General features: G+C 66.5%; 197 protein-coding genes and 3 tRNA genes (1 of these 200 running past the window's edge). 107 read left to right on the plus strand and 93 right to left on the minus strand.

The genetic code is table 11. The annotated features are described in order from the left end of the window. Positions 1-85: 85 nt before the first annotated feature. The 3 genes from OU996_RS09080 to leuB all read left to right on the plus strand — a co-directional run bounded on the left by OU996_RS09080 (position 86) and on the right by leuB (position 3,543). On the plus strand, positions 86-622 hold the full coding sequence (locus OU996_RS09080) for a twin-arginine translocation signal domain-containing protein (RefSeq protein ID WP_267585273.1): 537 nt from the start codon (positions 86-88) through the stop codon (positions 620-622). 15 nt (positions 623-637) lie between these two features. Continuing rightward, a complete protein-coding gene (locus OU996_RS09085; protein ID WP_267585274.1) occupies positions 638-2,209 on the plus strand; it encodes a GMC family oxidoreductase in 1,572 nt (523 codons plus the stop codon). Between the two features lie 224 nt (positions 2,210-2,433). Then, positions 2,434-3,543 carry a 3-isopropylmalate dehydrogenase gene (gene leuB / locus OU996_RS09090; RefSeq protein ID WP_267585275.1) on the plus strand — a complete coding sequence of 370 codons (1,110 nt, stop codon included), beginning with the start codon at positions 2,434-2,436 and terminating at the stop codon, positions 3,541-3,543. Positions 3,544-3,667: 124 nt separating this feature from the next. On the opposite strand, the gene OU996_RS09095 is transcribed toward leuB, so the two are convergent. Together OU996_RS09095 and OU996_RS09100 are read right to left on the minus strand one after the other, a co-directional pair. Further along, positions 3,668-3,940 (minus strand): hypothetical protein, encoded by a 273-nt coding sequence (locus OU996_RS09095; RefSeq protein ID WP_267585276.1) that lies wholly within the window; start codon positions 3,938-3,940, stop codon positions 3,668-3,670. Between the two features lie 91 nt (positions 3,941-4,031). Continuing rightward, a complete protein-coding gene (locus tag OU996_RS09100; RefSeq protein WP_267585277.1) occupies positions 4,032-4,964 on the minus strand; it encodes a polyprenyl synthetase family protein in 933 nt (310 codons plus the stop codon). A 178-nt stretch (positions 4,965-5,142) separates the two neighbouring features. Between OU996_RS09100 and OU996_RS09105 the strand changes: the two genes are divergently transcribed. The 4 genes from OU996_RS09105 to OU996_RS09120 all read left to right on the plus strand — a co-directional run bounded on the left by OU996_RS09105 (position 5,143) and on the right by OU996_RS09120 (position 9,488). Beyond that, positions 5,143-5,835 carry a transglycosylase domain-containing protein gene (locus OU996_RS09105; protein WP_267585278.1) on the plus strand — a complete coding sequence of 231 codons (693 nt, stop codon included), beginning with the start codon at positions 5,143-5,145 and terminating at the stop codon, positions 5,833-5,835. Between the two features lie 170 nt (positions 5,836-6,005). After that, positions 6,006-6,191, plus strand: coding sequence for a 50S ribosomal protein L32 (gene rpmF, locus OU996_RS09110; protein WP_018387408.1), 186 nt, complete (start codon positions 6,006-6,008; stop codon positions 6,189-6,191). 269 nt (positions 6,192-6,460) lie between these two features. Further along, positions 6,461-7,663, plus strand: coding sequence for an alpha/beta hydrolase (locus tag OU996_RS09115; RefSeq protein WP_267585279.1), 1,203 nt, complete (start codon positions 6,461-6,463; stop codon positions 7,661-7,663). 118 nt (positions 7,664-7,781) lie between these two features. Continuing rightward, positions 7,782-9,488, plus strand: a complete 1,707-nt coding sequence (locus tag OU996_RS09120; protein ID WP_267585280.1) for a GGDEF and EAL domain-containing protein — start codon at positions 7,782-7,784, stop codon at positions 9,486-9,488. Between the two features lie 65 nt (positions 9,489-9,553). Here the strand turns inward: OU996_RS09120 and phaR are convergent, their stop codons facing one another. After that, on the minus strand, positions 9,554-10,132 hold the full coding sequence (gene phaR / locus OU996_RS09125; protein WP_267585281.1) for a polyhydroxyalkanoate synthesis repressor PhaR: 579 nt from the start codon (positions 10,130-10,132) through the stop codon (positions 9,554-9,556). A gap of 262 nt (positions 10,133-10,394) precedes the next feature. On the opposite strand from phaR, the gene OU996_RS09130 reads away from it, so the two are divergent. The 3 genes from OU996_RS09130 (at position 10,395) to OU996_RS09140 (ending at position 13,393) form a co-directional block, all read left to right on the plus strand. Further along, positions 10,395-11,573 (plus strand): acetyl-CoA C-acetyltransferase, encoded by a 1,179-nt coding sequence (locus tag OU996_RS09130; protein ID WP_267585282.1) that lies wholly within the window; start codon positions 10,395-10,397, stop codon positions 11,571-11,573. 121 nt (positions 11,574-11,694) lie between these two features. Continuing rightward, entirely contained in the window at positions 11,695-12,420 is a 726-nt protein-coding gene (gene phbB, locus OU996_RS09135) for an acetoacetyl-CoA reductase (protein WP_267585283.1), read from the plus strand. Positions 12,421-12,529: 109 nt separating this feature from the next. Beyond that, positions 12,530-13,393, plus strand: coding sequence for a DMT family transporter (locus OU996_RS09140; protein WP_267585284.1), 864 nt, complete (start codon positions 12,530-12,532; stop codon positions 13,391-13,393). 104 nt (positions 13,394-13,497) lie between these two features. Here the strand turns inward: OU996_RS09140 and OU996_RS09145 are convergent, their stop codons facing one another. From OU996_RS09145 to thpR, 5 genes are all read right to left on the minus strand, one after another. Continuing rightward, positions 13,498-13,932 (minus strand): cupin domain-containing protein, encoded by a 435-nt coding sequence (locus OU996_RS09145; protein ID WP_267585285.1) that lies wholly within the window; start codon positions 13,930-13,932, stop codon positions 13,498-13,500. 9 nt (positions 13,933-13,941) lie between these two features. Continuing rightward, positions 13,942-14,715 (minus strand): hydroxyacylglutathione hydrolase, encoded by a 774-nt coding sequence (gloB, locus tag OU996_RS09150; protein WP_267585286.1) that lies wholly within the window; start codon positions 14,713-14,715, stop codon positions 13,942-13,944. Positions 14,716-14,835: 120 nt separating this feature from the next. Beyond that, positions 14,836-15,354 carry an invasion associated locus B family protein gene (locus tag OU996_RS09155; RefSeq protein ID WP_267585287.1) on the minus strand — a complete coding sequence of 173 codons (519 nt, stop codon included), beginning with the start codon at positions 15,352-15,354 and terminating at the stop codon, positions 14,836-14,838. A gap of 239 nt (positions 15,355-15,593) precedes the next feature. Beyond that, on the minus strand, positions 15,594-16,007 hold the full coding sequence (locus OU996_RS09160; RefSeq protein WP_267585288.1) for a YkvA family protein: 414 nt from the start codon (positions 16,005-16,007) through the stop codon (positions 15,594-15,596). 59 nt (positions 16,008-16,066) lie between these two features. Continuing rightward, complete coding sequence (gene thpR / locus OU996_RS09165; RefSeq protein WP_267585289.1) at positions 16,067-16,600, minus strand: RNA 2',3'-cyclic phosphodiesterase; 534 nt, start codon at positions 16,598-16,600, stop codon at positions 16,067-16,069. A gap of 171 nt (positions 16,601-16,771) precedes the next feature. Between thpR and OU996_RS09170 the strand changes: the two genes are divergently transcribed. Then, a complete protein-coding gene (locus OU996_RS09170) occupies positions 16,772-17,605 on the plus strand; it encodes an MOSC domain-containing protein (protein ID WP_267585290.1) in 834 nt (277 codons plus the stop codon). 106 nt (positions 17,606-17,711) lie between these two features. Here OU996_RS09170 and OU996_RS09175 read toward each other — a convergent pair whose 3' ends face one another. From OU996_RS09175 to OU996_RS09195, 5 genes are all read right to left on the minus strand, one after another. Continuing rightward, complete coding sequence (locus OU996_RS09175) at positions 17,712-18,866, minus strand: DUF4167 domain-containing protein (RefSeq protein WP_267585291.1); 1,155 nt, start codon at positions 18,864-18,866, stop codon at positions 17,712-17,714. Positions 18,867-19,451: 585 nt separating this feature from the next. Further along, a complete protein-coding gene (gene prmC, locus OU996_RS09180; RefSeq protein WP_267585292.1) occupies positions 19,452-20,303 on the minus strand; it encodes a peptide chain release factor N(5)-glutamine methyltransferase in 852 nt (283 codons plus the stop codon). Further along, complete coding sequence (prfA, locus tag OU996_RS09185; RefSeq protein WP_267585293.1) at positions 20,300-21,397, minus strand: peptide chain release factor 1; 1,098 nt, start codon at positions 21,395-21,397, stop codon at positions 20,300-20,302. The genes prmC and prfA overlap by 4 nt, the downstream gene beginning before the upstream one ends. Positions 21,398-21,422: 25 nt before the next feature. Continuing rightward, positions 21,423-23,690 carry a phosphoenolpyruvate--protein phosphotransferase gene (ptsP, locus tag OU996_RS09190; protein WP_267585294.1) on the minus strand — a complete coding sequence of 756 codons (2,268 nt, stop codon included), beginning with the start codon at positions 23,688-23,690 and terminating at the stop codon, positions 21,423-21,425. An 81-nt stretch (positions 23,691-23,771) separates the two neighbouring features. After that, complete coding sequence (locus OU996_RS09195; protein ID WP_267585295.1) at positions 23,772-25,022, minus strand: aspartate kinase; 1,251 nt, start codon at positions 25,020-25,022, stop codon at positions 23,772-23,774. 163 nt (positions 25,023-25,185) lie between these two features. On the opposite strand from OU996_RS09195, the gene ubiG reads away from it, so the two are divergent. Continuing rightward, on the plus strand, positions 25,186-25,929 hold the full coding sequence (ubiG, locus tag OU996_RS09200; protein ID WP_267585296.1) for a bifunctional 2-polyprenyl-6-hydroxyphenol methylase/3-demethylubiquinol 3-O-methyltransferase UbiG: 744 nt from the start codon (positions 25,186-25,188) through the stop codon (positions 25,927-25,929). A 205-nt stretch (positions 25,930-26,134) separates the two neighbouring features. Then, positions 26,135-28,765 (plus strand): ATP-dependent chaperone ClpB, encoded by a 2,631-nt coding sequence (clpB, locus tag OU996_RS09205; RefSeq protein WP_267585659.1) that lies wholly within the window; start codon positions 26,135-26,137, stop codon positions 28,763-28,765. Positions 28,766-28,885: 120 nt separating this feature from the next. On the opposite strand, the gene OU996_RS09210 is transcribed toward clpB, so the two are convergent. After that, the gene (locus tag OU996_RS09210; RefSeq protein ID WP_267585297.1) at positions 28,886-29,776 is read right to left on the minus strand and encodes a UTP--glucose-1-phosphate uridylyltransferase; all 891 of its coding nucleotides are present in this window, start codon (positions 29,774-29,776) and stop codon (positions 28,886-28,888) included. Positions 29,777-30,097: 321 nt separating this feature from the next. On the opposite strand from OU996_RS09210, the gene OU996_RS09215 reads away from it, so the two are divergent. Next, positions 30,098-31,516, plus strand: coding sequence for a lytic murein transglycosylase (locus OU996_RS09215; protein ID WP_267585298.1), 1,419 nt, complete (start codon positions 30,098-30,100; stop codon positions 31,514-31,516). Positions 31,517-31,627: 111 nt separating this feature from the next. Beyond that, positions 31,628-33,115: a DUF459 domain-containing protein gene (locus tag OU996_RS09220; RefSeq protein WP_267585299.1), complete on the plus strand. Its 1,488-nt coding sequence runs from the start codon at positions 31,628-31,630 to the stop codon at positions 33,113-33,115. A gap of 64 nt (positions 33,116-33,179) precedes the next feature. On the opposite strand, the gene OU996_RS09225 is transcribed toward OU996_RS09220, so the two are convergent. The 3 genes from OU996_RS09225 to gltB form a co-directional block, all read right to left on the minus strand. After that, on the minus strand, positions 33,180-33,647 hold the full coding sequence (locus tag OU996_RS09225; RefSeq protein ID WP_267585300.1) for a bleomycin resistance protein: 468 nt from the start codon (positions 33,645-33,647) through the stop codon (positions 33,180-33,182). Positions 33,648-33,658: 11 nt separating this feature from the next. Then, the gene (locus tag OU996_RS09230) at positions 33,659-35,083 is read right to left on the minus strand and encodes a glutamate synthase subunit beta (protein WP_267585301.1); all 1,425 of its coding nucleotides are present in this window, start codon (positions 35,081-35,083) and stop codon (positions 33,659-33,661) included. Positions 35,084-35,254: 171 nt separating this feature from the next. Beyond that, a complete protein-coding gene (gene gltB / locus OU996_RS09235; protein WP_267585302.1) occupies positions 35,255-39,985 on the minus strand; it encodes a glutamate synthase large subunit in 4,731 nt (1,576 codons plus the stop codon). A 508-nt stretch (positions 39,986-40,493) separates the two neighbouring features. Here gltB and OU996_RS09240 point away from each other — a divergent pair. Further along, a complete protein-coding gene (locus OU996_RS09240) occupies positions 40,494-41,432 on the plus strand; it encodes a hypothetical protein (protein WP_267585303.1) in 939 nt (312 codons plus the stop codon). A 90-nt stretch (positions 41,433-41,522) separates the two neighbouring features. On the opposite strand, the gene OU996_RS09245 is transcribed toward OU996_RS09240, so the two are convergent. Further along, complete coding sequence (locus OU996_RS09245; RefSeq protein ID WP_267585304.1) at positions 41,523-42,023, minus strand: Hsp20 family protein; 501 nt, start codon at positions 42,021-42,023, stop codon at positions 41,523-41,525. Between the two features lie 261 nt (positions 42,024-42,284). Here OU996_RS09245 and OU996_RS09250 point away from each other — a divergent pair, with 261 nt between their 5' ends. After that, positions 42,285-42,614 carry a hypothetical protein gene (locus OU996_RS09250; RefSeq protein WP_267585305.1) on the plus strand — a complete coding sequence of 110 codons (330 nt, stop codon included), beginning with the start codon at positions 42,285-42,287 and terminating at the stop codon, positions 42,612-42,614. A gap of 146 nt (positions 42,615-42,760) precedes the next feature. Further along, on the plus strand, positions 42,761-43,702 hold the full coding sequence (locus tag OU996_RS09255) for an alpha/beta fold hydrolase (RefSeq protein ID WP_267585306.1): 942 nt from the start codon (positions 42,761-42,763) through the stop codon (positions 43,700-43,702). Positions 43,703-43,731: 29 nt separating this feature from the next. Here the strand turns inward: OU996_RS09255 and hisN are convergent, their stop codons facing one another. Together hisN and OU996_RS09265 are read right to left on the minus strand one after the other, a co-directional pair. Continuing rightward, positions 43,732-44,517, minus strand: a complete 786-nt coding sequence (gene hisN, locus OU996_RS09260; RefSeq protein WP_267585307.1) for a histidinol-phosphatase — start codon at positions 44,515-44,517, stop codon at positions 43,732-43,734. A gap of 1,520 nt (positions 44,518-46,037) precedes the next feature. Continuing rightward, positions 46,038-46,925 (minus strand): N-formylglutamate amidohydrolase, encoded by an 888-nt coding sequence (locus OU996_RS09265; RefSeq protein WP_267585308.1) that lies wholly within the window; start codon positions 46,923-46,925, stop codon positions 46,038-46,040. A 376-nt stretch (positions 46,926-47,301) separates the two neighbouring features. Between OU996_RS09265 and cpdR the strand changes: the two genes are divergently transcribed. The 3 genes from cpdR to OU996_RS09280 all read left to right on the plus strand — a co-directional run bounded on the left by cpdR (position 47,302) and on the right by OU996_RS09280 (position 49,056). Continuing rightward, positions 47,302-47,661 (plus strand): cell cycle two-component system response regulator CpdR, encoded by a 360-nt coding sequence (gene cpdR, locus OU996_RS09270; protein WP_267585309.1) that lies wholly within the window; start codon positions 47,302-47,304, stop codon positions 47,659-47,661. A 139-nt stretch (positions 47,662-47,800) separates the two neighbouring features. Continuing rightward, positions 47,801-47,875, plus strand: a tRNA-Val gene (locus OU996_RS09275). A gap of 89 nt (positions 47,876-47,964) precedes the next feature. Continuing rightward, the gene (locus tag OU996_RS09280; RefSeq protein ID WP_267585310.1) at positions 47,965-49,056 is read left to right on the plus strand and encodes a rhamnan synthesis F family protein; all 1,092 of its coding nucleotides are present in this window, start codon (positions 47,965-47,967) and stop codon (positions 49,054-49,056) included. A gap of 7 nt (positions 49,057-49,063) precedes the next feature. Here the strand turns inward: OU996_RS09280 and OU996_RS09285 are convergent, their stop codons facing one another. Further along, entirely contained in the window at positions 49,064-49,321 is a 258-nt protein-coding gene (locus OU996_RS09285) for a hypothetical protein (RefSeq protein WP_267585311.1), read from the minus strand. Between the two features lie 164 nt (positions 49,322-49,485). Between OU996_RS09285 and OU996_RS09290 the strand changes: the two genes are divergently transcribed. Then, entirely contained in the window at positions 49,486-49,761 is a 276-nt protein-coding gene (locus OU996_RS09290) for a hypothetical protein (RefSeq protein WP_267585312.1), read from the plus strand. A gap of 42 nt (positions 49,762-49,803) precedes the next feature. Here OU996_RS09290 and OU996_RS09295 read toward each other — a convergent pair whose 3' ends face one another. After that, positions 49,804-50,538, minus strand: coding sequence for a histidine phosphatase family protein (locus tag OU996_RS09295; RefSeq protein ID WP_267585313.1), 735 nt, complete (start codon positions 50,536-50,538; stop codon positions 49,804-49,806). A gap of 205 nt (positions 50,539-50,743) precedes the next feature. Between OU996_RS09295 and OU996_RS09300 the strand changes: the two genes are divergently transcribed. Beyond that, positions 50,744-52,585 carry a M3 family oligoendopeptidase gene (locus OU996_RS09300; protein WP_420712728.1) on the plus strand — a complete coding sequence of 614 codons (1,842 nt, stop codon included), beginning with the start codon at positions 50,744-50,746 and terminating at the stop codon, positions 52,583-52,585. 78 nt (positions 52,586-52,663) lie between these two features. On the opposite strand, the gene OU996_RS09305 is transcribed toward OU996_RS09300, so the two are convergent. Further along, positions 52,664-54,628, minus strand: a complete 1,965-nt coding sequence (locus tag OU996_RS09305) for an autotransporter outer membrane beta-barrel domain-containing protein (RefSeq protein WP_267585314.1) — start codon at positions 54,626-54,628, stop codon at positions 52,664-52,666. A gap of 296 nt (positions 54,629-54,924) precedes the next feature. Between OU996_RS09305 and OU996_RS09310 the strand changes: the two genes are divergently transcribed. Further along, positions 54,925-55,881 carry a sulfotransferase family protein gene (locus OU996_RS09310; protein WP_267585315.1) on the plus strand — a complete coding sequence of 319 codons (957 nt, stop codon included), beginning with the start codon at positions 54,925-54,927 and terminating at the stop codon, positions 55,879-55,881. Further along, positions 55,878-56,636, plus strand: a complete 759-nt coding sequence (locus OU996_RS09315; protein ID WP_267585316.1) for a sulfotransferase family protein — start codon at positions 55,878-55,880, stop codon at positions 56,634-56,636. The genes OU996_RS09310 and OU996_RS09315 overlap by 4 nt, the downstream gene beginning before the upstream one ends. 33 nt (positions 56,637-56,669) lie before the next feature. Here OU996_RS09315 and OU996_RS09320 read toward each other — a convergent pair whose 3' ends face one another. The 4 genes from OU996_RS09320 to OU996_RS09335 form a co-directional block, all read right to left on the minus strand. Continuing rightward, positions 56,670-57,503 (minus strand): DUF6270 domain-containing protein, encoded by an 834-nt coding sequence (locus OU996_RS09320; protein ID WP_267585317.1) that lies wholly within the window; start codon positions 57,501-57,503, stop codon positions 56,670-56,672. 1 nt (position 57,504) lies between these two features. Next, positions 57,505-58,548, minus strand: coding sequence for a hypothetical protein (locus OU996_RS09325; protein ID WP_267585318.1), 1,044 nt, complete (start codon positions 58,546-58,548; stop codon positions 57,505-57,507). Then, positions 58,541-61,102, minus strand: coding sequence for a rhamnan synthesis F family protein (locus tag OU996_RS09330; RefSeq protein ID WP_267585319.1), 2,562 nt, complete (start codon positions 61,100-61,102; stop codon positions 58,541-58,543). The genes OU996_RS09325 and OU996_RS09330 overlap by 8 nt, the downstream gene beginning before the upstream one ends. A gap of 254 nt (positions 61,103-61,356) precedes the next feature. Next, positions 61,357-62,325 carry an NUDIX hydrolase gene (locus tag OU996_RS09335; protein WP_267585320.1) on the minus strand — a complete coding sequence of 323 codons (969 nt, stop codon included), beginning with the start codon at positions 62,323-62,325 and terminating at the stop codon, positions 61,357-61,359. 121 nt (positions 62,326-62,446) lie between these two features. Between OU996_RS09335 and OU996_RS09340 the strand changes: the two genes are divergently transcribed. Continuing rightward, entirely contained in the window at positions 62,447-63,283 is an 837-nt protein-coding gene (locus OU996_RS09340) for an aldo/keto reductase (protein WP_267585321.1), read from the plus strand. A gap of 31 nt (positions 63,284-63,314) precedes the next feature. Here the strand turns inward: OU996_RS09340 and OU996_RS09345 are convergent, their stop codons facing one another. After that, entirely contained in the window at positions 63,315-64,232 is a 918-nt protein-coding gene (locus tag OU996_RS09345) for a DMT family transporter (protein ID WP_267585322.1), read from the minus strand. Between the two features lie 75 nt (positions 64,233-64,307). Between OU996_RS09345 and OU996_RS09350 the strand changes: the two genes are divergently transcribed. The 21 genes from OU996_RS09350 to OU996_RS09450 all read left to right on the plus strand — a co-directional run bounded on the left by OU996_RS09350 (position 64,308) and on the right by OU996_RS09450 (position 90,364). Next, the gene (locus OU996_RS09350) at positions 64,308-64,886 is read left to right on the plus strand and encodes a TetR/AcrR family transcriptional regulator (protein WP_267585323.1); all 579 of its coding nucleotides are present in this window, start codon (positions 64,308-64,310) and stop codon (positions 64,884-64,886) included. Positions 64,887-64,973: 87 nt separating this feature from the next. Continuing rightward, positions 64,974-65,672: an energy-coupling factor ABC transporter ATP-binding protein gene (locus OU996_RS09355; protein WP_267585324.1), complete on the plus strand. Its 699-nt coding sequence runs from the start codon at positions 64,974-64,976 to the stop codon at positions 65,670-65,672. Further along, positions 65,669-66,280 carry an energy-coupling factor transporter transmembrane component T family protein gene (locus OU996_RS09360; protein WP_267585325.1) on the plus strand — a complete coding sequence of 204 codons (612 nt, stop codon included), beginning with the start codon at positions 65,669-65,671 and terminating at the stop codon, positions 66,278-66,280. The genes OU996_RS09355 and OU996_RS09360 overlap by 4 nt, the downstream gene beginning before the upstream one ends. After that, positions 66,277-66,834, plus strand: coding sequence for a biotin transporter BioY (locus OU996_RS09365; RefSeq protein ID WP_267585326.1), 558 nt, complete (start codon positions 66,277-66,279; stop codon positions 66,832-66,834). The genes OU996_RS09360 and OU996_RS09365 overlap by 4 nt, the downstream gene beginning before the upstream one ends. Further along, positions 66,834-68,264 carry an AMP-binding protein gene (locus OU996_RS09370; protein ID WP_267585327.1) on the plus strand — a complete coding sequence of 477 codons (1,431 nt, stop codon included), beginning with the start codon at positions 66,834-66,836 and terminating at the stop codon, positions 68,262-68,264. Before OU996_RS09365 ends, OU996_RS09370 begins: the two co-directional genes overlap by 1 nt. After that, positions 68,261-69,391: an acetyl-CoA C-acyltransferase gene (locus tag OU996_RS09375; RefSeq protein WP_267585328.1), complete on the plus strand. Its 1,131-nt coding sequence runs from the start codon at positions 68,261-68,263 to the stop codon at positions 69,389-69,391. Before OU996_RS09370 ends, OU996_RS09375 begins: the two co-directional genes overlap by 4 nt. A 116-nt stretch (positions 69,392-69,507) precedes the next feature. Next, positions 69,508-70,293 carry a DeoR/GlpR family DNA-binding transcription regulator gene (locus tag OU996_RS09380; protein WP_267585329.1) on the plus strand — a complete coding sequence of 262 codons (786 nt, stop codon included), beginning with the start codon at positions 69,508-69,510 and terminating at the stop codon, positions 70,291-70,293. A gap of 244 nt (positions 70,294-70,537) precedes the next feature. Beyond that, positions 70,538-71,503 carry an aldo/keto reductase gene (locus OU996_RS09385; RefSeq protein WP_267585330.1) on the plus strand — a complete coding sequence of 322 codons (966 nt, stop codon included), beginning with the start codon at positions 70,538-70,540 and terminating at the stop codon, positions 71,501-71,503. Then, the gene (gene ade / locus OU996_RS09390) at positions 71,500-73,212 is read left to right on the plus strand and encodes an adenine deaminase (protein ID WP_267585331.1); all 1,713 of its coding nucleotides are present in this window, start codon (positions 71,500-71,502) and stop codon (positions 73,210-73,212) included. Before OU996_RS09385 ends, ade begins: the two co-directional genes overlap by 4 nt. Positions 73,213-73,744: 532 nt before the next feature. After that, positions 73,745-74,497, plus strand: a complete 753-nt coding sequence (locus tag OU996_RS09395; protein ID WP_267585332.1) for a lysophospholipid acyltransferase family protein — start codon at positions 73,745-73,747, stop codon at positions 74,495-74,497. Next, entirely contained in the window at positions 74,494-75,750 is a 1,257-nt protein-coding gene (locus OU996_RS09400; RefSeq protein WP_267585333.1) for an NAD(P)/FAD-dependent oxidoreductase, read from the plus strand. Before OU996_RS09395 ends, OU996_RS09400 begins: the two co-directional genes overlap by 4 nt. A 149-nt stretch (positions 75,751-75,899) precedes the next feature. Then, positions 75,900-76,811, plus strand: a complete 912-nt coding sequence (locus OU996_RS09405; protein WP_267585334.1) for a LysR substrate-binding domain-containing protein — start codon at positions 75,900-75,902, stop codon at positions 76,809-76,811. A gap of 181 nt (positions 76,812-76,992) precedes the next feature. Beyond that, complete coding sequence (locus OU996_RS09410) at positions 76,993-78,168, plus strand: ABC transporter substrate-binding protein (RefSeq protein ID WP_267585335.1); 1,176 nt, start codon at positions 76,993-76,995, stop codon at positions 78,166-78,168. A gap of 238 nt (positions 78,169-78,406) precedes the next feature. Then, positions 78,407-79,447 (plus strand): ABC transporter ATP-binding protein, encoded by a 1,041-nt coding sequence (locus tag OU996_RS09415; RefSeq protein WP_267585336.1) that lies wholly within the window; start codon positions 78,407-78,409, stop codon positions 79,445-79,447. Then, positions 79,444-80,391, plus strand: a complete 948-nt coding sequence (locus OU996_RS09420; RefSeq protein ID WP_267585337.1) for an ABC transporter permease — start codon at positions 79,444-79,446, stop codon at positions 80,389-80,391. Before OU996_RS09415 ends, OU996_RS09420 begins: the two co-directional genes overlap by 4 nt. A gap of 189 nt (positions 80,392-80,580) precedes the next feature. Then, on the plus strand, positions 80,581-81,381 hold the full coding sequence (locus OU996_RS09425; RefSeq protein ID WP_267585338.1) for an ABC transporter permease: 801 nt from the start codon (positions 80,581-80,583) through the stop codon (positions 81,379-81,381). A gap of 9 nt (positions 81,382-81,390) precedes the next feature. Further along, the gene (locus OU996_RS09430) at positions 81,391-82,842 is read left to right on the plus strand and encodes a gamma-aminobutyraldehyde dehydrogenase (protein ID WP_267585339.1); all 1,452 of its coding nucleotides are present in this window, start codon (positions 81,391-81,393) and stop codon (positions 82,840-82,842) included. A gap of 209 nt (positions 82,843-83,051) precedes the next feature. After that, on the plus strand, positions 83,052-84,128 hold the full coding sequence (locus tag OU996_RS09435; RefSeq protein WP_267585340.1) for an efflux RND transporter periplasmic adaptor subunit: 1,077 nt from the start codon (positions 83,052-83,054) through the stop codon (positions 84,126-84,128). Between the two features lie 10 nt (positions 84,129-84,138). Then, positions 84,139-87,213: an efflux RND transporter permease subunit gene (locus tag OU996_RS09440; protein WP_267585341.1), complete on the plus strand. Its 3,075-nt coding sequence runs from the start codon at positions 84,139-84,141 to the stop codon at positions 87,211-87,213. A gap of 335 nt (positions 87,214-87,548) precedes the next feature. Next, a complete protein-coding gene (locus tag OU996_RS09445; protein WP_267585342.1) occupies positions 87,549-89,741 on the plus strand; it encodes a TonB-dependent hemoglobin/transferrin/lactoferrin family receptor in 2,193 nt (730 codons plus the stop codon). A 41-nt stretch (positions 89,742-89,782) separates the two neighbouring features. Continuing rightward, positions 89,783-90,364: a biliverdin-producing heme oxygenase gene (locus tag OU996_RS09450; RefSeq protein WP_267585343.1), complete on the plus strand. Its 582-nt coding sequence runs from the start codon at positions 89,783-89,785 to the stop codon at positions 90,362-90,364. A 50-nt stretch (positions 90,365-90,414) separates the two neighbouring features. Here OU996_RS09450 and OU996_RS09455 read toward each other — a convergent pair whose 3' ends face one another. From OU996_RS09455 to OU996_RS09465, 3 genes are read right to left on the minus strand one after another with little or no spacing between them, the layout of a single operon-like run. Next, complete coding sequence (locus OU996_RS09455; RefSeq protein ID WP_267585344.1) at positions 90,415-91,179, minus strand: heme ABC transporter ATP-binding protein; 765 nt, start codon at positions 91,177-91,179, stop codon at positions 90,415-90,417. An 8-nt stretch (positions 91,180-91,187) separates the two neighbouring features. Continuing rightward, positions 91,188-92,282, minus strand: coding sequence for a FecCD family ABC transporter permease (locus OU996_RS09460; RefSeq protein ID WP_267585345.1), 1,095 nt, complete (start codon positions 92,280-92,282; stop codon positions 91,188-91,190). Positions 92,283-92,298: 16 nt separating this feature from the next. Next, a complete protein-coding gene (locus tag OU996_RS09465) occupies positions 92,299-93,252 on the minus strand; it encodes a heme/hemin ABC transporter substrate-binding protein (protein ID WP_267585346.1) in 954 nt (317 codons plus the stop codon). A gap of 718 nt (positions 93,253-93,970) precedes the next feature. On the opposite strand from OU996_RS09465, the gene OU996_RS09470 reads away from it, so the two are divergent. The 3 genes from OU996_RS09470 to OU996_RS09480 all read left to right on the plus strand — a co-directional run bounded on the left by OU996_RS09470 (position 93,971) and on the right by OU996_RS09480 (position 99,807). Then, positions 93,971-94,906, plus strand: a complete 936-nt coding sequence (locus tag OU996_RS09470; RefSeq protein WP_267585347.1) for an NAD-dependent epimerase/dehydratase family protein — start codon at positions 93,971-93,973, stop codon at positions 94,904-94,906. Positions 94,907-95,411: 505 nt separating this feature from the next. Continuing rightward, positions 95,412-97,625: a rhamnan synthesis F family protein gene (locus tag OU996_RS09475; RefSeq protein ID WP_267585348.1), complete on the plus strand. Its 2,214-nt coding sequence runs from the start codon at positions 95,412-95,414 to the stop codon at positions 97,623-97,625. A gap of 199 nt (positions 97,626-97,824) precedes the next feature. After that, positions 97,825-99,807 (plus strand): class I SAM-dependent methyltransferase, encoded by a 1,983-nt coding sequence (locus OU996_RS09480; protein WP_267585349.1) that lies wholly within the window; start codon positions 97,825-97,827, stop codon positions 99,805-99,807. 55 nt (positions 99,808-99,862) lie between these two features. Here the strand turns inward: OU996_RS09480 and OU996_RS09485 are convergent, their stop codons facing one another. Genes OU996_RS09485 through OU996_RS09515 form a run of 7 tightly spaced genes read right to left on the minus strand, consistent with a single transcriptional unit; the run spans position 99,863 to position 106,235 of the window. Next, positions 99,863-100,267, minus strand: coding sequence for a GtrA family protein (locus tag OU996_RS09485; RefSeq protein ID WP_267585350.1), 405 nt, complete (start codon positions 100,265-100,267; stop codon positions 99,863-99,865). Then, a complete protein-coding gene (locus OU996_RS09490; protein WP_267585351.1) occupies positions 100,264-100,458 on the minus strand; it encodes a hypothetical protein in 195 nt (64 codons plus the stop codon). The genes OU996_RS09485 and OU996_RS09490 overlap by 4 nt, the downstream gene beginning before the upstream one ends. Before the next feature lie 19 nt (positions 100,459-100,477). Beyond that, positions 100,478-101,746 carry an NAD(P)/FAD-dependent oxidoreductase gene (locus OU996_RS09495; protein ID WP_267585661.1) on the minus strand — a complete coding sequence of 423 codons (1,269 nt, stop codon included), beginning with the start codon at positions 101,744-101,746 and terminating at the stop codon, positions 100,478-100,480. A 22-nt stretch (positions 101,747-101,768) separates the two neighbouring features. Further along, positions 101,769-102,698, minus strand: coding sequence for an NAD-dependent epimerase/dehydratase family protein (locus OU996_RS09500; RefSeq protein ID WP_267585352.1), 930 nt, complete (start codon positions 102,696-102,698; stop codon positions 101,769-101,771). After that, positions 102,698-103,447 (minus strand): SDR family NAD(P)-dependent oxidoreductase, encoded by a 750-nt coding sequence (locus tag OU996_RS09505; RefSeq protein ID WP_267585353.1) that lies wholly within the window; start codon positions 103,445-103,447, stop codon positions 102,698-102,700. The genes OU996_RS09500 and OU996_RS09505 overlap by 1 nt, the downstream gene beginning before the upstream one ends. A gap of 2 nt (positions 103,448-103,449) precedes the next feature. Next, positions 103,450-104,781 (minus strand): FAD-binding oxidoreductase, encoded by a 1,332-nt coding sequence (locus OU996_RS09510; protein ID WP_267585354.1) that lies wholly within the window; start codon positions 104,779-104,781, stop codon positions 103,450-103,452. Continuing rightward, positions 104,778-106,235, minus strand: coding sequence for a UbiA family prenyltransferase (locus OU996_RS09515; RefSeq protein ID WP_267585355.1), 1,458 nt, complete (start codon positions 106,233-106,235; stop codon positions 104,778-104,780). The genes OU996_RS09510 and OU996_RS09515 overlap by 4 nt, the downstream gene beginning before the upstream one ends. 465 nt (positions 106,236-106,700) lie before the next feature. On the opposite strand from OU996_RS09515, the gene OU996_RS09520 reads away from it, so the two are divergent. From OU996_RS09520 to OU996_RS09535, 4 genes are all read left to right on the plus strand, one after another. Next, on the plus strand, positions 106,701-108,275 hold the full coding sequence (locus OU996_RS09520) for a hypothetical protein (RefSeq protein ID WP_267585356.1): 1,575 nt from the start codon (positions 106,701-106,703) through the stop codon (positions 108,273-108,275). Between the two features lie 414 nt (positions 108,276-108,689). Then, complete coding sequence (locus OU996_RS09525) at positions 108,690-109,472, plus strand: hypothetical protein (RefSeq protein WP_267585357.1); 783 nt, start codon at positions 108,690-108,692, stop codon at positions 109,470-109,472. 231 nt (positions 109,473-109,703) lie between these two features. Then, positions 109,704-110,246, plus strand: a complete 543-nt coding sequence (locus OU996_RS09530; protein WP_267585358.1) for a hypothetical protein — start codon at positions 109,704-109,706, stop codon at positions 110,244-110,246. Then, positions 110,233-112,119, plus strand: coding sequence for a phage terminase large subunit family protein (locus OU996_RS09535; RefSeq protein ID WP_267585359.1), 1,887 nt, complete (start codon positions 110,233-110,235; stop codon positions 112,117-112,119). The genes OU996_RS09530 and OU996_RS09535 overlap by 14 nt, the downstream gene beginning before the upstream one ends. Before the next feature lie 109 nt (positions 112,120-112,228). Here the strand turns inward: OU996_RS09535 and OU996_RS09540 are convergent, their stop codons facing one another. Continuing rightward, positions 112,229-112,660, minus strand: coding sequence for a type II toxin-antitoxin system PemK/MazF family toxin (locus OU996_RS09540; protein ID WP_267585360.1), 432 nt, complete (start codon positions 112,658-112,660; stop codon positions 112,229-112,231). A 458-nt stretch (positions 112,661-113,118) separates the two neighbouring features. Between OU996_RS09540 and OU996_RS09545 the strand changes: the two genes are divergently transcribed. Then, positions 113,119-116,499 carry an SIR2 family NAD-dependent protein deacylase gene (locus tag OU996_RS09545; protein ID WP_267585361.1) on the plus strand — a complete coding sequence of 1,127 codons (3,381 nt, stop codon included), beginning with the start codon at positions 113,119-113,121 and terminating at the stop codon, positions 116,497-116,499. Between the two features lie 54 nt (positions 116,500-116,553). On the opposite strand, the gene OU996_RS09550 is transcribed toward OU996_RS09545, so the two are convergent. From OU996_RS09550 to OU996_RS09560, 3 genes are all read right to left on the minus strand, one after another. Further along, the gene (locus OU996_RS09550; RefSeq protein WP_267585362.1) at positions 116,554-116,961 is read right to left on the minus strand and encodes a hypothetical protein; all 408 of its coding nucleotides are present in this window, start codon (positions 116,959-116,961) and stop codon (positions 116,554-116,556) included. 105 nt (positions 116,962-117,066) lie between these two features. After that, the gene (locus OU996_RS09555; protein WP_267585363.1) at positions 117,067-117,948 is read right to left on the minus strand and encodes a hypothetical protein; all 882 of its coding nucleotides are present in this window, start codon (positions 117,946-117,948) and stop codon (positions 117,067-117,069) included. Continuing rightward, a complete protein-coding gene (locus OU996_RS09560; RefSeq protein WP_267585662.1) occupies positions 117,942-118,145 on the minus strand; it encodes a helix-turn-helix domain-containing protein in 204 nt (67 codons plus the stop codon). The genes OU996_RS09555 and OU996_RS09560 overlap by 7 nt, the downstream gene beginning before the upstream one ends. A 111-nt stretch (positions 118,146-118,256) precedes the next feature. Here OU996_RS09560 and OU996_RS09565 point away from each other — a divergent pair, with 111 nt between their 5' ends. The 11 genes from OU996_RS09565 to OU996_RS09610 all read left to right on the plus strand — a co-directional run bounded on the left by OU996_RS09565 (position 118,257) and on the right by OU996_RS09610 (position 125,812). Next, positions 118,257-118,700 (plus strand): hypothetical protein, encoded by a 444-nt coding sequence (locus tag OU996_RS09565; protein ID WP_267585364.1) that lies wholly within the window; start codon positions 118,257-118,259, stop codon positions 118,698-118,700. Beyond that, on the plus strand, positions 118,697-119,119 hold the full coding sequence (locus tag OU996_RS09570; protein WP_267585365.1) for a hypothetical protein: 423 nt from the start codon (positions 118,697-118,699) through the stop codon (positions 119,117-119,119). The genes OU996_RS09565 and OU996_RS09570 overlap by 4 nt, the downstream gene beginning before the upstream one ends. Then, a complete protein-coding gene (locus tag OU996_RS09575; RefSeq protein ID WP_267585366.1) occupies positions 119,116-119,511 on the plus strand; it encodes a hypothetical protein in 396 nt (131 codons plus the stop codon). Before OU996_RS09570 ends, OU996_RS09575 begins: the two co-directional genes overlap by 4 nt. Next, positions 119,508-119,894: a hypothetical protein gene (locus OU996_RS09580; protein ID WP_267585367.1), complete on the plus strand. Its 387-nt coding sequence runs from the start codon at positions 119,508-119,510 to the stop codon at positions 119,892-119,894. Before OU996_RS09575 ends, OU996_RS09580 begins: the two co-directional genes overlap by 4 nt. Continuing rightward, positions 119,891-120,130, plus strand: coding sequence for a ClpX C4-type zinc finger protein (locus OU996_RS21430; RefSeq protein WP_420712731.1), 240 nt, complete (start codon positions 119,891-119,893; stop codon positions 120,128-120,130). The genes OU996_RS09580 and OU996_RS21430 overlap by 4 nt, the downstream gene beginning before the upstream one ends. 230 nt (positions 120,131-120,360) lie before the next feature. After that, on the plus strand, positions 120,361-120,873 hold the full coding sequence (locus tag OU996_RS09585; protein WP_267585368.1) for a MerR family transcriptional regulator: 513 nt from the start codon (positions 120,361-120,363) through the stop codon (positions 120,871-120,873). Continuing rightward, positions 120,873-122,273: a phage portal protein gene (locus OU996_RS09590; RefSeq protein ID WP_267585369.1), complete on the plus strand. Its 1,401-nt coding sequence runs from the start codon at positions 120,873-120,875 to the stop codon at positions 122,271-122,273. Before OU996_RS09585 ends, OU996_RS09590 begins: the two co-directional genes overlap by 1 nt. Then, positions 122,270-124,102 (plus strand): prohead protease/major capsid protein fusion protein, encoded by a 1,833-nt coding sequence (locus OU996_RS09595; RefSeq protein ID WP_267585370.1) that lies wholly within the window; start codon positions 122,270-122,272, stop codon positions 124,100-124,102. Before OU996_RS09590 ends, OU996_RS09595 begins: the two co-directional genes overlap by 4 nt. Next, positions 124,102-124,314 carry a phage head-tail joining protein gene (locus OU996_RS09600; RefSeq protein WP_267585371.1) on the plus strand — a complete coding sequence of 71 codons (213 nt, stop codon included), beginning with the start codon at positions 124,102-124,104 and terminating at the stop codon, positions 124,312-124,314. The genes OU996_RS09595 and OU996_RS09600 overlap by 1 nt, the downstream gene beginning before the upstream one ends. A 3-nt stretch (positions 124,315-124,317) precedes the next feature. Further along, positions 124,318-124,581: a hypothetical protein gene (locus tag OU996_RS09605; RefSeq protein ID WP_267585372.1), complete on the plus strand. Its 264-nt coding sequence runs from the start codon at positions 124,318-124,320 to the stop codon at positions 124,579-124,581. Then, positions 124,472-125,812: an integrase gene (locus OU996_RS09610; RefSeq protein WP_267585373.1), complete on the plus strand. Its 1,341-nt coding sequence runs from the start codon at positions 124,472-124,474 to the stop codon at positions 125,810-125,812. Before OU996_RS09605 ends, OU996_RS09610 begins: the two co-directional genes overlap by 110 nt. Positions 125,813-125,898: 86 nt before the next feature. On the opposite strand, the gene OU996_RS09615 is transcribed toward OU996_RS09610, so the two are convergent. From OU996_RS09615 to OU996_RS09675, 13 genes are all read right to left on the minus strand, one after another. Next, positions 125,899-125,972 (minus strand) — tRNA-Gly (locus OU996_RS09615). 99 nt (positions 125,973-126,071) lie between these two features. Then, on the minus strand, positions 126,072-126,944 hold the full coding sequence (gene rfbA / locus OU996_RS09620; protein WP_267585374.1) for a glucose-1-phosphate thymidylyltransferase RfbA: 873 nt from the start codon (positions 126,942-126,944) through the stop codon (positions 126,072-126,074). Positions 126,945-126,948: 4 nt separating this feature from the next. After that, positions 126,949-127,863, minus strand: a complete 915-nt coding sequence (gene rfbD, locus OU996_RS09625; RefSeq protein WP_267585375.1) for a dTDP-4-dehydrorhamnose reductase — start codon at positions 127,861-127,863, stop codon at positions 126,949-126,951. Positions 127,864-127,866: 3 nt separating this feature from the next. Next, entirely contained in the window at positions 127,867-128,928 is a 1,062-nt protein-coding gene (gene rfbB, locus OU996_RS09630) for a dTDP-glucose 4,6-dehydratase (protein ID WP_267585376.1), read from the minus strand. A 52-nt stretch (positions 128,929-128,980) separates the two neighbouring features. Further along, positions 128,981-129,535 carry a dTDP-4-dehydrorhamnose 3,5-epimerase gene (gene rfbC / locus OU996_RS09635; RefSeq protein WP_267585377.1) on the minus strand — a complete coding sequence of 185 codons (555 nt, stop codon included), beginning with the start codon at positions 129,533-129,535 and terminating at the stop codon, positions 128,981-128,983. Positions 129,536-129,545: 10 nt separating this feature from the next. Next, positions 129,546-130,784, minus strand: coding sequence for a rhamnan synthesis F family protein (locus OU996_RS09640; RefSeq protein WP_267585378.1), 1,239 nt, complete (start codon positions 130,782-130,784; stop codon positions 129,546-129,548). A gap of 166 nt (positions 130,785-130,950) precedes the next feature. Beyond that, positions 130,951-131,595 (minus strand): NUDIX domain-containing protein, encoded by a 645-nt coding sequence (locus tag OU996_RS09645; RefSeq protein WP_267585379.1) that lies wholly within the window; start codon positions 131,593-131,595, stop codon positions 130,951-130,953. 11 nt (positions 131,596-131,606) lie between these two features. Further along, positions 131,607-133,241 carry an ABC transporter ATP-binding protein gene (locus tag OU996_RS09650; RefSeq protein WP_267585380.1) on the minus strand — a complete coding sequence of 545 codons (1,635 nt, stop codon included), beginning with the start codon at positions 133,239-133,241 and terminating at the stop codon, positions 131,607-131,609. Next, complete coding sequence (locus OU996_RS09655; protein ID WP_267585381.1) at positions 133,238-134,446, minus strand: ABC transporter permease; 1,209 nt, start codon at positions 134,444-134,446, stop codon at positions 133,238-133,240. The genes OU996_RS09650 and OU996_RS09655 overlap by 4 nt, the downstream gene beginning before the upstream one ends. 3 nt (positions 134,447-134,449) lie before the next feature. Further along, positions 134,450-135,556 (minus strand): microcin C ABC transporter permease YejB, encoded by a 1,107-nt coding sequence (locus OU996_RS09660; RefSeq protein ID WP_267585382.1) that lies wholly within the window; start codon positions 135,554-135,556, stop codon positions 134,450-134,452. 290 nt (positions 135,557-135,846) lie between these two features. Then, positions 135,847-137,817 (minus strand): extracellular solute-binding protein, encoded by a 1,971-nt coding sequence (locus OU996_RS09665; protein WP_267585383.1) that lies wholly within the window; start codon positions 137,815-137,817, stop codon positions 135,847-135,849. 170 nt (positions 137,818-137,987) lie between these two features. Continuing rightward, positions 137,988-139,874 (minus strand): extracellular solute-binding protein, encoded by a 1,887-nt coding sequence (locus OU996_RS09670; protein WP_267585664.1) that lies wholly within the window; start codon positions 139,872-139,874, stop codon positions 137,988-137,990. Between the two features lie 304 nt (positions 139,875-140,178). After that, positions 140,179-140,718: a c-type cytochrome gene (locus OU996_RS09675; protein ID WP_267585384.1), complete on the minus strand. Its 540-nt coding sequence runs from the start codon at positions 140,716-140,718 to the stop codon at positions 140,179-140,181. Positions 140,719-140,936: 218 nt separating this feature from the next. On the opposite strand from OU996_RS09675, the gene OU996_RS09680 reads away from it, so the two are divergent. Next, positions 140,937-141,701, plus strand: a complete 765-nt coding sequence (locus OU996_RS09680; RefSeq protein ID WP_267585385.1) for a 3-deoxy-manno-octulosonate cytidylyltransferase — start codon at positions 140,937-140,939, stop codon at positions 141,699-141,701. Further along, positions 141,698-142,555, plus strand: a complete 858-nt coding sequence (locus tag OU996_RS09685; RefSeq protein ID WP_267585386.1) for a prephenate dehydratase — start codon at positions 141,698-141,700, stop codon at positions 142,553-142,555. The genes OU996_RS09680 and OU996_RS09685 overlap by 4 nt, the downstream gene beginning before the upstream one ends. 192 nt (positions 142,556-142,747) lie before the next feature. On the opposite strand, the gene fabI is transcribed toward OU996_RS09685, so the two are convergent. From fabI to fabA, 3 genes are all read right to left on the minus strand, one after another. After that, entirely contained in the window at positions 142,748-143,584 is an 837-nt protein-coding gene (fabI, locus tag OU996_RS09690; RefSeq protein ID WP_267585387.1) for an enoyl-ACP reductase FabI, read from the minus strand. A gap of 34 nt (positions 143,585-143,618) precedes the next feature. After that, entirely contained in the window at positions 143,619-144,839 is a 1,221-nt protein-coding gene (gene fabB / locus OU996_RS09695) for a beta-ketoacyl-ACP synthase I (protein WP_267585388.1), read from the minus strand. A 122-nt stretch (positions 144,840-144,961) separates the two neighbouring features. Next, positions 144,962-145,468 carry a 3-hydroxyacyl-[acyl-carrier-protein] dehydratase FabA gene (fabA, locus tag OU996_RS09700; RefSeq protein ID WP_267585666.1) on the minus strand — a complete coding sequence of 169 codons (507 nt, stop codon included), beginning with the start codon at positions 145,466-145,468 and terminating at the stop codon, positions 144,962-144,964. A gap of 428 nt (positions 145,469-145,896) precedes the next feature. Here fabA and irrA point away from each other — a divergent pair, with 428 nt between their 5' ends. After that, positions 145,897-146,427 (plus strand): iron response transcriptional regulator IrrA, encoded by a 531-nt coding sequence (gene irrA / locus OU996_RS09705; protein WP_324290749.1) that lies wholly within the window; start codon positions 145,897-145,899, stop codon positions 146,425-146,427. A gap of 114 nt (positions 146,428-146,541) precedes the next feature. Here the strand turns inward: irrA and OU996_RS09710 are convergent, their stop codons facing one another. Then, positions 146,542-147,402 carry a LysR family transcriptional regulator gene (locus OU996_RS09710; RefSeq protein WP_267585389.1) on the minus strand — a complete coding sequence of 287 codons (861 nt, stop codon included), beginning with the start codon at positions 147,400-147,402 and terminating at the stop codon, positions 146,542-146,544. A gap of 94 nt (positions 147,403-147,496) precedes the next feature. Between OU996_RS09710 and OU996_RS09715 the strand changes: the two genes are divergently transcribed. Further along, positions 147,497-147,901, plus strand: a complete 405-nt coding sequence (locus tag OU996_RS09715) for a tautomerase family protein (protein ID WP_267585390.1) — start codon at positions 147,497-147,499, stop codon at positions 147,899-147,901. A gap of 4 nt (positions 147,902-147,905) precedes the next feature. Here the strand turns inward: OU996_RS09715 and OU996_RS09720 are convergent, their stop codons facing one another. Beyond that, the gene (locus tag OU996_RS09720; RefSeq protein WP_267585391.1) at positions 147,906-148,511 is read right to left on the minus strand and encodes an SH3 domain-containing protein; all 606 of its coding nucleotides are present in this window, start codon (positions 148,509-148,511) and stop codon (positions 147,906-147,908) included. 245 nt (positions 148,512-148,756) lie between these two features. Here OU996_RS09720 and OU996_RS09725 point away from each other — a divergent pair, with 245 nt between their 5' ends. Continuing rightward, entirely contained in the window at positions 148,757-149,758 is a 1,002-nt protein-coding gene (locus tag OU996_RS09725; RefSeq protein ID WP_267585392.1) for a 2-hydroxyacid dehydrogenase, read from the plus strand. 329 nt (positions 149,759-150,087) lie between these two features. Here the strand turns inward: OU996_RS09725 and OU996_RS09730 are convergent, their stop codons facing one another. Beyond that, positions 150,088-150,960 carry a HesA/MoeB/ThiF family protein gene (locus tag OU996_RS09730; RefSeq protein ID WP_267585393.1) on the minus strand — a complete coding sequence of 291 codons (873 nt, stop codon included), beginning with the start codon at positions 150,958-150,960 and terminating at the stop codon, positions 150,088-150,090. Positions 150,961-151,278: 318 nt separating this feature from the next. On the opposite strand from OU996_RS09730, the gene OU996_RS09735 reads away from it, so the two are divergent. Together OU996_RS09735 and OU996_RS09740 are read left to right on the plus strand one after the other, a co-directional pair. Beyond that, positions 151,279-151,355, plus strand: a tRNA-Arg gene (locus OU996_RS09735). 172 nt (positions 151,356-151,527) lie between these two features. Then, positions 151,528-152,238 (plus strand): hypothetical protein, encoded by a 711-nt coding sequence (locus OU996_RS09740; RefSeq protein ID WP_267585394.1) that lies wholly within the window; start codon positions 151,528-151,530, stop codon positions 152,236-152,238. Between the two features lie 3 nt (positions 152,239-152,241). Here the strand turns inward: OU996_RS09740 and OU996_RS09745 are convergent, their stop codons facing one another. From OU996_RS09745 to OU996_RS09755, 3 genes are read right to left on the minus strand one after another with little or no spacing between them, the layout of a single operon-like run. Further along, complete coding sequence (locus OU996_RS09745) at positions 152,242-153,408, minus strand: FAD-dependent oxidoreductase (protein ID WP_267585395.1); 1,167 nt, start codon at positions 153,406-153,408, stop codon at positions 152,242-152,244. A gap of 5 nt (positions 153,409-153,413) precedes the next feature. Beyond that, complete coding sequence (locus OU996_RS09750) at positions 153,414-154,676, minus strand: MFS transporter (protein ID WP_267585396.1); 1,263 nt, start codon at positions 154,674-154,676, stop codon at positions 153,414-153,416. After that, the gene (locus OU996_RS09755; RefSeq protein ID WP_267585397.1) at positions 154,676-156,580 is read right to left on the minus strand and encodes a TonB-dependent receptor; all 1,905 of its coding nucleotides are present in this window, start codon (positions 156,578-156,580) and stop codon (positions 154,676-154,678) included. The genes OU996_RS09750 and OU996_RS09755 overlap by 1 nt, the downstream gene beginning before the upstream one ends. 278 nt (positions 156,581-156,858) lie before the next feature. On the opposite strand from OU996_RS09755, the gene OU996_RS09760 reads away from it, so the two are divergent. After that, on the plus strand, positions 156,859-157,818 hold the full coding sequence (locus tag OU996_RS09760; protein ID WP_267585398.1) for a helix-turn-helix transcriptional regulator: 960 nt from the start codon (positions 156,859-156,861) through the stop codon (positions 157,816-157,818). Between the two features lie 53 nt (positions 157,819-157,871). Here the strand turns inward: OU996_RS09760 and OU996_RS21435 are convergent, their stop codons facing one another. Further along, positions 157,872-158,228 (minus strand): four-carbon acid sugar kinase family protein, encoded by a 357-nt coding sequence (locus tag OU996_RS21435; RefSeq protein ID WP_420712755.1) that lies wholly within the window; start codon positions 158,226-158,228, stop codon positions 157,872-157,874. A gap of 330 nt (positions 158,229-158,558) precedes the next feature. On the opposite strand from OU996_RS21435, the gene OU996_RS09765 reads away from it, so the two are divergent. The 10 genes from OU996_RS09765 (at position 158,559) to OU996_RS09810 (ending at position 169,253) form a co-directional block, all read left to right on the plus strand. After that, complete coding sequence (locus tag OU996_RS09765; RefSeq protein ID WP_267585399.1) at positions 158,559-160,169, plus strand: sugar ABC transporter ATP-binding protein; 1,611 nt, start codon at positions 158,559-158,561, stop codon at positions 160,167-160,169. Further along, positions 160,166-161,182, plus strand: a complete 1,017-nt coding sequence (locus OU996_RS09770; protein WP_267585400.1) for an ABC transporter permease — start codon at positions 160,166-160,168, stop codon at positions 161,180-161,182. Before OU996_RS09765 ends, OU996_RS09770 begins: the two co-directional genes overlap by 4 nt. 5 nt (positions 161,183-161,187) lie before the next feature. After that, a complete protein-coding gene (locus tag OU996_RS09775) occupies positions 161,188-162,204 on the plus strand; it encodes an ABC transporter permease (protein ID WP_267585401.1) in 1,017 nt (338 codons plus the stop codon). A gap of 56 nt (positions 162,205-162,260) precedes the next feature. Beyond that, positions 162,261-163,484 (plus strand): sugar ABC transporter substrate-binding protein, encoded by a 1,224-nt coding sequence (locus tag OU996_RS09780; RefSeq protein WP_267585402.1) that lies wholly within the window; start codon positions 162,261-162,263, stop codon positions 163,482-163,484. A gap of 198 nt (positions 163,485-163,682) precedes the next feature. After that, positions 163,683-164,687 (plus strand): LacI family DNA-binding transcriptional regulator, encoded by a 1,005-nt coding sequence (locus tag OU996_RS09785; RefSeq protein ID WP_267585403.1) that lies wholly within the window; start codon positions 163,683-163,685, stop codon positions 164,685-164,687. Continuing rightward, positions 164,684-165,238: a hypothetical protein gene (locus OU996_RS09790; RefSeq protein ID WP_267585404.1), complete on the plus strand. Its 555-nt coding sequence runs from the start codon at positions 164,684-164,686 to the stop codon at positions 165,236-165,238. Before OU996_RS09785 ends, OU996_RS09790 begins: the two co-directional genes overlap by 4 nt. 48 nt (positions 165,239-165,286) lie before the next feature. Further along, complete coding sequence (locus tag OU996_RS09795) at positions 165,287-166,177, plus strand: N-acyl homoserine lactonase family protein (protein WP_267585405.1); 891 nt, start codon at positions 165,287-165,289, stop codon at positions 166,175-166,177. Continuing rightward, a complete protein-coding gene (locus OU996_RS09800) occupies positions 166,174-167,130 on the plus strand; it encodes a 3-hydroxyacyl-CoA dehydrogenase (protein ID WP_267585406.1) in 957 nt (318 codons plus the stop codon). The genes OU996_RS09795 and OU996_RS09800 overlap by 4 nt, the downstream gene beginning before the upstream one ends. A gap of 54 nt (positions 167,131-167,184) precedes the next feature. Continuing rightward, positions 167,185-168,495, plus strand: coding sequence for a histidinol dehydrogenase (gene hisD, locus OU996_RS09805; protein WP_267585407.1), 1,311 nt, complete (start codon positions 167,185-167,187; stop codon positions 168,493-168,495). Next, the gene (locus OU996_RS09810; RefSeq protein ID WP_267585408.1) at positions 168,492-169,253 is read left to right on the plus strand and encodes an SDR family NAD(P)-dependent oxidoreductase; all 762 of its coding nucleotides are present in this window, start codon (positions 168,492-168,494) and stop codon (positions 169,251-169,253) included. The genes hisD and OU996_RS09810 overlap by 4 nt, the downstream gene beginning before the upstream one ends. Before the next feature lie 321 nt (positions 169,254-169,574). On the opposite strand, the gene OU996_RS09815 is transcribed toward OU996_RS09810, so the two are convergent. From OU996_RS09815 to OU996_RS09830, 4 genes are all read right to left on the minus strand, one after another. Further along, entirely contained in the window at positions 169,575-170,999 is a 1,425-nt protein-coding gene (locus OU996_RS09815; RefSeq protein WP_267585409.1) for a basic amino acid/polyamine antiporter, read from the minus strand. Positions 171,000-171,065: 66 nt separating this feature from the next. Further along, positions 171,066-172,304 carry an arginine deiminase gene (locus OU996_RS09820; protein WP_267585668.1) on the minus strand — a complete coding sequence of 413 codons (1,239 nt, stop codon included), beginning with the start codon at positions 172,302-172,304 and terminating at the stop codon, positions 171,066-171,068. Positions 172,305-172,329: 25 nt separating this feature from the next. Continuing rightward, complete coding sequence (locus OU996_RS09825; RefSeq protein ID WP_267585410.1) at positions 172,330-173,766, minus strand: basic amino acid/polyamine antiporter; 1,437 nt, start codon at positions 173,764-173,766, stop codon at positions 172,330-172,332. A 349-nt stretch (positions 173,767-174,115) separates the two neighbouring features. Further along, positions 174,116-175,126: a helix-turn-helix transcriptional regulator gene (locus OU996_RS09830; RefSeq protein ID WP_267585411.1), complete on the minus strand. Its 1,011-nt coding sequence runs from the start codon at positions 175,124-175,126 to the stop codon at positions 174,116-174,118. A 211-nt stretch (positions 175,127-175,337) separates the two neighbouring features. Between OU996_RS09830 and OU996_RS09835 the strand changes: the two genes are divergently transcribed. Further along, on the plus strand, positions 175,338-176,312 hold the full coding sequence (locus tag OU996_RS09835) for a helix-turn-helix transcriptional regulator (protein WP_267585412.1): 975 nt from the start codon (positions 175,338-175,340) through the stop codon (positions 176,310-176,312). 18 nt (positions 176,313-176,330) lie between these two features. On the opposite strand, the gene OU996_RS09840 is transcribed toward OU996_RS09835, so the two are convergent. Then, complete coding sequence (locus OU996_RS09840) at positions 176,331-177,611, minus strand: MFS transporter (protein WP_267585413.1); 1,281 nt, start codon at positions 177,609-177,611, stop codon at positions 176,331-176,333. 209 nt (positions 177,612-177,820) lie between these two features. Here OU996_RS09840 and OU996_RS09845 point away from each other — a divergent pair, with 209 nt between their 5' ends. Continuing rightward, complete coding sequence (locus OU996_RS09845) at positions 177,821-178,906, plus strand: patatin-like phospholipase family protein (RefSeq protein ID WP_267585414.1); 1,086 nt, start codon at positions 177,821-177,823, stop codon at positions 178,904-178,906. A 3-nt stretch (positions 178,907-178,909) separates the two neighbouring features. After that, on the plus strand, positions 178,910-180,361 hold the full coding sequence (locus OU996_RS09850) for a GntP family permease (protein WP_267585415.1): 1,452 nt from the start codon (positions 178,910-178,912) through the stop codon (positions 180,359-180,361). 18 nt (positions 180,362-180,379) lie between these two features. On the opposite strand, the gene OU996_RS09855 is transcribed toward OU996_RS09850, so the two are convergent. From OU996_RS09855 to OU996_RS09885, 7 genes are read right to left on the minus strand one after another with little or no spacing between them, the layout of a single operon-like run. After that, on the minus strand, positions 180,380-182,011 hold the full coding sequence (locus OU996_RS09855; protein WP_267585416.1) for a complex I subunit 5 family protein: 1,632 nt from the start codon (positions 182,009-182,011) through the stop codon (positions 180,380-180,382). A 10-nt stretch (positions 182,012-182,021) separates the two neighbouring features. After that, positions 182,022-183,515, minus strand: coding sequence for a complex I subunit 5 family protein (locus tag OU996_RS09860; protein WP_267585417.1), 1,494 nt, complete (start codon positions 183,513-183,515; stop codon positions 182,022-182,024). A 1-nt stretch (position 183,516) separates the two neighbouring features. After that, positions 183,517-183,846, minus strand: coding sequence for an NADH-quinone oxidoreductase subunit K (locus OU996_RS09865; RefSeq protein WP_267585418.1), 330 nt, complete (start codon positions 183,844-183,846; stop codon positions 183,517-183,519). Further along, the gene (locus OU996_RS09870; protein ID WP_267585419.1) at positions 183,843-184,760 is read right to left on the minus strand and encodes a hydrogenase subunit MbhD domain-containing protein; all 918 of its coding nucleotides are present in this window, start codon (positions 184,758-184,760) and stop codon (positions 183,843-183,845) included. Before OU996_RS09870 ends, OU996_RS09865 begins: the two co-directional genes overlap by 4 nt. Beyond that, positions 184,757-185,044: a cation:proton antiporter gene (locus tag OU996_RS09875; protein WP_267585420.1), complete on the minus strand. Its 288-nt coding sequence runs from the start codon at positions 185,042-185,044 to the stop codon at positions 184,757-184,759. Before OU996_RS09875 ends, OU996_RS09870 begins: the two co-directional genes overlap by 4 nt. Beyond that, the gene (locus OU996_RS09880) at positions 185,041-185,322 is read right to left on the minus strand and encodes a monovalent cation/H+ antiporter complex subunit F (RefSeq protein WP_267585421.1); all 282 of its coding nucleotides are present in this window, start codon (positions 185,320-185,322) and stop codon (positions 185,041-185,043) included. Before OU996_RS09880 ends, OU996_RS09875 begins: the two co-directional genes overlap by 4 nt. Beyond that, a complete protein-coding gene (locus tag OU996_RS09885) occupies positions 185,315-185,818 on the minus strand; it encodes a Na+/H+ antiporter subunit E (protein WP_267585422.1) in 504 nt (167 codons plus the stop codon). Before OU996_RS09885 ends, OU996_RS09880 begins: the two co-directional genes overlap by 8 nt. Positions 185,819-186,145: 327 nt before the next feature. Here OU996_RS09885 and OU996_RS09890 point away from each other — a divergent pair, with 327 nt between their 5' ends. The 5 genes from OU996_RS09890 (at position 186,146) to OU996_RS09910 (ending at position 197,599) form a co-directional block, all read left to right on the plus strand. After that, positions 186,146-187,234 (plus strand): efflux RND transporter periplasmic adaptor subunit, encoded by a 1,089-nt coding sequence (locus tag OU996_RS09890; protein ID WP_267585423.1) that lies wholly within the window; start codon positions 186,146-186,148, stop codon positions 187,232-187,234. Then, positions 187,234-190,272, plus strand: coding sequence for an efflux RND transporter permease subunit (locus tag OU996_RS09895; protein ID WP_267585424.1), 3,039 nt, complete (start codon positions 187,234-187,236; stop codon positions 190,270-190,272). The genes OU996_RS09890 and OU996_RS09895 overlap by 1 nt, the downstream gene beginning before the upstream one ends. A gap of 680 nt (positions 190,273-190,952) precedes the next feature. Beyond that, positions 190,953-194,321 (plus strand): hypothetical protein, encoded by a 3,369-nt coding sequence (locus OU996_RS09900; RefSeq protein WP_267585425.1) that lies wholly within the window; start codon positions 190,953-190,955, stop codon positions 194,319-194,321. A gap of 96 nt (positions 194,322-194,417) precedes the next feature. Continuing rightward, positions 194,418-196,190, plus strand: coding sequence for a type I secretion system permease/ATPase (locus OU996_RS09905; protein ID WP_267585426.1), 1,773 nt, complete (start codon positions 194,418-194,420; stop codon positions 196,188-196,190). A gap of 5 nt (positions 196,191-196,195) precedes the next feature. Further along, on the plus strand, positions 196,196-197,599 hold the full coding sequence (locus tag OU996_RS09910) for an HlyD family type I secretion periplasmic adaptor subunit (RefSeq protein WP_267585427.1): 1,404 nt from the start codon (positions 196,196-196,198) through the stop codon (positions 197,597-197,599). A 100-nt stretch (positions 197,600-197,699) separates the two neighbouring features. Here the strand turns inward: OU996_RS09910 and OU996_RS09915 are convergent, their stop codons facing one another. Continuing rightward, the gene (locus OU996_RS09915; protein WP_267585428.1) at positions 197,700-199,538 is read right to left on the minus strand and encodes an FkbM family methyltransferase; all 1,839 of its coding nucleotides are present in this window, start codon (positions 199,536-199,538) and stop codon (positions 197,700-197,702) included. Between the two features lie 27 nt (positions 199,539-199,565). Further along, on the minus strand, positions 199,566-201,386 hold the full coding sequence (locus OU996_RS09920; RefSeq protein WP_267585429.1) for a glycosyltransferase: 1,821 nt from the start codon (positions 201,384-201,386) through the stop codon (positions 199,566-199,568). Positions 201,387-201,842: 456 nt separating this feature from the next. On the opposite strand from OU996_RS09920, the gene OU996_RS09925 reads away from it, so the two are divergent. The 6 genes from OU996_RS09925 (at position 201,843) to OU996_RS09950 (ending at position 208,389) form a co-directional block, all read left to right on the plus strand. Beyond that, positions 201,843-202,928, plus strand: a complete 1,086-nt coding sequence (locus OU996_RS09925; protein ID WP_267585430.1) for a Gfo/Idh/MocA family protein — start codon at positions 201,843-201,845, stop codon at positions 202,926-202,928. 168 nt (positions 202,929-203,096) lie between these two features. Further along, a complete protein-coding gene (locus OU996_RS09930; RefSeq protein WP_267585431.1) occupies positions 203,097-203,831 on the plus strand; it encodes a GntR family transcriptional regulator in 735 nt (244 codons plus the stop codon). A 258-nt stretch (positions 203,832-204,089) separates the two neighbouring features. Then, positions 204,090-205,226, plus strand: a complete 1,137-nt coding sequence (locus tag OU996_RS09935; RefSeq protein WP_267585432.1) for a Gfo/Idh/MocA family protein — start codon at positions 204,090-204,092, stop codon at positions 205,224-205,226. Positions 205,227-205,293: 67 nt separating this feature from the next. Then, the gene (locus tag OU996_RS09940; protein WP_267585433.1) at positions 205,294-206,307 is read left to right on the plus strand and encodes a Bug family tripartite tricarboxylate transporter substrate binding protein; all 1,014 of its coding nucleotides are present in this window, start codon (positions 205,294-205,296) and stop codon (positions 206,305-206,307) included. A gap of 117 nt (positions 206,308-206,424) precedes the next feature. Next, complete coding sequence (locus OU996_RS09945; RefSeq protein WP_267585434.1) at positions 206,425-206,871, plus strand: tripartite tricarboxylate transporter TctB family protein; 447 nt, start codon at positions 206,425-206,427, stop codon at positions 206,869-206,871. A gap of 9 nt (positions 206,872-206,880) precedes the next feature. Then, positions 206,881-208,389, plus strand: a complete 1,509-nt coding sequence (locus tag OU996_RS09950) for a tripartite tricarboxylate transporter permease (RefSeq protein WP_267585435.1) — start codon at positions 206,881-206,883, stop codon at positions 208,387-208,389. An 87-nt stretch (positions 208,390-208,476) separates the two neighbouring features. On the opposite strand, the gene OU996_RS09955 is transcribed toward OU996_RS09950, so the two are convergent. The 5 genes from OU996_RS09955 to OU996_RS09975 all read right to left on the minus strand — a co-directional run bounded on the left by OU996_RS09955 (position 208,477) and on the right by OU996_RS09975 (position 212,807). Then, positions 208,477-209,436: a LysR family transcriptional regulator gene (locus tag OU996_RS09955; protein WP_267585436.1), complete on the minus strand. Its 960-nt coding sequence runs from the start codon at positions 209,434-209,436 to the stop codon at positions 208,477-208,479. Between the two features lie 66 nt (positions 209,437-209,502). Further along, on the minus strand, positions 209,503-210,048 hold the full coding sequence (locus OU996_RS09960; RefSeq protein ID WP_267585437.1) for a carboxymuconolactone decarboxylase family protein: 546 nt from the start codon (positions 210,046-210,048) through the stop codon (positions 209,503-209,505). An 8-nt stretch (positions 210,049-210,056) separates the two neighbouring features. After that, positions 210,057-211,079, minus strand: coding sequence for a Gfo/Idh/MocA family protein (locus OU996_RS09965; protein ID WP_267585438.1), 1,023 nt, complete (start codon positions 211,077-211,079; stop codon positions 210,057-210,059). A 46-nt stretch (positions 211,080-211,125) separates the two neighbouring features. After that, positions 211,126-212,226: an LLM class flavin-dependent oxidoreductase gene (locus OU996_RS09970; RefSeq protein WP_267585439.1), complete on the minus strand. Its 1,101-nt coding sequence runs from the start codon at positions 212,224-212,226 to the stop codon at positions 211,126-211,128. Next, entirely contained in the window at positions 212,223-212,807 is a 585-nt protein-coding gene (locus OU996_RS09975) for a flavin reductase family protein (RefSeq protein WP_267585440.1), read from the minus strand. The genes OU996_RS09970 and OU996_RS09975 overlap by 4 nt, the downstream gene beginning before the upstream one ends. A gap of 77 nt (positions 212,808-212,884) precedes the next feature. Here OU996_RS09975 and OU996_RS09980 point away from each other — a divergent pair, with 77 nt between their 5' ends. Beyond that, positions 212,885-213,865: a LysR family transcriptional regulator gene (locus OU996_RS09980; protein ID WP_267585441.1), complete on the plus strand. Its 981-nt coding sequence runs from the start codon at positions 212,885-212,887 to the stop codon at positions 213,863-213,865. On the opposite strand, the gene OU996_RS09985 is transcribed toward OU996_RS09980, so the two are convergent. The 8 genes from OU996_RS09985 to OU996_RS10020 all read right to left on the minus strand — a co-directional run bounded on the left by OU996_RS09985 (position 213,841) and on the right by OU996_RS10020 (position 220,974). After that, entirely contained in the window at positions 213,841-214,308 is a 468-nt protein-coding gene (locus tag OU996_RS09985; protein WP_267585442.1) for a cupin domain-containing protein, read from the minus strand. The two genes, OU996_RS09980 and OU996_RS09985, sit on opposite strands and share 25 nt — an antisense overlap. A gap of 15 nt (positions 214,309-214,323) precedes the next feature. Further along, complete coding sequence (locus OU996_RS09990; protein ID WP_267585443.1) at positions 214,324-215,418, minus strand: Ldh family oxidoreductase; 1,095 nt, start codon at positions 215,416-215,418, stop codon at positions 214,324-214,326. Continuing rightward, positions 215,415-215,825 carry a cupin domain-containing protein gene (locus OU996_RS09995; protein WP_267585444.1) on the minus strand — a complete coding sequence of 137 codons (411 nt, stop codon included), beginning with the start codon at positions 215,823-215,825 and terminating at the stop codon, positions 215,415-215,417. Before OU996_RS09995 ends, OU996_RS09990 begins: the two co-directional genes overlap by 4 nt. Positions 215,826-215,844: 19 nt before the next feature. Beyond that, complete coding sequence (locus OU996_RS10000; RefSeq protein WP_267585445.1) at positions 215,845-216,873, minus strand: amidohydrolase family protein; 1,029 nt, start codon at positions 216,871-216,873, stop codon at positions 215,845-215,847. Between the two features lie 9 nt (positions 216,874-216,882). Continuing rightward, positions 216,883-218,412, minus strand: a complete 1,530-nt coding sequence (locus OU996_RS10005) for a tripartite tricarboxylate transporter permease (RefSeq protein ID WP_267585446.1) — start codon at positions 218,410-218,412, stop codon at positions 216,883-216,885. Between the two features lie 15 nt (positions 218,413-218,427). After that, a complete protein-coding gene (locus OU996_RS10010) occupies positions 218,428-218,874 on the minus strand; it encodes a tripartite tricarboxylate transporter TctB family protein (RefSeq protein WP_267585447.1) in 447 nt (148 codons plus the stop codon). 61 nt (positions 218,875-218,935) lie between these two features. Beyond that, entirely contained in the window at positions 218,936-219,958 is a 1,023-nt protein-coding gene (locus OU996_RS10015) for a Bug family tripartite tricarboxylate transporter substrate binding protein (RefSeq protein WP_267585448.1), read from the minus strand. Positions 219,959-220,233: 275 nt separating this feature from the next. Beyond that, positions 220,234-220,974, minus strand: a complete 741-nt coding sequence (locus OU996_RS10020; RefSeq protein WP_267585449.1) for a hypothetical protein — start codon at positions 220,972-220,974, stop codon at positions 220,234-220,236. Positions 220,975-221,152: 178 nt separating this feature from the next. On the opposite strand from OU996_RS10020, the gene OU996_RS10025 reads away from it, so the two are divergent. The 3 genes from OU996_RS10025 to OU996_RS10035 all read left to right on the plus strand — a co-directional run bounded on the left by OU996_RS10025 (position 221,153) and on the right by OU996_RS10035 (position 224,363). Continuing rightward, positions 221,153-221,971 (plus strand): alpha/beta fold hydrolase, encoded by an 819-nt coding sequence (locus OU996_RS10025; protein ID WP_267585450.1) that lies wholly within the window; start codon positions 221,153-221,155, stop codon positions 221,969-221,971. Between the two features lie 81 nt (positions 221,972-222,052). Next, positions 222,053-223,291, plus strand: coding sequence for an LVIVD repeat-containing protein (locus OU996_RS10030; protein WP_267585451.1), 1,239 nt, complete (start codon positions 222,053-222,055; stop codon positions 223,289-223,291). A 16-nt stretch (positions 223,292-223,307) separates the two neighbouring features. Next, a complete protein-coding gene (locus OU996_RS10035; RefSeq protein ID WP_267585452.1) occupies positions 223,308-224,363 on the plus strand; it encodes a CobW family GTP-binding protein in 1,056 nt (351 codons plus the stop codon). Positions 224,364-224,372: 9 nt separating this feature from the next. On the opposite strand, the gene OU996_RS10040 is transcribed toward OU996_RS10035, so the two are convergent. Continuing rightward, entirely contained in the window at positions 224,373-224,798 is a 426-nt protein-coding gene (locus OU996_RS10040) for a FadR/GntR family transcriptional regulator (protein ID WP_267585453.1), read from the minus strand. 648 nt (positions 224,799-225,446) lie between these two features. On the opposite strand from OU996_RS10040, the gene OU996_RS10045 reads away from it, so the two are divergent. The 5 genes from OU996_RS10045 to OU996_RS10065 all read left to right on the plus strand — a co-directional run. Then, positions 225,447-226,490, plus strand: a complete 1,044-nt coding sequence (locus OU996_RS10045) for a substrate-binding domain-containing protein (protein WP_267585454.1) — start codon at positions 225,447-225,449, stop codon at positions 226,488-226,490. 77 nt (positions 226,491-226,567) lie between these two features. Then, on the plus strand, positions 226,568-228,091 hold the full coding sequence (locus tag OU996_RS10050; RefSeq protein ID WP_267585455.1) for a sugar ABC transporter ATP-binding protein: 1,524 nt from the start codon (positions 226,568-226,570) through the stop codon (positions 228,089-228,091). Between the two features lie 4 nt (positions 228,092-228,095). Continuing rightward, complete coding sequence (locus OU996_RS10055; RefSeq protein ID WP_267585456.1) at positions 228,096-229,094, plus strand: ABC transporter permease; 999 nt, start codon at positions 228,096-228,098, stop codon at positions 229,092-229,094. A 50-nt stretch (positions 229,095-229,144) separates the two neighbouring features. After that, on the plus strand, positions 229,145-230,068 hold the full coding sequence (locus OU996_RS10060) for a 3-hydroxyacyl-CoA dehydrogenase (RefSeq protein WP_267585457.1): 924 nt from the start codon (positions 229,145-229,147) through the stop codon (positions 230,066-230,068). 100 nt (positions 230,069-230,168) lie between these two features. Continuing rightward, on the plus strand, positions 230,169-230,686 hold the 5' portion of the coding sequence (locus OU996_RS10065) for an FCD domain-containing protein (protein ID WP_267585458.1). It continues 202 nt past the right edge of the window; the window shows 518 of its 720 coding nt (coding positions 1-518); the start codon lies at positions 230,169-230,171; the stop codon falls past the right edge of the window.

The following is a 230,686-nucleotide window of genomic DNA, read 5'->3' on the forward strand; positions in this document are numbered from 1 at the left end:
TGATGACGACCAGGCGCCGGCAACGCCAGACGGCGCCGTCTGAGACTGAAGACTGCCAATACAAAAGAATATCCGGGAGGAAACAATGACAACTCTGATCGACAGGCGAGGTCCGTCGCGCCGCGCCGTGCTGACGGGTCTCGGCGCCGCCGGCGCGCTCATGGTGAGCGGCGCGGCCGTGCTCAACCCGCGCGAGGCCTGGGGCCTTGAAGTCACCGCCTTGAAGCCCGAGACCATGCGCACGCTCATCGTCATGGCGCGCGATGTCTACCCGCATGACCGCATCCCGGATCGCTTCTACGCCATCGCCATGAAGCCCTACGAGACTGGTGCGGCGACCGACCCGGCGCTGAAGACGCTGGTGGAGGAGGGCGTCATCACTCTCGATACGCTCGCCAAGGCCAAGCACGGCGTTCCCTATGCCGATGTCGGCTGGGAGGAGCAGCGCGTCGCCATCCTGCGCCAGATCGAGGACGGCGCCTTCTTCCAGAAGGTGCGGGGCGGCCTCGTGGTCGGCCTCTACAACCAGGAAGATGTCTGGCCGATCTTCGGTTACGAGGGCTCCTCGGCCGACAAGGGCGGTTACATCGACCGCGGCTTCAACGATCTCGCCTGGCTGTGAGGGGAGCACCGAACCATGTCCGCACCCTTCGATCTGAATGATGATTCCGTCGTCGTCATCGTCGGCTCCGGCGCCGGCGGCGGCACGCTCGGCACCGAGCTGGCGCTCAAGGGCATCAAGGTGGTGATCCTTGAGGCCGGCCAGCGCCACAATATGGAAGACTTCGTCAATAACGAGTGGGACAGCTTCGCCCAGCTCGCCTGGACCGACATGCGCACGACCTCCGGCTCGTGGCGCGTGCACAAGAACTTCCCCAACCTGCCGGCCTGGATCGTCAAGGCGGTGGGCGGTTCCTCGGTGCATTGGGCGGGCGCGTCGCTGCGCTTCCAGGAGCACGAGTTCAAGACGCGCACCACCTATGGCGACCTTGATGGGGCGAACCTGCTCGACTGGCCGATCTCGCTCGCCGAGCTCGAGCCCTGGTACGCCAAGGCCGAGGACCGCATGGGCGTGACCCGCACCAACGGCATCCCCGGCCTGCCCGGCAACAACAACTTCAAGGTGTTCGAGGCCGGCGCCAAGAAGGTCGGCTATCAGGAAGTGTCGACCGGCCACATGGCGATCAACAGCCAGCCGCGGGCCGATCGCGGCTCCTGCCAGCAGATCGGCTTCTGCTTCCAGGGCTGCAAGTCCGGCGCGAAATGGTCGACGCTGATCGCCGAGATTCCGCGCGGCGAGGCGACCGGCAATCTCGAGGTGCGCCCGCAATCCATGGTGCTGAAGATCGAGCACGATGCGTCGGGCAAGGTCACGGGTGTGGTCTATGTCGACAAGGACGGCAAGACGCAGCGGCAGAAGGCCCGCATCGTCGCGGTCGCCGGTAATTCCATCGAGAGCCCGCGCCTCTTGCTCAACTCCGCCAGCAGCCAGTTCCCGGACGGGCTGGCGAACTCCTCTGGCCAGGTCGGGCGCAACTACATGCGGCACATGACCGGCTCGGTCTATGCCGTGTTCGAGAAGCCGGTCCACATGTATCGCGGCACGACGATGGCCGGTGTGGTGCGTGATGAGGCCAGGAACAACACCAAGCGCGGCTTCGTCGGCGGCTATGAGATGGAGACGCTGTCGCTCGGCGTGCCGTTCATGGCGGCCTTCCTCGATCCCGGCGGCTGGGGCCGCTCCTTCACCTCGGCGATGGACGGCTATGTCAACATGGCCGGCATGTGGCTGGTGGGCGAGGACATGCCGCAGGAGACCAACCGCGTCACCCTCAACACGAATGTGAAGGACCAGTACGGTCTGCCCGTCGCCGACGTGCATTTCGACGATCATCCCAACGACGTCGCGATGCGCAACCACGCCTATCAACAGGGTGCGGCCATTTATGATTCAGTCGGCGCCGTCCGCACCATGCCGACGCCGCCTTATCCCTCGACGCATAATCTCGGCACCAACCGGATGAGCGAGAAGCCGCGCGACGGTGTGGTGAACAAGCACGGGCAGACCCACGACATCCCGAACCTGTTCATCTCCGATGGCAGCCAGTTCACCACCGGCGGCGCGGAGAACCCGACGCTGACCATCGTCGCGCTGGCGCTCCGGCAGGCCGATTTCATCGCCGGGGAAATGTCGCGCAAAACGATCTAGCCGGGCGTCCTCACCGTAGACGCTGTGCCGGGTTGCCCCTCGGCCACCCATAAGGGTGCAGCTTCTACTCGCCTCGTTACCTCCGCCGCCGGCGTGCCCCCGCCGGCGGCTTTCTTTTGGCGGGGAAGGCGGTCCGTCTTGCCAGCGTCAGCGGCAGCGATTAGCAAATCCTCGCCGGGAAAAATCAGTTCCCCTCAGGGTTCACAGGCGCACGCGAGGAAACCATGGCCACCCACAAGCTCCTTCTGCTTCCCGGCGACGGTATCGGCACCGAGGTTATGGCCGAGGTGAAGAAGGTCATCGGCTGGCTCGACGCGCAGGGTCTCGCTTCCTTCGCCATCGAGGAAGATCTTGTCGGCGGCGCGGCCTATGATTCCTGCGGCCTGCCCATTTCCGAGGAAGCGATGGCCAAGGCCTTCGCGGCGGATGCCATTCTGCTCGGCGCTGTCGGTGGGCCGAAATGGGCCAATGTGCCCTATGAGGCGCGCCCCGAGGCGGGCCTGCTGCGCCTGCGCAAGGATCTCCAGCTTTTCGCCAATCTGCGCCCGGCGCTGTGCTATCCGGCGCTCGCCGACGCTTCCAGCCTCAAGCGCGAGCTGGTCGAGGGGCTCGATATTCTCATCGTGCGCGAGCTGACCGGCGGCGTCTATTTCGGTGAGCCCAAGACCATCACCGACATCAGCGACGGCCAGAAGCGCGCGGTCGATACGCAGGTCTATGAATCCTACGAAATCGAGCGCATCGCCCGCGTCGCCTTCGACCTCGCCCGCACCCGCCGCGGCAAGGTGGTCTCCACCGAGAAGCACAACGTCATGAAGACCGGTGTGCTCTGGAAGCAGGTGGTGAGCGAGGTCCACGGCTCCGATTACAACGACGTGACGCTGGAGCATCAACTCGCCGATTCCTGCGGCATGCAGCTCGTGCGCGCGCCCAAGCAGTTCGACGTCATCGTCACCGACAATCTGTTCGGCGATATTCTCTCGGATGTCGCGGCCATGCTCACCGGCTCGCTCGGCATGCTGCCCTCCGCCTCGCTGGGTTCGGTGGAGGAGATTTCCGGCAAGCGCCGCGCGCTCTACGAGCCGGTGCATGGCGCCGCTCCCGACATCGCCGGCAAGGGCCTCGCCAACCCGATTGCCATGATCGGCTCGCTCGCCATGGCGCTGCGCTACTCCTTCGGCCAGATCGAGGCGGCGGACCGCGTCGAGGCGGCGATCGCGGGTGTGCTGGCGGATGGCTACCGCACCGGCGACATCTGGTCGGAAGGTACCAACCGCGTCGGCACCGCCGGCATGGGCGATGCGGTCATCGCCGAACTCGGCAAGGCCAACTGATCGTAGCTTGAGCCACCGGGCGGCTGTGGCGGCCCGGTTCGCCCGCTAGACAAGGCTTCCTCAGTCAACAAAAAAGCCCGGCGCGAGCCGGGCTTTTTCATGCGCGCGCCGGAAGGCGGCGGGATCAGTAATTCGGCAGATCGAAGCGGCCCGGCAGCGGGTAGCGCGTGCCGGTGATGGTGCTGTCGTCGCCATAGGTCGGGTAGCGCGGCTGCACCGCATAGACATAGTTGAGCTGGCCGGTCGAGCCGGGCTTCACCATCGTGCCGGGATCGAGATAGGAGCGCGGCGGCTGCTTGCGGATGATGATGCGCGTCTCCTGAGCCTCAGCCGGAGCGAAGGCGGCGAGAGCGGTGCCGGCAACCAGACCGGCAAGAAGGAAAGCGGCGACACGCATGTGAACCTCCGAGTGACGCGAAGCAGTTCCGCCCCGGTCGTCACGATAAGATATGGCCGCAACTTATCGTTCCGTCGAGATGAGGAAAGTCCTAATTCCGCCGGTACGCGATGAAGCGGGCGGCTTCCACAAGCAGTGTGGCTTTGCTGCCGAAGGGGGAAAGTGCCGCGTCGGCCTCGTTCACCAGCCGGTCGAGCTCGGCGCGCGCACCGGAAATGCCCATAAGATCAACGAGCGTCGCCTTGCCGGCGGCCGCGTCCTTGCCGACCGCCTTGCCGACGGTGCCGGCATCGCCTTCCACGTCGAGCAGGTCGTCGGCGATCTGGAAAGCACGGCCAATGGCGCCGGCATAGGCGTCCAGCGCGGCCATCTGGGCCGCATCGGCGCGGCCGAGCAGGCCGCCGGCGGCGCAGGCATAGCGCAGCAGCGCGCCGGTCTTCAGCGCCTGAAGATGCTGGATGTCGGCAAGGCCAAGGGTGCGGCGGCCCTCCGTCTCGAACCGCCCTTCGGCGGCAAGGTCGAGCATCTGCCCGCCCACCATGCCGGCGGCGCCCGAGGCGCGCGCGAGACCCGCGACCAGCGCGATTCGCACCTGTGCATCCGGCCCGGCTTCGTCCTTCGCCAGAATCTCGAAGGCGAGGGTGAGGAGACCATCGCCCGCCAGAATCGCGGTCGCCTCGTCATAGGCGCGATGAACGGTCGGCTGGCCCCGGCGCAGGTCGTCATCGTCCATGGCCGGCAGGTCGTCATGCACCAGCGAGTAGCAATGCACGCATTCCAGCGCGGCGGCGGCGGGCAGGGCGGCGTCGCGCGACACACCGAACAGCGCGGCACTTTCCACCACGAGCAGCGGGCGCAGGCGCTTGCCGCCGGCCAGCGCGCCATGGCGCATGGCGGCGGCCAGCCGCGCGCTCGGCGCGGCCCCGGCGCTGATGGTGGCCTCGATATAGGCACTGACCGCCTCGGCAGTGGCGGCGAGGGCGGTGGCGAGCGGCGCGGATATGTCGCCGGCGGCTGCGGTCATGGCGGGCACTCCGCGAAACAGGAGGTGCCTGCGTGCCCGAGCAGGCCGATCCGGTCAAGCCGGCGCGCCGTGAGGGAAAGTCAGGTGATGAAACGGGCACGGCCGCGCGGCGTTACCGTTCGCTCGGTCGACCGGCGCGGCATCGCTGGTTAAGGTGGGCGCGTATTAAGGGGAAGCGATGCGCGTGCTGTGGGGTTGGGGCGTCCGGCTGGTGGTGATCCTTGTGGCGGCCCCGCTGCTGCTCGCGATCATCTACAATCTTGTGCCGCCGGTCTCGACGCTGATGCTGGCGCGCTGGGCGACGGGGCAGGGCGTCACCCGCGACTGGGTCTCCATCGACGCGATGTCGCCCGCTCTGGTGCGCAGCGTGCTCGCCTCCGAGGATGCGCGCTTCTGCCAGCATATTGGTGTCGATCTGGTCGAGTTGCAGAACGTGATGGACACCGCCGATGACGGCGAGCCGGCCCGCGGTGCGTCCACCATCACCATGCAGCTCGCCAAGAACCTGTTTCTGTGGGGCGGGCGCAGCTATATCCGCAAGGCGCTGGAAATGCCGCTGGCGGTCTATCTCAACTTCGTCATGACCAAGCGCCGCCAGCTTGAGGTCTATCTCAACATCGCCGAATGGGGACCGGATGGCGAGTTCGGCGCGCAGGCGGCGGCGCAGCGCGCCTTCCGGCGTGGCGCCGGCGATCTTAACGGGCGCCAGGCGGCGCTGCTCGCGGTGACGCTGCCCAACCCGCACACCCGCAATCCGGCCAAGCCCGGCCCCGGCCTGAACCGGCTCGCCAGCAACCTTCAGGCCCGCCTGCCGCGCGAGGGAGCGGAATTGACGTCATGCCTCGGACTTTCCCGTGCGTCGGGCGGGTGACTCAGGGCCCCCAAGCGTGTATGACGCGCGCGGATAAACACCGAGACAGACTCGAGCGCCCCTCTTTCGCTGGAGCGCATGAGTCTGTATAAGCCGCCACTCGAATTACGCACGACCCGGCGCCGGCCCTCCTGTCAGGGGCGTGAGCCATGCCGGTACAGGAGAAGACCATGGCCGTTCCGAAGAAGAAAACCAGCCCGTCGCGTCGCGGCATGCGCCGTTCCGCCGATGCCCTCGCCAAGCCGACCTACATCGAGGACAAGGATTCGGGCGAGCTCCGCCGTCCGCACCACCTCGACCTGAAGACCGGCATGTACAAGGGCCGTCAGGTGCTGAAGGTGAAGGCCGAGGCCTGAGCCTCGCCCTGGCGCCTGACGACGCCTCCAGAACTTTACGAGAAGCCGGTCTTCCCTGAAGGCCGGCTTTCGTTTGTCTGACGCAGTTCGTTTACCGTTTGCTCCGCTTTGGACGCGCAAGTCATTTGTTGACCGCCCGTCAGGTGGTATGAAGGCCCACCAGAGGTGCCGGGAGCTTGTCCGTGTTGCGTGTTATGCGTCAGACCTTCGTGAGACCGGCAGGTTCCCTGCTGGAACCGGCCCGAGGTCGTGGCGTCGCGATCGCTGCTGTGCTGCTGAGCGTCGGCCTGCTGGCGGGCTGCGCCGGGCGTCCGGGCCCCGAGGCGCTCTCGGCCATCAGCGATACGGTTCCCGGTGCGAGCGAGCACGTCATCCTCGTCGCCTCCTCGCGCGAGCGCGATCCCAATCCCGGTGTGTTCTTCAATGGCGAGCGCACCACGGCGCTGAATTTCGCCCGCATCGACATCACGGTGCCGCCGAACCACAAACCCGGCCAGACCGAGATTCCGCACGGCATTCCCAACCCCGCGACCGACATGACCGTGCGCGAGGCGATCTACCGCGACACGCCGGAGCAATTCACCGCCGATCTCAAGGCCGAGCTCGCCCGCCGCAAGCCCGGCGACCGCGACGTGACGATCTTCATTCACGGCTACAACACGCTGTTTTCCGAGGCGCTCTACCGCTTCACGCAGATGGCGGAAGATTCCAAGCAGCCCGGCGTGCCCGTGCTGTTCACCTGGGCCTCGCGCGGCTCGGTGGCCGACTATGTCTATGACAATAACAGCGCGACCGCCGCCCGCGACCGGCTTGAGGAGACCATCCGTCTGATCCTCAACAGCGGCGCCGAGAGGATCACCATCCTCGCGCATTCCATGGGCAATTGGGTGACGGTCGAGGCGCTCCGGCAGATCAAGATCTCCGGCACGCCGCTGCCCCCGGATAGAATCGAGAACATCATCCTCGCCGCGCCTGATATCGACGTGGACGTATTCAAGAGCCAGCTCAAGCGCTTCGGCAAGCCGCCCAAGCCCTTTATCGTCATCGTCTCGCGCGACGACAAGGCGCTGGCCTTCTCCGACTTCATCGCCGGCGACAAGCCGCGTCTCGGTGCCTACACCAATGACGAGGAGCTCGTGGAGCTCGGCGCCGTGGTGGTCGACATGACCAAGGTGAAGTCGATCGACGAATTCAACCATGGCAAGTTCGCCCAGCTCGCGGCGATGGCGCCGGAGCTTCGCGGCATGATGGCCCGTGCGCAGGCCCGTTCCGGTGCGCAGGAGATGCTGCAGCAGAGCAGCGTGGCCGGCATCCAGTTCGTCGGGATCGACAAGCTCGTGCCGACGCTCGCCTCGACGGCGCCGGCGGCCAAGGGCACGCCGAAGCCGCACAAGCCGCAGAGCGCGGCCTCGACGCCGCCGGCCGGCGCCGAGAGCGATTCGCCGGGCGAGCCCGAGACGCCCGTCCAATAGGCTGGCCATCGCGGCGCTCGGCGTGGCAGGTGTCGCCCGTGATGCTACAGTGACCGCGAACGGTGCGAGCGGCCGGTGCCCGCCTGCCGACGCGTTTCGCGCCTAACCGGAAGCCCGAATGCCAGAGCGCCCCGCGCCCCAGCATCCCCTGACCGACCTGCTCAAGCCCGATGAGGTTGCCGGCATCGTCGGTGGGCTCAGTGGCGCCGCCTATCGCTGGACACCCCATGACGATGTGATCGTCTGGAGCGAGGCGGTCGCCGCGGTGCTTGGTCCCGAGCGACTGCCTCACGCCGGCTCCGGCCAGGCCTATCAGGCGCTCATCGCCGCCGGATCGGGCCTGTCGCGGGCGGAGGCGGTGGTCACCGCACAGACGCCGGGCGGTCTCGCAGGGCTGAAACTCTTCGAGACCTCCTATTGTCTCGCCGCGCCACCAGAGGCTCGCCCCGCCCGGCTCTGGGTGGAGGATCGCGGCGTCTGCCATCTCGGCGAGGACGGGCGGATCATCGCCGTCGAAGGTGTGGTCCGCCGCCTCTCCATCGGGCGGCCGGCGCGCCCGGCCGGCAGTCTCGGCGGCATCGAGCCGCAATCCGAGCGCCAGCGCCTGTCGCAAATGGTCGATGACCGCCTTAGCCAGGCCTATCGCGATGGCAGCGAGTTCGGTTTTCTGCTCATCGGCATCGACCATCTCGGCCGCCTCAACGATCTCTACGGTTTCCACATCGGCGATGAACTGGTCGATATCGTCTGGATGCGGCTACGGGCGCAACTCGCCGAGGGGCAGGAGATCGCCCGGTTTTCCGGCGCCAAATTCGGCATCGTGCTGCCGCGCCTCGGACCGGAGGGGCTCGGGGCCACCCAGCGCCTTCTGGCCGGCGTGAACGCCACCCCGCCGCGCACCAGCGCCGGCGGCGTGGCCATCACCGTCTCGGCCGGCGGACTGGTGGCGCCGCGCCATGGTCGCTCGGTGGCCGAGGTGTTCTCGCACGCCCAGGACATGCTGGCCGCGGCCCGCGCCTCCGGCAGCGGCGGCCTTGCCATCTATTCTCCGGGCAATGACCGCGCCGCCGAGCGGCGGGCCAATCTGCGCTTCGCCGACGACATCATCTCGGCGCTGAGCGAGAACCGGGTGACGCTTGCCTTCCAGCCGATCGCCCGCGCCGACAGCCGGGAAATCGCGCTTCATGAGGCGCTGGTGCGCATACAGGGGCGCACGGGGCGGGTCTATGACGGCTCCAGCATCATCCCCATCGCCGACCGCTTCGGCCTGACGCGGCTGCTCGACCGGCGCTCGCTGGCGCTGGCGCTGGCGGCGCTGCGGGCGGACCCCGGCCTGTGCCTTTCCGTCAATGTCGCGCCGGGTTCGGTGCATGACGATGTGTGGCAGCGCCAGCTTGAGGCGGCCTCGGCGGAGGGGCTTTGCGAGCGGCTCATTGTCGAGCTGACCGAATCAGCGTCGATTTCGGATCTCGATGCCATGCGCGGGCGCGTCGCCTGGCTGCACGGCCTTGGCTGCCGCGTGGCGATGGACGATTTCGGGGTGGGCTACACCTCGTTCCGCAGCCTGAGACGGCTCGGCATCGACGTGCTGAAGATCGATGGCAGCTTCATCTGCGCCATGGCGCAGTCCGAGGATGACCGCCATTTCGTGCGCACCATCGTGGAACTGGCGAGCAAGCTTGGCATCGAGACGGTGGCGGAATGGGTGCTCGATGAGGAGGCGGCGCGCGATCTCGCCGCCTGGGGCTGCACCTATCTGCAGGGAGAATTGACGGGCCTCGCGGCGGAGCGCCCGCTCTCGGGCCGGGTGCCCGAGGGGGCCTGAGGGCGGTCATCCCGCCCCCGGCCGGTGTCTCGTGGCGGCCGTTCCCGGCGCAGTCTTCGTGGACCTCAGCCCTTCTTGTCGCCGAGCTGGTCGAGCCGCTTCTGCATGTCCGCGACCTGCCGCTTGAGCTCGTCGAAATCGTCGCTCTTGGCCGCCGGAGCCGTCGTCGCGGCGCCGGCCTGGGTCTCCTCGACCCGGCCATTGGGCAGGAACATCTTGAAGGTGCGGTCGAAGATTTCCATGTTGCGCCGGACCTGATCTTCCATCACGCCGAAGCTGCCGACGCCAAAGGTCTTGGAGAACTGCTCGCGCATGTTCACCTGTTCCTTGGTGAAATTCTCGATCGACATGTCGAGATATTTCGGGACCAGCATCTGCATGCTGTCGCCATAAAAGCGGATGATCTGCCGCAGGAAGTTGATCGGCAGCAGGCTCTGCCCCTTGCCCTCCTGCTCGAAGATGATCTGAGTCAGTACCGAGTGCGTGATGTCTTCGGACGATTTCGCATCGTAGACGACGAAGTCCTCGCCATTCTTTACCATCTGCGCGAGATCCTCGAGCGTCACGTAAGTGCTCGTTCCGGTGTTATACAGCCGGCGGTTCGCGTACTTCTTGATGGTGACGGGTTCGTTGGATTTTGCCATTGTGATCCGGTCGCCTTGATCGTTTCCCCATTGAAAAGTCTAGGACGTTTCAAAGCCCCCGGCTACAGGATTGTGCGCCGCGCCATGGGCAGAGGTATCCAGGGTTGCGCCCCCTCCGAATTTACCGCGGCGCAATGCAGCCCTGCCATTGACATGGATCATCTGCCCCGCCGACCATAGCTGCACAGTAAGGGAAGGGCGCGGTGCGGGAGCCGCGCCGCCAAGAAAACCCGGTAACGACCCAAGCGGGAGGATGTCTTTCATGAAGGACGAAATCGTCATCGTCGGTGCGGCGCGCACGGCCGTCGGCGCCTTCAACGGCGCGCTTTCCTCGCTGCCCGCCCATGAACTGGGCAAGGTGGCGATCACGGCCGCGCTGGAGCGCGCCGGTGTCGCCCCCGGTGAAGTGAGCGAGACCATCATGGGGCAGATCCTGACCGCCGGCGCGGGGCAGAACCCGGCGCGTCAGGCCTCGGTCGCCGCCGGCATCCCGGTGGAGAGCCCGGCCTGGGGCGTCAACCAGCTCTGCGGCTCGGGCCTGCGCGCCGTGGCGCTCGGCTATCAGGCGATCCTCAACGGCGACAGCGAGATCGTCGTGGCCGGCGGGCAGGAATCGATGAGCCAGGCGCCGCATGTCGCGCATCTGCGCAACGGTACCAAGATGGGCAATCTCGAGCTCGTCGACACCATGATCAAGGACGGGCTGTGGGACGCCTTCAATGGCTACCACATGGGCACGACCGCCGAGAATGTCGCCCGCCAGTGGCAGATCACCCGCGAGCAGCAGGACGAGTTCGCCGTCGGCTCGCAGAACAAGGCCGAGGCGGCGCAGAAGGCCGGCCGCTTCAAGGACGAGATCGCTCCCGTCACCATCTCCACCCGCAAGGGCGATGTCGTGGTATCGGACGACGAATATCCGCGCCATGGCGCCACCCTCGATTCCATGACCAAGCTGCGCCCGGCCTTCTCCAAGGACGGCACGGTGACGGCGGGCAACGCCTCCGGCATCAATGACGGCGCCGCCGCTGTCGTGCTGATGAGCGCGGCCAAGGCCGCGAGCGCCGGCAAGACGCCGCTGGCGCGCATCGTCTCCTGGGCGCAGGCGGGCGTCGATCCGGCGATCATGGGTTCCGGCCCGATCCCGGCCTCGCGCAAGGCGCTGGAAAAGGCCGGCTGGAGCGTCGGCGATCTCGACCTGATCGAGGCCAATGAGGCCTTCGCGGCGCAGGCCTGCGCGGTGAACAAGGATCTCGGTTGGGATCCGTCGAAGGTCAACGTCAATGGCGGCGCCATCGCCATCGGCCACCCGATCGGCGCCTCGGGCGCCCGCGTGCTCACCACGCTGCTCTACGAGATGCAGAAGCGCGACGCCAAGAAGGCGCTGGTCACGCTGTGCATCGGCGGCGGCATGGGCATCGCCATGTGCCTTGAGCGCGATTGACGCGCGGCACAGGGGAGGCGGGGCGGTTCCAATCGCCCTGCCGCAAGGTAAAAAGGGTGGGTGATTCCGATGAACGGAAGCGCCCGGTTCCTTGGGGAAGGAACGCCAGAGGGGAAGCTATATGGGTCGAGTTGCGTTGGTCACCGGCGGCACCCGGGGCATTGGTGCGGCGATCAGCATGGCGCTGAAGGGCGCCGGCTATCAGGTCGCGGCCAGCTATGCGGGCAATGACGAGGCGGCAGCGGCGTTCACCGCCGAGACGGGTATCGCCGCCTTCAAATGGGACGTGGCGGACTTCGCCGCCTGCAAGGCCGGCATCGCCGAGGTCGAGGCCAAGCTCGGTCCGGTAGATATTCTCGTCAACAATGCCGGCATCACCCGCGACGGGATGCTGCACAAGATGACGCCGGACCAGTGGCACGCCGTGATCGGCACCAATCTGACGTCGGTATTCAATATGTGCCGCAATGTGATCGAGGGCATGCGCGAGCGCAATTTCGGGCGCATCGTCTCGATCTCCTCCATCAATGGCCAGAAGGGCCAGATGGGCCAGACCAACTACTCCGCCGCCAAGGCCGGCGAGATCGGCTTCACCAAGGCGCTGGCGCAGGAGAGCGCGCGCAAGGGCATCACCGTCAACGCCATCTGCCCCGGCTATATCGGCACCGAGATGGTGCGGGCGATCCCGCAGGATGTGCTCGACAAGCAGATCCTGCCGCAGGTGCCGCTCGGCCGCCTCGGCGAGCCGGAGGAAATCGCCCGCTGCGTGCTGTTCCTCGTGGCGGACGATGCCGGCTTCATCACCGGCGCGACGCTGTCCGCCAATGGCGGCCAGTACATGGCGTGACCAGCAGGGCCTGACACGGCCCGCCCATTGGATGAGGCGGGCGGCGCCTCATCCATCTTGGCGAAGCGGGCGGCGGGGGCCATAAGGGGCCTCCCGCCGAGGTGCCCCGATGTCCCGCTCCACCGCCACTTTTATCGGCTTCACCGCCATCCTGCTCTGGGCGAGTCTTGCGCTCGCCACCTCCTCCACCGGCGCGGTGCCGCCCTTCCTGCTGACTGCGCTCACCTTCGCCATTGGCGGCGGTGTCGGGCTGATCGCGACGCTGGCGCGCGGCGTCGGGCTCGGCGTGTTCCGCCAGCCCTGGCCGGTCTGGCTGCACGGCGTCGGCGGGCTGTTCGGCTATCACTTCTTCTATTTCTCGGCGCTGAAGCTCGCCCCGCCGGCCGAGGCCGGGCTCATCGCCTATCTCTGGCCGCTGCTCATCGTGCTGCTCTCCGCCTTCCTGCCGGGCGAGAAGCTGCGCCCGGCCCATGTCGTCGGCGCGCTTATGGGCCTTGCCGGCACGGTGGTGCTGCTCGGCGCCAAGGCGGGCGGCTTCGGCTTCGCGGCGGAGTATGTGCCCGGTTATCTCGCGGCGGCGTTGTGCGCGGTGATCTGGGCGGTCTATTCCGTCGCCTCGCGGCGTTTCGCGAATGTGCCGACCGATGTGGTGGCCGGCTTTTGCCTCGCCACCGCCGCGCTCTCGGCAATCTGCCACGCGCTGTTCGAGCCGTCGATCTGGCCGGTCGGGTCCGAATGGATCGCGGTGGTGGCGCTGGGCATCGGCCCGGTCGGCATCGCCTTCTACACCTGGGACATCGGCATGAAGCGCGGCGACATCCGCCTGCTCGGCGTCGCCTCCTATGCCGCGCCGGTGCTGTCCACGCTCTTGCTGGTGGTCGCCGGCTTTGCCGCGCCGAGCTGGTCGCTGGGAACGGCCTGCGCGCTCATCGTCGGCGGTGCGGTGGTCGCCACGCTGCTGGCGCGGCGCTGACCTAGAGCATTTTCGAGCGAAGTGGATTCCGGTTCGCGTGAAGAAAATGCGCCGAAACCATAAGCTAGAGCTTTTCCGGTGAACGGGAATTCACCGGAAAAGTTCTAGCCGGGCGACCAGCCGGGGGCGGCCAGCTCGAAGCCGGCGAACTCGAAGCCGGGCGCGACGGTGCAGCCGACCAGCGTCCAGGCGCCGAGGCTGCGCGCTGCCTGCCAGGCGCCCTGCGGCACAAGGCGCTGCGGCTCCTCGCCATTCAGCAGGTCCGGCCCAAGGCGCAGCGCCTCGACCGGCCCGGTATCGCCCAGGGCGATGGACAGTTCCAGCGGCGCCCCGACATGCCAGTGCCAGATCTCCACCGCGTCGACGCGGTGCCAGTGCGAGCTTTCGCCGGCCGAGAGCAGGAAATAGATGGCGGTCGAGACGGCGCGCCCTTCCGGCGTGCGCCGGTGGTCGCGGAAGGTCTCGCGGAAATGCCCGCCTTCCGGGTGCGGCTGGAGCCCGAGCCGGGCGATGACTTCTTGCGCCGTCAACCCGCTCATCGGCATGACTCAGCCCTTGAAGCTGCTCTTGAGGCTGCGCAACTCGGTGAAGACCGCGCCGGGCTCGGCATCCGCGAGGCCGAGGCGGGCGGCGAGCTCCGGGTCATCGGCCCGCATGAAGGGGTTGGTCGCCTTCTCCGCGCCGATGGTGGTCGGCAGTGTCGGCTTGCCGGCGGCGACCAGCGCCTCGACCTCGACGGCCTTCGCCTTCAGCGCCTCATTATCCGGGTCGACGCTCAGCGCGAAGCGGGCATTGGAAAGGGTATATTCGTGCCCGCAATAGACGGCGATGTCGTCCGGCAGCGCGCGCAGCCGCAGCAGCGATTCCCACAGCACCGGCGGGTCACACTCGAAGGGGCGGCCGCAGCCGAGCACGAACAGCGTGTCGCCGGCGAAGAGCAGGCGGGCCTCCTCGAACAGGAAGACGATGTGCCCCTTGGTGTGGCCGGGCGTCTCCAGCACGCGGCCGACCAGGCTGCCGACCGCGACCGGGTCGCCATCGACCACGGTGACATCGACGCCGGGAATGGTGTCGCGCTCGGCGCGCGGGGCGACGACGGTGGCGCCGTAACGCTCCTTCAGCGCCTCGACGCCGGCAATGTGGTCGGTGTGGTGATGGGTGACGAGGATATGCGTCAGCGTCCAGTTCTCGCGCTCCAGCGCGGCGAGGATGGGCGCCACCTCCGGCGCGTCGATCAGCGCCGTCGTCTCGGTCGTCGGGTCGTGCAGCAGCACGGCGTAATTGTCCGAGAGGCAGGGGATGAGACGCAGTTCGACCGACATGTCGTCCTCGGGGCTGGTCATCGAAAAAGGCGACGCGACCGCAGGCGAGCGGCCGCGTCTTCCTTGCAGTCTAGCCGACCCGCCGGGGGCGAGTCAGCGGTCTATCATGGCCGGGCGTCGTCAGCGGCATTCCTGCGCCGCGCGGTCGATCGCGGCCGAGATGCCGTTCAGCGAATAGGTGTCGGTGGTGACGTTGCCGCGCCCCGACGTGCCCTTCACCTTCACGTCGCGCCCCTTGCGGAGCGCGTCGATCAGGCGGGTCTCCTCGGCGACATTGCGCACCCAGGCGCCGCTGCCGCGGGTGTAGAGATCGAACTGCGTCGTGCCGATGGTCAGCGCCGCGTCGACACCCTCCTTGAGGGGGAAGCCCATCACCACGCTGACCTCGTTCTTCACGTTCTCGGCGGTGCGCGTCGAGATGAAGAAATAGGCCGGGTCACGGTTGAGCCCGGCGGGGTCGCGGGTCTTGGGTTGGGAGAGGGCGTAGCAGATCTTGCCGCTGCCGCTGGTGTCGAGATACACGCCCCAGTCGCCAAACTGGCTGACGAGCTTCGGCGCACCCTGGGCGCTCGCGCCGGACACGCCGATGAAAGTCAGTGCCAAGCCGGCGAGTGCTGCGCGCACGATGCGTCGTACCATGGTCCCCTTCCTCCGTTCTTCTGCCGCCGTGCGGTTCACACGATTCTCCGTTGAAGTCGCCACAGGGATAACGAGACCCTTTGCCCGTGTGAACCCTAACGCCCGGAATGCGACGGCATTCGCGATCAAATGCTGCGAGATCGGCGGCTAATTGAAGGCATGGTGAAGGAAAGATTACCGTTGCCCGCCATCGACGTACCGTCACCTGTGGGCAACCGGAATCGGCACCAGCGGCGCCATCAACGCCCGGCCAGCCGGTCGAGCGCGGCGCGGGCGGCGGCGCGGTGCGCCGGGTTGATATGGCCCGCGAGCATGTTGAGCGCGGTAGCGATCACCGCCGCGTCGTCGGTGAAGCCGATGGCGGGAAAAATGTCCGGCAGCGCGTCCGTGGGCAGCAGGAAATAGGCGAGGGCGCCGAACAGCAGGGCGCGCACCCGTGTCGGCGTCTGCCGGTCGAGCGCGCAGTAATAGGCGGCGGTCGCCTCCTCGGCGAAGGGCACCCGCGTGGCCACACCCGCCAGCTTGCGGAAAAAGCCGGCCCGCACCCGCGCCTCATCCTCGGGCGAGGCGGCAAAGCCCGCCGGATTGTCGGCATCGAACGCGTTCGCGTCGAAGGCGTCGGCGTCGAACACTGTGTCGGGTCGTGCGGCCATCAGTGGCTCCTCCTGCCTGTCGAGATGGTCGCGGTGAGGTCCGCACGCAAGATCGCCCGTCACATCAGCGGATAGGCGGCCTCCAGCCGATACGGCCCGCCACCCACGGAATCGCGCGAGGAATACAGCACGAAGCGGCCGACCTCGAAGGTTGGGCTGCGGAAATAGCCGCGCAAGGCGAGATATTCCGCCACTTGCCGGGGTGACACGTCGCGCAGCCGGGCGAGGGTCACATGCGGCTTGAAGTTGCGCCCCTCCGGCGGCAGGCCGATGCGCTTCATCGCCCGCTCATGCTCGGCCTGCAGGTCGTTGAGCGCGTCATTCGCCTTCACGCCGGCGAAGATCGAATGCGGCTTGTGATTGCCGAACTGGTCGACGCCCGCCAGCGTGAGATCGAAGCCGAAGCGGTCGATCTCGTCGAGCGCTGCCGCCGCGTCGCGGGCGACCGCGTGGTCCACGTCGCCGATGAAGCGCAGCGTCACATGGTAGAATTCCGGGCTGATCCAGCGGGCGCCGGGCAGGCCCCCGCGCAGCATCGACAGCGTCTCCGCGATGTCCGAGGGAATTTCGAGGGCGGTGAAGAGCCGCGGCATGGCCCCCTCCTGTGATTTTCCTGCCAGGAAACCGGATCGATTTGACACGGATTCGCCAGCCGAGGAAAAGCGGAAAATGCGACAGGATGAAAACGCGCCCCGCGTCGACGTCCCACGCGTGCGTTCCGGTCGAAGCTGACGGGCGCACTGGAAGCCTATAGGATATGGGCGATGAGCGAATCGACCGAAGATGCGGAACTTCCCGCCGCCGAGACGCCCGCTCCGGCGGCGCCGATCACCTTTGCCACTCTTTCCTCGATCTATCGTTACCCCGTGAAGGGGTTGACGCCCGAGCGGCTCGACGTGGTCGAGCTGGAGGCGGGGCGCTATTTTCCGGGAGACCGGCTCTTCGCCATCGAGAATGGCCCGTCGGGCTTCATTCCCGAGGCGCCGGCCTTCCAGCCCAAGATCAAGTTCCTCATGCTGATGCGCAATGAGCGCCTCGCCGCGCTCGACGCGCGCTACGACGATGCGTCGGGCGAGCTGGTGATCGGGCACGAAGGCACGGAGGCTGTGCGCGGCGATCTGCGCACCCCCGAGGGACGGGCGGCCATTGAGGGCTTCTTCCAGCGCTACTCGCGCTATGAACTGCGCGGCGCGCCCAAGGTGCTGGCGGCACCCGAGGGTTTCCGTTTCGTCGACACAACGGAAGGCTTCGTCTCGCTGATCAATCTGGCGAGCTGCCGGGCGCTGGGCGAGGTCATCGGCCAGCCGCTCGACCCGCTGCGCTTCCGGGCCAATCTCTACCTCGACGGGCTGGAGCCCTGGGAGGAGTTCGATCTGGTCGGCCAGACCATCGACGTCGGTAATCATGTGAAGCTGCGGATCACCGAGCGGATCATCCGCTGCGCGGCGACCAATGTGGACCCGGTCACCGCCAAGCGCGATCTCGATGTGCCGGGCACGCTGATGCGCACGCTCGGCCATGCCTATTGCGGCATCTTCGCCGAAGTGGTGCAGGGCGGCCTGCTGGCCGAGGGCGATTCGCTGCGCATCACGCTCTGACGGCGCGCTGGCGAGGCGTCGACCTGCACCACCGAACTTTCGCTCATCGCCAAAAGAAAAGGCCCGGCTCAGCCGGGCCTTTTGCATTGTGATGGGCGCTACCGGCTCACTCGCCGGCTTCGGCGGGGGCCGGGCTTGCCGCCTCGCTGCCGCCTTCGGCCTCACCTTCCGCGGCGCGGTAGCGGCGGCGGCGGGTGCGCGGCGCGCGGGCCTCACCTTCCTCAGCCTTGGGCGCGGCTTCCACCGGGGCTTCGGCGGCGGGCGCCTCAGCCGGCGGAGCCTTGGCGCGACGCGGGGCGCGCGGCTCCTTGACGGGCGCGGCCGGCGCGGCGGCGACCGGGGCCTCTACCTTCACGGGCGCTTCGACGGCGGTTTCCGTGCGGGCGGCCGGCGCCACCGGGGCGGGGCTGCTTGCCTGGGTGATGAACGCCGGCAGGCCGATCTCGACCTCGACCGCGGGGCCGAGGCGCGGCTGCGGCTGCTGCGCGGGATCGCGATAGCCAGCATTCTCGCCCGCCTCGACGCGGGGCTCACGCGGCTCGCGGTAGGGGCGGTCGCGCCAGCGATTCTCGCGACCCTCGCTGCGCTCCTCGCGCGGCGCACGCTCGGGACGGTCCTGATTCCGGTCGGGATTGCGATCCTGATTCCGATCCTGGCTCCGGTCGGGGTTACGGTCCTGACCGCGCTCCTGGTTCCGGTCACGGTTGCGGTCGCCGCGATCGCGGTTGTCCCGGTCGCGATTGTCGCGATCCCGGTTGTCGCGGTCGCGGTTGTCGCGGTCGCGGTAGAAGTCGCGCGGGGCATTGTCGCGGTTGCCGTTCTCACGGTTCCCATTGTCGCGATTGCCATTCTCGCGGTTTCCATCGCGATTGCCGTTGTCGCGGCCATTGTCACGCGGGTGCTGCGGCTCGCGGGCCTGGAAGGCCGGCTGACTGTCGGCGCCGCCCTCCTCGAAGTCCTCGTCATATTCTTCATCGTCGTTGCGGCTGAAGGGCTGACCCTGCACGCCGAACTGCGCCTGAGCGGCGACGATGATGCGGTAATAGTGCTCCGCGTGCTGCAGATAGTTCTCGGCCGCGACATGGTCGCCCGATGCCTGCGCGTCGCGCGCCAGCTGCTGGTACTTCTCGACGATGTGCTGGGCCGTGCCGCGCACCTTCACATCCGGGCCGTTCGACTCATAGACGCGGGTGAGCGGGTTCTGGCTGCGCCGGTTATTGTTCCGGCCACGCATACGCTTCTGCTGGTTGTTATTTCGCATCGAGCTGGGTCTCTGATGCCGGTACACCGCCGGTGGGGTCACCCCGGTTCGGGTACAGGCGGGTCCATCGCCTAACTATCCGCCATTCCGGCTCCGTTCGGGCTTGGCCATTTCGGCATGAGCCTTTCGGGAGTGGGAGCGTCGGGAAAACCTGTCCCGGATCGACGGCGACCCGACGACAGCCGAAGCCTTCAGGCTTCCGCGCGCCGAGGGTCGCCAGCGACCACTGGACGTCCTGCCATGGGAGCGCATCGTCAAGATGCCCCGCGACCGGCCAAGCCGGCTGCGAACGATTGAAACCGATCACCCGGCCCCAATCCGGCGAGCGCAACGTCGCGCTTCAGCCATTCCCATGCTTCATCGTGCAACCAAGGCCGCACCGATAAAACCGTGAAGCATTCTGACCCTGAAACAATCGACGCATCCTCAAGGGGGTCGTCGCCTAACGCCATCACAACGTCTCTCGGGAGACGCTGCAGACAGGATCGCTATGTGGCGGATGATGTCTCGGGTCGATTCCTATTCTGGACACTAGTCGGTTCGATACCTCGTTCCAAGAGCTTTTTTGCCACAGACCCAGTAAAATCAGGCCGGAGCCGTCACGATGGCGCGGGCGACATCGCCCAGATCGCGCCGTGCCGGCCCGTCCGCCGGAACGCCGCTCGCCGCGAGCAGGGCCACCACATCGGTCTCCTGGCCGATGCCGAGTTCCAGGATCGCCCGCCCTCCCGGCGCCAGAAGACGCGGCAGGGCGGCGGTGATGGCGCGGTAGGCGTCGAGCCCGTCGGCACCGCCGTCGAGCGCCAGAAGCGGGTCGTGCGTGCGCACTTCCACCTCCAGCGTGGGTATATCCGTGCTGGCAATATAAGGCGGATTGGAGACCACGAGGTCGAAGCGGCCGGAAATGCCTGCGTCCCAGGCGCCGACGAGGATCGCCGCGCGATCGGCCAGCCCGAGCCGCTCCAGATTCGCCCGCGCCTGCCGCGCGGCGCCTTCGGACAGATCGACACCCAGCCCCCACGCCGCCGGATATTCGCTGAGCAGCGCCGCGAGGATGGCGCCCGAGCCGGTGCCGAGATCGAGGATGCGCAGGGCGCGGGTATGGTCGGGAAACGCCTCTAGCCCCGCCTCGATCAGCGTCTCGGTGTCGGGCCGTGGCACCAGCGTGTCCGGTGCGAGCGCGAAATCGAGGCTCCAGAATTCGCGGTGGCCGGTCAGGCGGGCCAGCGGCTCACCGCTGGCCCGCCGGGTGGCGAGGGATTCGAGGCGCGCCGCGTCATCGTCCGCGACAGCGACATCGTCGCGAGCCACCAGATCGAGATCGGAGAGACCGAGCGCCGCCCGCAGCAGGGCGCGGGCTTCGCGCTCGGGCGTGTCCAGTCCGGCCGCGGCAAAGCGCGCCGCGAGCGTCCGAAGCAGGTCCGCCCGGCGGTTCACCGCTCACCCCAGCCGGCGCTCTCCGCTTCCGCCAGCAACGCAGCCTGATATTCGGTGGTCAGCGCCTCGACCAGCTCGCCCAGCCCCTCGCCGGCGACGATTTCCGGCAGCTTGTAGAGGGTGAGGCCGATGCGATGGTCGGTCACGCGGCCCTGCGGGTAGTTGTAAGTGCGGATACGCTCCGACCGGTCGCCCGAGCCGACCTGCACCTTGCGCTCGCTGGCGCGGGCCGAATCACGTTTCTCGCGCTCCGCCTCGAACAGGCGGGCGCGCAGGAGGCCCATGGCGCGGGCCTTGTTCTTATGCTGGGAGCGCTCATCCTGCACCGCCACCACCGTGCCGGTGGGGATGTGGGTGATGCGCACCGCGCTCTCGGTCTTGTTGACGTGCTGGCCGCCGGCGCCGGAGGCGCGGAACACGTCGATGCGCAGGTCGGATTCGTTGATGTCGATATCGACCGCCTCGACTTCCGGCAGCACCGCCACGGTCGCGGCGGAGGTGTGGATGCGGCCGGAAGCTTCCGTCTCCGGTACGCGCTGCACGCGGTGGACGCCGGATTCGAATTTCAGCTTGGCATAGGCACCGGCGCCATGCAGCGCGGCGATGATTTCCTTGTAGCCGCCCGCCGTGCCCTCGGTCAGCGAGAGCACCTCGACCGACCAGCCATTCAGCGCGGCGAAGCGCTCATACATGCGAAACAGGTCGCCGGCGAACAGCGCCGCCTCGTCACCGCCGGTGCCGCCGCGCACTTCGAGGATGACGCCGCGCGCATCCATCGCGTCCTTCGGCAGAAGGGCGAGGCGCACCGCATGGCTGAGCTGCTCGATCCGCGCGTCGAGCTCGCGCGCCTCCTCGCGGGCAAGCTCGGTCATTTCCGCATCGCCCGCCGCATCGTCGATCAGCGCCTGCGCGCCCTTGCGGTCGCGCTCGGCTGCCCGCAGCGCCTTGACGCTCTCGATCAGCGGGGCGAGATCGGAAAACTCGCGGGAAAGGCGGACATAGGTCTCAGCATCCGGGCTGCCGGAGAGCGCGTGCTCGATCTCCGCGTGGCGCGCGAGCAGCTGGTCCAGCCGGGCATCGGGGAGGGCGGTCACAGGCGGGCACTCGCGGCAGCACAGGTCACAGGGGCAGGCCGGACTTTTCGGCGAAGGCCTTGAGCTGGGGACGCAGCGTCGAGACGTCGGAGCCGACGGCGAGCAGCGGCGCCACCAGTTTGGAGACCGCGCCGAGGTCGAGCTCCAGCAGCATCGCCTTCACCGGCCCATAGGAGGCGGGCGAGAGCGACAGCTTGCGATAGCCGATGGCCGCCAGCGCCAGCGCTTCCAGCGGGCGCGAGGCCAGCTCGCCGCACAGCGTCACCGACTTGCCGTACTCGGCCGCCTTGTCGGCGATGAGCTTCAGCGCGCGTAACGTCGAGGGCGCCAGCGCGTCGAACCGGTCGGCGACACGCGGGTTGCCGCGATCGGCGGCGTAGAGGAACTGGACGAGGTCGTTGGAGCCGACGGAGGCGAAATCCACCTTCTCGAACAGCTGGTCGAGCTGGAACAGCAGCGCCGGCACTTCCAGCATCACGCCGATCAGCACGCGGTCGGGCAGGCCATGGCCGTGGCGGCGCAGATGGGTCAGCTCGCGCTCGACGATGTGGCGCGCGCGGTCGAATTCCTCCACCGCCGACACCATCGGGAAGATGAGGCGAAGTTCGCGCCCCGTCGCCGCCCGCAGCAGCGCGCGGACCTGGCTGCGCAACAGGCCCGGCCGGTCGAGGCCGAGGCGGATGGCGCGCCAGCCGAGGGCCGGGTTCTCCTCCTCGATCGCCCGCATATAGGGCAGCACCTTGTCGCCACCGATGTCGAGCGTTCGGAACACCACCGGGCGGTCGCCGGCCACGTCCAGCACCGAGCGGTAGAGCTTGAGCTGCTCATTGGTGCGCGGGAAGGCCGAGGCGATCATGAACTGAAGTTCGGTGCGGAACAGCCCGATGCCGGAGGCGCCGGTCTCCTCGATATGCGGCAGGTCGACCAGCAGGCCGGCATTGAGGTGCAACTCGACCTCCACCCCGTCCTTGGTGACGGTGGGCAGGTCGCGCAGCGCTGCATATTGCTCGAGCCGCTTGGCGCGGAAGCGCACCTTCTCGGCATAGGCCACCTCGACATCGGCCGGCGGGCGCACATGCACCTCGCCGCCAATGCCGTCGACGATGATGGCGTCGCCGGCATCGACCACGCCGACGATGTTCTCGACATGGCCGACCGCGGCAATGCCGAGCGCGCGGGCGACGATGGTGAGGTGGCTCGTCGCCGCGCCTTCTTCCAGCACCAGGCCGCGAATGCGCGTGCGGTCATAGTCCAGCAGCGCCGCCGGGCTCATGTTGCGGGCGACGATGATGGCGTTGTCCGGCAGCTTGTTCTGCTCGGGCCCACCGGAGCGGCCGGTGAGCTGGCGCAGCAGGCGGTTGGCCAGATCGTCGAGATCGTGCATCCGCTCGCGCAGATAGGGATCGGTCATGCGCAGCATGCGCGCGCGGGTGTCCGACTGCACGCGCTCGACCGCGCCCTCGGCGGTGAGGCCGGTCATCACCGCCTCGCGCATCCGGCCGATCCAGCCTCGATCATGGGCGAACATGCGGTAGGCTTCGAGAATGTCGCGGTGCTCGCCAACGCGGGCGACGCCCTCGTCCTCCAGCATGATGTCGATCGAGGCGCGCAGCGTCTGGACCGCGCCGTCGAGCCGGTTCAGCTCGGCCGGCAGGTCGTCGGCGATGACCTTGGTCACCTCGATGCGCGGCTCGTGCAGCACCACATGGCCGAGGCCGATGCCCTCCGACAGCGCAAGGCCGGTGAGATGCAGCGGGCGGCGGGCGGCGGGCTCGGCGCCGGGCAGCGCCATGGCGGTGAGCTCACCCGAGGCGATGATCTCCGCCAGCACCATGGCGGTGGTCTGCAGCGCCTCGATCTCCTCCTCGGTGTAGGAGCGGTGCGCGCGGTTCTGCACCACCAGCACGCCGAGCGTGTTGCCGGAGCGCAGGATCGGCACGCCGAGGAAGGAGTGGTAGATCTCTTCGCCGGTTTCCGGGCGGTAGGAGAAGGCCGGGTGCGCCTGCGCGTTGGACAGGCTGATCGGCTCGGCCTCGCGGGCGACCGTGCCGACCAGGCCCTCGTCGATGCGCATGACGGTCAAGTGAACCGCCGAGCGGTTCAGACCTTCGGTGGCATAGAGTTCGAGCGTGCCGTCGACGCGCAGCACATAGACCGAACAGACCTCGGCCACCATGTTGGCCGCGATCAGAACCACGATCTTGTCGAGGCGGTCCTGCGCGCTGACCGGCTCCGCCATGACCTCGCGAAGCCGTCTCAAAAGCACGCGCGGGCCGCCGAGCGCGCCACGCATTGGCCGTCCTCGGTTTCCGGGACCGGAAAGTCCCGGAGGTTCTTGTGAAGGCGCGACTCAGGCCGCGCCCTTAGCCCTCGATCAGGCGTCCAGCCCGTATACCGAATGCAGCGTCCGAACGGCAAGTTCGGTATAGGCCGCATCGATCAGCACCGAGATCTTGATCTCGGAGGTCGAGATGGCGCGGATATTGATGCCGCGCTCGGACAGCGCCTTGAACGCCTTCGCCGCGACGCCGGCATGCGAGCGCATGCCGATGCCGATCACCGAGATCTTCACGACATCCGTCGCGCCCTCGATGGTCTCGAAGCCGATATCGTCCTTCACCACGGCGAGCGCCGCCTTGGCGCGCTCGAAATCCGCGGTCGGGACGGTGAAGGTGATGTCGGTGAAGCCCTCGGCCGAAATGTTCTGCACGATCATGTCGACATTGATGTGGGCGTCGGCGAGCGGCACGAACACGCTGGCGGCGATGCCAGGCTTGTCCGGCACGCGGCGGATGCTCACCTGGGCTTCGTCCCGGGCGAAGGCGATGCCGGTGACGACTTCACTCTCCACGATTTCCTCCTCGTCGCAGATCAGGGTGCCGGGCGGGTCGCCGGCGGTCATGAGTTCCGGGGCATTCGGATCGGTGAAGCTGGAGCGCACGAAGGTGCGCACCTTGTGCACCATGGCGAGCTCGACCGAGCGCACCTGAAGCACCTTGGCCCCGAGCGAGGCCATTTCCAGCATTTCCTCGAACGCCACCTTGTCGAGCCGCTTCGCCTTGGGAACGATGCGGGGGTCGGTGGTGTAGACGCCGTCGACGTCGGTGTAGATGTCGCAGCGGTCGGCCTTGATGCCGGCGGCGACCGCCACCGCGCTGGTGTCCGAGCCGCCGCGGCCGAGCGTGGTCACCCGGCCGGAGGGCAGGTGGATGCCCTGGAAGCCGGCGATCACCGCGACCTCGCCATGGGCGAAGCGCTCGATGATGTTCGTCCCGTTCACGTCGAGGATGCGGGCCGAGCCATGGGCGTCGTCGGTGGAGATGGGGAGCTGCCAGCCCTGCCAGGAGCGGGCCGGAATGCCCATGTCCTGCAGCGCGATGGCCAGCAGGCCGGAGGTCACCAGCTCGCCCGAAGCGACGATGGCGTCATATTCGCGGGCGTCGTGCAGCACGGCGGTCTCGCGGCACCAGCCGACCAGCTCATTGGTCTTGCCGGACATGGCCGAGACCACCACCGCCACCTCGTGGCCCGCCTCGATCTCCCGTTTCACATGGCGCGCCACATTGCGAATGCGCTCAATGTTGGCGACCGATGTGCCGCCGAACTTCATCACCAGACGTGCCATTGCGGGAAACCGTAAACCGTTCTTTTGTCGGGGGCCGGGCGGGAGAAGTGAGCTCCCGGCCCAAAAGGCGCGTATACATATCCACCTCGTGCCCGCCCCGCAACGGGCCCGCGCGAGCTTGGAAACGTTTCGGGAACCACCCGGACAGCCTGCGAGAGTTGCGATGACCGAGACCGCCACTACCGTCGATCCCCGCGAGGTCGAGCGCTTCGCCGCTCTCGCCGCCGAATGGTGGAATCCGCGCGGCAAGATGCGCGTGCTGCACAAGTTCAACCCGGTGCGCCTCGCTTATCTGCGGGAACATCTCACCGCGCATTTCGGCCGCGACCCGCGCGCCATCCGCCCGCTGGAGGGGCTGCGCCTTGTCGATATCGGCTGCGGCGGTGGGCTGCTGAGCGAGCCCTTGGCGCGTATGGGGGCTGATGTCGTCGGCATTGACCCGGCCGAGCGCAATGTGCGCATCGCCGGCCTGCACGCGCAGGAGAGCGGCGTTCCCGTCGATTACCGCGCCACCACGGCCGAGGCGCTGGCCGATGCCGGCGAGCGATTCGACGTGGTGATGGCGATGGAGGTCGTCGAGCATGTCGCCGATGTCGGGCTGTTCCTCGCCCGCGCCAGCGAGATGGTGAAGCCGGGCGGCCTGATGATCGCGGCGACGCTGAACCGCACCAAGCGCGCCTTCGCCCTCGCCATTGTCGGCGCCGAATATGTGCTGGGCTGGCTGCCCAAGGGCACGCATGACTGGAACAAGTTCGTCACCCCTGAGGAACTGGAGGCGGCGCTGGCGGCGGGCGGCCTGAGCGTGATCGACCGCCAGGGCGTGGTGTTCAACCCGCTGGCCGATGAGTGGCGGCGCTCCAGCGATCTGTCGATCAACTACATGATGCTGGCCGAGCGGCCAGCATGAGCCCGACGGCGGCCTGCGCGGGCGCTCCGGCAAAAAGACCGGCTTGATCCCGCTCAACGCCCCTTCCGTTGCCGTTGTGCCACACTACATGAGGACCGATGGATCGCCACAACGGGGTCCGTCGCGGTGGCCGGGATACGGGCACCGCCGTCCCGAGTGAGCGTTCGTGCCTCGACAGGGCGAGCGCGGGGCCAGGAGGCAGATGATGAATTTCGAGACCTATACCGAGCGCGCGCGCGGCTTCGTTCAGTCCGCCCAGTCGCTTGCCCTTCGTGAGGGCAACCAGCAATTCACCCCCGAGCACCTGTTGAAGGTGCTGCTCGACGATCCCGAAGGCTTGTGCGCCGGGCTGATCCAGCGCTCCGGCGGCGATCCGCGCATCGTGCTCGCCGATACCGAGGCGGCGCTGAAGAAGCTGCCCAAGGTGCAGGGCTCGGGCGCCGGGCAGGTCTATCTCGCGCCGGGCACCGCGCGTGTCTTCGAGGCGGCGGAGCAGGCGGCCAAGAAGGCGGGCGACGGCTATGTCACGGTCGAGCGGCTGCTGCTCGCTCTGGCGCTGGAGAAGGACAGCGAGGCCGGCAAGGTGCTCGCCAAGGCCGGCGCCACGCCGCAGCGGATCAACGCCGCCATCGAGGCGCTGCGGAAAGGCCGCACGGCGGATAGCGCGACGGCGGAAAACGCCTATGACGCTCTGAAGAAATACGCCCGCGACCTCACGGAAGCGGCGCGCGAGGGCAAGCTCGACCCGGTGATCGGCCGCGACGAGGAAATTCGCCGCACCATTCAGGTTCTCTCCCGCCGCACCAAGAACAACCCGGTGCTGATCGGCGAGCCCGGCGTCGGCAAGACCGCCATCGTCGAGGGCCTCGCTCTGCGCATCGTCGATGGCGACGTGCCGGAGAGCCTCAAGGACAAGAGCCTGCTGGCCCTCGACATGGGCTCGCTGATCGCCGGCGCGAAATATCGCGGCGAGTTCGAGGAGCGGCTGAAGTCGGTGCTGTCGGAAGTGACGGCGGCCGAGGGCGGCATCATCCTGTTCATCGACGAGATGCACACCCTCGTCGGGGCCGGCAAGAGCGACGGGGCGATGGACGCCTCGAACCTGCTCAAGCCCGCTCTGGCGCGTGGCGAATTGCATTGCGTCGGCGCGACGACGCTCGACGAGTACCGCAAGCATGTGGAGAAGGATCCGGCGCTGGCCCGCCGCTTCCAGCCCGTCTTCGTCTCCGAGCCGACGGTGGAGGACACGATCTCCATCCTGCGCGGCATCAAGGAGAAGTACGAGCTGCATCACGGCGTGCGCATCACCGACAGCTCCCTTGTGGCGGCGGCGACGCTGTCCAACCGCTACATCACCGACCGCTTCCTGCCCGACAAGGCGATCGACCTTGTGGACGAGGCGGCGGCGCGCCTGCGCATGCAGGTGGATTCCAAGCCCGAGGAACTGGACAGCATCGATCGCGAGATCGTGCGCCGGCGCATCGAGCAGGAGGCGCTGAAGAAGGAGAGCGATGCGGGCTCGAAGGACCGGCTGAAGAAGCTGGAAAAGGAGCTGGCGGAGCTGGAGGAGCAGTCGGCCGCGCTCACCCAGCGCTGGAGGGCGGAAAAGGAAAAGCTCGGCGACGCCCAGAAGCTGAAGAGCGATCTGGAAAAGGCGAGAGCGGACCTCGCCATCGCCCAGCGCAATGGCGAGTACCAGAAGGCGGGCGAGCTCGCCTATGGCACCATTCCGGCGCTGGAGAAGAAGCTCGCCGCCATCGAGGCGAAGGACGACGCGCGTGAACTCGCGGCCGAGGTGAAGACCGGTACCATGATGGAGGAGGCGGTGACGCCCGACCATGTGGCCCAGGTCGTCTCGCGCTGGACCGGCGTGCCCGTCGACCGGATGCTGGAAGGCGAGAAGGAGAAGCTGCTGCGCATGGAGGAGGTGCTCGCCACGCGCGTCATCGGCCAGAAGGAGGCCGTGGAGGCCGTCTCGACCGCGGTGCGTCGCGCGCGGGCGGGCCTTCAGGATCCCAACCGGCCGATCGGCTCCTTCATCTTCCTCGGCCCCACCGGCGTCGGCAAGACCGAGCTGACCAAGGCGTTGGCGTCGTTCCTGTTCGACGACGACACCGCCCTCGTGCGTATCGACATGTCCGAATACATGGAGAAGCACGCGGTCTCCCGGCTCATCGGCGCGCCTCCCGGCTATGTCGGCTATGAGGAGGGCGGGGCGCTGACCGAGGCGGTGCGGCGCCGGCCCTATCAGGTCGTGCTGTTCGATGAGGTGGAGAAGGCGCACCCGGACGTGTTCAACGTCCTCCTGCAGGTGCTCGACGATGGGCGCCTGACGGATGGGCAGGGCCGCACGGTCGACTTCCGCAACACGCTGATCATCATGACCTCGAATCTCGGCGCCGAATATCTCGTCGCGCAGAAGGACGGCGAGGATTCGGAAGGCGTGCGCGAGGAGGTCATGTCGGTGGTGCGCGGGCATTTCCGGCCGGAATTCCTCAACCGCGTCGACGAGATCGTGCTGTTCCACCGGCTGCGGCGTGACCAGATGGGCGCCATCGTCGACATCCAGGTCAAGCGGCTGGAGAAGCTGCTTGAGGAGCGCAAGATCGCGCTGGAGATCACCCCGGAGGCGCGCGATTTCCTCGCCGAGAAGGGCTACGACCCGGCCTATGGCGCGCGCCCGCTGAAGCGCGTGATCCAGAAGCTGCTGCAGGATCCGCTCGCCGGGCGCATCCTCGCCGGCACGGTGAAGGATGGCGATGTGGTCCGGGTCGAGCGCGGGGCGAACGAACTGCTGTTCGACACCCGCCCCGGCGCGGTGGACGAGGCGGCCTGATTGGCCTGACTGTTCACCTGACTGCACCAAAGCAAAGGGCGCCGCGAGGCGCCCTTTTTCGTTCCACCGTCATCCCGGACGGTCCGCAGGACCGATCCGGGATCGTGGGCCGTCGCCCTTTCAGATCTGCGCCAGCAGGGCGTCGAGCTCGGGACGGAAGGTCTCGGCGATGTCCGGGCGCGAGAGCGCATAGGCGACGTTCGCCATCAGGAAGCCGAGCTTCGAGCCGCAGTCATAGATCGAGCCGTCGAAGGTAACGCTATAGAAATCCTGCTTTTTCGCCAGCTTGAGCATGGAGTCGGTGAGCTGGATCTCGCCGCCGGCGCCGCGCTCCTGCGTGGCCAGCAGGTCGAAGATCTCCGGCTGGAGGATGTAGCGGCCGGAAATGGCGAGGTTGGAAGGCGCCACGCTGGTCTTCGGCTTCTCCACCATCCGGGAGATGCGGTGCACATTGTCGGACAGCGGCTCGCCCAGCCCGACGATGCCGTACTGGTCGGTCTGCTCGGGCGGCACCTCATAAACGGCCAAGTGGTTGCCACCGCCCGCTTTTCTGTAAGCATCGACCATCTGCGCCAGGCAGCCCTTGCCGTTGCGCGGCTTGTGCAGCATGTCCGGCAGCAGCAGCGCGAAGGGCTCGTTGCCGATGATATCGCGGGCGCACCACACCGCATGGCCGAGGCCGAGCGGCAGCTGCTGGCGGGTGAAGCTGGTTTTGCCCGGGCCCATCGTCTCCTCGCGCAGCGCGTCGAGGATCTGATGCTTGCCGCGCTCGGACAGCGTCGCTTCCAGCTCGTACTGGCGGTCGAAATGGTCCTCGATGACGCCCTTGTTGCGCCCGGTGACGAAGACGATGTGCTCGATGCCGGCGGCGCGCGCCTCGTCCACCACATGCTGGACGACGGGGCGATCCACCACCGTCAGCATTTCCTTCGGCACGGCCTTGGTGGCCGGCAGGAAACGGGTGCCGAGACCGGCGACGGGAAGGATCGCTTTGCGTATCGGAGTAGCCATGGACTGGTGATGCCGCTCTTGATCGGTGGGTACGGAAGTCGGACGGAAGGGACGGGCCGCAGGAGCTTAGCCGCTACCGCAGATGAATGACATATTCGTTATAACGCGCGGCGCCGCGATCAGCTCCACGTGTTTTTTGCGATGCAATAGCCGCGCCGCGCCTGAGATTATAGGGCGCGCGGATGAACAATCACGGACCGGCCCACTCGGCATCCGTTCATCTGCGTGCTGGCGCATCTTTGATTCCCTCACCCCCGTTAAGCGCTTGGAAACCGTGATGCGTCCCTAATCCGGCCTTGGGTTCGCGTAAGGGTAAGCGTCATGCGTTATCGGACGACGGTTCATGGCCGGCGCTCGGCCGGCGGCATCGCCGCGGTGATGATGGGTCTGGGTCTTGCGGGCTGCGCCTCGCCCGACGATGTGACGGGCACGCTCGCGACCCCCGTGCGCCCTGCCGCGCCCACCGCTTATGCGAGCCCCGCGCCTGCAGGTTACGCCCCGGCGCCCCGCGCAGTGGCTGCCCCCCAGCCGGCGCGTTCCGCTCCGGCGGCGCCGGCCCAGGCCGCGACCCATCCCGAGATGACCCCGGCGGCGCTCGCGCGGGCCGAGGCGAACTTCTCCCGCTGCATTGCATCGCTGGAGCCCGCCGCCCGCGCGCGCGGCGTCTCCGCCGCCGGTTTCCGGCGCTACACCGCCGGGCTCAAGCCCGACATGAGCATCATGGAGAAGCTGCAGACGCAGCCCGAATTCACCCGCACGGCGGGCGACTATGTGACCATGCTGGTCTCCGAGACCCGCATCCGGCGCGGGCGCGAGGCGATGGCGCAGAACGCCGCCGTGTTCGAGGCGGTGGGCCGCTCCTATGGCGTCGATCCGTATGTCGTCGCCGCGATCTGGGGCATCGAGACCAATTACGGCAGCGCACGTGGCTCCTATCCTGTCCTTCAGGCGACGGGCACGCTCGCCTGCGTCGGCCGGCGGCAGGCCTATTTCCGCGATGAGTTCATCGCCGCGCTGCGCATCGTCGACAAGGGCGACATTCCCGAGAGCCATTTGCGCGGCTCCTGGGCCGGCGCCTTCGGCCTTACGCAGTTCATGCCCACCGCCTTCCAGCGCGACGCGGTGGATTTCGACGGCGACGGGCACCGCAATGTGGTGGATTCGGTCGCCGACGCCATGGGCTCGACCGCCAACAAGCTGAAGCGCGGCGGCTGGCAGGCCGGGCGCTCCTGGGGCTATGAGGTCGTGCTGCCGGCGCGCTTCAACTACGCGGTGGCCGACAAGAACATCCGCAAGCCGATGCGCGAGTGGTGGGCCATGGGCGTGCGCCGACCGGAGGGCCGGGGCATGCCGGCGGGCGACGAGATGGCCTATCTGCTGCTGCCCGCCGGGGCGCAGGGGCCGGCCTTCCTGATGACCGACAATTTCAAGGCGATCCTCAGCTACAACCCGGCGGACGCCTATGCTCTCGCCATTGGCCATCTGGCGGACCGCATCCGCGGTGGCGGGCCCTTCGTGCAGCCCTGGCCGGAGGATGCGCGCGCTCTCTCGCGGCTCGAGCGTACCGAACTCCAGCAGCGCCTCGCTGCGCGCGGCTATGATGTCGGGCCGGTGGACGGGTCGCTCGGTTCCAAGACGCGCGTGGCGGTACGCGAGTATCAGGTGAGCGTCGGCCTGCCGGCGGATGGCCATCCCTCCGACCAGGTGCTGGACAGCCTGCGCAACCGTGGCGGTGGCTAGGCCGCCGGCCGGGGACTTGAAACCGCCGCGAGAATGGTTCACGCCTGACGCTGGGTTTTTGGCGCGGCGCCCATCCGGTGTCTCGCGCGTAACGTGCCGGCGGAAGGTCACATGATGGGCGCACGCCGCTTCGCTGGGATACTGACGGCGCTGCCGCTCGCCCTCACGCTGGCGGCCGGCGGCCTGGCGCTTCCGCTTCTCGGCACGGGGCCGGCGCTGGCGCAGAGCGACTGGTTCCGCCCGCCGGGCAATGTCGGCGCGCCCTCACGGCAGGCGCCGCCCCAGCAGTATCGGCAGGCGCCGCCTCAGCAGCAACAGCGGCAGGTGCCGCAGCGCCGGCAGCAGGGCGTCGCGCCGCAGGCCCAGCGCCGTCAGGTGCCGGAGCCGCAGCGCCAGACCTGGTCGCCCTTCGCCCCGCTGTTCAACCTGTTCCGTTCCGATCAGCCGCGCCGCATGATGCCGGGCCGGCCGAACGACTATGTGCCGCCGCCGGTGGCCGCGCCCCCCGTCATCGCCCAGCCCGCCGAGCCGCGCGGCACCGTGTTCGAGACAGTGGCCGCGGCGCGGGCGGATTCCGACAAAATCAAGGAAGTGGTGCTGGTGCTCGGCGACGAGCTGGCGACGCCGCTGGCGCAGGGCCTTGCCGACGGTTTCGCGGCGGATCGCGAGACGGTCGCGGTTGCCGCCAAGACGCAGCCCGGTTCCGGTCTCGGCCCCGCCAGCCCCTATGACTGGATCGCCAATGGCCGCCAGCTCACCGCGACCGAGCAGCCCAATGTCGTGGTGGTGCTCGCGGGCCTGAACGACCTTACGCCCATCGAGGATCCGACGGGGCGCGCCGAGTTGTTTGACGAGCGTTGGCGCGGTCTTTATGGCCGGCGCGTTGATGATTTCCTGCTCGGCCTGAAACTCGCCGGACGGCCTGTCGTCGTGGTTGGCCTGCCGCCGGTCGAGGATGCGGCGGCGAACCAGCGCAATGTCGAGCTCAATGCCCTGCTCAAGGAGCGGGTGGAGCGCGCCGGGCTCGTCTATGCCGATGTCACCGACGGCTTTGTCGATGAGGACGGCAAGTTCATGATCTCCGGTCCCGACGTCGACGGCCAGCGCCGGCGCCTGCGCAGCGCCGATGGCGTCGGCTTCACCCGCGCCGGCGGACGCAAGCTCGCCTTCTTCGTCGACCGCCACCTCGATGCGCTGCTGGCGCAGCCGCTCGATCCCGCTGCCGCGGCCGCCGCGGCGAACCCGGCCGAGATGCGGCCCTCTATCATCCTGCTGACCGGCGGAGCTTCCGCCGGCGCGCGCACCCTCGCCGGCGCGCCGGGCACGATACTCCCCGCCGCCACGCCGGCGTCGCTGCCGCTCTCCGCGCGCCCGGAGGAGCCGGAGCCCGCCAAGGCGCTGCTGACCGGGGCGCCGCTTCCCGTCGTCATTGGCCGGACCGATGATTTCCGCTGGCCCGCCGGCCAGCCCGCCGCGACCGCCGACCCGCTGGTGCCTGCCGCCCCGGCCGGGGCGTTGCCCGCCGGCCCGCTGCCGTCGGCGGCGACCCCCGCCGGCACGCCGGCGAGCGGGGCGGGGGTGGGAACGGGTGCGCCCTAGCACGCTTGACCGTCATCCCGGACGGCCGAAGGCCGAGCCGGGATCGCGCCGTCCGTGCGGCGGATCAGCCCTTGCCGGGCCGCAGGCCGAGACCTTCGGAGAAGCGCAGGAGATAGCCGTCCGGATCCTGCACAAGGAACTGGCGCACGCCGGTTTCCATCGTCCCGGCCCGGTACCATTTATCCTCGACGTCCATATAGAGCGGCCAGCCGGCAGCCTTGAGCGCGCCGAGGATCGGCGCGACGGCGCTTGCCGCGATCTGGATATTGAGGCCCCGACCGAACGGGCGCTCAAGCGGACCGGTGATCCAGTGCCGGCCCTCGCCGATCTCCTCCAGCATGAGCTGGGCGCCCTCGCGCTGGAGATAGGCGAAGCGGTCCTCCTCGCGCGCATAGGCGATGGCGAAGCCGCAGAGGCCGCACCAGAAGGCGAGGCTGGCGGCGATGTCCGTCACCAGCAGCTCGGGGACGAGGGGCGCCCATACGAAGTCGGGCGGGAGGGAGGAAGGTGCCTCGCTCGGCTCGCCCGACATAAGCGTCGTCCTCAGCGCGGCAGAACCGTCGCGCCCATCAGGAAGGTGTCGATGGAGGCGGCGGCCTGCCGGCCTTCGCGGATCGCCCAGACGACCAGCGACTGGCCGCGCCGCATGTCGCCGGCGGCGAACAGCTTCGGCACGCTGGTCGCGTAGTCGAGCTCGGTCGCCGCGACATTGCCGCGCTTGTCGAGACCGAGGCCGGACTGCTCCAGCATCCCCTCGCGCATCGGGTGCGCGAAGCCGAGCGCGATGAAGACGAGGTCCGCCTTGATGAGGAACTCGGTGCCGGGAATGGGCTGGCGCTTGGCATCGACGCGGGCGCACTTCACCGCGGTGACGTGGCCCTTCTTGCCCTCAATGGACAAGGTCGCGGCGGCGAATTCGCGGTCGGCGCCCTCGGCCTGGCTGGTGGAGGTGCGGAACTTGGTCGGCCAGTACGGCCACACCGCCAGCTTGTCTTCCTTCAGCGGGGGCACCGCGCGGATGTCGAGCTGGTGAACGGAAAGCGCGCCCTGGCGGAAGGAGGTGCCGACGCAATCCGACGCCGTGTCACCACCGCCGATGACCACGACATGCTTGCCGGCGGCGAGGATCGGGGTCTCGCGGCTCACATCCTCGCGGCCGATGCGGCGGTTCTGCTGCACCAGATAGGGCATGGCGTAATGCACGCCTTCCAGCTCCTGGCCGGGGAGGCCGGGATTGCGCGGGGATTCCGAGCCGCCGCACATCAGCACCGCATCATACTGCGCGAGCAACTCGTCGAGCGGCTTGGTGACGCCGACATTCACCCCGTAATGGAAGGTGACGCCCTCAGCCTCCATCTGCGCCACGCGGCGGTCGATGTAGTGCTTCTCCATCTTGAAGTCCGGGATGCCGTACCGCAGCAGGCCGCCGGCCTTGGGCTCGCGCTCGAACACATGGACATCATGGCCGGTGCGGGCGAGCTGCTGGGCGGCGGCAAGACCGGCCGGGCCGGAGCCGACGATGGCGACGGTCTTTCCGGTCCGGGTCGAGGGCGGCTCGGGCTTTACCCAGCCGGCCTTCCACGCCTTGTCGGCGATGGCCTGCTCGACCGTCTTGATGGTGACGGGCACGTCTTCCAGGTTCAGCGTACAGGCTTCCTCGCAGGGCGCGGGGCAGATGCGGCCGGTGAACTCCGGGAAATTGTTGGTCGAGTGGAGGTTGCGCGCGGCCTCCTCCCAGTTCCCGTTATAGACGAGGTCGTTCCAGTCCGGGATCTGGTTGTGCACCGGGCAGCCATTCGGCCCATGGCAGAACGGCACGCCGCAATCCATGCAGCGCGAGGCCTGGTTGGCGACTTCCGCATCCGGCAGCGGCAGGGTGAACTCGCGGAAATGGCGAATGCGGTCGGACGCCGGCTGATACTTCGCCTCGCGCCGATCGATCTCGAGAAAGCCCGTAACCTTACCCATTGCGCCCTCTTTCGCGGAGCACCGCCACCTTGGAGGCTTTCCAGCCCCCGGTGCAGATACATCAATCATGCCAGTTGGAAAATGACGGCGCGGCACACGGCCGCGCCACGACGACGGTCGTGGCCCGTTATCGGGGCCTTCCCTGCCGCTCCCGCGGGAGGGGGCAGGCGGCTATTCGGCCGCCTGCAGGCCGCGCGCTTTCTCCATCTCGCGCAGCGCCCGCTGGTACTCGACCGGCATGACCTTGACGAACTTGGAGCGGTATTCGGTCCAGTTGTCGAGAATGGTCTGCGCCCGCTGCGAGCCCGTGTAGTGCAGGTGCTTGGCGATGAGCTGGTGGAGGCGCTCTTCGTCGTGATGGCCCATATCCGCCATGATGTCGATGCGGCCCTTGAATTCCAGGTCGCCACCATGGTGGTGCAGGCGTTCCAGCAGGTCTTCCTCTTCCTCGACCGGCTCGAGATCGACCATGGAGAGGTTGCAGCGGTTCTTGAAGCTGCCGTCCTCGTCCAGCACATAGGCCACGCCGCCGGACATGCCGGCCGCGAAATTGCGCCCGGTCTGGCCGATGACGACGACCACGCCGCCGGTCATGTACTCGCACCCATGGTCGCCCGTGCCCTCGACCACCGCGATGGCGCCCGAATTGCGCACGGCGAAGCGTTCGCCGGCGACGCCGTGGAAGTAGACCTCGCCGGAGGTCGCGCCGTAGAGCACGGTGTTGCCGACGATGATCGAGTTCTCCGGCACGATGCCGGTATTGTCCGCCGGACGCACCACGATGCGCCCGCCCGACAGGCCCTTGCCGACATAATCGTTGGCTTCGCCGACCAGCGTCATCGAAACGCCGGTGGCGAGGAAGGCGCCGAAGGCCTGGCCGGCGGTGCCGGTCAGATGGATGTCGATCGTGTCGTCCGGCAGGCCGGTGTCGCCATAGCGCTTGGCCACCTCGCCCGAGAGCATCGCGCCGACGGAGCGGTTGATGCTCTTGATCTGGCTGTGGATCACCACCTTCTCCCCGCTCTCCAGCGCCGGCATCGCCTGGTGGATGAGGGTGCGGTCCAGCACGTGCTGGATCGGGTGGTTCTGCCGCTCGGTGTGGCGGATCGCCACCTCGGGGCCGACATTCGGCTTGGCGAAGACGCGGCTGAAGTCGAGACCCTTGGCCTTCCAGTGCTCGATCGCCTCGCGCTGGTCGAGCCAGTCGGAGCGGCCGATCAGCTCATTGAAGCTGGCGATGCCCATCGAGGCCATGATCTCCCGCACTTCCTCGGCAACGAAGAAGAAGTAGTTGATCACGTGCTCCGGCGTGCCCTTGAAGCGCTTGCGCAGGACCGGATCCTGCGTCGCCACGCCCACCGGGCAGGTGTTCAGGTGGCACTTGCGCATCATGATGCAGCCGGCCGCGATGAGCGGGGCGGTGGAGAAGGCGAAGTCATCCGCGCCGAGCAGCGCGCCGATCACCACGTCGCGCCCGGTGCGCAGGCCGCCGTCGACCTGCAGGGCGATGCGCCCGCGCAGATTGTTCAGCACCAGCGTCTGATGCGCCTCGGCGAGGCCCATTTCCCACGGGCTGCCGGCATGCTTGATGGCGGTGAGCGGCGAAGCGCCCGTGCCACCCTCGAAGCCGGAGATGGTGATGTGGTCGGCACGCGCCTTGGCGACGCCGGCCGCGACCGTGCCCACACCGACCTCGGAGACCAGCTTCACCGAGATGTCGGCTTCCGGGTTGACGTTCTTCAGGTCGTAGATGAGCTGCGCCAGATCCTCGATCGAGTAGATGTCGTGGTGCGGCGGCGGCGAGATGAGGCCGACGCCGGGGGTCGAGTGGCGCACCTTGGCGATCACCGCATCGACCTTGTGGCCGGGCAGCTGGCCGCCTTCGCCGGGCTTGGCACCCTGCGCCATCTTGATCTGGATCATGTCGGCATTGACGAGATAGTCCGCCGTCACGCCGAAGCGGCCGGAGGCCACCTGCTTGATCGCCGAGCGCATGGAGTCGCCATTGGCCAGCGGCTTGAAGCGCGTCGCTTCCTCGCCGCCCTCGCCGGTGTTCGACTTGCCGCCGATCCGGTTCATGGCGATGGCGAGCGTGGTGTGTGCCTCGCGCGAGATCGAGCCGAAGGACATGGCGCCGGTGACGAAGCGCTTGACGATGTCGACCGCCGGCTCGACTTCCTCGAGCGGGATTGGCGCGCGGCCGAGCTCGCCCGCCTCGCGGATGCGGAACAGCGAGCGCACGTTCAGCGTCTTGGCGCCGGCCTCGTTCACCAACTGGGCGAAGTGGCGGTACTTGTCCTGCGCATTGCCGCGCACGGCGTGCTGCAGCACCGCGACCGTCTCCGGGTCCCAGGCATGCTCTTCGCCGCGCAGGCGGAAGGCGTAGTCGCCGCCGACATCGAGCGTGGTGCGGTACACCGGCGCGTCGCCAAAGGCGTCGCGGTGGCGCATCGCGGTCTCCTCGGCGATCTCGGCGAGGCCGATGCCGCCGATCGAGGAGGCGGTGCCGGAGAAATACTTGGCGATCACCTCGGTGGAGAGACCGACCGCATCGAAGATCTGCGCGCCGCAATAGGACTGGTAGGTCGAGATGCCCATCTTGGACATGACCTTGAGCAGTCCCTTGTCGATCGACTTGATGTAGCGCTTGACGATCTCGTACTCGTCCACCTCCTCGGGGATGTCGACGCGCATGTCGATCATCGTCTCGAAGGCGAGATAGGGGTTGATCGCCTCGGCGCCGTAGCCGGCCAGACAGGCGAAGTGATGCACTTCGCGCGCCTCACCCGTCTCCACGACGAGGCCTACCGAGGTGCGCAGCCCCTTGCGGATCAGGTGGTGATGCACGCTCGCGGTCGCCAGCAGCGCGGGAATCGGGATCCGGTCCGGCCCGACCAGACGGTCGGACAGGATGATGATGTTATAGCCGCCATGCACCGCCGCCTCGGCGCGCTCGCACAGACGCTCGACCGCGTCCTCCATGCCCGCCGCGCCCTTGTCGGACGGGTAGGTGATGTCGAGCGTGCGGGTGTCGAACCGCTCCTCCATGAAGCCGATGGAGCGGATCTTCTCCAGATCCCCATTGGTCAGGATGGGCTGGCGCACTTCGAGCCGCTTGCGGCGCGAATTGCCTTCAAGGTCGAAGATGTTCGGCCGCGGCCCGATGAAGGAGACGAGGCTCATCACCAGCTCCTCGCGGATCGGGTCGATCGGCGGGTTGGTGACCTGCGCGAAGTTCTGCTTGAAATAGGTGAAGAGCGACTTGGAGCGCTTGGACAGCGGCGAGATGGGCGTGTCGGTGCCCATGGAGCCGACCGCCTCCTGCCCGGTGGTCGCCATCGGCGCCATCAGCAGCTTGAGATCTTCCTGCGTGTAGCCGAAGGCCTGCTGGCGATCGAGCAGCGACACGTCGGTGCGCACCTCGCGCGCTTCCACGGAGCGCAGCTCCTCCAGCACGAGCTGGGTGCGCTTCAGCCACTCCTTGTAGGGATGCGCCTTGGCGAGGGTGGTCTTCACCTCCTCGTCCGGCACGAGGCGGCCTTCCTCCAGGTCGACGAGCAGCATCCGCCCCGGCTGCAGGCGCCACTTGGTGACAATCTGGTCCTCGGGGAAGGTGAGCACGCCCATTTCCGACGCCAGCACGATCTTGTCGTCGCGGGTGACGAGATAGCGCGCCGGGCGCAGGCCGTTGCGGTCGAGCGTGGCGACGATCTGGCGCCCGTCGGTGGCGACGATTGCGGCCGGCCCGTCCCACGGCTCCATCATGGCCGCGTGGTACTCGTAGAAGGCGCGGCGTTCCTCATTCATCAGCGGGTTGCCGGCCCACGCCTCGGGCACCAGCATCATCGCCGCATGCGGCAGCTCGTAGCCGCCCTGAATGAGGAATTCGAGCGCGTTGTCGAAACAGGCGGTGTCCGACTGGCCCTCATAGGAGATCGGCCACAGCTTGGAGATGTCGTTGCCGAACAGCTCGCTGTCGACGGAAGCCTGACGGGCCGCCATCCAGTTCACGTTGCCGCGCAGCGTGTTGATCTCGCCGTTATGAGCGACCATCCGGTAGGGATGGGCCAACGACCAGGCCGGGAAGGTGTTGGTCGAGAAGCGCTGATGCACGAGGGCGACGGCGCTCTCGAACATCGGGTCGTGCAGGTCGGCATAATAGGCGCCGAGCTGGTCGGCGTTGAACATGCCCTTGTAGACAATGGTGCGGCAGGACAGCGACACGACGTAATAGCCGGACGTGCGCGGGTCCTTGGCGTCATAGACCGCGTTGGAGACGACCTTGCGCAGGATGAACAGCCGGCGCTCGAACTCGTCCTCGCTCTGGGTCTGATCGCCCCGGCCAATGAAGACCTGGATGTGCTTGGGCTCGGTCGGCAGAACGGTGTGGCCGAGCGAGCTGTTGTCGGTCGGCACATCGCGCCAGCCGAGCAGCACCTGGCCTTCTTCGGCGACCACGCGCTCGAAGGTCTCGCGGACGATCTGCTGGCCTTCCACATCCTGCGGCAGGAAGACATGGCCGACGGCGTACAGGCCGGGCTCCGGCAGGCCGAAGCCGAGCTTCGCCGCTTCCTTGGCGAAGAAGCGATGCGGGATCTGCACCAGCATGCCCGCGCCGTCGCCGGCGCGCGGGTCCGCGCCCACCGCGCCGCGATGTTCAAGGTTCAGGAGGATGCGCAGGCCGTCCTGCACGATCTCGTGCGACTTGCGGCCCTTGATGTCGGCGATGAAGCCGACGCCACAGGAATCCTTCTCGTTGCGCGGGTCATAGAGACCCTGCGCGACCGGAAGGCCCGGGTCGATGTGGGAAATGGCTTTCGCAGCGGCGCGATCCGTCGCGGCCGGACGAACCGATGCCTCGCTGACCATGCGCGCGGCGACGCCGCCAAGTTCCTCACTCATCCCCGTATCTCCCTTCGGGTCGTGCTTCGGCGTGCCGGATACTTTCCGTTCCCGCGGGGCGCTCCCCCCGCGAAGATGCTCGCCGTTCTCAAATGACGCGCGTTTCGGCCCGCCCCGCGTCGCATCCTGCGCAGCCGAGCGGCGACCTCATCCCATTATAGGACAGCATGGCTTCCCTATCAATCGCGAAGATGCCAGAATTGCCGCCCGCGCACAAGCGCTGTGACATAGCCGATCCCGGCGATTTTTGCGACTTGTTGCGGAGCAGCCCCCGTCCGACGAAAGGAACGGTAAGGCGACGTGATTCCCGGCGCAATGCTCTTGCCCGTGATCGGGTGCCACTGATCCGCCGGTTTCGGCTGGGCGTGGCGCCTGCGAGCCTCGCGCAAGCCTCGCCATGGCAGGCTGGTGGGGCGTGCGCTGACCGGCGGCATGGGTGGCTTGGTCCTGCCCTTGCCGTATTCGCGCGCTGTTATGCCGCTTCGGAACGATCCCTTCGGAGGCTTCCATGCCCGCCCTTCCGGCCCGTGTCGCCCGGCACCGCTCGCGGCACCTGCTCGCGGCCGCCGCTCTCCTCGTCACCGCCGCCCCGGCGGCGGCGCAGTCCTATGATCGGCCTTACGGCCGGCCTTATGTGCAGCCCTATATCGATCTGGACCTCAACGCCTACAACCAGCCCGGCCCCGCCGACTACAACGCGCCGCCCGTCGCCCTGCCACCGCAGGATGTGGAGCCGATGCTGCGCTCCATGGGCATGAGCAATGTCGGGCGCGTGCGGGCGGGCAGCAACATCTACGCGGTCGATGCCACCGATCCGCGCGGCATGCGCCAGCGCGTGCGCATCGACGCCATGAGCGGACGCATCATCTCCATGATTCCGATCGGGCCGGATACCAGCGCCAGGGGCTATGGCGCGCCGCCGCCCGGCAATGGCGGCTGGAACCCGCCGCCGGCCGCGCTGAATGTGCCGAGCGGCATGGGCGGCGTGGTCGGGCGTCAGGTCGCGCCGCAAGTCGCGCAACCCCTCGCGCTTCCGGCCCAGCCGCCGCTGCCGCCCACGCGCCAGCCGGAATTCGCCGCCGTCCCGCCGGCCGGGCAGGGGCCCATGGCGCCGTCCGCCGTGCCGCAGGGGCCGGATACGGACGATTCGGTGGACGAGGTCGATACCGGCCCCGGCGCCTATAATCCGCCGTCCTCTCCGCCCGCCGCGACCATGTCGGCCAATCCGCCGGCCGCCGCAGCTCCGGCGCCCGCTCAGGCTCCCGCCGTCGCCAATGGTCCGATCCGGGTCATTCCCGGCGTCGCCGTGCCGCCCGGCACCGCGCCATCCGGCGCGGCGGCAGGGGTGGGCACGGGCGTCGGCACGGGCGCGCCTGATGGCTCCGCCGGCACCGCCTCGGTCATCGCCCGCGATGGCGGGGGAACGACGCCGGCTCAGGCGCCCTGATCCCTCTCAAAAACAAAGCGCCCCGGTCTCCCGGGGCGCCGACTTATCGGAAAAGAGCGCGGTCGAGCCGCGCTCTTCGAAGCGGGAGCTTCACGCCGCCTTGGCGTCGGCGGGGTCGCTCACCTTCGCCTCAAGCACGCGCGGGGTCGCGCTTCCGGCGGCGATCGGGATGCGGCGCGGCTTCATCGCCTCGGGGATTTCCCGCACGAGGTCGACATGGAGCAGGCCATTGGCGAGGCTCGCGCCCCGCACCTCGACGTGATCGGCGAGCTGGAAGCGGCGCTCGAAGGCGCGCGCGGCGATGCCCTGATAGAGCACCTCGCCCGAGGTCGCCACACCCTTGCCCGCGCTCTCGACCTTGCGGTCGCCGCGGATGGCAAGGGTATTTTCCTTCACCTCGATGTCGAGATCCTGCTCGGTGAAGCCGGCGACCGCCACGGTGATGCGGTAGGCGTTTTCGCCGGTGCGCTCGATATTATAGGGCGGGTAGGTCGTCGTGCTGTCCACCGTGCCCATCTGGTCGAGCAGGGAGAACAGGCGATCAAAGCCCACGGTCGAGCGCTGCAGGGGGGTGAAATCAAACGTACGCATAGGCATATCCTCACATTCAAGCGACATGCGATTGATAGGTCCGCTCTCCTGAGCCGGACCCGGTTTGCGTACCGCCATCGGGCCGGTACATCTTCGAGATAGGAAGGCCTTTGGCCGGCGCAAGAGGGGGCGCGCGGGTCGGCGGCCGAAGATGAACGGTGGATGAACGGGGTGCTCCGCCCCGGTTCACGGCGGCTGGTCTAGGGGAGCGAAGGCCCCGGTCGAGAGAGGATGCGCGTGCGCAGGCGATTATCCGCGCGGATGGTGCTTGTGGTCCTGCTCGCCGCCGCGAGCGGGGGAAGCGCGCTCGCCCAGGGCTACCCGCCGCCCGGCCCCTATGGCCCGCCGCCCGGCCCGTTCGATCCCTACAACGCCCCGCCGGCGCGCGGGGGCGAGGTGGATGACGAGGCGGCAACGCGGATGCTGGCGGCGCGCGGCTTCACCAACATCTCCGTCATTCGCCGGCGCGGGCCGACGCTGCTCATGGAGGCGAACGGACCGCGCGGCGAGCGGGTGCAGCTCATCGTCGATGCCATGTCGGGGGCGATCAACGGCATGAAGGTCATCGGCTTCGGGGACAAGCGTTATTGAACTGGTGATCTGCGTGACTTTAGTGCCCGGTCCTGCGGTCGGTTTGTTCCGTCACATGGCTTCGTTATAAGCGCTCCCCAACGCGCGCGACGTGTGCGTCCGCCTGCTCTCGCCTTCCGGTCTCCCTCGTGCAAGATGCCCGCCTGATGACGCTGTTCAGCACCAAGGACAACCCCGTGCCCGCGGGCGCGCAGACCGGACAGGTCGCCACGGCGGACGGCGTGTCGCTGCGCTTCGCCCGCTGGGATCCGGAGGGGCCCGCCCATGGCACGGTGTGCCTGTTCGCCGGGCGCACGGAAAAGATCGAGAAGTATTTCGAGACGGTGCGCGACCTGTTGAAGCGCGGCTTCACCGTCGCCGCGATGGACTGGCGCGGGCAGGGCGGCTCGCAGCGCCTGCTGCGCAACCCGATGAAGGGGCACGTCGAGGATTTCGCTGACTACCAGTACGACCTCGAAGCCTTCATGCGCGAGGTGGTCATCCCCTCTTGCCCCGCGCCCTTCTTCGCGCTGGCGCATTCCATGGGTGCGGCGATCCTTCTCGACTCCGCGCGTGCGGGCGAGCGCATCTTCGACCGCATGTTCCTCGTCGCGCCGATGCTGGAACTGTCGCTGGTCAAGCACGATGTCGCGGCGCGGCGGCTGGCGCGCGTGCTCACCGGCATCGGCTTTTCGCGCGCCTATGTGCCGCGTGGGCGCCGGGTGCGGCTCAATGAGTTCCATTTCGACGGCAACCGGCTGACCTCGGACCCGGCGCGTTTCGCCCGCAATCTCACCATCACCATGGAGCAGCCGCAGCTCGATGTCGGCCCGCCGACCATTGGCTGGGTCACGGCCGCCTTCGACCTGATGGACCGCTTCGCCGAGCCGCAGACCGCGCGGGCGATCCGCCAGCCGCTGCTGATGGTGGCGGCGGGCGACGACCAGATCGTCTCGACGCCGGCCATCGAGCGCTTCGGCACGCGGCTGATCGCCGGGGCGAGCCTGGTCATCCCCGGTGCGCGGCACGAATTGCTGCAGGAGCGCGACGCGTTCCGTGAGCCGCTGCTCGCCGCCTTCGACGCCTTCATTCCGGGCAGCGCCCGCTAGATCTTTTCCGCGCAGGCGGGACGCCGCACTCAGCCCTGCTGGAGCACCTTCAGCGCGGCTTCGTGGGTGCGCGGGTCGCCAGCCGCGATCACCCGGCCGCTCGACAGGTCGCTGGTGCCTTCCCAGCTCGTGACAATGCCGCCCGCGCCGCGAATGACCGGCACCAGCGGCAGGATGTCGAAGGCCTTCAGGTTGGTCTCGATGACGAGATCGACATGGCCGGCCGCCAGCATGCAATAGGCGTAGCAGTCGCCGCCATAGCGCGGCAGGCGGGCACGCTCTTCCACCGCGCGGTAGCGGGCGCGGTCGGCCTCCTCCATCAGCAGCGGCGAGGTGGTGAGCAGGATCGCGTCCTCCAGCGCCGCGCACGCGCGCACGTGCAGGCGCCGCTCCCCGGCCGGGCCGCGATAGCGCGCCGTGGCGCCGTCGCCATAGAAGCGCTCGCCGATGAAGGGCTGGTGCATCATGCCGTAGGCCGGCTCATCCTCGCGGCACAGGCCGATCAGCGTGCCCCAGGCGGGCAGGCCGGTGATGAAGGACTTGGTGCCGTCGATCGGGTCGAGCACCCAGACATATTCCGCGTCGAGACCCTCATCGGGGAATTCCTCGCCGCGCACGCCATGGCTGGGGAAATGGCGACGGATCAGCGTGCGCATCGCCTGCTCGGCGGCGCGATCGGCCGCGGTGACCGGATCGAAGGCACCGCCGCTGTTCTTGTCCTCGACGCCGATGGCGGTGCGGAAGAAGGGCAGGATGGCCTGGCCGGAGACGGTCGCCAGTTCGTGCACGAAAGTCTCGAAATCCACCGCGCCCATGCGCCCCGCTCCCGCTGCCCGCCGGCCGCCCGGCGCTTTCCCGCAACGCATATCGGGCCGCGCCCGGCTCGGCAATCGGCCGGGCGGGGGGGGCATGGGGGTGTGGCAGGGGTCGCTCGGATGATGCGCGTGGCACGCTGAGGTGCGCGCCTCACCTGCTGCGCGCTCAGCGCATGGCTGCCATTCCGACAAGATGAAGGAATGGGCATGCCTATCCGTTGCGCTCAGGCAGTGAAGCTGCCATATTATTGCAGCGCGGTAAGGCGATTGGCGTTGCCCTACCGCCGCCCTCCTTGGGCGTTTCCTCCCTAGACTTGGGCCGCTCCGGCAACGTGAGCGGCCCCTTTCTTTTTATAGCCCATTGAAATCGTTGAATATTATCCTTCCGCCCGATCAAGGGGCCGGCGAGCAGCAATCGTGCGTGCGATGCCGCGTGCCGCCACGCGGCTCCCGACGCCAACGCTGAGTTGGTCGTCGGCGGCGATGCGCGCACGGGGCGCGTTTGGCGTCATTCGCGCTCACGCTCTGGTGAGGTGGGTTTCGTTTCTTTCGTTTGAGCCTTGCTATTTGTGCGATGCACCGGTATATCAACCTCAGTGCCCGGGCGTGATTGGCGTCGCGCCCCGGCCGCCCTTCTTGGGCGTTTCCTCCCTAGACTTGGGCCGCTCCGCTTTCGCGCGAGCGGCCTCTTTCTTTTCAGCACCCCAAAAAGCTCAGCTGCTGTCGCTCGCTCGCCGGAGGCGCGCACCTCATTTGCCCTTCATCGAGCGCGGTGGCGCTGGGCCGGCGCGTTACTGGTCGCATGAGGGTAGGCGCAGCGCCCTGCGCGCGGATCGACGCCGCTGCGTGGGGCTAAACCCGTGCAAGCGCCAAAGGTGGGCTCGCCGTTATTGCGAGTGGGAAGGGGCGCTCTGGGGGATGACGCGACTCAGCGTCTTCTGGTGGCACTGGCCCCAAAACAAGCAAGGCCCGCATCGGGCGTCTCGCGGTGGGCGAGGCGGGAAGCGAGCCTTTATGAAGATGTAGCGGTCGCCGGGCGGGCCCTTATCGCGGCAATTATGTCACACGGCGAGGTTTGCGTATCTGGTATGCCAGAAAGTGGCGGTGGGTGCCTTGATTATTCCGCAATGCACCTACATCTTCCAACTCGTACGCAGCGATTGGCGTCGCTCCGTACTGCCCTCCTTGGGCGTTTCCTCCCTAGACTTGGGCCGCTCTCGCTTCGCGTGGGCGGCCTCTTTCTTTTGTGTCGGGTCGGATGGGTCGCGCCGGCTGCTGCCGATCTTCGTCACATCCGCTTGGCGTTCCCGACACCCTGTCCGGGTGGCTGGTTTTCAGGGCGTTCTCTCCCGGCCGCTTGTCGCGGTCTCGACCCTTTTTGGGTGAGGGATGAACTGCCCGGATCCGAGCGTGCAGAATTCGTATAGCTCTCATGTCCAAAATGCAAGGCTGTTATGCGGCCTTTTGCATGGTGCGATCACATTTTTGTAGTTTTCGGCGCAAGTCATTGAAAAATGGGCTTATTCCGCCGCGGCTCGGCTTGCCGTGAGTTCCACCTGGGCGATTTTACCCAGGGCTGCCGCTACCCCGATAAGGTCGGTACGGACAGTTTCGAAGGCATCGGATGCCCGATAAGTGGGCTCATGCATATAGAGCGCGCGGTTGATCTCGATCTGCACCGCGTGAACGCCCGAGGCCGGGTTGCCGTAATGCTCGGTGATGAAGCCACCCGCATAGGGCTTGTTGCGCACCACCGAATAGCCCCGCCGGCGCAGCTCATTCTCCAGCACCTCGGCGATTACCGGCGCGCAGCTCGTGCCGTAGCGATCACCGATCACCATGTCGATGCGGGAATGGTCCTCGCGCTGGCAGCCCGACGGCATGGAATGGCAGTCCACCAGCACCGCCATGCCGAAGCTGCGCTGCAACTGCGTCATGATCTGGCGCAGCGTGCGGTGATAGGGCTTGTAGAGCGTGTCGATGCGGGCGATCGCGTCGTCGATCGGGATGCGCCGGGCATAGATCTCCTGCGCCTCGCCGACGATTCGGGCGATGGTGCCGAGCCCGCCGGAAACGCGCATGGAGCGTGTATTGGCATAGGCCGGCAGGCGCCCCTCGAACATACGGGGGTCGAGCTCATAGGGCTCGCGGTTCACGTCGAGATAGCAGCGCGGGAAATGTGCCCGCATGAACGCCATGCCGAGCTGCGTGACGTCGGCGAACAGCGCGTCGACCAGCGTGTCCTCCGAGCGGCGCAGCAGCGGCAGATCGAGCCGCGACTGCTCGACGAAGGCGCGCGGATAGACGATGCCGCTATGGGGCGAATTGAACAGGAACGGCAGGGCCGGCTGGGCCGGCATAACGACCTCAAAGGCGGGATCGATGGTTTCGGCAATGACAGCCATCATCTCAAGGACCAGCTCAACCCCGTCTGTCGCCGTGCCGCGCCTCGCGGTGATGGCGGCGAGGCCCCAGCGCCTCCAGCGTGCAACAATGCTTCTCTAACATGAGCGTTCCCGGTGCGGAACGAGGAACGCGCCCGCGCGGGCCGCGCGTGAACACGAGCCTGCGAGTCGTGCACAGCCCAGCGATGTGACCGCTCTGGCCTGCGCGGGGCTGGGGGGAGGGCGCGTGCGTGCCGCGGGCCTGTGGATACGCCCCGCATCCCCCGGCGATTCACGATGTGCTAAGAGCAGAGGGAGTACCGATGAGGCAACAGGATGCCGGGTGGCCGTGCGGGAGAACGCTCCTGCGCATCCGCCGCGAGTGAACAGGGTGCAAGGGATGCTGAAGATCCTTCTCGCCGAAGACGACAACGATATGCGTCGCTTTCTGGTGAAGGCGCTGGAGAACGCCGGTTACGACGTTGCCTCCTTCGATAATGGCCGCTCGGCCTATGACCGGCTGCGCGAGGAGCCGTTCGAGCTGCTGCTGACCGACATCGTCATGCCGGAGATGGACGGAATCGAGCTGGCGCGCCGCGCGACCGAGCTCGACCCGGACATCAAGGTGATGTTCATCACCGGCTTCGCCGCCGTCGCGCTCAATGCCGACAGCAAGGCGCCGAAGGATGCGAAGGTGCTGTCCAAGCCCTTCCATCTGCGCGATCTCGTCAACGAGGTCGGCAAGATGCTGGCGGCGTGATGCTGCCGGCCTGAGGTCGGCCGTTTGGCCGGTCTTGCGGGGAACTATCCACATCCCCGCCACGACCGTTTGCAGGACCGCTTGCACAGGCCGGGGCGAATGGATATAGGGAAGCCCCGCTCGCAAGAGACCACGGAATGGGCGCGTAGCTCAGCGGGAGAGCACCTCGTTGACATCGAGGGGGTCACAGGTTCAATCCCTGTCGCGCCCACCATTCCGTAAAAAACCTCATCTGCTCGATGACATAAGGCCCGCCCGGGCGTCCCTCACAGGGCAGGACGTGTTTTCCTTGGTGGCGCGGGCATGATTCCCCTCTGGAAACTGAAGCGCGAGGCGATCCGGCTGGGCCGCAAGGCCAATGCGCTGCCGTGGTATTTTCGCGGGCGCCTGCGCCGCTGGCTCTACGACCGCCAGCGCACCTCCCGCCTCACCGTGACCGAGGGCGCGCAACCCGCGCGGCCGGAAATGGCGGTGCTGCTGATCTACCAGCCCGCCGGGCTCATCGCGTCGACCTTCCTGACGCTGGATTATCTCGCCGACCAAGGCGTCTCCGCCGTCGTGGTGTCGAACACGAGGCTCACGCTGGCGGATCGCGCGCGCCTAGCGGCGCGGAGCCATCTCGTCATCGAGCGGCCCAATGTCGGCTATGATTTCGGCGGCTACCGCGAGGGGGTGATGACGCTGCTGGAGCGCGGCGGAAAGCTCGACGCGCTTTATGTGCTCAATGACAGCATCTGGTTTCCGCTCACCCGCGACAGCGACGCGATGGCCCGCCTGCGTGCGAATGAAGCGGATGTGGTCGGGCTGCTCATGGGTAATGCCGGCAAGCCCTCGCCGGAGCATGAATACATCCAGTCCTATTTCTTCCGCTTCTCCGGCCGGCTGATCGCCCACCCCGACTTCGCCCGCTACTGGCGGGAGATGCCGCTGGTCGACGACAAATATCTGGTCGTCCATCGCTTCGAGCGCTTTGTCTCGCGCCACTTCAAGCAGCGCGGCTTCAAGGTGAGCGCGCTCACCCATTGGAGCGAACTTGCCGACAGCCTCGCGCGGATCGAGGACGAGGCGACGCTGCGGGCGATCTTCACCCATCAGAGCGGCGTCGCGCCCAAGGACTACAACGCCATCGCGCCGCGACTCGCGGCGGGCGCTTCGGCCCGCGCGCTACGCGACGACCTCGCCCCGGGCGTGGCGAATCACGAGCTTTTCGCCTCCACCGTCCACGCCCATCCGGTGCTGCTGATGGACATGCGGCTGGCCTTCCTCAAGAAGCGCATCGAGGCCCAACATGCGGAGCTGGTGCGCTTCGGGCTGCTGGAGCGGCTCGACCCAGTGATTCAGGCGGAGATCGCCGCCGCCCGCCCGGAGGACAGCGAGCCGGCCGGCCCGTTGTGAGCCTCAGTTATTTCGGCAGGCGTGCCTCGACGAGAATGGTGTTCGATTCTGCCCACCATTTGAAGGCGTTGCTGGCCTCGATGCGGTCCGCCGTCTCGTGCGCGCTCTGCAGCCGGCGGATCATGCCCTCATAGTCGCCCTCGTGAAGCGGATGCGTCTCGGCGAAGAGCAGCGCCTCGTCGAGCGAGGCGATTTCCACCAGCGTGTTGCCATCGCGCAGCGTGAGCGGGGGAAACAGCGCGGAGGCGGTATCGGCTTTCGTCATCGAAAATCTCCCGGTTGGCTTGAGCGAACCCTGTTCGGGGCTAATGCGCGGCGGGCGTGCCCGTTCCAGCCAGCATCGGGGGGAGGTCGATGAGAGGCGCTGCGATGAAACTATTTGGCGAGAACTTCGTTGATACTGCAATTCCACTTCAACGGGAGGCAGTCATGAACTCGAAGACTATCGCCATCACCGCGGGTGCCGCCGCGCTTGCGGCGGCCTTGATGGTTCCGGTCAGCACGCCGGCCCATGCCACCACCACGACGACCAAGCCGCTGCCGGCTATCGGCAGCTATGAGCAGCGCGATGTGCGCGAACGTGAGCGCGTGCGCCGCCAGCAGGTGCGCCAGAACGCCCACCGCCCGTTCTACGAGCCGTTCTTCGCCCCGCTCTACAAGAGCAAGAACTCTCCCGGTCAGCAGATCAAGCGCACCTTCGACTGACACACGACGCCCGACCATGACGATCCGGGGAGTGTCCGGGGATCAGGTGCAGCCGGAATCGGCAGGCCTGCCCTCGGGCGCTCCCCAGTCGTTTGATGGCAGATTGGCGTAAGGCGGCTTGAAATATTGCCGCACCGTGTGAAACCGCGCCGGTATGGTCGCGGTCGGACTGTCATAGTCGAGTATCCAGAAGAAATTATAGTTGCTGTTGGGCCAGGTCTTGGGCACCCCGCCGGGCACACCCTTGACCTGGTCGAGCTTGAGCAACTGGCGCAGCGTCACCTGCTCGCCGGCGAATTCCTGTTCCAACGCCTCGCTGGCGATGTGGAAATGCTCCCACACCATCACCACTGTCGTGCCGTGCCAGCGCGGGTTCTCCATGAGGTCGGTCACCACCTTGCGGTTCTGCGCGTTGATCAGCGCATTGTCGTGCCGGTTGTTCTGGATCGGCATCAGCATCAGCTTGTTGGTGGCGATCTCCATGCCCCAGGCCTTGGCGGTCGGGCGCGCGGTTTCCAGCGTGTGCAGGGTGATGGCGAGGATGGCCGCGGGCGGATCCTTGGCGATCAGGCTCATCGGATCGGTGGGCGAGAGATACTGCGTCGCCAGCGCCTGCGCTCGCTCCTTGCCGAGACCGCACAGGCTGGCGGGTGAGAGCTTCTCGCCGTGACGCACAATGACGATGCGCTTGGGCGCGGCTTCGGCGGGTGGGGCGGCCACATTCAGGGCGAGCGCCGCAAGGGCTGCCAGCCCCGTCTTCATCCATGCGCCGCTCATCTTGATCCCCGCTCACGCCCGACAACGGTGCCAAAATGCCGCTGCCTGCCAGCGCCCGCAAGCATGTGAAGCGGGAACGCATGGGCGTGGGGTGGATTGATAGCGCGTGACGAGGCACGATATCTGTGCCGACAGGATTTTTTCCCCGCCAATGTTGTGCCGAGCAACGTTGCGCCCCGCAACTTGCGCCTCGCCTGGAGTGACCATGCTGCCGTCCGCCTTTGGCCTCGTGCCCCGTTCGCCCGACATGCCCGTCGCCTCCGCCGCGCTTGGCGCGCTGCCGCAATGGGATCTCAGCGACCTCTATCCCGGCATGGACTCGCCCGAGCTGAAAGCCGATCTCGAACGCGCTGATGCCGACTGCTCGGCCTTCGAGGAGGCCTATAAGGGCAAGCTCGCCGCCATTCTCGACGGCGCGGATGCGGGCGAGCAGATGGCGCTGGTCGTCGTCCGCTACGAGGCGATCGAGGATCTGCTCGGCCGGCTCTATTCCTATGCCGGCCTGATCTATTCCGGCGACACCACCGATCCCGTCCGCGCCAAGTTCTATGGCGACGTGCAGGAGAAGCTCACCAACGCGTCCACCCATCTGCTGTTCTTCACGCTGGAGCTGAACCGGCTCGACGACACCAAGATGGAAGCCGCGCTCGACGCGCCGGCCTTCGGCAAGTACCGCCCGTGGATCGAGGATGTGCGGGCGGAAAAGCCCTACCAGCTCGACGATCGCATCGAGCAGCTCTTCCATGAGAAGGGTGTCTCCAGCCGCAGCGCCTGGAACCGGCTGTTCGACGAGACCATCGCCGGCCTGCGCTTCGAGGTGCGTGGCGAGATCCTGCCGCTCGAGCAGACGCTGAACTTCCTCGCCGAAACGGATGAGGAAAAGCGCCGCGATGGCGCGAACGCGCTCGCCAAGGTGTTCCGCGAGAATGTGCGGCTGTTCACCCTTGTCACCAACACGCTGGCTAAGGACAAGGAAATCTCCGACCGCTGGCGCGGCTTCGAGGACATTGCCGACTCCCGCCACCTCGCCAACCGCGTCGAGCGTGAAGTCGTGGACGCGCTGGTCTCCTCCGTCCACGCCGCCTACCCCAAGCTCGCCCACCGCTATTATCGGCTGAAGGCCAAGTGGTTCGGCAAGGACAAGCTGGAATACTGGGACCGCAACGCCCCGCTGCCGAAGGTCGAGACCCGCACCATCGCCTGGGACGAGGCCCGCGACACCGTGCTCGGCGCTTATTCCACCTTCTCCCCGCGCATGGCGGACATTGCCCGTACCTTCTTCGACAAGCGCTGGATTGACGCCGGCGTGCGGCCGGGCAAGGCGACCGGCGCCTTCGCGCACCCCACCGTGCCCTCGGCGCATCCCTATGTGCTCGTGAACTATCTCGGCAAGCCGCGCGACGTGATGACGCTCGCCCATGAGCTCGGCCATGGCGTGCATCAGGTGCTCGCCGCCCCGAATGGCGCGCTGATGGCGCCGACCCCGCTGACGCTGGCCGAGACCGCTTCGGTGTTCGGCGAGATGCTGACCTTCCAGCGCCTGCTCGCCGCCGCCCCCGATGCCCGCGCCCGCAAGGCGATGCTGGCCTCGAAGGTGGAGGATATGATCAACACCGTGGTGCGGCAGATCGCCTTCTACACCTTCGAGCGCCGCATCCACACCGAGCGCAAGAATGGCGAGCTGACCGCCGATCGCATCAGCGAGATCTGGATGGACGTGCAGAGCGAGAGCCTGGGCGATGCCATCCATCTCGGCCCCGGCTACGAGAATTACTGGGTCTATATCGGCCACTTCATTCATTCGCCGTTCTATGTCTACGCCTATGCGTTCGGCGACTGCCTGGTGAACTCGCTCTACGCGGTCTATGAGAACGCGACGGACGGCTTTGCCGAGCGTTACCTTTCCATGCTGGCGGCCGGTGGCACCAAGCATCATTCGGAACTGCTCAAGCCCTTCGGCCTCGACGCGCGCGACCCGGCCTTCTGGCAGACCGGCCTGACGCTGATCGAGCGGATGATCGGCGAGCTGGAAGCGATGGAAGACTGAACCGGGGACGCGCGTCCTTCGGCTCTCCTGCCGCCTCATCCCCGGGCGTGACCCGGGGATCCACCCTGCGGAAGACGCTTAAAGCCGGACCTTCAGCCGGACCGAGCCGATCTGGTTGAGATAGCCGGAGGGGCTGGCCTGCATGTCGTAATTGACCCCGAGGCTGAAGTTCTCCGTTACCGGTGAGGCAAGGCCGACGCCGCCGGTGAACAGCCAGCGCGACACGTTCGGGCCGGTGGTGACGAAGGGATCGCCACCGCCGGCGAAGCTCGCCGTCACGGCGCTCGCCGTGTCCAGCGTGTTGTAGCCGGCCGAGCCGCGCGCGGTAAGGTCGAGGCTGTCCGTCAGCCGGTAGCGCAGCGCCAGTTCGGCGCTGAGGATCAGCTCCTGATAGGCGTCGGAATCAACGGAGAGGTCGAGCGGCCCCGCACCGCTCTCGTCATAGCTGCCGGAACTCACGGTCATGTAATCCAGCCGCACGCCGGGCGTCAGCGTCAGCCCGTCGGAGACCGCATAGGCCTTGTGCAGCCCGGCCCCGAGCCCGAGCACGAGGCTCTGATAGCTCGCCTCCGCGACGCTCCCCATGAAAGCGATGCTGCGGCTGGTCGAGGTGTCCACCACCCCGGCATTGGCGGCGAAGGTGAGGTTGAAGCCAGGGCTCAGCTCATGCGCGCCATAGAGCCCGAACACATAGGACTGAAGGTCGGCGGAGCCTTCCGCGAGGCTCGCCGTGTCGGTGTCGGTGCTCGCCTCCAGCGAGGTCGAGGCGAAGGCGAACAGTGCCCCGAGGCGCGTCGCCGAGCCGAAGACGCGGTCGGCGCCGGTGGCAAAACCGCCGCCGCTCATCGTGTAGCCGGGCACGCCGTCCACCGCGTTCTGGCGGCCGGCGCCGCCGAGCGGCTGCACCCAGACCTGGCTGTCGGGTGCGGCGTCGACATCGGCGAGCCGGTCGGCCACCACCTGCCCGATCATGCGCTGGGTGTTGGCGGTGGCCTGCGCCGCCGCGCCGGAGAGCACCGGCACGGTCTGGCTCAGCGCCCCGGACAGCGCGCTCCCCGACAGGTTGTTCAGCGCGCTGGTCACCGGGGCCATCTCCCCGATCAACCCGTCCGCCGTGCCGGCCACCGCGTAGAGCACTTCGGCGGCACCTAGCGCGGAGACGGTCCCCGTCGCCTGCGCGGTTTCCTGATAGGGCTGCACAACCTGCGTGAAGGTGATGTCGCCGGTGAACACGCCGGAGGAATCATAGGTGCCGAGCAGCATCTCGGCAGTTGAAGGGTCACCCTCGACACCGCCATAGAGGGTGAGCAGCTGGCTGCTGGCATCGGTGATGTTGAACAGCACGCGGCCCTGCGGCGTGATCGAGCCGAGCAGGCTGAACTGCGAGCCATCGGGCCTGAGGCCGATGCCCCAGAAATAGCCGCTCTTGTAACCGGTGATGATGAAGGTGCCGGGCGCGCTGGTGCCAAAGGCTTCCGGGCTGACGATCCGCCAGGGCGTGCCCGCGGTCCACGCCCAGTTGGGCGAGAGATTGCTCGGCACCACCTGCGCCTCCGGTGGCGTGAAGGTGGCGGGATCATAGGGCGTCATATAGGCCCAGTGAGTCACCAGAAGGTCCGTTCCGGTGATCATCTGCATTTCCATGGTGGTAATGCCGCCCACCTGCTGCATCACGCCAAGGCCGATGGTGGTTGGTCCCGAGCTGGGGGTGAACACCATCAGCACCTCGCCGTTCGGCGACACCTGACCGTTAATGCCGAGGGTGGAGACGCTGATAATCGGGCCGATGGCCAGCGTGCCGGTGCTGGTGCCGGTAAACACGCCATTTGTCGACGTGCCGATCGCCCACAAGGTCTGGTCACCGATGGGCAGCGGGTTGGCGAAATTGTCCGGCGGCGCGGCATAGGCCAGCATCTGCGGCACGGTCACGTACCAGTTCGAGTTGCTGAGCACCGGATCCCAGACCGATTGCGCTGAGGCGCCCCCGCTCAGGCTCGCGCCAGCGATCAGCGCCACGACACCCGCCTTCATTCGCCTGACCATGAAGCCCCCGCTCCTGTCGATCCTACCCGTGCGCACCCGATTCCACCGTGCCTCATCCGGCAATTGACTACAGGCGCGTGGGTCTCATCAATGACGATTTTTGGACGTAACTGGAATATGTAGCCTCATCTTGCGGGAAGACCGTCGCGGACCTTTGCTAACTCTGCGGCAGATCGCCTGCCCTTGGAGCGGCGTTCCGTCTCGCAGCGCCGGGGGCGGCTGCCTCGGCTCGCCAGCCATGCTAGGAGGCTCCTGCAGCGCGTGCCGGCGTGCTGTGTCTTCCGGGGGATTTCGCCGTGCCGCACCGACGCCACGCCTGCCTCGTGCTGGGAATGCACCGCAGCGGCACCTCCGCGCTGGCCCATCTGCTCGCCGAGCTGGGCGCGGACCTGCCACTGCGCCTCAACCCGCCGGGCCCGGACAATCCCGAGGGCTATTTCGAGCCGGCCGCCCTCGTCGCCCTTCATGACCGGCTGCTGGCGGCGGGGGGCAGCGCCTGGTTTGATCTCAAGCCCTTCGCGCTCGGGGCCATCCCGGCGGAGGCGGCGCGCGCGCTCCTCGCGGAGATGGCGCAGGTGATCGCGGAGGATTACCCCGACGCCCCGCTCGCGCTCATCAAGGATCCCCGCATGTGCCGCTTCGTGCCGCTGGCGCGTGAGGTGCTCGGCGCGCTCGGCCTGGAAGTCGCGGTGGTCCTGGCCCTGCGCCACCCTTCCGAGGTCGCCGCCTCGCTCGCCCGGCGCGATCCGATGTCCGCGACCTATGCCGGCTTCCTCTGGGCCCGCCATGTCATCGCCGCCGAGCGCGACAGCCGCGACCTGCCGCGCGTCACCGTCGGCTATGCCGATATGATGGCGGACTGGCGGGACACAGCGGCGCGCATCCGGTCGCTGCCGGGCCCGTGGCGCGTGGAGGATCCCGCCGACGCCCCGCTCAAGGCCGAGCTGCGCCACCATCGCGGGCTCGATGCGGTGGAGACCTTCGGCCCACGCCTCGGCCCACGTTTGGAGGCGCTGCATGATGCGCTCACCGGGCTCGCCGGGGCGGACAATGCCGCCCAGCACGCCCGCATCGACGCCGCCGCTCGTGCGGTGATGGCCATCGCCACCCGCGAGAGCGATCTGCTGGAAGCGGAGTATCTGCACCGGCGGCTCTCCACCCCCAATCCGCTCTGGGCCTCCACCGACCCGGCGGGCGACGGGGCCGCGCTCGCCCAGCTGTTCGATGCGCTGCATCGCGCGCCCGCGCCATGAGCGAGCGGGTCGGGCTGTTCGTCGCCGGGGTGCAGAAGGCGGGGACGACGAGCCTCGACGCCTATCTGCGCCAGCATCCCGCCCTCGCCGCGCCCTCGGTGAAGGAGACGCATTTCTTCGACGATGAGGCGCTCACCTGGGAAGACCCGCCCTATGAGCGGCTGCATGCGTTCTACCCGCCGGCTAGAGCGGGGGTGATGCGGTTCGAGGCGACGCCGATCAGCAGCTTCTGGCCGCCGGCGCTCGCCCGCATCCGCCGCTACAATCCGCAAGCGCGGATCATCCTGCTGTTGCGCGACCCGATCGAGCGGGCCTGGTCGCACTGGTCGATGGAGGTGCATCGCGGCACCGAGACGCTGTCCTTCTCCGACGCCATCACGGTCGAGCCCGCGCGGCTCAAAGGCGCGCCGCTGGGGCCGGCCTGGCGCGACCAGTCCTATGTCGAGCGCGGCTTCTATCTCGGGCAGGTGCGGCGCGCGCTTCTGCTGTTCCCTGACACCCAGCTTCTGTTTCTGGAATCGCGGGCGCTGGCGGCCGACCCGGCCGGCACGCTCGCGCGTATCGCCGCCTTTGCCGGGATCGACGCCTTTCCGCCAGTGAGCCCGCGGCGCGAGCGCGCCAACCCGTTTCCGCACCGAGTGCCGCAGCCGCGCGATGTCGCCCGCCTGCGCGAACTGTTCGCGCCGGACACTCGCGCGGCGGTGGCGCTCGCCGACATCGACGCCGCCCATTGGCCGACCTTGGCCGCGGGCTGAGAGCTGCGCGCCGGCCGTTAATCGAGCCTATGTTCAGCCGTCGCGGCGTCCGCTGTCGTCCGCGCCGCGCGCGCCAAGCGGAACGCCGTGCCGGGCGGCCTCGCGCGCGAATGCCTCGTAATAGGCCGGGATGAAGTGGAAGGGCGCCGCGCCCCAGCGATGGGCGGGGTCCGCGACCCGCAGCGCAGCCGGAATCTCGATCACCACCGCCTCGGGAAACCGCGCCGCGAAGGCCGCGTGCATGCGGTGCAGAAGCTCATGATGCGCCGCGCGCGAGACGATGCGGCCGGGCAGGATCTCGCACGCATCGGGCAGGGGCCGGGGGCCCTCCGCCGTCAGCGACGTGTCGGCCCACAGGCAGGCGTGGAGCACGATCCGGCAGGCCGGAATCTGCCGCGTGTCAAAGGCGTGCCGCAGCCGCAGGAGGCCGGCCTCCCACGCCGCCCACGCCTCGTGCGAGAGGCGGGGAACACGGCGCGCCTGCGCCAGCGGCGGCAAATGCATGACCCCGCTGTCGATCAGTTCGAGACTTTCCGTCACCAGCGCCGCGCCGCAGGCGAGCAGGTCGAAGCGTTCGTCGACGAAATCGAGGAACAGCACGTCCGGCCGGGCCGCCGCGATCTGCGCGACGGTGGTCTTGCCGAGTTCAGCGGTGAGCGAGCGTTTGGAGAAGTCCTTGCCCGGCACACCGGGTGGAATCCGCTCCACCAGAGGCGCCAGCGGATTGGCCGCGCCTTCCGGCAGCGAGGCACTGGCGAGCGAGGTCCGGCCGAGATAGAGCGCTGGGGGCACGCCTCCCAACTCCGGCAGCTTCCACGCGTCGCGGGTGACGCAGCTGCCGAGGATGACGCGGCGCCTCTCGTTCATCTCAGGCCGACCGGGTCAGCTCGGCGGCCTCGCGGAAGGTCAGGGCGAACGGGTCGGGGATGCGGGCCCGCAGCGCATCGTCCGCCCGCCAGCGGCGCCGGTGCTCGCGCGGGATGGGCCGGCCGTCGGCATAGTGGCCATAGGCCCACCAACCCGCCGGCAGGCCGGCGGGCGCCTGCGCGGCGAGGGCGTGGGCGTACCAGGCCATCACCTCGGCGAGAGCGCTGGCGGTGCCGCCCTGGCGTTCCAGCATCAGCCGGCCGATGCCGGTGAATTTGGTGAAGTGGAAGAAGCGCAGCGGCACGCCGGCGGCGCGGATTACCCCGTCCGTGCCGATGCTGAGCGGGCGGTTGGCGAGGTTCCAGCTCGCGACATTGCAGCCGGGATCGCGCACGATCTGCGTGCCCGGAAAGAACACCGGCACGTGGTCGCACCAGCGCTGGTCGGTGAACAGGCCGGCGGGGATATCGTCGATGCAGTGCGCCTGCAACCGTTCGTCCCACCACCGGGCGAAGCGGCGCCCCTCGCCGCGTCCGCTCACGCCGACGAAGCCGAGATTATAGATGCCGTGCTTCAGCGCGCCGATCTCATTGTCGAGCACGCCGGCCGCCGTGGGCTCGGGCACCAGCACATGCGGCGTCAGCAGAACATCGGCGGTGTCGAGCTGGTCGGCGAGCGCGGTCAGCGGGGCGAAGACGGCGATGTCGGGGTCGAGATAGAGCACCCGGTCGGCACCCTGATCCAGCATGTGGCCGAGCATCGCGCCCTTCACCGCGGTGCAGGCTTCCACCACGTCATGGCCGAACAGCCAGCCGCGCACGCTGGCGATGGGGAGCGCTTCCGCCGGTACGATATGGTCGAAGGCCGCCGTCAGCGCATCGAGCGCGAACCCTTCCGGCGGGCGGTCGACGAGGCACAGCCAGATCACCCAGTCGGGATGCTGCCGGCGCAGGCTGTGGCCCAGCACCAGCGCCCGGTCGGCATAGGCGAGCGAGGCCGAGGTGAAGCAGTGGACGGTGCCGGCGGCCATGTGCGTGTCACCCATGGCGGGCGAGCGTCCGCATGCGCGTCTCGGCCCGGCGGGCGAGCAGCCATTCCGCGCTCGCCCCGCCAAAGGCCAGCATGTGGCGCGCGCGGGAAGCCTGCGCCAGCACCTCCTGCAGGCGGCCCTCGACGAACAGGGCCTCGAGTTCCCCCTCATCCATCAGCGTCAGCCCCTGCGCGGGCGCGTTGGCGGCGATGGCGTGGGGCACGTTGCCGGCCTGGGCGTGGGTCACCACGAAGGCGCCGGCGGCCAGCGCCTCATGGGTGGTGAAGGAGAAGGTCTCGTGGCAGAGCGACCAGTTGATCACCACGTCCACCTGCTGCGCCAGCAGCGCGTCGATCATGGCGGTGGGGTGATCCGGGCTCACCTGCACCGGCACGCACCGCACCGCCGGGCTTGCCGGCAGCGCGGCGTCGATGCCGAGCTGCAGGAATTCGTAGCGGCCTGTATCCGCGACACGCTCCGCCAGCGCGGCGAAGACCGGCCAGCCCTTATGCGAGGCGCGCGCGCCGAGATAGGCGACGCGCAGCGGCGTCCCGGTACGGCGAAGGCCGGGCGCGGGCAGGGCGACGAGGCGGGCCGGCGGCAGCACGGCGGTGCCGGTCACCGGTCCGTCGATACGGCTCTCCCAGAAGGCGAGCGCCGAGGCCGAGGGGGCGAGCGCCACCGGCTGGAGCGCGGTGAAAAAGGCGGCGACGCGGGCGAGATGCTCGGGGCGCGCGGGGCCATGGGCGCAGACCGTACAGGCGGCCGAATCCGCTGCCGGCCCGCCGCAAAAGGCGATGTCGTTGCGCAGCAGCATCGGGTTCGGACAGAGCGTGCCGAAATCGTGCAGCCAGAACAGCCGCTCGGGTGCCTGCGTCGCCTCGATCAGCGCCTGCACCTGCTCCGGCGCATGGCCGGCGAGGTGGTGGACCAGCCCGGCCATCACCGCCTTTTGCCGCCCGAGTTCGCGGCAGGCGTCGAGCAGCGCGTCAAGGCGCGCGAGGCCAAGATGCGTGCCGTCGATGCGGACCGAATAGCACGCCGCCGGATCGACAGCCGCGAGACCGGGGGCGGCCTGCGCCGGGGCGAGGTGCAGATAGCCCACCCCCTCGGCGGCGAAGGCCCGCTGTTCGGCGGCGATGACATTCTGCACCCCGCCGCAATGGGCGGCGTAGTCGTCATGGCTGAAGGCGATGACCAGCGGCACCTGCGGCAGAGCTGCCGCCAGCGCCTTGGCCGACAGGGTCGGCGCCGCGATGGCGGGTGCGGGGGGCGCCGCGCGCCGCGCCCAGGCCGCGCGCAGTGGCGCGTGCCACGGCGGGAGGACCGTCGGCGGGGCCATTGCTGCGGCCGGTTCCCCCGGCAGGGCCGGCGCGGCGGCCGGACGGCGCGGCCGGGCGCGGCGGCGCGGGCGCTCATAGGCGGCGAGATGATCCTCGATCACCGCCACCGGCACCGGCGCGTCCACCGGCACCAGCGTCCGCCAGTTCACCGCCTCCGGCAGGCGCTCGGGGTTCTTCAGCACCAGCTCGGTCTTCAGGAACGGAAAGCCGCAGCGGCGGATCAGCACGCCGGCGAAGTGGTGCACCGGGTTGAGCGGCAGATCGAGCAATTGCCGCCGCAGGGTGAACTGCCCGCCCGGCCCCGCCGCCAGCGTCCGGTTGCCCGGCAGCACCGCCAGCAGCGCGGCGATGTCGCTCTCGGACTGGAGCACGGCGTTCTCGATGTCGTCATAGCCCCAGACCGAGGCGACGCGGTGGCCGAGATCGCGCATGTGCTCGCTGAGGCCGACCTCGAAGCGCTCGATCACCACGCGCTTGTTGGCGGTGAGGCGCTGGTCGTGCAGGAAGCCGGCGACATCGTCGATCGCCGCCTCGCCGCGCGCCAGCAGGAAATAGGACTGCAGATGCGGGGCGTATTGCACGCTGTCGGTCAGGCCGAACAGCCCGTCCCCGCCGGCGCGCAGGCGGTCCATCATGTCGTCGAGCGGGCTGAACGGGCCGAGCACGGAATCATTGACCAGCAGCAGCTCATCCGCCCCGTCGAGAAGCTCCGGCCGCAGCGCCAGCGCATCGCTCCAGGCGCCGAAGTCCAGCCCGAAATTGCGCCGGTGGAGGATCAGCTCGACATGTTCGGCGATGGCGGCGCGGTCGGTGGCGTCGAGGCGCGGCGCGCTGGAGATGAAGACGATGCGGAAGCCCAGCCCGGCATAGGCGCGTAGCTGGCGCACCACCATGTCGCTGACGCCGGAATGCGGCGCGAAATGCGCGTAGAGCGCGACCGCCCCACCGCCGCCGGGGGCCGCGCCCGGATACTGCGCCAGCAGTCGGGAGGCCGCGCCGCCCCAGTTCTCGCGCATGTCGGTGATCACCAGTCGCGCCGCCGTGCCGAGCCGCAGGAGGCGCGTCGCCAGCTTGGTGAAGGGCGTCAGAAGCCGCCGGAGTCGCGGCTTGCGCCGGGGCGAGCGCCGCAGGCGAAAGGGCTTGTCGCTGAGATCGCTGAGGCCGAGCGCGAGGGGGAGGGATGTGTCCTTCCGCCACGCGTCGTCCAGCTCGGGACGGTCGTTCATCAGTTTATACGTACCTGAATTCCTGTATATCCACGTGGCAGTAAGCAGGAATTGCGCCTGTCGCCGTCACCTCACGCGGTGATGACCTACCATGAGAAAGTTGGCCCGCGCTTTTGTTTTTTACAGATCAACGGGCCGGCGGACCATTTTCGGCGGCAGCTCTCGATGTGGCGCGAGCGAGGCGCGCGGGTCGTCCTCGCGACCGGCTGTGGATACTGGGAAAGGTCAGCCGTCCGGCGCGGACGTCCCACCGTCTAGCCCCGCCTGCCATGCCCGCCGGGCAGACGCACGCCGGGGGCGGGGCGTTCGATCAGCACCTCGCGGCGGAAGCGCACGAGCCGGGCGGGGCGCCCGCCCGTCTCGGCGGTGGTCTCGCCGGTTTCCTCGACAAGGCGCTGCTGCTCGATCAGCCGGCGGAAATTCTGCTTGTGCAGCCGAACGCCCGACAGCGCCTCGACCGTGCGCTGGAGCTGGAGCAGGGTGAAGCTCGGCGGCATCAGCTCGAACACCACCGGGCGGTATTTGATCTTGCCGCGCAGCCGGGCGATGGCGAGCGCCAGCATGCGCCGGTGGTCCTCGCGCATCTCCGCGCCCGAAGAGCCGGGCGCCACGCGGTCGGAACCGCGCTCGCGCAGCGCCTCGGCCACCAGCCCGGCTTCGTAGAGAAGCTCATAGCGTTCGAGCACGCGCTCCTCGTTCCAGCCGGAATCGCCGCCGAAGCACAGCGTCACCCGCTCGGCCCGCGTCTCCGCCATGCGCGGATTGGTGGCCGAGGCCGCCCAGGCGCGCAGGCCCGGAATCAGCGCGTCGAGCAAAGCCGGGCGGCCGTCGCGCCAGTCCTCCCACGGGAAATAGCGATACCAGCTCTCCCACGCCGCATCCGCGTCGCCGGCCGGGCGGGCCTCGCGCACCAGCGCGAGATAGGCCAGCGAGAGGGCGCGCGCGCCGTCCTCGCCCCGGTCGCGGTCGCCGAAGGTGTAGAGCTGCTCGACATAGCCGAGTTCCTGCAACGTCTGCCGCTCCACCCAGCTGCGCAGGCCGATTTCCAGCGTGCGGTGGCCGCGCTCCAGCGGGCCCGACGGCAGCCCCTCGCGGCCATTGGCGTGGCGGATGGCGAGCACTTTCGGGTCGTCCCCCGTCACCGCCACGATGACCGCCGACAGGCCGATGGCGAGCCCCGGTTCCGGCGTGCCTTCAGAAGCGGGGGAGGGGGCGGGCGTCATCGGGCTCCACGACGGCTAGGCTGGGCGTGCGAATGGCGGTGTCGCGCTGATAGCATGGTTGCGCGCCCGGCGCTGCGATGGCAATCCGGCTTGAGACGAACCCTGAGCATGCGCGAGGTGGATGATGAGCAAGGTGACGCTTCCCGACGGTGAAAAGGTGCCCGCCCTCGGCATCGGCACGTGGATGATGGGCGAGCGGGCCGCGGCGCGGAAGGAGGAGGCCGAATCGGTCCGCCTCGGCGTCGAGCTCGGCCTGAAGCTGGTCGACACCGCCGAAATGTATGGCGAGGGCGCCTGCGAGAGCTTCCTGGGCGAGGCGCTGGAAGGCTTGCGCGACAAGGTGTTCCTGGTCAGCAAGGTCTACCCGCACAATGCCAGCCGCGCTGGGGTCATCGCCGCCTGCGAGCGCAGTTTGAAGCGGCTGAAGACCGACCGGCTCGACCTCTATCTCCTGCACTGGCGCGGCGGCGTGCCGCTGGAGGAGACCATCATCGGCTTCGAGCACCTCAAGAGCACCGGCAAGATCCGCCATTGGGGCGTGTCGAATTTCGACACGGACGACATGATCGAGCTTGAGGAGACGCCGGGCGGGGAGGCCTGCGCGGTCAATCAGGTGCTGTACAATCTCACCCGGCGCGGCCCGGAATGGGATCTTCTACCCTGGCTCCAGCAGCACGAAATGCCGCTGATGGCCTATAGCCCGATCGAGCAGGGGCGGATCAAGACCGCCGGCGTGCTCACCGAGATCGCCGCCAAGCACAACGCCAGGCCGTTCCAGATCGCGCTCGCCTGGGCGCTGCGCTTCCCCGGCAACATCGTCATCCCCAAGGCGTCCCGCCCCGCCCATATGCGCGAAAATGCCGGCGCCCGCGACATCCGCCTCGATGCGGACGACCTCGCCGCGCTCGACAAGGCGTTCCCCCCGCCGAGCCGCAAGCGCTCGCTGGAGATGCTGTGAGGCTGCGCCGTCAGGCGACGGCCCGGCCGCCTCAGGTGGCCGGGCAGACCGCCGGGCGACGCGCGGCATCGCGGATCAGGTAGAAGGCGACGGCGGCGATGACCAGCGCCCCGCCCACCATCTGGGCCGCGCTGACCTTCTCGGCAAAGGCGAGCCAGACCCAGAGCGGGCTCAGCACCACGTCGATCAGCATCATGAAGCCGGCCTCGCCCGAGCGGATGTAACGCCCGCCCATCAGGCTCAGCACATTGGCGAGCCCCGAGGTCAGCACCCCAAGCAGCGCGCAGACCATCAGCCCGTGCGCCGGCGGCAGGCCGGCGGGCACCATCGGCAGGGCCACCAGGGCGGCGGCGAGCGCCGAGGCGAGGCTCACCAGCGTCAGGTCGAGCGCGGGATGCTTGCGCACCAGCACCAGCAGCCCGGCCCAGCTCAGCACCATCAGGAAGGTCATGCCGATGCCCGCCAGATCGTTCGGCGACATCGACGCCCCGGCCGTGATGACGATGCCGAGGCTCGCCAGCGCCGCCGCGCCGACAAAGCGCAGGCTCAGCTGCTCGCCCAGCGCCAGGAAGGCCATGGCGGCGGCGACGAAAGGCAGCACGGCGCCCACCGTCATCACCGTCGCGACCGAGGTGAGCTGCAGCGCGACGATATAGGTCACGTTGCCGGCGACGCCGAGGAACACGGCGAACAGGCCGAGCGGGGTGAGGAGGCTGCGCAGGGCGGCCCGCCGATTCCGACCGGTCAGCAGCCAGAAGGGCAGCAGCGCCAGCGCCGCGAAGAGCGAGCGCCACAGCACGATCGACCAGGAATCCATCTCCGCCAGCCGGACGAAGAAGCCGGCCGTGCTCCACAGCACCGTGCCGAGGAGCACCATGGCGAAGCCGCCCGAACGGCTGCGCAGCAGGGCGGAGACGGGCAGGCGGGGCTGCGTGTGAATGGTCGACATGGCGGCCCCTCGACGGTTGCGAACGCTCTCTAACTAGGGCAAAGTAGACCAGTCGTCTAGTGAGGGGGGAGCAAAATGTCGACGCGCGAAAAGATCGTCGCTGCCGGCCGCAAGGCGATGCTGGAGCAGGGTTATGAAGGCACCGGGCTCGGCCCGCTTCTGGCCTCCATCGCCGTGCCCAAGGGCTCGTTCTATCATTTCTTCTCCAGCAAGGAGGCCTTCGCGAGCGCCGTGCTCGAGGCTTACGCCGGGCAGTACCGCACGCAGCGGCGCGCGCTGTTCGCCGATGCGGCGCTCACCCCTCTCGCTCGCCTCAAGCGCCATCTGGAAAAGCTCGTCGAGGACACGATGGCCGAGGGCGATGTCGCCGGTTGCCTCTATGGCGTTCTCGCACTGGCCGCGCCCGGCCTCGGCGATGACCTCAAGGCCAAGCTCAGCGACGTCTTCGGTAGCTGGCAGGCGGATCTTGCCGCCCTCATTGTCGAGGCGCAGCAGGCGGGCGAGGTCGATGCCGGCCTCGATGCCACAGAGACCGCCGCCTTCATCATCGACCTCTATGAGGGCGCGGTGCTGCGGGCGCGGGCGGGCGACGGCGCCGCCTTCGACCGCCTGACCCGCTTCGCCCTGGCGACGCTAAAGGGGCGGTCGGGGTGAGCGCACAACCGGCGGCGTATCGACAGCAGGCCTTGCCGGTTCCATAAGGCGGCGCGAGACCCTTTCGTCGCCAGCCGGACAAGCCCCGTGCCGCAGCCGCCCTCGATCCTGCTCGATCACGTCACCCTCACCCGCGGCGGGCGGGTGGTGCTGGACGATGTGTCGCTCGCGCTGTCCGAGCGGCGGATCGGGCTGATCGGCACCAATGGCTCCGGCAAGAGCTCGCTGGTGCGCCTGTTCAACGGGCTGCTGACGCCGGACAAAGGCCGCGTCACCGTCCACGGCATCAACGCCGCCGAGAGCCCGGCCGAGCTGCCGCGCAAAGTCGGTTTCATCTTCCAGAACCCGGACCACCAGATCATCTTCCCGACGGTCGCCGAGGAGATCGCCTTCAGCCTCGAACAGGCCGGCCGCTCGCGGCGCGAGGCGCGCGACGGGGCGGTGCCGGCGCTGGCCCGCTTCGGCCGCGCGGGCTGGGCCGAGCGGCCGGTCCATGCGCTGTCGGAAGGCGAGAAGCAGCTTCTGTGCATCATCGCCGTGCTGGTGATGGAGCCGGCGGTGATCGTGTTCGACGAGCCGTTTTCCAGCCTCGATTTGCCCACCCGCCGCCGGCTGGAGGCGCTCATCGCCACCCTGCCGCAGCAGGTGGTTCTCGTGGCGCATGAACTCGACGCCTTCGCCGGCTATGACCGGCTGCTCTGGCTGGACGAGGGCCGCGTGCGCATGGACGGGCCGCCGACCGAGGTGCTCGCCGCCTACCGCGCCTTTGCCGAGGCACCGGCGTGATCTCGCTTTATCTCGCCGAGCGCACCTGGCTGCACGCCGTCCCCGCCGGCTGGAAACTCGCGGCGCTGGCGCTGATCAGCCTGCTTATCGCGCCGCTGGAAAACCTGCCGGTAATGAGCGCGCTCATCCTCGCCGTGCTCGCGCTCTATGCCTCGCTCGGGAAGGCCGCGCTGCGTCAGCTGGTGATGCTGCGCGCCATGTGGCCGCTCTTCGTCCTCCTGCTGCTGTTCCACGCCTGGAATGGCGACATCGCCACCGGCCTCGCCGTGCTGGCGCGGCTCGTCGCCATGATCCTGCTCGCCAACGCCGTGACCATGACCACGCGCATGGACGCGATGATGGATGCGATCGAGCCGCTCCTGCGCCCGCTCGCCTGGGTCGGCCTCTCACCGCGCGCGCTCGCGCTGATGGTGGCGATGATGATCCGCTTCATCCCGCTGCTTTTCGCCCTGTGGGAAGCGCTGAACGAGAGCTATCGTGCCCGCAGCGGAAAACGCGGCGGCTGGCGTCTGCTGGCGCCGTTCTGTATCCAGACGCTCCGCCTGTCCCATCATACCGCCGAGGCGCTGAGCGCGCGTGGCGGTGCCCCGAGAGGAACCCGCCGATGAAGGATCGCTCGCTCGTCCAGATCGCCCTCTACGCCGCGATCTTCGCCGTGCTCGGCCTGCTGCCCAAATTCGACATTCCGCTCGCCGGCGGCGTGCCGATCACCGCGCAGAGCATGGGCGCGATGCTGGCGGGCGTGATGCTCGGGGCCTGGCGCGGCGGCGCGGCGATGGCGCTGATGCTGTTCGTGGTGGCGCTCGGCGCGCCCATCCTCGCCGGCGGGCGCGGCGGGCTCGGCGTGTTCTTCGGCCCCTCGGTCGGCTTTCTGTTCGGCTGGGTGGCGGCGGCCATCGTCGCCGGCGCGATCATGCAGGCGCTGCGCAAGGCGCCGGTGTTCCCGGCGGCGCTGGTCGCCTCCGTCGTCGGCGGCATCGTCGTGCTCTACGCCTTCGGCATTGTCGGCATGGCGCTGAAGACGCAGCTTTCCCTGCTCGACGCCACCAAGGCCTGCCTCATCTTCATCCCCGGCGACGCCATCAAGGCGGTGCTGACCGCGCTGGTCGCCCAGACCGTGGCGCGCGGCCTGCCGGAGGCGCTGCTCTCGCGCAACGCCTGATGGAAACCACCATCGGCGCGGCGCTGCCCGCGCTCGCCGCTGTCGCGCCGGAGCGTGTCGCGCTGGTGTGCGACAGCGAGCGCCTTTCCCGCGCCGCCTTCGCCGCCCGCGTGGACAGCCTCTCCCGCTGGCTCGGCGCCCGCACCGCGCCGGGCGCGGGCATCGCGCTCGCCATGGTCAATGATCCCGCGCTGGTGGAGCTGTTCTTCGCCTGCGCGGTGAGCGGGCGGCAGGCGCTGGTCTATGATCCCGGCTGGCCGTCTTCGACCCGCACTGCCATCGACGCCGCGCTCGCCCCGGCGCTGACGCTCGACGCCGCCCCGGCCCTCGACGACACGCCCGGTCCCCCGCCCGCGCCGCCGACACCCGACACGCCCTTCTATGTCGGCTTCACCTCCGGCTCGACCGGCATCCCGAAGGGGTATCGGCGCAGCCATCGCAGCTGGATCGACAGCTTCACCGTCACGGCGGTCGAGTTCGGCCTCACGCCCGACGATGTGGTGATGGCCCCCGGCGGCCTCGCCGCCTCGCTGCACCTCTATGCCATCGTCCATGCGCTGCATATCGGCGCGCGGGCGGTGATGATGCGCGCCTTTCATCCCCGCCGCGCCTTGCGCCTCATCGCGCGGGAAGCGGTGAGCGTGCTCTATCTCACGCCCACTCAATTGCAGATGCTGGTGGAGGCGGGGCAGGGCGTCCCTTGCCCCGGCGTGCGGCTGATCCTCATTTCCGGCGCCAAATGGCGGGCGGACACCCGCGCGGCGGTGGAGCGGCTGTTCCCCGGCGCCGCCATCGGCGAATTCTACGGCGCCTCCGAACTCTCCTTCGTTACCATCGCCCACCCGAATGAGCCCGTGCCGCCCGGCTCGGTCGGCCGCGCCGCCCATGGCGTCACCCTCTCCATCCGCGACGCGCAGGGGCGCGAGCTGCCGGCGGGCGAGGCCGGCGCCATCTGGGTCGGCTCGACGCTGCTGTTCGACGGCTATGCCTGCGGCGGCAGCGCGGAACTCGGCCATGCCGACGGCTTCATGAGCGTCGGCGACCATGGACGGCTGGACGCGGCCGGCTTCCTCTATCTGCATGGCCGGGAAAAGCGGATGCTGGTCACCGCCGGGCTCAATGTCTACCCGGAGGAGGTGGAAGCGGTGCTCACACGCCTGCCCGGCATCGAGGAGGCGGCGGTGTTCGGCATGGCCGACGATCTGCGCGGCGTCGAACTCGTCGCCGTGCTGCGCGGGATTTTCCCAGCCGAGGGGCCTGACGTTGCCGCGCTGCGCGCCCAATGCCGCGCCTTTCTCCCCGCCGCCAAGATCCCCCGCCGCTTCCTGGCGCTCGCCGACTGGCCGCGAACCTCCGGCGGCAAGGCGGATTTGCGGGCATTGGAGGAGATGGCGCGCGCGAGGCTGTCTCACGCGAGGCTGGGCCGATGAGCGGCGCTTATCTCCTCGCCGCCCGCCGCACCGCGGTGGCGCCCCGGCGCGGCGCGTTCAACGCGGTGGAGGCGCATGATCTTGCCGCCCCGGTGCTGCGCGCGTGCCTCGCCGATGCCGGCATCCCGCCCGAGGCGGTCGGCCATGTCATCCTCGGCAATGCGCTGTCCGGCGGCGGCAATGTTGCCCGTCTCGCCGCGCTGGCGGCCGGCATTCCGGCGCGGGTGCCGGCGTTGACCCTCGACACGCAATGCTGCTCCGGGCTCGACGCCATCGCGCTCGGCGCGCAGCTCGTCGCGAGCGGCGCGGCGGAGATCGTGCTGGCCGGCGGGGTGGAAAGTTGGAGTCGCGCGCCGCTGCGCGCCCGCCGTCCGCGCGGGACGGACGAGGCGCCGGCCTTTTATGAGCGCCCGCCCTTCAGCCCTTTCCCGGATGCCGACCCCGACATGCTGGAAGCGATGGCGGCGCTGGCCGCCGAGCGCGGCTTTGACCGTGCCACCCAGCATGGCGTCGCGGTGGACAGCCACGCCAAGGCCCGCGCGGCCCGCGATCGCATGGCGGCGGAGATCGTGCCGGTGGCCGGGCTCGACCACGACGCCTTTACCCGCGACCTCACCCCTCGCCTCGCCGCGCGGGCCCCTCTCGTCGCCGGCGAGGGCGCCTGCGCGCTCGATGCCACCACGGTTGCGGTGGAGGCGGATGCGGCCGCCGGCGTGCTGATCGTCTCCGCCAAGGTGACGGAGCGCCTTGGCCTGCCCTCCTGTATCGTCACGGCGTCAGCGTCGGCGGGCGGTCCACCTGAGCGGCCCTATGACGCGCTGGTGCCGGCAGTGCGGGCGGTGCTCGATCAGGCGGGAAGCGCACTCGACGTGCTCGCCGTGCTCGAACTGATGGAAGCCTCCGCGCCGCAGCTTCTGGAGAACCGGCGCCATCTCGATCTGCGGGGCGAGCCGCTCAACCGGGGCGGCGGGGCACTGGCGCGCGGCCATCCCGTGGGCGCGTCCGGCGCCATCCTCGCGGTGCGGCTGTTCCACGAACTCACGCGGGAGAAGCCGGAGGCTCTGGGCCTTGCCGCCATCGCCGCTGCCGGCGGTCTCGGCAGCGCGCTGATGCTGCAGCGCAGCTAAGCCTTTGTTTGCGTGCGGCCTCCGGTTGTGCAGGATTGCTGACTGGAATCATTCTCTCGGACGTCGCGCCGGCGCGGGGGCAGGAGCGGACCTACGGGAATGGCGGACGCACCGGAATGAACGCGATCTCATCACGCCAGCAGGACATTCTGATGCTGGCGCGGGCGCAGGGGCGCGTCAGCGTCGAGGATCTGTCGTCGCGCTTCGACGTGTCGCCGCAGACCATCCGCAAGGATCTCAACGATCTCTGCGTGCGCCGGCTGATGTCGCGCGTGCATGGCGGGGCCGTGGTTGCCTCGGGCGTCGAGAACCTCGCCTATGAGGCCCGCCGCGCCATGGCACAGGGTGCCAAGCGCGCCATCGCCGAGGCCGCCGCCGACATGGTGCCGAACCGCGCCTCGCTGTTCATCAATATCGGCACGACGACGGAAGAGGTCGCCCGCGCGCTGGGCGACCATGAAGACCTGCTGGTCATCACCAACAACCTCAATGTCGCGACGCTGCTCTACCGCCACCCGAAGATCGAGCTGATCATGGCCGGCGGCCCGGTGCGCCATGCCGATGGCGCGGTGATCGGCTCGGCGGCGGTGGATTTCGTCCGCCAGTTCCGCGTCGACTATGCGGTGATCGGCGCCTCCGCCATCGAGGAGGACGGCACGCTGCTCGATTTCGACTACCGCGAGGTGCAGGTCGCCCGCGCCATCATCGACAATGCCCGGCAGGTCATTCTGGTGGCCGACCGCTCCAAGCTCGAGCGCACCGCGCCCGTGCGCATCGGTGCCATGGCGGAGATCGACACCTTCGTCACCGATGTCGTCTCCTCCCCCTCGCTGCGCGACGTCTGCGCCCGCGACGCTGTGGAGCTGATAGAGGTCGGCTCGCGCGACGAGGACGCGTTCTAGGGGGCGGAGGCTCGCCCATCGTCATCCCCGTCCCCGGACTTGATCCGGGGATCAGCCCGGGGATCCACGAATTTCTTGCTGCCCGAACCCGGCCAAGTCGTGGATGGCCGGACCAAGTCCGGCCATGACGGCGCTCCCGGTATCACGCGTCGGACCACCCCGGCGAAGATACAACACAGGGGTGGTTAGCGCCCGGCCAGTCCTGCCCTACACTCCGCCGCCCAACTGCCGGAGGAATTGACCCATGGAACTGCGCCGTCTTGGCCGCTCCGACATTCTGGTCCCGCCGCTGTGCTTTGGTGGCAATGTGTTCGGCTGGACCGCCGACGAGGCGACCTCCTTCCGCCTGCTCGACGCTTTGGTCGAGGCCGGCTTCACCTTCATCGACACGGCGGACGTCTATTCGCGCTGGGCGGACGGCAATCAGGGCGGCGAATCCGAGGCGATCATCGGCCGCTGGATGAAGGCGCGCGGCAACCGCGCGAAGCTCACCATCGCCACCAAGGTCGGCTCCGACATGGGGCGCGGCAAGGTCTGCCTCGCGCCCGACTATATTGCGAGCGCCGTCGAGGCCTCGCTGACCCGGCTGCAGACCGACTATATCGACCTCTACCAGTCGCATTGGGACGACCCGGACACCCCGTTCGAGGAGGTGCTGGGCGCCTATGACGTGCTGATCCGCGCCGGCAAGGTGCGGCTCATCGGCGCTTCCAACCTCAGCCCCGCCCGGCTGTTCGAGGCGCTGGCGGTGGCGGCGCGCGAGAAGCTGCCGCGCTACGAGACGCTGCAGCCGGAGTACAATCTCTACGCGCGCGCCGGCTTCGAGGCCGAGCTGGAGCCGATCTGCCGGGGCAACGGGCTCGGCGTCATCAGCTATTTCTCGCTCGCCGCCGGCTTCCTGACCGGCAAGTACCGCACGCCCGCCGACGCCGCCAAGAGCGCGCGCGGCGAGGAGGTGGTCGCGACCTATCTCAACCCGCGCGGCGACCGTATCCTCGCCGCGCTCGATCAGGTCGCAGCCGCACGGAGCGTCAGCCCGGCGCAGGTGGCGCTCGCCTGGGTGATGGCGCGCCCGAGCCTCACCGCCGCCATCGCCAGCGCCTCCCGCCCCGAACAGCTCGGTGACCTCATCGCCGCCGCCACGCTTGACCTCACCCCGGCCGAGATCGACAAGCTGGACGCCGCCAGCCGCTGGAAGGATGCCGCATGAGCAAGCTCTCCCCCGCCGAGATCGGCCGCTTCATCGATGCCGGGCGCGGCGTCGCGCCGGCCGATCTCGTTGTCAAAAATGTCCGCCTGCTCGACGTCATCACCGGCGCGATCACCGAGACCGACATCGCCATCGTCGGCGCGCGGATCGTCGGCACCTATGATCGCTATGAGGGCACGCATGAGATCGACGGCTCCGGCCTGTTCGCCGTGCCGGGCTTCATCGACACGCATCTTCATGTCGAATCCTCGCTGGTCACCCCGCTGGAATTCGACCGCTGCGTGCTGCCGCATGGCGTGACCACGGCGATCTGCGACCCGCATGAGATCGCCAATGTGCTGGGCGCCGAGGGCATCCGCTATTTCCAGCGCTGCGCCGAGCGCACCATCATGGATCTGCGGGTTCAGCTCTCCTCCTGCGTGCCGGCGACCGCCTTCGAGACCTCGGGCGCCGAGCTGGACGCGGGCGACCTCATCGCCCTTACCGGCCACGCCTCCGGCATCGGCCTCGCCGAGTTCATGAATTTCCCCGGCGTGCTGTTCAAGGAGGCCGGCGTCCTCGCCAAGCTCTCCGCCTTCTCCGACGGGCGGATCGACGGCCACGCGCCGCTGCTTGGGGGCCGCGACCTCAATGGCTACATCGCCGCCGGCATCCGCACCGAGCATGAGGCGACCGCGCTGGCGGAAGCCCGCGAGAAGCTGATGAAGGGCATGACGGTGTTGATCCGCGAGGGCTCGGTCTCCAAGGATCTGCACGCGCTGATCCCGCTGATCACCGCCGACACCTCCGCCTTCCTCGCCTTCTGCACCGATGACCGCAACCCGCTGGACATCGCCGAGGAAGGTCATCTCGACTACATGATCCGCACTGCCATCGCGCGCGGCGCGCCGCTGCACCATGTCTACCGCGTGGCGAGCTGGTCGGCGGCGAATGCCTTCGGCCTCACCGATCGCGGCCTCATCGCGCCGGGACGCCGCGCCGACATCGTGCTGCTGGACGATCTGGAGTCCTGCTCGGTGCGTCAGGTCATCTCCGCCGGGCGGCTGGTGACGGACGCGCTGTTCGCCACGCGCGGCGCGGTGGAGCCGGTCGGGCTCGATTCGATGAAGGCGCGCGAGGTCACGGCGGCTGATTTCCGCATCCCCGCCACCACGCCGGCGACGCGGGTGATGGGCGTGGTGCCCGGCCGCATCATCACCGAGGATCTCACCTTCGACCTGCCGGTGGTCGACGGCGAGAAGCAGGTCGATTTCGCCAAGGACGCGGTGAAGGTCTGCGTCGTCGCCCGCCACGGCAAGAACGACAATATCGGCTGTGGCTTCGTGCATGGCTTTGGCATGAAGCGCGGCGCCATCGCCTCCTCCGTCGGCCATGACAGCCACAATATCTGCGTCGTCGGCGCGGACGAGGCGGACATGGCGGTGGCGGTCAACCGGCTCATCGCCATCAAGGGCGGCTTCGTGGTGGCGGAAGGCGGAACGGTCACCGCCGAACTGGCGCTCCCCGTCGCCGGCCTCATGTCCGCCGGCTCCTTCGAGGAGGTGCATGACGCCCTCATCCCGCTGCGCGCCGCCGCCAAGGCGCTCGGCGTCGTGCTGGCCGAGCCGTTCCTCCAAGTGGCCTTCCTGCCGCTGCCGGTGATCCCGCATCTGAAGATCACCGACCACGGCATGTTCGACGTCGACGCTTTCGCGCTAGTGGAGGGGTAGGGAGCGGCGTCAGTCACGGCTGATCGCGTCAACAGAGGGCGCCTTCCACCTCCAACGCCGTCAGGACCGGATCAAGTCCGGGGATGACAGCGTGGGGGATGAACCCCGTGTCTCGGACGCCTGAAGCGTCAGCGGAAGGCGAGCCGGGACCCAGCGCAAGAGTCTTTGGCTTTATCCTGCGAAGTCTCCGCCGACACCTCTCCCGGCTCCTCAGAGGTCAAGCCGCCTGCGGCGGGGTTTCCCCTGGGCCCCGGATCGGCGTTGCGCTGCGCGCAACTTGTCCGGGGAACGGGAGCCCCATCGCTCTCGCCAACGTCAGGACCGGGCTTGACCCGAGGATCCACGTCTTCGGCCATCGCGCGCTGAAGTCGTGGATCCTCGGATCAAGTCCGGGGATGACAGCGTGGGGGGATGGTTGGTCGCGGCCGGGTGGCTCCCTCATGACGGTTTTCAGGGTGCCGCCTCCCGGCGTGATCTGCTAGACCCGTCGCCCGAACCTCGCCCGTCTCCCGAGCCCTCCGCGAAGCTGTAAATGTCCCGCCTGCGCTCCGCCATCTTCCTCGTCCTGCTGGTGCTTTGGACCGCGCTGCTGGCGCCGACCATTCCCTATTACCGCTGGCGGGGCGAGCCGGCGCGTACGCGGGGATTCTCGCGCTTCTGGGCGAAGGGGGTGCTGGCCATTCTGCGTCTCGTCGGCGTCGCCTACCGCACGCAGGGCGAGGCGAACCGCCCGGCGACGCCCGCGCTCTATGTCGCCAACCACCAGTCGACCTTCGAGACCATCGCCATCGCCGTGCTGGTCCCCGATGTCGCCATCGTGCTGAAGGAAGAGCTGTACCGCATCCCGGTCTTCGGCTGGTTCCTCCGCCACTCGCCGATGATCGCCATCGACCGCGCCGGTGGCGGCTCGGCGATGAAGAAGATGTTCCGCGAGGGCCGCGAGGCGGCGGCGCAGGGGCGCAGCCTGCTGATCTTTCCCGAGGGCACCCGCCAGAAGGTGGATGCGCGCGGCGAGTTCCAGCGCGGCGTGGTGCTGCTCTACAAGGCGCTCGGCCTGCCCGTCGTGCCGATGGTGCACAATGCCGGGCTGTTCTGGCTGGCGCGCAGCTTCCAGATAAGGCCGGGGACGATCACCGTCTCCTTCCTGCCGCCCATCCCGCCGGGTCTTGCCGAGGCGGAGTTCATGGAACGGCTGCACAGCGGCATTTATGACGAGCGCGACCGGCTGGTGGCGCTTGAGCGTTCTTCCGACAAGGGCGCGCGCGGCGCCGGGGGTGAGGCATGAGCGGTGAAGTAGGCAGCGAGGCCGGCATCGTCATCATCGGCGCGGGGCAGGGGGGCTTTCAGGCCGCCGCCTCGCTGCGCGAGGCCGGGTTCACCGGGCCGCTGACGCTGATCGGCGACGAGCCGGGCCTGCCCTATCAGCGCCCGCCGCTCTCCAAGGCCTATATGAAGGGCGAGGCCGGCCCCGAGCAGATCGAGCTGCGCCCGGCCGCCTTCTATGCCGACCATGCGATCACGCTGGTCGAGGGCCGGGCCGTCGCCATTGAGCGCGAGGCGCGGCGCGTGCGGATGGCGGATGGCAGCGTTCATCCTTATGCCCATCTCATCCTCGCCACCGGGGCGCGCAACCGGCCGCTGCCCGTGCCGGGCAAGGATCTGGCGGGCGTCTATTACCTGCGCACCCGTGCCGACGCGGATGCCCTGAAGGAGCGACTGCCCGGCGGGCGCCGCGTGGTGGTGATCGGCGCCGGCTTCATCGGGTTGGAATTCGCCGCCGTGGCCCGCGCGCTCGGCCATGAGGTGGTGGTGCTGGAAGCCGCCTCGCGGCCGATGGCGCGGGCGCTGTCGCCGGACATGTCCGCCTTCTTCGCTGCGGAGCACCGCAATTGGGGTGTCGATCTGCGCTGCGGGGCCGGCGTGGTGGGGCTGGTGGGCGAGGCGGGCCACGTCACCGGCGTCGAGGCGACGGATGGCATCGTCTACCCCGCCGATTTCGTGCTGGTCGGCATCGGCGTCACGCCCAATGTCGAGCTGGCGGCCGAGGCGGGGCTGGAGGTCGCGAACGGCATCGTGGTCGATGCGCATCTCGCCACCGCCGACCCCGCCATCTCCGCGCTGGGCGACGCGGTGGCCTATCCGAGCGTGCATGCCGGCATGATGGCGCGGCTGGAATCGGTGCAGAACGCGGTCGATCAGGCGCGTTCCATCGCCGCCCGGCTGACCGGCAAGGTCGGGCCGGCCGGGGAGGCGCTAGCCTATGTCGCCGTGCCGTGGTTCTGGAGCGACCAGGCCGATCTCAAGCTGCAGATGGTCGGCATTGCCGGGCCGACGGACCTCGCCGTGCTGCGCGGCGACCCGGCCTCGCGGCGCTTCTCGGTGTTCCGCTTCCATGAGCGCCGGCTGACCGCGATCGAGAGCGTCAACCGCCCGGCCGACCACATGCTCGGCCGTCGCCTGCTCGCCGGCACGCCGCGCCTCACCCCGGAGGAAGCGGCCGATGAGGGGTTCGACCTGAAGAGCCTGCTGACGAAGTGAGCGGATCGGCCTGATCGGCCACTGCCCTGCACACACTGGCCTGATCGTCCACCTGACTGCACTGACTGGCCACGCGTGACGCCCCGCCTCTGGCGTCGAAAAACGACGGCTGATACCATCGGAAAATACCCCGTCGCGCGGAATTTCCGATGGCCTTCTCGCTGCGCCAGCTCCAGTATTTCATCGCCGTGGCGGAGAAGGGCTCGGTGTCCTCCGCCGCCCACACGCTCTCCATCTCGCAATCGACGGTGACCGAGGCGCTGCGCGAGCTGGAATTGGACTTGGGTTTCAAACTCTTGGAACGCCACGCGCGCGGCGCCGATCTCACGCTGAAGGGCCATCATTTCCTGCGCCATGCGCGCAAAATCCTCGGCGATGTCGCCGATGCGCGCCGCGCGCTTGCCGGGGCGGAGGCGACGGCGCTGAGCGGGCGGCTCTCCATCGGCGTCACCCCGCTGGTCGCCGGCTATATCTATCCCGACCTCATCGCCCGCTTTCGCCGCGCCTTTGCCGGTGTGACGGTGGAGGCGGTGGAGGATGCCGGTGATTATCTCGAACATCTGCTGATCGGCGGCGAGCTGGACGTCGCGGTGATGGTACTGCCGCAGGACCGCCGCTCGGGCGCGCTGCAGACGGAGACCGTGGAAATCTCGCCCTACCGGCTCTGGCTGCCGCTCGGCCACCCGGCGCTGGCGCAGGAGCGGCTGAGCCTGCGCGATCTCTCGAGCGAGCCGCATGTGCTTCTGACCATTGATGAAATCGCCGAGGCCTCAGAGGTCGTGTGGCGCCGGCTCGGCATCCGCCCGCCGGTCGCCTTCCGCACCCGCTCGGTCGAGGCGGTGCGCTCGCTGGTGGCCACCGGGGCGGGCGTCGCCGTGCTGCCGGACCTCACCTACCGCCCCTGGTCGCTCGAAGGCGACAAGATCGAGGCGCGCGCGCTCACCGACGATGTGCCGGCGGTGGAGGTGGCGACCGCCTGGCGCCGCGGCTCCCCGCTCTCCGCCGCCGCCGCGGGCTTCGTCGCTCTGGCCGCGACGCGCCATGCCGGGCGGGGGCGGTAGGCGACCAAACCTTTGTCTGCACGACGAAAAACCCCGCTCTCCCGCAAAATCCCGCCCAAATCCTACTCATCGGTTTTTCCGATGCCTGCTTTCTGATCTTTGGTGTGGCGCAGGGGCAATCGCGGCGGCACACTGGTTTCAAAGGGCGGAAAACGCCCGGGGAACCAGAGGGATCACGATCATGCCGACGTCGCATCTCACCTCTTATCTGCGCTTGCCGGCGCTCGCCGCCTGCGCCTCGCTTGCCTTTCAACCCGTTGTTGCTGCTGAACTTTCCGCGATCGGTCCGGGCGAGGGCCAGGTCGATATCGTCGCCTGGCCGGGCTATATCGAGCGCGGCGAGACCGACAAGGCCTATGACTGGGTGACCGATTTTGAGAAGAAGTCGGGTTGCAAGGTCAATGTGAAGACCGCCGGCACTTCCGACGAGATGGTGGCGCTGATGAATGAGGGCGGCTTCGACCTCGTCACCGCCTCCGGCGACGCCTCCCTCCGCCTCATCGCCGGCAAGAAGGTCGCTCCCATCAACACCAAGCTCATCCCGAGCTGGGGCACGGTCGACAGCCGCCTGCAGGACGCGCCCTGGCACACGGTCAATGGCGTGCATTACGGCGTGCCCTATCAGTGGGGCTCCAACGTGTTGATGTACAACACGGAAGCCTTCAAGGGCGAGGCGCCCAAGAGCTGGAGCGTGGTGTTCGAGGAACAGACGCTGCCGGACGGCAAGTCGAACAAGGGTCGCATCCAGGCCTTTGACGGGCCGATCTACATCGCCGACGCCGCGCTCTATCTCATGGCGACGAAGCCCGAACTCGGCATCAAGGATCCCTATGAGCTGACCGAGGAGCAGTACAAGGCGGCGCTCGACCTCCTGCGCGCCCAGCGCAAGATCGTCCAGCGCTACTGGCACGATGCGATGATCCAGATCGACGACTTCACCAATGAGGGCGTCGTCGCCTCCTCCTCCTGGCCGTTCCAGGTCAACCTGTTGCAGGGCCAGAAGAAACCGATCGCCTCGACCATTCCGAAGGAAGGCGCGACCGGCTGGGCCGACACCACCATGATGCATGTCGACGCCGCTCACCCGAACTGCGCCTATATGTGGATGGAGCACTCGATCAGCCCGAAGGTGCAGGGCGATCTCGCCGCCTGGTTCGGCTCGGTGCCCGCCGTTCCCGCCGCCTGCAAGGGCAATGAACTGCTGGGCGCGGAAGGCTGCGCGACCAACGGCATGGGCGATTTCGAGAAGATCCGCTTCTGGCGCACCCCGGTCGCCAAATGCGCCACCCAGCCCGCCGGTTGCGTGCCTTATTACCGCTGGGTCTCCGACTACATCGCCGTGCTCGGCGGGCGCTGACGTCGCCAGCCCTGCAGCCCAACGGCCCTCTCCCGCCTGCGGGAGAGGGGGGATCAAGTCCGCCTTTGGCGGGATTCTGCGCTGGATCCCGGATCGGCGCTGCGCGCCGCGCAGCTTGTCCGGGAAACCGGCCCCGTGTCCCGCACAAGTGACGCCGGAGGCGGAACGCCGATCCGGGACCACGCGCAAAGCTTCGCGCAGCGTCGCTATCACCAACGGCCCTCGTCGGATTTTTCCTATGCATGTTCATCCACTTACCGCCACCACACCCGCCGTCCGCTTTGCCGGAGTGACCCGGCATTTCGGCGCGGTGCGGGCGGTTGACGGGGTGGATCTCGCCATCGCGCCGGGCGAGTTCTTCGCCATGCTCGGCCCTTCCGGCTCGGGCAAGACGACGTGCCTGCGCCTGATCGCCGGCTTCGAGCAGCCCGACGCCGGCCATATCGAGATTTTCGGCGAGGCGGTCGAGGGGCTGCCGCCCTATCGCCGGCCGGTGAATACGGTGTTTCAGGATTATGCGCTGTTCCCGCATCTCAGCGTCGGCGACAATGTCGCCTATGGGTTGAAGGTGCGCGGTATCGGCCGGGCCGAGAGGGATCGGCTGGCCCGCGAGGCGCTCGCCCTCGTCAAGCTCGCCGGCATGGAAGCGCGCCGCCCGGCGCAATTGTCCGGTGGCCAGCGCCAGCGCGTGGCGCTCGCCCGCGCGCTGGTGGTGCGGCCGAAAGTGCTGCTGCTGGACGAGCCGCTGGGCGCGCTCGATCTCAAGCTGCGCGAGGAAATGCAGAGCGAGCTCAAGAGCTTGCAGCGCGCGCTCGGACTCTCCTTCGTCTTCGTCACGCATGACCAGAGCGAGGCGCTGTCCATGGCGGACCGCGTCGCCGTGTTCAATGAGGGGCGCATCGTGCAGGTCGGCCCGCCGGAAGAGGTCTATGAGCGCCCGGCCACCCGCTTTGTCGCCAGCTTCGTCGGCTCGGCCAATGTGCTCGGCGCGGCGCAAGCGGCGGCGCTCGGTGGCGAGGAAGTGCCCTCCAGCCTGCGGCCGGAAAAGATCGGCCTTGTCGGCTATGGCCTGCCGACGCCGGAAAACGCGGTGCTCGTCAGCGGGCAGGTGACGGACGTGTCCTATCAGGGCCCGGTGCGCCGCGTGTCGGTGCGCGCCGAGGCCGGCCTGTCGCTCACCGCGCTGGTTCCGGCCGCTTCTGCCGGCGTGATGGTGGGCGGCACGGTGCAACTCGCCATTCCGCGCGGCGCGCTCCAGCCGATGGAGGGCGAGCGGTGAGCCTTGCCACACTCGACCTGCCCGCCCCGCGCGACGGGCTGCTGCGCCGGCTCTCCGACCGGCTGGTGCGCCACACGCGGCTGCTGACGCTGCTGCTTCTGGTGCCGCCGCTGCTCTGGCTGGGGCTGATCTATCTCGGCAGCCTGTTCGTCTTCCTCGGCCAGTCGATCTTCTCCATCGACGAGTTCTCCGGCACCATCGTGCGCGAGCCGACAACGGCGACGCTGATCGAGCTGTTCCGTCCGGCCAATTACGACATCGTGCTGCGTACCGTGGCGATTTCCGCTGTGGTGACAGTGCTTTGCGCGGTGATCGCCTTTCCCATCGCCTATTACGCGGCGCGCTATGCTGGCCCGCGCGCCAAGGCGGCGTTCTATCTGGCGGTGATGATGCCGCTGTGGTCGAGCTATCTGGTCAAGGTCTATGGCTGGAAGCTGCTGCTGGCCAAGGAAGGCGCCATTGGCTGGTTCGCCGGGCGGCTCGGCCTCGGCGGGGCGCTGGAAGCCTGGCTCGCCTTGCCGGTGGTAGGCGGGCCCTCGCTCTCGGTCAGCTATACCGGCATGGTGCTGGTGTTTACGTACCTCTGGCTGCCCTTCATGATCCTGCCGGTGCAGGCGGCGCTGGAGCGCGTGCCGAAAAGCCTGATCGAGGCGGCCGGCGATCTCGGCGCCTCCCCTGGCCTCGTGTTCCGCACGGTGATCCTGCCGCTGGCTCTGCCGGGGCTGGTGGCCGGGGCGATCTTCACCTTCTCGCTGACACTGGGCGATTACATCGTGCCGCAGATCATCGGCACCTCGGCTCTGGTGCTCGGCCAGGCGGTCTACATGCAGCAGGGCACGGCTGGAAACATCCCGCTCGCCGCCGCCTTCTCGCTGGTGCCGATCCTCGTCATGGCGCTGTTCCTGACGCTCGCCAAGCGCATGGGGGCGTTCGATGCGCTGTGAGGGGATGAGGAGTGCTGGCCAAAGAGTCTTCGCTGGATCCCGGATCGGCGTTCCGCCTGCGGCGTCACTTGTCCGGGACACGAGCCATTTTCTGTTTCCCGGACAAGCTGCGCGACGCGCAGCGCCGATCCGGGATCCAGCAGAGAAGCCGCCGCAGGCGTCATATGCTGCTTTTGAAGGGAGCACCCGATGACCCGCGCGCCGCTCACCCTCAAGATCGCCGCCCTTGGCGGGTTGGCCTTCCTGCATTTGCCGCTGCTGTTCATCCTGCTCTACTGCTTCACCACCGAAGAGAAGAGCTACGCCTTTCCCCCGCCGGGCTTCACGCTGAAATGGTTCGGCGTGGTGTGGGGGCGGGCGGATATCTGGGCGGCGGTCGGGCTGTCGCTGAAGGTGGCGACCATCGCCACCGCCCTGGCGCTGGTGCTGGGCACGCTCGCCGCCGGGGCGCTGGCGCGCACGCGCTTTTTCGGCCGGGAGCCGATCTCGCTGCTGTTCGTGCTGCCGATCGCCCTGCCGGGCATCGTCACGGGTATCGCGCTGCGTCAGGCCTTCGGGCTGATGGAGATCCCGTTCTCCTTCTGGACCATCGTGCTCGGCCACGCGACCTTCTGCATCGTCGTCGTCTACAATAACGCGGTCGCGCGGCTGCGGCGGCTGTCGCCCTCGCTGATCGAGGCGTCGATGGATCTGGGGGCGGATGCGTTCCAGACCTTCCGCCTCATCGTGCTGCCCAATATCGGCACGGCGCTGCTGGCGGGCGGCATGCTCGCCTTCGCGCTGAGCTTCGATGAAGTCATCGTCACAACCTTCACCGCCGGCCAGCAATCGACATTGCCGATATGGATGCTGTCCGAGCTGATCCGCCCGCGGCAGCGACCGGTCACCAATGTCGTCGCCGTCCTCATCATCATTGTCACCTTCCTCCCCATCCTCGCCGCGTACTATCTGACCCGCGAGGGCGAGGCGGTGGCCGGTTCAGGCAAATAGGAGACGTTCATGGCCGCCCTTTCCGATACGCAAATGCTCATCGGCTCCGAATTCGTCGCCGGCACGGAGACGGTGGAGAACGTCCTCAACCCGAAGACTGAGGAAACATTGATAGATCTGCCTGAGGCATCGGCAGAACAGATAGATGCGGCCGTGAACGCCGCCGACAAGGCGTTCACCACCTGGTCGCGCACCACCCCCGCCGAGCGCTCCTATCTCCTGCTCAAGCTCGCCGACCGCATCGAGGCCGAGGCGGAATCCTTCGCCACGCTGGAGGCGCTCAACTGCGGCAAGCCGCGCCACGCGGTGCTGAATGACGAGATTCCCGGCGTCGTCGACTGTTTCCGCTTCTTCGCCGGTGCCGCGCGCACGCAGCACGGTATGGTGGCGGGCGAGTACATGGCCGGCCACACCTCGATGATCCGGCGCGATCCGATCGGCGTCGTCGCCTCCATTGCGCCGTGGAACTACCCGCTGATGATGGCGGCCTGGAAGCTCGCGCCGGCGCTGGCGGGCGGCAACACGGTGGTCATCAAGCCGTCCGAGCAGACGCCGCTGACGCTGCTGAAGCTCGCCAAGATCATCGCCGACCTCTTCCCCGCGGGCGTGGTCAACGTCGTCGTCGGGCGTGGCGAAAGCGTGGGTAACGCGCTGATCAACCATCCGAAAGTGTCGATGATCTCGCTCACCGGCGATATCGCCACCGGCAAGAAGGTGCTGACCGCCGCCGCCAAGACGGTGAAGCGCACGCATCTCGAGCTTGGCGGCAAGGCTCCCGTCATCGTGTTCGACGATGCCGACATCGCGGCGGTCGTCGAGGGGGTGAAGATCTTCGGCTACTACAATGCCGGGCAGGACTGCACGGCGGCGTGCCGGATCTATGCCGGCGAGAAGGTCTATGAAAAGCTGGTCGCCGACCTCGCTTCCGCCGTCTCGGGGCTGAAATTCGGCCAGACCGACGACACGCAGAACGATATCGGTCCGCTGATCTCTGCCCGCCAGCGCGCCCGCGTCGCCTCCTTCGTCGAGCGCGCCTCCGAGCTCAATCACATCGAGATTGCCACCGGCGGCAAGCTCTCGGGCGGGGCCGGGACCGGCAAGGGCTTCTTCTACGAGCCCACCGTGGTGGCCGGGGCGCTGCAGAGCGACGAGATCGTCCGGCGCGAGGTGTTCGGGCCGGTCGTGTCCGTCACGCGCTTCTCCGATGTCGAGGAAGCGGTGGGGTGGGCCAATGACAGCGATTACGGCCTCGCTTCCTCGGTCTGGACCCGCGATGTCGGCAAGGGCATGGCGACGGCTTCGCGCCTGCAATATGGCTGCACCTGGGTGAACTGCCATTTCATGCTGGTCAGCGAGATGCCGCATGGCGGGCTCAAGCAGTCCGGCTATGGCAAGGATCTCTCCGCCTATGCGCTGGAGGACTACACGGTCGTACGGCACGTCATGGTCAAGAACGGCTGAAGCATCCGGCGCCGATCGGGCGAAACCATCGGCGCCACTCTCAGAAAGGTGTAAGCTAATACCTTGCCGCGCAATTGTGTCCGACTGTCCCCGTTTATGACGGAGAATTAAGTTGGCACGCCATGCGCCGTCTGCTGTGTCGCAGCGTAATATATCTGCCTGCGACAACGGCCAGCGAAGGGGAGCTTATGCGACGTCGGACCGGCCTGATGCTCTGTCTTGCCCTCGTGGTGGGAGGCGGAGCCTTCGCCTACCAGAAGGGATGGCTGGCTGCTCTGCCCGCTTTCAAGGGAGAGGCGGCGGCGCAGGAGCCGCGCGGCGCCGCGCCGCGCATTGCGGTCGAGGTCGCCTCGGCGCGTCAGGCCAATGTGACCACCGACATACGGTCCATCGGTAGTCTGCAGTCCGATGAATCGGTGAAGGTCGCCTCCGAGGTCGCCGGTCGCATTCAGGATATCCGCTTCCGGGAAGGTCAGCACGTCAAGGCGGGCGACGTGCTGATCCAGCTCGACGCAGCGCTGGTGAACGCCTCCCGTGAGGAAACCGAGGCGCGGCTGGAACTCGCCAAGGCGAATTACGAGCGGGCGCAGCGCCTGCAGCAGAGCGGTTCTGGCACGGCGCGGGCACTCGATGAGGCGCGGGCCGAGCTGAACACGGCGAATGCGCTGCTCGATTCCCAGCGGGTGCAGATCGCCAAGCACACGATCACCGCGCCGTTCGATGGAACGGTGGGTCTGCGCTCGGTTTCCCCCGGCGCTTACATCGCCATCGGCACGGAGCTGGTGAATCTGGAGAAGATCGACACCCTCAAGGTCGACTTCAAGGTGCCGGAAACCCAGCTCGGGCGCGTGGCTGCCGACCAGTCCGTGGACGTGATGGTGGATGCGCTGCCTGGACGTAGCTTCACCGGCACCGTCTACGCCATCGATCCGCTGATCGACGTGAACGGGCGTGCGCTCAGCGTCCGCGCCCGCCTGCCCAATCCCGACCTCACGCTCCGCCCGGGTCTGTTCGTGCGCGTGGTGCTGAAGGGTCGTGATGTGCGCAGCTCCGTCTTCGTGCCGGAGAGCGCTGTCGTGCCGCGGGGGCAGGAGCGGCTTGTCTGGGTGATTGAGGCCGGTAAGGCCTTGCAGAAAAAGGTGATTCTGGGCGAGCGCCAGGCCGGTGAGGTGGAGGTTGTGAGCGGCCTTCAGGCCGGCGCGACCGTGGTCACCGCCGGGCAGGGACGGCTGCGTCCCAATGCGGCTGTCGATATCGTGAGCGCCCCGCCGGCTCCGCAGAGCTGAGGAGGCGAGGATGGGACTTCCCGAGATCTGCATTCGCCGCCCGGTCTTCGCGACCGTGCTCAGCCTGCTGATGGTGCTGGTCGGCATCGTCGCCTATAGCCGTCTCACGGTGCGCGAATACCCGAACATCGACGAACCGGTGGTTTCCGTCGTCACCAGCTACACCGGCGCGTCGGCGAGCATCGTCGAGACGCAGGTCACGCAGGTTCTGGAAGGCTCGATCGCCGGTATCGAGGGCATCGACGTTCTCGAATCCACCAGCCGCTCGGAATCCAGCCGCATCACCGTGCGCTTCCGCCCGGAGATCAACCCGGACGTCGCGGCCAGCGACGTGCGCGATCGTGTCAGCCGCGTGCGCCAGCGTCTGCCGGACGAGATCGACGAGCCGGTGATCTCCAAGGTCGAGGCGGACGCGCAGCCCGTCGTCTTCGTCGTGTTCCGTTCCGACCGGATGAACGGGTTGGAGCTGACCGACTACATCGACCGCTATGTGGTCGACCGCTTCAAGAACCTCACCGGCGTCGCCGACGTGCAGATCTATGGCGAGCGGCGCTACGCCATGCGGGTGTGGATCGACCGTGAGCGCCTCGCTTCCTATGCGCTGACGGTGCAGGACATCGAGGACTCGCTGCGGGCGCAGAATGTCGAGATCCCGTCCGGGCGCATCGAAAGCACGGATCGTGAGTTCAACGTGCTCTCGCGCACCGCGCTGTCGACGGTCGATCAGTTCAACGACATCGTGGTGAAGCGGGCCGACGGCGCGCAGGTGCGCCTCGGCGAGGTCGCGAGGGTCGAACTCGGCGCGGCCGATGAACGGCGCTCTAGCCGCTTCCAGGGCGCGCAGGCAATCATCGTCGGCATCATCAAGCAGGCGGTGGCCAACCCGCTCGACGTCTCCTCCGGCGTGCGCGGCGTGCTGCCGGCAGTGAACCAGAGCCTGCCCGAAGGCATGAGCGCGACGGTCGGCAATGACAACGCCGTGTTCATCGACCGCTCGATCAAGTCGGTGTTCCACACCATCTTCGAGGCGGTGGTGCTGGTGGTGCTAGTGATCGTGCTGTTCCTGCGGTCCTGGCGTGCCTCGCTCATCCCCATCGTCACCATCCCGATCTCGCTGGTGACCACCTTCGCGATCATGTACGCGCTGGGTTTCAGCGTGAACACGCTGACCCTGCTGGCCATGGTGCTGGCCATCGGCCTGGTGGTGGATGACGCCATCGTCGTGCTGGAGAATATTTTCCGGCACATCGAGCATGGCATGAAGCCGATCCCCGCCGCCATCAAGGGCTCGCGCGAGATCGGTTTCGCGGTCATCGCCATGACGCTGACGCTCGCCGCGGTTTACGCCCCGGTGGCGTTCGCCTCGGGGCGCACCGGACGGCTGTTCCTGGAATTTGCCCTGACACTCGCCGGAGCCGTGCTCATCTCCGGTTTCGTCGCGCTGTCGCTGACGCCGATGATGTGCTCGCGGCTTCTTCGGCATGAGGCAAAGCCGGGCCGCGTCTCCGCCTTCATCGAGCGCGGTCTCAGTGGGCTCGAGAACGGCTATCGCCGCTGGCTGACTGCAACGCTCAAGGTACGCCCGCTGGTGCTGCTTGTGGCGCTGCTCGTTGGCGCATCAAGCGGTGTGCTGCTTTATGTCCTGCCCTCCGAACTCTCGCCGGTCGAGGATCGCGGCATCGTCCGCGTTACCGGCAGCGGGCCCGAAGGTTCGACGCTCGGCTACACCTCGCGCTACACCAACCAGATCGACGGAATCGTGAACAAGATTCCGGAGATCGACAGCGTGCTCATCATCAACGGCATGCCCGAGGTGAACCGGTTCCTCGTCATCGGTCGCCTCAAGGACTGGAACGAGCGCGACCGCCGGCAGCAGGAGATTGTCGCCGCCACCTCGCCGCAGCTGCGGCGCATCGCCGGCGTGAATGCCTACGCCAATAATCCCGCCTCGCTCGGCGCTTCCAATAATTCGCGCCCCATCGAGTTCGTGCTGCAGACCTCGGGCACCTATGAGGAGCTCGACCAGTATGTCGACCGCTTCCTCGCGCGCGTCGCCGATTACCCCGGCCTGACCAGCGTCGAGAGCGACCTCAAGCTCAACAAGCCGGAGATTTCCATCACGGTGGATCGCGCCAAGGCGGCCGATCTGGGCATCGACGTCTCCGCGCTTGGTCGCACGCTCGAGAGCCTGCTCGGCGGGCGGCAGGTCACGCGCTTTGAGGTGAGCGGCGAGCAGTATGACGTCTATGTCCAGCTGGACGCACAGGACCGCGCCTCCCCGGCCACGCTCGACACGATCTACCTGCGGTCGGCGAGCGGTGACATGGTGCAGCTCTCCAACCTTGTAACGGTGCGTGAGACGGTAGCGCCCCAGGAGCTGAAGCGCTTCAACCAGCTGCGTTCAGCGACCATCTCGGCCAATCTCGCGCCCGGTTTCGCGCAGGGCGAGGCGCTGGCATTCCTCGACGAGACCGCCCGCGATATCCTGCCGCAGACAGTGCAAACGGATGTGGCTGGCCAGAGCCGTGAATTCCGGGCGACGGGCCAGAGTCTGCTCGTCGTGTTCATCCTGGCGCTCGGCTTCATCTATCTGGTGCTGGCGGCGCAGTTTGAGAGCTTCCGCGATCCGGTCATCATCATGCTGACGGTGCCACTGTCGATGACGGGAGCGCTGGCGGCGCTCTACCTCACCGGCGGGACGCTCAACGTCTATTCGCAGATCGGCCTCGTCACCCTCGTCGGTCTCATCACCAAGCACGGCATCCTGATCGTCGAGTTCGCCAACCAGCAGCAGGAGGCCGGTCACGACCGGCTCGGCGCGGTGATCGAATCGGCGGTGCTGCGTCTGCGGCCGATCCTGATGACCACAGGCGCCATGGTGCTCGGCGCGGTCCCGCTGGCGCTCGCGACGGGTGCCGGCGCCGAGAGCCGGTCGCAGATCGGCTGGGTCATTGTGGGCGGGATGACGCTCGGGACAGTGCTCACTCTCTTCGTCGTTCCCGCCGTCTATTCGCTGATCGGCCGCATCCATCATGTGGCCCATGCCGAGATCGCGCCGGGCCTCGTCCACAGCCCGGCCGAATAGAACCTTTCTCATCTTTCCGAGCCCAAGCGCCGCGTGCAGGCCTTTGCCTGCACGCGCTGCGTGCTTTGCGCTCTTTTCCACCCGTCCCGTTAGGGGTGCGGGTCGTTTCAGCAACGCTAGTTCATATAATCGTTCAAAAGAGGGTCTTCTCTTAGAGTTAATCTAAAAGATGGCTTTCTTTGAAACTATTTAAACTAACGAATACATTAATTGACTCAAGTTTTTGCTCAAATTAAGCAGTCATTCGAGTTCATCGGGGCGCGAGTCCCGAATCTTCAAATATTGGGGGCGGCTTGGGGTGAGAACTCCGACGCGCGCCGGCTTGGGGACACCGAATGACACGCACGCGCCACCACACCCGCACCCGTCGTGCACTCTCGCTGGGCGTCTCCCTCCTGACGCTCGCTGTGGCGGCGCCCGCGCTGGCGCAGCAGGCGGCCTCGACGACGCAGGTGGTTGCCACCGACGAGTTCGTCGAGCTTGATCCCGTCACCGTCGTTGCCACCCTCACGCCGGAAAGCTGGATTGATACGCTGGCCGCGGTCAGTGTCGTGCGACCCGACGATCTTGAGATGATCATGCCCGTTCGGACGCAGGATCTCTTCCTCGGCATGCCCGGCGTCACCGCCATCCAGAACGGCAATTCGAGCCAGACGGCGATCAACATTCGCGGTCTGCAGGATTTCGGTCGCGTGGCGGTGATCATTGACGGGGCCCGTCAGAACTTCACCCAGCTCGGCCACGGCAACGGCGCGGGCACCTTCTTCGTCGAACCGGGCCTCATCTCGGATGTCGACGTGGTGCGCGGCCCGGTGTCGAACATTTACGGCTCCGGCGCGATTGGCGGCGTGGTGACGATGCGCACCAAGGATGCGGACGACATCATCGCGGCGGGCAATAGCTGGGGCGTCGAAGCCGATGCCGAAGGCGGCACCAACGGCCCGATGGGCTATGGTTCGCTGCTGGCGGCGGCTCATGTCGGCCAGAACATTGATGTGCTGTTCGGCGGCACCTACCGCAACCAGGATGATTACAAGGACGGCGACGGCGATGTCGTGGCCGACACCGGCTACGAGACCTGGACCGGCCTCGCCAAGGTCACGGTCCGCCCGGCCGACTTCCACGAGGTCAAGCTGAGCTTCCTCAATTATGAGAGCCAGTACGACACCAGCAGCAGCGCCACGTCGACAGCGACCGTCTACGGCACCGATGTTGCCAACCGCACCCTCACGCTGAGCTGGAACTACCAGAACCCCGACGACAAGCTGGTTGACTGGCGTTCGGCGGTCTACTGGAACCAGGTCGATCAGGACCAGGTCAAGGTGGCCGGCAGCGCCAGCGCGATCACGGGCGCGATCGGCGATCCCCGCAGCTTCGTGATCAACACGGTCGGCTTCGACGCCAACAACACCAGCCGCTTCGACTGGGGTTCGGTGGAGAACGCCATCACCTATGGTGGCGACTATTTCCACGACGACGTGAACAACACCGACGATTATGGCTTCGGTGACGGCTACAACCCCTCGGGCGAGCGCGGTGTGGGCGGCGCCTTCGTGCAGTGGAAGGCGAACTACTCCACCTGGCTCGAGGCCATCGCCGCGCTGCGCTACGACGCCTACTCGCTGAGCTCCGATGCGGGCGGCACGGATGGCAGCCGTGTCTCGCCGAAGTTCACTGTGGGTGTGACGCCGGTTGAATGGCTGACCGTTTACGCCACCTATGCGGAAGGCTATCGCGCGCCGACCGTTACCGAGGCGCTGGTCTCTGGCGCTCACCCGGCCTTCTTCACCGGCGGCCTTGAACCCTTCACGTTCGTCGCCAATCCCGATCTCGAAGCTGAAGTCGGAAAGAACAAGGAAATCGGCGTCAACATCAAGCAGGACAACCTGTTCAAGGGCGGCGACACGCTGAGGGTTAAGGCGAACTACTACCAGAACGATGTCGACAATTACATCGAGCTGGTGACGTATGGCGGCCCTGCCTGCATTTACTCGGTGCGTGGGCGCTGCGTCTCCTACAACTCCTATTCGCTGGCGCAGTACCAGAACGTCGAGGAGGCGCGCCTGCGCGGCTTCGAATTCGAGGGCACCTATGATGCGCGCCAGTGGTTCCTGAAGCTGTCTGGCCAGACCACCGAAGGCGAAGTCACGGCGGGCCCCGATTCCGGCCAGCCGCTGTCGACCATCCCGCCTGATCAGATCACCACCACACTCGGCTTCCGCTTCCTGGATGAGAAGCTGACGCTGGCGGTCAGCTGGACGGCGGTGGCGGCGGTGACGGCGGACGACCTTCCGGACAATTCGGTCTATGAGCCTACCGACAGCTTCAATCTTGTCAGCCTCTATGCGGGCTACCAGCCGAACGCCAACACGCTGTGGCGCGTCTCGGTGGAAAATCTGCTGGATGAACAATATACGCAGTACGAGAATTTCCTCCCCAGCGCTGGCCTGACGGTGAAGGCCGGCTTGACCATTCGATTTGGCGGCGGCGAGGTGGCACAGGCGTCGCCTGCGCTCATCACCAAGTGAGTGCGGCGGTGTCGGGAACAGATGACGTGAAGGCGGACACAATGACCATCGTGACGGATATCCAGCCGGACACTCGCGCCAAGCGGCTGAAGGCGGCGACAACGGCGGCGCATGAAGTGGTGGATACCACCGTCATGAGTGCGCAGCCCTTCGCCAGTCGCGCGAATTATGAGCGCTTCCTGCGTTTCCAGTACCGGCTGCATCGTCATGTCGAGCCGCTCTACGCCGCGCCGGCGTTCCAGACCCTGTTGCCGGACCTTGCGGAGCGCTCGCGCCTCGACGCGCTGGAGCAGGATTTCGCCGATCTCGGCGTGACGGCGCCGGTTGCCGACTTCGGCCCGGAGCGTCCGCTGGCCGAGGCCCTGGGCTGGCTCTATGTGGTCGAGGGCTCGAACATGGGCGCGGCCTTCCTTGCCAAGGACGCGGCCAAGATCGGCTTCTCCAGCGAGTTTGGTGCCCGCCACCTCGCGGGCCACGCCGAGGGGCGGGGCCTGCACTGGCGCCGCTTCACAGCGGGCCTGGATTCGGTCGAACTGACCGAAGCCGAGGAGCGCGCGGCCGAGGTCGCTGCCACGGCGGCCTTCAACCACGTGCTGGAACTCGTTCGGCAGGAAATGCTCTGAGCTCAAGGCTCATCAAGCTGGCCGGACGAGTGCCTCGCCCGGCCGCAGCGTCAGTGTTCCACCGACTGCGGCAGCAGGAACGGTGCCGCCGGGGTCCATCCGACCCGTGCCTGCACCCCGTAGAGCGCATGAATGGTCGCGTCCGTGAGGACAGTGCCCGGCGCGCCATCCGCCAGCACCGTGCCATCCCGCATCGCCACGATCGTATCGGCGGCCATAGCCGCGAGATTGAGATCGTGCAGAACGGCGAGTACGCCCACGCCCTCCTCTGCCGCCAGCGTCCGCAGATGCCGGATGACGAGCAGCTGCTGGGCTAGGTCCAGGCTGGCGGTCGGCTCGTCCAGCAGTAGATAGCCGGGGCGGGTGCCGCCCGCGAGCTGTGCCAGCGCCCGGGCGATTTGCACACGCTGGCGCTCGCCTCCCGACAATTCGTCATAGGGCCGGGCCTCGAATCCTCCGAGCTGCACCTGATCGAGCACCCTGCGGATAAGCCGGGCGCTCTCGCGGCTACCCTCGGAGCCGATCGCGACAATTTCCGCCACTGTGAACGGAAAGGCGAGCTGGGCGCTCTGCGGCACCACGGCCCTGAGACTGGCGAGCTCAAAGGGACGAAGCTGGCGGATATCGGTTCCCGCGAGGCGGACGTCGCCGGCGTGCGGTCGATGCTCGCCCGCGAGCACTTTCAGTAGCGTCGATTTTCCCGCTCCGTTCGGGCCAATCAGCACGGTCACGCGGCCGGGCACCACACGCACGGAAGCGCCGGAGAGCAGGCTGCGGCGCCCGGCGCGGAAATGGACATCGCGGGCTTCGTACATACCTGCTCCTATCCGAACAGCGCTGCGCGGCGCTTCAGCAGAAGACCGATGAAGAAGGGCGCGCCGAGTGCCGCCGTGACCACGCCAAGCGGCAGTTCGGCGGGGCTGGCGATCGTGCGCGCCACGACATCCGCCCCGAGTAGCAGCGCGCCGCCCAGCAGGCCGGCGGCCGGCAGGAGCATCCGGTGTCCCGGCCCCATGGCGAGGCGGATGAGGTGAGGCACCACCAGTCCAACGAAACCGATCACCCCCGCCACCGCAACGGCCGCCCCAGTCCCGGCAGCGATCGCGGCGATGGCCAGAGCTTTCGTCCACTGAACATTCACGCCGACATGGAAGGCCTCGGCTTCGCCGAGGGCGAGCGCGTCGAGCGCCCGGCCAAGACGCGCGGCGACGAGAGCAAGCAGCGCCATGAAGGGCAACATGCTCGCCACCTTGTGCCAGGTCGCGCCGCCGAGGCTGCCGAACGACCAGAAGGTGAAGTCGCGCAATTGCTGGTCCGACGCCATGAACACCATCAGCCCGGTGCCGGCGGCGGCGAGCGCGCCGATGGCGATGCCGGCGAACAGCATGGTGGGAATGGATGTGCGGCCCTGATGCGTGGCGATGGCGTAGAGCCCCAACGTGGCAGCGAGTGCCCCGAGAAAGGCCATCAGGGGCAGGCCGGCTTCGGCCAGCAGTCCCGGCATCAGCGGCGCGAGGTGGGCGCCGAGTACAATCCAGATGACGGCTCCCAGTGCGGCGCCATTGGAAATCCCAATGAGCGCGGGATCGGCGAGAGGATTGCGGAAGATGCCCTGCATCAGCGCGCCCGCCACGGCAATGCCGCCGCCAACCAGCATTCCCAGCAGCGTGCGCGGGAGGCGGATGTCCAGCACGATGACGCTCTCACGCAGGCTGACGCCGCTCGGCTGTGTGCCGCTTAACGCGCCGAGCAGAATCTCGAGCACGCGGCGGGGTGCGATGGTGACCGGTCCGATCGCCAGTGAGGCCAGGAAGGCGAGGAGGAGGAGCGCCCCGCATACCAGCAGCCCTTGCCGCGTGCTGCCGACCCAGCGCGCCGATCGGGCTGCGGCAAGGTGCGATGCTTGTGCGTCGCTCATCAGCGAGTCCTCGGTCTCACGGTGCCGCCGGCGCTGTCCAAGGATGGTTCGGGAGGGTCGCCAGCTCCAGTTCGGGGTAGATCAGTGCCGCGAGATCGCGGGCTGCCTGGGGCGTGCGTGGGCCAAATCCCAGCAGATATCCGCCATCCAACCGATAGAGCCGCTTCGCCGTCGCCGCGGGCGAGCCGGCAAAGGCTGGCATGGCGGCGATCGCGTCATCGCCTACCGCGTGGTTGCTGTCCTTCATCAGGATGATCGCATAGGGCTGGGCGCCGAGAACCGCCTCGTCAACGGCGGGCTTATAACCATTGACCGCGCGCATGGCGTTCTCGACACCCGCCAGCGCGAAGATCGCGTCGGCACTAGTATGCGCGCCACCGACCACTGGTGCGGTTCCCGAAGCTGACAGGACAAAGGCCGCGCTGCGTGGGCTCGTGATGCGGGCCCGCTGGGCGGCGAGCGCGGCGAAATCCTGCTCAACTGCCTGCGCCAGCGCGGCGCCGCGTTCCGGTACGCCGGCAAGATCAGCTACCCGGCGGATATTGGCGACGACACTGCCGGCATCCCGTGGCTCGGGGACGGTCTCGAAGGGCACGGCGGCGCCCTTGAGCACTTTCACCGCGTCCGGAGGCCCCGCGCCCTCAAGCGCGATGATGAGGCTTGGCCCCGCCGACAGCACGCCTTCCGGCGACAAGGCGCGCATATAACCGACATTCGGCTTGGTCTTCAGGGCCTCGGGTGGATAGGTGCTGGATGTGTCTACCGCCACGATGCGATCGCCGACGCCCAGCGCATAGAGAATCTCGGTAACAGCGCCGCCAATGGCGACGATGCGTGAGGTGTCACGCGGCGTGGGCGCGGATTGAGCCCGCACGGGTTCGAGCGAAGCCGTCAGGACCAGGAGAGCCATGCCAAGCGCCAAGGACCAAGGAAGGTGCGGGCTCAAGCGCATGATGGGTATCTCCAGCATCGAGGCGACACCCGTGCAGGGCAGTCGTCCCGACACTGATAAGGCCTCGCAGATGGATGGTGAAATGATATCTCGTTGAAGCTAAATAATTGGAATTATTAGAATAATAATCAAGGTGGTGTTGTCTGTCCGGTCTTTGAGTCGATGCGGAACCCGCCACTCCGCGCGAATCGCCTGCTGGAACATACGTTGTCCAGGAACTCGTCGCGTTCAACGAAGGGGTATCTAGTAACCGGGATTTTGATACAGGAGGGGCGCGCTCCACCGTCATTTATTGCTCAATATGTTGGCCCGAAACCGTCCAGCAAAATATTGATTTATAAAGCATTTTTCTCTTTTCGCGCAGAGCGCGCGCCTTGACGTGTGTCGGTGGGTCTAACCTTTTGCCTTGCTCTGGCTGTAGATTTGTCCAATGCTAAAGTGAAAGATCGTGGATGGTGCGTTAGGGTCGTTACGTGGTTTGGGTGCCTTACGTAGATAAACCTAAGTCTATTTGGCCCAATGCTCGGTTGCCCCGCTCTGCTATCCTTAAGGTTCCTGCAGCGGCAGGGCCAACGCCTTGGCTTCAGGTTCGTCCGGCGGTCGCCATTGGGCACGAATTTTCAATGCCGGGACGCCGAAAAGACCTTGTCTCGTTCTCTTCGGAGAGCTTCCTCAGCGGCATCGCTGGGTTGCAAGGCGTTGTCATCAAAGGGGCATGCTCCAAGGGGGGCATAGGTTGAGAGTTCTCGTTCTCGGTGGCTGCGGTTTCATCGGCTCCCATGTTGTCGATGCCATGCTTGCGGCGAACCTGAGCGTTCGCGTCCTGGATCGAGGGCCGGAGAAGTTCCGCGCGCCCCTCGAGGGCGTCGATTATGTGTTTGCGGACTTTCGGGACGTGAATCGTCTCTACGAGTCGCTGGTCGACGTTGATGTCGTCGTTCACTTGATTAGCGCCACTGTTCCCGGTACCGCAGCGCTCGATCCTCAGGCGGATGTCCGCGACAATCTGCTGCCGGCGATTGCCGTTCTGGAGGCGATGCTCAAGCTTTCGGTGCGAAAGATCGTTTACGCCTCATCGGGCGGCACCGTTTATGGTGTGCCGGAGGTTGTTCCGACGCCGGAAACGCACCCGCTACGGCCGGTCAACTCCTATGGAATCGTCAAGGTCGCCATAGAGAGCTATGTAGAGATGTATGCGCGCGCCCATGGCATGTCGGCGACGATCATCCGTCCCTCCAATCCCTATGGGCCGCGGCAGGGGCACACGGGCGTCCAGGGCGTCGTCACCACATTCATGAACCGCGTCCTGAATGATGAGCCCATCCACGTATGGGGCGATGGAAGCGTTGTGCGCGACTATGTCTATGTCGAGGACTTGGCGACGCTCTGCGTCGCTGCCGTCGTCGCGGGCCAAGGCGGCACGTTCAATGCGGGAAGCGGTGTCGGCGTCTCCATCAATGAGGTGGTTGCCGGCCTTCGTAAGGTCACCGGCCGCGAGTTGCGCGTGAGCTACCAGCCCGGTCGCTCAATTGATGTGCCTCGGTCCATTCTCGACATTCAGGCCGCTAAGATGCAACTCGGCTGGGAACCACACGTGTCGTTCTATGAAGGGCTTGAGCGGCTGTGGCGGTGGATCCGCCAGAACAATGCCCCTCTCTCGCACCCGCGTTGACGGTGTGTTCCGAGCTCCCATTCGGGGCGGCAATGCACAGCGCAGGTGGTTGCCGAGTAAGGCCAAGTGCTTCGTGAAATCTCCCTGATCGGTTGCTACCTATCGAATCGCGGCTCAACATATTAAAATCGTTCCGGTATATCCGTGTGCAGCGCATCTATGCGCTGGCCGACACCCTTTAAGCGCAGCGCAATCTCCATTGGAGTGGGCGCCTCACGAGTTGATGGATGATGGCCCCGCACCCGACCTCCCTCATGTTTCGGTCCAAAGGCTTACTCATAGTTGTGTGTGTACCTGGGTGCGTGACAGTGACGGCCCCCGATGACGGGTCGTTGATGTGATGCCTGCTCACGGATTGAATCCCATCTTCTTCAGAAAGGGCCGTGTACGTGGCATCTTTCGCAAGCTTATGGCCTCTCGTCTCGGGCGATCAAACGTCGTCTCACGGCACTTGGTTCCTCGCCTGCTCGGTAAGCGCGACCCGCGGGATCCGCGCGATGTCGTGATGGTTCTGCTGCACGAAGCCTCACGAACAGGCGCTCCGATCCTCGGCTGGAACATCATTCGCGGCCTCGTCGGCCGTTATCAGGTGATTTGCGTGCCGTTTGGCGGGGGCGAGATCGAGGGCGACTTGCGCAGGGCCGCGACCTTCACGACCGCCGCTCTCCTCTGGTTGCGGCGCAAGCCGCAAAGTGCGGACGCGATTGCCCACGCTCTCGTGGCGAATTACCGCCCGCTCTATGTCATCGCGAACAGCGTCGAGACCCATTGCCTCGTGCCGTATTTCGCGCGGTCCGGCATTCCCGTGGTGGCGCTGTTCCACGAATTTGCCGCCTATACGCGTCCGCTCTCCAAGCTTGAGGATGTGTTCGGGTGGGCTGATGAGCTCGTGTTTTCCTCGCAGATGACCATTGAATCGGCCGCGACCTACTACCAGGGGCTCGAATTGCGCGCGGGCGTCCACCTCATTCCGCAAGGACGATCGGAGATTCCGATTCCGAAAGCGGGTAGCCCCGCGGAACGGCGTCCGCCGGAGCCCTTGCGACCGAAAGGGCGCGAGGAGGCGTTTGTCGTGCTCGGCGCAGGTTCGGTTCACCTGCGAAAGGGCGTGGAGCTTTTCGTCGCGACCGCTGCTGCTGCGCGCCGCCTGCGGCCCGATATCCCCTTTCTGTTCATCTGGATCGGCGACGGGTTCGACCCGCAGCGGGAACTCGGCTACTCGATCTATCTCGACGAGCAGATCAAGCGATCCGACCTCGGCGACAGCCTCATCATGCGCCCTCCGGTCGATGACCTCGACGCTCTCTACCCGCAGGCCGATCTGTTCCTGCTCAGTTCGCGCCTGGACCCCCAGCCGAACGTCGCCATTGATGCGATGACCTTTGGCGTGCCGGTCTTGTGCTTTGAGGGCGCTGCCGGCACGGCGGAAATCCTTGCCTCCGATCCCACCACAAGCCAGCTGGTAATGCCCCACCTTGATGCGCACGCTGCGGCGGGGGCCATCTGTCGGCTGGCCAGCGAAAGCAGTGAGCTGGTCCAGCTGAAGATGTCGGTGCAGCGCCTCGCCCAGGCAACATTCGATATGCCGACCTATATCGAGCGTCTCGACGCGTTGGGACGCGCCGCGGCGGAACGCCGTAACACACGCGATGTAGAATTGATCGCGGCGGCGAATGCGCTCGATCCGTCCTTTGTCCTTGCGCCCGGTGAAGAGGCAGCCAGCCGCGCCGTACTGGCCCAGACAGCGATGATCCGCTGGCGGCTGTGGGGTGGATCGACCGTGGAACTCGCACATGCCAACCGGTCGCGACCCTACCGGCGTGCCTGTGCCGGCTTCCATCCGGGGATCTATGCACTCGCGCACGAGGACGCGTGTCTCGTCGACGGGCGCGATCCTCTGGCGCACTGGATTGAGAACGGGCAGCCCGCCGGTGCGTGGTCGCGGCGTGTCTATTCGCCCCTTCCCGCTGCCCGTGACGACGCCGGCCGCGCGGTAGGGCTGAGGGCCGCCCTTCATGGCCATTTCCACTATCCTGAACTTGTTGATGATCTGCTGGCGCGCCTGTCGGCGAACCAGAGCCGACCGCATCTGATTCTGACATGCGAAACGGAGGCGAAGGCCGAACAACTGCGTTCGGCGCTCGCTGCTTATCAAGGCACGTCGCAAGTTCGGGTCGTGCCGAACCGGGGGCGTGACATTGGCCCGCTGCTTCCGGTGCTCGCTGACGTCATCTCCGGCGGGGAATATGACGTTATCGGTCATGTGCACGGCAAACGTAGCCACTCGACCGACGCCCAGATGGGCGAGCGGTGGCGTGACTTCCTGTTCGAGAATCTGGTGGGTGGGCGCTTCGCCATGGTCGACACGGCGATCGCCGCCTTCGCCGAAGACGCATCGCTCGGCCTGTTGATGGCGGAAGACCCGCATGTAGTCGGCTGGAACGCGAATCTGGACCTTGCTCAGACGCTCGCGCGACGCATGGGCATCGATCAGCCTTTGCCCATGCAGTTCGATTTCCCCCTGGGCACGATGTTCTGGGCGCGCCCAGCGGCACTGAAACCATTGCTCGATCTTCGTCTGACCGTGGACGACTATCCGGAGGAGCCGGCGCCTGACGACGGCACGCTGCTTCATGCGATCGAGCGGCTGATCCCATTTGCCGCTCGCCAGGCTGGACTAAGCGTCGCGGGCCTGCGCGTGGCAAACACCACATGGTAAAGCTGTCACCGACGATTGCAGCTTTGCCGAGTGTAAGTTTTGGATTGTCTTACAAGGTAGAAAATATTCAGAACCGCTCCTGAAAGCGCTGCTTCCCTTGATGCACGGGCGCGTTTATCCAGGCGTGGTGCCGAATGAAGTGCCTTTCGGCTGCATCCATCCTGTCGTGTACCATCGACGTGCCCCTTGGAGTGCTAGAATGCCTCTCGACGAGACGCAGATCGCTGATATCGTCCGGCTCCAAGGCCACCCGGCGTTGTGGATGCCGACACGAACGGGGTCGATGAGCGCATGGTGGGGGCATGTGCCGTTCGCTCACTGGATTGTCTCGGAACTCCGACCGCGCTGCATCGTAGAATTGGGCACGCATAACGGTGTGTCGTTCGCTGCCTTCTGTGAGGCCGTGCTGCGCCAGCATCTGAGCTGTCGCTGCTATGCCGTCGATACCTGGCAAGGTGACGACCATGCGGGCCATTATGGTGAGGGCGTGTTTGCCGATCTGCAGCCCTTTATCGCCACGCGCTTTGGCTCGTTCGCCGAACTGATGCGCATGACCTTCGATGAGGCGCTGCCCTATTTTGCCGACGGCTTTGTCGATCTCCTGCACATCGACGGCTTGCACACCTACGAGGCGGTGAAAGCAGACTTCGAGGGCTGGCTACCCAAAATGTCCGAGCGCGGTGTCATCCTGTTCCACGACATCAATGTCCGCGAACGAGGCTTTGGTGTGTGGCGGCTCTGGGAGGAGCTGCGCACCATCTATCCGTCCTTTGAGTTTCTGCACGGGCATGGGCTCGGCGTCCTCGCCGTCGGCCGTGAGGCGCCCGAGATCATGAAGCTGCTTTCCGGTCTCGGGCCCGACAATACGCACGCGGTGCAGGACTTTTTCGGTAAAATTGGGGGACGCTGGATCACCGCGGATCTCCTGGACCGACGGCGCGCGGAGGATAAGGCTGCCAACCGGCAGCTTGCCGTTCTCCAACGTGATCTGGCTGTCATATCTGGATGCTTGTTGGACGTTTTCAAGCAGCATTATGGGGAAAGCCTACGGCGTGTGCGGCCACCCCGATTTCCAGCAATGGCGTCCCAAACTGGCGAAGCCCCTGTACGAAGCGTCCGTACAGGTGCAGCGAAGCGCGGCCCATCAATGCCGTTTAGACTTCCTCGGTGGTTGCGAATTCATTTTGTCAGCCATGCGTCGATCACGCCCACGGGGCTCGAGGGTCTCTCACCCGAAGAGATCGACCGCGTGCGGGCGGCGTTTGACCCCTCATACTACTTGGATACTTACCCGGATATTCGCGACGCACGCATAGATACATTTCATCATTACATCACTGCGGGCTGGCAGGAGGGACGCAATCCCGGAAAAGAATTCGTCACCACCTATTATCTCGCGCGCTGGCCAGATGTTGCTGATGCGGGTACAAATCCCTTCATACATTGGGTGCTCTACGGAATTGCAGAGGGGCGGGAGGCGGTGCCACCTTCGCATGTCTCGGAGATTCGTGCTGGCACCCCTCGTATTGCGGCCATCGTTCTTGCTGGTCACTATGTGCCAGAGTTGGCTCGTCGCATCGAATCCGTACTGGCACAGAGCTATTCGAATATCGAGATCATTATCCATGTTGATGCGCCGACGGATGAAATCTCGAGCATCATCAGAGCCTATTGCGAGCGATACCCTGACCGCATACGCCTGATCGCAGCTGATGGGCACTCCCGCCGGCTTTCCGATTCCTGGCGACGGTGTATTGAGGCAAGTACCGGCGAACTCATCTGGATGTGTGAGAGTGACGGTTTCTGCGAACCTAGTTTTGTGGAAAGTCTGTACAACCACTTCAGCGACAGAAGTGTTCTGATTGCGTCCGGCCACGCATCTTGTTTCGATCAGGACGACAATGCCATCGAGATTGCCAGCTCCAGTGCGAAGGGCCTGCAAGAGTGGCCCCGCGCCCCGTCCGGCACATGTCCTGCGGTCGAATGGTCCCGTGGTGAGCCTGGTGGCAATAAGATAGCAAGCCCGGGTGTGTGTCTGTTCAGGCGGGCGCTGCTGCCGACCGACGTTCCGCCCGAGCTAACTGCGAATACTGCGGGGGACTGGTTGCTTGATCTGGCTATCAGTTCCGGTGGTCAGTTAGCCTGGAATCTAAACGCTATTGCCTACGTTCGCGCCCGCTGAGCGCGTTACCGTGAGTCACTGAGCTCTGCTCTGGACGGGCGGTTGCTTGGCGGTGTCAAAGGCTGCTCCGCTCTGGACGGAACGTGAAAAACTTGTGCAGGAAATAACTGGTGAAGGTGGGGCTCGCGACGCCTATGGCGTGCGCGACGAGTTCGCGATGGTAGTCGTATCCGATGGCTGGGAGTACCCAGTCGGCGAGGCCGACGCTGACCGCCCATACCTGAACGAGAGCGACTAGATTCACCAAGATGAAGCGGGAATACTGCCCAGCAACTGTTCCACTGTCAGCGTCGAAAACGTAACGGCGATTGAGATAAAATGCCAAAGTGAGGGCCAGAGGGTAGGCCAATATGACCGAAATCTGGAAGGATACGACATAATTCAGCAGGATGCGGGCAATGATATTGACTGCGGCGGCGGTCGCGCCGACCAAGAGAAATAGTAGAAATCGTGACGTCACGAAGCGCTCCGCTTGCGCGCTAGAGCGAGATGCGGCTTGCCAAATATGCCCCAGGCGATCGGCAGGGTGCGGTAGGTCCGGATAATCGGCCCGCGCGTCCGCGTCTTATCGTTGATCGTATAGGCTAGTGAGTGCGTCTCCCGTCCGGTATTAGCGAAACGCTCACGATAAATACTGGCAAGGTCGTCCATATGAGCTCCTGTCCAATGTTCATTGGATGACCTGCGCCATAGCGCGGCCCAGACGGATGCTTTCGGCAATGCCCCGATCCTCGGGGTAGTAATAACAGGTGTCGGCAATCTGCAGCCCGGCAAGGGCGGTTTGCACGGATGGGATCATCTGTTGGAAGTTCGGACCGCAGACAGGTTGAGCGTAGCGCAGGCGGCCTACCTTGGCGTCGATCAGGTCATCATCGGTGATCGCGGGATTCAGCCGCTTGATGTAGCCGAAGGCCTCCGCCGTGAACGCTGCATCTGGCCAGTTCCACTTTGGATGCGTAACCGGCATGTAATAGGGCACGTAGACCATCGTCTGCGGTAGCGGGCGCAGATTGGAGAACTCGATGATGCCGGGGATCTCGATGTCTGGCTCCACGATGTTGATCCAGAAATGCGGGCTCACCGACTTCCTGAGTTTGAACAACAAGCACACTACGCCGATGTTCTTGATGGCGTCGTAGCGGGTCTTGTCGGCCTCCGGCAGATCGGGGACGAGGGTGCTGATCAGCGGCGTCGGCACGGTCGAGATCACGGCGTCGGCCGGGAATTCCTTGCCACCCGCCCGGACGCCGGTGACGCGCCCGTCGGCGGTCAGAACCTGTTCCGCTGGGGTCGCGAGGTGCAGCCGCCCGCCCTTGGCCATTAATGCACTGACCAGCGCATCCACGAGGGTCTGCGAGCCACCTTCGATATAGCCGAGTTGCTCATGGAACAGGCTGCGGCGGGAATTGCCGATGCGCCGCACCCGCGTCGCGATCCAGGAGGCCGAGACATGGTCGGCATATTGGTAGAACTTGAGCTCCTGAAGCCGCTTCCACATTTTGGCGTAGACGCCCTTGCCGGATCCGCGCTCGATCCATTGGCGGGATGTCAGATGTTCGATGGACGCGAAGCTGCGCGCCTTGGTGGCGAGGAACATCTGCAGCCCCGTGCGGAATTTCTCCACAAGGGTCAGGTGCGGGAAGGTCAGCAGCGAGACGGGGTCGCCCCATTTGTGGAGCGTCCCAGCCATACGATAGGCCATGGACGTGTCGCGCCACCGCATTTTGTCGCCGATGCCGAGCTCGGCCATCATCTCGAAGGTCGGCGCGTCCGACTTGCACACGAAATGATAGAAGCGCTCGATCGACACGCCGTCGAAATCGAAATGCGCGGCCATGCCGCCGGCGTGCGCATCGGCCTCCACAAGATCGACCGAATGGCCGCGCCCGACAGCCTCCCAGGCTGCGGCAAGACCCATCAGGCCGGCTCCGATCACCACGACGCGTGCCAAACGGACCCCCTCAGAACTCAAGAACGATCTGGCCGTAGACCGGATCGAGATAGGTTTCCGCCAGCGCCTGTTTCAGCGGCGTGCGCGCAACCCCGAACGTTCCCGGCCAGTCGGTCACGGGAAACTCCTCAGGGATGACGAGCGCTTCCAGTTGGCTCGTGGTGAAGGGAGGCGTGCGGCTGAAACGTGCATAGAGCCAAAGGAGGAGCCAGAACATGCGGTAGGGGATATGCACCAGGCGGGCGCGCGGTTTGACTGTGTCATGGATCATGCCGATCAACGCGCCATAGCTGACCTTCTCATGCCCGGAGATGTCATGGGTTCCGGTCGCGCGCGTGGCGAGGCTGGCGGCGATGACCGAGACAAAGTCGCCGACATAAAGCGGCTGGCGCAGATAGTTGCCGTCGCCGGGTATCGGGAAGACCGGCGTGCGGTCCATGAAGCGCCGTAGCCAGCCGAGGTGCTTGCGATCGAACCAGCCGAACATGAGGGTGGGGCGCAGGATAACATGCGGGATCGGGCTCGCGAGGAAGAGCTTTTCCTGCGCCGTCTTTGAGCGCGTGTAGAAATCATCGGCGCGTGAGTTCACCACCGAAGACGAGATGCCGACGAAATAGCCCACGCCATGTTGTTCCATGGCCGCCAGAATGTGGTGCGTCGCCGTGACATTGTTGGCGACGAACTCCCCCTCATCCAGCCCGCCAATCTGGGCCTGATTGATGACAACGGCATCCGCGCCCCTAAAGGCTTCCGTCCAGTCGCCGGGCAAAGACAGATCTGCCTCGATGATCGGGACGTCCGGATGCACCTTGCGGAACAGCGCGACATTGGCCGGATGCTTGTCGATGCCCACCAGCGTGACATCCGACCGCTGCTTGAGCCGTGCAATCAGGTTCTGTCCAACCAGTCCGGCAGCGCCGGTGACGACGATTTTGCTCATTACAGGTTCATCTTATTGAAGATGCGCGACGGAATGAACCCAATGATCAGCATGATCAATCGCCAGCGTGCCGGTGCATATTGGACGGGCCCTCCCGTGTCGGCCGCCCGGCGCACCACTTTCGCGACCTGCTCGGGCGTCGCCCATAGCGGCCCGCCCTTTGTCATGCCAGCGGTCATCGGCGTGTCCGTCGGGCCCGGCTTGACGATCACGGCGCGCGGACCCTTGTCGGCGAAGCGATGGGCGATGCCCTGGATCAGGGTCGCGAGGCCGGCCTTGGCCGCACCATAAATGTAATTGGCCCGTCGCCCGCGATCGCCGGCGACTGACCCGAGCACGACCAGCGAGCCCTTGCCGCGACGCTCCAACTCTTCCGCAATCAGCAGAGACCATGCGGCAGCCGAGGTGAAGTTGACCGCCAGTATGTCTTGCGCAGCGACGGGCTGCAGTTCGGCCAGCGCATTATCGCCGAGTACCCCATAGGCGATGAGGATGTGGTCGAAGGGGCCGTGTTCCGCCCACAACTCCTGCCATGCCGTGCGAGGATCTACTGCCAGGAAATCGAGTTCGACACTCGTGGCTGAAGAGGCTCCGCGCAAGCTGAGGTCCGCGGCGATCTGGTCGAGGCGTTCCTTGTGGCGGCCGGTCAGCACCAAGGCCGCACCTTCGGCGGCGTAGAGGCGAGCGGTGGCCTGCGCGATGCCGGAGGCGGCTCCGAGAATGAGGACGCTGAGTTTGGGGTTCGCCATGTCTATCCCTGCATGCGCCGCCAGAAGGAGGAGGAGAGTCCCGGGTCCAGATGGGTCACGAAGCGCTCCATCTCGGGATAGCCCGACCTGAAGAGGTCGGCCGGTAAACGCCCATCCTTCGCGGGATAAAGCCGCCCGCCAGCCTCTCGCACGATGCTGTCGAGGCGCGCAAGCAGATGGAGTGTCTCGGCGCCACGATTGGGGAAATCAAGCGCCAATGTCGTTCCGGCGCGCGGAAATGACAGAAGGCCGGGGGAGGGAGCGTCACCGAAATCCTTGAGCACGGCGAGAAACGAGCCCGTGCCGGCGCTTGAGATGGTCTTCAGCATCGCGGTGGTTGCGTCATGGGCGACCGCGGGCGGGACCACGCTCTGATACTGGTACATACCGCGCCGTCCATAGAGCCGGTTCCAGTGCTGGAGGCCGTCGAGAGGGTAGAAATAGGGATCGTAGGAGATGCTTCTGGTCCCGGGGCTGCGCGATCCCTTCCAGTAGTAGAGGCTATTGAAGGCCGAGATCGACAGACGGTTGAGCATGAACTCCGGCATGTCCACCGGCACCGTCGGGCCGCTTTTGCTGGCGGCCTTGAGCTCGCCTGCGGAGGCGTGATTGGCGCGACTCATAAGGCCCCGCCCCAGATTTCGTCCGCCGGCGAGGCAATCGATCCAGGCAACGGAATATTCGTGCGTCTCCGCGCTCTCACGCGACAGGGCAAAAAATCCCGCGAGATCTGCGAAAGGGATCGCTTCTACGATCATGTCGGAGCTGACGATCGGCTTCAGTTGAAGGGCCACGCGGGTGATAACCCCGGTCAAGCCGAGCCCACCGATGGTCGCGGCGAACAAGCCGCTCGCGTCGTCGGGAGTCAGTACATGCTGTGAGCCATCCGAACGCAGCAGCGTGAGCCGGCGCACCCATCGCCCGAAGGTGCCGGCGCGGTGATGATTCTTCCCATGGACATCGTTGGCGACCGCTCCGCCCAGCGTGACGAATTTCGTGCCGGGGGTGACCGGCAGAAAGAAACCGCGCGGTATCGCAAAGGCGAGAATCTTGGCGATCGAGATGCCCGCCTCAGCCTCCAGAAGTCCGCTTGCCGCGTCGAAGCTGATGAGGCGGTCGAGGGAGCGCGTCTCGATCAGCGCCCCTTCGGCATTCAGCGCGGTGTCGCCATAGGATCGACGCAGGCCGCTGGCGAGAACGCCATTGGCGTGGGTGGCTCCCTCAGCCAGCAGGCTAGGTAGTTGATCGAGGAATTGCGGGTGTGCCACGCCATGGGGTGCCCGAATGACGCGCCCCCACGAGACGATATCCGTTCGGGTGAGAAACGCGCTCACAGGGCGGCCAGGAAGAACACGGCAACGCAAATGGCGAGGAACCGGCTTGGCCAATCGCGCAGCGCGAAGGAAACCGGATCGTCATGCATGCGACCGCGGTGAGTGAGAAGCCAGATTCGTCCGATCCAGATCGCCACCAGAAGTGTCACAGCCCAGAGATATTCGGGTCGTCCGTAGCCCACAGCTCGAAACGCCTCGTCGACCATGTAGAGGACCAATATGATGAGCGAGGCGAGGCCCGAGCCGATCCCGAATGTCAGGGTGAGCGGCCAGTCGTCCGCCTCATACCCGCGCCCCCTCAGCATGCTGTCTTTGGCGCCGCGGGCCTGCACGATCTCGACATGGCGCTTCGCCGTGGCAAGCGAGAAGAAGAAGAACATCGAAAAGGTGAGCAGCCATATCGGCATCGGTCCCCCGAGCAGCGCGACGCCCATGATCAGGCGGAGCGTGAACAGGACCGCGATGATGAAGGTATCGAGCAGCGGGATACGCTTGAGCCCAAAGGAGTAGGCGAGCGTGAGGACGAGATAGGCGCCGAGAGCCAAGGCGAAGGCTCGGTCGAGCACCAAGGCCGCGACCAAGGTGCAGGGAATGACCAGGACTGGAAACAGCACCGCCTGCATCAGCGGCAGCTGGCCACTTGCCACCGGCCGGTATCGCTTGGTCAGGTGCCGACGGTCGGCGTCGATGTCGGCGATGTCGTTGATGAGATAACTGGATGAGGAGATCAGCAGCAGAAGGGCAAATCCCAGCCCGGTGTGGACGACCATGCCGAGATCGCCCCAGGCGTGAGCCAGGATCAATGGCACGAACATCAGCAGGTTCTTCGACCAATGATGCACGCGCAGCGCGCGCGGCCAGACCTGCAGCAGGCGGGGGCGCTGCGCGCGGCTGCGGAATTCCGCGATGATCGGCTTTCCCAGAGCGCTCGCACGGCGCGCGACGCTGGCGCTGACGCCAACCAGCACGATGCCATCGGCCTTGGCCCATACGACCAGATCCGAGGCGTGGTCGCCCGCATAGACGAAGCCCTGCGGGAAGCGTCGCGCCAGCATGGCGGCCTTGGCCTCACCCTTCAAATTGACGCCGGCTTCGGTGGCGATCACCTCGTCGAAAATGCCGAGATGGTCGGCGACGAGGCGGGCAACGCGGTGATCGGCGGCGGTACACAGCACGAGATAGCTGCCGCGCTCCTGTTCCTTCGCCAGATAGGCCAGCACTTCGTCGCAGGTGTCGAGATTCCCCGGATCAAGGACGACGGCCTCGGCGCAGAAGTCCTTGAATGCCGCCTTTCCCTTGAACAGCGCCCCCAGGAGTTGTGGCAGCAGGCGCGGCTTTTGAAACACGATCCGAGCGAGTTGCTCGTGCAGCGTATCTGCCTTGATCAAGGTGTTATCGAGGTCCACCACGACCACGCGGCGCGAGGCCGGCATTTCAGCGGGGCTGACGGGCATCGGCCGAGCTCCAAACCGAAGTGACGGTGGCAGGGCCGAGACAAGCCAAACCAGCTACGAGATAAACGCCCGGCATTCCGTCGAATCCAAAAAAGCCTCGGTGGGAACGAGGATATAACGCCTGCATAACGATCTTCTTTGATCCCGCTTCCGCACCGGGGACACAACCATCGCCCGTGACGTCCGTCAATGATCGGGCGTTCAACAATTTCGATCTTCTTCGATTCGATGGCGAGTTTGCCGGTTCTTAAAGGCCATGAGAGGCGCCTAGATCAATATAGGCGAATGAGCGTGTGGGTAACCGAGATTGGCGTGGCAACAATTGCATGTTGCCTGTTCCTCCGCGCCGTTCTGCGATAGGAGTTTATGCTCACTGTGCGTCATAACTGGCGAATCATTTTTCCAGAATGGACGCGACGATACTGAACGATCACCTCTTCGTTTCGCTGGATGTGAGGCCGAAAGATGCAACGTGGAACCGAAAGCAAAGAGCGCTTCCGCTCCGCTGGCCGGGCATCGATCTATCTGAATTCGCTGCGCCTTTTTTTGGCTTTGTCACTCTCGTTCGCACTATTCGTCCTGTTTGTCGGATTGAAGAATCCGATCATGGACATGTACAATTTTCGTCAAACGCAGACCGCGTTGACGTCATATTGGATCCTCCAAGGCGGGCCGTGGATCGCCTACGAGACCCCGGTTCTCGGCGCGCCGTGGGCTGTACCTTTCGAATTTCCTGTCTACCAGCTCGTCGTATCGGCCCTTGCGATGCTCGGTGTTCCGCTCGATGTCGCCGGCCGGCTTGTCAATTTTGGCTTTTTCCTCGGGACTCTTGGCCCGCTCTGGCTGTTGTTTCGGGCGCTACGCTTGGGGACCGCCAGCTACCTCGCCACGGCGATCCTGTACGTATTGTCTCCCCTGTACCTCTATTGGAGCCGCACCTTTCTGATTGAGTCGTGCGCGCTCTTCTTCTCCACGCTTTGGCTGGCTCTGCTGGCACATTATCTGACGCGTGGTGGCTGGTTGTCCGTTCCCGGTGCCGTTGTTGCGGGTTGTCTGGCTGTGCTCGCCAAGTCCACGACCTTCCCGGCCTTTGTCCTGGTGGGCGGGTTGGGCACCGCATGGACGCTGATCGCGCGGTTGCGGGACGGGGAACGGCTCACTCGCTTGTTGGCGGAGGCTCTCATTTTGAGCCTTTTCGTCATTGTGCCCTTCGCCGTCGCCTGGGTCTGGGTCGGCTATTCGGATCAGGTGAAGCTGGCGAACGAGTTCGGCGGTCACCTGACATCGACGGCTCTGTCATCGTGGAATTTCGGGACTCTCGATCAAAAGCTGAGCCTCAAGCTCTGGAAAGGTGTGATCTTCGCCCGCATGGTGCCCGAAATCACGGGTTCACTTTATTGGATTGCCATTGCGGCCATTTTATTCAGTGCTGTTTCTCGTAAATCCCTGGTGCTGTCCATACTTGCTCTGATTGGATTTTTGACCTCGATTATTGTTTTTACAAATCTCCATATGGTCCACACCTACTATCAGGTGGCGAACGGTCTCTTCCTGATTATCGCGGTTGGAATCGCTCTTGGTGCGCTGTTCAAGCGCGGTTATCCAGCGATTTCTCTTGCGTGTCTCATCGCGGTCGCTGTGGGACAAGTGTTGTTCTTTCAAGAGACTTATATCAACGTAATAAAGAACGATCATGCTCAGGACCGGACGCTCCAAATCGCGCTCATCGCGAAGGCGCAAACACAGCCCAGCCAGAGCCTAATCGTTATCGGTGAGGACTGGTCCTCCGCTGTTGCCTATTATTCTCAGCGCAAGTCGCTCACCTTGCCGGCCTGGGCGCCGCGAGCAAGCATCGAGAGAGTGTTCGCGGATCCGCAGGCGTTTCTCGGCGATCGGCCCCTCGGTGGCATCGTGTTCTGTGCGAACAAGGTGACCGAGTACGGGACCGCCGCGCCTTTGGTGCAGAGCTTTGTGGCGGATCGTGCGGTAATGGGGGAGTTTGGCGGATGCCAGCTTCTCGCCGCTCAGCGATCCTCGTGAGCCGCTGGCAGGATAGGCCAATCAAGGGGCTGCGAGCTTGCCTGGTTCGCGACGCACGCCACAGGAGCGCGGAGGCTGGAGCGGGCGAAGGGAATCGAACCCTCGTATGCAGCTTGGGAAGCCCAAGCACCGTTTGACATAGCATGACCCACGTTCCCCACGCGAACCGAGAGAGGTTCGTATGGGCAAAGCACGCAATGGGCATCACGACGCCACGAAGAGCAGGATGCACCGGAGGTTAACCGGGATCCACTCGACCCTGTCCGTGGCCGTTTATAACGGTCGGGAGCGGCTCGGAAGCGTCAAGGAATGTGCGACGGGCGGTTTCGATGCTCTGTCGCTCTCCGGCACATTGATCGGCCACTTTCCAAGCATGAAAACTGCGGCCGGTGCGGTGACCCGGGGAGCAGCGTCATGAGCGCTTCACTCTCTACAGCAGCCGCCGCTCTCCAAACAGCCATTCTCTCGACGAAGCGCCAGCACCTCGATGGCATCAGCCGGGATCTATGGCGCTTGTATGCGGGCCAGCGGCTAAGCGACGACGAGGCGACGACACTCGACGCCTTGATCCGCAGCCGTCGCTCCTGCAGCGGTGGTGAGAGAGAAGCCGGTGTCGCTGACGATTGCGCGGCGAAGCAGGTAAAGGTGGCACTCCGGTTTCGGCCCCGCCGGGTGCAGCGCTCACCCGACAAGGAAGCCTCGCTGCGACGGCGGCGCGAGCTCTCCCGCTCCTCGCCCATGCCGCGCCATCTGGCTAGCCGCTTCACCGAGGGGCAGTGCGCCGCACTGGCCGTTATCGGTGGCGAGGTGAAGGGTCGGGGTGTGTGCGATCTGCCGCTCGACAAGATTGCCGCCCTCGCCGGCGTGTGCCGCACCACGGTGCGCAACGCCATCAACGAAGCGCGGCGGCTAGGGCTGGTGCGTGTCACCTCCCGCCCGAGGCCGGGGCAGAAGAACCTCACCAACCTGATCGAGATCCTCTCGCCCGAGTGGCGCGCCTGGCTCAAGCGCGGACCGACCGCGCACCGCCCGACAGGGTGCAAAACGGTTTCTGCGACCACGAATTTGCGCCCCACGATGAGCATAGAGATAAGAAAAGAGGCCTTCGAGGAAGCAGGTGGAGGCCGACCTCCCGGCTTTAGTGGTAGCCGCCCTAGCGGAAAGGGAGGCCGGCATGGCGTCTCCGTCCCTCAATGAACCGGCGCTGGCCGCCGTGCTGCAGGACCTGGCGGCGCGGGTCGGGCGGCTTGAGCCCTCGCACCGCGACCCCGAGGCCTTTCACGAGGCGAAGTCTGAGATCGCGGCCGCCCTCCGACGCCTGTCGCGGGTCCTCCCCACGGTCCACGTATGCGGGAGGCGACAGCGCTTGACCTCGTTAGATTTACCCGGATTTGAGCCTAAACTTAGTGGGCGGGAATGAGGGGCATCATGCAGGAATTGCAGGGCTCTACGCCCCGTCCCGGTCTCACGATTGCCGATGTCGAGACGATCTCGAAAAAGGGCTTCTCCGAGTTGCTCGGCGTGTCGCCGGGGCGTGTCTCGCAGCTCATTGCTGCCGGCCTACCGGTCGAGCCGAATGGCCGCATCCATATCGAGCGTGGCAAGGCCTGGGTGAAGGCGAATGTCGATGCGAACCGGCGCCGCTCGGTGGTCGGCGGATCGCCTTTGTTCGACACTCTATCCCCACGCGCCATGAAAGATGCGTCGGAGGCGGAAATCGCCCGCCTGCGGGCGGAGCGGATGGGCGGGGCGCTGATCGGTCGTTCGGCAGCACTGCGCACCATCGAAAGCCGGGCCCGCTTCGAACGTGATGCCTGGATCGGGTGGGTCAACCGGGCTGCGCCAGAGATCTCGGCCGCGACAGGAGCCGAGCTGGCGACGCTTGTCGCGGTAATGGATCGGCTGGTGCGAGAGCATCTGCACAGCTTGTCCTCAGTCCCCGTCGGAGGGCTCGGCCATGATGACGAGTGACCTTGACCGGCTGACCGCGCAGCTGGTGGATGAGGCTTGGCGGCGCGGCCTGCGTCCCGAGCTTCAGGTTACCGTGACCGAATGGGCGGACGCCAACCGTACCCTGCCGGGCACCAATGCCGAGCCGGGGCCGTGGCGCACGTCGCGCGTGCCCTATCTCGCCGAGATCATGGATTGCCTCTCCACGGCCTCGCCCGTCGAGCGCGTGGTGCTGATGAAGGGCGCACAGACCGGCGGTACTGAGGCCGGACTCAACGCCATCGGTTATTGGGTGGCGCATGCGCCGGGGCTGATCCTCGCCGTCTGGCCTTCCATCGACATGGTGCGCCGTAACTCGCGCACCCGCATCGAGCCGCTGATCGAGGGCACGCCCGCGCTCAGGAGCCGTATTGCTCCCGCCCGCTCCAAGGACCCCGGCAATACGGTCGGGCTGAAGGAGTTTCCCGGCGGCGCCCTCATCATGACCGGAGCCAACTCCGCCACGGGCCTGCGCTCCACCCCGGCGCGCTACCTCGTGCTCGACGAGGTGGACGCCTTCCCGGCGGACGCCGATGGCGAAGGCGACCCGGTGGCTCTGGCTGTCCAGCGCACCGTGACCTTCCGAGGCCGGCGCAAGATCTTCCTCATTTCCACCCCGACCGAAGCCGGAGTGTCGCGGATCGAGAAGGCCTATGCCGAGAGCGACCAGCGCCGGTTCTTCGTGCCGTGCCCGCATTGCGGCACGCACCAGGCGCTGAGCTGGCGCGGCGTGACCTGGCCGGAAGGTGAGCCGCGCAAGGCGTTCTATACCTGCGAGGCCTGCGGCGGCGTGATCGAGGAGGCCGACAAGCCGGCGATGCTCGCCAAGGGCGAATGGCGCGCCACGGCCGAGGGAGACGGGCTCACCGCCGGCTTCCACCTCTCCGCGCTCTACTCGCCCTTTGAAAGCTGGGGCGAGATCGCTGCCGACTTCCTCACCTCGAAGCGCGACCCGGCGCGGATGAAGACATGGACCAATCTGAAGCTCGGCGAGGCCTATGAGGATCGGGATATGGCGCCGCTGGCGCCGGACAGCCTTGCGGCTCGTGGCGTCCCCTGCGATCCACCATGGACTGAGCTTCTCCCCGAGGGTGTCGCCGCCATCACTGCCGGCGTTGATACCCAGGACGACCGCATCGAGGTGGAGTTTGTCGGCTGGGGCCGCGGCGAGGCCAGTTGGTCGCTCGACTATGACATCATCCATGGCGACACCTCGCGCCCGGAAGTGTGGGCGGCGCTCGATCGGCTTCTCGCCCGGCGCTTCCGCCACCCGAAGGCCGTTCCTGACCTTCCCGTCCTCGCCGTTGCCATCGATTCCGGCGGGCACCGCACCGACCAGGTGATGCGGTTCTCGGCCGAGCGGCTCAACCGCCGGATATGGGCGATCAAGGGGCGCGGCGGGCCGGGCGTGCCGCCCTGGCCCAAGCGCCCGCCGAAACTGCGCACTGCCAGCCTCGCCCCCGTTCACATTGTCGGCGTCGACACGCTCAAGCACGGGCTGCTCTCGCGGCTGCGCATCGACGATGGCGGCCCCGGCGCCTGCCACTGGCCGGCCGAGCGTGATTATCACTGGTTCACCGGCCTCGTCGCCGAGCGCCCGGTGCGCCGCTACACAAAGGGCGTGGCCCGGATCGAATGGGTGCCTGACCCCGGCGTGCGCAACGAGCCGCTCGACTGCCGCGTCTACGCCACGGCTGCCCTGCATGGACTGTATGCGGCGGGCATGAGCTTGCAGGAGATGATAGCGAAGGTTGACGGAGCGGCCACACCGACCGCAGAGTCGGCTATCGCGGGCGTCGAGGCACCTAAGGCCCCCAGCGTGCTGCGGTCGAAGTGGCTGGCAGCGCCTAGGTAGCACCCAACATAAACAAAACCCCGCCGGGCTTGTTATCGCCTTGGCGGGGCTGCCCCGAAGGGTCTTGAGGCTCGACAGGCGCGCCCGCGAGCAGACGTACCCAAATTGGTTACTCGTCGGTTAATGTCAAGTTAACAAATCCGAGACCACGCAACACGCCCTGACGGATGCGCTCGAAATCACCCCCGGGCAGGCGGAACTCCTGATACTTACGCTTCCCGGAGACGTCCCGGCCCGTGCGGAACAGATCGAGGCGGCGGAGAGCGACGGCAGCAACCATATCGCACTTAGCCCAACATGTCGTTTGATCAAATGGAGCGGGCAAGGCAAACGGGAGTTCGAGAGCCACGACATAGGGCACATCGTGCTCGGGAGGGGTTGTCGAGAGAGGAACAACGGCGCAAAGGTTCGGGCGACGAGGAAGTTGAGGACTGATGACTACAGCCGGGCGGCGCTTCACCATTTCCGGCTCACAGAAACCGCCCATTTCGTAATCGCAAAGCAAAATCGTCCGGATTCTCGGATGATACTGAATGCCCAAGAAATTTTTCCCTCCAGCCGAATCGCTCGACGAGGACGTTATTATATAAGTTCCGGAGCCATCGGTCTGGCGCCTCAAAGTGACATGTGGATCGACGCGCTACATTGATAAAAAACGGCCATCGATGACAGCAGGCAACGTGCCGAAAAAAGGACTATGATGCCCACTTGAACACCGATTCATCCGAACGGTGCTGGTAAGTTCTTTATAGTAGAATGCACCCTCCAAATTTGTTAGCTGATCTTCCCGATCGTGCAGCATTGGACCAACTTAGCAGCGCGCTATGGTCGCGGGGAACCTTGCGCGGTGCGGCTGTCCTCATCGGCGCTGGTGTCAGCCGTAGCGGCGCCCGACCGCTCTCGATTGATACTCCACCATTGCCGCTGTGGTTAGAACTCGCTGAGGACATGGCGCGTGAGCTCTACGGAGTGCACCGCGCTAGCGCCCCGAGAGATCCGTTGCGACTTGCAGAAGAGTTCAGATCCGGTCTAGGGGACGCTGCGCTGACCGACTTTCTGCGCCGCCGGATTCGAGATGATGCCTTCGAGCCCGGCCAGATCCATCGAGACTTACTCGACCTGCCTTGGGCAGATGTACTGACCACTAACTACGATACACTTCTTGAACGTGCAGTAAAAGACTCGCGACGCAGTTACGATCCGGTTCTTAGGGAAAGCGATCTTGCTCACGCTATAGGAGCGCGGATCATTAAATTGCACGGCTCGCTCCGAGACCCAACAAGCATTGTGATCTCGGAGGAGCATTACCGAACCTATCCAGAGCGCCATGCAGCGTTTGTCAATACGGCTCGACAGTTATTCATAGAGAACGAGCTGTGCTTGCTAGGTTTCTCGGGAGACGATCCGAACTTTCTGCAGTGGGCTGGTTGGGTGCGTGACCGGTTAGGCGGCAGCGCCAGGCGCATTTACCTTGTCGGGGCACTTGATCTGCCGCCTGTGAAGCGGCGCCTTCTGGAGGCACGTGGCGTGGCTCCTATTGATCTGGCCCCTGCAGTCTCAGGAGAGCGGGATGACCGGCGTCATGCGGTCGCCATCTCATTGTTTCTGGCACACCTGAAGGACGCGAGGCCCACGGAGCCGGATGATTGGGTGCCTATATCTTCAGGTAATTATCCGAGGCTGGGTGGCAATGATATACACGCGAGGCAAAACGACTTTCGAAATTCGAGTAAGGTCGTTGAAGCTTTTCGTTCTGCACTAGATAAATGGAAATCTGATCGCAAGGCATGCCCCGACTGGCTGATATGTCCACAGGAAGTGCGAATTGCGCTTCGACATGGAACGACCGCTGTTGAGAATCTCCCACTTGCTCTCGATACATTGCCAGAGAGCGAGCGGCAGGAGGCTCTTTTGGAGTTGGCTTGGCGGTATGACCGCGGGAGCCAGCCTCTATCTCCATGGCTAACAGAGCGTATGCACGCGATTTTTACGCAGGGCTCGCTATCCGACGCCGAGCCCAGTTCGATAGGTGCGCTGGCGCGGACCCTGCTTGGCGCTGCCCGTGCCGCCGACGATGAAAGCGCTTTCGCAAGCTGCGCGGCACGGTTTGAAGCGCTCACGGTGCCGGAAGATTTGCCCGCCATTGTAATGTACGAGAGATGTCTGTTCGCGCGCGACCGGCTTGACTTCGCATTCGTGGCAGAAAACCTCACCAAAATCGATGGCGATGATCCCGTTTGGGGGCTCCGGCGGGCGGCGCTGCTCTATTGGGTTGGGGACACAGAGGGAGCCCAAAGGACAGTCGGCGCGGCGGCTCGCGACTTGCGAACAAGGGTTCTACGTGACCCCGACAGCATCGCGCTTCGATCGAGATTGGCCTGGGCGAAGATGCTCGTCCGTTCGTTGCGGTGGGAGGACGACGGCGCCCTCTTTGCAGAGTTGAATGGCCTCGATCGACTGGCAATGCGTGATTATGACCCATGGGCAGAGTTGCGTGCGCTTGAGTCGGAGGTGGAGGCTGGGCTCCGCAAGCGACTAGAAGCGAGGCAGATCGAGCCCAGCTTCGATACGGGTGCCTATCGTGACAATCGGAATACCCTCAAATTCGGCAATGCCGCGGGGGTGACGCCGCTAAGCGAGTTAAGGCACTTGGCGGAGACGGCAGGACTACCGATCCGGACCCGGCACGTGAACTTGCTTGGCACTAGTTTGGCTGACGCGCTCCGGCTTGCCTTCGAACCAACCGCAGCTTGGTACTCCGCCTTTCTTGCGACCAGGCCGAGCCACTCCAAAGGCCCAATCGAAATCCATCTTGGCCGCATACCCATAGCTCGCCTTGGCCTCGAGGCAGTTGTGGAACTTCGGAAACGACTTGAACATGCGGTCACGTACTGGCACGCCCGCGTTCGCAAGCGCTTTGACAGCATTGGGGACATTGACGCACTGCGCCTCTACGTCGAGGCATTATCGCGAGTGACGGCGATAGATGATGCGGATACCGCCAAAGCACATGCGCGCCTTGCCGTAGAGATGGGAAGCGATGAAGCGCTGAATCACTGGTGGCTGAACGAGCCGATAGGCAATTTGCTGAAACGCTCCCTCGACGCGGTTCCGTCCAGCGAGCGCGCTGAATTGTCGTCCGAACTTCTCAAATTTCCCATGGCTGTTGAGAAGGATGCGGGCGGCCCATCTATGTCTTGGTACAACCCCGGCCCAGATGCCTATCGCTTTGTGAGGCGAAGCGAAAGCGAAGCGATCTTTGACACTCGGGTAGCCGCATTCCTTCAACATCTTGCCCCAGGCGGGCTTTCACGAGCTGAGGCTACCATTCGTTTGTTTTACCTTTACGAGAATGGGCAGCTGAGTTCCAGCCAGATCTCGTCGTTTGCCGCGGCGCTATGGGAGGGCGTTCCAGAGACGGGAACGGCACTTCCTAAGGGAACGAACCTCTTTTCTCATGCCTTTCTGAGCGCACCGGCACCTCCGAATATCGATGTTCACTCGCGGGTTTATGCTCACCTTTTCGCAGCTGACGGGTCCGAGTCGAAAGCAGATCCGGAGGAGTTGGTCGCCACAGTCTCAGGCCGAAGAAATCACCTCCGGCCGAACGAAAACGACGCGGCCCGCCTGTTCGATAATGTGACCAAATGGCGACCAGAACGGCTGCCACGTGATCCGATCGACGAAGTCTTGAGCCGGGGGATCCAAGAAAAGGGCGACAAGATGATGGCTAGTGTCCTGGGGATGGTAGCTGCGCCCGCACTCGCTCATCATGATCGCACGGTGGAGCGGGCAAAGGCAGCGTTGGCCTTCATGCGAGAGACGGAGCTTCCCGAAACCCTGGCTGCATTTCCAGTGTTCTATGGTTTGGACACAGACGTTGACTTGGAGATCGCAAACGCTTTTCGTCGAGTACTGGCCACGGGCGACCGCCGGGCGACACCCGCAGCTGTCACCGCGATCGACCTTTGGCTGCGTCTATCCGAAGCCGGTGAAGCGTCGCCCCTGCCCGATGTTCTACGGAATAGGGCATTGCGGGCCTTGGAACGCGGGAGGATCGGCGGATTGGCCAGCCTCATATATCTCGCGCGGCGCCTGATCGTGGCAGGCTGCTGCGGCGATCCGGAGCTCGATCAGATCGTCGAGGTTCTTGATGAGCTTCGTGTGGGAACGGACTATGGCTCTCCCGACGGAGACATTGATTTTGAATCCGACCGGGCCGTTTCCTTGCCCCTCATTCGCGCCGAGTGCGTTCGCCTTGCTCAAGCACTGGAAGCGGAGGGGGTTGCTACTGAACCGGTACGCATCTGGCGCGATGTGGCAGCTAGCGACCCGCTACCCGAGGTGCGATACGCCGCACGTCGTGTAGTAGATGCATAAGCGGCATCCCAACATCGGGTTCCGCAGTAACGAAATTGGCGTCTGTCGCCAGCCCTAAACACTACGTTCCTTTAGCCAAGAAACATACCAGTGCCGAAACTCTTCCATGCGCGCCGTCCATTTCACCACTTTGCTACAGGCTCTCGCAATCATTAAAGCCGCATCAAACAATTCAATCGAAATCGGTTCTATTGTATTACTAGAATGCTTGAGCCAGTCCCGCTCCATATTGAGCAAAGCGATCCACTCTTTCCGGCACATTCGCTCCAGGGCGCGCTCGGCCCCAGCCAAGCCGTCGAAAATCGCACCATCTTTCCGCAAATCGAACATTCCTTCCGCGGCCCCGGCCAGCGTAATAGCTACATCGAACTCACCACATTCGAGTGCAGCGATCGCAGCCTCGATCTGACGGATGGCGGCTTCTTCCCGCATCAGTTTTAAAGGCAAACTGGGTGGCTTCATCGCCCGCCCCTTAGCCGCATCCTGACTCCTCGCTATTCTCTGCTGTGAGAATTACGTCATTGGCTTGATGTACGTACCTGGCTATCTGCGCTCGGTGCTTTAACGTTACTCTGGTGATATCGCCGTCCCGGACTGATCGATTGGATCCTTGATCGCGCTTGCAAGCCGGTCGGCTGCTGCGAGAATTTCTGCCGCCCGCTCAAGGCTTTCATGATCAACCTCAGCACTTTTTAGCGACTTCTGCAGTTCCGCTAGCAAAGCGTCTTCCAGTTGTTCTATCAAAAAAGGCAGTCCTGACGCTCCAAAATCATCGACGAACGCGGCGTACTGAGGGGCGGCAGATTTAACTAGATCGAGCATGGGCTGAGGATCAGCAAGGATTTTTTTGCCTGCACCGCTGCGCATAGCAGCAAGCTGAGCTGGAGCATAACTTAGCACTGAACTGTAGGCGGAGTATAATGCCCAGACCAATGGCGGAACGAATGGCCGCTCTGTCTGAGGCCATTCATGATCATTTAATTTATCGAGACCCGACGATTTCCAAATTATTTCAGCAAACTGACGCGCTTTGTCACCGTCGATGTCTGAACGTTCCGACGCCTCAAGCATAGGATCGGCTTTAATACGCTCCATCATCTTAGATGCTGTCTTTAGGTGGCTCTTTTTAACAGCAGAAGTCCAAACTTTCTCTAATACTTCAAAGCGGCGCTTATCGAGCGCGGCATATCGGCTTGCGAGGCCTGACAAAGCGCCACTCCGAAGCGCGGCGATCTGATCTCCTTTTGCCCTAAGTTCCGCTCGAAGATTTTCCTCTTCTTTACGGAGGTCTGCACGAATATTTTCGATACGAACATCAAATTTATGTTGTATAGATTTTTCAATTTTGGCCTTATAGTAAATACTAAAAACCCAGGCAGCCGCGCTACTAATCATCGTCGGGGTTAAAATGTGAATCAATTCTGTGGAAAGCCATTCGCTTACTAACATTTCCTTAGCCTCACGCCGACACCCCCTCCATTCTCAGCGATGAATTCGACGCCTGCAACCTCCAGCGCGCGCTGTATGGCCTCCACTGTGCGGGGTTTCAGCTCCTCGCCGGCCTCAAACCGCACGATGGTGTCGTGTGATACGCCCGCCAGGGCGGCCAAGTCCCGCACTGTCAGGCCGAGCGCGGCACGTGCCATCTTGGACTGAATGGCGATCAAAACTGACTCCTGTTCAGAATCTGATTGACGTTCAGAAAATACTCCGGCATTTTCTGAACATTGATCAGTTTCTACCACAGGAGCACGCGCATGGGCATCCATGTTCGCGAACACCCGAACTCTGTCCGCAGATTCGAGATGATCGAGACAACAGCGCTGCGACGCCGGATGGAGCGCGCGGTCGAGGCCCTCCTCGCCGCACTCGATGACATGGATGGAGATCCTGACCTCGAAGATGCCGATCCCGCAGAAATGGATGACTTTCCGGAGGAAGATGACCCTCCCGGCGGCGATGTCGTCGACGAGCCGCATGACGCGGACACGTTCACCGACCTGATCGCGGATCAGGATGCAGCCGAGCTGCTTCAGGATGAGCTCTGGTTCGCGGAGCGCATGGATCTGACGCGAAACGAGCGCCGCGACGCCAGCAACGCCACGCTGCAGGCGCTTGCCAAAGTTACCGGGCGTTCCTTCGGATCCTTGCACTGCCCGATGCAGAACTTTCAGCCGACTAGTAAGGAGACCAGACCATGAACCGGCGCGATGTTGTTCATAGCGGTCTCATTGCGGCTACCGTTTTGGCTGTCCCCGCGGTCTGCTTGTTGACGCCTCACGGCGGGCGCCTGCGAAGCGACGCGCCCGATCCCATCTTCGCCGCTATCGCCGAGCATAAGCGGCTCTGGGCTGATGTTCAGGCCTGCGACACCACGCGTGACGGGGAAGAGCGCCTCGGCGAGCTGGTGACCGAAGCTGATTGGTACTTCGAGTGCATGATCGGGACCGTCCCCACCACGCTCGCGGGCATGCTGGCACTGGTCTCCTATGTTCATCAGGCCAATCCCGGTCTGCCGCTGGGTGTTCATGACGCGGACGATGGCGGCACCTGGGAAGACCTCTTCCTCGCCACGCTCAAGGCGAGTCTGTCGAGCATGGTGACGGAGGTGCGGGTATGAGCACAGAACCCGTTGCCTCGGTGCGCCTCTCCTCCAGCCGGCGCCAGGCGCTTTGCCTTGGCGCGGCCTTTGTCGCGATGCCGGCGGGCACCGCCACCCTAAAGCCAGCCCCGGCGTCAATGGTGGCGCCCCTCTCGCCGCAGGAGCACATTGCACGGGCGGTGCGCGAGATCGAGGTGGCGCTGGCCGAGATCTATCCCGGCGCCTGTCAGAACCCGATCGTGCATCTGCCGGATCCCGAGGTTTTCGCCTCGATGGTCTTTCCCGATGGAACCTTCTCCCCCGGTCGGATGGCCATGGTGTCTGTCACCGCTAATTCGTTCAGCGCTCTCTTTGACGCCGGGCTCAAGAGCCGATCCTCTAACGACTGGTTCGGCAGGGGGGCGGCATGAGCGGCGACCTTTTCGGACAAGCGGTGCCGACCGAAGTTCTTCTCTCGCCACATCTGCGGCTTGAGAGGGTGCCGAGCGACACCATGGAGCCGACGCTGCGCGGCGGCTGGGACTATGTGTTGGTGCGGCCCTGCACGAAGTATGAGGGCGAGGGCATCTATCTCGTCGGTAACCCCTTCGGCAGCTGGGATCTCAGGCGGGCGTCGAACGTGCTCGGTGGCAGGGAGCAGATACGGCTCACCGTCGACAACAAGCATTATGGCGATCGTCTGGTGTCGGCCGACTGGTTCGATGAGAACGTGCTCGCATTGGTGGTCGCTGATGTGAAGATCAGAGATCAGCGTCTGCTGGAAGCCACGTGCCGGCATGGGAGGGCGGCATGAGCGCGTCCAGTCCCTTCGTTCCCCACCTCTGCACTTTCTGCGGCCTCCCTTGGGATGCGGTTGGCTTGATGGTGACGGGGCCAAACAATCAGGCGATATGCGATGGATGCATTCGGCTTTGCTGGCTCATCCGCGAAGGTCGAAGGTCCGATGACATGATCGCGCGCTTGCGCCGATGGAACGAGGCGATTTCGAAGGCTCCGAGTTTGCCTCCGAAATCGCCTTGGTTGCGATGATCGGTCATATCGTGGATTCGCAGTGACAGGGTGCCAAGCACCGCGGCAGCGAGGAGAGCGGCGGACGGTGAAGCCACCCATGCTCGGCTGGAGACTAACCAGCGCGCGAGGATCCCACAGACGTAGGCCGTCCAGCTCCCAACGTTTCCCGCCGAGCACAAAAATAGAACGTGATACTTCCCACGCATCAAAATTCGTGTTATCCATCTCGATAACGTGGGAGGCATCACATGGTTGGTCAGCGCATTACTATCGACCGCGAGGCTTTCAGTGCTGCCGAGGTGGAGGCCATCACCGGCATCTCCCAGATCGTGCTGCGTGACTGGCGCCGCCGCAAGTTCCTCAAGACCAAGATCGTCAGCAACCGTGCGCTCTATTACGCCTATGACCTCGGTTATCTGATGGCGCTGCAAGCGCTTACCTCGCAGGGCGTGGCAGTCGGCACAGCCACTATGGCGGCTGGAACGGCGGGTCCAATGATTGAGCATTTCGCCGAGGCGGTTAGCGTCCCGCCAGCCGACGCTCCCTTGGTCGGCTTCCATGGCAACCGCACCGCCCGCTTCCTGATCGTTGCCCAGGATGGCGAGATCGTTCGCGCCGGCTTCCTGGAAGACTGGGTGAAGATGCGTGACGAGTGCGGCAAGGCGGCCTCAGCCATCGTGATCGACTGCAAGGCTCTCGGCGAGCAGATCGCGCAGAAGGCGCCGCGTCCGGTGGTCTCCGTCAAGCGTGAGAGCGAGTGATGAGCGGCATGTTCTCCTCCCTCCTCAAGCGTGCCACGGGTGGCTGGCGCACGTGGAGCCGCTCCTATGAGGGCGCGGCGACAGGCCGGCGCACGGGCGGCTGGGGCGCGATGCGCAACCAGCACGGCGCGGCGCAGGCGGCGCGGGCGCCGACCAGCTATCGCGCCCGCTATCTGGTGGCGAACAACCCGCACGGCGCCGCCGGCAAGGCGGCTTGGGCGGCGGCTCTGGTCGGCACGGGCATCGTCCCGGCCGTGACCGGCGACGTATCGGCGCGCTGGACGGCGTGGACGGACGAGGCGGACGCCGACGGCCTGATGGACTTCTATGGTCTCACCGCGCTGATGGTCGGCGGCATGGTGGTAGATGGCGAGGCGCTGGCGCTGCTGATTGCCACCCCGGCCGGCCTGCGTATTCGCGTGCTCGATCCCGACCAGCTCGACGCTTCGCTCACCCGCCCGCTCCCCGAGGGCGGGCGCATCGTCAACGGCGTGGAGTTCGATATGTTCGGCTCCCGCGTCGCCTACTGGATCGTGAAGGAGCGCCCCGAGATCGGCCTCGGCTTGAACCTTCAGCCCGTGCGCGTGCCTGCCGAGGATGTGGTGCATCTGTTCCGCCCGGACTTCCCCGGCCAGGTGCGCGGCGTCTCTTGGTTCGCCCCGGCGATCCTGCGCCTCGCCGAGCACGACGAGTGGCACGGCGCCCAGCTCACCCGCCAGAAGGTCGGCGCCCTGCTCGCCGGCCTCATCACGACCAACGATGCCACCCTTCCCTTTGGTGGGGAGGCCCAGGGCGATGCGCTTATCGGTTCGCTGGAGCCGGGCGCCATGGTGGTGCTGCCGCCGGGCAAGGACGTGACCTTCTCCAACCCGCCAGCCATCGCGCAGGAGGCGAACGACTTCGCCCGCATTACCCTGCACGAGATCGCCGCCGCCCTCGGCCTGCCCTATGAGGTACTCACCGGCGACCTCTCCAGCGTCAACTATTCCTCGATCCGTGCCGGCCTCGTCGAGTGGCGTCGCCGGGTGGAGATGATCCAGCACAACGTCATCGTCTTCCAGGCGCTGCGCCCCATCTGGCGCCGCTGGGCGATGATCGAGAGCCTGCAGGGCCGGCTTGCCGCCCGCCCGCAGGACCTTCTCCCGGTGCGCTGGATCACGCCAAAGCAGCAATGGGTGGACCCGGCCAAGGACGTGCAGGCGGAGATCGACGCCATCAACGCCGGGCTGATGAGCCGCCGCGAGGCCGTGGCAGCGCGTGGCATGGATGTCGGCGCGCTTGATGATGAGATTGCCGCTGACAAGGCCCGCGAGGCGCGCCTCGGCCTTGCCTTCAGCACGCCCGCCAAGGCGGCGCCCGCCGCCCCGGCAAAGGCGCCCATTGAGGAGACCGTGGCATGAGCGCCCCTGCTGAGATCTTCACCCGCCGCGCGCCGCTCCCCGCGTCCTCTTGGGACGCGGACAGCCAGACGTTCGAGGCTGTGCTCTCGACCGGCGCCGCTGTCGAGCGCTGGGACGTGCACGGTCCCTATGACGAGATCCTCCTCCTGTCGCAGCCGATGTGGCCCGCCCGTGTGCCCCTGCTCGACAGCCACGGAAGGGAGAGCGTGGATCGCCAGCTCGGGAGCGTCGACACGCTGCGCGTCGTCGGCGGGGACCTCCTGGGGCGCGCCACGCTCTCCCGCCACAATCCCCGCTCCCAGCGCATTGCCGCCGAGCTGACGGACGGTGCCACCTTCGGCATCTCCATCGGCTACGCCGTCGAGCGCTGGTCGGAGCGTACCAATGCGAAGACCGGTCGCCGCGAGAAGGTGGCCGAGCGCTTCACCCTGATCGAGGCGAGCCTCGTCGTTGTCCCCGCCGACCCGCATGCAGGCATCAGGAGCCACGACATGACGGTCAGCACCGAGCCGGCGAACCCGCCCGCTCCCTCCGCCCCGGCGCCCGCGCCGTCCCTCAACCCGCCGGCCGCCACTGAGCGCGCGGCCATCAATCTGGAGATCCGTTCCATCGCAAGCGTCGCCGGTCTCGATCAGGGCTGGATCGACAGCCAGATCGACGCCAATGCCACCACGGACGCGGCCCGTGCCGCCGCCTTCGCCGCCATGCAGACCCGCAGCGCGCCGCTGCAGACGATCCGGCCGACGGTGGCGACGGTCACCCACGACCACACCGACCCTGCCGCGATCCGCTCCGCCATGGGCGAAGCGCTCGCCCATCGCCTCGCCCCCGGCCGCGTGAAGCTGGAAGGGCGCGCCCGCGCCTATGCCGGCTTCCGCATGCTGGACATGATCGGCGACCTCGCCCAGGCGCGCGGCGAGCGCCTCAACCTGCGCGACCAGAATGCGCTGATGGAGCGTGCCGTCGGCGCTCACTCCACCAGCGACTTCCCCCTTCTGCTGGCGGACGCGGCCAACAAGGCCCTTCTCGCCAACTACGCCGCAGCCGAACCGACCTATCGCCTGATCGCTGCCCGGCGCGGATTCACCGACTTCCGCGATCACGCCTTCCTGCGCATCGGTGACTTCCCGACGTTTCAGGAGACCAGCGAGGCTGGCGAACTGCGTTACGGCACGATCTCCGAGAACCGCGAGAAGGTGCGGGCGAAGGAACTGAATGCCGGCATCGCCATCGGCCGCCGCGCTCTCATCAATGACGACCTCTCGGCGCTGGCGGACTTCTCCGCCCTCATCGCCATCCGTGCCGCCAGCGACGAGAACGCCCGCGTCTACGGCCTTCTCGCCACCAATGCCGCCCTCTCCGACGGCAAGGCGCTGTTCCATGCCGACCACGGCAACGTAGCCACCCTCGCCGTCGCTCTCTCGCTCTCCGGGCTCTCGCTCGCTGTCGCCTCCCTGCGCAAGCAGCGCAGCCTCGACGGCGTGCCGCTCAACCTCGCCCCCCGCTTCCTCGTGGTTGGGCCGGACACCGAGCTTGGCGGCCGCCAGATCCTCGCCGCCGTCACTGCCACCAAGGCGGGTGACGTGAACCCGTGGGCGGGCACGATGGAGCTGGTGGTGGACGCCAATATCGTCGGCAATGCCTGGTACGTTGTGGCTGACCCCGCAGCCGCCCCCAGCCTCGTCTATGGCTATGTCTCCGGCGCCGAGGGGCCGCAGATCCGCACCGAGATCGACTTCGATACCCGCGCCGTCAAGGTCGCGGCCGGGCTCGACTTCGGCTGCGGCGTCATCGACTTCCGCGGCCTCTACAAGAATGAGGGCGCGTGATGGCGGGCGTTGATGTCCTTCAGGAGCGCCTGGAGAAACTGAGAGCTGCGCGGGCGACGGGTATCCGTCGCCTGCGCTACTCGGACGGTAAGGAGCATGAGTATCGCACTGATGCTGAACTTGCCGCCGCCATCGCCGACCTAGAACGCCAGATCGCCGGGGCAAATGCCCCGGCGAAGGTCGTCTATTTCTCCTCCAGCAAAGGGCTGTGAAAGATGGGCGCGCGGAAGATCAATCCCGTCACTTCGCAGGGTCTCTTTCCCTCCGAGGCCGAGATCGCGCGTCGCCTCAGTCAGGACCCGCGCGGGTGGACGGCCAAGGCCACCATGCTGGAGCGCGAGGGTCTGCCCCGCGTCGACCCCATTATGGGTGGGCGCTTTTGGCCGGCCGTTCTTGCCTTCTGGAATCGTCGCTACGGCCTCTCTACCGTTCAGGCGTCTCAACCTGACGGAGAGGAGAACCTTGATGCACTCCGCTGATCTCGATGCGCCCGGCCTGAAGCGCCGGCATAATAAAGACGGCACTACCCGGTTTAGCTGGGTGGCCCGCAGCGATATCGCCAAAGCTGGTTACGAACCGAAGACTGTTCGCCTGCACTATAACCTCGACGACCCGCGCGAGCGTCTTCTCGCCGAGGCCATGTGCCGCAAGCTGCAGGCGGAGATGCTGGCCTGGCGTGCCGGGCACCGGCAGACCCGCCGGCCGTTCGACGGCACGGTTTCGAGCCTCGTGCGACTTTATCAAACCGACGAAGCCTCGCCATATTTCGAGCTAAAGCATAACACGCGGGAGACCTACGATCAGGTGCTCCGCGTGATCGACCGCGCTTTCGGCAAGCGCGTCCTGTCCAATCTCGCCCTGGCCGACTTCCGCCGCTGGTACGAGGAGGCGAAGAAGCCGCGCGAGCCGGACGGCCCGGAGCGCGTGCGCAAGGCGCACGGCATCATCAGCATGTTCCGGCGCTTGTTCGCCTATGGCATCGCGGCCGAGCACGCGGGTTGCGCCCGGCTCGCCAGCATTCTCGACGCCACCCGGTTCAAGCAATCCAAGCGGAGGCGTATCCGCCTAGAACGACACCATGTTGAGGCTTTCATCCCCAAGGCGATCGAGGCCGGACGGCTCTCCCTCGCGCTGGGCACGGCACTGCAGTTCGAGACGGGCATGCGGCAGAAGGACGTGATCGGTGAGTGGGAGCCGCACGTCGCCCGCTCGGAGATCGGCGGCATCATGCTCAAGGGCAAGCGCGGCCGGCGCATGCTGCGCTGGGCGAACGGCCTGACCTGGGCGGACCTCGCCAACACCTCCGTGTTCACCAAGGAGACAACCAAAACCGGCGCGCTCGTGTCGCATGACCTCTCGCTGTGCCCGATGACGGCGGCGCTGCTGGCGAAGGTGCCGGCGGCAGCGAAGGTCGGGCCGCTCATCATCGACGAGCACGCCCGCCGCCCCTACGCCAAGGATGCCTATGCCCGCGAGTGGCGTGTGATCGCCCGCGCCGCAGGGATCCCGGACGAGGTGTGGAACATGGACGCCCGCGCAGGCGCCATCACAGAGGCCGAGGACGCCGGCGCCGATCTCGATGAGATCCGTGGTGCCATCGGCCATACACAGGCTTCCACGACGGCCCGCTACTCGCGCGGCGCCGTGGGCAAGAGCCGCAAGGTTGCCGAGCTTCGGCAGGCGCATCGCGCCGGCCGGAACGAGTCGTAAACAGACATGGGGAACGCGATGGGGAACGTGGGGAACGTGTAGTTCAGCGGTAGGGCGGCAAACCGTTGGTTCGTAACGGTTGGCGCTGGAGCGGGCGAAGGGAATCGAACCCTCGTATGCAGCTTGGGAAGCTGCCGTTCTACCATTGAACTACGCCCGCTCAGGCGCCGGCACATTAGAGGGCCGAGGCGGGAGCTTCAACCCCTTCCTGAGGCTGTTCACACCCGTCTCAGCACAGCCGTCAGAAGGCGGCTAACCGCTAGAAATTCTCATGCGTGAGCGCCGCCAGATAGCGCCCATAGGCGCTCTTGCCCAACGCGCCGGCCAGTCGCTGCAATTGCTCGGCGTCGATGAAACCCTGGCGGAAGGCTATCTCTTCGGGGCAGGCGATCTTGAAGCCCTGTCGCTTCTCGAGCGTGCGCACGAATTCGGCGGCTTCCACCAGGCTATCCGGCGTGCCCGTATCCAGCCAGGCATAGCCGCGCCCCATCACCTCGACCGACAACGTCTTTCGCTCGAGATAGGCGCGGTTGACGTCGGTGATTTCGAGCTCCCCGCGCGCTGAGGGCTTCAGATTGGCGGCGATGTCGACGACCGTGCCATCGTAGAAATAAAGCCCCGTCACCGCCCAGTTGGATTTGGGCTGGAGCGGCTTTTCCTCGATCGAGAGCGCCCGCATCGACGCGTCGAACTCGACCACGCCGTAACGCTCGGGGTCGGTAACATGGTAGGCAAAAACCGTCGCGCCATCCGTGCGGTTGCGCGCATCGTTCAGCATCCGCTGCAGGCCGGCGCCATAGAAGATATTGTCGCCGAGGATCAGGCAGGAGGGGCTGTTGCCGACGAAGTCGGCGCCGATCGTGTAGGCCTGCGCGAGGCCGCCGGGGTCGGGCTGCACGCGGAAGGAGAGGTTCAGCCCCCACTGCGAGCCATCGCCGAGCAGGCGCTCGAAATTCGGCAGGTCGTGCGGCGTCGAGATCACCAGAATGTCGCGTATGCCCGCCAGCATCAGCACCGACAGCGGGTAGTAGATCATCGGCTTGTCATAGACCGGCATCATCTGCTTGGACGTGACAAGCGTCATCGGATGGAGGCGTGTCCCGGCGCCGCCGGCGAGAATGATGCCCTTCAACGTCTCAATCCTTCTTCAGCCCGCTGCCCGGAGCGGTGCCGGCCAGTTGGTCCATCACGACCTCCAGCGAACGGCGCCAGTCCGGGAGATTAATGCCATAGACGCGGGCGATCTTTGATCCATCCATCAGCGAATTGGCTGGCCGCCGCGCGGGCGTCGGGTAGTCGGCCGTGCCGATGCGCCCGATCTGTGCCCCCTTCTGACCGCGCCGCGCCGCGTTGGCAAAGATCGCCTCAGCGAAATCCGCCCAGCTGGCGGCAGGCCCGCCCGCCGGCAGGTGGAAGAGACCGCGCAGTGCCGCCTCCTGCGGGTGAGCGGTGAGCTGTTCCGCGACCTGCCAGATCGCGCTGGCGATGTCGAGCGCAGAGGTCGGCCGGCCGATCTGGTCGGCGACCACACCGAGGCTGTCGCGTGTTTCCGCGAGGCGCAGCATGGTGCGCACGAAATTCGCGCCGAAGGGGGCGTAGACCCAGGAGACGCGTAGGATTGCCGCGTTCGGGGTGGCCACCAGAACGGCCTGCTCGCCGGCGAGCTTGGAGGCGCCATAGACGCCAAGCGGGCCGGTCGCGTCGTCCTCCACCCATTCGCCCGTCTTCGAGCCGTCGAAGACATAATCAGTGGACAGGTGAATGACCGGCACGTTCAGCGCCGCGGCCGCGCGCGCTACGGAGCCGGCGCCGTCGGCATTGATGCGGTGAGCGAGTTCCGGCTCGCTTTCCGCCTTGTCGACGGCCGTATAGGCGGCAGCGGAGACGATGACATCCGGCCGCGCGGCCGCGAAGACGGTTGAGGCGTTGTCGGGCGCGGCGAGATCAAAGTCTGGGCGCCCGATCAGCACGGCATCACCGCCCGCGGCGGCGGCATGGCGGGCGAGGGACTGCGCGACCTGCCCCGATGTGCCGGTAATGGCGATCCTCATCGCTCAGCGATCCGCGGTCGCCAGCAGGCCCAGGCGCTCGCCGGCATAGACCTTATCCCGCAGCGGGCGCCACCAAGCCTCATTGGCGAGGTACCATTCAACCGTCTTGCGGATGCCTGTCTCGAAGTTCTCCTGTGCCCGCCAGTTCAGCTCAGTCTCCAGCTTGGTGGCGTCGATGGCGTAGCGCGCATCGTGGCCCGGCCTATCGGCGACGAAGGTGATGAGGTCGCTGTGCGGGAAGCTCTTGGGCGCCAGCTCATCGAGAATGCCGCAGACGACACGCACTACCTCGATATTGCTGCGTTCATTGCGGCCGCCGACATTGTAGGTCTCGTTCAGCCGGCCTTCGCTGGCGATGAGGTGCAGCGCCCGGGCGTGATCCTCGACATAGAGCCAGTCGCGAATGTTCGAGCCATTGCCGTAGACCGGCAGCTTCTTGCCGTGCAGGGCGTTGAGGATGGTGAGCGGGATCAGCTTCTCGGGGAAGTGGTAGGGGCCGTAATTATTCGAGCAGTTCGAGACCAGGACGGGCAGCCCATAGGTGCGGCCCCAGGCCACGACCAGATGATCGGACGCGGCCTTGGAGGCGGAGTAGGGCGAGGAGGGGTCGTAGGGCGTCGTCTCCGTAAACAGCCCGTCGGGCCCTAGCGAGCCATAGACCTCGTCGGTCGAGACATGCAGGAAGCGGAACGCGGCCTTGGCGGCGGGATCGAGCCCGCTCCAATAGCCACGCGCGGCTTCCAGCAGGGTGAAGGTGCCGAGAACGTTGGTCTGGACGAAGTCCGCCGCGCCGGTGATCGAGCGGTCGACATGACTCTCGGCGGCGAGGTGATAGACGCGGTCGGGGCGGAATGTCTGGAACGCCTCACGCACGGCGTCGGCGTCGCAGATGTCGGCCTTCAGAAACTGATGATTCGGCAGATTGCCGATCTCGGTGAGATTCGCGAGGTTGCCGGCATAGGTCAGTTTGTCGAAGGTGAGCACCTCGGCGCCGACCTCACGCACCAGGTGGCGAACGACGGCGGATCCAATGAAGCCAGCGCCACCTGTCACCAAGATTCGCATGCGTGATCTCCCTTGCACCGCGCGTCATGGAACGCCGGTCGAGTGTGCCCCCTCAGGCGAAGACAGGCCCAAGGTCGCGAAGACGAGGTTGCCGCCGGTCCTTCTCGGACAGGATGGCATCCTCTTCTTTCACCGGCCACGCGATGGCAAGCTCGGAATCGTTCCACAGAAGGCCACGGTCATGCGCGGCGCTGTAATAATCCGTCACGAGATAGGCGACCTCGCAATCCTCGGTGAGGGTGCAGAAGCCGTGGGCGAAGCCGGCCGGAATCCAGAACTGACAGCCATTCTCGGCGGAAAGCTCCACGGCAACATGCCGGCCGAAGGTCGGGGATGTGCGGCGCAGATCGACGGCGACATCCAGCATCCGCCCGCGCGCGCAGCGCACCAGCTTGCCCTGTGCCTTCGGCTCCAATTGGAAGTGCAGGCCGCGCACGGTGCCCTTGGGGCGGGAATAGGACTGGTTGTGCTGGACGAAATGCACGTCTCCGGCTTCCGCGCGGAAGAGATCCTCGCGAAAGATCTCGGAGAACCACCCACGCTCGTCACCGATCCGCTTGGGCGTCACAAGAAGGAGGTCGGCGATGTCGAAACGGTCAAATCGCATCTAACGCTACTCACACCAGGCGGATGATCGGTTCGGCGGGCGCCGGAGCTAAGGACGATTGAGTGGCGGTTTCAAGCCCATCCACGGAGGCGAGCCTGTAGCCCGCCGCTTCCGCGGCTGTCGAGAACAGCCGTTCCACGGCATGTTCCAGGGCGCCGTCCAGCTTGCCCTGCTCCTCCGCAAAAGCCGCTGACAGCTTGAGTTCCCTTAGCGGAGAAAGTGCTTCCGGACGAGCCCAGAACATGGTGCCGCCAAAGAAATCGAGCTTGAAAAGCTCTGGCGGTATTCCCATGCGACTGGCAATCGCCAGCACCGTCTCGCGGTTCTTGCCCCAGCTCGCCTTGAGGTCGAAATGGTCGCTGGGATACCGGTAAGACTGGGAGCCCACCATGCCGGCGCGGGGAAACGCGTCGAAGATGCCGAGGATCCGGTCAATCACACCGGGGGCGGCGAGGAGATCGAACAGCAGCCGGTTGCGCCAGATGTTTCCAAGCAGCGCGACGCGCCCGCCATCGACCGACTTCTTGCCGTGGATCTTGCAGATACTCGCGTAGCGGTCGAGCCGGCCTTCCTCGAGCAGACACAGGAACGGACGCACATCCCGCCCGCGATTCTCGAAGACGCGGATGTCGGCATCGGGGAAGTCCTGCAGGATCCGCGCGCTCAGTGCCTCGCGGTCGGGAACGGTTGTGATGATGAGATCGAAGGGCTGGTCGACCAAGCGCAGGATGGTGGAGATTTCCGGCCACACCTCCGGATAGTAGACATGCGCAACGATGGCAAAGCGCGGCGGTCCCGGGCGGCGGGGTTGGTTCGGCGTCACGGGGGAAGGGGTCGACCGATCGGCCCAACCGGCGAGCAACTCCGGGAATTGCGACAGCTCGGGACGGTCGAGCGCGAGGCCGCCATTGCGAAAGCTCTGCAGCACCTTGCGAAACTCGCGCCGCTTGCCGCGTCGACCTCGGGCGAAGATGACCATCTGGTCCAAGACCAGTTGATCCTTCGGTTTCACCAGCCAGCGGGCGCGCGCGCGCATCAGTAAGCCGCGCAGGTAGCCGCAGGGTTGAACGGAAAAGTCCTCCCCGGCCAGTGCGATCGGCGCGTCAACTTGCGGGACAAGCTGATAGGTGAGCCCGTCAATGCTCGGCAGGTTCAGGCGCGTGAGACGCCCGTCAATCTCCACCTGCAACTCGGACAACAGCCGGGACACGTTGGCCCGAGGGCGTACTTCAAAGGCGCGAAACTGCATAAGTCCTACATGACAGGTTCGGCGGCAGCCGATCACAAGACGGCAAGATAGATCGTCTCCAAACTACCCGCGAAGCTATACGCTTGGCGTCTTTCGGTGGCGAGTTTCAAAACATGTCTGGCTGTTGCGCGGGCCATGCGCCCTGCGCAGCGGTTATAAAATACCGTCATCGCTTCCCAACCCAGCCGGCAACCCGCTCCCGGTTCAGCGCGAACCATTGCAGCGCCAGCAGGACGAAGCCGTTTTCGATCGCAGGATCGGGGTGCGTGAGGCTGGCGAGCGCGTCCTCGACCGGCACCAGCAGCGGGCGCGTGTGCTCGGTCTCACCGGCCTCACCAGCCTCGGCGGGTGCCTGTGACGAATCGACGAGGGCGAGAAAGACATGCGCGTACTCGTCAGAGACGCCGGGGCTCGGCAAAAAATTGAACATTGGCAAGAGTTTACGCGGGGCTACGCCGATTTCCTCGCGGCATTCGCGCGCCGCCGCCTCGATCGGCACCTCGCCCGGCTCCAGCAGCCCCGCCGCCAGCTCGACGATCTCCCCTCGCCCGGTGGCGAGGTGGGCGGCGATGCGGAACTGGCGGATGAGGACGAAGAGTGCAGCGTCGGGGTCATAGGCGAGCGTCGCAACCACAGGGCCGACACGTATAATGTCGCGCTGCTGGCGCAGGGGCGCGCCGCCGCGACCAGAAGTTGTAACGTGATGACGCTCATAGGGGCGGAAACCATCGCCGATGCGGATCGGCGGCTCGCTCACGACCTCGATGGCGCGGTCCTCAAGCGGGCCGGCCTTGGCGCGTTCGATCAACATGCAACCTCCGGTTACGCCAACCCCTCGGCCGTCTCCATATTGAAGGCGGCGGCGAACAAGGCGCGGGTATAGGCGCTCTTCGGCGCGGCGAACAACTCGGCCGCCGGGCCCTGCTCGACCACCACACCGCCCTTCATCACCAGAAGACGGGAGGCGAGGGCGGCGACGACGCGCAGATCATGGCTGATGAACATGTAGGTGAGATTCCGCTTCTGCTGCAGGTCGCGCAGCAGGTCGACGATCTGCGCCTGCACGATCATGTCCAGCGCGCTGGTCGGCTCGTCCAGCACGACGAAGGACGGCTCCAGCACGATGGCGCGGGCGATGGCGACGCGCTGGCGCTGGCCGCCGGAGAACTCATGCGGGTAGCGGTGACGGGTCTCCGGCTCCAGCCCGACATCGCGCAGGGCGGCGACGACGCGGGCGTCGCGCTCCTCGGCGCTGAGGCGCGGCTGATGCACGCGCAGCCCCTCGCCGATGATGTCGGTGATCGACATGCGCGGGCTGAGCGAGCCGAAGGGATCCTGGAAGACCACCTGCATCGCATTGCGGTGGGCCCGCATCTCCTTGATTCCAAGCGCATTTATGTTCTGGCCCATGAACACGATCGGCCCCTGCGAGGAAATCAGCCGCAGCAGCGCGAGGCCGAGCGTGGTCTTGCCCGAACCGCTTTCGCCGACCACGCCCAACGTCTCGCCCCGGCGGATGGCGAGCGAGACGCCGTCCACCGCCTTGATGTGACCGACCGCGCGCCGCATGATTCCGGCCTTGATCGGGAACCACACTTTGAGATTGTCCGCTTCCAGCACCACCGGTGCCTCGGGGTGGGGCGGGGACGGGTTGCCGCGCGGCTGGGCGGCCAGAAGTGCCTTTGTGTAGGGGTGGGCGGGCGCCTCGAATATGGCGGCGACATCGCCGGCCTCGACGATACGCCCATGATTCATCACGCAAATCCGGTCCGCGACCTTGCGCACGATGCCGAGGTCGTGGGTGATGAACAGCATGGCCATGCCGAGCCGGCGCTGGAGATCCTTCAACAGCGCGAGGATCTGCGCCTGCACGGTCACGTCGAGCGCGGTGGTCGGCTCGTCGGCGATCAGCAATTGCGGCTCATTGGCGAGCGCCATGGCGATCATCACGCGCTGGCGCTGACCGCCGGAGAGCTGGTGCGGGTAGGCGCCGAGCCGCGTCTGCGGATCGGCAATGCCGACCTCGGTGAGCAGCTCGATCACCCGTGCGCGCGCCGCCGGTCCTCGCATCCCCTTGTGCAGGAAAAGGATTTCGCCAATCTGCTGCTCCACCGTGTGCAGCGGGTTGAGCGAGGTCATCGGCTCCTGGAACACCATGGTGATGTCGTTGCCGCGCACGCGGCGGATCTCGTGCTCCTCCATGGCGAGCAGGTCGGCGCCGTTGAAGATCACCCGGCCGGAGGGGTGCGAGGCGGCCGGGTATTGCAGCAGCTTGAGGATGGAGAGCGCGGTGACGGATTTGCCGGAGCCGGATTCACCAACCAGCGCGAGTGTTTCGCCCCGGTTCAGCGTGAACGACACATGATCGACCGCCAGCGTCGTCCGCCCGCCCTGCGCGAAGGCGACGGAGAGGTCGTCGACCGTGAGAAGTGCTTGATCCTGCAAGGGCTTGCTCACTGGAAGGTCTTCCGCGGGTCGAAGGCGTCGCGGACCGCTTCGCCGATGAAGATCAGCAGGCTGAGCATCAGGGCGACGGTGAAGAAGCCGGTGAGGCCGAGCCAGGGGGCCTGCACATTGGACTTGCCCTGCGCCAGCAATTCACCCAGCGAGGGCGAGCCGGGGGGCAGACCGAAGCCGAGAAAGTCCAATGCCGTCAAGGTCATGACCGAGGACGAGACGATGAAGGGCAGCATGGTGAGCGTCGCCACCATGGCGTTGGGCAGCAAATGCCGCCACATGATGGTGCCGCTGGAGACGCCGAGCGCGCGGGCGGCCTGCACATACTCAAAGTTGCGGGCGCGCAGGAATTCGGCGCGCACAAGCCCGACCAGCGACACCCAGGAAAACAGCAGCATGATACCGAGCAGCACCCAGAAGCCGGGCGCCAGGATGGAGGACACGATCAGCAGCAGATAGAGCGCCGGGATCGACGTCCAGATCTCGATAAACCGTTGAAAAATAAGGTCTGTCCAGCCGCCGAAATAGCCCTGCACGGCGCCCGCGGCGACGCCGATGGCGGAGGATATGATGGTCAGGATCAGGCCGAAAAGCACGGAGAGTCGAAAGCCATAGATCAGGCGGGCGAGCACGTCGCGGCCCTGGTCGTCGGTGCCGAGCCAGTTCCACTCCAGCGCGCCGCAGCCATTGCCGCCGAGCTTTTCCGCCACCGGCTGGCACTGCGCGTCGGTCAGCATCCAGGTCGGCGGGGAGGGGGCGGGGGTCGGCAGATCGAGGTTATGGGTCTGGTAGCTATAGCGAATTGGCGGCCAGAGCATCCAGCCGTGCTTCTCCGTGATCAGCTTCTGGAGAAACGGGTCGCGGTAATCCGCCTCGGTCTCGAAATCCCCGCCGAACGTGGTCTCGGGATAGGCCTTGAAGGCGGGAAAATAGTAGCCGCCATCATAGCTTACGAGAAACGGCTTGTTGTTGGCGATGATCTCCGCGCCGAGACTCAGCACGAACAGCACCATGAAGATCCAGAAGCTCCACCACCCGCGCCGGTTGCGCTTGAAATTCTCCCAGCGCCGCTGGTTTATCGGCGAAAGCCGCGCCGGGCGCGTGGATTGTGAGTGCAGTGAGGTGGACGATGAGGCCGATGTGTCCAGCCCCGTGGCGGGTGAGGCCGATGTGTCCGAGGGCGGCAGTGTGTTGGCGGCGTCCATGGCTCAGACGTCCCGCGTGTCGAAGTCGATGCGCGGATCGACCCAGGTGTAGGTGAGGTCGGAGATGAGGTTCACCAGGAGGCCCACCAACGAGAAGATGTAGAGATTGGCGAACACCACGGGGTAATCGCGGTTCAGCACGCTCTCGAAGCCGAGCAGGCCCAGCCCGTCGAGCGAGAAGATGGTCTCGATCAGCAGCGATCCCGTGAAGAAGGCGGAGATGAAGGCGCCGGGGAAGCCGGCAATGATGATGAGCATCGCGTTGCGGAACACATGGCGGTAGAGTACCGCCCGCTCCGACAGCCCCTTCATGCGGGCGGTGACCACATACTGCTTCCGGATCTCGTCGAGGAAGGAGTTCTTGGTGAGCAGCGTCATGGTGGCGAAGGCGCCGAGCACCATGGAGATGATGGGGAGAGCCAGGTGCCAGAAATAATCGACGATCTTGGCACTGAGGGAGAGCTGTTCCCAATTGTCGGAGGTCAAACCGCGCAAGGGGAACCAGGAGAAGAAGGAGCCGCCGGCGAACAGGATGATCAGCAGGATGGCGAACAGGAAGCTCGGTATGGCGTAGCCGACCACGATCACCGCCGAGGTCCACACATCGAAGCGCGAGCCGTCGCGCACGGCTTTCGCGATGCCGAGCGGGATGGAGATGGCGTAGGTGATCAGCATCATCCACAGGCCGAGCGAGACGGAGACGGCCATCTTCTCGCCGATCAGGTCGATGACCGAGATGTCGCGGAAATAGGAGCGGCCGAAGTCGAAGCGCAGATAGTTCCACATCATCAGGCCGAAGCGCTCATAGGCCGGCTTGTCGAAGCCGAACTGCTTCTCCAGCTCCTTGATGAAGGCGGGGTCCAGCCCCTGCGCGCCCCTATATTTCGAGGAGACGGGATCGCCGGCCGGCGCGCCCTGCGACATGCCGCCGAAATCGCCGCCGCCGCCGGAAATCCGCGCCGTGGCCGAGGAGCCCTGGCCGGTGATCTCGGCGATGACGCGCTCCACCGGCCCGCCGGGGGCGAACTGCACGACCGCGAAGGAGATCAGCATGATGCCGATGATGGTCGGCACCATCAGCGCGAGGCGTCTCACAATATAGGCGAGCATTCGGCGCGATGTCCTCCGCGGGGCTCCGGCAGCGCATCAAGGTGGCGGTCGTGCGCTACCGCGTCAACTTAACGTCCGTTCATGCGCCTTCGTTGCGCGGGGTGAGGTGGTCCGACGATGGACCCTTGATGCGGGACTGGCCACCCGCGCGCCGTCATGGCCGGGCTTGGCCCGGCCATCCACGCCTTTGACGTGCGGAAGGCAAGTCGTGGATCCCCGGGCCAAGCCCGGGGATGACGGTGTTCTGGGGCGGGGATGGAGACGGTAAGCGCCCTGCCACGCCATCGCCCTCACCCCGCCGTCCGCGCGCGGGAGGACCAGATGTCGGGGATGGCGCGGGCATAGGTCGGGCGGGGGCTCGCCGGCCAGCCGAACTCGTCCCAGAAGGCGATGCGGAACTCGGCCGAGTACCAGTGCGGCACCCAGTAGCGGCCCGCGCGCAGGCGCCGGTCGAGCACGCGGCAGGCGGTGCGTAGCGCCTCGCGGGTGGGGGCGGCGATGACCTGCTCGATCAGGAGGTCGATGACGGGATCGGAGATGCCGGACAGGTTGCTTGAGCCGGGCGTGGCGGCAGCGCGCGAGCCGAAATAGTTGCGCAGCGACTCGCCGGGCACGGTGGACATGGAATAGCGCCGCACCGTGCTGTCGAAGTCGAACTCGTTCAGCCGGCGCTGATATTGCGGCCCGTCCACCAGCCGGAAATGGGCCTCGATGCCCAGGAGCTTGAGGTTCTTGATGAAGGGCGCGGTGTGGCGCTCGAGCCCGTTCTCATCGTCGAGGAACTCGATGGTGAGCCCTTCGCCCGCGGGATTCACCAGCCGCCCGCTTTTGATCTCCCAGCCGGCCTCGCGCAGCAGCTGGGCGCCCTTGCGCAGCAGCGCGCGGTCCTGGCCCGAACCGTCGGAGACCGGCGGGCTCCAGGGCGGGGCCTTGAGCACGGCGATGTCGGCCGGGGTGAGCTTATCGCCCAGGCTCTCGATCAGCGCGATCTCCTCCGGCCCGGCGGGGCCTTCCGCCTCGAGGTCGGAATTCTCGAAGAAGGAGCTGGTGCGCCGATAGGCGTCGAACATCAGGTTCTTGTTGGTCCATTCGAAATCGAAGGCGTAGGACAGCGCCTCGCGCACGCGCGGATCGGAAAACTTCGGGCGGCGGGTGTTGAGGAACCAGCCCTGCGCCCCCGAGGGCGTGGCGTCCGGCAGGATCGCGCGCTTCACCTTGCCCTCGGTGAAGGCGGGGAAGGTGTAGCCGGTGGCCCAGGAGCGGGCGGTGAATTCCTGGCGGAACAGATAGGCCTTGGCCTTGAACGCCTCGAAGCCGACCTCGCGGTCGCGGAAATACTCGAAGCGGATGGTGTCGAAATTGTCGGTGCCGACATTCACCGGCAGGTCGGCGCCCCAATAATCCGTCACTCGCTCGAAGGCGATGGTGCGGCCCGGCTCGACCCGGCCGACCTTGTAGGGGCCGGAGCCCAGCGGGGGCTCGAGCGTGCTCTCCTCGAAGCTCTTCACGCTGTAATAGGCCTTGGAGAAGATCGGCAGCGTGGCGACGAAGAGCGGCACGTCGCGGGCGCGGGCGGGGGTGAAGCGCACCGCCACCAGATCGGGCGCCTCGGCCTGCGCCCCCTCCATCTCCCGCAGCACCTGCGTGATGACGGGATGGCCCTTGGCCTTCAGGAGGTTCAGCGAGAAGGCGACATCCTCGGCGGTGAGCGGCGTGCCGTCATGAAAGCGCGCTTGCGGCCGCAGGCGGAAGCGGTAGAGCGTGCCATCGGCGGAGATGGCGACGCTTTTCGCCACCAGCCCATAGACCGCGTCCGGCTCGTCATTGGCCCTAGCCATCAGCGAATCGAAGGTCAGCTCCATGCCCTGCGCGCCATCGCCCCGGAGGATATAGGCGTTGAGCGAGTTGAAGGTCTGGAAGGACTGGTTGTAGGCCGCGCTGGGGCCGATCTGCGAGAAGGTGCCGCCCTTGGCGACCTTCGGGTCGACATAGTCGAAATGGGCGAAATCGGCGGGGTATTTCAGGTCGCCAAAGGCGGAGAGACCGTGGCGCTCCGCGTCGGGCGCGGCGCCAGTGGCCGGCGCCGCCACTGGGGCCTCGGGGGACGTCTGCGCGACGCCGCGCCGGGGCAGGGCAAAGGCCGCGCCGGCGCCGGCGGCGAGCGTCAGGACAGTGCGGCGGGAGAGGGTGCCCGGCGCCTCACCTCTCCTCGTGGGGGAGAGGTCGGCGGCGTGCGGGTCGACATCCGCGCTCTGGCGCATTGCATCTATCAGGACAGAGCGGCGGGAGAGGGTGTGTCCGTCATCCCGGACGGCCGGAACGGCCGAGCCGGGATCGCGTGCCGGCGTGGCCGGATGCGGGTGACGATCCCGGCTCGAAGGCTTCGCCTCCGGCCGGGATGACGGTGAACCGAACTCCATCTCCCGCCCGCTCACCGGGCGCCCCCGGTCTTGGCGGCTTTCTCCGCGTCCCACCACCAGATGTCGGGGAAGGCGAAGGAATAGTCCGGCAGCTTGTCGGGGTGGCCGAAGCGGTTCCAGCGGGCGGTGCGGATGTTCGGGTAGTTCCAGCTCGGCACCACATAGTCATGCGCCAGCAGCACGCGGTCGAGGGCGCGGGTGGCGGCGACGAGTTCGGCGCGGTCGCGGGCGTAGATCACCTTCTCGATCAGCGCGTCGATGCCCGCGTCCTTGATGCCGGCATAGTTGCTGGAGCCTTCCTGATCGGCGGCGGCCGAGCCCCAGAAATCGCGCTGCTCATTGCCCGGCGAGAGCGACTGGCCCCAGCCGGTGATGATCATGTCGAAGTCGCGGGCGCGCAGGCGGTTGATATATTGCGAGGTGTCGACCTGCCGGACATTCACCGTCATGCCGAGCCGCTCCAGCGAGGGCTTGTAATAGAGCGCGACGCGCTCGAAGGCCGGGTTGGCGATGAGGATCTCCAGCGTGAAGGGCTCGCCCTTGGCGTTGACCAGCTTGCCGCCCTTCACCTCATAGCCGGCCTGGCGCAGGAGGTTTGCCGCCTCGCGCAGATTGCCGCGGCGCAGGCCCTCGCTCCAGCCTTCCGGGTTGGTGTAGGGCGTGGTGAAGACGCTGGCCGGGATCTTGTCCTTCACGCTCTCCAGTATCGCCAGTTCCTGGCCCTGCGGCAGGCCGGAGGAGGCCAGTTCGGTGTTCTGGAAATAGGAGGAGGTGCGCTTGTACTGGCCGAAGAACAGCGTGCGGTTCATGCCGTCGAAATCGAGGGCGAGGTTCAGCGCCCGGCGCACCCGCTGGTCCTGAAACTTCTCGCGGCGGAGGTTCGGAATGAAGGCCTGCATCGAGCCGGAGGCGCGGTTGGGGAATTCCTCCAGCACCACGCGGCCCTCCTTCACCGCCGGGAAGTCATAGGCGGTTGCCCAGTCCTTGGCCGAGGTCTCGACGCGGAAATCATACTGGTCGCCCTTGAAGGCCTCCAGCTCCACCGTGCCGTCGCGGAAATACTCGTAGCGCTGCTCGGCGAAATTATTGGTGCCGATATTCACCGGCAGATCCTTGCCCCAATAGTCCGGCACCCGCTCGAAGGAGATGGAGCGGCCGGGGGTCACCTGCTTGACCTTGTAGGGGCCGGAGCCGAGCGGGATTTCCAGCGTGCCCTGGCTGATGTCGCGCGGCTTGCCGGAGGCGTCATTCGCCGTCCACCAGTGCTTGGGCAGAATGCGGAGCTGGCCGACGATCTGCGGCAGCTCGCGATTGCCGGTCTGGTCGAAGGTGAAGGTCACCTCGCGCTCGCCGGTGACGGCGGCGCCCTTCACATGGCTGTAGTAATAGCCCATGCGCGGGTTGTTCTTGGTCATCTGCTCGAAGGACCAGACAACGTCCTCGGCGGTCACCGGCTGGCCGTCATGCCATTTGGCCTCCGGGCGCAGGCGGTAGGTGACGGAGGAGAAGTCCGCCGGGTAGCTCACCGCCTCGGCGAGCAGGCCATATTCGGTCGCCACCTCGTCGGAGGCGGGGGCCATCAGCGTGTCGTAGATGAGCTGGAGGCCGGAGGCGGGCGTGCCGCGGGCGATGAGGTCGTTCAGCGAATCGAAGGTGCCGTCGACCGAGAGGCGCAGCAGCCCGCCCTTGGGCGCGTCCGGGTTCACATAGTCGAAATGGGCGAAGCCCGGCTTGTATTTCGGCTCGCCGAGCAAGGAGAGGCCGTGGCGCCATTCCTTCGCCGGCGCCGCCGCGGGGGTCGCTGCTGGGGTCGCGGCCGGGCTAGCCTCCTGCGCGCCGGCCGGGCCGGTCACAGCGAGGCCGAGAAGCGCGGCGCCTCCGCACAGGGCCGCCAGCATGTGCCGGCGCGAGGCCATCAGCCGGACGGGGGCGGGGGAACAGGCGGAACGGCTCGTCATGCACACATCCTTCTCAGGCCACGCTTCTTGGACGCCGCGTCTCACATCACGCGTCGTGCGGCACGGCACCGGACGCGCGCAGCCGCGCAGCATCCCCGGCGCGCCGCGCCGTGTCGCGGGGATTATGGACCGTTACGTCATGAAAAGAATAAGGCCGGGGCGCAAAGCGCCGCCGGCCTGACGGAATCGTGAAAGTTTTGAAGCAACGGGCGGCGTCGGCCGCCCGGCTTTATTGGCTGGCCAATCAGGGCGCCGGCAGCGGCTGCGGGCTGTGCGACAGGCTGTTGAGATAGACCAGCAGGTCGGCGCGCTCGGTTTCCTTGGCGATGCCGGCGAAGCCCATGGCGGTGCCGGGAATGTCTGCCTTCGGGTTCTTGATGAAGGCGTTCAGCTCGTCGAAGGTCCAGTTGCCACCATGCGCCTTCAGCGCGGCGGAATAGGCAAAGCCTTCCGCGCTGGCGATCGGGCGACCGACAATGCCGTAGAGATCCGGGCCGACCTTGGCGCCGGCGCCTTCGACGAAATTGTGGCAAGCGGCGCACTTCTTGGCGACGGCGGCGCCCTTCTCGACGCTCGCGGCGCCAAGCAGCTGGGCGATCGGCACGTCAGCCGGGGCGGCGGCCTGCGCCTCGCCCGAGGCGGCTTCCTGGACAGCAATCTCGTAGCCGGGCTTCTCCGGCGCGTGGCTGGAGAACAATATGTCGGAGAACACGTTCAGCCCCAGCGTGAAGGTCAGCACGCCGAGCACGGCTCCCGCAATCTTGTTCAGCTCGAAGCTGTCCATTTGAAACATTCGCTCCCTAAACACGGTGCGGCCCCTTCCCGAAGGTCCACCGCACCCCGCACGCAGTTTAGCAGCCGTCTGAAACAGCCGCCAATGCCGCGGCGGAACTAATCATTTTGACGGTTGCCGTGCAACCCGTATAAGCGCGCCGCGGTTGCTACGTTTCGCCACGAGGGGCGGGGCCGACCGGCCGCGGTTCCGTAGCGAAGGCCCGCCCAATGTCCGCTCAGGACGTCCTTATTCTCATTCCAGCCCGCATGGCCTCGACAAGGCTGCCCGGCAAGCCGCTCGCCGATGTCGGCGGCCGCCCGATGATCGTCGAAGTGGCGCGGCGTTCCGCCGCGGCAGGTATCGGCCGCGTTGTGGTCGCCACCGACGATGCGGCGGTGTTCGCGGCGGTGGATGCCGCCGGATTCGCGGTGGTGATGACCCGCGCCGACCACGCCTCGGGCTCGGACCGAATCTTCGAGGCGCTCACCGCCATCGACCCCGAGGGCCGGGTCGGCCGCATCGTCAATGTGCAGGGCGACCTGCCGACCATCGACCCGGCGCTGATCCGCGCGGCGGTGGACCTGCTTGACGACGACGCCGTCGATATCGGCACGCTGACCGCCGAGATTACCGACCCGCATGAGCGCACCAACCCGAATGTGGTGAAGGTGGTCGGCAGCGCGCTGACCCCTGACCGGCTGCGCGCGCTCTATTTCACCCGCGCCACCGCCCCTCATGGCGAGGGCCCGCTGTTCCATCATATCGGCCTCTACGCCTATCGCCGCGCCGCGCTGGAGCGCTTCGTCGCCCTGCCGCCCTCGCCGCTGGAAAGCCGCGAGAAGCTGGAGCAGCTGCGCGCGCTGGAGGCCGGCATGCGCATCGATGTCGCCATCGTCGACACGGTGCCGCTCGGCGTCGATACGCCGGAGGATCTCGTCAAGGCGCGCGAGCTCATCGCGCGCGAGGACGCCAATCAGGGACGTGCATCATGAGCCTGCGCCGCACCGTCGTGTTCCAGGGGGAGCCCGGCGCCAATTCGCACATCGCCTGCCGCGAGGTTTTCCCGGACCATGAGGCGGTGCCCTGCGCCACCTTCGAGGACGCCTTCGCCGCGCTGCAGAATGGCGAGGCCGATCTCGGCATGATCCCGATCGAGAATTCGGTCGCCGGGCGCGTGGCTGACATCCACCATCTGATGCCGACCTCGGGCCTCACCATCATCGGCGAGTTTTTCCTGCCGCTGTCGCACCAGCTCATGGCGATTCCCGGCGCATCGCTGGCGACGGTGAAGACGGTGGAGAGCCATGTGATGGCGCTCGGCCAGTGCCGCAACATCATCCGCAAGCTCGGCCTCAAGGCGATCGTCGGCGCCGACACGGCGGGTTCCGCGCGCCTCGTCGCCGAGGCGGGCGACCCGACCCAGGCCGCCATCGCCTCGCGCCTCGCGGCGGAGATCTACGGGCTCGACATCATCGCCGAGAATATCGAGGACGAGGCGCACAACACCACGCGCTTCATCATCCTCGCCAAGGACGGCGAATGGGCCCCGGCGGGTAACGGGCCGACCGTGACCACCTTCGTGTTCCGCGTGCGTAACGTGCCGGCGGCGCTCTACAAGGCGATGGGCGGCTTCGCCACCAATGGCGTGAACATGACCAAGCTGGAATCCTACCAGATGGACGGCAAGTTCTTCGCCACGCAGTTCTATGCCGACGTGGTCGGCCACCCCGACGACGCCTCGGTGAAGCTCGCTCTGGAAGAACTCGCCTTCTTCTCCAAGGAACTGCGTATCCTCGGCGTCTACCCCGCCCACCCCTACCGCATCGCCCTGAGCGCGGCGGAGTAGGGGGCGCCTTCCGCCGCCGTCATCCCGGACGGCCGTCAGGCCGATCCGGGATCGCGTGCCGACGTGGCGGCGGTCGCCCCAGGAGAATGGCAGCCTATCCCGGCGCAGCGCTCCGGCCGGGATGACGACGTTTTGGATCACGGGCCGGGCAGGGGAGCGCGGCGGATGTCCGCCCGCGCCCACGCCGCCCCCTCACTCCGCCGCGGCTTCGCCGGTGATGCTGGCTTCGGCGTCTTCGATCGCCTTCAGCGCGTCGGGGTGCGGCATGGAGATGATGTTGTAGCCGGAATCGACGAAGTGGACCTCGCCGGTCACGCCGCTCGACAGGTCGGAGAGCAAATAGAGCGCGGCGCCGCCGACCTCGTCGATGGTGACGGTGCGGCGCAGCGGGGCGTGGCGCTTCTGGTAGTTGAACATCAGCCGCGCATCGGCGATGCCGGCGCCCGCGAGGGTGCGGATCGGGCCGGCGGAGATGGCGTTCACGCGGATCGCCTGTGGCCCATAATCGGCCGCGAGGTAGCGCACGCTGGCTTCCAGCGCGGCCTTGGCGACGCCCATCACATTGTAGTTCGGCATCACCCGCGTCGAGCCGCCATAGGTCAGCGTGATCAGCGAGCCGCCATTCGGCATGATCGCCGCCGCGCGCTTGGCGAGCTCGGTGAAGGAGAAGCAGGAGATCACCATGGTGCGGGTGAAATTGGCCCGCGTGGTGTCGGCGTAGCGGCCCTTCAGCTCGTTCTTGTCGGAGAAGCCGATGGCGTGGACGAGGAAGTCGATGCCGCCCCACTTCTCCTGCAGCGCGGCGAAGGTGGCGTCGACCGAGGCGAGATCCTCGACATCGCAGGCCAGCACCGTGTCCGAGCCGAGGCTCTGGGCCAGCGGCTTGACGCGGCGCCCGAGCGCCTCGCCCTGATAGGTGAAGGCGAGTTCCGCCCCCTGCGCCGCCAGCGAGCGGGCGATGCCCCACGCGATGGAGTGGTCGTTCGCGACACCCATGATCAGGCCGCGTTTGCCCTGCATCAGGCTCATTCTGGTTCGTCCTTCCACCGCCGCGAGGGTCTGGTCACGCATCCGGGTGCTGGAGAACCAGCACGGCATTGGTGCCGCCGAAGCCGAAGCCGTTCGACAGCACCCGGCCGAGCCGCGCATGGTCGACGCGCTCGCGCACGATCGGCATGTCGGCGAAGTCGGGGTCGATTTCGTCGATATGGGCGCTCGCCGAGATGAAGCCGTTCTGCATCATCAGGATCGAGTAGATCGCCTCATGCACGCCGGTCGCGCCCTGCGAGTGGCCGGTGAGCGACTTGGTGGCCGAGATGGGCGGGCACTTGTCGCCGAACACGGCGCGGATCGCCTCGATCTCCTTGAGATCGCCGATCGGCGTCGAGGTGGCGTGCGGGTTGATGTAGTCGATGCCGCCCTTCACGTTCTGCAGCGCGAGGCGCATGGCGCGGGCCGCGCCCTCGCCGGAGGGGGCGACCATGTCGGCGCCGTCCGAGGAGGCGCCATAGCCGACGATCTCGGCATAGATGCGCGCGCCGCGGGCCTTGGCGTGCTCCAGCTCTTCCAGAACCAGAACGCCGGCGCCGCCGGAGATGACGAAGCCGTCGCGGTTCTTGTCATAGGGGCGGGAGGCGACCGAGGGGCGGTCGTTGTAGTCGGACGACATGGCGCCCATGGCGTCGAACAGGCAGGAGAGGGTCCAGTCGAGATCCTCGCAGCCGCCGGCGAACATGATGTCCTGCTTGCCGTACTGGATCTGCTCGGCGGCGTTGCCGATGCAGATATTGGTGGTCGCGCAGGCCGCCGAGATCGAATAGCTCGCGCCCTTGATCTTGAACCAGGTGGACAGCGTCGCCGAGGCGGTGGAGCCCATCGCCTTCGGCACCGCGAACGGGCCGACGCGCTTCGGGTTGGAATTCTTGCGGGTGATGTCGGCCGCTTCGACGATGGTGCGGGTGGAGGAGCCGCCCGAACCCATGACGAGGCCGGTGCGCTCGTGGGAGACCTCGGTCTCCTCAAGCCCGGCATCGCGGATCGCCTGTTCCATGGCGACATGGTTCCAGGCGGTGCCGCCGCCATGGAAGCGCATGGCGCGGCGGTCGACGATCTCGCTGGCGTCGAGCTGCGGGGCGCCCTGCACCTGCGAGCGGAAGCCCAGCTCGGCATATTTCTCGGCGCGGGTGATCCCGCTCTTGCCCTCGCGCAGCGAGGCCAGCACTTCCTGGGTGGAATTGCCGATTGACGAGACGATGCCCATTCCGGTGACGACGACGCGGCGCATAGGCTTCCTTTCCTTCAGAACAGGCACGGTGAGGACGCGCAGGGCGGCGCCGAGACGGCGCCACGGCAGGCGAGATGGCGCCGCGCGGGGCCCCGTTCAAGGGGCGCCCGGCGCGGGGCGCATCAGGTCTGGAACAGGCCGACCTTGAGATCGCCGGCGCGGTAGATCACCTCGCCATCGGCCTCCAGCCAGCCATCGGCGATGCCGAGCACGAGCTTGGAGCGCATGACGCGCTTGAAGTCGATGCCGTACACCACCTTCTTGACGCTGGGCAGAACCTGCCCGGAGAACTTGATCTCGCCCGCGCCCAGCGCCCGGCCGCGACCCGGCGCGCCGAGCCAGCCGAGGTGGAAGCCGACGAGCTGCCAGAGTGCATCAAGGCCGAGGCAGCCCGGCATCACCGGATCGCCGATGAAGTGGCAGCCGAAGAACCACAGGTCCGGGTTGATATCGAGCTCGGCGCGCACATGCCCCTTGCCGTTCGGACCGCCATCCTCGGAAATCTCGGTGATGCGGTTGAACATCAGCATGGGCGGCGCCGGGAGCTGGGCATTGCCCGGCCCGAAAAGCTCGCCACGCCCGCATGCGAGAAGTTCCTCATAGGTGAAACTCGTCTGCCGCCCGGTCATCGTCCCCGTCATACCTGTTGTTTCTTCTACCCTTGAACGGCCGGGGTCACCCACCCTGCCGCCGACACCAATGGCAGCCCGCGCGCTGCGCCCGGGCCGAATTCCCGGGGCTTCCTAACACAGGGGGGAGCGCGCTCAAAGCCGGCTGATCCGTGCCGGCGGGCGGAAAATGTCACGCTCATGACACAGGGCCGGGACACGGGCGCGCGGCCCCTTGCCCGCGTTGTGCCCGGGTTTCAGATTGGAACAATTACGATCATGTCGGGCGAACTTGCCCCGGCGCGAGCGGTGCAGATATAATACCAGTGACAAAAGCCGGGTCCGACGTCTGTTTTCAGCGCGCCTCGTGCTTAAATGGAAATGCGGTCCTGTCGGTTCCCTCTTCCGGGAGAACGGGCAGGGCTTGACTACGATGGTTGGATGACGAGATGAGCGAATTCCTTCGCCCCCACCCGATCGCGGTTTCCCGCATGGTGCTCGATGACGAGGAGCCCGTGCTCCCGGTCGCGAAACTGCGTGACGGCGCCGGCACCGGCCGTACCGGCTGCCCGTTCCATGACGTGCGCCACATGCTGCGCGATGTCGGCCTGCGCCCGACTCGCCAGCGCCTCGCGCTCGGCTGGCTGCTCTTCGCCAAGGGCGACCGTCACATCTCGGCGGAAATCCTGCACGAGGAGGCGATCAAGGCGCGCTTCCCGGTGTCGCTGGCCACCGTCTACAACACGCTGCACCAGTTCACCGAAGTGGGCCTGCTGCGCGAGCTGGCGATTGACGGCTCCAAGACCTATTTCGACACCAACCCGTCCGACCACCACCACTTCTTCATGGAAGGCGAGAATCACCTTCTCGACATTCCCAGTGCGGCGGTCGAGGTCGAGCGCATTCCCGAGCCGCCGGAAGGCTATGAGGTCGCCCGCGTCGACGTGGTGGTCCGCCTGCGCCCCAAGCGCCGGGGCTGAGCGCGAGGCGCTCGCTGACCGATAGATTTCCTGAAAGGCCGGTCTCGTGACCGGCCTTTTTCGTTGCGTGGCAGACCTTCCTTGCGTGGCGGACCTTTCTTGTAGGTCACGCCGTCAGTGCCGTTCGGCGCGAGTGGGGCGCAGGCCCGCCGCCAGTTCCGCCAAGGCGCGCCCGCAAGCCGGCTCGCCCGCGCGGGCGATCAGCACGATAGGGGCGGGCGGCAAAGGCGGGAGCTTCAGCCGCGTGCCGAGATCGACGCTGCCGGGTGGCGCCAGATGGGCGGCCATCGGCGCAACGGCGATGCCGGCGGCCACGGCCGCCGCGACCGAGGAGACGCTGCCGCCGACAAAGGCCTCGCGCCAGCCGAGGCCGGCGGCGTCGAGCGTGCGGGTCGCCACCGCCCGCACGCCGCAGGGCGCGGCGAGCAGGGCGAGCGGCAGGCTGTTGCCGGTCGGCTCGAAATCCGGCGCGGCGAACCAGCCATAGGGATCGCGGCGCAGCGTCTCGCCGTCGCGCCGGTCGCCCTCGCGCCGGACGATGACCGCGTCGAACTCGCCGGCGTCATAGGCGTCGAGCAGGCTGCGGGAAAAGCCAAGCCGCACCTCCAGGCGCAGCTCCGGCACGGCGATCGCCACCCGTCGCAGCAGCGGCGCGAGGGAATCACCCACCGCATGGTCGCTGAAGCCGAGGCGCAGCAGCGGCAGGTTCGGCCGATCCCACAGCCACAAATCGCGCTCCAGGGCGAGAAGATGCACCGCGCGGCCGAGAAAGGCCGCGCCATCGGGCGTCAGGCGCACAAGACGGGGCGTGCGCTCCAGCAGGGTGCGCCCGAGCCGCTGCTCGAGCTTGCGCACCTTCAGGCTGACGCCGGCCTGCGTGGTGCCGAGCGCCTCGGCCGCGCGGGTGAAGCTGGACAAGTCGGCCACACGGACAAAGGCGAGAACCCAGTCCAGATCGAGGGGATGATCATTCATTGCAGATCGTTATCATAGATAGGTTCAATGACAACGTTATCATATTGAACGTGGGGCGGTACGCCTTTCCCGGTCCGCAACCGGAGAACTCTTCATGCCAATGATCCAGATCAGTTTTGCCGCCGCCGCCCGGCCCGGCCTCGAATCGCAGATCGCCGCCCTGGCGGCGGAGCTTGCCGCGGGCCATCTCGGCAAGGATCCCGCGCTCACCGCCGTGAGCGTCATTGCCGTTCCGCCGGCGCACTGGTTCGCGGGCGGGCAGAGCCTCGCCGCGCAGGGCGTCGCCGGCTTCTGGCTCGACATAAGGGTGACCGAGGGCACCAACACCAAGGACGAGAAGGCGGCCTTCATCGCCGCGACCTTCGCCGCCATGGCCGCGCTGATCGGCCCGCTGCACCCGGAAAGCTATGTGCATGTGGTGGAGGCGCGGGCGGACGCCTATGGCTATGCCGGCCTCACCCAGGAGCGGCGCTACATTGCCGCGCGGCCGGCGTCGTGAACGTTCAGTCGATCTTCTCGCCGGGATAGACGCCCCAGAGGCGTTCCTGCTCGACATAGCCGTCGAAGCCACTGTCGAAGAAGCGGCACCATTTGCCGTTGCAGTGATCGACCTTGCCGAGCACGCCCGGCTCCAGCCGCGCCTTGATCGCCGAATCGGTCGAGGGCTGCTCGCGCAGCGCGGTCGGCTCGCCCTTGGACCACGGGCTGACCAGCGCGGTGCGCCGGGCCGAGAGCATGGAATGGTAGACCCAGCCTTCCGCGCCATCGGCATCGCGGATGCGCCGCCAGGTCTCGAACTCGGCGGTGATCTCCACCGGCAGGCCGGCGCGGGTGAACACCCAGGCCACCGCATGGTCGCGCGTCGGGCCGGAGCGCACATTCACCTTGTCGGCCTTGAGGCTCACGAATCGCGGCACGGGAAGCCCGCTCACCCGCCCGACCGGCCCGCTCTGCGCGGCCTCCGGTGGCGTGGTGGTCTGAGGCGCCTGAGCCTGCGCGGGCGGGGTGGCGAGGAGATGGGCGAGAGCGAGCGCGCCGCCAAGGCCGAGCACCAGCGCCGCGCCGGCGCGCCGCCGCGTGCTCCCGCCGGTGCCCCCGCTGGCCCGCATGCGTTGCCGATCCAGAGGCTTCGCCCCAGTCCGAAGCCAGTCCATCACCATCGTTCCGTTACCCATTCGTCTGCACGTCGTGCCGCTATCGCCGCTCCGCCGCACCGCCTGCACCGCAATTGCGGACATTTTTGTGTTTCACGGACCCGTCTGCTAAGGATCGCACCGTCCCGTCGGCGGCATTTTGGGGCTCTCAGCGTTAACGGGAGCTTGATTGTCGCGGGGTGTTCCTACGGGGAGTCGAGATGGGCCGCAAAAAGCCGCTGGTCGTCGTCACGCGCAAGCTGCCGGACAAGATCGAAACCCGGATGCGCGAGCTGTTCGACGCGCGGCTGAATGTCGAGGATGCGCCGATGACGCAGGCGCAGCTCGCCGAGGCGGTCGCCACCGCCGACGTGCTGGTGCCCGCCATCTGCGACCGGATCGACACGAAAGTGATCGAGGCGGCCGGGCCCAACCTCAAGCTGATCGCCAATTTCGGCAATGGCGTCGACCATATCGACGTCACCGCCGCCACCGAGCGCGGCATCACCATCACCAACACGCCGGGCGTGCTGACCGAAGACACGGCCGACATGACCATGGCGCTCATCCTCGCCGTGCCGCGCCGGCTCACCGAGGGCGCCGCGCTGATCACCAGCGACGACGGCGCCTGGCCCGGCTGGTCGCCGACCTGGATGCTCGGCCATCGCATCTGGGGCAAGCGGCTCGGCATCATCGGCATGGGCCGCATCGGCCAGGCGGTCGCCCGCCGCGCCCGCGCCTTCGGCCTGCAGATCCACTACCACAACCGTCGCCCGCTCCCCACGCAGATCGAGGAGGAGCTGGAGGCGACCTATTGGGACAGCCTCGACCAGATGCTGGCGCGCATGGACATCTTGTCCGTGAACTGCCCGCACACGCCCGGCACCTTCCATTTGCTCTCGGCCCGCCGGCTGAAGCTGATCCGCCCGGACGCCTACATCGTCAACACCGCGCGCGGCGAGGTGATCGACGAGAGCGCGCTGATCCGCATGATCGAGCAGGGCGAGATCGCCGGCGCCGGCCTCGACGTGTTCGAGCGCGAGCCGGCGGTGAGCCCGCGCCTCTTGCGCCTCGCGCGCGCCGGCAAGGTGGTGCTGCTGCCGCATATGGGCTCGGCGACGGTGGAAGCGCGCGTCGACACCGGCGAGAAGGTGATCGTCAATATCCGCGCCTTCATGGACGGCCACCGCCCGCCGGACCGCGTGCTGCCGGCGATGCTGTGAGGGGCTGACGCCGGTTACGCCCGACCCGTCATCCCGGACGGCCGACGGCCGATCCAGGATCGTCTCCCGCAGCAGGCATTTCTTCACGCTGCGCGGCAGGCTCCGGCGTAACGCCGCCTAAGAACCTCGTGGCCGATCCCGGCTCTCGCTGCGCTCGGCCGGGATGACGCCGGATTGCGGCATCTCCCACGCTCGTCATCCCGGACGGCCGACGGCCGATCCGGGATCGCGTGAAGGTTAGTCGCGCATGGCTCGGGAGGCCGATCCCGGCTCTCGCTGCGCTCGGCCGGGATGACGTCGCGGGGCGGGCCATGCCACACTGTCGTCCTTCAGCGCCGATGCGCCGACAAATCGCGAATCGTCGGGGCCTCGCCGGTCAGCGGGTTGTCGGGATCCCAGCCATAGCTCAGCGTCTCGAAGCGCATGGTGAGCGTGTCGATCATGAGCAGCCGCCCGACCAGCCCCTCGCCGAAGCCGGTGACGGCGCGGATCGCCTCCAGCGCCACCAGCGAGCCGGCGATGCCGGCGACCGCGCCGAGAATGCCGGCCTCGGCGCAGCTCGGTACGGTGCCGGCCGGCGGCGGCTCGGGGAACAGGCAGCGATAGGTCGGGTTGGGCGTGCCGTCGGGCGCCTTTTCATGCGGGCGCAGCGTCGTCACCGTCGCGTCGAAGCGCCCGAGCGCGGCGGTGACCAGCGGCTTGCCGGCGAGCGCGCAGGCGTCCGACACGAGATAGCGCGTCGAGAAATTGTCCGAGCCGTCGATCACCACGTCGACGCCGCCGATCAGATGCAGCGCATTGTCGGCGGTGAGGCGCGCCGTCACGCCCTCCACCGTCACATGCGGGTTGAGCGCGGCAATGGTTTCCGCCGCGCTGTCGGTCTTGGCCCGGCCGATGGCGGCGGTGGTGTGGATCACCTGCCGCTGCAGGTTCGACAGCGAGACCTCGTCATCATCGACCAGCACCAGCCGCCCGACGCCGGCTGCCGCCAGATAGAGCAACGCCGGCGCCCCGAGCCCGCCCGCGCCGACCACGAGGATCGACGCCTTTTTCAGCTTCTGCTGGCCCGGCCCGCCAATCTCCGCCAGCACCAGATGGCGCGCATAGCGCTCCACCTCCTCCGGCGCGAAGAATGAGGGGCGGGCAGGGGCCGTGGTGGCAGGGGCCGTGGGGGCGGAAGCCGTGGGCGTGTCGGTGCTCATGGCGCCTATATAGCAAGCCCGCCGCCCCGCGCCACGGTGGGGAAGGGCGGTGCGCGCGCGGCCTGTTCCATGGTTGAGGGCCGTTGCGGGTGTGCGGCGGCCGGTGATCCACGTCTTGGACATGATCTTGGCTGCGGGCGAGGAGTTCCGTTGCCATGCCGCCGGGCGACCCGCGCTCACCGACGCGCCACCCGTCCGTGCTGCCGCGCCCTGTGCCGGCAGAAATTCCGGGACGGCACCCATCCCCCCGCGCGGAGCGGTTGCCCGGCCCGCGCGCATCGACTATGAAAGCGCGTGATCCGCGGGCCCGCCCGCCGGGCACCCGTAGCTCAGCTGGATAGAGCGCTGCCCTCCGAAGGCAGAGGTCGCACGTTCGAATCGTGCCGGGTGCGCCACTTAACTACCTGAAAAACCTAACGAATTTCCGAGCTTTGTGTCTCGCTCGGCGGCTCTGCTTGGTCTGAACAGCCACTGAATAGCCACCGGAACGAATTTCGGGCTTCGCACGCTCATGCATTCGGGGCGCTGCCGGCGAGTGCCGGGAGTGGCCGCGCGATGTCTTGCAGGGTGGCCGGCGCCGAGGAGGCCGGTGATCGTCTTCGACGCCTTGGTGCGGACGACGAGGGCATCCTGCATCACTTCCTGCCGGTCCAGGTCGACATGCTTCAGCCGGAGCGAGGCCAACGCGTCGTCGCGGACACCGGAGAGGAGCGCGAACGCGATCAGGGCGCGGTTGCGTTATTCAATGTCCGTGGTGTCCGGCATCGCCGCCACGACATGGCGCACCTGTTCGACCGTCGGTCCCTCTATGTCGCGTGTCGCCTTCGCGACGGCCGTGTCCTTGAGCGACAGGCTGAAATAGTCCGCATCCGAATATCTGATGCGGGTGCGGTAGCCCGGCTAATCGGCGAGCCAGAGGAGGAAGCCGCGCAGGGCGGAGAGGGTGTGCAGTTGCGTCGCCTTGCTCAAGGGCTTGCCGCTGCGCTCACTCAATCGGCTGGCGAGGTGATCCTTGAAGCCTATCGCCTGTTCGATGTGGAACAGCGCGAAATCGCGGCGCCGCGTGTAGGTCTCGAAACGGTCGATAGCCGCCGCGACCGTGTCGACCGATGCGGTGGACTGCCTCTTCGCCGCCTTCAGATAGTGGAAACATGTGGCGCGAAGCCGGGTTGGCCTGGGGCTATGCCGTGGCTGCTGCGCGTGCTCGCCTGTTGCCGGCTGCTAAACCTGCCGGCTTGGCGAATGGTGGCGCCGAGGCTTATCCCGCCGCTGCCCTGAGGGTCAGCCGTCCGCGCCCTTTGCCGCCAGGATCTCCGCATTGACGGCGTTGATGAAGTAACGGCCGATCCACTTGCGCGGCACATGACGCATGAACAGGTTGCGCAGCTCGAAGGCGACCGGCGAGTGTGGCACGAACATGCCGGCCATCTTGCGGCTGCGATCCTGCAGCCGGATGATGGAGGGGCGCAGGCGCGCCTCATGCTCCACCAGCGCCTCCGGTATTGCTGAGCGGCCGAGCGCGTCCGCGAGGATGGCGGCCGAGGTCAGCGCCATGCCGGCGCCCTGCCCGGAGATGAGGGTAAGGCAATGGGCCGCATCGCCCAGCAGCAGGACGCGCCCCGTCGACCAGCGGGGCAGGTCCACCAAGGCAAGGTCGTCCACCAGTGGAACGGCGCCTTCCTCGCGCGCAGCGATGAGCTGGGCGTGCACCGTCGGATGGCTGCGGGCGCAAACCTGACTCAACAGCTCCCAGCGATCCGCCGCTGGCACCGGTCCGGTCTCGTGGGAGTGCCAGACATGCAGTGCGGCGACCCTCCCCTCCGCGAGCGTGTAGTACTCCGCGATATGGCCGGGTTCCGCATAGGAGACGAAGTCGGCGCCGAGGCCGAGGCGGTCCTTCAGCTCATAGACCGCGAAGCGGTAGCCGAGCGGCTTCAGGCAGTCGCTGTCGGGGGCGAACAGCCGGTTGCGCAGGGCCGAGCGCATGCCGTCGGCCAGCAGGACGAGATCGGCCTTGCAGGTAGCTCCGTCCGAGAACCGCACAGAAGCACCGTCCGGGCTGTCCTCCACGTCGGCGATCATGGTTCCGAGGCGTATGTCTACTCCCTCGGGCAGGTCGGCGCGCAGCGCGGCGATGAGGTCCGTGCGGCGCATGACCAGATAGTCGAGCCCCTCGATGAAGTCATGGAAGCGTAGCCGCAGCACCTCGCGCCCGCGCCGGTCGCGATAGACATTCTCCTCCACCGTATAGGCCAGTGGCTCCAGCTTTGACACGAGACCCATGCGGGCAGCGGCGGCATGACCCGGCCCGGACAGGCTCATCATGTAGCCACCAGTCCGCAGGTCCGACGCCCGCTCCACCACGGTCACGCGCCAACCGGCGCGGGCGAGCCACCAGGCGGCAGCGAGGCCGGCGGCGCCGGCCCCTGAAATGACGACGGAAGGCATGCCGATCACGCTTTCGTTTCAGGAAGAAGGGAGTGCGGGCCTCCCCGCAGCAGGCGGATGGCGAGCACGCCGAGTGCGGCGATTGCGGCCGCCGCGAGGAAGGACGGACCGTAGCCGATCCGCCCCGCAACAAGCGCGGCGCCATAGCCGGCAAGCCCTGCGATGGCGGCGTCGGCGCATTGGAACAGGGTGAAGTCCACGCCTGCCTGTCGGAGGGAGGAAAGACCCATCAGCAGCGCATAGAGGCAGACGAAGCCCATGGCCATGGCGAAGGTCATCGCCACCACCAGGCCCGCGAGCACCAGCGGGCCCGCGCCCGTCATCAGGGCGCCGGCAAGGGCGAGAATGGCCGTGACCTGGGCGGTCGCAGCCATGAGCACCGCCCGCTCCGCGCCCATGCGGCGCACGGCGAGCCCCCCGATGAGTGTCCCGAGCAGGCCGGCCCCCACCGCGCCCGCCCCGTTCACCAGGCCGATAAGCGACAGGTCGAGGCCGCGATCCACCAGCACCGGGCCGGCCAGCGGCTGGACCAGGCGGACGCCGGCCTCGAACAGGACCGTGACCAGCAGGCCACGCCGGACCTCGGGCCGTGCGAAGGCGTAGGCCAGGGATGGTCGATGGGGGATGTTCGCCAAAGCGGGGCGCTCGGGCTCCGCACCGAAGACGAGCGGCAGGGCCAGCAGGAGCACGGTCGCGGCCATGAGGCCCGCCGCCACGTTCCATCCCAGCTGCGGCACCAGGGCGAGGAAGACGCCACCGCCGAGAACCATGCCGAGATAGCCGCCCCCCACCTGGGCGGTATTTCCCCAGCCGCGGTCCGCGACGGCCAGTTGTTCCACCGCGAAGGCATCCACCGCAATATCGACGGTGGCGGCGGCTAGGGCGGTTAGCGCGAGAATGCCGAACATGACGCGCCCGACGTCCGCCCCGGCAAGGGCGAGAGCCGCGAGACCCAGTGCGCACAGCATCTGCCCTGTGGCCACCATCTGCCGGGTGCGACGCCGCCCGTCCGGGCGGATGCGCCAGCGTTCCGCCAGCGGCGCCCAGAGGAATTTCAGCGCCCAGGGCAGCATGAGCAGGGACACGAGCCCCACCTGCTCCAGGGGAACGCCCTCCGCCCGCAGGACCGCAGGGATGCCCATGAAGGTCAGGCCGCCGACCAGGCTCTGGGCCACATAGATCCCGCCGATGGAGGGCAGGATGCGCCATAGCGGCAAGGCCTGCCGGTCGCTGGGAGTTGCACCGGGGAAATCTGCATTGTCAGGCATCAATAGGAGACCCGCAGCGTCATGCCCACCAGTCGGCCGTCGGACACGTTGGAGAACACGTTCGCCCCTGATGCATAGCTGTAGGTGACATAGGTCTCGTCGAAGATGTTCTCCGCGAACAGCTTCAGACTGACTCCCGAGGTCCAGGCGAATTCAAGCGAGGCGTCCACCGTGGTGTAGGCGGGCTGGGAGAGGGTGTTCGCTTCGTCGAAATAGGTCTTGCTGACAAAATGCACCGCGCCGTCCAGGGCGATGGTGCCGTCGATCAGTTTCTGGTCGAGAAGATAACGGGCGGACAGGTTGGCTGTGGCATTGGGAGCATAGGGCACCGTGTTACCGTCGTAATTCTGTCCGGTGGTGGGATCGGTGAAGTCGGTGAAGACCGAGCGGCCATAGGTGGCGGTGGCGCCGAAACTCAGCCGGTCGGTGGCACGCCAGCGGGCTTCAACCTCGACGCCGTAGCTCTCCGCTGCTCCGGCGTTGCGGATCACCTGGAAGCCCACCGGCCCCACATAGATCTGCTTGTTGGTGGAGTTGATGTAATACAGAGCCGTGGACAGTTCGACGGCTCGGTCCGGTGTCGCGGTGCGCAGCCCGAGTTCGTAGTTCCAGGCCGTTTCCGGATCGTAGGCCTCCTCATCCTGCGGGTAGGTCACGGCATGGTTGAAGCCGCCTGGCTTGTAGCCGCGCGAGACCAGCCCATAGACACGGGTGGTGTCGTTGATCTGGTAGCCGAGCGCCAGCTTCGGTTGAACGCTGGAGAAGTCGGCCGAATTGCTGAAGCTGCCGGCATAATAGCCGTAGTAATTGCTGCCATAGCGAGTGAAGTCGACGCTGCTCTCGTCATAGGATAGCCGCAGGCCGCCGGTGACGTCGAAAGCGCTCGTCACCTGCCATGTGGCCTCGCCGAACATGGCGTAGCTGTTGGTGGTGACAGCATTGCTGGAGGGGCCGTAATAGGAGCCGTACCCGTCGGCGTCGCGGGTAAAGTCGTCATGCTGGTAGAAAAGGCCGGCGACGCCGGTCAGTGGACCGCCCCCATCATAGGCGAGGCGCAGTTCCTGCGAGAAGGCGGCGTCACTCTCGGGGAAGGACATGAGGGTGCCCGGCCCGACGGCGATGTCGCGTGTGATGTCCACGTCCTGATAGGACGAGATGCTGGTGAGCTTGAAGTCCTCCAACATCCAGTTTGCGGTAGCGGAGACGGTGTTGACGGCGCGCTCAAGCAGAGGGATCGGCCCCTGTATGGCGGAGAAATAGGTGCGATTCTGCACCTCGCTGTTCATCAAATACAGTTCTTCGTGACTCTTGGTGTATTCGCGCGAGAAGGCGAGCGTGCCGTCGAAAATTCCACCGATCGGCTGGTAGCGCAGCGCCACGCGGCCGATCAAGTCGGTTGCGCTGTCGACATTGTCTGTAGCTGTAGAGGCGTCCGTCACCGAGCCGAAGGCGTGCTCGGCCTTCGCCGCGACGTCGATGAACAGGCCGTCGGCAGAGGCTGGTAGGGTGCCGGCGATCTCGCCCCAGGACTCCGGGGTGCCTGCGGTGAGGCTCGCGGTCACCCGCCCCTTGTCGGACTTGTTGGTAATGATGTTGATGACGCCGCCATAGGCATTGCGGCCATAGAGCGTGCCCTGCGGGCCGCGCAAGAATTCCACCCGCTCCACGTCGAGCAGGGGTTGTGTGAAGGCGGATGGGAGTTGTGGGATACCGTCCACATAGATTTGGACGGTGGGATTGTAAAAGTCCGGCGAGGACATGCCGCGCGCGGTGACATTTGCGTAGGCCCGGTTGCCGCGGGTGCGGATGACGAGGCCGGGGAAGACCTGCTCAAGATCCGCCACGGTGGTCACGCCGGCCTCGCGCAACTGCTCTGCCGTGCGGACGGAAACGGCGCCGTCCACTTTTTCAAGTTCCTGCGTGCGCTTGTTCGCGCTTACCGTTATTTCTTCCAGATTTATCTGCTCATTTGAAATGTTTGTGCCGTCCTGAGCCAGACTTATTCCTGGAATAATTACAACTGATAGCGAAAATATAGAACAGATAGTTCTTGAGATCATTTCTAAACTAATCCTATACGGTTCGCCCTGGCTCTGAATATCGGTTATTATGTCCCGGATGCGTCGTCTAACGCTTTCGGGGGCGACGTTTTGCTGAACGGGGATATTTTGCGAGAAGCGGGATGATGGACGAGCCGCGCGCCACGACCCTCCCTCCTGAACACGGCTATGCCGACTGGCTCACCGCCGTGGCGCCCGCATTGCGCGCGCTCGACTGGCAACGCCATATGCAGGTGGATGACCTTGGAGAAGGCGTTTCCATCGCCCTCCTCGACGTGCTGCCACCGGAGGATGTCGAACTGGTGGTGGAGGGGCCTCCGACCTTCTCCATCTCGGTCTTTGTGGAAGGGGAGGGAACGGTGTCCATCGACGGCGGCGAGCCGCTGGTCTTCACACCGGGGACAACGGTGATCTGCTCCACCGACCGGATCGTCAGTGGCGTGGATGTGCTGCGGGGAGGCGTCCGGCTCCGGATTGTGGACGTGCGGTTTGAGCCGCAATTGCTGGCGGCTCTCGGAGGCCCGCTTTGGCGCCGCTACGGCGGTCGGCTGCTTGTGGACCGCAGTGTGCCGGAACAGGGCGCGGTGATGGTGGGCTTTCCCGCTCCTCCTGCCCTGTTGCAGGTTGCCCAGCACATTTCAGGCTGCATCTATCGTCGCGCGGATGTACGGCGCCTTTACCTGCGGGCGAAGGCGCTGGAGATGCTGGCGATCGTGATGGGGCTTTTCCTTGAGGCCGACACCTCCGCCGCCGGACGCGGCGAGCGGGCGCAGCGCAAGGTGGAAGAGGCGCAGCGCCTGATCGAGGGGCGCCTGCACGAGCCCTGGACCATCACCCGCCTATCGCGCGAGGTCGGCCTTAACGAGAAGAGCCTGAAGTCCGCCTTTCGCGCCCATGTCGGTCAATCTATCCACGCCTATCTGACGCAAATTCGGGTGGAGGCGGCCGCGAACATGCTGTCCGCCGGCCAGACCGTCACAGAGACGGCGCTTGCCACCGGCTTCACCAATCTCAGCCATTTCAGCAAGACGTTCCGAAAGGTGACGGGCTTTGCCCCCAGCTGCCTGAGCCGGCGCCGGTGACAGGTCGCGCGCGCAACGTGGCGGCGATGTCTCCCCTCGCGGGCGCGCGGACCCTATCTGCCACGGGCAGCCCGCCCGGGTGACGCGGCGCTGAAAGGGAAGGGCGGAGCGACGACGAGGTGCCAGCCGGCCATTCTCGTCGAGAGCGCGGCAAGCTCCGCCGTCCAGTTACCGCGCATGCGGCTGTCGATCTTCTTGAAGGCTGGTTCGCCCCCAAGAAGCCCGTCGGCGAGGCGGTCATGGCGGCGGATCGGCCTGTCGCCATCCATCTCTTGTGTGCCAGGGTCGATGGCCGCGACGGCCGGCAGGGCGCGCTCGGGCTGCCACAATACCGGGATCCGGCAGCGGGGCGTAGCGAGCGCGGCGGCGCTGTCCAGTGCACCGGTGAGGTCGTCGGCGAGAAGGCGCAGGCGCGTGCCTTCAGCCCCGGCGGCGGTCCTGTCGCTGCACGGGAACGGCGCGCAGGACGCCGTTCAGCCGCCTCAGCTCGGCGTTTCTCCTGCGGGCGATATCTGCGGAGGAGATGGTCCCAAGTCCGTCTCTCCCTCCATCCGCGACGATGTCGACTTTAATCCGCACGAATTCAACGGGTTGATGCGCAGGACCGGTCGCTCGGATCGGATCTCGCTACAAAATTGACCGACGGCGCTTGACCGCGATCAGAAACGTCGTCAACAATGAGAACGTTCTCTGAGAACGTTCTCGTTAGTGGAGCGGCTCCGGGCACGGGAGGAAAAAAGATGATGGACGCCACAGGCCGCCCCGGTGCCGGGGAGCGGCAGACCGTGTCTCGCGAGATGCGAGCCTCCAGCGTCAGCAAGTCGTATGGCGCGACCGTCGCGCTCGAACATGCCGATATTGCGCTGAAGGCCGGCGAGGTTCATGCGCTGCTCGGCGAGAACGGGGCGGGCAAGTCCACTCTCGTGCGCATCTTCACTGGTGCGGTGATCCCCGATCGTGGCGAGATGCGGCTGCATGGCGAGACCTACGCGCCGCGTTCCATCATCGAGGCGCGCAAGCGCGAGGTCGCCACGGCCTTTCAGGAGTTGAGCCTCGTTCCCAATCTGAGCGTGGCGCAGAATTTCCTGCTTCCGGCGCTCGCCGGGCGCGGTTCGCCGCTGATCTCGCATCGCCACGTCATCGCCCGTGGCGCGGAAATCCTGGAACGCCACGGGCTCGTGCGGATCGATCCGGCGGCGCGCGTCGGCGACCTGCCGCTCGCCGAGCGCCAGCGCATCGAGATCGCCCGCGCCATCGAGAATGCCGGCCGTGTGTTGATCCTCGACGAGCCAACCGCCTCGCTGGCCGAGACGGACTGGCTGTTCGAACAAATTGGCAAGGCGCGGGCGCGGGGCGTCGCCATTCTCTACATTTCGCATAGGCTCGCCGAAGTGCGGGAAATCTGCTCGTCGGCGACCGTGCTGCGCAACGGTCGCTCCATCGACACGGTGAGCCTCGCCAGTGCCAGCGATGGCGACATTTTCGAGATGATGGTCGGTCACCGGGTCGAGCATGCGCGCCGGCCCGCGCGGGTGGCCGACCCGGCAAGCGCGCCGCGTCTTGCTGTCGAGAAACTGGTCGGTCATGGGCTGCGCGGGGTGAGCCTGCACCTCGGGGAGGGCGAGATCCTCGGCGTCGCCGCGCTGGAAGGCCAGGGCCAGCGCGGTCTGTTCCGCCTTCTGGCCGGGCTCGAGACGCCGGCCGGCGGCGTGATCCGCGTCGACGGAAAGGTGGCCGCCTATCGCAGCCCGCGCGCCGCGTTGCATTGCGGCTCAGGCATCAGCTATCTCCCGGAAGAACGCAAGACGGAAGGCATCCTCGCCGGCCTGTCGGCCGCCACCAATGTGGTTCTGCCCCTCCTGCGACGCGTGGGCCGGGCGGGTTTGATCGGCCGGCACGACGAGGAAAAGGCGGCACAGCCTTCGGCGCATCAGGTGGCGCTGAACGTGCGCTATCTCGGTTTCGCGATCGGCGACCTCTCCGGCGGCAATCAGCAAAAGGCGCTGATGGCGCGCACGCTGGCCACCGGCGCACGCACGCTGCTGCTGTTCGACCCCACGCGCGGCGTCGATGTCGGTACCAAGGAATCCATCTATGCCGCCATCCGCGCCTTCGCCGAGCGCGGCGGCTCGGTGCTGTTCTATTCCTCGGAACTGCCCGAGATCGTCCAATTGGCCGATCGCTGCCTCGTTCTTTATGGCGGGCAGGTGTTCCGCGATCTGGAAGGCGACGCCATCGCCGAACAGACGCTGGTGGCGGCGATGATCGGGCATGACCCGTGCGCGCCGGCCGGCCGCGCGCCCGTCTCCTTCGCCACCCCCGCTCACGCCGTCGCGGAGAATGCCCGATGAGCGACATTGCAACTGCGCGCGCCTCCCGTTCCGCGCCTCCCGTCGCCCGCTCCGGCCCGGCCCCGCGTCACCGGCTCTGGCGGCTGACGCATGGCGCCGGCCTGATCCTCGGCCTCTATGTGCTGCTCTATGCGCTTTACGCCTACCAGCAGCCGCGCGCTCTCGACACCTACGCCATCGCCGCGCTGATGAACAACACGGCCCCGCTGGCGCTCGCGGCGGCCGGGCAGACGCTGGTGGTGTTGAGCCGGGGCTTCGACCTCTCGATCGCCGGTGTGATCTCGCTCACCAACGTCGTGCTGGCGGTCTATCCCCTGGAAGGGCCGGGCGGGGCGTTGCTTTCGCTGCTGGTCTGCCTCGCCATCGGCGGGGCCGTGGGGGCGGTGAATGGGTGGCTGGTGGCCTATCTCCGGCTCCAGTCCATCGCCGCCACGCTGGCGACCATGATCATCTGCCAGGGCATCGCGCTGGTGATCCTCAATGCGCCGGGCGGGGCGGTCTCCGACTGGATCGCCGACGAATTGACCGGTCGGCTGTGGGGCGTGGTGCCGGTTTCGGGGCTGGCGGTTGCCGTGGTGATCGGGCTGTGGCTGCTGGTGCGGCGCACCGATTACGGGGTCGCGCTCTACGCCATCGGCGCCGACGAGCCCGCCGCCGCGCTCTCGGGCGTCAATGTGCGGCGCACGCGCTTCCTCACTTTTGTCGCGGCCGGCATGCTGTACGGGGTCGCCGGGCTGATGCTGAGCGCGCAGACGGCGACCGGCAATCCCAATTCCGGCACGCCGCTGCTGCTGCTCTCCTTCGCGGCCGTGGCGCTGGGCGGCACCTCGCTGAGCGGCGGACGCGGCGGGCTGTTCGCCTCGGTGATGGGAGCGGCGACGCTCACCCTGCTGCAGAAGGTGCTGTTCTCCAGCGGCGTCTCGTCCTTCTACACCGGCCTGTTCCAGGGCGTGGTGCTGATCGTGGCCGTGGTCTTCAGCGGTCTGCTGACCCGGATCGGAGAGCGGAAATGACGGTCATGAACGAGAATCCGATCTCGCAGGCCCGCTTCCAGCAGAACGGCGACACGCGGCGCAGCGCGCGCATCAGCGCCGAGACGGTGAGCACCCTCGCTGTGGCGATCCTGTGCGTCGTCCTTCTGGTCGGCGCGCGCTTCATTAGCCCCTCGCTGGGCTCCTGGTCGCAGGTGGAGACAGTATTGGTGCTGGGCTCGTTCCTGGTGGTGCTGTCCTTCGGGCAGGGACTGGTCATCCTCACCGGCGGGCTCGATCTGTCGCTGCCGGCGGTAGCCACGTTGAGCGGCATCCTCGCGACCAATTGGGTGGGCGCCAGCGATCCCGGCGCCTGGTATCTGCTGCCGCTGGTGCTGCTGGTCTGCGGAGGCGTCGGCTTCCTTTCCGCCGCCGGCATCGTCTGGCTGAAGGTGCCGCCCTTCATCATGACGCTGGCGATGTCGATCATCGTGTCCTCGCTGCTGCTGGGCTACACCAAGGGCACGCCGCGCGGCGCCTCTCCTGACGCGGCGGTGGCGCTGATGAAGGGCCATCTCCTCGGGCTTCCGGCGCCCGTCTTGTTCCTTGTCGTCTTCGTGCTGCTGGGGTGGCTGTTCCAGAGCCGCTCGATCTATGGGCGCTATCTCTATGCCATCGGCACCAATGTGGAGGCGGCGCGCATTGCCGGCGCTCCGGTTACGGCGATGCGCATCCTGCCCTATGTGGTCAGCGCGATGAGCGCTGGCTTCGCCGGCCTGATGCTGGTGGGCTATTCCAGCGGCGCCACGCTGCGCATGGGCGACAGCTACCTGTTGCCGTCCATCGCGGCGGTGGTGATCGGCGGCTCCTCCATCCTGGGCGGGCGCGGCACGTTTCTCGGCACGGTGGGCGGGGCGATCCTGCTGACCACGCTCGGCACCATCATCTCTGCCGTCGGCCTCGAATTCGGCCTGCGCACCATCATTGAAGGCGCCATCGTGCTGGTAGCGCTGCTGCTCCTGCGCGAGGAGCTTTTCCAGAAACTCGGCTCTCTCTGGCGTTAAGCCCGAGCAAGCGAGACGAACGACAAGAACACGCAAGATACCAGGAGGAAACGACGATGATATCGACGCTGCTCAAGACCGCGACCGCCGCGCTGTTGCTTGGGGCGACCTGCATGGCGGCCATCCAGCCGGCACAGGCCGCGCCTCCCAAGGACGGAAAGAAGTACAAAATCTATCTCAGCCTCAGCTATTCGGGTAATGCCTGGCAGTCCGAGGCCGCCAATATCGTCAAGGCGCTGGCGGCGACGCCGCCCTATAACGACATTGTCGAGTTGAAGGAGGTCATCTCCGGCGCCGACCCGCAGGCGCAGATCTCCGCCTATGAGAGCATGATCGACGCTGGCGCGGATGGCATTGTCAGCTTCCCGATTTCCGCCACCGCGCTCAACCGCACCATCAAGCGCGGCTGCGAGCAGGGCGTGCTGTTCTTCATGTACGACGCCACCGTGACCGAGAGCTGCGCCTATAACGTCAGCTATCTGTCCTCCGGCTTCGGCGAGAACTCGGCGCAGGCGCTGGTCAATGCGCTCGGTGGCAAGGGCAAGATCTTCCTGTCGCGCGGCGTGCCCGGCAACTCGGTCGACCAGCGCCACACCGATGGTGCCAAGCACATCTTTGCCAAATATCCCGGCATTGAGGTGGTGTCCGAATATTACTCGTTCTGGGATGACCGCACGACGCAGCAAGAGACCGCCAAGGCTCTTGCTGCGCACCCCGATGTCCAGGGCATCTGGGCGCAGGCCGGCGAATACGGCGCCATCCAGGCGCTGCTCGACAAGGGCGGCAATCTCGTGCCGGTCACGGGCGAGAACTCCAATGGTTTCCGCCTCGCCCTCGCCGACCCGGCGATGCAGGCGAAGGGGCTGACCGGCGTCTCGGCCGGCTCGCCGCCGGCGCAGTCGGGCTATGCCTTCAAGCTGATGATGGAAATCCTCACCGGCAAGCGGGAGCTCAAGCCGACAAATATCGAATACCCGCTGCCTTGGGTTCCCGCCGATAAGGTCAAGCTGTGCGCGGGTGAAAAATTCGAGAACGGCTGCAACGTCTTCCCGAAGGATCGCGTGCCGTCCTCCTTTGTCACCGAAGTCCTGAATCCGGTACTGCTGCCTGAGCTGAACATCGACTCGGCCCTGAACGGCACCCCGGTGAAGGGCGCGACCATCCAGCCGCTGCCGGCCGAGATCGTGAAGGCCGCCAATGAGCCGGGCATCAACTGCGGGCGCTGCGAGGCGGCCAAGGATCAGTACAAGCTCACCAAGGTTGCGCCGACAGTGAACTGAGGCGGCCGCAACGGAAGGATCTCTGCCCGGCGCCGACAGGTGCCGGGCAGCCCAGGACGCCCGAACAGGGTGGCGCGGCATGCTGGTTACGGACGAAACTGCTTTCCTGCCATAGCGGAATGACAGGAGCGCCAGCAATGGCGAGACGGGAGACATGCCTTGAGCGACGCACAACGAGATAAGGGACGACGGGTGACCGTGAAGGACCTCGCACGCGATCTCGGCATGTCGGTCTCGACGGTTTCGCGCGCCTTCTACCCGGACGCGGTTGTCGCCTCGGAGACGCGCCGGCTGGTGCTGGAGCGCGCCACCGCGCTCGGCTACCGCCCCAATCCCTTCGCCCAGAGTCTGATCACCAAGAAGACCCAGATCGTCGGCATGGTGGTCGCCGACCTGACGAACCCGTTCTATCCCGAAGTCATGACCGAGATGACGGCGATGCTGCAGGAGGCCGGCATGAATGTGATGCTCGCCGCCGCCAACCAGCCGGAGAAGATCGACGATGCGGTTGACCTCCTGCTGACCTATCAGCCTGACCTCGTGATCGTGCTTGCCGCCAACATGGCCTCGCATGCCCGCGAGAAATGCGAGGGCGCCGGGGCGCCGTGCATCTTCTTCAATCGCCTCTCCGCGGACGGTCTTGGCTTCGGCGTGACCTGCGACAACGAGGCGGGTGGCCGGTTGGTCGCCGATCACCTCATCGATAGTGGCCACCGGCATCTCGCCTATGTATCGGCCTTTCCCGGCGCCTCCACCAATGTGGAGCGCGGCAAAGGATTCAGCAGCCGGGCGGTGGAGCGGGGCTTCGCGCCGCCCGTCGTGATCGAGGCCGGTCGCTTCAGCTACGAGGCCGGCTATGCCGCCGGGCTCGATGCGGCGAAGGCAGGGCGCCCACTCGACGGCGTGTTTTGCGCCAACGACATCGTCGCCATCGGCTTCATCGCCGGGGTGCAGGAGAGTCGCCGGTTTCGTGTGCCGGACGACATCTCGGTCGTCGGCTTCGACGATATCACCATGGCGGGCTGGCCTTCGCACCTGCTGACGACGGTGGCGCAGCCGCTGGACGGGATGATGGCAGCGACCGTCAGCCTCGCCCGTGAACTCGCCGTCGACCGCAGGCAGGATCCGCACATTCTGCGCCTGCCGCCCGGCGAACTGATTGAGCGAAACACGACGCGCAAGCGGGATGGAGGGGCCAGATGACGATGCAGCGACGCGTTCTTTTCGATCGCTTGACGACGGTGCACCGCCCCGACTGCGCTTTCTTTGCCGACGGTCCGCTGCCGATGCCGGTCGCCGGGCCGGACGATCTGGCCCCCTTGCTCGGCTCGGATCAGGCGGCCCGTTATGCCGATGCGTGTCGCCCGGTCTTCGAAGATCTGCGCCGGGTCGTCGGCCAACTCGCGGGGCTCATGATTCTAGCCCAGCTCACCCAATCGTCCGAGGTGGCCGGCCTCGACGAGCTCGCGAGCTGCCGACGGCGCTGGGCTGAGGCGGGCGAACGGATCAAGACGTTGGCTGCCCCGGACGCGCTCGCCCCGCACCGGGCGCAGATCGAGGCCGCGCATGCTTTTTCTGGCCTTGCGCTGGGAAGGTTCTCTGAGCTGCGTCCGCGCGGCGACAACGAGGCCGCCTTCGACACCATCTCGCGCCATGTGCGCCGGGCCTACGCGCATCTCAGCGCGGCTACCGCCGAAAAGGCCGGGCTCGCCATGGTGGACCTGTCCCATGCCTGTTGCTCCTGCGGGCACTGAACCGCCCGCCGGAAGAAAGACAAAAGAACCAAAGGAAGGAAACGAGCCATGTCCGACTATTCGATCTGGGTGTGCGAATATTCCTATGTGAAGAACTACCACAAGAGCGGCGTGCTCTATGGGGCGCACAACCAGGGTTTCGTGAAGCTTCCCTATTGCTACGTCGTCATCAAGGGCCGCGATCATGTGGCCATGGTCGATGTCGGCTATAACGACAAGGACTATGGCAAGCTTCTGGGTGATCGCTTCGGCGTGGAGAACTGGCGCAACCCCACAACGGTTCTGGCCGAAGTCGGCGTGAAGCCGGAGGATGTGGATACCTGTTTCATCACACATGCGCATTTCGACCATTTCGGCAATGTCGAGGACTTCCCGAACGCTAAGTTCTACATTCAGGAGCGCGAGATCGCGAAATGGGTCTGGGCGATGTCGCTGCCCGATCGCCTGCGCTGGATGATGGTGGCGGTCGATCCCGGCGACATTGTTCGCGGTGCCGATCTCGCCCGGCAGAAGCGTCTCGTCACGGTCAACGGCGCCTTGAGCGACGTGCTGCCCGGCATCGATCTGCACGCGGCTGATGACAGCCACACCTGGGGCTCCATGTGGGTCACGGTACGCAATGACGGACAGGAGCAGTCGCAGGACACCTGGGTACTCGCGGGCGATCTCGTCTATGTCTTCGAAAACATTCACGGCCCTGGGGCGGCCGTCGATGAGAAGGAAGTTTATACGCCAGTGGGTCTTGCCGTTGGCAGCCAGGCAAATCTCGTGCTCGCCACCGAGGCGATGATGAAGCAGGTCAACTACGATTCGCACCGCGTCATCCCGGTGCATGAGGAGCGCCTGCGCGATACTTTTCCCTCGCGCATCACCCGGGAAGGTCTGCGGATCACCGAGATCTGCCTTGCCGACGGCGAAACCTCGAAGGTGTCGGCATGACGCGCCCGGCACCTGCCACGGCTCGTATCATCGCCATCATAGGTGCGGGTTTGGTCGGTTCTGGCTGGGCGCTGGTGTTTGCCCGCGCCGGGTTGCGGGTGCAGGTCTACGATCCCGCGCCCGAAGTCCGCGCCCGTATCCTGCCCTGGGCGCGGGAGAGCGCGACCGCACTGGCCGATGCCGGGCTCATGGAGGATGTCGCGGCTGTGATCGGCCGTCTGCATGTGGTCGACACGCTCGAGGCGGCGCTCGACGGCGCCACCTATGTGCAGGAATCGGTCTTCGAGCGCGTGGAGGTGAAGACCGACATATGCCGCGCCATCGATGCCGTCATGGCGCCGAATGCCATTGTCGGTTCTTCGTCCTCGGGCATCCCTGCCTCGCGCTTTACCGAGGGGTGCGCCCGTCGCGGGCGCTTCCTGATCGCTCATCCGGTCAACCCGCCGCATCTTGCCCCGGTGGTCGAGCTGGTTCCGGCGCCCTGGACGGATGCCGCGGCGCTCGCCGACGTGCGCGAACTGATGCAGACGGTCGGGCAGGTGCCGGTGACGCTCGCCCGCGAGATCGACGGCTTCATCCTGAATCGCCTTCAGGGTGCGCTGCTGAACGAGGCCTGGGCTCTCTATGACGAGGGTTATGCCGGCCTCGCCGACATCGACGCCACCATTGCGCATGGTCTCGGGCTGCGCTGGGCGTTCATGGGGCCATTCGAGACCATCGACCTCAACGCGCCAGGTGGCATTGTCGACTATGCCGCCCGGCTTGGCGGCATGTACCATGCCATGGCGCAGAGCCGCCCGCCCCAACCTTGGCCGGAAGACACCATCCGCCGCGCCGGCGAAGAGCGCCGCGCGGCGCTTCCGGAAGCCGAGCTCGCGGCCCGCCGCGCCTGGCGTGACAAAGCGCTCACCGGCCTCGCTGCCTTCAAGAAGGCTAGTGGGCTCGCTCCCTAGCACCCGCCGCCTCTTCCCGCCTTCGCGACACATTTAAACGTAAGGACCAGTACCATGGCCGTAACCTATTTGAAGCGCGGCAAGCCCGCCGATGAGCGCTCGCAGGACGACCGCAAGGTTCGTGAGACGGTCGAGACCATCTTGGCCGACATTGAGGCGCGCGGCGATGTGGCGGTGCGTGAACTGTCGGAGAAGTTCGATCGCTATTCACCGCCTACCTTCCGTCTGACGCTCAGCGATATTGAGGCGCTGATGGCGCGGGTCTCGACGCGGGATATGGAGGACATCCGTTTCGCCCAGGAGCAGGTGCGCAATTTCGCGCAGGCCCAGCGCAACTCGATGACGGATATCGAGATCGAGACGCTGCCCGGCGTTATTCTTGGCCACAGGAACATCCCGGTGCAGTCGGTCGGCTGCTACGTGCCGGGCGGCAAATTCCCGATGGTCGCCTCGGCTCACATGTCGGTGCTGACCGCCGCCGTGGCCGGCGTGCCGCGCATCGCCGCCGCCACCCCGCCTTTCAAGGGCGAACCCAACCCGGCTGTGATTGCCGCCATGCATTTGGGGGGGGCCCACGAGATCTACGTAATGGGTGGCATTCAGGCTATCGGCGCGCTGGCAATCGGCACCGAAACTATCGCCCCGGTCGACATGTTGGTCGGCCCCGGCAACGCCTATGTTGCCGAGGCAAAGCGCCAGCTCTATGGCCGCGTCGGCATTGACCTGTTCGCCGGTCCCACCGAGACCATGGTGATCGCCGACAATACGGTGGATGGTGAGATCTGCGCGACCGATCTGCTCGGGCAGGCGGAGCATGGCTACAATTCGCCGGCCGTTCTGGTCACCAACAGCCGCCGGCTCGCCGAGGACACCCTCGCTGAGATCGACCGCCTTCTCGCGCTATTGCCGACGGCCGATACCGCGACCAAGTCGTGGGCCGATTATGGCGAGGTCATCCTGTGCGACACCCATGAGGAGATGCTCGAGGTCGCCAACGACATCGCCTCCGAGCATGTCCAGGTCATGACCGACCGCGACGACTGGTATCTCGCCAACATGCACTCCTATGGCGCGCTGTTCCTCGGCGCCCGCACCAATGTCGCCAATGGCGACAAGGTGATCGGCACCAACCACACGCTGCCGACCCACAAGGCGGGGCGTTACACGGGCGGTCTCTGGGTCGGCAAGTTCCTCAAGACGCACAGCTACCAGAAGATCACCACCGACGAGGCGGCGGCTATGATCGGGGCCTATGGCTCCCGGCTCTGCCTGCTTGAGGGCTTTGTCGGTCATGCCGAGCAGTGCAATGTGCGCGTGCGCCGCTACGGGCACAAGAACGTGCCTTATGGCGAGGCCGCGGAATGAATGCCGCCCTACCATCGTTCCGGCTCGACGGACGCCGGGTGCTGGTGACGGGCGCGGGGCGGGGCATCGGTCTTGCCATTGCGCAGGCCTGTGCCGCCTCCGGCGCCGAGGTTACCCTCTGCGCCCGTTCGGCGGGCGAGATCGGCGCGGCCACCGACGATTTGCGGGCGCAAGGCTTCAAAGCTGAAACAATGTCGGCCGACGTCACCGATGTGGCGGGTTTTGCCGCACTCATCGCGGCGCGCCCCGCCTTTGATGTCTTCGTCAATAATGCCGGCATGAACCGGCCCAAGCCGCTCGCCGATGTCACGGTCGAGGATTACGACGCCGTCCTGGGGCTGAACCTTCGTAGCGCCGTGTTCGCCGCCAAGGCCGTTACCGCCGGAATGATCGAGGCGAGGCGAGGCGGATCGGTGATCAACATGTCGTCGCAGATGGGGCATGTCGGGGCGGCCAACCGCACGATCTACTGCGCCTCGAAATGGGGGTTAGAGGGCTTCACCAAGGCGCTCGCGGTCGAACTGGCGCCGCACCGTATCCGCGTCAACACCATCTGTCCCACCTTCATCGAGTCACCGATGACCGAACCCTACTTTCGCGATCCGGTTTTCCGTTCGGACGTGCTGTCGAAGATTCCGCTCGGTCGCATTGGGCGCGTGGACGAAGTGGCGGCGGCGGCGGTTTTCCTCGCCTCTGATGGCGCGACGCTGATGACGGGCAGCGCGCTGATGTTGGATGGGGGCTGGACAGCTCTGTGACCGAAGCAGCGCTTTGCAGGCGTTGATCGCGAGTTTCAGCTTGCGAACAGGGCAGCCTCGAAACATCACGCTTCGGCGCAGCAGGACTTCTGCCGGAGCGTAGCCTCGTGCCTGTTCTGGAGTGCCGGAGCGAAGACGTAGTTCTCAGTTTCATCCACGTTGGTGCGCCACTTAACTAAATGAAAAATAATATAAATTTAGAACTCGCTCGGCGGCTCTGCGTGGTCTGAATAGCCACGGAATAGCCACCGGAACGAATGTCGGGCTTCATCCTCGAAATGCCCGCTTCGGACGCGGGACGATCTTGCCGCGGGTTTCAGTTCAAACGCTGATACGCCCGGTCGCCAGGGCAAAGATCGCCGTCCCGGCGCCCGCGACCGCGGCTGCGAATAATAGCCGTTCGGGGGGCGTGAAGATCGGCTGGCCACGCTCGCGCTGTGCAAGGATGAAGAGGGCGGTGCCCGGCGCATAGATCACCAGGGACAGGAGCAGGAACTTCAATCCGCCCGCATAGATCAGCCCGACCGTATAGAGCGTGGCGAGAGCGGCGCGAACCAGATCGGTCCAGCGCCCCTTGGGCTGCGCGGCATAGGTCTCGCCGCTCCAGGCGAGCTTGAGCGCATAGGCCGCGACCAGCAGATAGGGCAGCAGGATCATCGACGAGGTGAGCTTGAGCGCCAACAGGAAGGCCTGCTCGGCAAACAGCGTCATGATGAGGAAGAACTGGACCAGAAGATTGGTCAGCCACAGGGCCGCGAATGGCACGCCATTGCGGTTCTCCGCCGCCAGAAAGGCCGGCATGGTCTCCATTCGCGCGGCCGAGAAGAGGACTTCGGCCGCCAATAGCGACCAGGATAGATAGGCGCCGAGCACCGAGACGATGAGCCCGATGGAGATGAACACGGCGCCCCAGGGACCGACGACCGCCTGCAGCACGCCGGCCATCGACGGGTTGCGCAGGCCCGCCAGTTCCGGGCGCAGCAACACGCCATAAGACAGCATGGTCACCAGGACCAGCAGGCACAGCACGCCCAGAAAGCCCATCAGCGTCGCCAGTCCGACATCCGAGCGGCGCCGCGCATAGCGCGAATAGACGCTCGCGCCCTCAATGCCGACAAAGACGAACACCGTGACCAGCATCGTGCCCCGGACCTGGTCGAACAGGCCGCCGGCATCCGCGCCACCCCAGAAATTCGCGGCAAAGACCTCGGCCTTGAAGCCGAAGCCGACGAAGACGAGAAACAGCAGGATCGGAATGATCTTGGCGACGGTAACGATGGTGTTGAGCGCCGCCGCCTCGCGTACGCCGCGCAGGATGAGGAAATGCACGGTCCACACGCCCAGCGACGACACCGCCACGGCGATGACGGTGTTGCCATCGCCAAAGACCGGAAACAGCGCGCCGAGCGTCGACTTGATCAGCACCCAATAGGACACATTGCCGAGGCAGCAGACGGTCCAGTAGCCCAGTGCCGAGGCGAAGCCGAGATAATTGCCGAAGCCATCCTTGGCATAGGCGAACACGCCGGCGTCGAGATCAGGCTTGCGACGCGACAGGGTCTGGAAAACGAAGGCCAGCATCAGCATGCCGCCGCCGGCGATGCCCCAGGCGATGAGGGCGCCCAGACCGCCGGTAACCCGCCCGAACGTCTGCGGCAGCGAGAAGATTCCGGCCCCGACCATGGAGCCAACCACCATGGCGGTCAGCGTCGGCAGTGCGAATTTCTGGTCCGTGGGCTGGGTCATCCGAGCGCCTTTATGACGATGGTGGCGCTGCCTCCCTCTCCCCATCGGGAGAGGGAGGGGTCTCGTTCAGTAGTCCACCGCGTCGCGGATGATCGGGCAGGTCATGCAATGCCCGCCGCCACGCCCGCGCCCGAGCTCGGAGCCGTCAATGGTGATGACCTCGATGCCGGCCTTGCGCAGCAGTGTGTTGGCGTAGGTGTTGCGGTCATAGGCGAATACGACGCCCGGCGAGGCGCAGACGAGGTTGGCGCCCGAATCCCACTGGGTGCGCTCGCGCATATAGTCATTGCCGCCGGTATGGACGACCCGCATTTCTTTCAGGCCCAGAGCCTCGCGCACGGTCTCGACGAGGCCGCCCTTGTCCTTGCGCAGTTCGACACCGCCCTTGCCGTCCGGGCGGTAGGAGAAGCAGTCGATCTTGTCGACGATGTCCGGGTAGAGCAGCACGCAGTCGCGGTCGGCGAAGGTGAAGACCGTGTCGAGATGCATGGCCGCCCGCAGCTTCGGCATGGCGGCGATGATGACGCGCTCGGCGGCGCCCTGCGCGAACAGCGCCGCTGCCGCCTGGCTGATTGCCTGACGCGAGGTGCGCTCGCTCATGCCGATCAGCACGTTTCCCTTGCCGATCGGCATCACATCGCCGCCTTCCAACGTGGCGAGGCCCCAATCCTGCGTCGGGTCGCCCCACCACACCTTCACCTTGCCGGCGAAGTCCGGGTGGAACTTGTAGATCGAGGTGGTGAGGATTGTCTCCTCATGCCGCGCCGGCCAGTAGAGCGGGTTGAGCGTCACGCCGCCGTAGATCCAGCAGGTGGTGTCACGGGTGTAGAGCGTGTTCGGCAGCGGCGGCAGCAGATATTCGTTTACCCCAGCTGCGTCGCGGATCAGCGCCAGCGTCTCACCGCCAATGGTTTCGGGGAATTCATAGGTCGAGAGGCCACCGATCAGCGTTTCCGCCAGCTGGCGGTTCGGCAGCCCATCGAGATAGGAGCGCACCTCATCGACGAAGCCGACGCCGATCGTGTTCGGCACCACCTGATGGTCGAGGATCCAGGCTTTCGCCTCGGGAATGGCGACCGTCTCGGTCAGCAGGTTGTGCATCTCGACCACGTCGATGCCGCGGTCGCGCATCTTGGTGATGAAGTCGAAATGATCGCGCTTGGCCACATCGACCCACAGCACATCGTCGAACAGCAACTGGTCGCAATTGCTGGGGGTCAGGCGCTGATGCGCGCGGCCGGGCGCGCAGACCATGACCTTGCGCAGTTGGCCGACTTCGGAGTGAACACCGAAGGGGGTTTCCATCATGGGGACTCCTATGACTGGTCGATCAGTGTGTGATGGTGCCGGTGAGAAGGCCGACGGCACCGACGGCCGCGGCCAAAACCGTGATGGCGAAGACAAGCAGCTCGGCGCGGGTGAACACGCGTGCCTTCTGCTCGCGGCGTGCCCAGAAGTAGAGAAGGATAGTGCCGGGCACGAACAGGACGGCCACGAGCAGCACGTATTTCAGCCCGGCGGCGACGAACATGAACAGCGTGTAGATCACGGCGATCCAGGCGACGATCTGATCGCGGCGGCGCTCCTGTGGGGCTGCCTCATAGCCGACGCCGCTGCGCGCCAGCAGCACGCCATAGCCGGCAACCAGCAGATAGGGCAGCAGCGAGGTCACGCTGGTCATATCCAGCATGAAGTTGAAGGCGTCGCGCGACCAGTATGTCGAGATGACGAAGAAGGAGACCACGCCATTGGTCAGCCACAGGGCGTTGGCCGGCACGCGGTTGCCGTTCTGCGCCCCGAACAGCTTCGGCATGTCCTGCGACTTGGCGGCCGCAAAGAGCACTTCGGCGCAGATCAGCGACCAGGCAAGATAGGCCCCGAGGACGGAGACCAGCACGCCGACGGAGATGAACACCGCGCCCCAATGCCCGACCACAAGCTCGAGCGCGCCCGCCAGGGACGGGTTGCCCACGCCGGCAATCGCCGCGCGCGGTGCATTGGCATAGGGCAGCATGGTCACGGCCACCATCAGGCCGGTCACGGCCACGAAGCCAAGGATGGTGGCGGTGCCGACATCCGACCGCTTCTTGGCGTAGCGCGAGTAGACGCTCGCCCCTTCGATGCCGAGGAACACGAAGACGGTGATCAGCATGGTGTCGCGCACCTGTGCCAGCAGCGTCTTTTCCGGCATGTTCACACCGCCGAAGAAGTTCTCCGAGAACTGCGCGTAATTGAAGAAGAACACGAAGGCGAGAATTGCCACGATCAGCGGCACGATCTTGGCGATGGTGACGATGGTGTTGATGACCGTCGCTTGCTCGATGCCGCGCAAGATCATGAAATGGAAAGACCAGATGCCGATCAGCGAGACGATGATCGCGGTGGCCGTGCTGCCGTCGCCAAATATGTCGGGGAAGAAACGCCCAAGCGTCGAGCCGATCAGCACCCAGTAGAACACGTTGCCGAGGCAGCTTCCGAGCCAGTAACCGAAGGCCGACAGGAAGCCCATATAGTCGCCGAAGCCCGCCTTGGCGTAAGCGAAGACGCCAGCGTCGATGTCGGGTCGCTTTTCCGCCAATGACTGGAACACCCGCGCCAGCATGTACATGCCGGTTCCGGCAATCGTCCAGGCGATGATCGCGCCGAACGGGCCGGTGGCGGTCGCGAAGCGGCCGGGCAGGTTGAAGATGCCGGCACCGACCATGGAGCCCACCACCACCGCGGTCAGTGTGGGAAGCGAGAGCTTGCCAGCGGAAGTGTCAGCCATATTGCGCCTCTTGGAAAACGAGGATGCGTGGTGCGATCAACCCTATAGACCAGCAGGCTTTCCAATAAATGGGCCGGACGTCCCAATTATTGTCGCGCAATCCCAATCTTACGTCTTTTGCCGCCAAGAGCTAGCTCCTCTAAATGCTGCAAGTGCGAAGGAAAGGCCAGGTTTGCCTGGCGCGTAAAGCATGGATAATGCTCGGTAATGACGCATGAACTCTGCGTAGCCTAAGGTGGACATGCAGAGCCTCAAGAGCCCAATCATTCCGTCCAAATGGTGGAGGGCGTCTCGCAGCCGCGGCGCTCAGGCCCTCACGGGCGATGAACATTTTCTCCGCAAGATATGGCTAGGCGGCGAGCCAGCGGAGCAGTTCGGCAAGGCTCGGCATGTTGCCGGAGACCATGCCGGTACCCTCGAATCCGCCTGTTCCCCGCAAGCCGATCCGGCCGGTCTCGCGCGCCTCTTTGGGCGAGATTCCGAATTCCTGGCGGAAGGCGCGGCTGAACACGGACGGGTCGGTGAAGGCCCATTGCTCGGCGATGCGCGTGATGGGACGGACATCCAACGGGTCGAGCAGCGCGTGCCGCGCGCCCAGTAGCCGCTGCCGACGCACATAGGCCGATATGCCACCGATCGGCTCGAAGAGTCGGTAGAGCCGAGAGCGCGACACACCGAGATCCTTGCATATTGCTTCAGGGGTCAGTTCCGGCTCGGTCAGCCGGAGCCGGATCCGCCGCCGTGCCCGTTCAAGCAAAGCAAGGTCGATCGGCGCCTGCGCTTCGGCCAGGCGGTCGCGGGATGGTCGCGCGCAGGCGTCGAGGAAACAGCGCGTCGCCTCGGTGATGTGATCGAGTTCGTAGGGCTCGACCAGTGGCAGCCGGCGATCCAGCGCCAGCATCAGGTCGGCCAGCAGCGCCCCGAGGCCACTGTCGAGCGGTACGTCCAGCAGGTTGTCGAGACAGGAACCGGCCAGAAGATCCCGCGGGACGAACAGGGTCAGAGCCCCGTCATCCTCGATCTCCGTGGTGAGTGGCCGCGCCAGCGAGTGGATGAGAGGCCGTGCTTCCGGCCGCTGATGCGCCGGCCGCCCCTCGTCGAGGTTGCATGGCAGTACGACGTACCAGTGATCGAGCACGCTTTTCTGCCAGTGCCGCCAACGTATGAGGTGACCTTTGCGCGGCAGGCTCGTGCTGGTGAGCACGAGGCGACCGAGCGGCCAGATGCGCTGCGACATTTCGAAGGAGGTCTGCCCGTCCACGACCGGGCGTATGTCCACAATTGCCTCATGGGCGGCGCGGAACGCCTCGAACTGCTGGTGCGGCGGCAGGCCGGCCGTGGTGAACAGGATAGGGTACACGCGCATCATTCGGTCGGGACAGCTTCTGGCCACATGCGCTCGCAGGTTCCTCCGCCGCCGCACAGCCCAGCGTGACAACTGGACATAAGCTGTGAAAAGACGCGATAGTTTCCAACCCTAGTAAAGCAGGCGATCGAACGTCTGCGACAAGCGATGCGGCTTCGCCGGCTGCCGCTCGACATGGCTGGAAAGCCGGCGCGGAACGCACACGATGGGCGAGCGACGCCAACTGGAGCTGGATTTTCGCGCGGTGCGATCCGGCTTGGGTATCGGCGAGTTCGTGCGCTCCAGCAAAGTGCTGGGACATGTCGACGAAGTGTTCCGCACCAAGGAGCATGGCTATCGCCGCATCGACGAGTTCACCCTGCTCCATGTGATGAATTTCGAAGTCAGCGAGCCCTACAGCCTGACGATGGCGCGGGCCGATCTCGTCTGCATCCAGGCGACCATCGCCGGCCGCTACAGCCGCTGGATCGGCCAGCGTATGGATCTGATCAACCCGCACATACTGCAGGTGAGCAACATCCCCCTGTCCGTATCCGATACCGATGCCGGCGCGCGGCTGCGCGGCATCCTCATCGTCTGTGAACGTAAGCACTTCATCGACCGTTACGGGCTTAACATCGAGCGGGTGCCGCCGGCCTATCGGCCGATCTTCCTGTCGCGGGACGGAACGCCCGAAGTGCTGTCGCTACCGCTGTCGCCGGCCGGTACCGCGCTGGTGGACCAGATCGTCTCCTGCCGCTATGGCGAGCCGCTGCGCGGCATATTCGTCGGTGCGAAGACCGTCGAGATCATCTGCGACGTGGTCTCCCAGCTGCATGGCCTGCGGCTACGCGGGGCGCCGCGCCTGATCGGCGAACAGGCGAAGTTAAAAGCCATCGAGACCGCGGCGCAGATCTACCGGCGCGAGATCGGCGATCCTCCCACCATAGAGCAACTTGTCCGGCGTGTCGGGCTGAACCGCAATGAGTTGACCAGAGGCTTCCGCGACATCTTTGGGGTCACACCCCACGTCTACGCGCATACGCGCCGCATGGAACGGGCGCAGGAACTGCTGCGCGGAGGCGAACTCTCCATCAGCGAGGTCGCCCGGCGGGTCGGCTATGAAGGCTATTCCAGCTTCGCGCGCGCCTATCATGCGCATTACGGGCGCGCGCCGTCACCTGCCGATCCGGGCGGGTAGCGCCACGAAGGACGTGGCTCAGAGGATCGGCTTGTGCGCCGTCTCCGGCATGTGCCGGACCACCAGAAGGCTCGTCGTGGCGGCAGCGATGACATAGCCGGCCGGCGCCAGCGGGTTGTCCAGAGCAGAGGTCAGCCAGACCGCGATGAGGGGGGCGAAGCCGCCGAACACGGCCGCCGCCATCGCATAGGACACCGACGACCAGCGCGACCGGTCGGGCGTTGAGAACAGCTCGGCCACGACTGCCGGAGCCGGGCCCGAATAGAGCGCAATGGCGACGCCGAACAGTAACTGTATCCCGATCACAAGAGGGAAGCTGCGGAAGGCGATGATCATCCACATTGCCGGGATCACCAGCGCCAGTACGAGGAGGCAGGAGCAAAGCAGGAACGGCCGGCGCCCATAGCGGTCAGAAAGCCGGCCGATGACGGGCACCAGCAGGATGATGGCGGCGAGGCAGATAGTGTTCGACCACGTGGCCTGCGCCACGCTCAGCCCGGCGTGCCTCTGGGTGAAAAGCGGCATGTAGATAAGGAAGACATAGTAACAGACCGTCCAGTGCATGGTGAAGCCGAGCACGGTAAGGCTGGGCCGGCGGATCCGCCGCAGCACAGTGGCTGTGGAGGCACTTGCCGCCCGTACCCGGCTGTAGACCGGGGTCTCGTCGATGCCGGAGCGAAGCCACAGCGCCACGATCCCTAGCGACCCGCCGAGGAGGAAAGGCAGGCGCCATCCCCAGTCTTCCATGTGCTCGGGCGAAAGCACAGTGACGAGTATCGCGGTAACCGCGCTGGCAAGGCCGCTGCCGAGAGCGACGGTGACCGAGAGGAAACTGGTGGAGAAGCCGCGCCGGCCCTCGGGCGACGATTCGAGCAGGAAGGCGTTGGCGATGCCCCATTCTCCGCCGGCGGAAAAGCCCTGAACCAATCGAGCCATCAGCAGCAGCAATGGCGCGAGCACGCCGATCATCTGGAAGGACGGCAGCATGCCGATGGCAAGGGTGCCCACCGCCATCAGCACGGCGGTGATCATCAGGGCGGGCTTGCGGCCCTGGCTGTCGCCGAGGCCGCCGAGCACCAACCCGCCCAGCGGGCGCATGACGAAGCTGGCGCCAAACACGGCGAGCGTCGCCAGCAATGCGACAGTGTCGTCTTTCTGCGGGAAGAAGGCGTGCGAAAGGTAAACGGCGAGCAGCCCGTAAATGACGAAGTCGTACCATTCGAGCACATTGCACAGCAGAACCCCGACGAAGGCTCGCCGCCGCCGCTTCGCGGTCGGCTCAGGTGTGGCTGGCTTCATCTCGAAACGACCATGGCCGGCTGCGGTAGATACGGTGGTGCAGACATGCCACCTCGGAGGGCTTGGATGCGCGACTGCGGTACACAAGCACAGCCGGCGTCTGCAGAGAAGCGACCTTGTTTCACCGCCCTGGCATCGTCGAAGCATGTTGCGATGCAGCAAGGCGGCTGCTACCGATATGCCCTGTCCGGTTCACAAAGGTGGCGCTTATGCGACGTCCCACATCCGCCGCGCCACGCCGACAGCCGCTCAAAGTCGACAATTCTGACGCACGCGCAGCGCGCGAGCCGGTCCTCATTGACCTCGCCCTGCAAGGCGGTGGCTCGCACGGCGCCTTCACCTGGGGCGTGCTGGACCGGCTGCTTGAGGAGAAGTGGCTGGAGATCGAGGGCATTTCCGGAACCTCCGCCGGGGCGATGAATGCGGCGGTGATGGCAGATGGCTACGCCGCGGACGGGCGGGAGGGTGCTCGGGCGGCGCTCGACGCCTATTGGCGCCATGTCGCCGACGCTGCACGCTTCAGCCCGTTCCAGCGCGGCCCGCTCGATGTGCTGCTGGGCCGCTGGACGCTCGATAATTCGCCGCTTTTCGTCACCATGGATCTGATGTCGCGGCTCTATTCGCCCTATGACCTCAATCCCGGCGGCTCCAATCCGCTGCGCGCGGTGCTGGAAAAGGCGATCGATTTCGACCGGCTTAGGACATCGCCGGTCAAGCTGTTCATCACCGCCACCAATGTGCGCACCGGGCGCGGCCGGGTGTTTCGCAATGCTGAGATCACGCCCGACGTGTTGCTCGCTTCGGCCTGCCTGCCCACCCTGTTTCAGGCGGTGGAGATTGACGGCGAGAGCTATTGGGACGGTGGCTATTCCGGTAACCCGACCATGACGCCGCTGGTGCGTGAGTTGAACTCCGACGACACCATTCTCATCCCGATCAACCCGGTGGAACGGCCCGGCACGCCGCGCACCGCGCCGGAAATCCTCAACCGGCTCAACGAAGTCTCGTTCAATGCCGTGCTGCTGAAGGAACTGCGGATGATCGCCCTGCTGCGGCAGGTCGCCGATCCCGGCCATAGCGAGGGCGCGCAATGGGCGAAGATGCGGGTCCACCTCGTGCGCAATTCTATCATGGACACGCTCGGCTACTCCTCCAAGCTCAACGCCGAATGGGATTTCCTTAGCCTGCTAAGAGACGAGGGCCGTCGTGCAGCCGACGCTTTCCTGAAGGCAGATTCGGATAACATCGGTAAGCGATCTTCGGTCAATCTCGACGTGCTGCTCGAAGGGGTATGAGCGATGGGCCTCATCGGCATCCTGCTCGGTCTTGGCCTTCTCGTCTGGTTCGCCTATCGCGGCTGGAGCGTGCTGTTGCTGGCGCCGCTCGCGGCGTTGATTGCCGCGCTCCTGTCCGGCGAGCCGCTGCTCGCCAGTTGGACCCAGACCTTCATGGGCAGCGCGGCGAGCTTTGTCGGCCAGTTCTTTCCGCTGTTCCTGCTCGGTGCGCTGTTCGGCAAGCTGATGGAGGACAGCGGCTCGGTCTCGGCCATCGCCGAGTTCATGACCGCGAAGCTGGGGGCGCAGCGCGCCATCCTCGCCGTCGTGCTGGCGGGTGCCATCGTCACCTATGGCGGCGTCAGCCTGTTCGTCGCGCTGTTCGTGCTGGCACCGATGGCCCAGGCGCTGTTCCGCACGGCCGACATTCCGCGCCGGCTGATGGCGCCGGCCATCGCGCTCGGCACCTTCACCTTCACCATGATGGCCCTGCCCGGCACGCCGGCGATCCAGAACGCCATTCCCATGCCGTTCTTCGGCACCACGCCCTTCGCCGCGCCGGGGCTCGGCCTCATCGCCTCCGCCATCATGCTCGGCTTCGGCCTGTGGTGGCTTGCCCGCGCCGAGGCGGCGGCCCGGCGGGCGGGCGAGGGGTTCGGCGACGGCACCGCGACGGTGAACGCCGCTCTCGACGACCCGATGCTGCGCGAGCGGGCGACCACGGCGCGCGAGTTCGATCCGGCCGAGATCGGCCATGGCCACCAGAGCGTGGAGCGTCCCTCCATCGCGCTGGCGGCGCTGCCGCTGGCGCTGGTCATCATCGTCAATCTGCTGATGTCCTTCGTGCTTCTGCCGCGCCTCGATTTCGCGTTTCTGGCCGAGGCGCGCTGGGGCGGCATTCCCCTGTCCGCCGTCTCCGGCGTGTGGTCGGTGGCGGTGGCGCTGCTCGTGGCGATACTGGCGACACTCATCATCAATTGGCGACGCCTGCCAAAGCTACGCGAGACCATGGACGCCGGCGCCAACGCCTCGGTGCTGCCCATCTTCTCGGTGGCGAGCCTGGTCGGCTTCGGCGCCGTGGTGGCGGCGCTGCCGGCCTTCGCGCTGGTGCGCCACTGGGTTCTGTCCATCGACGGCGGGCCGCTGGTCTCGCTGGCGGTGGCGACCAACATCCTTGCCGCGCTCACCGGCTCGGCCTCGGGCGGTCTCACCATCGCGCTCGACGCGCTGGGGCCGGTGTTCCTGGAACGGGCCGGCGCGCTCGGCATCGAGCCGGCGCTGCTCCACCGTGTGGCGGTCATGAGTGCGGGCACGCTCGACAGCCTGCCGCATAGCGGCGCGGTGGTGACGTTGCTCGCCGTCTGCGGGGTGACGCCGAGGCAAAGCTATCTCGACATCGTCATGGTGGCTATCGTTGGCGCCCTGGTGGCGCTGGTGGCGGTCATCGCGCTGGGCTCGTTCGCCGGCAGCTTCTGAGGGGTCGCCGGGAGACGATCAGGGCGCGGCGCCAAGCGTCGCCCCCAGCACAAGCATGATGGCCATTAGTGCCAGACCGGCAACTGGCCAGCGGCGCAACGCAGCGTCGAGCCGCTCTGCCCCATCGCCGATACGGCGGACCGCCGGCAGGGCGCACATCGCCAACACGGCAATGTCGCCCTCGGGGATTTTTGGCAACCTAATGCCTGAGCGGGCAAGGCCGAACGCCAGCAGCGCGCCGAGGAGCAGCGGCCATGTCGCGTCCCACAGCGCGGCGGGAGCGAGGGCGCTTTCGGGCGCATCGCCCGTCACGGGCGCGAACAGCATCCAGCCCGCCAATAGCGAGGCTGCGGCCGTTGCCAGCCATGGCGCCAGCAGGCCCCAGCCGGCGACGGCATCTGCCCGCACGGGCGGGTCTTTCGCGACAAGCCGCAGAAAGTGCAGCATCAGCAGGGCGCTGCCGGCAGCCGAAAGCGCCGCAAGCGTGCCCGCGAGGCCGTCACCCAGCGGTCCCTTGGCGGCGTATTTGGCCAGCGCGCCGCTGGTGAGCGGCAGGCCGGCGAGGCTGAGGGCCATCACCGCCATCACGCCCAGCGCCAGGGTCCGGTGCCGCGCTCCCGTCGCGGCCATGACCCCGACGCCCATGAACAGTGCGCCCTTCACCAGCATGTGGTGAAGCGCGTAATAGGCCACGAGCCGGGACACCCCGGCGTCGCCCAGTTCCAATCCGGCGCCAATAATTGCGGCGATCAGGCCCATCTGGCTCACGGTGGAATAGGCCAGCACGGTCTTCGGATGGCTCTGTGTGATGCCGATGGCCACGCCATAACAGGCAGTGAACAGCCCCAGCACGATGAGGCCCGTGCCCCAATCGGCGGCGGGCTGGTCGAACGGCAGGAAGCGGATCAGCCCGATCACCCCGGCCTTGACGATGATGCCGCTCAGCACCGCTGAGGCCGGCATAGGCGCGATTGGATGGGCAAGCGGCATCCACACATGCAGCGGCACGAGACCCATTTTGAGGCCGAAGCCGAGAATGAGCAGCACTAGCGTCGCGTCCCGCCAGGGCGATGTTGGCAGCGACGCCACTGCGTCGGCGATCAACGGATTTCCCGTCGGCCCGGCGGTGGCCAGCAGCACGAAGCCGAGCAGCAGGAAAGCTTCGCCCAGCACGGCCAACGCCATGTAGGTCAGGCTGGCGCTCTCGGCGCGCGGCGTGCCCTCATGCGCGACAAGTCCGTAGGCGGCGAGGCTGACCAGCGAGAACATCAGGTAGAAACTGGTCATGTCGGCGACGATGAACACGCCGAGGCTGCCCGCAAGCGTCAGCAGCCACCAGACAGCGAAGCTGATGCGCGTCGGGTCCGGCGCCATATAGGCGCGGGCATAGAGGCCGGCAGCGGCCCATAGCAGCGCCGCGCCGCCGAGCAGCACCGCGCCGGGCGCGTCAAGCGCCAGCACCAGACGCATTGGCGCCGGCGCCAGGACCCACGAGCCATCGGGCGCGATGAGCGCCGCCACCAGCGCCGGCAGCGGTGCGAGCGGCAGAAGATCAAACACGCGCCGGCGGAAAGCTGGCAGCAGACAGAGCGCAACGAAGGCCAGCGGCGTGGCGAGCGAGGCGGCGAGCAGGGTTCCGGCGAATGTCATGTCCTTCGCCTCACGGAAGGGCCGCGCGGCCAATGGCGAGCATGTCGAGCGGCTGCAGCGGCACGAAACCGAGCGCCACGGCGCAAAGCGCAAGCCCGAGCGCCGACCACTCACTCAGCCGCGTAACGGCGCGGGTCTCGATGGCGGTCGCGGGCGCGGCCATGGCGCGTTTGAGCACGCGCGCGACATAGGCGGCCGCGAGCAGGCCGCCGACGCTGATGACGATAGCGACCCACCACGCCCCGCTCAGGATGGCGGCGTTGAGCAGCAGCAGCTTGGCGATGAAGCCGCCGCTGGGCGGCAGTCCCATCAGCGACAAGCCGGCCAGGCCGAAGGCGAACACGCTGATCGGGACAGCGCGCCCGGCTCCGGCGAGGTCGGCGATGCGGTCATGGCCGAGCGCCTCGGCGATCAGTCCGGCGGCGAGGAACATTGCCGCCTTGGCGAAGGCGTGTGAGATGAGTTGCAGCACGCCTCCGGTCCAGCCGAGCGTCGTCGAGGGTGCGCCCCCCGGCTCGATCAGGATGAACATCAGAAACAGATAGCCGATCTGCGCCACGGTGGAGTAGGCGATCATCAGCTTCAGCCGCCGCTGCCGCAGCGCGACGAGGCTGCACACCAGGATGGCCGCCGTGCCGAGCATGGCTAGCACCTCAGCCGCCGCCTCGCTCGACGGCTCCGGCAGCACGTCGAACCACAGCCGAAGTATGATGAAGAACGGCGCCTTCACGACCAGCGCGGACAGCACCGCGCTCGCCGGCGCCGGCGCACCGGCATGGGCCGGCGGCAACCACAGATGCAAGGGAAATAGCGCCGCCTTGGCCATCAGCCCTCCGATCATCAGCGCAATGGCCGCGTGGGTAGCGACGTTGGCCGATGCCAGACCGTGCAGGGTGCCGATGTCGAGCGTGGCGTATTGGCCATAAAGAACCGCCGTGCCAAGCAGATAGAGCGCCGAGCCGATCAGCGCGAAGACGAGGTAGCGCAGCGCCGCCTCGATGGTCTCCGCCTTGCCATCAAGGCAGACCAGCGGCACGGCGGCGAAGGTCAGCAACTCAAGCGCGACGAACAGGTTGAACAGATCCTCGCCGAGGAAGACGAGGTTGAGCGCGCTCCACAGCCCCATCAGCAACGACCAGAAGGCGAAGGCGCGCCGCCCGCCGGGAGCCTCCTCGGCCATGTCGAATTGCGGCCGGGCATAGAGAGCGACGGCGGCAATGACGAGCGTCGCCATTGCCATCATCACGCCCGACAGGCCGTCGGCGCGCAGCTGAAGACCGAGTGGCGGCGCCCAGCCGCCCACCACATAGACGATCGCCTCCTTCGAGCGAACGAGGGCGACGATGATCGCGGTCGCAATGGCGATGCCCCCGGCGACCACGCCGAGCGCTACCGTCGCCGGACGCCTTATGCCGAGCCACGGCATCACCAGCATGGCCAGCATGCCGATGACCGGCACGATGACGGCGAGCACCAGAAGAGGGCCGGTCGATGTGGAGCCCATCCTAGTGCCCTTTCGGATCGTCGGAGAGCCCGTCGGAGGCCCGCTTGGCGGTTCTGAGGGCGGCCAGGCGGCGCAGCAGCATGAGTGCCAGAGCGGTCGCGGCGAAGGCGACGACGATGCCGGTGATGACCAGCGCCTGCGGCACCGGATCGCCCGGCAGCCCGGCGGCGGCTCCCCGGCGCGCCGCGACCCCGAACAGCAGGAAGACGCCGGCGCCCAGCAGGTTGAAGGACAACACCCGGCGCAGGGGCGCGGCATGGGTGAGCGCGCCATAAAGGCCGAGGCCGACCAGCGCGCAGGCACCGAGGCCGAAGACAATCGTGCCGGTCATGCGGATGGCTTCCGCGCGCCCGGGCCGAGGAGCATCAGCATGAGCATGAGCGCGATGGAGACCGTCAGAGCCATCTCGATGACCACGATCAAGGGCTTCGCCCAACCGTCGGGATAAGCGAGGAAACTGCCGGCCGAGAGAAAACCGGCGAAGCCGATGGCGAGGAAGACCGCCGGCCCGAGCCCAAGGAGCGCGCGCAGCCACTTGTCGCCGAGCGCTGGCGGCGGCGTCAGGCCGGCCATCATCAGCAGCAGGCCCATGGCGGCGATCAGCGTTGCCGCCTGGAACTTGCCGCCCGGCGCGTCGGCGCCGACCCAGAGTATATGCAGGGCCACGACCAACCCGACCGGCGGCAGGACGCGGGCGAGCAGGTCCAGCGGCGGGCTCGGCGCCGCCGGCGAAGCGGGCGCGTCGCGCCAGGTCTCGTCAGCCGCCAGCGACCAGATGCCGATCAGCGCCAGCAACACAACGACGGTCTCCAGTAAGGTGTCGAGCGCCCGATAGGCGAGCAGCACGGCGGTCACCGCATTGCCGAGGTCGAGCGCGCCGAGCGGTGCCACGGCCTGCATGGTAAGGCTCGGCGCCGGCTCCGGCGCGGCAAGGACGATCACGGCGATAGTGCCGGCAATGAGGGCGCAGAGAGCGGCGAGGGCGAGGCGCAGCGGGAGAGAGGCTGGCTTCTCCGGGCCGGCGAAGGCACTGGCGCCGAGCAGCAGCGGCGCGGTCAGGGCGCCAATGGCCGCCTCGGTCAGCGCCACATCGACGGCGCCGAGGCGAACCCATACAAGGGCGAGCAGCAGGCCGAAGGCGATGAAGGCGATCACGGCCGTGCGCGCCTGCCGCGCGAGCACGCTGAACAGCGCCGCCGCCAGCAGGGTGACGACCAGAACCGCGTCGAGCATCGCGTCCATCATCCTCGCCCGCCCTGCACCAGTCGTGCGATCATCTGGCTGGCGACCGCGCCGGTGACCAGCACGAGCAGCCAGATCACCAGCAGCTTCAACGCGCCGAACACGCTGCCCGCCTGCGGCATAAGCCCCAGCACGATCAGCCCGAGGCCGAGATTGTCGGCCTTGGTCAGGGCGTGCAGGCGCGACAGCGCATCGGGAAAGCGCAGCAGCCCGACCGTTCCCGCGAGGAAGAAGAACAGCCCAGCCCCCACGGCGATGAGCGTAAACAGGTCGATCAGCGCGCTCATGACGGTTCCCGCGTCTCTTCCGCCGGGTCGGCCGGGCCGGCGGCAGACAGCGCCGCGCAGGCGAAAGCGGCAACCAGAGCGAGGGTGAGCGCGACGTCGAGCAGAGCAGCGAGGCCCTCGGCAATGGCGAGCAGCGCCGCCATCGCCGTGCCGCCGGTGCCGGCGAGTTGCACGGCCATCAGCCGATCCGCGGCGCTCGGCGCCCGCAGCAGCCAGACGAGGCCGGCGGCGATCAGCAGCAGGAGGATCAGGGCGGCGGCGGTCAGCAGATCAGCCATCGGCGTTCCCTAGGATGCGGGCAAAATCAGCCTCCCCGGCGGCGATGGCGGCGGCAACGGGCTGGTCGAGGTCGAGCGCATGGACCAGCAGCGTGGCCTTGTCGCGCATCACCACCGGCAAGGTACCCGGCTGGAGGCTCAGATAGGCGTGGAAGGCGTCGCGGCCGGTACTTGCGGGAAGCCGGGTCGGACAAGGCACGAGGCCGGGACGCAGCAGCAGGGATGATGCGAACGCCCGCCGCGCGACCTCGAGACCGGCGAGCAGCGATTGCCCGGGAAAGCGCAGAACCAGTCGGACCAGCGCGCCGATGGCGATCGGCCGTCCGCTGGGCCGCAGCAGCACGAGGCTGAGCCATGCCGCGGCTAGCGCGGTCAGCGCGCCGACGGCGAGGCCGGCCAGTCCGCCGCCATGCAGCACGAGCCAGAGCGCGAAAAAGGCCAGCGCACGCGGTGCCCCGCGACGCAACGTTTCAGGCAGGCGCAAGAGGCGTGGCATCGGGGTCGTACTCCCGCGTGACGATGACGACCACCGCGCGCGGCCACCGATCCGCGCTACTGTGCCGAGCGATGCGGTCGCAAGGCAATATGGCGGACCCCGCTGTCGTGCGCATCACACGCAAAACCGCCGGCTGCCGAAACGGAACGCATAGAAACGGGACGTCATGCCGATTTCCCAGCCCCGACGGCCAAGTATAGTTGTGCCGCTTGCCGACGGTGGGCGGGGTGTCACAATGCGATGATCCCCTCGCGCTATCGCGAGTGGGTACCTCACGCTTCGTCATATCTTGACGGCTGGGCTGGATTGCGAAGGGAGGGAACCAAGATGACGACGACGGTAAGACCCTTGGCGATTGTCGTGATGCTCGGCGCGAGCCTGCTCCTCGCGGGATGCGGGGACGAGGCTGAAGTCGAGGCTCCTGCGCCCCGGCCGGTTCGTGTCGTGACGGTTGAGAAAGGCGTCGGTGGGCAAGTCGCAAGCTTCACCGGCGATGTGCAGGCGCAGGACGAGGCGTCGCTCGCCTTCCGCGTTTCCGGTCGGATGATCGAACGCAGCGCCAATGTCGGCGATCAGGTCAAGGCCGGTCAGGTCGTCGCCCGGCTCGATCCGCAAAATGCGCTTAACGCGCTGCGCTCGGCGCAGGCGGCGCTGGCGGCGGCGGAGAGCCAGCTCGTCACCGCGGCCAACACCTTCGGCCGGCAGGAGCAGCTGCTTGGCAACGGTTTCACGACGCAGGCGAACCATGATGCCGCTCGCACGGCGCTGCAGGCGGCGCAGTCCGGCGTGGATAATGCCGAGGCCCAGCTCAAGATCGCGCAGGACAATGTCAGCTACACCGAACTCGTCGCCGATGCCGCCGGCACGGTGACGGCGCGCGGCGGAGAGCCCGGCGAGGTGGTGCAGGCCGGGCAGATGATCCTCCAGCTCGCGCGGCAGGGCGGGCGCGACGCGGTGTTCGACGTCCCGGCGAATATCCTGCGCTCGGCATCGGCCGATCAGGTCATCAGCGTCACCCTGAGCGACGACCCCGGCGTGAGCGCCACCGGACGGGTGCGCGAGGTGGCGCCGCAGGCGGATCCGGTCACCCGCACCTTCCGCGTGCGGGTCGGCCTCGACAATCCGCCCGCCGCGATGCGGCTTGGCTCCACCGTCATTGGCCGCGTCGAACTCGGCGCAACCGCCGCAATCGAACTCCCGGCCTCCGCTCTCACGGCGGTCAATGAGCGGCCGGCCGTCTGGGTGGTCGATCCTGTCACCGGAACGGTGGCACTGCGCAACATCGAGCTGCGCCGCTTCTCGCAGGCCAGTATCGCCGTCGAGTCGGGGCTCAGCCCCGGCGAAGTCGTGGTGACGGCGGGTGTTCAGGCACTTCACCCCGGCCAGAAGGTGCGCCTGCTCGGGGCGGGGTCGTGATGCGGTTCAACCTATCGGAATGGGCCGTCCGGGAACGTTCGCTGGTCATCTTCTTCATGCTGGCGGTGGTGGTGGCCGGCGTCTTCGCCTATACGCGGCTCGGTCGGGCCGAAGATCCCTCCTTCATCATCAAGACCATGGTGGTGCAGGCGGCGTGGCCCGGGGCGGGCATCGAGGACACGCTCCAGCAGGTCACCGAGCGGCTGGAGCGGACGCTGCAGGAAACGCCGCATCTCGACTTCATCCGCAGCTATACCCGCCCGGGCGTCACCACCATCTTCGTGAACCTCAAGGGCAGCACCACCGCCGATGAGGTGCCGGACGTCTGGTATCACGTGCGCAATAGCATCGGCGACATGGCCCACACCCTGCCGCGCGGGGTGGTCGGGCCGGGCTTCAACGACGAGTTCGGCGATACGTTCGGGCTGATCTACGGCTTTACCGCCGAGGGCTTCACCCATCGCGAATTGCGCGACTATGTCGAGGCGGCGCGCTCGAAGCTGCTGCAGGTGCCCGACGTCGCCAAGGTCGAACTCCTGGGCGAGCAGGACGAGCAGATCTTCGTCGAGTTCTCGGTGCGGGAACTTGCCACTCTCGGCATCAACCGCTCCGCCCTGGTGGCGGCGCTGCGGGCGCAGAATGTCGTACAGCCCTCCGGCACCATTCAGACCGGCGACGAGAAGCTGGTGATCGACGTCACCGGCGCCTTCGGCTCCGAACAGGACATCGCCAACATCAATTTCGCGGTGGACGGGCGCATGCTGCGCCTCGCCGACATCGCCACCGTGCGCCGCGGCTATGCCGACCCGCCGCGCCCGCTGTTCCGCACCAATGGCGAGCCGGCCATTGGCCTGGCCATCGCCATGCGCGAGGGCGGCGACATCCTCCAGCTCGGCCGCAATGTCGACGCGGCGATGGCGGCAATCACGGCCGAATTGCCTCTCGGCATCGAGCCGCATCTGGTCGCCGACCAGGCGGTGACGGTGGCCGGCGCCATCTTCGAATTCATGGAGTCGCTTTGGCAGGCCATCCTCATCATTCTCGTGGTGAGCTTCATCGCGCTCGGCGTGCGCGCCGGCCTCATGGTGGCGCTGACCATTCCGCTGACGCTGGCGGGCGTGTTCGCCATCATGTGGCTGCTCAACATCGACATGCAGCGCATTTCGCTCGGCGCGCTCATCATCGCGCTGGCGCTGATGGTGGATGACGCCATGACCACCACCGACGCCACGCTCGGCCGCCTCGCAGCCGGCGAGCCGAAGGAGGTTGCGGCGGTCTACGCCTTCAAGACCTACGCTTTCGCCATGCTGGCCGGAACGCTGGTGACGATCGCCGGCTTCGTGCCGGTGGGCTTCGCCGCCTCCTCGGCCGGCGAATACACCTTCACCTTGTTCGCGGTGGTCACCATCGCGCTGCTGGTCTCCTGGCTGGTGGCGGTGGTGTTCGCGCCGCTGATCGGCCTTGTCGTCCTGAAGCCCCCGAAGAAGGCTGGCACGGGACCAGGGCGTATCATGCAGCTCTATCGCCGCCTGCTCTCGGCGGCGCTCACCGCCCGCTGGCTGACCATCGCCATCACGCTCGCCCTCTTCGTCCTGGCCGTGCTGGCGCTGCCGCTGATCCCGCGCCAGTTTTTCCCCTCCTCCGACCGGCCGGAACTGCTGGTCGACCTGCAACTGCCGCAGAACGCTTCCATCTACGCCACCGAACGCGCCATGACGCGGCTCGACGCGGCGCTGAAGAATGACCCCGACGTGGAACGCTGGAGCGGCTATGTCGGGCGCGGCGCCATCCGCTTCTACCTGCCGCTTAACGCCCAGCTGCCCAATGATTTCTTCGGCCAAGCGGTGATTGTGGCCAAGGATGTGGAGGCGCGCCAGCGACTGGAGGCAAAGCTGGCGAAGCTGCTGGCCGAGCAGTTTCCCAATGTGGTGAGCCGCGTCTCGCCGCTGGAGCTGGGCCCGCCGGTCGGTTGGCCGATCCAGTATCGCGTGGTCGGGCCCGATCTCGGGCAGGTGCGCGACATCGCCTTCAAGCTGGCCGAGGTCATTGCCGCCGATCCGCTGACGCGGGCGGTGAATTATGACTGGATCGAGCCGGCGCGCGAAATCCGCATCCGCGTCGACCAGGATCAGGCGCGGCTGCTCGGCCTCTCCACCGAGGCCATCGGCTCGGTTCTGAACACCGTGGTCACCGGCGCACCGGTGACCCAGGTACGCGATGACATCTATCTCGTGGACGTTGTGCTGCGCGCCACCGACGAGCAGCGTGTCTCGCTCGACACGCTGCGCACGCTTGAGGTGCCGCTGCCCGGCGGGCGCACCGTGCCGCTCAGCCAGTTCGCCAGCTTCGACTATGAACAGACCTATCCGCTGGTGTGGCGCCGCGACCGGCAGCCCGCGCTGACGGTGCAGTCCGACATCGCCCCCGCCGAGTTGCCGGAGACGGTGGTGAGCCAGTTGGCGCCCGCGATCGACGCCCTGGCGAAGACCCTTCCGGCGGGCTACCGCATCGAGACCGGCGGCACGGTGGAGGAGAGCGCGGCCTCGCTGGCCTCCGTCATGGCGGTGCTGCCGCTGATGATCCTCATCATGCTCGTCGTCCTGATGCTCCAGCTCAGGCGCTTCTCACTGACCTCACTGGTCGTCAGCGTTGCTCCCCTTGGACTCATCGGCGTGGTGCTGGCGCTGCTGGTTTCCGGGCGCCCGCTCGGCTTCGTCGCCATCCTCGGCGTGCTGGCGCTGATCGGGATGATCATAAAAAACGCTGTGATTCTCATAGGTCAGATCGAATCCGAGCGCGCCGCCGGCAAGTCGGCGCGCGAGGCGGTGATCGACGCGGCCTGCGCCCGCTTCACCCCGATCATGCTGACAGCGCTATCCACCGTGCTCGGCATGATCCCCATCGCCCCCACTGTCTTCTGGGGCCCCATGGCCTTCGCCATCATGGGCGGGCTGATGGTGGCCACACTGCTCACACTGGTCTTCCTGCCGGCTCTCTATCTGGCGACGATCGGGCGGGAACGCCGATTGCCGGGGTAAGACCGGCGGTCAACAGGCGCTAGCGGCCAAGCGCGTTTGAGATGGCATAGGAAGCGGTCAGCCGGCGCGGGATCCCCGAGAAAGGCATGGGTTTTCCGTTCCCCGGGAGGCGCGATCCTCGGGCCCGCCAATAGTGCCGGGAATGGGCGCCATCCAAGTGTAGGAGGCGATAACGGGAGCACAGATCCACGAGGCGTTTGACAACCTTATTTTAGGGGAACCCCGGCTCGGTGGCGTCCGGCGGCATCGGAGCGTGACGTCTCCGGTGACAGGCTAGACCGAGTTGTGACGGCATCGGGGAGTAGGGGCTAAGAGGGCGTAGCGGATCGGATGCGCATCCTGGAGTGCCGCAGCGAACACGTAGTTCGCGCTTTCATCCACGTCGGTGCGCCACTTTCTACAAAAAATCAGTGACTTATCTACCTCACGCTTCCGGGCTGTCGGGCTTCGGCGCGCCGCGAAAGCGTGTCGCCACGCTGGCATGTCACGTGCCGGGATTCGCGCCGCGCACCCGTTGTGCCCCGCCGGTTCAGGGGCGGTTCCGCGCGGTTCAGCGCTAGGCAAGCTTGTCTTTGTATTCAACGTCGCTTCACCATTGGATTACCTTAGGGTAGCCTCATGGTTTCTGGCAGGGCTTGCGAACCTGGGACGGATCCAGGATCGACGCGGGAGAGTGGCCGTTGACGACGCTGACGCTCAATCTGACTGCGACCCTCCAGTCCACGCTCACCGCCGGTGGCGCAAGCAACGGTGTGTCCGCTTATGCGGTCTATTTCGACACGAACGGCGCGGCGAACTTCACCACGCTGGTCGACAATGGCACGCTGCAGGGCACGGGCAGCTACGTCATCAATCTGCCGACCATGCCGGCGGGCAAGATTTACTTCCTGATCCAGAGCCAGGACAGCTCCGAGCCCTATGACCTGACCACGCTGATCCAGGATCAGGCCGACATCAACTGGGCCAACGCCGCGACCTGGGGCGTGCGCTACGACAGCTTCGAGTTCTCGCTTGAAGGCCAGACGGGCGATGCCGGCAACCTGACCTCGGTGGAGAGCTTCGGCCTGCCGATGGCGGTCGAGGTCGAGTATCAGGACGGCGGCGGAACGGTGCAGGCCACCGATACGCGGGGCTACGACGTCTCGGGCAGCACGTTCTTCGCCAATCTCAACGGTACCGCGCCGGGAGTGCTCTACACCTACACGGACGGCGCGCTGGCGGGCCAGACCCGCATGGCGATCGGTCCCGCTACCTCGGTGGTGCCCGGTTCCGGCTCGACATCGTTCCAGGCGAGCGACTGGGACAGCTATATCGACAGCCTGCAGACGCAATCCGGGACCACCGGGGTCTTCATTTCCGGCTTCTTCAACGGCGCGGTGGACGCCAACAACGTCTATCACAATGCCGGCTATTACAGCTACGAGCTGACCTGGGACCCGACGCACCAGAACCTGGACAACACGACCGGCACCTTCTGGCTCTCCCCGACCGACAGCCAGGTTTCCGGCTACAGCACGATTGCCGGCTTCAGCCAGATCCAGGGCTATATCCAGATCACGCCGGACCAGCTGGCCAACAGCATCTATTCGACGCTCGGCTCGGCCTATATCTATTCCGACCCCACTGACGCGCAGCCCTACAACATCGCGCTCTCCCCCGGCGCCATGAACACCGGCGCGAACAACCAGTGGGGCGAGGTTCTCACCCAGTTCCTGACCGGCTTCTCCGCCGGCTATATCGGCATGAGCGGTGCGTCGCTGAATTCCGGCGTCACGCAGCCGATTGATCTCAGCAACAACATCAACTGGGATCCGACCTACGCCTTCAATCAGAATCTGGCCGGCGGCGACGTGTCGGAACGTGTCGACCCCTATTCGAACCTGTTCTTCCTCAACAGCAACTCCTACGGGTCGAACTACTCCGACAATCTCATGTCGGCCTACAGCACGGGCGGGCCGCTCATCAGCCTGTACAGCCCGTACACCTCGGCCGATGTCAGCAACATCAACCTGACCATCTTCGACGATAGCGAGACACCCACGGGCTATGTGACGCCCACCATCTATAACTACATCAATACGGGGGGCGGGTTCGATGATGCCGTCGCCACCACCTCCGGCATCAGCATCGGCCTGAATTTCTTCAACCAGCTGGTGATGCTGGACGACACGACGGCGAGCCTCACCTTGCGGTTCCAGACCGCCGATGGCTGGCAGGAACTGGAGCTTTCCGCCGCCGCCAATACCAGCGCCGGCAATCCCGGCAGCCTGTGGGATGACTGGACCATCGTCCAGAACGGCGACGGCACCTATTCCGTCAGCGCCGGCGGCAATGCGCAGACCACCGGCTCGCTGGTCATCACCAATCCCCCCGCCCCGGCCAATGGCGTCGCCTGGTATCAGATCGTCGTCCATGACGTGGACGATCCCGATGGCACGGCGGCGAACGCCAAGACCTTCAATCTCTACGCCACCACGTCCAACTCGCTGTTCGTCAACCCCGCCTATACCGGACAGGCCGGATCGCTGGCGGTGGACGGGCTGGCGATCGTCGCGCCCCAGGCGAGCAGCAGCGCCACCATCCTGACCTTCGCGGTGGACTTTCTCTACGCGGCGACCTCGACCATTGATCCCTCGCTGCTGACCACCAACCTCCCGGACGCGCTCAGCATCTTCAACAGCATGCACGGTGTCGGTACGCTGCCGACCGCGGCCGTGGTGGGCGACATGTCGACCGGCAGCTTCGTCGCCGGCAGCGGGCAGACCACGACCACCGCGCCGGTCGCCGCGTTGCAGTCGGGCGAGCTCGCCTTTGGCTGGACCGGCTACAACCCGCTGGCCTGGACGACCAACGCCAATAGCGACCCCATCGGCTCGTCCTGGATCAGCCAGTACAGCAACAAGATCGGCGCGGGAAACCTTGCGCGGCTGACCTTCGCTGGCACATCCCTAGCCCCGGTGATGGCGCTGGGCGACATTGACGGGCAATGGCTCTCGGGCACGCAGAACTTCGGCAATGGCACCTACACGGCGACCTTCACGGAGTATCTGGCCAGCGACACGGTCTTCGCCAACCCGCTGACGCCGGTCTCCAGCACGCTGAACTTCACCGTCAACGTCGCGGAGGTCGACCTGCTCACTGCCGGCAGCGGGCAGGCGCTGGCGCTGGACGATGGGGGCACTGTCGCCGGCAACTGGATCCGCTTCGAGACGCTGTCCAGCGGGAGCGGTGGTCTTCCCCCGGATGCCACGCTGATACTGTACGCGACCGACGCCAGCGGCAATCTCGTCGCCCGCGACGGCACGACGCCGGGCGTGACCTTGTCGGAGGCGACGCTCGGCAAGATCGGCAACGTCCTGAGCGACCTGGATGCGCAGCTTCTGTCCGGCAGCCAGCACGTCTATCTCGGCGCGGGCCAGCAATTGCGCTTTGCGGTGCAGAGCGGCAGCGGGGCCACCGACATGGCGCCCAATGTGGTGATCGGCGTTCACTCGGATGGCACGGCTGACATCCATATCGATGATTTCAGGCTCTCGGCCGTGAGCGACAACACGTTGAGCGGCGGCGCCGAGCTGGCGTCGGGCCAGCATCGCTATGATGAGGCGCTGGTCTATCTCACCCATGGCGCCATGATCGAGGTGGAGTTGACCGGCAGCTCCGCGAACACCAACACGCTGGGCTTCGTGCGTTTCGACGTGGACGCGCAGGGCAATTTGAGCGTCGACGGCGTCGCCTATGGCAATACCGACACGTTTCGCGCGGCGGTGGTCGACAATCTCGATCCCGGCTTCCTGGTGGCGCGCGGCGGGCAGACCGCGATCGATCAGACGTGGACCGTCCAGGGCAGTGATGGCTACTACGCCCCGGTTCTGCTGACGCAGAGTGGCGAGATTTTCGTGCCAGGCGCCGGCAATTCCGGCGGCAACGAATACATCCGCATCTTCGGCGAGAACATGTTCGGCTTTGAGGATCTGACCGCCGCGCAGAATTCAGATTTCGACTACAACGACATGGCGATGAAGCTGACGCCCATGCAGTCGATCTTCTGAGGGGGTCGGCAGAGGCAGGCGCCTCGCGTAGAGAGTTCTCGCGGACATCCGGTCGGCCTGTGAGGCGAGCGGACGGCGAGGTTGAGGGGGCGTTACGTGTTCGCGCATCGGGGCCAAACGGGGCCGACGGAAAAGATCGAGACCGCGCTGACCGCCGCCCTGCGCTCCGCCCGTCGCGGCTTCACGGCCGTCATTGTCTTCAGCTTCTTCATCAATGTGCTCGGCCTCGCCGGGCCGATCTACATGATGCAGATCTATGACCGCGTGCTGGGCAGCCGGAACCTGTCGACGCTGGCCGTGCTCACGCTGCTGATCGCCTTTCTTTACGCGGTCAGCGCCATCCTCGAATGGCTGCGCGCGTCGCTGCTGGTCCGGGCGGGTCTCGGCTTCGACCGCGAGGTGGCCGGTCCTGTGTTCAACGCGGTGCATCGCGCCTGCCTGCGCCGGCCATCCTCCGCCCATACGCAGGCGCTGCGCGACGTCGATACCGTCCGCGACTATCTGTCGAGCGGACTGATCGTCCTGTGCGACCTGCCCTGGGTGCCGATCTACATCCTCGTCGCCACCGCTCTCAGCCCCTGGTACGGCGCCATCGCGGTGGTGAGCTGCCTGCTGTCCGGCGCCCTCGCTTTCGTCAATGACCGCTGGACGCGCGGTCTGTTCGATGAGGCCACTCACGCCGGCATGTCCGCCGCCAATCAGGCGATCACCACCTTCCGCAATGCGGAAGTGCTCCGGCCCATGGGGATGCTGGGCAATCTGCGGGCGCAATGGGGCCAGCGCCGCGACACAGCCTTGGCCTCGCAGGCCGCGGCGATGGACCGGCGCGGCCTGTTGCTTGCCGCCTCGCATTACAACCGCCTGCTCACCCAGAGCCTGATCCTCGGCCTCGGCGCCTATCTCGCCATCCAGCGGGAGATTTCGCCGGGCGTGATCATTGCCGGCTCGATCATCGTCGGCCGCTGCACCCAGCCGATCGAAATGGCGATCGGCAATTGGAAGGCCCTGCTGGGGGCGCGCTCGGCCTTCCGCCGGGTGCAGGATATGCTGCGCGCCGTGCCGGACGAAGCGCCCGCCATCCGCCTGCCGGACCCCAAGGGCGCCCTGCAGATGGAGAACGTGTTCGCCCATGCGCCGGGCACCGACGTTCCGGTGCTGCGCGGCATCAGCTTCGCCCTGCCGGCGGGAAAGGTGCTCGGCATCATCGGTCCGAGCGCGGCGGGAAAGTCGTCGCTGGCCCGTCTTATCGTCGGCGCCTGGCAACCGACGGCGGGAACGGTGAGGCTCGACGGATCGGATCTGCGGCACTGGGATCCCGATCAGCTCGGTCCGCGTCTCGGCTATCTGCCGCAGGATGTAGAGCTGTTTCACGGCACCATCGCCGACAATATCGGCCGCTTCGGCGTGCGCGATGACGCGAAGGTGGTGCAGGCCGCGCAGATCGCCGGCACCCATGAACTCATCCAGCGGCTGCCGCGCGGCTACGCCACGGATATCGGCGAGGCGGGCGCGTCGCTGTCCGGCGGCCAGCGCCAGCGCATCGCTCTCGCCCGCGCACTCTACGACCTGCCGGCTCTGGTGGTTCTCGACGAGCCCAATGCCGGCCTCGACGCGGCCGGCGAGCAGGCGCTGATCCGCGCCGTGCAGGAGCTCTCCCGCGCCGGACGCACGGTCGTGCTGATCACGCATGTGGCCAGCATGCTCAGCCTTTGCGACGTCGTTCTGGTCCTCAATGAAGGGGTGATGAGCGGCTTCGGTCCGCGCGACGAGGTGCTCGCCAAGCTGCGCGCGCCGCGCCTCGTCGCGGCACCGGCTACGGCCCCGCCAGCCGGCCGGTCGGCGGGCAGCGCGGCTGCCGGGGAGGCATGAGGCTGATGGCGTTCACGCTCGATCAGGATTCGCCGCGTGGGTCGGTGTCGGCCGGGGCCACAGCACCGTCCGCGACCACGGCGCTGGCCGACGCGCCGGCCAAGCCGCCGCGGATCAGCAGCGATGTCCGTCCCATCGCCCTCGTCGGCTATGCGGTCATCCTGCTGACCTTCGGGCTGGGCGGCCTCTGGGCGGTGATGGCCGAGATCGACAGTGCCGTCGTGGCCGCCGGGGTGGTTTCGGTCGAGAGCCGGCGGCAGGTCGTGCAGCATCTGGAAGGCGGAATCATCGCGGAGATCGCGGTGAAGGACGGTGACCGCGTCACCGCCGGCGATCTGCTGTTCAGCCTCGATCCGACGACCTCGCGGTCGGCCTATGTCGTCCAGCGCACGCAGCTCGATACGCTGTTGGCGATCGAGGCGCGCCTGCAGGCGGAACAGACGCATGCGCAGACGATCAGCTTCCCTGCCGAGCTTGAAGACCGCGCGGACGATCCGGCGGTCAGGGCGGTCCTCAACGACCAGCTCACGCAGTTCCGCGATCGCAAGGCCTCGCTCGACAGCAAGATCGCCATCCTCAACAGCCGCGCGGAACAGGTGGACCGGGAAATACAGGGACTGAACCGGGAGCGGGAGGCGCTCGACAAGCAGCTTTTCTACATCGACGACGAACTGGACGGGATCAGCGCGCTGAGCAGCAAGGGGCTGGTCTCGAAACCGCGCCTCGCCGAGCTCCAGCGGGAACGATCACGCCTCGACGGGCTGGTCGGCCGGAATACGGCCGAGATCGCCAAGGCGTTCAATTCCGTCGGCGAGGTCAAGCTGCAGATACAGGATTTGCAGCAACGCCAACGCGAGGAAGTCACCGCCCAACTGGTGGAGACGCGCCGGCAGATTTCCGATACTCGCGAGAAGCTGGCGGTCTCGGAGAATGTGCTAAAGCGCATCGACCTTCGCGCGCCGCGCGCGGGGATCGTCCAGAACATCAACCCGAGCGTGCGCACGCGGGGCGCGGTGGTGAAGCCGGGCGAGACGCTTCTGGAGATTGTGCCCCAGCACGAAGACCTGATCGTCGATGCGCGGGTTCCCACCACCGACATTGACCGGCTGCATGACGGGGTGACCGGCGTCGAGATCCGCTTCCCCGCCTTTCATTCCCGCACCACGCCGCTGATCCTAGGCCAGCTGCAGAGCGTGTCGCCGGACCGGCTGATCGACGAGGCGACTCAGCAGCCCTATTTCCAGGCCGTAGTGTCGATCCCGCAGACCGATGTTCCCGACGATCTGAAGGCGCGCCTGCGGCCGGGCATGCCGGCGGAAGTCATCTTCAGCACCGGCGAGCGCAGCGTGCTGAGCTATCTCACCCGCCCCCTGACGGACGCCTTCTCCCACGCCATGCGGGACCGGTGATGCCTATGCGTACCGGACCGACGCAGAAAGGCTGAAGAGCACTCGTCCCTCATCCCCGCGCAGGGCCGATACGGTCTACACGCGCACGCCGGAAGTCTCGTTAGCTGACGTCTTCCGACAGAAGATGCCGGATCTGGTCGCGCGACGCCTGGATTGCTTCGGCTTGGTCGCTGTGTTGCAGCAGCTCGATCACGGCTTGCGCGTATTGGAACCAGTCCTCGACGCATACGCAGTGCTTGGCGAGGTCGGGATGAAGACCCTCCCGGCCGGATGGCCACAGCACGATCGGCCGGAGGTGGTTGAGCGCCTCCAGCGTCTTGATCTTGACGTCGGTGCCCGCCACGGCGGGGCTGATGACCACCCGGCTCCGAAGGTAGAGCGGGGTGACATCGTCGACGCACCCCAGCGCAGTCACACCCGGCTCGTGGCCGGAAAGCTCCTGCCCCACAGCCCCCGCGACATGCAGTTCCGCCTCCGGGACAGCCTCGCGGATCATGGGCCAGGCGAACCAGATGAAGTCGCGCAGACCCTTGCCGTTCATCGCGTTGGCGGAGTCGACCATAAGCAGGGTGGGAGCCTCGACCGGCGGCATATCCACGGGAGCGAGGCCACGGCCGACCGTCACAAGCGTGATGGGATGTGCCGCGGGTGCTGAAGGCAGCGTGTCGGACGCACCGGCCGCCGCTGCGTCACCCGCATCGCCCGCCGGCACCACGTTACGCGGGGCGCGGCGCCGCTTGAGTCGGTCTCGAACATTCATCTCCGTGTCGATGAGACCTCGGAACATACGAAAGATGTTTGATCGGCGCAGCCGCCGCAGGTCGCGACTCAACCGCTCGACCTTTTGCTCGCTCGCCTGAAGTTGCTTGCGAAGACCGGGGATCTCCCGTCGAAGCGCTGACAACTCCTCGGCCTCAGACCGCGACAGCGCAAGGCTCTCGTGAAGCTCGGAGCGAAGTCTTCGCAGCTGATCCTGAAGGGTCTCCGCCTGACGCCGCGCGTCGTCGAGTTCGTTCAGCGTCGATCGGTGTTGCGGCACCGATATGACGCTGCCACCCATCGCCGCCGCGCGCCCGGCGTGAAGCACCTCGTCGACATAGTCCGGCTTCTGAAGCATCGCATAGGCGAGGTCATCCAGCGTCTCCACCGGATAAATGTCCCAGGAGCGACTGCTCAGATCTCCCAGCTTTCCCTCGTGTTCCGGCATCACGCCGACGAGGCCTATTTCGCGCGCATCACCAAAGATGTTTTGGGTCGAGCCGAAGAAGTTGTTTGGATTGAAGGCGTCCACGACATGCGCGTAAACGCGATAGCCAAGCTGCCAGAGCGTCTGTGTCGTCTCGACCGCGCCGTCGAGTGCGTTGACCTGGCAATAGAGGACAGGCCGCAGAGAGCGGATGGTCCGCGTGCCGCCGCGCAGGACCGATGGCCCCATGCCCTCCACGTCACATTTGATCAGATCACAGGCCGCCAAACCCAAGGCATCAATCGTCTCGACATCCACAAGACCGGCGCCCGCCCATTCGGCATTCCTGGCGCCATTGGTTGCCGCGCCGAGGGCCCGCGGCTCCAGCGTCAACGGGCCGGGCCTTTCGCCCAGTGCGGCTCGATGCAGAATGGCCTGGTCGCAGCCATTGGCCGTCACATTGGCAACGAGAAGCTCGAAAGCGGCCGGCTGGGGCTCGAAGCAGTGGACCGTGCCGGCCGGCCCGACCAGACGGCTGAAGGCCAGGGCATGCGTGCCGATAAAGCTGCCAATATCGAGGACGACACCTCCCTCGGGTATGAAGTTCGTCAGGAAACGGATCTCGCTCTCAGCCCATTCCCCATAGCGGCGCAACGCGGCGCCAATCACGCGGTCCGAGGAGAAAAACGTGATCGGGCCGTAAATGCCCGTTACAGTCTCCGTTGTGAGATTTGCTTCCTTCGCAACCGCCATAGATTTTCCAGCGATCAATTCTTCACACTAACTTCTAGAGAGAATGTCGTTGCGGACAACCCATCGCCGCCCATCGAATGCGGCGATCGCCTGGTCAAGCGCGCTCAGCATGGTGCGCGCGCAATCAATCCAACGGGGCTCGATATTGCCGGCGGTCACTCCTGTCTCCGGGGCCGCCGCCTTGGGAGCGTTGATGATCGCGCCCAGCAGCTTCACCAGATCACTCTCGCGCTGGAACATCCGAATAGAATCAGGGCGCGCGCTGATGGAGCGAATCTCGTCCCAAAGCGGCTGTTTGCGCACGATCACACATTTTCCGTAGGCAAGCGCTTCCGCCGCCGGCAGGCCAAAGCCTTCGTAATGTGAGGGGAAAACCACCGCTTCCGTATATTTGTAGAGATTGGCGATCGTCGCCTCCGGCTGGCTTCCGCTGGAATAGCGGATGACATTCGGCAGTTTCTTGCGGGGATCGCCAACACTGACAAATGTCATGCTGGGAAACGCATCGGATAGCATCTCAAGAGTGTGCGGAATGTCTTTGTGGTCATAGTCGCTCCCCATCACCAGCACGTATCTGCCGGGAACCAGACGGTCCTCGTCCACGCTGCGAACGATCTCGTCAGGGCTCATGCTGTGATGGGTGACAATCTTGGGAATGCGCGTGTCCGGCTGGAAGCGGAAACTGTACCGGTCGCGGCTATAGGCGCTGTTGAAGAACAGAATATCTGTACATTGACCGAACAGTGACCAGGTCTGCCGTAAGCCCGGCTTCGATGTGAACATGATATCCCACATGATCGTATCCAGCATATTCGCGCTGATCACCGCAGCGCACTCATGCATGGCGCGGATGCTGTCGACATCCCACGGCTGGTTCATCAACACCACAGCCATGAAGTACCCCTTGGGTTCGTCATGCTGTATGTCGAGGGCCGGGAAACGGTCGACGAGGCGATGCGATAGCGCGGCGTCCTCGACGGCCACCACCGTGATGCTGGCGCCGTGCTGCGCAAGTTCCTGAAACCCCGACAGGAAGCCCAGCGTGCAGACGGCCGTGCCATTCATCATCGACTGCATGCCGCGTGCGTCGATCAGAATCTTTGGCTGGCCCTGCGCGGTGAAGGCCCGGGACAGCACCCGCTCCAGCTTCAGCTCGGGCTGTTCGAGATGGATATCACGCAGCAGATCGGCATCTTCATGTGCCAGCGCCGGAAGCACGCGGTCGGATGGCAGGCCTTCGCCTGTCCAGGGCACCAGGATCCGGTTCGCCAGCAGATTGCGGTAGCCGCGCCGTCGCAGCCCCGACAGCACCTCTGCATAGGCGTGCCGCGCGTCGCCGTTTGTCGGGAGCGGCGCGGCAACCACCGCTTGGGCGCTGAGAACCATCAATGGCGAAAGATATTCGCGGGTGATGTAGTATTCGGGCAGATAGCGTGCCGCCGCGAGAGGTATCTGGGCTAGCTGGTCCACCATGCTTCCCAGAACGCGATCGCCCGTGGAGGAGACGAAACGCGGCTGAGCGCTCGCGATCATCGGATCCCGGCGCAGCTCGTCCAGCAGCCTGCGGATCGTCTCGCTACTCCAGTTCCAGCCGCCCTGCACGATGGCGAGGGGACGCAGAAACTGGCCCGCTCCGCTCAGTGCGGCGGCAAGCGCCTTTGCCAGACATCCCTGCACTGAAAAGCCTGGAAAGGCGCTCCGCAGCTCCGCCACCGCCCCTGCCGGACAGGCAATCGTGACCCTCTGTCCCCGTGCGGCGAGACCCTCGCCCTCGATAAGGCCATGGATAAACGGGGCAATTTCACCGACCGACATCGCCGTCGCGTCAAGCAGCACATCCCAGATCATGGAGTGACTCACGTCGACCGCCACGCAATCAGCCCCGTCACGCTCTTTGCTTTAAAAGGACGATGACTACATTAGTGGAAGGTGGATGGAGCGTAAAGTCAATATTTTTAAATATTCGTGAAGTAAAAAATTATACTGATAAGTCTATGCTTGGAAAAATGCGCGGGGCGGGTGAGCTTGTTGAGATTCACGCACCGCAGAAGGCATTCCTCCGCTTCAGATTTGGGCGGCGTTGCGGTCGCACATATCGGTTAGCAGGCGGCGATTGATGAGGCGCGACGTGAGTTGAGGTTGCCGGAACAGGTCGCTTGTCGGCGCCGCGTGCCGTCGCCGGCGGTGGCTCAGTTGCGCATTAGAGCGGACAATGCCGGAGCCTGGTTCCAACAAAAAGGTTGCGCTGTGACAGGTCCAGTCTAATTTGTCCGTACAAATAAGCAAAATATACGGGAGGTAGGCATGCGCCGGACGGAAGTGGCGGTGATTGGAACCGGGTGGTGTGGGGGCATTCGTGCGGAGACGTTGTCGCGCTCGGCGCTGGTCGATCGGCTGCATATTTGCGAGATCCGGCCGGAGCGCTTGGAAGAGGTGCGCCGGCTCACCGGCGCGGCGAGCGCGACGATGGATTATCGCGAGATCGTCGCCAACGAGGCCATCAAGGTCGTCTACATTTCCACCACGCCGGAAGGCACGCACTACCCCATCGCGCGCGACTGCCTGAAGGCGGGCAAGCATGTGTTGTTGGAGAAGCCGATCGCGCTGGAATTGTGGGAAGCCAATGAGCTCATCGAGCTGTCGCATCGCAACGGCGTGAAGTTCACCATCGGCTACTCGCAGCGCTTCAACCCGAAGATCGCCTATGCCAGGAAGGCGATCGCCGAGGGCACGCTCGGCCGCGTGGTGAATGTGATGGTGAGCCGGCACCTGTCGCGCAGCCTCGGCAAGAAGATCGCCTCGCGCGTGAAGCTGTCGCCGGCGGCGATGGAATCGACCCACGACCTTGATTTCGTGTTCTGGCTGCTGGAGCCGGCCAAGCCCGTCCGGGTCTACTCGCAGGGAGCCTACGGCTACATGCAGGCCGTGAACGGCTCCTATGACTGCATGTGGTCCACCGTCACCATGGATAACGGCATGCTGGTGGTGATCGGCGGTGGCTGGAACCTGCCGCCGGCCTATCCCAATTACTGCGGCACCTGGATCGAGATCACCGGCACCGAGGGAGCGCTCATCCTCGACGACACCCAGCGCGACAACTGGCTGAGCACGGTGAGCGAGGGCACGCGCTTCCCCATGTCGACCATGCCGGGTGAGCAGGTGGACCATGTGTTCGCTGGCCAGATGGGACCGGAGACGCTGCATTTCCTGGAATCCGTGCTGCTCGACCGGCCGGTCATGGTGGCGCCTGAACACGCCCGGATGGTCATGCAGTCCTATATGGCGGCGGACCTGTCGGCGGCGATCAATGAGCCGGTGGACCTGCCGCTGTCCAACCAGTCGATCGCGCAGATCGACGATCTCAGGCGCGCCGCGCTGGCGACGGCCTGACACACCGGGCTAGGTTTGCCCAACGCGACTCGGCGCAAGCCTGTGGCGGCTTCCGCGTTCCGGCTGTGCGAGAGAGTGATGACGCAGGCAAAGTCCTCCCGGTCGCGCGGCAAGGTGGAATCCACCCCGCCGGGGCTCGGCCAACCCATATCGGGGAGGTCCGCCACAGTGGCGACCTCCGCAGGCGCGGTGCCGCGCTATGCCGAGATCGCGGCGACGCTGCGTGCCGAAATCGACGCCGGCCACCCGGCCCCGGGCGCAAGGCTGTCCACTGAGCACGAGCTATGCGCGCGCTTCGGCGCGAGCCGGTTCACCATCCGGCAGGCCCTGGCGGGCCTGCGCGAGGACGGGTTGATCGCGGCCCGCGCCGGGGCCGGCACGGTGGTGGTGGCGAGCCGGCGCCGGGAGGCGTTCGTTCACACCCTGGCCTCGGTCGAGGAACTGCTGCATTACCCCGCCGAGACCTTCCGGCGCACGCTACGCATCGACCCGGTGACGGCCTCGCCCGAGTTGGCGCATCTGCTGACCTGCCCGGTCGGCCAGAGTTGGGTGCGGCTCAAGGCGGTGCGCCAGACCCGCGTGGCGCAGGCTCCCATCGCCTATTTCGACATCTATGTGCGGCCTGAGCACGCGGCCGTGCTCGACCTCCCCAACCCCGACGGTGCGCCGGTCATCCGCCAGATCGAGCAGGCGCTCGGCCTCCGTGCCGCCCATGCGCAGATCGAGATCTTCGTTGGCCGCATCACCGACGATCTCGCCGAGCCGCTGATGGCGCAGCCGGGCGACCCCGCCCTCATCATCGTGCGCCGCTATCGCGGCCCCGATGGCGGCGTCTATCTGGTGACCTATTCCGTGCATCCGGAGAACCGCTTCACGCTCAACATCGAGTTCGAGCGCCGCTGATCGGTCGGGAACCCCGGCTGTCCGCGTCCGCCCTCGCACGACCTGCCCTGCGACCCATGCCCGGCCACTATGTGCCAATGGCGAAACAGCATTTGCCGGGTCTTTCGTCGCATGGTCCGCTCAGGATCAAGAACAACATGTGACAGGGTGGAGACCGATGAGGCAGAACGACGTCGCCAGGGCCAACCGCGAGGGAACGAGCGCGCCTCGTGCCGGAATGCCGGCGCCGGAAGGCGCGGTCATGCGGGGAGGCCGGTGATGCGCCGCAAATCGCCCAAGGGCATCGGCCTTGCCATTGTCGGCGCGGGCCGCGTCGGCCTGTTCCGCGGCGCGGTCGCCGCCCGTCACCCGGCCGTGGAGTGGATCGGCCTTGCCGAGATCGACGCCGCCAAGGGCGCGCGCGTCGCGGCCGAGATCGGCGCCGACTTCGTCACGACGGATCATCGCGAACTGCTGAAACGTTCGGAAGTCACGGCGGTGATCGTCGCGACCGACGAGCATCTGCATGTCGATCCGGTCATGGCGGCGCTCGAACGCGACCTGCCGATGCTGATCGAGAAGCCGCTCGCCACCCATCTTGATGATTCCGCGCGGGTGCTGCGGGCCATCGAGCGCAGTGGCGTCGATGCCGTGGTCGGCTACACGCAGCGATTCCGCCGCCGCTGGCTGGCGGCGAAGGAGAAGGTGCGCACCGGCGCGCTGGGCGACGTCACCATGGTGACCTCCCGCGCCTTCATGAACCGGTTGGTGGCGATCGACAATTACCGGCGCTCCAACGCACCCGAGACCATCTCGCCCATGGTGATCTCCGGCACCCACGCCCTTGATATCGTCATGTGGTATCTGGAGGCCAAGACGCCGGTCGAGGTCTATGCCCGCTCCGTCGACAATGTGCTCGGGCCGGACTGGCGCGGCATCGATGGCACCGCCGGCATGATTATGATGTCGGACGGCTCGATCTATCATCTCAACATCAACTGGGCGCTGCCGGTCACCTGGCCCGGCGCGGTCTACAGCCTGGAGGTCGGCATTGTCGGCACGACCGGCGTGCTCACCATTGATGACACGCATCGCGACATCGTGCTGGCGGTCTCTGCGCCGCAGGAGGAAGGCTACCTGCCCGACAAGAGCCGGCTGGTCGACTTCATGGGCAGCTACCCGCCGGGCGACATGGCGCTGGGCGAATTGCGCGGGCCGATGCGCACCGAGACCGAATCCTGGCTCAACCGCATCGCGCTCGACCTGACCACCCAACATGCTACCGCCGCCGAAGCGCATAACCGGCTCATGCTGACCAAGGCGCTCGACCTGTCGGCGCGCCTCAAGAAACCGGTGAAACTGCCTCTGGAGGTGGAAGGAGAACGTGAACTGATGCGCGAGGCCGCCATGGCCTGACGCGCGGCATAGCTGCAACGGTGCCAGCCAGAAAACAACGCGGCACCGAGATTCCTGGGAGGGAACGATGATTGCTGCCGTAACCATGAACCGCCGGCGTGCCGGCCTTGCACTGCTCGCGGGGGCGATGCTCGCCCTCGCCCCGCTGGGCGCGCCGGGTGCGCGGGCTCAGTCCGACTACCCGAACCAGCCCATCACCATCATCGTGCCGTTCGCGCCGGGCGGTGCCTCGGACTTCGCGGCCCGGCTGATCCAGCCGCGCCTGTCGCAGATCCTCGGCCAGCAGATCGTCATCGAGAACCGGGATGGGGCGGCCGGCAATGTCGGCATGGACCTCGCCGCCCGGGCCAAGCCCGACGGCTATACGCTTTTCCTCGGCAATGTCGGCACGGTGTCGATCAACCCGTCGCTGTTCTCCAGCCTGCGGGTAAAACCGCTGCAGGACTTCATCCCGATTTCCATCGTCGCCGACACGCCGGGCCTGCTGATCGCCAATCCGAAATTCCCGCCGAACAACGTCAAGGAACTGGTGGAATATGTGAAGGCACGGCCGGGGCAGGTGAACTTCGCCTCTCCCGGCACCGGTTCGGTCAACCGGCTGGAGATGGAGTCCTTCCGCCGCGAGGCGGGGCTCGACATGAACCACGTGCCCTATAAGGGTGGCGCCGGCCCGGCCACCGCCGATGTGATGGGCGGCCATGTCAGCTTGATGTTCGTGACCATCTCCTCCGGCATCAATCATGTGAAGGGCGGACGGCTCAAGGCGCTCGGCGTCTCCACCAAGGAGCGCGTGGCGCAACTGCCGGACGTGCCGACCATGACCGAGCAGGGCTTCCCCAAGAGCGTCTCCTCCTCCTGGCAGGGCCTGCTCGCGCCGGCCGGAACCCCGCAGCCGATCATCGACAAGCTGCACGCCGCCGTGGTGGAGGCGATGAAGGATCCCACCATTCGGGCGCGCATGGCCGAGAACGGCGTGATCGCGGTCTCCAGCCCGACCCCGGCGGACTTCAAGGCCTACATCCAGGCCGATGCTGACAAGTGGAGCGCGGTGATCAAGGAGATCGGCGCCAAGGCCGACTGATCTCACCGCTCGACCGGAAGGGGGCGTGCCCGGCGGGCCGTCCTCTTTCGCCTTTGCTTCCGCGGCCGGCCGCATTGGTTGGCTCCGCGGAACCGGCGTCCTCCATCGGGGTCATCCATGGACATCAAGCTCTCGTCCGACTTTCTCACCGGCCTGCTGTTCTGCGGCCTCGGCGCGCTCGCCATCATCATCGGCTCGGACTACCCGATCGGCACCGCCGCGCGCATGGGCGCCGGCTATTTCCCGCTGATGGTGAGCGGCGGGCTGATCCTGCTCGGCGGCATTCTGCTCGTGCGCTCCTTCGTGACGGAAACCGAGGAGGTGGGCGCCATCGACCTGCGCCCGCTCGTGCTGCTCATCGCCAGCATCCTGCTGTTCGGCCTGCTGATCGAGGACTGGGGCTTCCCCATTGCCGGGTTGGCGGTCGTCATCGGCGCCCGCATCGCCGGGCGGAACTACAAGCCGCTGGAGACCGGCCTGCTCGCCGTCGGGCTGGTCGGCTTCTGCTACCTGCTGTTCGTCTACGGTCTCGGGCTGCATCTGCCCGCGACCCGGCTTTGGTGAGGGCGGGACATGGAACTCTTCAACGAGCTCATTCTCGGCTTCTCGGTCGCGCTGTCCCCGTCCAACCTGCTCTATGGCTTTCTGGGCGTGCTGCTTGGCACCGTCATCGGCGTGCTGCCCGGTCTCGGCCCGGTCGCCACCATCTCGATTCTGCTGCCGGTGACCTTCGCGCTGCCGGCGCCCGCCGCCCTCATCATGCTCGCGGGCATCTATTACGGCGCGCAATATGGCGGCTCGACCACCGCCATTCTGGTCAACCTGCCGGGCGAGAGTTCCTCGGTCGTCACCGCCATCGACGGCTATCAGATGGCGCGCAAGGGGCAGGCGGGCCTCGCGCTGGCCACCGCCGCGCTCTGCTCCTTCATCGCCGGCACGCTGGCGACGCTGGTGATCGCGGTGGCCGCACCGGCACTCGCCGAGGTGGCGCTCGATTTCGGGCCGGCGGACTATTTCTCGCTGATGCTGTTCGGCCTGGTGGCGGCGGTGATCCTCGCCCATGGCTCAGTGGTGAAGGCCATCGGCATGATCCTGGTCGGCATCCTGCTCGGCACCATCGGCATCGACGCCAATACCAGCCTCGAACGCTACACCTTCGGCATTCCCGCCTTTGGCGACGGTATCGACTTCGCGATCATCGCCATGGGCATGTTCGGCATTGGCGAGACCATCTCCAATCTCGGCCAGAGCGAGGGCGGCCGCAGCTTCGTGAAGGACGTGCATGGCCTCTGGCCGCGCTGGGCCGACATCAAGCGCTTCATCCGGCCGGCGCTGCGCGGCACTCTTCTCGGCGGTTGCCTTGGCCTGCTGCCAGGCGGCGGGCCGGTGCTCGCTTCCTTCTCCACCTATGCGCTGGAGAAGAAGCTGTCCAAGACGCCCGGCGAGTTCGGCAAGGGAGCGATCGAGGGCGTCGCCGGCCCCGAGGCCGCCAACAATGCCGCCGCGCAGACCGCCTTCATCCCCATGCTGACACTCGGCCTGCCGTCGAGCGCGGTCATGGCCTTGATGATCGGCGCGCTGATGATGCAGGGCCTCTCGCCCGGACCCCAACTGATGAATCAGCGGCCCGACCTGTTCTGGGGCCTCATCGCCTCGATGTGGCTGGGCAATCTGATGCTGGTGGTGCTCAACCTGCCGCTGGTCGGCATCTGGGTGAAGCTGCTCTCCGTGCCCTATCGCATGCTCTACCCGGCGATCATGCTGTTCTGCTGCATCGGCGTGTACAGCATCAACAACAACGCGCTCGACGTCGTGCTGGCGGCGGTGTTCGGCGCGTTCGGCTATCTGATGAAGCGGCTGCACTGCGAGCCGGCGCCGCTGCTGCTGGGCTTCATCCTCGGCCCGATGATCGAGGAGACGCTGCGGCGGGCGCTGCTGATCTCGCATGGCGATCCCATGGTGTTCCTGCAGCGGCCGATCAGTCTCAGCTTCCTGGTCATGACCGTGTTGCTTCTGGTCATCCTCATCGCGCCGATGATCCGGGTGACCCGCCAGCGCGCCTTCGAGGAGCCCGCCGACTGAGGTCGACGCTCACCTCGACAAAAAGGCCGGGCGATGAGCCCGGCCGTTTCGTTCATGAGGCTACGCGAAGTGAGGTGTGCTTGACCTTCAGGCAACGCCGGCGAGGGCGCGCTGCTGCGGCGGCGCCCAGTGCGGGCCATGGTCGGGCAGCGCGCTGAAGATGCCGCGCTGGGCCAAGGAGTCGATCTCGGCGCGCAGCAGGCCCATCACCGCATGGGCGGCGGTGCTCAGCTTGTCGCCGACATGGGAGAGCATGATGGTGCGGCTGAGATTGACCCCGCCGACGGCGACCCCGGTGAGCTGGCCTTCCTCGATCTCCTTGCGGAAGGCGGAGATCGGCATGATCGAGACGCCGCGCCCGCGCAGCAGCATGCGGCGGATGGCCTCCACCGCGTCGATCTCGCAATCCACTTCGATACAGATGCCATGCGAGGCGAGCTGCTCGTCGACCAAAGCGCGGATGCCGCGCGTGACGAGCATCGGCGTGGAGGCGAGCTCGTCCAGTGTCACCACTGGCGAGACCCCGCGCGACTGGCGCGGCATGACCACGACGATCGGCTCGGTCAACACGGCGGTGAAGCGCAGTGCCCGGTTCGGCGGCGGGTTGGTGAGCAAGGCGAGGTCGACCTGACTGTTCACCAGATCAACCTGCAGCCTGCGGGTGAATTCCTCGACGATGGTGAGGTTGATCGCGGGATAGGCGGAGCTGCACCGCTCGATCAGCCCCGGCGCCAGCAGCGAGGAGAGGGTTGGCGAGATGCCGACGACGACACGGCCGGAGACACCGTCGCCGCCATTGTTCATCTCCTGCCGCGCCCGCGCGACCTCCTGAAGGATGCGGCGGCTGTGCTGCAGGAAACGCCGGCCGGCAAGGGTGAGCTGCACCCCGCGCGGCAGGCGCACCAGCAGGGGGGTGCCGATCTCGGTCTCGATACGCTGGATATGCCGGCTGAGCGCCGGCTGGACGATGCCGAGATCGCGCGAGGCGCGGGTAATGCTGCCGAGTTCGGCAACCCGTACAAAGGCTTCGATGCTGCGCAGTTCCATGGCGTCTTCCTCCATGGGGCGCCCTGTTTTGTTCTGGGTTGCGCCCCCTTGTGAACGCGGATGCGGTTAGGCGGGCGGCGGAACCCGAAACACGCGCAACGCAATCGCGAGCATCGAATAATAGCCTAACAGGCCGGTCAGCTCGATCACGGTGCGCCGACCGAAGCGTGTGACCGCCTCGGCGAAAAGCGCGTCGGGCACGTCCTTGTGCTGATAGATGGCGCTGGCGAAGTCATGCACCAGCGCCGCATCCTCGTCGTCGAAGTCCGGCCGGCGCCCCTCGGCGAGCGCGGCGATCTCCGGCTCGGGGACGCCCGCCTTGCGGGCTTCGCGCGCATGGACGCCGAACTCATAGGCCGCGCCCCAATAGGCCGCGGTGGTCAGGATGGCGAGCTCGGACAGGCGCGGCGGCAGGCCGGTGCGGTAGCGGCAGAAAGCCCCGACCGCCTGCGCGCTCTGCGCCAGCTCGGGGCTCTCGACATAGAGATGGAACGGGGCCGGCACGGCGCCCGCGCGCGGCCGGCCGATCTCCTCGAAGATGCGGCGCTGTTCGGCGTCGAGCTCGGCCGGATCCAGCTCGCGGTAGCGCGGTGAGCGGGTGATGTCGTCCATGGGGCCCCTCACGCGCTGGCCGCGAGCGGCGGCCGGACGGCCTCCACCGCGACCGGGGCATTGCTCGCGACCGACCGGCAGATCGCCTCCAGCACCGCGATGTTGCCGATTTTCTGCTCGTCGGTGAAGACGTAAGGCGCGCCGGTCTCGATTGCGCGGGCGAAGGCTTCGAGATTGGCCCGCACCGTGTCGGTCCACTCGAATTCGCGCACCTCGCGACGGCCATCCTTGTGCTGGATGGTCAGCATGGTTGAGCCTGGCGTGTCGGGATGGGTGTGGTTGCGCGACTCGACCCAGGCCTCGGTGCCGAACACGGTCATGCCGATATAGAGCGGGGTAACGAGGATGGCGTTGAGATAGCCGGTAGCGCCGGACGCGAAGCGCGCATGGACGGACACCACGTCGCCATTCGGACGGTCGGAGACCCGGCCGGAGGTCAACGCATAAACCTCGATGACGGGGCCGAACAGTTCGAGGAAGGCATCGCTGAGGTGGATGCCCATCGCGGTCATGCCGGCGGCCGGTGCGTCCACCGGGGAGGCGCGCCAGTCGGTCTTCGGCACGGCGGCGAGCTTGTCATGGCTGAAGTTGGCCTCGGCATGCAGGATTGTGCCGAGCGCGCCGGACTGCACCAGACGCTTGATCTCCAGCATGGCTGGCTCGTAGCGCCGCTCATGGCCGATGCCGAGCATGACCCCGGCGGCCCGGCAGGCGGCGACCGAGCGCTCGGCGTCGGCGCGGGTCAGCGCCAGCGGCTTCTCGCAGAACACATGCTTGCCGGCACGGGCGACCATCGTCACCTGCGCCGTGTGCAGCGAATGGGGCGTGCACAGGATCACCGCGTCGATCTCCGGGTCGCTCAGCACCGTATCCCAGTCGGTCGTGAGCGGGATGCCATGCTCGGCGGCGAAGGCGGCCTGCGCGTCCGAGGTGTCGATGGCGGCGACGATGCGCAGCTGGTCCGAGTCCGCCATGCGGCGGATCATGTGCTTGCCCCACCAGCCCAGCCCGGCGATTGCGGCGCGGATCATGTTTCCTCCTGCTGCCGCCTGTCCCGGCGGCTGTTGCTTGTCGGTGTCATTCGGCAGCGGCGGAGTGCCGGCCGGCATTCACGGCGGGCATCACCTTCTCGGCCATCAACTCCATGGAGCGGATGGCGAGCGTGCGGTCCGCCCAATCGTGACCGGCATAGAGCAGCGTGCCGAACTCGCCGATCTCATCCTGGAACGCGGCAAGCTCGTCCGCCACCTTGTCCGGCGTGCCCCAGATCACAAGATCGGCCAGCACGCTGTCGACGGTGACCGAACTGTCCGGCGCGGATGGGTCGCGCTTGAACAGATTGGCGCGCCCATTGCCCACCAGCTTGGTCGCCAGCGAATTGTAATAGGCATGGTAGGGGCTGCCCGGCTCGGTGGCGTAGCGCCGGGCGGTGGCCAGATCGTCGGCGACGAAGATGCTCTTGGCGACACGCCAGTTCGCGGGATCCGCCGGACGGCCAGCCTTCTGGCAGCCCTCGACATATTTCGGCCAGTGGGTCTTCACCCAGACCGGCAGCAGGAAATTGGCGGAAATCGGCTCCCAGCCGCGCTGTGCCGCCTCCGTCACGCCCTTGGAGAAGGGGGCGACGGCGGTGATGACGATGGGTGGATGCGGGCGCTGATAGGGCTTGTGCATCAGCCCCTGGCCCAGCGCCGGGATGAAAGTGCGTTCGGTTGTGATCGTCCAGTGCTGGCCCACGCGCTTGTAGGGCGCCTCGTCCGACCAGATGCCAAGAATGTGGTCGATCGCCTCGACGAACATCTCGGTGCGGTTCTTGTCGAGATTGCCGAATACCTCGGCGTCGGAGAGCAGTCCGCCGGGGCTGATGCCCATGATGTAGCGGCCCTGCGCCATGTGATCGAGCATGGCGACCTCGCCGGCGACGCGGGCGGGGTGCTGGTTGGGCAGGTTGATGGTGCCCGAGCCGAGCTTGATCGTCGTCGTCTCGTTGAGCAGCCAGGCGATGAAGATCAGCGAGGAGGTGATGGTCTCCGCGCCGTCGGTGACATGCTCGCCGAAGAACCCCTCGCAGAAGCCCAGCTTCTCGGCGATGAGGCAGAAGTCGCGATCCTCCTGCAGCGTCTCGGTGAGACTGCGGTGCAGCGGGTGGATCGGCATGGTGAAGAAGCCGAGTTTCATGAGGCGCGTTCCCGGTTCGCGGAAGGGGCAGGGACGGGCGTGGCCGCAGGGGAGGCGGCAGTTGACGGCGGGATCGGCAGGACGGCGGGGCTGCACAGCGCCCCCGTCGCGTAGATCAGCGGCTCGCCGTCGCGATGGGCGGCGCGCAGCACCCGGCCGATGAAGATGAGGTGGTCGCCCGCCTCGATGACCTGCTCCGTTCGGCACTCGAAACGCGCGATGGCGCCCTCGATCAGCGGCGAGCCGTGCTCGCCGATGGCGTGCGGTACATCGCCGAACTTGTCGGGATGCGGCGTCGCGAAGTGCCGGCACAGATGGGTCTGGTGGGTGCCGAGTACGTTCACCGCGAAATGGCCGGCGGCGGTGAAGCTGGCCAGCGAGGGGGCCTCGCGCCGCAGGCTCCAGAGCACCAGCGGCGGGTCGAGGGACACTGAGGAGAAGCTGTTGGCGGTGAGGCCCTCAAGCTTCCCCCCAAGCGTTCGGGTGGTGACGATGGTGACCCCCGTGGCGAAGCGGCCCAGCGCCCGCCGAAAGTGCCCGTGATCGTCGCGTGATGCGAAGGTGATGACGTGCTCGCTCATGGGATTGAGCTTAGGGATGCCGCCGTCGCTGTAGAAATGATATGATCTGCTCGCCTCAATCAGGAAAGATGATGGCGATGAGCGAGACCCTGCGCGATGTGCGTCTGTTCGTGGCGACCTATGAGGAGCGCTCTTTTACCGCCGCCGCGACTCGGGAGAACGCGACCCAATCCGGCGTCTCCCAGCATATCCGCAAGATCGAGGACCGCTTCGGCGTGAAGCTGTTCGTGCGTGGCGGCGGCACGGTGCAGCCGACGCCGGCGGGCGAGAACTATTACCGCCACTGCATCGAGCTGCTGCGTCTCAACGAGATGGCCAACCGCTCGCTCGGCCGGTTCGGCGCCGGATTCGACGGCGAGCTGGTGGTCGGTCTGATGCCCACCATGACGCGCTCGGTGCTGGCGCCGGCGCTGGCGCGCTTCGTCGTGGAGCATCCCAATGTGGTGGTGCGTATCGTCGAGGCCTATTCGGCCAATCTGACCCAGCAGATACGGGCGGGCGACCTCGACTTCGCCATCGTGCCGGCCTCGACCGGCATGGTGGGAGTGCGCACGACGCGCTTCGCCTACACGCCCGAGGTGCTGGTCTCCAGTGCCACGGCGGGGCGCGAGCATCTGCACCCGATGCGGCTGGCCGAACTCGGTCCGCTCAAGCTGGTGGTGCCCGGCATGCAGAATGCCCGCCGCGCCAATATCGAGACCTATCTCGCCTCCAATCGCGTCGGCGTCGAGCGGCGCCTCGAGCTCGACGCGATGATGGGCACGCTCGATTTCATCGCCTCCACTGACTGGGTGGCGATCCTGCCCGGCCTGATGATGGCCCCGGAGGTCGACGGCATGGGTCGGCGTCGGCAGGGCACGCAGTCACCCCGCCGTTTTGCGGTCAATCCGATCGCCGATCCGCCGCTCGGCATGGATCTCATGCTGATCGAGCCGGCGCGGCGGCCGCTGCAGCCCGCCGCCGCCGCCTTTCTCGATGTGCTCGGCCAGGAGACGGAGCGGATCGGCCGCGTCTGGGGCCCCCACGCCGGTGTCTATGAGGAAGCCGGCGTGTCGTAGTGCCCGCCGCTCATCGTGCCGTCTGCGGCCTTGCCGGCAATGCCGTGGGTGGTGTCCTTGACCACGAAGAACACCACGTCCTCTTCGGGTAGTGCGACGGTGGAGTGGATCACGCCCGGCGGGAAATAGATCAGCGTGCCCGGCCCGGCGATGCGCTCCGGCTCGCCCTCAATATTCACGCGCAGGCGCCCCTGCACGACATAGTTCCACTGTTCATTGGGATGGGAGTGCGGGCGGGCGCCGGTGCCGCGCGCCTTGCGCATCAATCCGCATTGGGTGCGGATGCCCTCCACCACGCTGCCAATCGCCGTGGAATAGCCCGGCCCGCCTTCAATGGCGGAGAGCGCGTCGAGCTGGAACAGATAGGCGCCGTTGCCGGCCTTGAACGCGCCCTCATTGATGGTGGCGCGGCCCTCGGATGCGGAATTGGCAGAGGCTGGCATGGCGGTCTCCTGCGTTCAGATGCGGCTGGCAAGCGGAGGAATGGCGAGGGCGGCGGCAAGTTCGTCGAGCTGCCGACGCAGCGGCGGGGCGATCGGCACGCCATCCTTCAGGCGGGCCTCCCGCAATGCCGCGCGGCGGTCACCGGGGATGCGCACACCCTCCGTCCCCGGCAGCGGCGTATCGTTGCGCAACTCGTCGAGCTGGCGGCGCATCACCGCGGTGAACGTCTCCAGCGGCATGAAGCGGGCGACATCCAGCGCCAGGATGAAATGGCCGGTATTGGTCTCGGTGCTGGAGTCGGCGTTGAAATCAACCACCCCGCTGCCGAAGGCGGCGCCGTTCAGCGTGCCGGCGAGCAGGCCGAGCATAAGCGCGAGGCCCGAGCCCTTATAGCCGCCAATCGGCAGCAGCATTCCCTCGCTGCTGCGCGCCGGATCGGTGATCGGCGTGCCGTCTTGCTTGCTCACCAGCCAGCCTTCGGGCATCGGCATGCCGTTCAGCGCATGCTTCTTGATCGTGCCGTAGGAAACCACCGTGGTGGCGATGTCGAGCAGCACCGGCGGCGCGTTCTCACCGGCGGGAATGGCGATCGCGAGCGGGTTGGTGCCGAGCAGCGAGGTCGTGCCGCCCCAGGCCGCCATGTGGTTGGAACTCGCCACCACCGAATAGATACCGACCAGCCCCCGCCGGGCGAGCATATCGACGTAAAGCGCGGCGGGGCCGGCATGGTTGGACCGGCGCACGCCCACCCAGGCGACGCCGATCTCGCGCGCGAGATGCGCGGCAGTCTCGGCCGCTCGGCTCATCACCAGATGGCCCATGCCATTGTCGCCATCGACCAGCGCCACGCCCGGCCCGCTGCGCTCCACCTCGATCGCTGGCTGCGGATTGACAGCCCCGCCGCGCAGCCGGCGGACATATTGCGCCAGCCGGAAGATGCCGTGACCGTCGGCGCCGGTGAGATCCGCCTCGACCATCAACTCGGCGACCCGCTCGGCATCGGCCAGCGGCAAGCCGCAGGCGCGCATGGCATCGGCGATCAGACCTCGAAGCGCCGGGGCGGCGAGGGGAGCGCTGGTGGGAGGGAGAGGCTGGGCGAGGGCGTTCATGACTTCTCCCTGGCATGTTCGGAGGCGATGGAACGGGTTTCGCCGGTCGCCGCGATGGTGCGGGTGGCGGCGATGTCCGCATAGGTCCAGAAAATGGCCAGCGGCGCGCTGTCGGAGGCGTTACGGAAACGGTGCGGGACGTCCGGCGGGATCCAGGTCGTGTCGTGCCGCGTCAGTTCATGCGTCACGCCGTCGATCTCGAACACCGCGTCACCCTCGAGTATGATGACGCTTTCCTCGCAATTATGGCTGTGCAGCGGGATGCTGGCTCCGGGCCCGAAGCGGGTGATGCCGTTGAGCAGGCGCTGGGAGCCGATATCGGCGGTGACGAGGCGCACCGTGCGCGCGCCGCCGCCACGCTCGGTGACCGGCAGTTCGCTCGGGCGCAGGATGGCGGGTGTGCTCATGGGCGTCTCCTTCTGCGGCTCACGCATCAGCTGCCGCGCCGGCTGCGGCCTTGATCCCGAACCAGGCCCCGGCGGTGCGCCCGAGGATCGCCTCCTCGGCCGGCCGGTCGAGCCCTGCCGCGCGCACCTGCCGGGCGCCTTCCAGCGTGCCCATGTCGAAAGGGTAGTCCGAGCCGAGCAGCACATGGTCGGCGGCGAACGTGTCGGTGAGGTAGCGCAACGCCGGGCCGAAATGGGTCAGCGTGTCGAAATACAGCCGCCGGATGGAGACCTCGGGGCTCTCCGTGATGAAGCGCCGGCATTCCGGCCGCTCCTTCCAGCCATGGATCATCCGACCGGTCTGGAAGGGCAGGAAGCCGCCGCCATGCACGAGGCAGATGCGCAGGTCCGGGTAGCGTTCCAGCACCCCGCCGAACACCAGCGAGGCGGCGGCGATGGTGGTCTCCAGCGGGTTGCCGATGAGGTTCTTGAGGTAGAACTCCTTCGTGCGGTCCCCCGCGGCCGCCTTCTGCGGGTGAATGAGGATGAAGGCGCCGAGCTCGGCCGCCGTTGCCCAGACCGGCTCCAGCGCGGGATGGTCGAGATTGCGGCCCTCAATATGCGAGCCGATCTGCGCGCCCTTCAGCCCCAGCCGGGTCACGGCGCGTCGCAGTTCGTCCGCCGCACGGGCGGGATCCTGCATCGGCAGCGTGGCGATGCCGAGGAAACGGTCGGGATGGCGTGCCACCAGCTCGGCGATTGCCTCGTTCTGGATCTGGCACAGCGCGCCCGTGAGCGCCGCGTCGCGCTCATAGAGGAAGGTCTGCGGGCAGTTTGACAGCACCTGCAGATCGAAGCCGGCGATGTCCAGATCGGCGAGCCGTCGGTCGAGATCCCAGCCGCCACGCGGAAAAGGCCGCTGGACGATGTCGCCCACGGTCAGCACGCCGCCTTCAGCGTCCACCTCGGTGAGCGTCGGGCCGATCTCAGGCGCCTCGCGGCGCATCCGGGCCATCATCTCCTCGGTGAGGATATGAGCGTGGACGTCGATGACAGGGGAGAAGCTCATGCGCGAACCCTAGTCGGAGGAGTGGGAGAGGGCCTCGCTCACGCCGGCGCGGCGCGCCGCGCGGCGGGCGAGGAAGAAGCCGAAGAGCGGGAGTGCCAGCGAGCCGATCATCATCAGCGTCAGCACGGCGGCGAGCGGGCGCTGCACGAAGATGGCGGCGCTGCCCTCTGACAGCATGAGGCTCTGGCGCAGCGAGCTTTCCATCAGCGGCGCCAGCACCACGGCCAGCACCAGCGGCGCGCGGGGAATGTCGGCCCGGATCATCAGATAGCCGACCATGCCGAAGAACAGGGTCAGCCCGACATTGAACAGGCTGAGGCTGATCGCATAGGCGCCGACCAGCGAGACGATGAGGATGCCCGGCACCAGATAGGAATAGGGAATGCGCAGCACGCTGGCGAAGAGCGGGGCCAGCGGCAAGTTCATCACCAGCAGGATGACATTGCCGATGAACATGGAGGCGATGAGCCCCCAGACGAGGTCGGCCTGTTCGGTCAGCAGCATCGGGCCGGGGCGGATGCCGAGCAGCACCAGCGCCGCCAGCAGCACGGCGGTCGAGGCCGAACCGGGAATCCCCAGCGCCAGCATTGGCACCATCGCGCCATGGGCGGCGGAGTTGTTGGCCGATTCTGCCGCGGCGAGCCCGTCGAGCGCGCCGTGGCCGAAGCGCTCGGGATGCGGACTGACCTTCTTTTCCAGCACATAGGCCATCAGCGCCGCGACCGTTGGCCCCGCGCCGGGCATCAGCCCGACGACGAAGCCAAGCGTGCCGCCGCGCAGCATTGCCATCCGGCATTCCAGCCAGTCGCGGCGGGTGAGCCACATGTCGCGCAGCCGGGTACGCACTGCCTGACTGGCCTGCGTCTGTTCCATCGAGACGAGAATTTCGGCGATGCCGAACACGCCGATGGCGACGGGCAGGAAGTCGATCCCCTCCAGCAGGTCCAGCGAGCCGAAGGTGAGGCGCGAGGTGCCCTGGATCGGGTCGGTGCCGACCAGCGCGATGATGAGCCCCAGCGCCGCCCCGATCATCGCCTTCACCGCCGAGCCGGTTCCGAGACTGGCGGTGGCGGTGATGCCGAGGAGCGCAAGCAGGAAATATTCCGGCGCGGAAAAGCCGAGGGCGAACTCGCTCAGCGCCGGTGTCAGGAAAACCAGAGCCGTCACCGCCCCGATGCCGGCCAGAAAGGAGCCGATCGCGGCGGCGGCGAGCGCCTGTCCAGCGCGCCCCTGTTTCGCGAGCTGGTTGCCATCGACCGCCGTCATCACGCTGGCAGCTTCGCCGGGCACATTGACCAACACCGAAGTGAGCGTGCCGCCATACATGCCGCCATACATGATGCCCGAGAGCATCACGAGGGCGGTGACCGGCTCCAGCCCGAAGGTCACCGGCAGCAGCAGAGCCATGCCGGCGGACGGGCCGATGCCGGGCAGCGCGCCGATAAGCTGGCCGAGCGTGACGCCGATGAAGACGAACAACAGATTCGTGGGTGTCAGCGCCACGGCGAAGCCTTGGGCGAGGGAAGCGAGCGCGTCCATGGGAGCCTCCGAGCTTCAGATGCCGAACGCGCCCGTGGGCAGCGCGATGCCGAGCCAGGCGATGAACACGCCATAGACGAGGCCGGTGATGACCGCCGTGGTGAACAGGCTCGGCAGCAGCGGCCGCCGCTCGATGCCGAGCAGCAGGAACAGGCAGAAGAGCACTCCGGCGACGATGAAGCCGGTCAGCGGAATGAGCAGCACCATCAGCCAGAGCGCGGCCACGAGCCCGCCGACCCGCAGGAGGCCGTGCCGGTCGGGGAAACTATGCGGCTCCGTCTCATCCTGCAGCCAGGTGGCGATGAACAGCGCGATGGATAGCGCGATGCCGATCGCGGCCACCCAGAAGGGAGCAAAGGCCGAGCCCGGCGCGAAGTCCGCCCAGTAGGGCAGGTTCCAGGTTCCGGCGAGCACCACCACCGACAGGGCGAGCAGCGCGACGGCGGCGACGTAATTGGTCATGCGCATGGCGATCCCCCGCGAAAACGAGGCGCGGGCCAGGTCACCCCCGGCCCGCCTCGGTTCACTGCACCGCGGGCTGCTTGGCGAGACCGAGGTCGCGCAGCAAGGCGAGATGCTCGTCATGCAGCTTCTGCATGTAGGGCTTCACCTCGGCAGCGGGGATCATCCGGCTGCGCAGAAAGTTCTCCTTGAGGCTGGTCTGCCATTCCGGGTTGGCCACCAGCTTGGCGATGGCATCGTCCCAGAACTTGACGGTGGCGGCGTCGAGGCCGGGCGGGCCGGCGAGGCCCCAGGCCTGACCCCACACCACGTCATAGCCCTGCTCCCGCGCGGTCGGGATGTCCTTGAGCTCCGGCTCGGTGCGCCGCTCGGTGGCGAGGATGGCGACGATGCGCGCCTTGCCGCTCTTCACCAGCGGCAGCGCCTCGGAGGGCGTAAGCGTCATGAAGTCGACATTGCCGCCGAGGAAGGCGGCTTGCGCCGCGCCGCCGCCGTCGAAGGGCACGTAGTTGAGCTTGATCTTGCCGGCCTTCTCCACGAGGCCTGCCACCATGTGGTCGGTGGAGCCCGACTGAGCGCCGGCGACCTTCACCGAGCGTTCGCGCTGCGCGGCCAGTTCGACCAACTGCTTCATGTCCTTCACCGGCGAGCTCGCCTGGACGACAAGAACGAGATCGCCCTGAATGAACATGCTGATCGGCGTCAGCTTGTCATAGAGCGTCGGCAGACCCTGGGTGATCGGGGTGGTCAGAATGGGCTGGGCGATGCACAGCACGACATTGCGGTCGCCCGTCTTGCCCATCACGAAATTGGCCGCGACCATCCAGGAGCCGCCGGTGCGGTTCTGCACCACCAGCGGGTTGGTGATGATCTTCTGCTCATTCAGGATCTTGGCGGCGCGGCGCATCAGCACGTCCGGCGTGCCGCCAGGGCTGGTGCCGGTGGTGATCTCGATGGGGCCGGTGGGGGCGCCCTGCGCCATCACGCCGGCGGGGGCGAGCAGGGTGGCCGCGCCGAACGTCAGCGCGAAAGCGGCGCGTTTCAGACAAAGGCGAAACGGCCGCGCGATAGATGCGTGGGTCATGTGGCGTTCCTTCCCAGGCTTGTAATGGCACAGCGTCTTTTGACGTCTTGTTCGTTCAGGAGAGGGTGCCGTTACGGAGTTGTCAAGTTATTATGAAATAGATGTATGAAGATACTCATGTCATCTCGACATGTACCAAGTACATATCGGTATGGGTTGATCAAATACGTTTGTGAATGCTGCCACCCGCATCATCACGGCCGGCGCGGCGGCACCGGCGGGCGGATGCCGCCGCGCGCCGGTTGAATCCGCAGGGGCAGCGCCCGCTCCGACGTTCAGAAGTCAGGCAGGCGTGGGGCGCCGGGGGCGACGGGCAGGATCTCGTCGCGCCAGAAGGTGCGGCCGCCCTCGCCGAGCAGGTCAGCAAAGGCGGCGGGACGGACAAGATCGGCCGGGCCCATCACGCACAGGCCGATGCCGGCGGCCGTGAGCCGCTCGCGCCGCCGCCGCTCGGCGCCCGGTGTCAGGGTGGAGGGCGTGAAAAGCACGGACTGCGCCGCATCGCCGAGCCAGAGCAGCATGTCCACCGGGCAGGGCACAGCACCGTCGTCATCGGCCAGCGGCAGCAGCGCGCGGGGCAAGGGCAGGGGGGCCGAGAACAGCACGTCCTCCGGCGCGAACAGGCCCGCCAGAGGCCGCAGCCGCTCGGTGATGCCGGGACGGTTGGCGGCGATGACCGCGCGCAGATGCGCCATGTACCCGTCGATGAACCGCGCGGCGCTGCCGTTCCACCCGCCCGACAATTGCCGGAGATGATCCGCCAGCCGCTGCTCGATGGTGAGGACAGGCTGGCCGGGCGCCGGCAGCGGCATCTCGAAGGCCTCACTGTTGAGGCGCAGCATCCGGCCGGGCGCGACAAGGACGGAGGGCAGGTGCGTCAGCGCCCTCGCATCGGCGGGAACCCGTTCCGCGCCATAGGCGATGCGTGCCGACGATCCGGCTGGAAAGGGCCAGGCCCGGAGACTGACCGGTGCGCAGGCGCCGGCAGCGGCCGATGTCGCGGTGGGCGTCGTCATGTGGCTCCCTACTGGCGGTGCACGATCCGGCGGCCGGCCGGGCGCTGTCAATCCGGCAGGAGCGGACGGACGCCGCGTGGGCGATCATCATTCCTGATCGGCGGGATAAGAACATATGGTTTCGCCTGTGGCGGGCAGGCCCGCTAGCGTCCGCTCCGACCGATGGAGAGGACACGCCATGACGGGGACAACGGAGTTCATCCGCTCGGGAGAGGCCGAGATCGCCATCTGCGTCGACGGCCCCGCCCATCTGCCCTGGCTGGTGCTGTCGAACTCGCTCGCGGCCGACATGACCATGTGGGACGACCAGCTTCCCGCGCTCACCCGAAGCCACCGTGTTTTGCGATACGACACGCGCGGACATGGCCGCAGCACGGCGCCGGCCGGGCCCTACAGCTTCGACATGCTGGTGGACGACCTTCTGACTGCTATGGACGCGGTCGGTGCGGCGCGGGCCGATCTTCTCGGACTCTCCATGGGCGGCATGACGATGCTGGGTGTCGGGCTGCGCCACCCGGAACGGGTCGGCCGCCTCGTCTGCGCCGCGGCCCGCGCCGACGCGCCGCCCCCCTTCATCGCCGGCTGGGATCAGCGCATCGCGGCGGTGGAAGGCGGCGGTCTCGCCGCTATTCTCCCTGGCACGCTGGAGCGCTGGTTCACCCCGAAGGCCCGTGAGGGCCGGCCCGAGATGGTCGATCGAGCGGCGCGGATGATCCTTTCAACGGCACCGGCGGGCTATGTTGGCTGTGCGGAGGCGTTGAAGCGGCTCGATTATCTGCGTCACCTGCCGAGCCTGCGGCCACCGGCTCTGTTCGTCGCCGGCGAGCACGACGTGGCGGCGCCGGTCGAGGTCATGCGTGCGATGAGCGCGACAGCTGCCCACGGGGCCTTCACCGTGCTGCCGGGCGTCGCGCATCTCTGCAACATGGAGGATGCCGCCGGCTTCACTGCGGCGGTGACGGATTTTCTCGGCGGCACGCGGCAGGCGGCCGAATAGCCGGGTTAGGATCGCAGGGCCGGGCACCCCAGACCGCACGAGACGGTTGCCGCTGCCACGGTTTGCAACACGGAGGACGCCATGCTCGATCACACGCGGCTCGATGATGTGAAGATCGACCTGATCGCGGGGATGCGGCTCATCGGCCACGACCCGATTGCCGGCTTCGGTGGTATCGGCGAGGGCATGTCGCTGCAGCGAGCCCCGGACGGGCGGCGCATCCTGTGGCTCGCTCATGAGGGGCCGCCCAAGAACTTCACCGGCGTCGATGTCACCGATCCCCGCCGCCCGCGCGTGATCGTGCAGACCGAGCTGCCGCACAACAAGGTCCGCTCCAACTCGCTTGAGACGTCGGGCAACCTGATGGCGGTGGCCTACCAGACCTATGGCGTCGGCCTGCAGCCGGCAGGCATCGAGCTGTTCGACATCTCCGTGCCGGAAAATCCCCGCTCGATCAGCTTCTTCGACTGTTCGGGCCCGTATTCGCGCGGTGTGCATCAGGTCTGGTTCGTCGATGGCGAATTCATTCATTGCGCGGCCGGCGCTGCCGACTTCAGGCCGCGTCATCTGCTCGATGATCAGGCCTACCGCATCATCGACGTCCGCAACCCTTCCCGCCCCGTCGAGGCCGGGCGGTGGTGGCTGCCGGGCACGGCGGAGGGCGACGAGGCCCCGCCGCCTGAGCGCCTCGCGATCGACAGCGGCTTTCGCTGCCACAACACCAATATCTACCCGGCGCGCCCCGACCGCGCCTATGTCGGCTACATTGATGGCGGCTTCCACGTGATGGACATTGCCGACACGTCGCGCCCGACGGTCATCTCAAGCTTCAACCCGAGCCCGCCTTTCCCGGGCTTCGCGCATACGCTCATGCCGCTGTTCGGCCGCGACCTCGCGGTGGCCACGCATGAATGCATCCACGACAATGGCTTCGACTGGCCCAAGCTCACCTGGCTTCTCGATATTCGCCGCGAGGACAATCCGGTGCCGCTCAGCACGCTGCCGATGCCGCCCATCGAGGAATATGGTCGCAAGGGCGGGCGCTTCGGCTGCCATAACGTGCATGAGAACCCGCCGCGCGACACGGCGCTACAGTCCGAGACGCTGATCTTCTCGACGCTGTTCAATGGCGGGCTGCGCGTGCACGACATCAGCGATCCGCTGCGCCCCCGCGAAGTGGCCGCCTTCGTGCCCGCCGCGCCGCCCAAGGCCCGCGTGCCGGCGATCCAGATCAACGAGGTCTATGCCGACGAAACCGGCCTCGTCTATTGCGCCGACCGGCATATTGGCGGCCTCTACATTCTGGAACTCGACATCTGAGGGCGGGAGCGACCCGGTGCCCCCTGTTCCCGTCCTTCTGGTCACCGGCTTCCTCGGCAGCGGCAAGAGCACGCTGCTGAACCATTTGCTGCGCGATCCCGGCATGGCGCAGACGGCGGTCATCATCAACGAGTTCGGCGATGTGGCCATCGACCATCTCCTCGTCGAGAGCGCCATCGAGAATGCGGTTGTGCTGCAGAGCGGCTGCATCTGCTGCACCGTGCGGGGCGATCTCGTCGATACGCTGGACGACCTCGATGCCAAGGTGCGCCAAGGCCTGCTGCCGCCCTTCACGCGCGTCGCCATCGAGACCACCGGCCTCGCCGACCCGGCGGCACTGGTTCACACCTTCCTCACGGAGCGTAGCCTCGTCGAGCGTTTCGTGCTGCGCGCGGTGGTGACGACGGTGGATGCGGTGAATGGCGCAGGCCAGCTCGACGACTTCGCCGAGGCGCGCCATCAGGTCGCCCTGGCGGACATCCTGCTGCTGACGAAGGCCGACATCGCTCCCGCCGAAACAACGGTGGCGTTGAGGGCGCGGCTGGCCGCGATGAACCCCGGCGCGGCGCTGGTGCCGGTGGTGGAGGGTGCCATCAGCCACAAGGATCTGTTCGATCTGGTACCGGATGCCCCGGCGCGCGCGCAGGACGATGTCTTACGCTGGCTGAACGAACAGGCCTTTGCATCGACCCGTGCGGGCAGCCAGTCCCCGCCGCATGACACCGATATCCGCGCCTTCGCCGTCACACTGGACCGCCCGGTGGCGCGCGAGGCACTGCGTCTATGGCTCCGGGCGCTGCTATCGCTGCGTGGCGGCGATCTCCTGCGGATGAAGGGCATCGTCGCTCTCGCCGGCGAGGAGACGCCGCTGGTGGTTCACGCGGTGCGTGAACTGCTGCACCCGCCAGTCCGTTTGCTGGCATGGCCGAGCGAGGATCACAGCACCCGGCTCGTCGTCATTGCCCGCCACATCGAACCCGCCGTGCTGCAGGCAAGCCTCGATATTCTCGTGGGTATCCCGGCCGAGGACGCGCGCAAGGCGCCCAGCGCCGGCCTGACACCGCCCTCTTGAGGCCGCATGTCACTCGCCGAGGAGGTTGCGCCGCACGCGAAGAAGGTGGGCGGTCAGCGCGGCTTCCGCCGTTCGCCCGTCGTGGGCGCGCAGGGCGGCAACAATCTCACGGTGCTCATGGCGATAGGCGTCGCGGCGCTCGGCGGTGATGTTCAGCCGCTTGAGTTCGCCCCATTCCGCCAATTCACGCGCGCCGGTGATCGTGGCGTAGATGGCGACGATGAGCGGGTTGTGCGTCGCCTCGGCAATGGCCTGATGCAGTGCGGCGTCCCAGTGCTCGAATGGATGAAGCGCCTCGCACTTGATGTCTTCGTGTGGACCGGCAGGGGGAATCACACGCTGGAGAACCGGCGTAAGAAGCTGCCTGACTTTCCCGCCGGCAGGCGCCGGCCGATCGATAAGGCCTTCGTCTACGCCATCTTCAACCGCGACCATTCTGGCACGGTCGAGGACAAGGTGATCGAGGCCTTCGCGGACGGCATTCTCGCGCTCGAGATTCCATGCCGAATGGCACGTAGATCGACCTGTGCACCAATCGGCCACGGACTGACCCACAGACGATCACCGTGCCGGGCAGCGTGCTGCGGCAGGAGCGTCACGCCTGAAATCGCGGCGCATGACCATGGCGCCACCCTCAGCAACAAAGTGGCCGGCGCTTCAACAGCATGGCGGTCGCCTGACGGGCGCCTAGGTTGCGCCTCTATCTCTGGTCTCCGTCGCTTCCGGCCCGGCGCGCCTTCTTAAGCGTCAGGAGCTCCGTATGGCCCTTTCCTTTGTGGGCGCCGGCACACACCAAAACACCGATCCGTCGCCCTCATGCGGCTCTTGACGGTCGACCTATCGACCTGTCATACCAGTTGACAGCCGCGATTTCCGTGGCCGCCGGAGTGTGCACAAGACACGCGCGGCGCATCAGGAGGAAATGACATGGAAGGTGCCTTCAACGCGCCCGGTCTCGGGCTGCGGCGCTTGCGCTCGGCCTTTTTCGCCGTCGGTATCGCCGTTGGCCTCGGCGGGGCGATACACGCGGCGTCCGCTGAGACTCGCGCTAAGCCGTTCGATGCGTGGCCGAAATCGGAAGTCATGAAGACGATGAGCCTCGACGAGGCCAAGGCCATCGTCGCGGCGCGGACCGGCCCCCAGACCGAATGGAAGGGCCCGACCACCGGCCCGCTGGCGACCAAGGAAGCCGTCACTGTCGTCTATGTCTCAGCCGACCAGTCCTACGTTTCCTTCGTCAATTGGGGCCGTGGCGTCACCGAGGCTGCGGAAGCGTTGGGCTGGAAGGCCGTGACGCTGAACGGCAAGGGCACGGTCACCGGCACGCTCTCCGCCATGCAGCAGGCGGTCGCGATGAAGCCGGCCGCCATTGTCACCTCGGCCGATGCAAGCGCCCTGCAGGGGCCGATCAAGCAGGCGGTCGACGCGGGCATTCCGGTCATCGGCATTCATTCGTCAGCCTTTCCCGGACCGGATCCCGAGACGAGCCTGTTCATGAACATCGGCTCCGATCCGGTGGAGATCGGCGCGGCGCAGGCGGCTTATGTGATCGCCAAGTCCGAGGGCAAGGCGCGCCTGCTGCACTTCCTGGACAACAGCTTCGCCATCGCCCGCCTCAAGGCTCAGGCCGCGACCGAGCCGGTGAAGAACTGCGAGGGCTGCAAGTTCCTGGAGATGATCAACATTCCGATCGCCGACCAGACCAAGCGGATTCCTTCGGTCATCTCCGGCGTCATTGCCAATTACGGTGACGACTGGTGGGGCACGACCTGCTGCGACAATTTCTATCCCTATATCGCCTCGGCGCTCCGCGCGTCGGGTGTCAGCCCGTCCAAGGTTCGGCTGGTCGGTGCCGATGGCCCGCCCTCGGCCTATGACATGATCCGCAAGGGCGAATACGAGGTCGCGACCGTTCCCGAGCCCTCGACGCTCTTCGGTTACCAAGCCATCGACAGCGTCGTCCGCGCCATGGCCGGCGAGGGGCCGGCGAAGTTCGTGCAGCCGGTCTACCTGGTCACCCGTGAGAACGTGGACAAGGAAGGCGGCGACAAGAACGAGTTCATCCCCAGCAACGGCTTCGCCTGCCACTACATGAATGTCTGGCGCGGCACGAAGAGCGCCTGCTGATCGCGCAGGAGGTCGGCCCGCCCCTGCGTCGCCGACCTCCTCGCATCCCTGACATGCTCTGTTCCGGGTGCCCAACAATGACCGATGCTTTGCCGCTGCTGGACGTGCGCGGGCTCAACAAGAGATTTTACGGGGCGCTCGCGCTCAACCATGCGTCCTTTTCGCTCGCCAAGGGCGAGATCCACGCGCTGGTCGGGGAGAACGGCGCGGGCAAATCGACCTTCATCAAGATCCTGGCGGGCGTTTACGCCGCCGACGAGGGGGAGATCGTGCTGGACGGCGTGCCGGTGGACCCGCGCACGCAGTCGCTGCCACTAGCCTTCGTGCATCAGGATCCCGCTCTGGTCGATGATCTCAGCGTGGCCGAGAACATCGCGCTGATCGCCGGCTATCCCCGCAGGCGCGGCCTTATTGACTGGCGCGGGGTCACCGACCAGACGACCGCGATCTATGAGACGATGCGGCTTCCTCCCGTCGACCCGCGCCGCCTCGTCGCAACGCTCTCGACGCCGGAGAAGGCGATCCTGAACATCGTCCGCACCCTGACCCGCACGCCGAAGGTGCTGGTGCTCGACGAGCCCACCGCCGCCTTGCCGGAGCAGGACGCCCACCGGCTGTTCGACGCGATGCGGCGCATGCGCGAGCAGGGGGCGAGCATCATCTATGTCTCGCACCGGCTGCATGAGCTGTTCGGCCTTGCGGACCGCGTCACTGTCTTTCGGGACGGTGCCCGTGTGCATACGGCGCGGATGGATGAGATCACCGGCGGCGATATCGTCGAGCACATGCTGGGGCGCGCGGTCGATCTCACGCATCGGGTCCACACGCCGGTCGCAGAGGTGCCGCCCGTGCTGGCGGTCGAGAAGCTGGTGGTTGGCCGTCGCGGGCCGCTGGATTTCACGCTGAGGCCGGGCGAAGTCCTGGGGCTCGTGGGTCTGCGGGGCGGCGGCCAGGAGGCGGTCGGGCGCACCATTTTCGGCGCGATGCGAGCGGATTCCGGCACGATCACGCTGGGTGACCGGCCCTTGCCGCCCGATGAGCGCATCGCCGACCGGATAGCGGCCGGCATTGCGCTGCTCGCCGGGGATCGAACCAGCGAAAGCACCTTCCCCGGCATGACCCTGATGGAGAACCTGTTCCCCAACCCGCACATATGCGGGCGCTCGCCTTTCAGCCTCACCCGCCCGGACACCGAGCGGCGCAACGCACGGGCACGGCTCAATCATTTCGATGTCCGCCCGCGCAACGAAGCGGCGCTCATCGACTGGCTCAGCGGCGGCAACCAGCAAAAGGTCTGCCTTGCCCGCTGGTTGGAAGCCAATGCGCGGGTGGTGATCCTGGAGGAGCCGACCGCCGGCGTGGATATCGGTGCCAAGATCGCCATCCACGCCATGCTGCGCGACGCGGCCGCCAGTGGACGCGCCATTCTCGTCATCTCCTCCGATCTCGAGGAAGTCGCCACCCTGTGCGACCGCGCGCTCGTCATTGATCGTGGCCGCGCGGCGGGCGAACTCACCGGCGAGCGTCTGACGGTCGATGGACTGATCGCCCTTTCCACTCTGGGCGCCGCCTGCGCCCTTGCCCCCGCTTCCGGAGGATAGCCTCGTGGTCCCGGCAACCCATGCGCGCCTGTTCAAGGCGCTGTCCGAATTCGTCTCGAACTATGGCCTGCTCATCGTCTTCGTGCTGGTGATCGTGACCTTCGCGACGCTGAGGCCCACGACATTCCTGTCCGTCGGCAACATCGGCAATCTGTTGACCAGCCAGTCGATCACGGCGCTGCTGGCCTTTGCGGTCATGCTGCCGCTGACCACCGGACGCTTCGACATGTCGGTGGGCTACCATATCGGCCTCGCCCATGTGCTGATGATCGGCCTGCAGGTGAATGCCGGCATGTCCTGGCCGGTGGCGGCGGCGATCGTGATGGTGACCGGGCTCGCCATCGGGCTCGCCAACGGCATTCTCGTCGCGCGGCTCAAGATCGATGCCTTCATCGCCACGATGGGCGTCGGGTCGCTGCTCTATGGCGTGTCCAACTGGTACACGGACGGGCAGCAGATTCCCGGCTTCAGCCTCCCCGACAGCTTCACCGGCCTGACCGGCTCCCTGCATGGCGTGCCGATTACCGCGCTCTACGTCACGGTCGTCGCAGTGCTGCTTTGGGTGCTGCTCGAGCGGATGCCGGTCGGGCGCAGCCTCTACGTCATTGGCTCGAACCCTCGTGCCGCCGAGCTCTCCGGCCTTGCCGTCCCCGACTATGTGGCGGGCGCCTTTGTGGGCTCCGGCTTCCTCTGCGCGCTGGCGGGCATTCTCCTGGCTTCCATCCTTCGCGCGGCGACCCCCTCCGTGGGGCCTGAATATCTGCTTCCGGCCTTTGCCGGCGTGCTGCTTGGTGCCACTTCGATCAAGCCGGGCCGGGTGAATGTGGTGGGCACCGTGCTCGCCGTGCTGGTTCTCGCCTTCTCCTTCTCCGGCGTGCAGCAACTCGGGGCGGCCTTCTACGTCGAGTACTTCTTCAATGGCGGCATTCTGATCCTCGCGGTCAGCCTCTCCGTCTACGCCGCCATTCGGCGGCGCAAGGCCGCTGTCGCGGCGTCGTCCTGATCACCCGCCCTGTTCCTAAGGGCGGCCGCCGCCCCGAAAAGGAGTTCGCCATGTCTCGTGTCGCCATTATCGGCTGCGGCGTCGTCGGTTCGTCCTGGGCGCTCGTCTTCGCGCGCGCCGGCCATGCTGTCGTGGTTCATGATCCTTCGCCCGACGCGGCGAAGGGCACCCTCGCCTTCGTAAAGGCATCGCTCGAAGGCAATCCTCACGCTGGCACTATCCTGTCGCGCATCGCGACGGCCGGAACGCTGGAGGAGGCCGTCGCCGGTGCCGACTATGTGCAGGAGAGCGCGCCGGAGCGCCTGCCGATCAAGCAGGCCCTCTACGCGCAGTTGGATCGCCTTGTGGCGCCCGGCGTGGTGATTGGCAGCTCGACTTCCGGTCTGCCAGCCTCGTCCTTCACCGAGGCGCTGGCGACGCGAGAGCGTTGCCTCGTCGTCCACCCGATCAACCCGCCGCACCTCATTCCGCTGGTCGAACTGGTGCCCGCGCCATGGACCAGTGCGGAGGCTCTGGACACCGCCGGGAACCTGATGACGGCGGTCGGTCAGGCACCGATCCGGCTGAGCCGGGAGATCAACGGTTTCGTGGTCAACCGCCTGCAAAGCGCGCTGCTGGGCGAAGCCTTTCGTCTCGTCGAGGACGGCATCGTCTCGGCTGGCGATGTGGACAAGGCTGTGGCCGATGGACTGGGGCTACGCTGGTTCTTCATGGGCCCCTTCGAGACCATCGATCTGAATGCCGCCACCGGTGTTGCCGAGTACTGCCGCAACCTTGGCCCGATGTATTACGGCCTCGCCAAGGAGCAGGCGGATCCTAGGGAATGGAGCGCGCCGCTGGTCGGCACGATCGAGGCCGAGCGTCGGCAGGCGACGGCGGCTTCGGCGCTGCCGGAGCGTCGTTTGTGGCGCGACCGCTGGCTCGATGCCCTGGTTGCGACCAAGGCCCGGCTGCGCGAAGAGCTGGGACGATAGTCGCGCAGCCTCTGCAGAGGGGCGGCGATGTGTGCCGCTTTGGTTGTATGCCGAACGCAGGCACACTCGCTGCCGCCCGAACTGAACGGAATCGAACCGCATGACCCGACCGCCCATCCACGCCATCAAGCGGCATCGCCTCTTCGACCAGGTCGCCGAACATCTCGCGCAGATGATCTATTCGGGCGAACTCAAGGTCGGGGACGCGCTGCCGTCGGAGCGCGACCTGATGGAGCGCTTTCAGGTCGGGCGGCCGGCCGTGCGCGAGGCGCTGCTCTGGCTGAACAAGAAGGGGCTGATCTCGGTCAGTGGTGGAGAGCGGGCGCGGGTCACGGAGCCCGATCCGAAGGACATTCTGGACCAGCTCTCCGGTGCCGCCCGCTTCCTGCTCTCACAGCCGCAGGGGGTGCAACTCTTTCAGCAGACGCGCCTGCTGGTCGAGGTGGCACTCGCCCGCGAGGCGGCGCGCAACGCGAATGACGCTCAGATCGCGGAGCTGCGCGAGCTATTGGCCGCCAATCTTGCCAGTACCGACATTCCCAGCTTCGTGCAGACGGACGATTCGTTCCACTTCGCGGTGGCGCGCGTCGCCGGCAACCCGGTCATCAACGCGCTCTA

The sequence above is a fragment of the Ancylobacter sp. SL191 genome (assembly GCF_026625645.1).
Lineage (GTDB): Bacteria > Pseudomonadota > Alphaproteobacteria > Rhizobiales > Xanthobacteraceae > Ancylobacter.

Coding starts and splice junctions, on each gene's coding strand:
- OU996_RS09080 (WP_267585273.1), top strand. CDS start 86: ATGACAACTCTGATCGACAGGCGAGGTCCGTCGCGCCGCGCCGTGCTG.
- OU996_RS09085 (WP_267585274.1), top strand. CDS start 638: ATGTCCGCACCCTTCGATCTGAATGATGATTCCGTCGTCGTCATCGTC.
- leuB (WP_267585275.1), top strand. CDS start 2,434: ATGGCCACCCACAAGCTCCTTCTGCTTCCCGGCGACGGTATCGGCACC.
- OU996_RS09095 (WP_267585276.1), bottom strand. CDS start 3,940: ATGCGTGTCGCCGCTTTCCTTCTTGCCGGTCTGGTTGCCGGCACCGCT.
- OU996_RS09100 (WP_267585277.1), bottom strand. CDS start 4,964: ATGACCGCAGCCGCCGGCGACATATCCGCGCCGCTCGCCACCGCCCTC.
- OU996_RS09105 (WP_267585278.1), top strand. CDS start 5,143: ATGCGCGTGCTGTGGGGTTGGGGCGTCCGGCTGGTGGTGATCCTTGTG.
- rpmF (WP_018387408.1), top strand. CDS start 6,006: ATGGCCGTTCCGAAGAAGAAAACCAGCCCGTCGCGTCGCGGCATGCGC.
- OU996_RS09120 (WP_267585280.1), top strand. CDS start 7,782: ATGCCAGAGCGCCCCGCGCCCCAGCATCCCCTGACCGACCTGCTCAAG.
- phaR (WP_267585281.1), bottom strand. CDS start 10,132: ATGGCAAAATCCAACGAACCCGTCACCATCAAGAAGTACGCGAACCGC.
- OU996_RS09130 (WP_267585282.1), top strand. CDS start 10,395: ATGAAGGACGAAATCGTCATCGTCGGTGCGGCGCGCACGGCCGTCGGC.
- phbB (WP_267585283.1), top strand. CDS start 11,695: ATGGGTCGAGTTGCGTTGGTCACCGGCGGCACCCGGGGCATTGGTGCG.
- OU996_RS09140 (WP_267585284.1), top strand. CDS start 12,530: ATGTCCCGCTCCACCGCCACTTTTATCGGCTTCACCGCCATCCTGCTC.
- OU996_RS09145 (WP_267585285.1), bottom strand. CDS start 13,932: ATGAGCGGGTTGACGGCGCAAGAAGTCATCGCCCGGCTCGGGCTCCAG.
- gloB (WP_267585286.1), bottom strand. CDS start 14,715: ATGTCGGTCGAACTGCGTCTCATCCCCTGCCTCTCGGACAATTACGCC.
- OU996_RS09155 (WP_267585287.1), bottom strand. CDS start 15,354: ATGGTACGACGCATCGTGCGCGCAGCACTCGCCGGCTTGGCACTGACT.
- OU996_RS09160 (WP_267585288.1), bottom strand. CDS start 16,007: ATGGCCGCACGACCCGACACAGTGTTCGACGCCGACGCCTTCGACGCG.
- thpR (WP_267585289.1), bottom strand. CDS start 16,600: ATGCCGCGGCTCTTCACCGCCCTCGAAATTCCCTCGGACATCGCGGAG.
- OU996_RS09170 (WP_267585290.1), top strand. CDS start 16,772: ATGAGCGAATCGACCGAAGATGCGGAACTTCCCGCCGCCGAGACGCCC.
- OU996_RS09175 (WP_267585291.1), bottom strand. CDS start 18,866: ATGCGAAATAACAACCAGCAGAAGCGTATGCGTGGCCGGAACAATAAC.
- ptsP (WP_267585294.1), bottom strand. CDS start 23,690: ATGCGTGGCGCGCTCGGCGGCCCGCGCGTGCTTTTGAGACGGCTTCGC.
- OU996_RS09195 (WP_267585295.1), bottom strand. CDS start 25,022: ATGGCACGTCTGGTGATGAAGTTCGGCGGCACATCGGTCGCCAACATT.
- ubiG (WP_267585296.1), top strand. CDS start 25,186: ATGACCGAGACCGCCACTACCGTCGATCCCCGCGAGGTCGAGCGCTTC.
- clpB (WP_267585659.1), top strand. CDS start 26,135: ATGAATTTCGAGACCTATACCGAGCGCGCGCGCGGCTTCGTTCAGTCC.
- OU996_RS09210 (WP_267585297.1), bottom strand. CDS start 29,776: ATGGCTACTCCGATACGCAAAGCGATCCTTCCCGTCGCCGGTCTCGGC.
- OU996_RS09215 (WP_267585298.1), top strand. CDS start 30,098: ATGCGTTATCGGACGACGGTTCATGGCCGGCGCTCGGCCGGCGGCATC.
- OU996_RS09220 (WP_267585299.1), top strand. CDS start 31,628: ATGATGGGCGCACGCCGCTTCGCTGGGATACTGACGGCGCTGCCGCTC.
- OU996_RS09225 (WP_267585300.1), bottom strand. CDS start 33,647: ATGTCGGGCGAGCCGAGCGAGGCACCTTCCTCCCTCCCGCCCGACTTC.
- OU996_RS09230 (WP_267585301.1), bottom strand. CDS start 35,083: ATGGGTAAGGTTACGGGCTTTCTCGAGATCGATCGGCGCGAGGCGAAG.
- gltB (WP_267585302.1), bottom strand. CDS start 39,985: ATGAGTGAGGAACTTGGCGGCGTCGCCGCGCGCATGGTCAGCGAGGCA.
- OU996_RS09240 (WP_267585303.1), top strand. CDS start 40,494: ATGCCCGCCCTTCCGGCCCGTGTCGCCCGGCACCGCTCGCGGCACCTG.
- OU996_RS09245 (WP_267585304.1), bottom strand. CDS start 42,023: ATGCGTACGTTTGATTTCACCCCCCTGCAGCGCTCGACCGTGGGCTTT.
- OU996_RS09250 (WP_267585305.1), top strand. CDS start 42,285: ATGGTGCTTGTGGTCCTGCTCGCCGCCGCGAGCGGGGGAAGCGCGCTC.
- OU996_RS09255 (WP_267585306.1), top strand. CDS start 42,761: ATGACGCTGTTCAGCACCAAGGACAACCCCGTGCCCGCGGGCGCGCAG.
- hisN (WP_267585307.1), bottom strand. CDS start 44,517: ATGGGCGCGGTGGATTTCGAGACTTTCGTGCACGAACTGGCGACCGTC.
- OU996_RS09265 (WP_267585308.1), bottom strand. CDS start 46,925: ATGATGGCTGTCATTGCCGAAACCATCGATCCCGCCTTTGAGGTCGTT.
- cpdR (WP_267585309.1), top strand. CDS start 47,302: ATGCTGAAGATCCTTCTCGCCGAAGACGACAACGATATGCGTCGCTTT.
- OU996_RS09280 (WP_267585310.1), top strand. CDS start 47,965: ATGATTCCCCTCTGGAAACTGAAGCGCGAGGCGATCCGGCTGGGCCGC.
- OU996_RS09285 (WP_267585311.1), bottom strand. CDS start 49,321: ATGACGAAAGCCGATACCGCCTCCGCGCTGTTTCCCCCGCTCACGCTG.
- OU996_RS09290 (WP_267585312.1), top strand. CDS start 49,486: ATGAACTCGAAGACTATCGCCATCACCGCGGGTGCCGCCGCGCTTGCG.
- OU996_RS09295 (WP_267585313.1), bottom strand. CDS start 50,538: ATGAGCGGCGCATGGATGAAGACGGGGCTGGCAGCCCTTGCGGCGCTC.
- OU996_RS09300 (WP_420712728.1), top strand. CDS start 50,744: ATGCTGCCGTCCGCCTTTGGCCTCGTGCCCCGTTCGCCCGACATGCCC.
- OU996_RS09305 (WP_267585314.1), bottom strand. CDS start 54,628: ATGGTCAGGCGAATGAAGGCGGGTGTCGTGGCGCTGATCGCTGGCGCG.
- OU996_RS09315 (WP_267585316.1), top strand. CDS start 55,878: ATGAGCGAGCGGGTCGGGCTGTTCGTCGCCGGGGTGCAGAAGGCGGGG.
- OU996_RS09320 (WP_267585317.1), bottom strand. CDS start 57,503: ATGAACGAGAGGCGCCGCGTCATCCTCGGCAGCTGCGTCACCCGCGAC.
- OU996_RS09325 (WP_267585318.1), bottom strand. CDS start 58,548: ATGGGTGACACGCACATGGCCGCCGGCACCGTCCACTGCTTCACCTCG.
- OU996_RS09330 (WP_267585319.1), bottom strand. CDS start 61,102: ATGAACGACCGTCCCGAGCTGGACGACGCGTGGCGGAAGGACACATCC.
- OU996_RS09335 (WP_267585320.1), bottom strand. CDS start 62,325: ATGACGCCCGCCCCCTCCCCCGCTTCTGAAGGCACGCCGGAACCGGGG.
- OU996_RS09340 (WP_267585321.1), top strand. CDS start 62,447: ATGATGAGCAAGGTGACGCTTCCCGACGGTGAAAAGGTGCCCGCCCTC.
- OU996_RS09345 (WP_267585322.1), bottom strand. CDS start 64,232: ATGTCGACCATTCACACGCAGCCCCGCCTGCCCGTCTCCGCCCTGCTG.
- OU996_RS09350 (WP_267585323.1), top strand. CDS start 64,308: ATGTCGACGCGCGAAAAGATCGTCGCTGCCGGCCGCAAGGCGATGCTG.
- OU996_RS09365 (WP_267585326.1), top strand. CDS start 66,277: ATGAAGGATCGCTCGCTCGTCCAGATCGCCCTCTACGCCGCGATCTTC.
- OU996_RS09370 (WP_267585327.1), top strand. CDS start 66,834: ATGGAAACCACCATCGGCGCGGCGCTGCCCGCGCTCGCCGCTGTCGCG.
- OU996_RS09375 (WP_267585328.1), top strand. CDS start 68,261: ATGAGCGGCGCTTATCTCCTCGCCGCCCGCCGCACCGCGGTGGCGCCC.
- OU996_RS09380 (WP_267585329.1), top strand. CDS start 69,508: ATGAACGCGATCTCATCACGCCAGCAGGACATTCTGATGCTGGCGCGG.
- OU996_RS09385 (WP_267585330.1), top strand. CDS start 70,538: ATGGAACTGCGCCGTCTTGGCCGCTCCGACATTCTGGTCCCGCCGCTG.
- ade (WP_267585331.1), top strand. CDS start 71,500: ATGAGCAAGCTCTCCCCCGCCGAGATCGGCCGCTTCATCGATGCCGGG.
- OU996_RS09395 (WP_267585332.1), top strand. CDS start 73,745: ATGTCCCGCCTGCGCTCCGCCATCTTCCTCGTCCTGCTGGTGCTTTGG.
- OU996_RS09400 (WP_267585333.1), top strand. CDS start 74,494: ATGAGCGGTGAAGTAGGCAGCGAGGCCGGCATCGTCATCATCGGCGCG.
- OU996_RS09405 (WP_267585334.1), top strand. CDS start 75,900: ATGGCCTTCTCGCTGCGCCAGCTCCAGTATTTCATCGCCGTGGCGGAG.
- OU996_RS09410 (WP_267585335.1), top strand. CDS start 76,993: ATGCCGACGTCGCATCTCACCTCTTATCTGCGCTTGCCGGCGCTCGCC.
- OU996_RS09415 (WP_267585336.1), top strand. CDS start 78,407: ATGCATGTTCATCCACTTACCGCCACCACACCCGCCGTCCGCTTTGCC.
- OU996_RS09425 (WP_267585338.1), top strand. CDS start 80,581: ATGACCCGCGCGCCGCTCACCCTCAAGATCGCCGCCCTTGGCGGGTTG.
- OU996_RS09430 (WP_267585339.1), top strand. CDS start 81,391: ATGGCCGCCCTTTCCGATACGCAAATGCTCATCGGCTCCGAATTCGTC.
- OU996_RS09435 (WP_267585340.1), top strand. CDS start 83,052: ATGCTCTGTCTTGCCCTCGTGGTGGGAGGCGGAGCCTTCGCCTACCAG.
- OU996_RS09440 (WP_267585341.1), top strand. CDS start 84,139: ATGGGACTTCCCGAGATCTGCATTCGCCGCCCGGTCTTCGCGACCGTG.
- OU996_RS09445 (WP_267585342.1), top strand. CDS start 87,549: ATGACACGCACGCGCCACCACACCCGCACCCGTCGTGCACTCTCGCTG.
- OU996_RS09450 (WP_267585343.1), top strand. CDS start 89,783: ATGACCATCGTGACGGATATCCAGCCGGACACTCGCGCCAAGCGGCTG.
- OU996_RS09455 (WP_267585344.1), bottom strand. CDS start 91,179: ATGTACGAAGCCCGCGATGTCCATTTCCGCGCCGGGCGCCGCAGCCTG.
- OU996_RS09460 (WP_267585345.1), bottom strand. CDS start 92,282: ATGAGCGACGCACAAGCATCGCACCTTGCCGCAGCCCGATCGGCGCGC.
- OU996_RS09465 (WP_267585346.1), bottom strand. CDS start 93,252: ATGCTGGAGATACCCATCATGCGCTTGAGCCCGCACCTTCCTTGGTCC.
- OU996_RS09475 (WP_267585348.1), top strand. CDS start 95,412: ATGGTTCTGCTGCACGAAGCCTCACGAACAGGCGCTCCGATCCTCGGC.
- OU996_RS09480 (WP_267585349.1), top strand. CDS start 97,825: ATGCCTCTCGACGAGACGCAGATCGCTGATATCGTCCGGCTCCAAGGC.
- OU996_RS09490 (WP_267585351.1), bottom strand. CDS start 100,458: ATGGACGACCTTGCCAGTATTTATCGTGAGCGTTTCGCTAATACCGGA.
- OU996_RS09500 (WP_267585352.1), bottom strand. CDS start 102,698: ATGAGCAAAATCGTCGTCACCGGCGCTGCCGGACTGGTTGGACAGAAC.
- OU996_RS09505 (WP_267585353.1), bottom strand. CDS start 103,447: ATGGCGAACCCCAAACTCAGCGTCCTCATTCTCGGAGCCGCCTCCGGC.
- OU996_RS09515 (WP_267585355.1), bottom strand. CDS start 106,235: ATGCCCGTCAGCCCCGCTGAAATGCCGGCCTCGCGCCGCGTGGTCGTG.
- OU996_RS09520 (WP_267585356.1), top strand. CDS start 106,701: ATGCAACGTGGAACCGAAAGCAAAGAGCGCTTCCGCTCCGCTGGCCGG.
- OU996_RS09525 (WP_267585357.1), top strand. CDS start 108,690: ATGAGCGCTTCACTCTCTACAGCAGCCGCCGCTCTCCAAACAGCCATT.
- OU996_RS09530 (WP_267585358.1), top strand. CDS start 109,704: ATGCAGGAATTGCAGGGCTCTACGCCCCGTCCCGGTCTCACGATTGCC.
- OU996_RS09535 (WP_267585359.1), top strand. CDS start 110,233: ATGATGACGAGTGACCTTGACCGGCTGACCGCGCAGCTGGTGGATGAG.
- OU996_RS09550 (WP_267585362.1), bottom strand. CDS start 116,961: ATGAAGCCACCCAGTTTGCCTTTAAAACTGATGCGGGAAGAAGCCGCC.
- OU996_RS09555 (WP_267585363.1), bottom strand. CDS start 117,948: ATGTTAGTAAGCGAATGGCTTTCCACAGAATTGATTCACATTTTAACC.
- OU996_RS09560 (WP_267585662.1), bottom strand. CDS start 118,145: ATGGCACGTGCCGCGCTCGGCCTGACAGTGCGGGACTTGGCCGCCCTG.
- OU996_RS09565 (WP_267585364.1), top strand. CDS start 118,257: ATGGGCATCCATGTTCGCGAACACCCGAACTCTGTCCGCAGATTCGAG.
- OU996_RS09570 (WP_267585365.1), top strand. CDS start 118,697: ATGAACCGGCGCGATGTTGTTCATAGCGGTCTCATTGCGGCTACCGTT.
- OU996_RS09575 (WP_267585366.1), top strand. CDS start 119,116: ATGAGCACAGAACCCGTTGCCTCGGTGCGCCTCTCCTCCAGCCGGCGC.
- OU996_RS09580 (WP_267585367.1), top strand. CDS start 119,508: ATGAGCGGCGACCTTTTCGGACAAGCGGTGCCGACCGAAGTTCTTCTC.
- OU996_RS21430 (WP_420712731.1), top strand. CDS start 119,891: ATGAGCGCGTCCAGTCCCTTCGTTCCCCACCTCTGCACTTTCTGCGGC.
- OU996_RS09585 (WP_267585368.1), top strand. CDS start 120,361: ATGGTTGGTCAGCGCATTACTATCGACCGCGAGGCTTTCAGTGCTGCC.
- OU996_RS09590 (WP_267585369.1), top strand. CDS start 120,873: ATGAGCGGCATGTTCTCCTCCCTCCTCAAGCGTGCCACGGGTGGCTGG.
- OU996_RS09595 (WP_267585370.1), top strand. CDS start 122,270: ATGAGCGCCCCTGCTGAGATCTTCACCCGCCGCGCGCCGCTCCCCGCG.
- OU996_RS09600 (WP_267585371.1), top strand. CDS start 124,102: ATGGCGGGCGTTGATGTCCTTCAGGAGCGCCTGGAGAAACTGAGAGCT.
- OU996_RS09605 (WP_267585372.1), top strand. CDS start 124,318: ATGGGCGCGCGGAAGATCAATCCCGTCACTTCGCAGGGTCTCTTTCCC.
- rfbD (WP_267585375.1), bottom strand. CDS start 127,863: ATGAGGATCGCCATTACCGGCACATCGGGGCAGGTCGCGCAGTCCCTC.
- rfbB (WP_267585376.1), bottom strand. CDS start 128,928: ATGCGAATCTTGGTGACAGGTGGCGCTGGCTTCATTGGATCCGCCGTC.
- rfbC (WP_267585377.1), bottom strand. CDS start 129,535: ATGCGATTTGACCGTTTCGACATCGCCGACCTCCTTCTTGTGACGCCC.
- OU996_RS09640 (WP_267585378.1), bottom strand. CDS start 130,784: ATGCAGTTTCGCGCCTTTGAAGTACGCCCTCGGGCCAACGTGTCCCGG.
- OU996_RS09645 (WP_267585379.1), bottom strand. CDS start 131,595: ATGTTGATCGAACGCGCCAAGGCCGGCCCGCTTGAGGACCGCGCCATC.
- OU996_RS09655 (WP_267585381.1), bottom strand. CDS start 134,446: ATGGACGCCGCCAACACACTGCCGCCCTCGGACACATCGGCCTCACCC.
- OU996_RS09660 (WP_267585382.1), bottom strand. CDS start 135,556: ATGCTCGCCTATATTGTGAGACGCCTCGCGCTGATGGTGCCGACCATC.
- OU996_RS09665 (WP_267585383.1), bottom strand. CDS start 137,817: ATGCGCCAGAGCGCGGATGTCGACCCGCACGCCGCCGACCTCTCCCCC.
- OU996_RS09670 (WP_267585664.1), bottom strand. CDS start 139,874: ATGCTGGCGGCCCTGTGCGGAGGCGCCGCGCTTCTCGGCCTCGCTGTG.
- OU996_RS09675 (WP_267585384.1), bottom strand. CDS start 140,718: ATGGACAGCTTCGAGCTGAACAAGATTGCGGGAGCCGTGCTCGGCGTG.
- OU996_RS09680 (WP_267585385.1), top strand. CDS start 140,937: ATGTCCGCTCAGGACGTCCTTATTCTCATTCCAGCCCGCATGGCCTCG.
- OU996_RS09685 (WP_267585386.1), top strand. CDS start 141,698: ATGAGCCTGCGCCGCACCGTCGTGTTCCAGGGGGAGCCCGGCGCCAAT.
- fabI (WP_267585387.1), bottom strand. CDS start 143,584: ATGAGCCTGATGCAGGGCAAACGCGGCCTGATCATGGGTGTCGCGAAC.
- fabB (WP_267585388.1), bottom strand. CDS start 144,839: ATGCGCCGCGTCGTCGTCACCGGAATGGGCATCGTCTCGTCAATCGGC.
- fabA (WP_267585666.1), bottom strand. CDS start 145,468: ATGACCGGGCGGCAGACGAGTTTCACCTATGAGGAACTTCTCGCATGC.
- irrA (WP_324290749.1), top strand. CDS start 145,897: ATGAGCGAATTCCTTCGCCCCCACCCGATCGCGGTTTCCCGCATGGTG.
- OU996_RS09710 (WP_267585389.1), bottom strand. CDS start 147,402: ATGAATGATCATCCCCTCGATCTGGACTGGGTTCTCGCCTTTGTCCGT.
- OU996_RS09715 (WP_267585390.1), top strand. CDS start 147,497: ATGCCAATGATCCAGATCAGTTTTGCCGCCGCCGCCCGGCCCGGCCTC.
- OU996_RS09720 (WP_267585391.1), bottom strand. CDS start 148,511: ATGCGGGCCAGCGGGGGCACCGGCGGGAGCACGCGGCGGCGCGCCGGC.
- OU996_RS09725 (WP_267585392.1), top strand. CDS start 148,757: ATGGGCCGCAAAAAGCCGCTGGTCGTCGTCACGCGCAAGCTGCCGGAC.
- OU996_RS09730 (WP_267585393.1), bottom strand. CDS start 150,960: ATGAGCACCGACACGCCCACGGCTTCCGCCCCCACGGCCCCTGCCACC.
- OU996_RS09745 (WP_267585395.1), bottom strand. CDS start 153,408: ATGCCTTCCGTCGTCATTTCAGGGGCCGGCGCCGCCGGCCTCGCTGCC.
- OU996_RS09750 (WP_267585396.1), bottom strand. CDS start 154,676: ATGCCTGACAATGCAGATTTCCCCGGTGCAACTCCCAGCGACCGGCAG.
- OU996_RS09760 (WP_267585398.1), top strand. CDS start 156,859: ATGATGGACGAGCCGCGCGCCACGACCCTCCCTCCTGAACACGGCTAT.
- OU996_RS09765 (WP_267585399.1), top strand. CDS start 158,559: ATGATGGACGCCACAGGCCGCCCCGGTGCCGGGGAGCGGCAGACCGTG.
- OU996_RS09770 (WP_267585400.1), top strand. CDS start 160,166: ATGAGCGACATTGCAACTGCGCGCGCCTCCCGTTCCGCGCCTCCCGTC.
- OU996_RS09775 (WP_267585401.1), top strand. CDS start 161,188: ATGAACGAGAATCCGATCTCGCAGGCCCGCTTCCAGCAGAACGGCGAC.
- OU996_RS09780 (WP_267585402.1), top strand. CDS start 162,261: ATGATATCGACGCTGCTCAAGACCGCGACCGCCGCGCTGTTGCTTGGG.
- OU996_RS09790 (WP_267585404.1), top strand. CDS start 164,684: ATGACGATGCAGCGACGCGTTCTTTTCGATCGCTTGACGACGGTGCAC.
- OU996_RS09795 (WP_267585405.1), top strand. CDS start 165,287: ATGTCCGACTATTCGATCTGGGTGTGCGAATATTCCTATGTGAAGAAC.
- OU996_RS09800 (WP_267585406.1), top strand. CDS start 166,174: ATGACGCGCCCGGCACCTGCCACGGCTCGTATCATCGCCATCATAGGT.
- hisD (WP_267585407.1), top strand. CDS start 167,185: ATGGCCGTAACCTATTTGAAGCGCGGCAAGCCCGCCGATGAGCGCTCG.
- OU996_RS09810 (WP_267585408.1), top strand. CDS start 168,492: ATGAATGCCGCCCTACCATCGTTCCGGCTCGACGGACGCCGGGTGCTG.
- OU996_RS09815 (WP_267585409.1), bottom strand. CDS start 170,999: ATGACCCAGCCCACGGACCAGAAATTCGCACTGCCGACGCTGACCGCC.
- OU996_RS09820 (WP_267585668.1), bottom strand. CDS start 172,304: ATGGAAACCCCCTTCGGTGTTCACTCCGAAGTCGGCCAACTGCGCAAG.
- OU996_RS09825 (WP_267585410.1), bottom strand. CDS start 173,766: ATGGCTGACACTTCCGCTGGCAAGCTCTCGCTTCCCACACTGACCGCG.
- OU996_RS09835 (WP_267585412.1), top strand. CDS start 175,338: ATGGGCGAGCGACGCCAACTGGAGCTGGATTTTCGCGCGGTGCGATCC.
- OU996_RS09840 (WP_267585413.1), bottom strand. CDS start 177,611: ATGAAGCCAGCCACACCTGAGCCGACCGCGAAGCGGCGGCGGCGAGCC.
- OU996_RS09845 (WP_267585414.1), top strand. CDS start 177,821: ATGCGACGTCCCACATCCGCCGCGCCACGCCGACAGCCGCTCAAAGTC.
- OU996_RS09850 (WP_267585415.1), top strand. CDS start 178,910: ATGGGCCTCATCGGCATCCTGCTCGGTCTTGGCCTTCTCGTCTGGTTC.
- OU996_RS09855 (WP_267585416.1), bottom strand. CDS start 182,011: ATGACATTCGCCGGAACCCTGCTCGCCGCCTCGCTCGCCACGCCGCTG.
- OU996_RS09860 (WP_267585417.1), bottom strand. CDS start 183,515: ATGGGCTCCACATCGACCGGCCCTCTTCTGGTGCTCGCCGTCATCGTG.
- OU996_RS09865 (WP_267585418.1), bottom strand. CDS start 183,846: ATGACCGGCACGATTGTCTTCGGCCTCGGTGCCTGCGCGCTGGTCGGC.
- OU996_RS09870 (WP_267585419.1), bottom strand. CDS start 184,760: ATGATGGACGCGATGCTCGACGCGGTTCTGGTCGTCACCCTGCTGGCG.
- OU996_RS09875 (WP_267585420.1), bottom strand. CDS start 185,044: ATGAGCGCGCTGATCGACCTGTTTACGCTCATCGCCGTGGGGGCTGGG.
- OU996_RS09880 (WP_267585421.1), bottom strand. CDS start 185,322: ATGGCTGATCTGCTGACCGCCGCCGCCCTGATCCTCCTGCTGCTGATC.
- OU996_RS09885 (WP_267585422.1), bottom strand. CDS start 185,818: ATGCCACGCCTCTTGCGCCTGCCTGAAACGTTGCGTCGCGGGGCACCG.
- OU996_RS09890 (WP_267585423.1), top strand. CDS start 186,146: ATGACGACGACGGTAAGACCCTTGGCGATTGTCGTGATGCTCGGCGCG.
- OU996_RS09895 (WP_267585424.1), top strand. CDS start 187,234: ATGCGGTTCAACCTATCGGAATGGGCCGTCCGGGAACGTTCGCTGGTC.
- OU996_RS09910 (WP_267585427.1), top strand. CDS start 196,196: ATGGCGTTCACGCTCGATCAGGATTCGCCGCGTGGGTCGGTGTCGGCC.
- OU996_RS09915 (WP_267585428.1), bottom strand. CDS start 199,538: ATGGCGGTTGCGAAGGAAGCAAATCTCACAACGGAGACTGTAACGGGC.
- OU996_RS09920 (WP_267585429.1), bottom strand. CDS start 201,386: ATGATCTGGGATGTGCTGCTTGACGCGACGGCGATGTCGGTCGGTGAA.
- OU996_RS09925 (WP_267585430.1), top strand. CDS start 201,843: ATGCGCCGGACGGAAGTGGCGGTGATTGGAACCGGGTGGTGTGGGGGC.
- OU996_RS09935 (WP_267585432.1), top strand. CDS start 204,090: ATGCGCCGCAAATCGCCCAAGGGCATCGGCCTTGCCATTGTCGGCGCG.
- OU996_RS09940 (WP_267585433.1), top strand. CDS start 205,294: ATGATTGCTGCCGTAACCATGAACCGCCGGCGTGCCGGCCTTGCACTG.
- OU996_RS09945 (WP_267585434.1), top strand. CDS start 206,425: ATGGACATCAAGCTCTCGTCCGACTTTCTCACCGGCCTGCTGTTCTGC.
- OU996_RS09950 (WP_267585435.1), top strand. CDS start 206,881: ATGGAACTCTTCAACGAGCTCATTCTCGGCTTCTCGGTCGCGCTGTCC.
- OU996_RS09955 (WP_267585436.1), bottom strand. CDS start 209,436: ATGGAACTGCGCAGCATCGAAGCCTTTGTACGGGTTGCCGAACTCGGC.
- OU996_RS09960 (WP_267585437.1), bottom strand. CDS start 210,048: ATGGACGACATCACCCGCTCACCGCGCTACCGCGAGCTGGATCCGGCC.
- OU996_RS09965 (WP_267585438.1), bottom strand. CDS start 211,079: ATGATCCGCGCCGCAATCGCCGGGCTGGGCTGGTGGGGCAAGCACATG.
- OU996_RS09970 (WP_267585439.1), bottom strand. CDS start 212,226: ATGAAACTCGGCTTCTTCACCATGCCGATCCACCCGCTGCACCGCAGT.
- OU996_RS09975 (WP_267585440.1), bottom strand. CDS start 212,807: ATGAGCGAGCACGTCATCACCTTCGCATCACGCGACGATCACGGGCAC.
- OU996_RS09980 (WP_267585441.1), top strand. CDS start 212,885: ATGAGCGAGACCCTGCGCGATGTGCGTCTGTTCGTGGCGACCTATGAG.
- OU996_RS09985 (WP_267585442.1), bottom strand. CDS start 214,308: ATGCCAGCCTCTGCCAATTCCGCATCCGAGGGCCGCGCCACCATCAAT.
- OU996_RS09990 (WP_267585443.1), bottom strand. CDS start 215,418: ATGAACGCCCTCGCCCAGCCTCTCCCTCCCACCAGCGCTCCCCTCGCC.
- OU996_RS09995 (WP_267585444.1), bottom strand. CDS start 215,825: ATGAGCACACCCGCCATCCTGCGCCCGAGCGAACTGCCGGTCACCGAG.
- OU996_RS10000 (WP_267585445.1), bottom strand. CDS start 216,873: ATGAGCTTCTCCCCTGTCATCGACGTCCACGCTCATATCCTCACCGAG.
- OU996_RS10005 (WP_267585446.1), bottom strand. CDS start 218,412: ATGGACGCGCTCGCTTCCCTCGCCCAAGGCTTCGCCGTGGCGCTGACA.
- OU996_RS10010 (WP_267585447.1), bottom strand. CDS start 218,874: ATGACCAATTACGTCGCCGCCGTCGCGCTGCTCGCCCTGTCGGTGGTG.
- OU996_RS10015 (WP_267585448.1), bottom strand. CDS start 219,958: ATGACCCACGCATCTATCGCGCGGCCGTTTCGCCTTTGTCTGAAACGC.
- OU996_RS10020 (WP_267585449.1), bottom strand. CDS start 220,974: ATGACGACGCCCACCGCGACATCGGCCGCTGCCGGCGCCTGCGCACCG.
- OU996_RS10025 (WP_267585450.1), top strand. CDS start 221,153: ATGACGGGGACAACGGAGTTCATCCGCTCGGGAGAGGCCGAGATCGCC.
- OU996_RS10030 (WP_267585451.1), top strand. CDS start 222,053: ATGCTCGATCACACGCGGCTCGATGATGTGAAGATCGACCTGATCGCG.
- OU996_RS10040 (WP_267585453.1), bottom strand. CDS start 224,798: ATGGTCGCGGTTGAAGATGGCGTAGACGAAGGCCTTATCGATCGGCCG.
- OU996_RS10045 (WP_267585454.1), top strand. CDS start 225,447: ATGAAGACGATGAGCCTCGACGAGGCCAAGGCCATCGTCGCGGCGCGG.
- OU996_RS10050 (WP_267585455.1), top strand. CDS start 226,568: ATGACCGATGCTTTGCCGCTGCTGGACGTGCGCGGGCTCAACAAGAGA.
- OU996_RS10060 (WP_267585457.1), top strand. CDS start 229,145: ATGTCTCGTGTCGCCATTATCGGCTGCGGCGTCGTCGGTTCGTCCTGG.